The following is a 211,541-nucleotide window of genomic DNA, read 5'->3' on the forward strand; positions in this document are numbered from 1 at the left end:
GACCGCCTCGACCAGCAGGAACAGCCCCCGCATACCGGGGTGGCAGGCGGCCAGCCCGCCCCCGTCGGTGTTGACCGGCAGCGCGCCGTCCCGCAGCAGCCGCCCGTTCTCGACGAACGCCCCGCCCTCCCCCTTGGCGCAGAACCCCAGGTCCTCCAGGGTCACCAGGGTCATGTAGGTGAAGGCGTCGTAGAGCTCGGCGAGGTCGATCTCCGAGGGGCGGACACCGGCCTGTTCGAAGGCGAGCCGGCCGGAGACCGCGGCGGGGGAGACGGTGAAGTCGTCCCACTCCGACATGGTGGTGTGCGAGACGGCGGTGCCCGAACCGAGCACCCAGACGGGGGGTTTGGCGAGGTCGGGCACGTAGTCCTCGGCGACGAGCAGGACCGCGCAGCCGCCGTCGGAGCGGATGCAGCAGTGCAGCTTGGTGAACGGGTCGGCGATCATCGGCCCGGACAGCACCTCGTCCACGGTGATCGGCTCGCGGTACATGGCGTCCGGGTTGGTGGCCGCGTTCGCCCGCGCCTGGACGGCTACCTGGGCCAGCTGCTCCAGGGTCGTCCCGTACTGGTGCTGATGGCGGCGGGCGGCCATGGCGTACTTGGCGATCAGGGTGTGTCCGTAGGGGACTTCGAACTGGAGCGGGCCGCGGGCGCCGAAGGAGAGGTTGGCGGTGCGGCGCCCGGCCCTGATGTCGGCGCGGGCGGTGGAGCCGTAGACCAGCAGAACGGCGCCTGCGTGCCCGGCCGCGATGGCGTCGGCGGCGTGCGCGGCCATCACCTCCCAGGTGGCGCCGCCGACCGCGGTGGAGTCCACCCAGGTGGGGCGCAGTCCCAGGTACTCCGCGACCTCGACGGGGGCGAGGGTGCCGAGCCCGGCCGAGGCGAAGCCGTCGATCACCGACCGGTCGAGCCCGGAGTCGGCGAGCGCCCGGCGGGCGGCCTGGGCGTGCAGCGCGTACGCGGTGGCCTCGTCCACCCGCCCGCAGTCCGACAGCGCGACTCCGGCGACGGCGACCCTGCGGTTCCGGATGACGGACCCTGACGTCAGCGGCATGGATCTGACGGTACATCAGATTCCTTGGGGCGGGCAGGGGGTGGCGGAACGCAGGCCGGGGCGAGAGGCGTCGCACGGAATCGGCCCGTCGGCGGCACGTGGCGGGTGCTCCTCTCCGGGCGCGCACGACGTCAAGCCCCTACGGGATCGCGCAACATCGAGCCCCCTCGGGGTCACGCAATACCGACGCCCCTCCCCGGGGTCACGTAACGCCAACACCCTCAGGCTCACGCAACACCGACACCCCCTCCGGGGGCACGCGACCCCGCCCCTCCCTAGGAAAGTACGACATCAATGCCTAATATGACGGCCCGTCAGATCGGACCCTGGGCAGCCCGTCCGGCCGGACGGGCGTCGCCGCACGGCCGGGAGGAGCCCGCCGATGGATGCCGCGTTCACCGAGGAGCAGGACGAGATCCGCCGCACCCTGCGCGCGCTGCTGCGCAAGCGCTGCGGTCCGGAGCAGGTCAGGGCCGCGGTCCGCACCCCGGCGGGCTACGACGAGGCGCTGTGGCGGCAGCTCGCCGGACAGCTCGGACTGCCCGGCCTCGCCCTGCCCGCCGCGTACGGCGGAGCCGGCTGCGGGCCCACCGAACTCGCCCTGGCCTGCGAGGAGACCGGCCGCGCCGTGCTCCCCGCACCGTTGATCGGCACCGCCGTGCTGGCCGCGCCGCTGATCCTGGCGCTGGGCGGGGAGCGGCAGCGCACCGCACTGCTGCCGCCCCTCGCCGCCGGTGAGCTGACCGCCACGCTCGTCGTACCGGGCGGGCGGCTGGCCACCGCGCTGGCGCTGACCGGGCCCAACGACGGCGACTGGGCCGGCGGCGGCCGGGCCGGCGGCATCCAGGCGCGGCTGTCGCCGGAGCCCGAAGCGCTGCCGCCGACGGGTGGTGGGCGACGGGCGGGCGGCACCTGGCGGCTCTACGGGGAGGCCGCCCAGGTCCTCGACGGGCACACCGCGGACGTGCTGGTGGTCGCCGCGCACACCGGCGGCTTCGCCCGCAGCCGCACCCTGCTCTTCGCCGTACGGGCGAAGGGGCCGGACGGGGCGGCGGCGCCCGGGCTGCTGCGGACCCGGCAGACCGCGATGGACGAGACCCGGCCGCGGGCCCGGGTCGAACTCCGGGACGTGGCGGCCGAGTTGCTGGGCGAGGACGCCTCCGGGGGCGACGCCGCCGCGGAGGCGGCGGCCGGGGCGCTGGCCGCCACCGGGGCGACGGCGGCCGCATGCCTGGCGGCCGAGGCGGTCGGCGCGGCCGAGGAGGCGCTGTCCCGCACGGTCGACCACGTCAAGCAGCGGACCCAGTTCGGCCGGCCGATCGGCGCCTTCCAGGCCGTGCAGCACCGGCTCGCGGACCTCTACGTGGCGGTGCAGGCGGCGCGCTCGGCGGCGTACTACGCGGCCTGGGCGGCGGGCGGCGGGCGGCCCGAGCCCGGGGCGGGCGCGCTGGCCCTGGCCCAGGCACTGGAGACGCTGCGCGCGGTCTCCGCCGAGGCGGTGCAGCTGCACGGCGGGATCGGCTTCACCTGGGAGCACGCCGCGCACCTCTACTTCAAGCGCGCGGCCTGCGACGAACTGCTGCTGGGGCCGGTGCACCGGCTGCGGGCCCGGGCGGCGGAGCAGGCGGGCCTGTTCGCCGGCGAGGGCGCGGACGGGGCCGTGGCGGGCGGCGCCGCCCGCCCGGGGGCGCGAGCGGCGGTCCGTGCCTGATGGGCCGCGGCGCGCACCTGGTGCAGCGGCTCTCCGCGACCCGGGCGTTCGCACGGATCGCACCGCACGTCGTCCCCGCGCTGGACCGCGCCGTCCACCGGCTGTCCGGTGGGCGGGCGCTGCTCAGCACCCGAATGCTGCCCGGCGTCGTGCTGACCGCGACCGGCGCCCGGAGCGGACGGCCGCGGCGCACCCCGCTGGCCTGTGTGCCGCAGGACGACGGCGGCTGGCTGCTGGTCGGCAGCAACTTCGGCCGCCCCGGCCATCCGGCCTGGACCGCGAACCTGCTCAAGAACCCGGACGCCGAGGTGAGTTGGCGGGGTCGGGACGTCCCGGTGCGGGCCCGGCTGCTGACCGGGGCGGAGCGCGCGCGGGCCTGGCGGCGCGCGGTCGCGTTCTGGCCGCCGTACGCGGCCTATCAGGCGCGGGTGGAACGGGAGATCCGGCTGTTCCGGCTGGAGCGGCGGTGACGGTCCGCGGCCGGGCCGCAACGCGCGCGCGGCGGGCGCCGTACGGCCCTGGGGGCGGCGGACGGAAGCCGCTGCGCGCGCGATCCGGCTGAGGGCGCAGCTATGGCAGGACGGACGCAGAACGGAGGGCGAACGATCCCGGAGAATCCGGGACATCGAGGAAGCCGCGGCCTCCTCGGCGGCAGAGCGGTGGCGGGGCGCGGCGGTGCGGCTCGGCGCTCCCGGCTCGGTGGTGCCGGCGGTGCGGCGGTGGGGCGGGCCCGGTGGTGCGGTGGGCCCGGCGCGGACCCTGCGGGCCGGCTGCCCGGGGGGCCGGCTACTTGGTGGGCTTCTTGCCGGTGACGCCGTAGTGGACCAGCAGTGCCAGGTTGGGCTTGAGCTCGGCCTGCTTGACGCCCCAGCTCTGGAAGCCCTTCTGGTGGCCGGCGACCGCCGCGAGCATGGCGACGAGGGAACCGGCCATCGCTGCCGCGCTGACGTCCTTGTCGACCTTGTTGCGGGACTGGAGCTCCTGGATCGACTCCGTAAGGGAGTTGGTGACCGCGTTGAGGATCTTCATGCGGATCTTGTAGAACCGCTTGTCGCCCTCGGCGGCGCCCAGGTCGATGACGCGCAGGATCGCATCGTGCTTGCGCCAGAAGGAGAGGAAGCCGTCGACCAGTTCCTCGGCGGCCTGCCAACCGGACTTGCCCACCCACGAACGTCCGGCGACCAGATCGGTCAGGCTCGCGCCCTCTTTCGCCATCTCTTCGGCGATTTCGAGTACCGCGCCTTCGACGTCCGGGAAGTACTGATAGAACGTCGCGGGTGAAGTGCCCGCTTTTCGGGCCACATCGATGACTTTGACGTCCCGATAGGGGGACGAACTGAGCATTTCGCTGAGGCAGTCGAGAAGCTTTTGCCGCGTCGCCTGTCCACGGCGGCCGGCAACTCTGCCGTCGACGGTTCGAACTTGTCCTGTCATGCCGTCAGCTTACCGAGGGGTGATCGGAGCGCGATTTGGCTGCCTGCAAATGGGGATCGGGGAGTTCGGGGTGTCCGCGGCCCGTTGCCGCCCTGGTTGCGGGCCCGGTCGCCGGTGGCGCCGGATGCACGACCATTGGTCCGATCCAGTGAATGTCGTTATCAACAGCCTGTGGACAACGCCAGTGGATGACGGGGCGTTGCGGATACGGGGGCGCCTGGCGGGCGCGGCGCGCCGATCCGTGCGCCACGCGCGGCGCCCTGGCCCCGAAATCGCCGCGGGCGGCGCAGAATTGATCCATTGACGCGGGACGGGTACGGGGGAAGGCGTGCGCACGGATGCGGGCGGGGAAAGGGAATGGTTTCGGCCATGGGGGACCGGTCGCCGGTCCCGATATTCGGCGGGGACGAGAGGAGTGAGGGGGGTGGTTGTGTGTCGGTCGGCAGGGAATCCGTCCGTCCGGATGCGGTGGTGAACGACGGAAAGTGCGCAACTGCCGCCCCAGGATGGCGTGCAACCGGCCGGTAACCACGCGGCAATCCCCCGTCCCCGGACGTATCGGAGCACGTCAGGACGGGGTGGAATACGCCGGGTAATGGCCTTGTTGCGTATCGCAGGGGGTGAGTCGTGACACGGCCGACAGGCCCCGGGTTCGCAACCGCAGGCCCGGCCAGGAAGAATCAGGGTGCGTACGGCCGTTTCGGCCAGGCGGTGAGACGCTGCGCGGGGCAGCGGCTCTCGGCGACTCGTCGGTGTGGAGAGTCTCGTTTTATGCCCCACGGGGAGGTGGCAGGCAAGTGGTGGAGCAGCTGACGCAGCACGATCCCCGGCGGATCGGCCCGTTCGAGGTCCTCGGCCGTCTCGGGGCCGGCGGCATGGGCCTGGTCTATCTGGCGCGGTCGGCGTCCGGCCGGCGCGTGGCCATCAAGACGGTCCGTTCCGAGCTCGCCGAGGACCAGCTGTTCCGGGTCCGGTTCACCCGCGAGGTGGAGGCGGCCCGCGCGGTCAGCGGCTTCTACACCGCGGCCGTGGTGGACGCCGACCCCAGGGCGGCGGTGCCCTGGCTGGCGACGGCGTACGTCCCCGCGCCCTCCCTGGAGGAGATAGTCAATGAGTGCGGGCCGCTGCCCGTCCAGGCGGTGCGCTGGCTGGCCGCCGGCATCGCGGAGGCGCTGCAGTCCATCCACGGCGCCGGGCTGGTCCACCGCGACCTGAAGCCGTCGAACGTCCTGGTGGTCGAGGACGGCCCCCGGGTCATCGACTTCGGCATCGCCTCCGGGGTGTCCAACACCCGGCTGACGATGACCAACGTGGCCGTCGGCACCCCGGCCTACATGTCACCGGAGCAGGCCCGCGACTCCCGCAGCGTCACCGGCGCCAGCGACGTCTTCTCGCTCGGCTCCACCCTGGTCTTCGCGGCCACCGGGCACGCGCCGTTCCACGGCGCCAACCCCGTCGAGACGGTCTTCATGCTGCTCCGCGAGGGCCCCGACCTCGCCGGGCTGCCGGAGGACCTGCGGCCGCTCATGGAGTCCTGTATGCAGATGGAGGCGGTCCACCGGCCGTCCCCGGCCGATCTCCAGTCCCAGTTGGCACCGCACCTGTTCAGCTCCGGCAGCGACGACAGCGGCACAGCCTCGGCCTGGCTGCCGCCCGGCGCCGTGGCGCTCATCGAGCGGCGCCGCGGCGGCGGCCGGGGCGCGGTCGCGCCCAGCACCCCGCGGCCGGCCGCCGCGCCCCGCAGCCCCCAGGAGCCCGCGCTCCCGCCGCCCATGCCGCAGGCCCCGCCGCAGCGCGCCGAAACCGGCCGGCCCGCCGCCGACGGCTGGGGCAGCCGGATCGGCGCCGGCCCCGGTACGCACCGCGCCGCCGACCCGCGCGGCGCGGCCGCGGTGCCGCAGCCCGCCCACGGCAGCGCACCGGCCCCGATGGCCGCCGCCCCGCCCGCCCCGCCCGCCGCCCCGCCCGTCTCCGAGGGCGCCGGCGGCCCCGTACGGCTCGGTGGTTCGCACGCCCCGATAGGGCCAGGGCCGCGCGCCGCCGAGGCCCCGCAGCAGCGCGGGCAGGCCGCCGCCGGGACGAACTGGGTGCGGCCGCCGGCCGGCGCCCCGGCCGTGCCGCAGCAGCCGGCGCCCACGGGCAGCGGCGGCCAGGGCGACGCCGCCCACCCCGCCCCGCCGGAGGCACCGCCCGCCGAGCCGGGCCGCTGGCGCCCCTGGCGGTTCCGGATGTCCAACGACGTCTGGGGCACCCCGGCGGTCGCCGGTGAGCTGCTCTACGTCACGTCGTTCGAGGTGCACGCCCTCGATGTGGCCAGCGGGCGGCGGAAGTTCAAGACCCGCGACGTCGCCTGGGCGATGGCGGTCGCCGACGGCCGGATCCACGCCTCGGACGGTCCCACCCTCTACGCCCTGGACGCCGACGACGGCAGCGAGCGCTGGCGGCGGAACAGCGAGGCGTGGATCTACGCCCTCACCGCCGGCCACGGCACCGTCGTCACCAGCACCCGCGGCGGCGGCGTCCAGGCATGGGAGGCCGCCGGCGGCGAGCTGCTGTGGGAGACCACCGGCGTCCAGACCGACTTCGAGAACCCCGAGTCCGCGCCCGTGGTGCACGACGGCACGGTCTACGTCTGGGCCGACGCCCGGCTGAAGGCGCTCCAGGTGCGGACCGGCGCCGAGCGCTGGTCGTATCCGGTGGGGGACGTGGCGTCCTGCGGCGGCGTCCCGGTGCGGGTGCTGCCCGCGTCCGACGGGTCGGTGTACGTCGTCGCCGGCACCCGGGTGCTGGCCCTGGACGCCGTCCGCGGCGAGGTGCGCTGGCACTTCGAGGCGCCCGCGGTCTTCCTGAGCCCGCCGGCCTTCGTGCCCGGCCCCGCCGTCACCGGCGGCGGGATCTACCTCGCCGACTACCTCGGCACGGTCTACGCCCTCGACGCGGCGGACGGCCGCGACCGCTGGCGGATCGCCACCGAGGCCCGCCAGTCCGGCGAGCCAGTCCTGGTCGCGCACGGCGCCGTCCATCTGGCCAGCGGCAAGGCGCTCTACACCCTCGACGCGGTGACCGGCACCCCGCGCTGGCGCTTCCAGGCGGGCGCCGACATCGTGGGCTCCCCGGTCGTCGCCGAGGGCCGGGTGCACTTCGGGTCGGCCGACCACTGCCTCTACACCCTCGACGCGATGGGCGGTCAGCTGCGCTGGAAGCTGGCCACCGGCGGCGAGATCACCGGCTCGCCGGTGGCGGTCGGCGGGGTGGTCTACGCATGCAGCAAGGACCGCTGTGTGTACGCGCTGGACGCCGCCAAGGGGACCGGCCAGGCGCGTCGCCCGTAGGACGCGCGCCCCGGTTCGGCTCCCTGGCCGTCCTCCCGGACCGTCAAGCCCCTAGGAGGTCCGGTCCGGTCGGTCTGGTCCCTAGGCGGTCCGGTCCGGCGGGGGCGGTCCGTGGCCGTCCGGTGGCGGTTCCGGGCCGTCCGGTCCGTGCTCCGGGCTCGGCCGCTGTTTCCTGCCCCACTCCACGGGCGGGGTCGGCGGCAGCGGCCGGAGGGGCCGGGTGGGGTGCCCGGAGGGGGCGTGCGGTTCCGGGTGCCATTCCTGGGCGGGCGGGCGGCCCGGGTCCCAGAGTTCGGGCGGCGGCGGCCGGTGCGGCCCCTCGTCGTCCTCGTAGGCGGGTACCCGGCGGGCGCGCCCGCGCATGATCAGGGCGCCCAGGACCAGCAGCGCGCCGCCGCCCAGGGCGCTGGCCGCGCCGACGCCCATCCCCTGTGTGCCGGCGGTGAGTTCGCCCGCGTGCTGGCCCTGGCGGACCATCCACAAGAGGGTGAAGCCCAGGACCACCAGCCCGGCGACGGTGATGAGCAGCCGGGAGCACAGCACCACGCCGACCAGGGTCAGCAGCCCGGCGAAGACCATCGGGAGCACCAGGGAGCCGAAGAGCGTGGCGCCGTTGTCCGTGAGGCCGTTGAAGAGGTCCTCGATGCGGAAGTCGCTGCCGTGACGGCCGTCGTACCAGGGACGGAAGGGGCTCCAGACGGCGGCCGTCGCTCCGATGAGGGCGATCAGGGATCCGAGAACGTTGCGCAGCACCGGCGTCGCCTCGCTTCGGCTCGTCCTGTCCACCCCGTGACCGACGCTACGCCTGCCTGTCTGCCCCCGCCAGGGCGCTTCTGACGGATCTCCACGGCGTCCACGGAGATCCGTCAGAAGCGCCCTGGACAGCCTGTCCGGATACCGATCACCTCCGCTCAGGCGTCCGCACGCACCGTCACCGGTGCTTGCTAGGGTGCCGTGCACGCGTCAACCCCAGGGGGGCGCGTCGTGAACGGAACAACGGGGGACGGACGAAGCACATGGCGCAGGGCACACGTATGGGCACGGCCACCGGGGGCCGCGTCGGCAGGGGAATCAGGACGGGCGTCGCGGCCGCCGCGGCGGCACTCGCGGTCGCCACCGTCGGCGGCTGCGTGTACAGCCGGCCCAAGATGCCGCCGCCCCCGGCCTGGGCGACGGCCTCGCCCTCCGCGAGCTACGACTCCTCCGATCCGACGTCGTCGGAGACCACGCCCGGCTACGACGCCTCGCCGTCGCCGACCGAGGAGACCTTCGACCCGGACGGGCGCTTTGACATCCACGGCAGCGGCTGCGACTTCTCGTCCTCGCTGCGCCAGTTCACCTACACGATCTCCATCACCAACCCGTCGACGACCAGCACCTACTCCTACGACATGCGGATCGACTGGATGAAGGACCGGCCGGCGGACGGCTCGTCCTACGGGCAGCACCAGCGCAGCGTCGTGGTGGCACCCGGCGCGACCGAGACCTACACCGCCAAGTACACGCTGAACCAGTCCTCTTGGCAGGCGTTCTGGTTCACCTGCCACGTCACCCGGGCGCAGAAGACCAAGATGTGACGCGGCCCGGCCCCGGCGCGTCCGGTGGACGGCGGGGCCGGGAGTCATCTGACGGGCGGCGGGGCGTCCCCGGGGTGTCGCGGGCGCGCGGTGAACAGGGCGTGCTGGCGCTCCGGCGGCAGGTTGCCGAGGGCGATCAACTGCGGTGCGTGCGCCAGCGCTTGGGCCCGGTTGGCCTCCTTGGCCGCCCACAGGGCCCGGACGGTGCCCTGGACGGCCTCGGTGGGCTGCGCGGCCAGCACGGCGGCGCGGCGCAGCGCGGTCTCGGCGGCCGCGCCGGGCGGGGTCAGTTCGGAGACCAGCCCGACGGCGTGCGCGCGGCGGGCGCCGAGCCGCTCCGCGGTGCCCATCAGGGCGAGCCGGGCGATCTCCCCGTAGGGCATCCGCTGTGCCATGAGGATGGACTCGTAGGCGCTGACCATCCCGTAGGCGGTGTGCGGGTCGAAGAAGGTGGCGTCCTCGGCGGCGATGATGAACTCCGCCTCGCCCAGCAGGTAGAAGGCGCCGCCGCAGGCCATGCCCTCGACCGCGGCGAGCACCGGCTTCCACAGGTCGTTGGCCTTCGGGCCGATGGTGAGCAGCGGGTCGTCGACGGAGAACGGGGAGGCGGGCTGGGGCACGTCGGCGGAGCGGTCGATGCCGGTGCAGAAGGCGCGGCCGCCGGCGCCGGTGAGCACGGCCGCCCGGACGGTGTCGTCGAAGCGGAACTCCCGCCAGATACCGGCCAGTTCGGTGGCGGTGGCGAGGTCGAGGGCGTTGAGGCGGGCCGGCCGGTCCAGGGTGACCAGGGCGACCCCGTCGGCGGTCTCGGTGCGGACCCCGGCGGACGTCATGGCCGCTCCAGGACCCAGCGGGGCAGGGTCGGGCCCTCGGGCGGGGTGTGGAAGACCGCCCTGACCGGGGCGCCGATGCGCAGCCGGGCCGGGTCGAGGGAGTTCAGGGCGGCGCCCGGGGCGCTGACGAGGTTGCCCACCAGGCGGATGCGCGGGGCCTCGGCGAGCTCGACGACGATCGCGTTGTAGGGCGCCTGTGCGGCGTAGGCGGGCAGCAGCGGCGGGTGCGGCACGACGAAGGACCAGATCCGGCCGCGGCCGCTCATCCGCTGCCAGTGGGCGGTGAACGACTGGCAGTGCGGGCAGCAGGGGCGGGGCGGGAAGCGCGGTTCGTCGCAGTCGGAGCAGGTCTGGACGCGGAGTTCGCCGCGGGCCGCGTACTCCCAGAACGGTGCGCCGTCGTCGTCGGGGACGGGTCGTAGCAGGTCAGCGGTGGGGTCCGGGGGATTGTCAGTGGCGGCCGGCATGCTTGTGGTCATGGAGTCACGGACGGTAGTGGATTCGGTTGCGGCGGTGGTGCCGCGCGGGGAGCGCTCTGCGCACATCGGGTCTCAACTCCTCAGCAGCAGTGAGGAGGTGGGCACTCCCTCGCCCGCGGTGACGAGGCAGGTGGCGGCGCCCGGGACCTGCGCGGTGCTGGTGCCGCGCAGCTGCCGGACGCCCTCGGTGATGAGGTTGAAGCCGTGGACGTACGCCTCGGAGAGGCCGCCGCCGGCGGTGTTGAGGGGCAGCCGGCCGCCGGTCTCCAGGGCGCCGCCCTCGGTGAAGGCCGCGCCCTCGCCGCGTCCGCAGAAGCCGTAGCCCTCTAGGGAGAGGGGTATCAGGGGGGTGAACGCGTCATAGATCTGCGCCACGTCGACGTCCTGCGGTCCCAGGTCGGAGCCCTTCCACAGGTGCCGGGCGGCGGTATGGGCCGGGCCGGCGAGCGGGTCGTCGTTCCAGTAGTTGACCATGCCGTGGTGCTGGGCGGGCAGCCCCTGCGCGGCGGCGTGGACGTAGACGGGCCGCCGGCGGCAGTCGCGGGCGCGCTCGGCGGCGACCACGACGCAGGCCAGCGCGCCGTCGGTCTCCAGGCAGTTGTCGAAGAGGCAGAGCGGTTCGCTGATCCAGCGGGCGGTCATGTACATCTCGCGGGTCAGCGGGCGGTCGTACATCATCGCGGCCGGGTTCTGGTTGGCGCGGTTGCGGCAGGCGAGCGCGACGTTGAAGAAGTGGTCGCGGGTGGCGCCGTATTCGTGCATATAGCGCCGGGCCAGCATGCCGATCTCGTCGGCCGGGCGGAGCAGCCCGAAGGGGCGGGTCCACTGCCCCGGAGTGGGCAGCTGGGCGCGGGTGTCGGTCCACGGCCGCGGCCCCGAGCCGCGCTTGCGCGACCGCCAGGCGACGCCGACGCTCGCCTGGCCGGTGGCGATGGCGGCGGCCAGATGCGCCACCGTCGCGCAGGAACCGCCGCCGCCGTAGCCGACCTTGGAGAAGTGCGTGACGTCCCCGGCGCCGATGGACTTGGCGATCTCGACCTCGTCGGTCTCCTCCATGGTGTACGAGGCGAAGGCGTCCACCTCGGAGGGGGCGATCCCGGCGTCGTCCAGGGCGGCGACGATCGCCCGGCAGGCCAGCGCCTTCTCGGATTCCGGGAGCCGTTTGGCGAAGGGTGTCTGTCCGATACCGACGATCGCCGTAGCGTCCTTGAGGGTCGCCCCCATCGCCACCTCCGTGGTCGGCCGTCACTGCTGACAGCGGAGGAGGCTACCGTTAATCTGACGGGTAGTCAGCTAGTGCGACGGTGCGGATGGTTGCGGCGGACGGGAGGCACGGCGATGGGCGAACGGCTCGATCAGCGGGCGGATACGGCCCACGGCTCGCTGGCCCGCCTGGTGCGCACCGCCGCCGCGCGCCACGGCTCCCGGGAGGCCGTCGTCGAGGGCCGCACCCGGGTCTCCTACGCGGAGCTCGGCGCGCGGGTGGAGAGCGCCGCCGCGGCCTGCGTCGCGGCCGGCGTCGCCCCCGGCGACCGGGTCGCCGTCTGGGCGCCCAACACCCTCGACTGGATCGTCTCCGCCCTCGGCGCGGTGACCTCCGGCGCCGTCCTCGTCCCGGTCAACACCCGCTTCAAGGGCGCCGAGGCGGCCGACGTGCTGCGCCGCACCCGCGCCAGGCTCCTCTTCGTCACCGGCACCTTCCTCGGCACCTCCTACGTCGCCTCGCTGCGCCGCGCGACCGAGCAGGGCGACGGGCGCGGGCCGCTGCCCGGACTGCCGCATCTGGAGCGGGTCGTGGTGCTCGCCGACGACGCCCCCGCCGACTTCACCACCTGGCGCGCCTTCCTCGCCGCCGGCGAGGCGGTGCCGCCCGGCGCGGTCCGCGCCCGGGCCGATGCCCTGGGCCCCGACGACCTCTCCGACATCATCTTCACCTCCGGCACCACCGGCCATCCCAAGGGCGCGGTGATCACCCACGGCCAGACCCTGCGCGCCTACGGCGTCTGGAGCGAACTGGCCGGCCTCCGGGCGGACGACCGCTACCTCATCGTCAACCCCTTCTTCCACACCTTCGGCTACAAGGCCGGCGTCATCGCCTGCCTGCTGCGCGGCGCGACGATGGTCCCGCAGTCGGTCTTCAGCACGGAGACCGCGCTCGCCAATCTCGCCGCCGAGCGGATCTCCGTCCTCCCCGGCCCGCCCGCCCTCCACCAGCAGCTCCTGGACCACCCCGACCGCGCCCGGCACGACCTCTCGGCGCTGCGCCTGGTCGTCACCGGCGCCGCGGTCGTCCCCCTGGAGCTGGTGGAGCGGCTGCGCGGCGAGCTGAAGGTGGCCACCGTCCTGACCGCCTACGGCCTGTCGGAGAGCACCGGCGTGGTCACCATGTGCCGCCGCGGCGACCCGCCCGAGGTGATCGCGGCGACCTCGGGCCGCGCCATACCGGGCACCGAGGTCAGGGTGGTGGACGCCGCCGGCCGCCCGCTGCCGCCCGGCGAGCCCGGCGAGGTCCTGGTCCGCGGCTACCACGTCATGTCCGGCTACTTCGAGGACCCGGCCGCCACCGCCTGCGCCCGCACCCCCGACGGCTGGCTGCGCACCGGCGACGTCGGCGTCCTCGACGCGGCCGGCAACCTCCGGATCACCGACCGCATCAAGGACATGTTCATCGTCGGCGGCTTCAACGCCTATCCCGCCGAGATCGAGCAGCTCCTCGCCCGCCACCCGGACCTCACCGAGGTCGCCGTCATCGGCATACCCGACCGCCGCCTCGGCGAGGTCGGCAAGGCGTACGCGGTCCGCCGCCCCGGCTCCCGCCTCACCGCCGACGACCTGATCGCCTGGTCCCGCCGGGAGATGGCCAACTACAAGGTGCCGAGGGAGGTGGACTTCGTCGCCGCACTGCCCCGTAACGCGAGCGGCAAGGTCATGAAGAAGGTGCTGAGGAGGGGGCTTGGGCGAAGTGATGGGGAGAAGGGGAGGGATCAGGTGTATTGATTGCTGGCGGATGCGGTGCCTAAGGGCTGTCCCGTAATCCCCGGCGGGCGTGCGACGACGGCTACGGCACTCCCCCAAGCTCTTCGAGCAGGGGGCACCCCCACGCCGCGTTGTCGGAACGCCCGAATACGTCCAGTATTCGGGCGCCCCTCCGCCTTGCGATGTACCGCATCCGACGCCGCACGCTGACCCGCCGGGGATTACGGGACAGCCCTTAGCCGTCTCAAGTGGATGACGAGCGGCCGAGTGTGGGGGTGTGGCTGATAGGCAATCTTCGACGCCGTGCCGTATCTTCATTTTCACCAGAAGATGTGAATGCTGGGCGAGTTGTAGCCGTGTGGGCGAACAACCGCTTGAGCCTACGTTGGGGGCCGCGTCGCTGGAGCCGGATTGGCGGAACTTCCTCTAGGAACCGGGCGAGTTGCGCGATTCCGTGCTCGCAGTCGCCTGCAGGCGGAGCCATCGCGACCGAGGGGCTGTTGCGGTCCACGATTGAGTGACGCTTGCCACTACCCTGACAGGCCGAAGGGCGAAGGCCCGCGATTACACCCTCGAATCGACACATGCGATGCCGGACAGAGGCGATGCGGGCGTCCGCTGGTTTACGGTCTTGAAATGGATGCTGCCGTGGCGGCCGGGATGGGAAGAGCAGGCTACCCATTCTTGCAGGTTGCCAGGAGCAAGACCCGCTACCTTGCGGTCGCCCCTCCCTGACCCTGCCTTTAACTCCCAGCCGCCACACCGAACTCATTCTGAAATGATCATTGAGATCGGCACGCCTACATGCTCTTCACCGGCCAGCCGCAACCCGATGACAGGGAAGACGTTGTGACGTGAAGTCCAGTGGCTACTTTATGGGCCATATAGGCATGTGACTGTCGGCGAGGGACGGGGCGGTCTGTGCGGCGCGTCGAACGACTCGGGCCATTCCGCTGACGAGTGCCGCGCCGATGACGACGGCGCCCAGAGCCTTCTTCTGGCTGCTCATCGATCGAACCTCCTGAGTGAATCGAGAAAGATCGACCAGGACGATAGTTCATCGTGGGGGCGAAGTACAGGTATCCAGCACCTAGTTGACCTTCGCATCACGCAACAACGCGGCCGGGAATGAAGGGTGGAAAATAAACATGAGGTGTCAATGGTGAGAAATGTGAAGGATATAGCTGTAAGCGCACATCGAGATAGATTAACGGTCGAATCGGCGTGTAGGCCTTCCGGATTCGTCGAATATTTGCTCAGATGTGTACAGGCGTCGGCATGGTCGGGGTGTTGGGAGTTAAAGAATTGGGAGTACGGGGCGGCGTGGGGTTGGAATGTTGGGTTCAGTCCGGAACTCAAAGGGAGTTCCTGAGTGGGGAGCAGTATGGATAGTGCAAGGGTGCTTGCGTGTGTCAGGTGGGCGTTAAATTCTTTCTTTCTGCATTCTGGAGGCGGGGAGAGGCGTACTCGGATTTCTGCTCCGTATGGGATTTTCCCTGCCGCGAGGCGACTGGAGTCAAAATTTGCGGTCCTTCAGGAGGAGGTCGAGAGACTTCTGGAAGGGCGTCAGATGATGAGATATTCAGAAATCGATCCTGTGCGGGCGTCGCATATATCTAAAGAATGGTTGCTTCAGCCGCTTTATATACTTGGAGTTGCGAATGAGTCAGCAAGGGATAAATGTCCTTCCCTGATCGGGTTTGCGGAGCAGACGCCAGAAGTTGTAGCTGTCGCGGTGTCGATGCTTGAGCCTGGCGTCAGTCTGGCTCCCCATGCGGGCGCGAATGCGGGCCTCCTTCGATATCACCTGTGTGTCAAAACTCCTGAGACGAATCCACCGCGCTTGCGCGTGGACCAGGATTTTTACACATGGAAGGAAGGGGAGGGGGTCGTCCTCGACGACACCTTTGAGCACGAGGTGGAGAATAGTAGCGACGGAACGCGTGTTGTTGTCATTATCGACTTCAGGAGGCCCATGGGTATGGTAGCCAGTCTCCTTAATCGATATTTTCTGCGTTCACAACGAGACGGAGCAACGAGGCGTCTGCGCGCCGTAAATGATGAATACCTTCGTGATGCGAGAAGGGGAGGTGTGATGTCGGCGGGTTGAGGATTCGGTGAAACACTCGAAGGGCCTTCCCCGGCATCGTGATTTTTAGACGGCTGATTTCGCAGGATGCGGCGCCACACCTGTCAGCGAGTCTGACCCCTTGATCCTGCCGCCGTGGGCGTATGGGGTATGGGACACCCCAAGTTGGCCGCCCTGGCCTGCAAACCCGTCGCGAGGCACGTGCCGACCTCCTTCAGGGACTCCTCGAATCATCGCGTCTATAGATGCTTAGTGAGCCCTGGCGCTGGTGTGAGAGGGGATCCCCCTGGGATATTGCTGCACGCACGCTCAGTGTTCTGGTCCGCGCTGCCCTTGTCCGCTGCTAGCCCTGTCTCCTTCCGTACCGCTCCCGCAACCGCGCCTTGAGCACCTTGCTCAGCGGTCCACCGCGCGGCAACTCGCCGACGATCTCCAGCTGTTCCGGGAGCTTCTGCGTCATCAGCCCGGCCGCCCGCAGATGTGCGGTGAGCCCCGCCAGGGTGAGCGGGCGCGCGCCCGCCCCGCTGCCGCCCGCCGCCCCGCGGAGCGTGACCACCGCGCAGACCCGCTCCCCCCGCTCCCGGTCCGGCAGCCCGATCACCGCCGCCTCCGCCACCGCCGGGTGGGTGCACACCAGGTCCTCGACCTCCTGCGCGGAGACGTTCTCGCCCTTCCTGATGATGATGTCCTTCAGCCGCCCGGTGAGCACCAGGTGCCCGTCGGGCCGCAGTTGACCCAGATCGCCGGTCCGGAAGGCGCCGTCCGGACCGAACGCCTCGGCGGTCAGCGCGGGATCGGTGTACTGCCGGAAGACCATCGGCCCGGTGACCGTCACCTCGCCGCTCTCCCCGGTCGCGGCCTCGCTCCCGTCGGGCCGGACGATGCGTATCCGGGCGCCCGCCACCGGCCTGCCGACCGTGTGCGCCAGCTGCTCGTCGCGGTCGTACGGCGTCCCCATCGCGATCATCGGGCACTCGGTCATCCCGTACCCGTGCACCAGCGCGCACCCCAACTCGCGCCCGGCCGCCCGGTACAGCTCCGGCGGCAGCGGCGCCCCGCCGCCGGACAGCAGCCGCAGCGACGGGATCAGGGGGCCGGCGTCCGGCGCGACCGCCCGGCGGCGCCGCGACGCGTCGTGGAACGCCTGGTAGAACGCGGTGCTGCCGCCCGCCATCGTCACCCCGTGCCGACGGTAGACCTCGGCCGCCCGGTCCGCGTCGAAGTGCTCCAGCACCACCGCCGGAAAACCGCTGACCAGCATGGCGATGACGTAGTCCGGCCCGGCGATGTGCGCGTACGGGAACGCGATCGAGCCGATGTCGTCGGTCGCCATCCCCAGCGCGGTGGCCAGCCCCACCCCGCCGGCGATCAGCGAGGCGTCGGTGTGCTCAACCCCCTTGGGAGCGGCGGTGGTTCCGGAGGTGTAGTAGATCCAGCGGGTGCGGTCGTCCGCTCCTTCCGGGGGCTCCGGCAGCGCGCCGGGGTCCCCGTCCGGCAGCCCGTCCGCCAACGAGACGCTCTGCATCCCGCCCCTGGTCAGCCCCCGCACCATCGCCTCGTGGTCGAACCCCCGCCACACCCCCGGTACGAGCACGAACTCCGCCCCCGAGTCCGCCAGGACGAAGCCGACCTCCCGCGCCCGATGCTGCGGGATCACCGGAGCCTGCACGGCCCCGAGCCGGGCCAGCGCGAGCGAGGCGATCACCGTGTCGATGCGGGTGGGCAACTGCCACATCACCCGCGTCCCGGGGCCGATCCCCCGCGCATGGAACCCGGCGGCCGCGCGCAACGCCGCGTCCCGCACCGCACCGAAGCTCACGGTGCGAGCGCCGTCCCCGTATCCCCCCTCGCCCCCGTCGATGAGCATCGGCGCGTCCCCGGAAGCCCGGGCCCGGTACTCGACCAGCTCCCACAGCGTGCGGATACGGGCGGGTTCGAACACGGCGCGCCTCCTGGAGTGGTGGGGCGGAAGTGCGACGTGACAGTAGCAGCGGACATGACGATCCGTCAGCAGGCTGCACAACCCAAGGGGCGGGGCCGGGACATGCGCCCGGCCCCGCGTCGTGGCTTGCGCCCTGGGATCTGCAGCAATGCCCTTGGGATCAGGGGACGTGACTGTCCAGCGGCGACAGGGTGGAGCTGACGCTCTGCAGTATCAGCGGGATGTGACTGCTCTGCGATGTCACGGGGCGGTGGGTGGCCAGGGCCGTTACGGAATCCGGTGTGATGGGTACGTGGCTGTCAGCCATGGCGGGCAGTGCGCCACCGCTGAGTACGCCTACCGAAATGGCGGCGACGACAAGTGCTTTCCTAGTGCGGGTCATTCCAACTCCTGGGTAAGCGGGGAACGTTGCTGTTCCCGAAAACAAACTAATGCCAAGCAGGCGCACATGTTCGAGCCTTGCGGTGAAAAGCGGCCAACCATCGAAGGTTTTTCTGCTGAGACGGGAAACGCCGCAGGGGCCGATTCCAATGGCTTCCCCTCCCTGCCATTGGAACGACCCCTGCGATCCCCCTGTATCCCCCCGGATGGTGTTCCCCCTGTCCCCCCCTGCCCCCGCATCCCCCGGTTGGTTTCTCCGTGCCTCGACCGCTACCTGGTCTCGATGATGGGCACGTGGTTGTCGGCGGGCACCATCTCTCCAGGCTTCTTGACGGTCTTCTTCTTGCCGAGAGAGGGCGCTGCGATGGGCACGTGGTTGTCCATCGGTTTGATGACATCGCGCTCGTTCGGCTTCGGAGCCTTGTTCTCGGTGGTCACTGTGATCAACTCCTGTATGGGCGCTTGATGCTTGGTCACGCTCGTCCGGCGACTCCCCCGTTGGCCGCCGGACGAGCGTGGCATGGCCGCTCACGATAACTCCGCGGCCTGGGCACCGAGCCGCTTGCCCCCCGAGGCGGCGGTTCGATGAATAGAGAGTGGCGTGCCGCGATGAACGATCGATAAACGCCCTTCGCAACGCCCCTTGGCCTGCGGCTACGCGACTTTGGCCGGACTCAGCAGAGCTCGGACCTCGTCGGTGGCCGGCGCGCCCAGCCGTTCGTAGATGACGAGAGCATCCTGCCAGCAGGCCCGTGCGCGCCCGATATGCCCAATTTCGTTGAGGGTGCGGCCCAATAGCGTGAGGATGTGCGCGCGCCACCACTCTCCGCCCACGCTGCGCAATGCCGTGAGGGCCTGCTCCGCGCTGGCGGCGGCCTCGGTGGGGTGGCCGTTGGCGAGCGAGATTTCCGCGAGCCTGAAGTGCGTCATGCCCGCCCAGAACCGCTGCCTGCTGTCCTGGAATATCCCCAGTGCCTTGGCGAGTTGTTCCTTCGCCTCGTCCAAGCGATTGGCGCGGGCGAGTGCCTGCCCGAGCGCATACATGCCGTTTGCTAGACGCCGTCGCGCCCCGACACGGCGGTAGATCGCGATGCCTTCCTCAGCCAGCTGGACCGCACTGTGCAGCCGTCCTGTGTCTACGTGGACGCGCGAGAGATTGCACAGCGCGCTCGCCTCGGACTGCTGGTTGTAGTCGTCGCGGAAGGCCGAGAGTGCCTGGGTCAGATATGCCTCGGCGTCGTCGTAACGCTGTTGGATGACCGCGATGATTCCGCGGTCGTTTGCCGCGTAAGAGGAGGAGAAGGGGTCTTCGGAGGCCAGCCCGAGCAACATCGCAGACTTGGCATGCTCATCCGCCTGGTCGAAGCGCCCGGACAGGGTATGGACGTTGGTGAGCGCAGTGTGAATCCGTGCCTCAGCACGCTGATCCTGGGCTTCGCGGGCAGCGGAGAGAAGGGCCACACTGGCCTGTTCGTACTGAAGCGCGTCGGCGCCTGATTCGGCCAGATCCCTGGTCAGCAGGAGCAGGTCCACCGCCCGGCGCAGGGATGCAGGGCCCGTCGATTGCTGTGCGCAGGCCAGGATGCAACCAGCCTCGCTGAACAGCCAACTCAGTGCCGCTGCACGGTCGGCGAAGACGAGGCCGGTGCTGTGAGGCGGCTCCATGTGGTCGACCAGTCGGTCTCCAGGGCGCTCCAGGGCGTACATCCGGGCGGCCGTCGCCAGATAGAAGTCCAGCAGCCGGGAAAGCGCCGCGTCCCGTTCTGCGGGCGGCTGCTCGTCCCGTTCCGCGCAGGCCCGGGCGTACAGGCGGACCAGGTCGTGGAAGCGGTAGCGGCCGGGGGCCGCAGACTCCAAGAGGGAGGCGTCGACGAGGGATTCGACCAGTTCCTCGGCATCGTCGACGTCCATGTCGAGCAGCGCCGCCGAGGCCGCAAGGGAGATGTCCGGGCCGTCGGCGAGTCCCAGTAGCCGGAAAACGCGTGCCTGGGCGGGTTCCAGCTGCTTGTAGCCCAGTTCGAACGTGGCCTTCACCGCGAGGTCGCCGGCGCGGAGTTCGTCCAGCCGACGGCGCTCGTCGGCGAGTTTGCTGGCCAGAGTGGAGACCGTCCACGTCCGGCGGGAGGCCAGTCGGGAAGCGGCGATGCGGATGGCCAGCGGGAGGAACCCGCAGGCGCCGACGACTGCCATGGCGGCCTGCCGCTCGGAGGTGACCCGTTCCTCGCCGACGATCCGGGCGAAGAGCCGGAGGGCCTCCTCCGGGCTCATCACGTCGAGATCGACAAGGTGCGCGCCGGCCAGGTCGATCATCCGCGCCCGGCTGGTGATCAGCGCCGCGCAGCCCGCCGTGCCCGGTAGCAGCGGGCGGACCTGGGCGGCGTCCCGGGCGTTGTCCAGCAGGGTCAGGACGCGTCGTCCGGCGAGGGTGGAGCGGAAGAGGGCGGAGCGCTCCTCCAGGCCGTCGGGGATGGCGGAGTCGGCCGTCCCCAGGGCGCGCAGGAACGCGCCGAGCACCGCCTCCGGTTCGGCGGGCGTGTGCCCCGCCCCCTGGAGGTCGACGTAGAGCTGCCCGTCCGGGAAGTGCTCCCGCGCGGCGTGCGCGACGTGCACCGCGAGCGTGGTCTTGCCGACGCCGCCGATGCCGGCGACCGCGGAGACCGCCATCACGCTGCCGTCCGCCGTGGCCAGTTGGTCGCTGAGCTCCTTGACGAAGGCGGTGCGCCCGGTGAAGTCGGAGACGGTGGCCGGGAGCTGGCGGGGGCGGATGACGGCGGTCTCGTGCCCGTCGTGGCCGTCGGCGGCGGACGGGGCGTCGAGGTCGGTGTCGGCCTGGAGGATGCGCTGGTGGAGATCGGAGAGTGACGCGCGTGGATCGACGCCCAGTTCGTCGGAGAGCAGCTTGCGGGTGTCGGCGTAGACCGCGAGCGCCTCGGCCTGCCGGCCGCTGCGGTACAGCGCCAGCATCAGCAGTTCGCGCAGCCGCTCGCGCAGCGGGTGCGCGGCGGTCAGCGCGGTGAGTTCGGAGACCGCCTCGGCGTGGTAGCCGGCCTCCAGATCGAGGTCGAGGCGGTGCTCGGTGAGCGAGAGCCGCCACTCGTGGAGGCGGGTGCGCTGGTTCTCCGCGTACGGGCCGGGCACTCCGGCGAGCGGTTCGCCGTCCCACAGGTGCAGTGCGGCGTCGAGGAGTTCGCGGGCCCGGCCGCGGTCCCCGGCGGCCTTGGCCTTCTCGGCCTCCGCGGCGTACTGCTCGGCGGCGTCGTGGTCGAGGTCCAGGGGGAGGCCGTCCACGGGCCGCAGGGCGTAGCCGCCGGACTCGCTGACCAGTGCGTCCGCGCCGAGCGCCTTGCGGAGCCGGGAGGCGTAGGTGCGCAGTGCGGCGAGTGCGGCGTGCGGCGGTTCGTCGCCCCACAGGGCGTCGACGAGCTCGGCCGCGGTGGCGGTGCGTCCGCCGCGCAGCAGCAGCGCGGCGAGCAGGGCGCGCTGCTGCGGGGAACCCGCAGCCAGCGGCGTCTCGCCGCGCCAGGCCCGCACGGGACCGAGCACGGTGAAGCGGAGCCGCTCCCGCACCTGTCCCGGACCGTCGTCCATGGTGTCCCCCTGCCGTATCCCGTCCGTCCGCGCTGTCTTGGCCGTTCGCGCCTTTATCTCGGGCGCAACGGTCAGTCTGCCTTGTCGCGACCCGTTACGTCAGTAGGGGTCCGGAGCGTGCACAAAGCCTCCTCGTGCGGTGCCACCGGGGCGGCGCCGGCCCCCGCCGCGTGCGCGGAGGGAAGCCTTCCACATTCTTCCGCAGTGCCGCTCCCCCCCCCCGCGATTCCCCAGCTCGGCCCCGGTGTTCCGTAGCCGCTGCCACCCGCACGCCTCCTTGCTGCCCACCCGGTCGAACTCCGGCCCGTGGAACGGCCGCACGCCCGCAGCCCACCTACCCCGGCTCGCGAACGGCATCCCCGACTGGCTGGTTTGTTTCTGCCGACGGACCGGGACCGGTCAATCGGGCCCTTCTGCCTACACGCGCCACCGGGCCGCCCGGTTCTCCGACGCGCCCCACCGGGCCCGCCCCCGCCCCCTCCGTCCGCTCCCGGCCACCTTCAGTACCCCGCTCCCAGCTTACTGACGATCCGTCAGATCAGCGCTACCGTACCGCCCATGGAGACCAACGAGCCCATGGAGACCAACCAGCCCATGGAGTCCGACCGGCCCTTCCCCAGAATCATTTCCGTCGACGACCACACCGTGGAGCCCCCCGACGTCTGGCGGGACCGCCTCCCGTCGAAGTACCACGACACCGGCCCGCGCATCGTCCGCGCGCCCCTCAAGGAAGTGACGTTCGTCGGCGGCAGGTTCGCCCCCGAAATGGGTGCCCCCGGGGACGACGGCCCGTTGACCGACTGGTGGATCTACGAGGACCTGCACCGTCCGCTGACCCGTCTGGACACGGCCGTCGGCTGCTCCCGCGACGAGATCAAGCTGGAGGGCATCACCTATGAGCAGATGCGCCCCGGCTCCTACCGCGTCCCCGAGCGCCTGGCCGACATGGACGTCAACCACGTCCAGTCCGCCCTCTGCTTCCCCACCTTCCCGCGCTTTTGCGGCCAGACCTTCACCGAGGCCAAGGATCGCGAGCTGGCGCTGCTCGGGGTGCGCGCGTACAACGACTGGATGGTGGAGGAGTGGTGCGGTCCACAGGCCGCCGGCCGGCTGATCCCGCTCACCCTCATCCCCCTCTGGGACGCGGAGCTGGCCGCCGCGGAGGTGCGGCGCAACGCCGCCCGCGGCGTCCGCGCCGTCTGCTTCAGCGAGATACCGCCCCACCTGGGGCTGCCCAGCATCCACACCGACTACTGGGATCCGTTCCTGCGCGCCTGCGACGAGACCGGCACCGTCATCGCCATGCACATCGGCTCGTCCTCGAAGATGCCGTCCACCTCGACCGACGCCCCGCCCGCGGTCGGCTCCACGATCACCTTCGCCAACTGCTGCTTCTCGATGGTCGACTGGCTGATGAGCGGCGCCTTCGAGCGCTTCCCGAACCTGAGGATCATGTACGCCGAGGGCCAGATCGGCTGGATCCCGTACATCCTGGAGCGCGCGGACGTCGTCTGGGAGGAGAACCGCGCCTGGGGCGGCGTCGCCGACAAGGTCCATCGCCGGCCGTCCGAACTCTTCGCCGACCACGTCTACGGCTGCTTCTTCGACGACGCCTTCGGCTTGAAGAACCTCGACGCCATCGGCATCGGCAACGTCCTCTACGAGACCGACTACCCGCACTCCGACTCCACCTGGCCCAGGTCCCGCCAGATCGCCGAGACCCAGATGTCCCACCTGGCCCCTGATGTCGTCGAAAGCATCGTCCGCGGGAATGCGATCGAGCTGTTGGGGCTGACGCGGGAGGGGCTTTGGGGGGTGTCGGCGCCGACGAACTGAGGCGGCGCGGGGCGGCTTCGAAGGCGCCGACAACGCCGGCAACGCCGACAGCACGTTGTCGCGCGCCCGGAGCGGGGGTCCGTCCCTCGTGGACTCCGTCAAGGTGCTCCGTGCCCCGGGCCACGCCGCGGCGGCGCCGCTGTCTCCCTGTCGCCCACGTACCTGATCGGGACCGCTACACGACGACGCCCAGCCGGTGGGCGATCTGGGTCAGGCGTTCGTTGCTCCGCTTGTGTTGCGAAATCAGTACTCGGGTCAACTCCAGGCTGGTGGGGTGGACCGCCATCATTTCCGGAGCGACCGCCCATGCCTTCTCCAGGCTCTCCAGAGTGTTCTCGCGCTCTCCCAGGGCGAGTTGGGAACGCGCGACGTTCATGTGCAGCGGAGACACCCGGGTCGCCGGCAGCGACAAGCCGCTCCGCAGCAGTTCCTCGGCCGTATCCAGCGCCGTGCGGTGTTGCTCCAAATCGGATGCCGTGCTGATGACGTGCGTCGCGGTGTTCTCGGGCCCGAAGTGGATTCCGTGTTCGGCGGTCTCCGCACCGAATTCCGCAGAGGCGCGCCAGGCGGCTTCGATGTGGTTGTTGGTCGCCTGTTTGTCCTTGAGGCGTCCGGCAAGGGTGAGGCCGCGCAGATGCAGAATGCCGAGTCCGAAGGCGCGCTCGCGCCCGCTGAGCGTCGATTCGGCTTGCACGAGGGCCCGGTCGACGACGGCCAGTCCGCCCGCGAAGTCACCGGAGTTGAGGAATGTTCCGGCGTCGTCGCGGGCCGCCACGACGGCCGCGACGGGATCTGCTCGCTCGGCGGCCAGTCGTTGCTTCATGGTGGCAAGTTCGGCAAGGTGCATCCATCGGTGACGCGCGGCCAGCCAGTAGACGATGCTGTACACGTCGGCCACCAGGCCCCACGCTCGGGGGGTGCCCGTGAGATGTGCGTGGCTGGTCACGTCCGCGAGGACGGCCGGTAGTCGTTGCAGAAGCTGGAACATCTCCGTGTTCCAGCGGAGGGTGTTCAGTGCATCGACGTGCTGTTGCAGGAGTTCGGGGTGCTTCGGTGGTTCTCCGGGGAGGTCGAACCTGCGGATGGCGTAGTTCAATTCGTTGAGGTTCTTTTCCGGGGCGCTTCCCAGAAGTGCATCGAGGGTGAGTTCCAATGCGCGCGCCAAGGCCGCTGCGACCCCTTGCGTGAGTGCGCGGTCGCCCACTTCGATCTTGCTGAGAAGTGAGACCGACACTCCCGCACGTCGCGCCAGCGCCACCTGGCTGAGCCCTCGTTCCTTGCGCCGCCTGGCCACGTTGCTTCCGGGACCGGGGACCTGCTGTTGAGCGCCCATGTCCTTCGCCTTACCCGCTCGGCCGAATGGTCACTTCCTCATGGTGTCAAAGACACATCCGGCCTGCCCGGTATCTGTGCAAGCGGTGTGCAAGCGGATGGCGCCACCGGGCCGTTGACGGGATGCTGGGCGAGGCGAAGCTGTCGGAACGGGAACTCCGCTTTCTGGCCGGGAACTTGACGCGTGCGTTGCGGGATGTGCGGCGGGTGGCGGTCAGTCGGGGTGCTCGGCTGGACGGTGTGCCGGGCGACGGTTCTGGATGAGGGCTCCCCGGCGGGGGCGACGGGCGCAGCCCGCGGCGTCCCCGGTCCGCCCCGCGGGAGTGTTCCGGGTGCTCCCCTGAAGGGCGCCGTGTCCTGGTGGGGTGCGGTGACGAAAAGGGGCCGCCCTCCCGGACTTTCAGTCCTGGGAGGGCGGCCCGGAGCTCGCGGCGGTGGATCGCGTGGGATGCGTGCGGGGGCGGCCTCGGCGAGGCGGTGCCGTCGAGCGGAACGTCAAGGGCCGGATCGACGGACCCCGGGTGCGTCCCGGGGCGCGTCCGCGCCGGCCCGGCGGGGTCAGAAGTCGTAGGGCTTCTTGGTGTTCCAGTTCAGGACGTCGGCCTCGTTCCAGGCGTACTCCGCCTTGTCGCCCTTGACGTCGACGGAGTACGCGGGCTGCTCGTGGCCGTTCTTGTCGCGCAGTGCGAGGGAGAGGCCGGTGCCGCGGCGGTCGTCCTTGCCGTAGTCGAAGAGGTTGACGGCGCTGTAGGCCTTGCCCTCGGGGCGGAGCGTGATCCGCTGGCCGCCGCCCTCCGCCTTCTTCGAGAGCGGCAGCGTGGCGCCCTCGCCGTTGAGCTTGACGGACGGGTACGAGGTGACCCAGCAGGACTTGTCGCCCTTGTTCACCGCGGTGATCAGCAGGTGGTCACCCTGCTGGCCTGCGAACCGGTGCTCCGCGGTGACCAGCAGCTCGTCGCCGACGCACTGGCCCGCCGCCTGGGCGCCCTTGCCCGCGGAGGCGCCGGCGCCGGCCGACGCCGACCGGGTGGCGTCCTTGGCGCCCTTGGTGTCCGTGCCGCTGTTGGCCTGCGTGGTGCCGGCGTCCCCACCGGACGCGGACTGGCTCTGGCCGACGCCGGCGGCGTCGTTCTTCGCACCGTTGTCCGCGCCGCCGCAGGCGGTCAGGCTCAGGGCGAGGGCGGCGGTGGCGGTGGCCAGGACGGTGGCGCGGATGCGGGAGGTGCGCATGATCGGGTCCCCTGTGTCCGAGTGCGGGACTCTCCGAGGTCGTTCCCGCGTCGTGGGCACCACTCTTCCCGGGGCGGCTGACGTTCCGTTAACGCTTCACTCACGTCTCGCAGACGCCCGCGTCGGCGGGCGGCCGCGACGCGGCGGCCCGGGGCGCATCCGACGGAGCCCGGCGTGGGCCCGGCGGTCGGCCCACTTGTCTGATGCTCCGTCAGATATCACCATGACCGCACGCCGAGTGCGTGCGGTGGACCCGGTCGTAGGGAAGGAGCGCGGACATGGTGCAGGTGCTGCCGCAGGGGCGGTTGGTGTACGGGATGCAGCTGCCGGTGCAGGCGCAGAGCGGGATCTTCGCGGAGGGGTGGGAGGCGGCGGCCGGGCCGGAGGACCTGGCGGAGGTGGCGCGGGCCGCCGACCGGGCCGGGTTCGCGTATGTGGGGTGCTGTGAGCATGTGGCGGTGCCGCGGCGGCTGGCGGCGGCGATGGGGGTGGTCTGGTACGACCCGGTGGCCACGCTCGGGTATCTCGCGGCGGTGACGGAGCGGGTGCGGCTGCTGAGTCATGTGGCGGTGGTCGGGCTGCGGCATCCGCTGATCAGCGCCAAGCAGTACGCGACGGTGGACCGGCTGTCCGGGGGCCGGCTGATCCTCGGGGTCGGCGCCGGGCATGTACGGGAGGAGTTCGAGGCGTTGGGGGTGGACTTCGCGCGGCGGGGGGCGGTGCTGGACGAGGCGATCGACGCGTTGAAGGCGGCGTGGGGGGAGGAGGAGTTCCCGGAGTTCGGCGGGGAGCGGTTTGGGTTCGCGGGGTTGGGGCAGGCGCCGCGGCCCGTGCAGCGGCCGCGGCCGCCGGTGTGGGTGGGCGGCTCGTCCCCGGCGGCGGTGCGGCGGGCCGCGGTGCGGGGGGACGGGTGGCTGCCGCAGGGGGACCGGCGGGAGCAACTTCCCGACCAGATCCGGACGTTGTTGAGGGTGCGGGAGGAGGCGGGGGTGGCGGAGCCGATCGAGATCGGGGCGATCGTCGAGCCGGTGTACGTGGGGGAACCGGGGTGGGAGGTGGGGCGGCGGACGCTCGCCGGGGCGCCGGAGCGGATCGCCGCCTCGCTGCGGGAGTACGCGACGATGGGGGTGCGGCAGATCCAGGTGCGGTTCCGCAGCCGGGGGCGGGCTGAACTCGCCGATCAGATAACGGCGTTCGGGGCCGAGGTCGGGCCGTTGTTGAACGACTGAGCGGGTGTGTACGGGCCGCCGTCGTCAGGGGGGCGGCACATCAAGAGGAGTACGGGTATGGGGAAGCTCGACGGCAGGGTCATCGTCATCACCGGGGCGGCGCGGGGCCAGGGGGAGCAGGAGGCGCGGCTCTTCGTGGCGGAGGGGGCGCGGGTGGTGCTCGGTGATGTGTTGGCGGAGCAGGGGGCGGCGCTGGCCGCGGAACTGGGGGAGCGGCACGCCCGGTTCGTGCGGCTGGACGTGGCGGTGGAGGAGGACTGGGCGGCGCTGGTCGAGGTGGCGCAGGAGGCGTTCGGGAAGGTCGACGGGCTGGTCAACAACGCGGGGATCGTGCGCTTCAACGCCCTGGTGGACACCCCGCTGGAGGAGTTCCAGCAGGTCGTCTCGGTCAACCAGACGGGCTGCTTCCTGGGGATGCGGACGGTGGCACCGCGGATCGCGGCGGCCGGCGGCGGGACGATCGTCAACACCGCCTCGTACGCGGGGCTGACCGGGATGGCCTTCGTCGGGGCGTATGCCGCCGCCAAGCACGCGGTGGTGGGGCTGACCCGGGTCGCCGCGCTGGAGCTGGCGGCGCAGAAGATCCGGGTGAACGCGCTGTGTCCGGGCGCGGTGGACACGCCGATGGTCGACGAGGGCGCGCCGGACCCGTCGGCGGACCCGGAGGAGGGCGCGCGGATCGTGGCGGAGCTGTGCCGGAGGCGGGTGCCCCTGGGGCGGATCGGGCGGCCGGAGGAGGTGGCCCGGCTGGCGCTGTTCCTGACCGGCGAGGACTCGTCGTACATCACGGGGCAGCCGTTCGTGATCGACGGGGGGTGGCTGGCCGGGGAGAGTCCGGTCTGAGGGGCGCGCGGGCGCGTATCTGATGGCACGTCAGGTTGGCCGGTCGCGGGTATTGACGGGGTTCTGCGCCGCTGGAACAGTCGGTGTCGTTCGTCGAATCTGACAATGCGTCAGAAAATCTTGAGTCGCCGCGGCGGCGGGTGAGGGACGGTGAACCCCCTTGGAATTCGGGCTCTTTGTGCAGGGCTATGTGCCCGCCGCGCGAGCGCAGGCCGATCCGGAGGCCGAGCACCACGCACTGATGGAGGAGGCCGCGTACGTCATCCAGGCGGACAGGTCCGGCTTCAAGTACGCCTGGGCGTCCGAGCACCACTTCCTGGAGGAGTACTCCCACCTCTCCGCCAACGACGTCTTCCTCGGCTACCTCGCACACGCCACGGAGCGGATCCACCTCGGCTCGGGCATCTTCAACCCGCTCGCCCCCGTCAACCACCCGGTGAAGGTCGCCGAGAAGGTCGCCATGCTCGACCACCTCTCGGCCGGCCGCTTCGAGTTCGGGTCCGGGCGGGGGGCCGGCAGCCACGAGATCCTGGGGTTCCTGCCGGGCGTCACCGACATGAACCACACCAAGGAGATCTGGGAGGAGACCATCGCGGAATTCCCCAAGATGTGGCTCCAGGACGAGTACCAGGGGTTCCGCGGCAAGCACTGGCAGCTGCCGCCGCGCAAGGTGCTGCCCAAGCCGTACGGGGGGTCGCACCCGGCGATGTGGTACGCGGCCGGGTCGCCGTCCTCGTACGCGATGGCCGGGAAGAAGGGGCTGGGCGTCCTCGGCTTCAGTGTGCAGAAGGTCGCCGACATGGAGTGGGTCGTCGACGCGTACAAGAACGCGGTGCGGGACGCCGAGCCGGTCGGGGACTTCGTCAACGACAACGTGATGGTGACGTCGACCGCCATCTGTGCGCCGACGCACCAGGAGGCGGTGCGGATCGCGGTCGGCGGCGGGCTCAACTACCTGCAGTCGCTGCTCTTCCGCTACCACGACACCTTCCCGCGGCCGGAGGGCATCCCGCGGTGGCCCGAGCTGATCCCGGACTACACCGAGGAGATCGTCGAGCTGCTGATCGCCGAGGAGCTGATGATCTGCGGCGACCCCGACGAGGTGCTGCGGCAGTGCAAGCGCTGGGAGCAGGCCGGTGCCGACCAGCTCTCCTTCGGGCTGCCGATCGGGGTGTCCTGCGAGGACACCATGAACACCATCAAGCTGATCGGTGAGCACGTCATCCCGAAGCTCGACACCGATCCGGTGCACCGGACGACCCGCTTCCGGCGGTCTGCGGGGGCGGCCGCCGGCTGACTCCGGCGGTTCCGCCGCGGTCCTCCGCCCGTGGCCCGGGCCCTGCCGGCTCCGCCGTGCCCGCTGCCCGAGGCCGTGCCGTGCCCTCGTCCCGCACCACCCCGCCCGTCCCGCACTCGCCCGGCACCCGAGAAAGGACGCACGCCATGCTCGACCACCTCATCCAGTCCGCGACCGTCGTGGACGGCACGGGCGCGCCGGCCTATCCGGCCGACGTCGGCATCCGGGACGGGCGGATCGCGGTGATCGCCGGACCCGGCACCGTCACCGAGGCGGCCCGGACGAGCGAGGACGCGCGGGGACTGGTCCTCGCCCCCGGGTTCGTCGACCCGCACACCCACTACGACGCCCAGCTGTTCTGGGACCCCTACGCCACCCCGTCCCTCAACCACGGCGTCACCACCGTCGCCGGCGGCAACTGCGGTTTCACCCTCGCCCCGCTCCACCCCGACCGGCCCGAGGACGCCGACTACACCCGCCGGATGATGAGCCGGGTCGAGGGGATGTCGCTGGTCGCGCTGGAGCGGGGCGCGCCCTGGAACTGGCACACGTTCGGGGAGTACCTGGACGCCCTGGAGGGGCGGATCGCGGTCAACGCGGGCTTCATGGTGGGGCACTGCGCACTGCGCCGCCACGTCATGGGCCCGGACGCGATCGGCGGGCAGCCCGACGACGCCCAACTGGACGCCATGCTGCGGCTGTTCCACGACGCGATGGACGCCGGGGCGTGGGGACTGTCCACCACCCAGTCGTCCACCCACTCCGACGGGGACGGCCGGCCGGTCGCCTCCCGGCACGCCCGCCCCCAGGAACTCCTCGCGCTCTCCCGCGCGGTCGCCGACCACGAGGGCACCCAGATCGAGGCGATCGTCGCCGGCTGCCTGGACCGGTTCGCCGACGACGAGATCGACCTGCTGGTGAGGATGTCCGCGGCGGCCGGCCGCCCGCTCAACTGGAACGTGCTGACCATCGACGCCGCCGTCCCCGACCGGGTGCCCCGGCAGCTCGCCGCCAGCGAACGGGCCCGCGCGGCCGGCGGCCGCATCGTGGCGCTCACCATGCCGATCCTCACTCCGATGAACATGTCGCTGGGCACCTTCTGCGCCCTCAACCTCATCCCGGGCTGGGGCGAGGTCCTGGGCCTGCCGGTGCCCGAGCGGATCGCCCGGCTGCGCGACGCCGACGTCCGCACCGAGATGCTGCGCCGCGCCCACAGCAAGGAGGCCGGCGTCTTCCGGCGGCTGACCGACTTCGCGCGGTACGTGATCGGGGACACCTACACGGCGGCCAACGAGGGGCTGACCGGGCGGGTGGTGCGCGACATCGCCGCCGAACGCGGAACGGACCCCTTCGGCTGCCTGGTCGAGATCTGCGCCGACGACGGACTGCGCACCGTGCTCTGGCCGATGCCGACCGACAACGACCCCGACAGCTGGGCCCTGCGGCAGCAGACCTGGCAGCACGAGGACGTCCTGCTGGGCGGCTCGGACGCCGGCGCGCACCTGGACCGGATGTGCGGCGCCCCGTACACCACCCGCTTCCTCGGCGACTGCCTGCGCGGCCGGAAGCTGGTCGGGCTGGAGCAGGCGGTGCGGATGCTGACGGACGACCCGGCGCAGCTGTTCGGGCTGCGCGACCGGGGACGGATCGCCGAGGGCCACCACGCCGACCTGGTGCTCTTCGACCCCGAGCGGATCGACGCGGGCCCCGCGACGCTGGTGCACGACCTGCCGGGGGACAGCCCGCGGCTGGACTCCGCGGCGATCGGCGTGGTCAGCGTACGGGTCAACGGGGTGGAGACGATCCGGGACGACGTGGTGACCGGCGCGGTGCCCGGGACCGTACTGCGCTCGGGGCGGGACACGAGGACGGTGAGCACCCGATGAGCACGGGCGGCAGGGAGCGGGCGGGCGAACGGCCGCCGGTGCAGCGGCTGTTCGTCGGCGGGGCGTGGGTGGAACCGGACGGCGGGCACTACGCCGTGGTCGACCCGGCGTCCGAGGAGGTCGTCGGATACGCCCCGGAGGCGAGCCGGGCGCAGGTCGAGGCGGCGGTGGACGCGGCCCGGGACGCCTTCGACGGCTGGTCGCGGACCGCGCCCGAGGAGCGCGCGGGCATCCTTTCCCGGGCGGCGCGGGTGATCCGCCGGGAGTCCGCCCGGTACGCGGAGCTGGCGCAGGCGGAGAGCGGCGCGACGACGGGGACGGCGCGCGCCCTCCAGGTCGGGGTGGCCGCGGCCCGCTTCGCGCGGTACGCCCGCGGGGCCCTGGAGCCGGTGGAGACCGCGGTGCCGCCGCAGATCAACGAGGCGGGTCCGATGGGGGGCGGGGGCGTCTTCGGGGCGGTCGCGGTGCGCCGCCCGGTGGGCGTGGTCACCTGCATCACCTCGTACAACAACCCGTGGGCCAACGCGGCGGGGAAGGTCGCGCCGGCGCTGGCGATGGGCAACACGGTGGTGGTCAAGCCGGCCCCGCAGGACCCGCTGTCGGTGTACCGGATGGCCGAGGCGCTGGCGGAGGCCGGGGTCCCGCCCGGGGTGGTCAACGTCGTCAGCGGGTCGCGGCCGGAGGTCGGCGCGGCGGCGGTGGCCGCGGACGGCGTGGACATGGTCAGTTTCACCGGCTCCACCGCGGTCGGGCAGCGGATCGGGCAGGAGTGCGGCCGCGGGATGAAGCGGCAGCTGATGGAGCTGGGAGGCAAGGGCGCGGCGCTGGTCTTCGACGACGCCGACCTGGCGTCCGCGGTCGCGGGCATCGGCACCACCTTCTCCTTCTACAGCGGCCAGATCTGCACCGCGCCGACCCGGGTGCTGGCCCAGCGCGGGATCCACGACCGGCTGGTGGCGGGGCTCGCCCGGTACGCGGGGCACCTGACCGTCGGCGATCCGCGGGAGCCGGGCACGGTCGTCGGGCCGGTGATCTCCGCCGCGCACCGGGACCGCGTCGAGGGGCACCTCGCGCGGGCGGTGGAGGAGGGGGCGCGGCTGGTCACCGGGGGCGAGCGGCCGGACCTGGCGCGCGGCTTCTATGTGGCGCCGACGCTCTTCGCGGACTGCACCCCCGCCATGCGGGCGGTCCGTGAGGAGATCTTCGGGCCGGTGGTGACGGTGGTCCCGTTCGACGACGAGGAGGAGGGCATCGCGCTGGCCAACGACAGCGACTACGGGCTGCTGGACTACGTCTGGTCCGGCGAGGTGGCCCGCGCCTTCCGGGTGGCGGGGCGGCTGCGGGCCGGCGGGGTCGGCGTGAACACCGTGGGGCGGAACATGGAGGCGCCGTTCGGCGGCTTCAAGCGCAGCGGTGTCGGGCGGGACGCCGGCTCCCACGCGCTGCACGCGTACAGCGAGCTGCAGGCGATCGTCTGGCCGGGGTGAGCGGCCGGGCGCCTGCCGCCGGCGGGGCGGCTGCGGGCCGGTGGCGCCCGGGTGGCGGGAAGGTGACGTCCGAAATTCGGACGGGAAATTTTAGAACCGGGTCAAAGCGGACAGTGCTGCGGTTCCCGCAATCTGGAAGGTTTCCGCTGGAGCCATCAAGTCCAAGGTCCAATTCGGATTCCTCTTGGGATTGCGTGACTGGGGTGCCAATTTCCCCTGCGTAGCGAAGTCTTGGGCCCCGGAGGGCGATCTTCCGGATACGAAAACAGCAGCACTTAACGTCCTGTTCATGGTTCAGGTTGATCCCCGGCCTCAGACCGGAGGCACGGTAACGAGAGCCACCGCTCCCGGCAGTGACGCCCGCGGCGACTTCGGTGGCACCCGGAGCAAGGGGCTCGGCGGCAACTCCGTCGGCCTGCTCGGCAGCGCGGTCATCGGCGTCTCCACCGTCGCGCCCGTCTACTGCCTCACCTCGACCCTCGGCCCCACGGTCGGCGAGGTCGGCGTGCAGATGCCCGCCGTCTTCCTCGCCGGATTCCTGCCGATGCTGCTGGTCGCCTTCGCCTACCGCGAGTTGAACAAGGCCGTTCCGGACTGCGGGACCTCTTTCACCTGGACCGTCAAGGCGTTCGGACCGCGGGTCGGCTGGATGTGCGGCTGGGGCCTGGTGATCGCCACGATCATCGTGCTCTCCAACCTGGCCGGCGTCGCCACCTCGTTCTTCTACCTGCTGCTCGGCGAACTCACCGGCTCGCCCGCCGTCGCGGCCCTGGACCACAACCGGCCCGTGCACGTCCTGACCTGCCTGGCCTTCATCGCCGTCGCCACCGCCATCAGCTACCGCGGGATGACCGCGACCAAGGGCGTCCAGTACACCCTCGTCGGCCTCCAACTCGCCGTCCTCGCCGTCTTCGTGGCGCTGGCCGTGGTCAAGGCGGGCTCCGGGGAGTTCGCCGGCTCGCTGCACTTCTCCTGGACCTGGTTCGACCCCTTCGCGGTGAAGTCCTTCTCCGCCTTCACCGCCGGACTCTCCCTCTCGATCTTCATGTTCTGGGGCTGGGACACCTGCCTGACGGTGAACGAGGAGACCGCCGGCAGCGAGAAGACGCCCGGCCGCGCCGCCCTGCTGGCCATGGTCGTGCTGATCGGCTCGTACCTGCTGACCGCCGTCGCCGCCCAGATGTTCGCCGGCGTCGGCGGCAAGGGCCTCGGGCTCGGCAACCCGCAGACCGCCGACAACGTCTTCGCCGCCCTCGCCAACCCCGTCATGGGCACCGTGCTCGGCGTACTGCTCTTCGTCGCGGTCCTGGCCTCGGCCGCCGCCAGCCTCCAGACCACCTTCATCCCCGTCGCCCGGACCGTGCTGGCGATGAGCACCTACGAGGCGCTGCCGGCCTCCTTCGCCCGGATCCACCCGCGCTTCCGCTCCCCGGGCAGGGCCACCGTCGCCGCCGGCATCGCCACCGGCGTCTTCTACGCCGTGATGAGCTTCCTCAGCGAGAACGTGCTGATCGACACCATCTACGCGCTGGGCCTCATGATCTGCTTCTACTACTCGATCACCGCCTTCGCCTGCGCCTGGTTCTTCCGCCGGGAACTGCGCAGCTCCGTCCGCGACCTCTTCCTCAAGGGCGTCTTCCCGCTGCTGGGCGGGCTCCTGCTGGCCGCGGTCTTCTGCAAGACCCTGATCGACATGTGGAACCCGGCCTACGGATCGGGCAGTTCGGTCTTCGGCATCGGCTCGGTCTTCATCATCGGCGTCGGCCTGCTCCTCCTCGGCGCCGTCCTGATGCTGCTGATGCAGCGCCGCAGCCCCGCCTTCTTCCGCGGCGAGGTGCTCACGCGGGCCACGCCGGTGCTGGTGGTGGAGGAGTAGGGGGTGGGCGGGGGCTTCGGTGCCCCGTTCGGTCCCCCCCCGGGGGGCTTCCCCCCCCGCCCCCACCTCCCGCCCCTGCCGCAGCCCAGCGCGCAGCGCCGACTCACCACCGCCCGAGGAAGATCGGGTTCGTCATTGCCGCCATCGGGCCCGGGAGACCCGCCGTCGACGGCGGGTGGCGGACCTCGGCGCGTATGTAGGCGGCGTTGTCGGGTGTGGTGGGCCAGGTGACCGTGCCGTCCCCGGACGGTGGCAGCGGGGCGGAGTGCCTGGGGCCCTGGTCGGTGACGAAGGAGACCGTGCAGCCGGGCGCGCCGGAGACCGTCAGGGAGGCGGTGACCGCGGCCGTGCCGGGCAGGGCCAGGCGCTCGCCGATCCCGGCGTGCTCGCCGCGCGGGCCGGTGACGGTGAACGAGAGGTCCAGCGCGGCGGACTCGGCGATCCAGACCCGGCCCGCCCGGATGCCGTCCTGAAGGGCGCGGCGCGAGAGGTCGTCGGCCAGGACGACGGTCTGCGGCAGGCCGACCACGTCCGGATCGCGATGGGCGTCGCTGTGCCCGACGGCGGGCAACCAGGCGCCGCCGCCCCGGACATGGGCGGCCAGGGTGTTGTCCCACTCGGCGAGGGTGATCTCGTCGTCGGGGCCGTACGGGCCGTTCCACACCTCGACCGCATCGGCCTCGTTCAGCCCGAACTTCCAGTTGCAGCCGACGCAGGTGGCATGCGGATGCGCCGGGATGACCAGGCCGCCGGCCCGGCGGATGGCGCGGGCGAACCGGCCGAAGGCGTTGTCCCGCGCGCGGTAGCGCCAGTCGATGAAGACGCCGGGGTCGGTGCCCATCGCGACCACGTGGCCGTTGCGGGTGGTCACCTCCTCGCCGGTCAGGATCAGCAGGTCCGCACCCCACAGCCCGTCCCAGGCGCGGTGGCCGGAGGTGGTGTTGTGCTCGGTGGTGGTGAGGAAGTCCAGCCCGGCGGCCCTGGCCAGGGCCGCGATCTGGGCCGGGGTGCGCTTGCCGTCGGAGTGCACGGAGTGCAGGTGGCTGTCCCCGCGGTACCAGGCGCGGCCGCGCCCCCGGGCCCGCTCCGGCGGGTGGACCGGCGCCGGGGTCCTCCCTTGCGGGCCGTGCCGGAGGGTGAGCGTGACCTCGTAGTCCAGGCCCTGCGGGGCGACCGTGTACGGGCCGAGGGCGATGTGCCAGGTGCCGGCGTTGATCGGACCCGGCAGATAGCCCGGGGTGGCGTCGTCGGCGCGCAGGAAGAACGTGGACCGGGCCCCGCCCGACCAGCCGCGGAAGCCGGCGCCGCCCAGCTCCGTGCCGCGCTCGTCGAAGATGCCGATGTCGCAGGCGTTCCCCGCGGTGCCCTCGGGGGCGGGCGGTCTGTCGTAGCGGTACGCGACCGCGATCTCCCGGACGCCGCGGGGGACGTCGACCGGGAGGTAGACGAAGTCCGGTGCGCCGGCGGGCAGATGGCCGCGCACCGTGCGGGTCTGCTCGGCCGGCCCGCCGCCGCCCTGCCCGTCGGCCGGCGCGGCCTCGGCGAAGCTCACCCGCCCCAGCGTCAGGGCCCCCGCCGCGCCGGCGGCCGCCGAAAGCCTCAGTACCTCGCGTCGCTCCATCTGTGCCCCCGCTCGTCGTGCTCGTCTCGTTGGTCCTGTTCGCCGCTCGCCGCTCGCCGTTCGCCGTTCGCCGTTCGTCGCTCGCTGCTCGTCGTTCTCGTTCGTCGGTCGATCGCGCCGTGTGAAAACTGTTCTACGCGCGAGTGACACGCCGGAAAAGCCCTGTGGATAACCCGCCGACGGTGAGGCAACATGCGGTCACCCCACCCGCCTGACCACCACCCCACCCCGACGCGGAGGTAAGCCCAGGATGCGGATCGCGACCACGATCTTCCTGACAGACGAGACGATCCGGCCGGTGCGGCTGGCGCACGAGTTGGAGCAGCGCGGCTTCGACGGGCTGTATCTGCCCGAGCACACCCATATCCCGGTCTCCCGGGACACCCCGGCCCCCATGGGCGAGCCGCTGCCCCGCGCATACGGCCGCACCCTCGACGCGTTCGTCGCCCTCGGCCAGGCCGCCGCGGTCACCGAACGGCTCCGCCTGGGCACCGGCATCACCCTCGTCGCCCAGCACGACCCGATCGGCCTCGCCAAGCAGATCGCGACCCTGGACCACCTCTCCGGCGGCCGGTTCACCCTCGGCGTCGGCCATGGCTGGAACGTGGAGGAGGCCGCCGACCACGGAGTGGAATGGGCGACCCGGCGCGCCCTGGTCAGCGACCATCTGGCGCTGATGCGCGCCCTGTGGGCCGACGAACCGACCGGGTACGAGGGCAGGTTCGGCTCCGTGCGCGCCTCCTTCGCCCACCCCAAGCCGGTCGGCGGCGCACCGCGCATCCTGCTGGGCGGCGCGGCCGGCCCCGGGCTCTTCGCACAGATCGCGGCCGCTGCGGACGGCTGGCTGCCGGTCGGCGGCCGCGGCCTCACCGAGGCCCTCCCGGCCCTGCGGCGCGCCTGGGCGGAGGCCGGCCGCGCGGACGCGCCGCAGGTGGTGCCGTACGCGGTCCGGCCCACCCCGGGGAAGCTGGCGCACTACCAGGAGCTGGGCCTGACAGAGGTGGTCCTCCAGCTTCCGGCGGCCAACGAGGCAGAGGTACTGCGGACGTTGGACGACTACGCACAGTTCTTGTGAGGGGCCCGAGCGTGCCCGCGACGTACCCGGGTGTGCCCGGTGCGCCGGAGGTGCCCGACGTGCCGAGTGGGGCGATGCAGCGTGAGCCCCGCCTCCTGTCGGCCCTAGGACCATCGGCGTACGGAGTCCACCCCAGGGTCGGTACCGCAGACCGATTCGAGTCAGTGGCGTCCGGGCGTAGCGTCGGTGGGGAAGGCAGCGGAACGCCTCGTCCAAGGGGGTTCCGCCGCGCTCCCGGAGACGAAGGAGACGCCATGCCCCGCCTCGACCACACGATCGTGCACAGCAGGGACCGGTTCGCCTCGGCCCGATTCCTCGCCGAGCTGCTGGACGCGCCCGAACCCAAGGCGTACGGCCCGTTCGCCGCGCTCAAGATGGACAACGGGGTGACCCTCGACTACGCCGAGCACATTGCCGCCGCCAGCGGGGAGTTCACCGCCACCCACTACGCGTTCCTGGTGTCGGAGGAGGAGTTCGACGGGATCCTGGGCCGCATACAGCAGCGCGACCTGCCGTACTGGGCCGACCCGATCCACACCAAGCCGCAGGAGGTCAACCACCACGACGGCGGCCGGGGCGTGTACGTGAACGATCCCGACGGCCACAACATGGAGTTCCTGACCCGGACGTACTCCGAGGAACTGCTGAGTTCGCTGTGACGGGTTCCCCGTCCCACGCCGTGCGGCGGTGCCGAACGGAACGCCGTTCGGCGGCGTCGGGCGGCGCGCGGCCACCCGCGCCCAGCCCTGCGGAGGAAACCTCCGTTTGACGTGATCAGCAGCACATCGGCCGGTTCGGCTCCGACGGCGGAGATGTCGGTGGTCGCTCGTATGCTCGGGGCATGACTTCCAGCGCGCAGGGATCTGACCAGGGCTCTCACCAGGGATCTGACCAGGCATCGACCGGGGCCGCCCGGAGCGGGGCGGCCCCGCGGCCCACTGCCAACGCGATGCGCCGGGCCCTGAAGCGGGCCCGGGACGGCGTGGCGCTGGACGTGACCGAGGCCGCGGTGCTCCTCCAGGCGCGCGGCGAGGACCTCACGGACCTGTGCGCCTCCGCGGCCCGGGTGCGCGACGCCGGCCTGGAGGCCGCCGGCCGCCCCGGCGTCATCACGTACTCCAAGAGTGTCTTCATCCCCCTGACGCGCCTGTGCCGCGACAAGTGCCACTACTGCACCTTCGCCACCGTCCCCGGCAAGCTCCGCCGGGCCGGCCACGGGATGTTCATGTCCCCGGACGAGGTCCTGGCGATCGCCCGCCGCGGCGCCGAACTCGGCTGCAAGGAAGCCCTGATCACCCTCGGGGACAAGCCCGAGGAGCGCTGGCCCGAGGCCCGCGAGTGGCTGGAGGCCGAGGGGTACGACGACACCATCGCCTACGTCCGCGCCATCGCCATCCGCATCCTGGAGGAGACCGGGCTGCTGCCCCACCTCAATCCGGGCGTGATGTCCTGGACGGACTTCCAGCGGCTCAAGCCCGTCGCCCCGTCGATGGGCATGATGCTGGAGACCACCGCCGAGCGCCTGTGGAGCGAGCCCGGCGGCCCGCACCACGGCTCGCCGGACAAGGAGCCCGCGGTGCGGCTGCGCGTCCTGGAGGACGCCGGGCGCAGCTCCGTCCCGTTCACCAGCGGTCTGCTGATCGGCATCGGGGAGACCTACGAGGAGCGTGCCGAGTCGCTGTTCGCGCTGCGCCGGATCTCCCGCGCCCACCACGGCATCCAGGAACTGATCCTGCAGAACTTCCGCGCCAAGCCGGACACCGCGATGCGCGGGATGCCCGACGCCGAACTGGACGAGCTGGTCGCCACGGTGGCCGTCGCCCGGCACCTCATGGGCCCGTCCGCCTGCCTCCAGGCACCGCCCAACCTCGTCGACGAGGAGTACGGCCGGCTGATCCGGGCAGGCGTCGACGACTGGGGCGGCGTCTCCCCGCTCACCCCCGACCACGTCAACCCCGAGCGCCCCTGGCCCCAGATCGACGCGCTGGCCGAGCACTCCGCGGCCGAGGGCTTCGTCCTGCGTGAACGCCTCGCCGTCTACCCGGAGTTCGTCCGGCGCGGCGAGCCCTGGCTGGACCCCAGGCTGCGGCCGCACGTCGCCGCCCTCGCCGACCCGGCCACCGGCCTGGCCCGGGAGGACGCCGTGGTCGAGGGCCACCCCTGGCAGGAGCCCGACGAGGGCTTCGTCGCCTCGGGGCGCACGGACCTGCACCGCACCATCGACACCGAGGGCCGGACGTCCGACCGCCGGGAGGACTTCGACGAGGTCTACGGCGACTGGGCGGCGCTGCGCGAGGCTGCCGCGCCCGGTATGGCGCCCTCCCGCATCGACGGCGACGTCCGGCAGGCCCTCTCCCAGGCCGCCGACGACCCCACGAAGCTCACCGACGACGAGGCGCTCGCCCTGCTGCACGCCGACGGCCCGGCCCTGGACGCGCTCTGCCGGATCGCCGACGACCTGCGCCGCGCCACGGTCGGCGACACCGTCACCTACATCGTCACCAGGAACATCAACTTCACCAACGTCTGCTACACCGGCTGCCGTTTCTGCGCCTTCGCGCAGCGCCGCACCGACGCCGACGCCTACACCCTCTCCCTCTCCCAGGTCGCCGACCGCGCCCAACAGGCCTGGGACGTGGGCGCGGTGGAGGTCTGCATGCAGGGCGGCATCCACCCCGACCTGCCCGGCACGGCCTACTTCGACATCGCCCGCGCCGTGAAGGAGCGGGTCCCGGGCATGCATGTGCACGCCTTCTCGCCCATGGAGGTGGTCAACGGGGCGACGCGCACCGGGATGTCCATCCGGGAGTGGCTGGGCGAGGCGAAGGCCGCCGGTCTGGGCTCCCTCCCCGGCACCGCCGCCGAGATCCTCGACGACGAGGTCCGCTGGGTCCTCACCAAGGGCAAACTCCCCACCGCCACCTGGGTCGAGGTCATCAAGACCGCCCACGAGCTGGGCATCCGCACCTCGTCGACGATGATGTACGGCCATGTGGACCAGCCCCGCCACTGGCTCGGCCACCTCCGGCTGCTGGCCGAGATCCAGCAGTCCGCGGTGTCCAAGGGCGTCGGCGGCTTCACCGAGTTCGTCACGCTGCCCTTCATCCACACCAACGCCCCCGTCTACCTCGCCGGTATCGCCCGCCCCGGCCCCACCACCCGCGACAACCGCGCGGTGACGGCGATGGCCCGGATCCTGCTCCACCCGCACATCCCCAACATCCAGACCAGCTGGGTGAAGCTGGGCACCGAGGGCGCCGCGGAGATGCTCCGCTCCGGCGCCAACGACCTGGGCGGCACGCTGATGGAGGAGACCATCTCCCGGATGGCCGGGTCGAGTTACGGCTCCTACCGCTCCCTGAAGGACCTGATCGGCATCGCCGAGCTGGCCGGCCGCCCGGCCCGCCCCCGGACGACGACCTACGGCCGCGTCCCCGCGGAGCGCCAGGCCGCCGCGCTGGCGTCGGACGGCCATCTGCCGGAGCTGCTGCCGGTGGTCGAGTAGCGGCGGCGCGCCGGGCGGGCGGCGGCCGGGCGGGGCGCGCCGCCGGCCGCCGCGCGCCGTCAGCCCCCGCCGTGCTCCGCCTCGTGCTGGAGGATGCACTGCTGCCACTGCGACAGCGCCTCCTCGCGGTCGCCGCCGGCGTCCTGAGCGGCGGCGATCAGCGCGTCGGCGGCCATCGCGGCCAGCCGTACCGCGACGTGGCACACATCGCGCTGCGGGAGCGGCCGGAGGAGTTCCACCGCGCCCTCGCTGTCCCCGGACAGGGCCGAGGCGACGACTGCCATCGTGGTGCGGTCCCACTCGTACTCGGACATGGGGAGAGCATGCCCAGCGGGCGGCACGGGCATCATCGAACGCCTGGCCGGGAGAACGGAACCCGCCAGCCGGCTCCCTGCCCCCTCACAGGACCCGGCCGCCCCGCCCGTAAGCCCTACTGCCGGACCGGCTCGCCCGCCGGACACGCGGCGGGCAGGGGCATGCGGAGCCTGACGGTCCGGACGGCGATGGGCCGCGCCGCCCGCCACCTCACGATGCGCATCCGATGCAAACCCGGCCAGGTTTCGCTCTTTCCCGGTCGCTACAGTGCTGCGCCAGGGGCGTCCCACGCCCTCAAAAGGACCGTCAGCGGGGGAGTGGCATGAGCGCAACGGCAGGCAGCACGCCCATCTGGGGCCGCGCCGAACAGCAGGACTTTCGCAGCCGGGTGCGCGGCTGCCTGCTGGGCGGCGCCATCGGCGACGCGCTCGGCGCGGGCATCGAGTTCGACTCGCTGGAGGCGATCCGCGCGGCGCACGGCCAGGAGGGCGTGACCGGCCTGGTGCCCGCCTACGGGCGCCGCGGTGCGGTCACCGACGACACCCAGATGACCCTCTTCACCGTGGACGGCCTGATCCGCGCCCAGGTCCGCCGGGACACGGGCGCCTGGCACCCGCCCACCGACGTCCACCGCGCCTACCTCCGCTGGGCCGCCACCCAGCGCGACTGGGGCCCCGACGAGCGCAAGGACGACGACGGCTGGCTCGCCCGCGAGGAGTGGCTCTACGCCCGGCGGGCCCCCGGCAGCGCCTGCCTGGGCGGCCTCGCCGACGACGTGATGGGCACCCTGGAGACGCCCAAGAACCCGGGCTCCAAGGGCTGCGGCGCGGTGATGCGCTCCGCGCCGTTCGGCCTGCTCGTCGGCTGGGAGCCGCAACTGGTCTTCCAACTCGCCGTGGAATGCGCGGCGCAGACCCACGGCCACCCCACCGGCTACCTCGCGGCCGGCGCGTTCGCCGTGATCTGCCACGCGGTGGCGCGCGGCGAGGACCTCGACACCGCCGTCCAGAAGGCGCTGGCCCACCTCGCCACCCGCCCCGACCACGAGGAGACCACCGACGCCCTCAAGCGCGCGCTGGGCACCGTGCGGCAGGGCATGCCGACGCCGGCCCGGGTCGAGTCGCTGGGCCAGGGCTGGACCGCCGAGGAGGCCCTGTCCATCGGCGTGTACTGCGCCCTGGTCGCCGAGGACGTCCGGCACGGCCTGCTGCTCGCCGTCAACCACGGCGGCGACAGCGACTCCACCGGCTCCCTCTGCGGCAACCTCCTGGGCGCCCTGCACGGCGAGACCGCGCTGCCCCCGGACTGGCTGGTCGAACTGGAGGGCCGCGCCACCATCCTCCAACTGGCCGACGACTTCGCCATGGAGATGACCCAGGGCCCCGCCCTCCACGGCCCCGGCGGCTCCGCCGGCGGCTGGCTGGCCCGCTACCCGCGCGCCTGACCGGAGCCCGCACACCGGCCGCCCCTCACCCCTCGCCCGAGACCACCGCCTCCCGGACCGGCCCGCTCCCGTCCCCGTCGGGGGCGTTGATCCGTGCCAGGAGGGCGTCCCGTGCGGCGCTCCGCTCCGGACGCACCAGGCCGAGCAGGGTGAACAGCACCAGCGAGGTCGCCACCGGCGCCGCGATCTGGATCTGCAACCGCACCCCGTCCAGCCCGTAGTTCGTCAGCCAGAACGCGAACAGGCCGGCCGCCCAGGACACCAGCGCCGCGACCGGCCCCGACCGGCGGAACGCCGGCACCGTCCCCAGCAGGAACGGGATGGACACCGGCCCGACCAGCCCGCCCACCCAGGTGATCACGACGGTGATGATGTCCTTGAACGCCGGCGAGTCGACCTGCGTCGCGATCGCCATCGACAGCGCCAGGAAGCACACCGTCGACAGCCGCGCCGCCACCAGCCCGGCCCGCTGCGACCAGCCCCGGGCCCGCGACGACACCGCCGGCGCGATGTCCCGGGTGAAGACCGCCGCGATCGCGTTGGCGTCGGAGGAGCACATGGCCATCGTGTGCGAGAAGAAGCCGACCACGACCAGCCCCAACAGGCCGTGCGGCAGCAGCCGTTCGACCAGCAGCGCGTACGCGTCCGAGGCGTCCGGCTTCCCGGCCGTCACCAGCAGCGGCGCCGCCCACATAGGGAAGAAGAGGACGGCCGGCCAGACGAACCACAGCGCCGCCGACAGCAGTGCCGATCGCCGCGCCTCCCGGGCGGAGCCGGTGGCCATGTAGCGCTGCGCCTGGTTCCACATCCCGCCGCTGTACTCGAAGGTCTTGATGAAGAGGTAGGCGAGCAGGAACGTCACGGTGTACGGGCCGGCGGTCGGATGGGCATGCCCCTGCGGCAGCCGGTCCCAGACCGTCCCCAGCCCGCCGACGCCGCCCAGTTCGCCCAGCACCGCCACCAGCATCGCGACCCCGGCCAGCAACTGGATGACGAACTGCCCCAGTTCGGTCAGCGCGTCCGCCCACAGCCCGCCGACCGTGCAGTAGACCCCGGTGATCACTCCGGTCAGGAGGATGCCCCGGTCGAGCGGGAGCCCGGTGAAGACCGACAGCAGGGTGGCGATCGCGGCCCACTTGGCGCCCACGTCCACGACCTTCAGCAGCACGCCCGACCAGGCGAGCGCCTGCTGGGTGCGCAGGTCGTAGCGGCTCTTGAGGTACTCCAGCGGCGAGGCGACCCCGAGCCGGGACCGCAGCCGGTTCAGCCGGCCGGCGAACAGCCGGGCCCCGATCGCGATCCCGACGGCGATGGGGAAGGCCCAGGTGACGTAGGAGGTGATGCCGTACTGGTAGGCGATGCCCGCGTAGCCGGTGAACATCACCGCGCTGTAGCCGGACATGTGGTGCGAGATGCCGGACAGCCACCACGGCATCCGGCCGCCGGCGGTGAAGAAGTCGCCGACGTCCTCCACCCGGCGGTGCGACCACACCCCGATGCCCACCATCACGCCGAAGTAGCCGATGAGTACGGCCCAGTCGAGGCTGTTCATACCCCTCCGAAGGTCCGCCGGTGGACCGCACGCCCGCGGGGCATGCAGCGCGGGCGTTCAAGTATCCGGGAGAACCGGGCCCGCCGGGAAGAGGTCGGGCCGCCCCCGCTGCGGTTGCGGTAGGGGCGGCCGGGGCCCGCCGCGTCCCGCCGGAGGCGGACACGGCCGAGCCCCCTCGGCCGGGACGGCGATCCAGTCGAGAGGGCTCGTATCCGCGCGAGGGGCGCGCGGACTGTGTCGGTGACGACTCAGGTCAGGACAGGTCGAACGTGGCCGTGGCCACGTCCCCAACGAAGCTGCTCCAGGAGGAGTTGGCGAACGTGAGGCGCGGACCCTCGGGGTCCTTGGAGTCACGCACCGCGATGGCCGCCGTGGTCGGAACGGCGATCTCCACGCAGGCGTTGGCGCCGGAGTACGAGGACTTGGTCCAGGAGAACGCGGAATTGGGCTGAACGGCCATGTTCACTCCACCTTACTCTGAGTTACCGCGGATTCGGTGAGACCGACGCTACGCGCCAACATCACCGGCCGCAGAGGGCCGTTCACCCGTCCGAAGGGCAGATTCCGTGATCGCTTTTCAGGCGTCCTGGCCGGGGTGTACCTTGCGGTCCGCTTCAACGGAATTCAACATTCCGCCCGGTGGCGGGGCGTCTGCCACCCCCCGCCACCCTGCCGCCCGACGCTCCCCTCGCCTCAACTCAGCGCATCCGCGTGCCGCTTCGCCGCCTCCGCGATGAACTCCCGGCTCGTCTCCGCGCTCAACGCCTGCGCCCGCAGGTGCTCGTACATGATCGTGTACTTGTGCACGTCGTTGGTCTTCTCCAGGTAGAGGTCGCTGGTGACGCCCTCGATGTAGACCACGCTGGAATCCGCCGCGTCCTCGAACTCCAGGATCGAGAACGTGCCGGACATCCCGGCGTGCGCACCGGCGTCGTACGGCAGCACCTGCACGATCACATGCGGCAGCCTGCTCACCTCGACGAGGTGCTCCAACTGCTCGCGCATGATCAGGTGGCTGCCGACCACCCGCCGCAGCGCGCTCTCGTCCAGGACGACCCACAGCCGCAGCGGACGATCGGGGTCGTTGACCCGCTGCTGTCGCCGCAACCGCACCTGGATGCGCTTGTCCAGATCCTCCGACGCCAGCTCCGGGATCGTGCCGGGGATCACCGCCTCGGCGTACCCGGGCGTCTGGAGCAGCCCCGGAACCAGCAGGGACTCGTACGTCCGCAGCGACGCCGCCTCGGTCTCCAGACCGATGTAGACGCTGTACGGAATATCGCCGAAGGCGTGCCACCAGCCTTGCTGGCGCGAATCCTTGGCCATCTGCATCAGCGAATCCACTATCCGGTGGTCGGCGACCTCGTAGACCCCGCACAGATCGCGGACATCGCGCTGGCTGATGCTGCGGCGGCCGTTCTCCAGCCGACTGATCTTCGACTGGGAGACCAGCAGCCGCTCGGCCACCTGCTCCGCCGTCATGCCCTTGTCCTCCCGGAGCCGGCGCAGCTCCTGGCCCAATCGGCGCCGCCTGACGGTGGGGTTGACGTTGGACGCCACGGTACGTGCACCTCCGGCTCCGTACTGCTGTCATTTCCTCTGGAGCAGACTGCCACTTCGGATGGACGCCGCGCAGTCGAATGACCACAGAAGGCGAGCAGGCGCACACGCGTGCGCGGGGCGGCGGCCCGGCCGTCGTCCGAACGGCTCGGTCCGCCACCCCGCGCTGCTCACTGCGATTCCCGGGCGCTCCGGGACGGGGGTGGTGCGGTGGTGCGCGGCGGTACCCGGCCGTTGCGCGCCGGGTGGACGCCGAGGGCGTCGCGTGTTCGTGCGTGCGGCGGGTGTTAGCGGGCGCCGACCCGGGCCATGCTGCCGTGCGCGTGCCGTCGGGACTGACCCGGCGCACCGGCCGTGTCCGCCGCCGTATGGGCCGCCGGCTTCCGGGGTGCCGGGCCGGCGCCCGCTCCCGGGCCCCGCCGCGGCTGCGCCGCGACGCCGTTCTGCACGTCCATGACGGCGTGCGCGACCAGGCCGCCCATCGGGTCGTGCCGGATCAGGTCCCGCAGACGGGAGCGCGATGACCGCCCCTCGTTCCCCGGGTAGAGGTGCTTGCCGAGGCCGACCGCATGGGCCAGCGCGGCGAGCGCCGCGGTCCGTGGGTCCGGTGGGACGCCGGTGCGGATCGCGTTGTCGAGCCGGGCCCTGATCTCCCGGCTGATCGCTGTCTCCGTCGCCTGGTAGCGCGTCGTCGGCAGCACCCCGCACATCTGGCCCGCCACGGCATGGACCATGCCGCACCGTTCGAGATGCGTGAGGTAGGTCTGGCGCAGCCCCAGTCGGGGCCCGCCGATCCAGTGGACCGCGCGCACCGGACTGCCGCGACGGCGCAGCAGTTCGAGCGCGGAGTCCAGAGTCGGATCTCCTGTCGGCCGTGCCATCACCACGGCGATACGATCCCCATCTGGGGCTATCCGTCCTGCCAGAGCCAGCTCCACTAGCTGGGCCCCTGCCAGGCCGAGGTCGAGCGACTGCGGCTGTGCTGTGGTGCCCGTGGCCGGGTCCAAAGCCAGCAGCAGAAGCTCCTCCGGAATTGTTCTGCGGCTCCTGCCCATCCAAGCCTCCCCGCGTGGATGAATGACAGGGTGACCCCTCTCACATTCATCTGTCGAGAGTGCGTGGGAGGTTCGGTAGGGAACCGGTAGGTATGTCGTTCTCGTCTAGCACGTCGGCGACACCTTACGAGGGGTGCGGCGGAAACCGGTTCGCGTGGCGGTGGGAAGCGGCCGCTCGGACACAGGACACTGGGGATCGCTGGTTCCGTTCGGCACCAGCAGGCACCAGGCAGGGCAGTGCGACGTAGTGAAGGAGACATCGGTGGCGGGCGAGTCCCCCGACAAGTCGGACAAGAAGTCGGGCAAGGAGCAGTCGTCGGGGAAGACGGCGCGCACCGAACGGGATCCGCGGCTGGCGCCCCTCCGCGAGGAGCGGGGGGAACGGGGCGGCGCGGGGCGGTCCGAGAGCGGTTCCGGGGACGGTGCCGCGGCCGGGACGGAGAAGCCGTCGGCCGGCAAGGAGTCCAAGGCGAAGGAGTCCGAGGCGAAGGCTTCTGACGCGGAGACGTCCGAGGCGAAGGCTTCCGGAACGAGCGGCACCAAGGCGTCCGAGGGGGCCAAGGAGCCCGAGGAGTCCGGGACTTCCGGCCGTAAGGCGTCCGGTGGCGGGGCGTCGGACGGTAAGACTTCCGGCGATGAGGCGTCCGGCCGTAAGACGTCCGGCGCGGCGGATTCCGGCGAGGCGGACGGGGCGACGTCCGCGGAGGAGCCCGTGAAGGCGTCTGAGGCGGCCCAGAAGGGCGCGTCGGGCGATGCTGAGGGTGAATCCAAGGCCAAGGGCGAGGAAGGCCGTCAGCGGGCCGCCGCGCCCGCGGGCGTGAAGGACGGAGCGGCGAAGAAGGCCGGACCGACCGCCGAACCGAAGGCCGCACTGGCGGAGAAGGACGGGGCGGAGACTTCCGGGAAGGCCGAGCCGGCCGACAAGCCCGCGGCTGCCGGCAAGCCCGCGGCTGCCGACAAGCCCGCGGCTGACGAGAAGAGCGAGAAGGCCGAGTCCGCCGAGAAGGCCGGGTCGGCTGAGGAGGGCGAGCCTGCTGAGGAGGCCGTCGATCAGGCGACCGCCGTCTTCTCGACGGCCGGGGTGAAGAAGAGGATCGGCGCACAGAAGGGCAAGGACGAGAGCGCGGACGAGTCCCCGGTCGACAACGCGACGCGGGTGTTTGCCGTCGCGAAGGCCGGGAAGTCGGCGGCGTCCGGCAAGGGCGACGAGGAAGGCCCGGTCGACCAGTCGACCACCGTCTTTAAGCTCGGCAAGGACGCCGATAAGGCGGCCGACACGTCAACTGGCAAGGGCGGCAAGGCGACCGGTGCGGCGAAGGCCGACGCCTCCAAGGCCGACACCTCCAAGGACGACGACGCCAAGAGCGGCGACGCCAAGGACAGCGAGGCCAAGGGCAAGGGCCGTGCCGGCGCCGGGGAGCGGGACGCCGAGCGGACCAGTCAGTTCGTGGCGCTGAAGTCGTCGGACAACGGCTCGGCGGAGCGGTCCATCGGCAAGACCGCACCCAAGACCCCGCTCGGCAAGCCGGGCAGCACCTCGGACCCGGACGCGGACCAGGACGCCGCGAAGGACCAGGGGAAGGAAGCGGGCGCGGCCTCCGGCGGGAAGGACGCGGAAAAGTCCGCCGAGAAGTCCGCCGAGAAGTCTGCCGAGAAGGCCCCGGGCAAGGCTGCCGACAAGGCCGTGGACAAGGCCGCCGGGAAAACCGCGGGCGCGATGCCCGCGGCCGCCGCGGAGACCTCCGAGCGGAAGGCCGACGCCACGAAGCCGGGCGGGGGCGCCGACGGCGCGTCCGCGGCGGAGGCCGAGGCCGAGGCCGAGCGGACCCGGCAGGAACCGCTGCCGCCGCTCGACCTGCTGGCGAAGCTCACCAACACCCCGCCGCCGCCCGAGACGCCGATGCGCACCCTCGTCCGGCGGGTCAAGGTCTGGACGCCGATCGTGGTGCTGCTCGGCATTATCTTCGTGGTCGTCCAGTCGGTCCGACCGTTGCCGAACCCCAAGCTTGCGCTCACTGCGGACGCGAAGCATTCGTTCGGCGGCTCCAGTCCGTCGCTGCCCTGGCCCGGTGAGGGACAGGCAGTGGTGGACATCGATGGGCTCGGCCGCATGGGGTCGCAGGGTGAGATGAAGCCGCTCCCCATCGGCAGTGTGGCCAAAGTGATGACCACCTACCTGATCCTCAAGGATCACCCGCTGAAGAAGGGGGAAGACGGCCCGTCCATCGACGTGGACCAGAAGGCCGAGGACGACTACGTCAACGGCAAGCGGGAGAACGAGTCGGTCGTCGAGATGAAGAAGGGGCAGAAGATCTCCGAGCGGGAGGCCCTGGAAGCCGTCATGCTGCCGTCCGCGAACAATGCGGCGCGTCTGCTGGCCCGCTGGGACGCGGGGGACGAGGAGGCGTTCATCAAGAAGATGAACGACACCGCCAAGGAACTCGGCATGACGAACACCACGTACACCGACGCGAGTGGGTTGAAAGAGTCCACGGTCAGCACGGCCGAGGACCAGGTGAAGCTGGCGAAGAAGGCCATGGCGGACCCGACCTTCCGGGCGATGGCGAGAATGCCGAGTTACCACGCCACGACGGCTTCGGGTGGCGCTCCGCTGAGCCCGGAGGCGAAGGAACAGAAGAACTTCAACAAGCTCGTGCCGTTGTACGGCGTGGTCGGCATCAAGACCGGTTCCACGACCAAGGCGGGCGGCAACCTGCTCTTCGCTGCCGAGAAGAAGGTCGGCGACACGACGCAGCTGATTATCGGCGCGGTCTTCGGGCAGCACAAGAATCCGCCGATCGACACTGCCATGTGGGCCAGCCGAGACCTCATTCTCGCGGCAGGCAAGCAACTTGAGACCCAGCAGGTCGTCAAGAAGGGGCAGGTTGTCGGGCAGGTCGACGACGGGCTTGGCGGGACGACCCCGGTCGTCGCGACCAAGGACATGGCCGTGATCGGCTGGCCCGGAGCGGCGGTGCAGCTGAAACTGAACGGCAACGGAAAGCCGGTTCCGCACGAGGCGAAGGCCGGGACCGAAGTCGGCGTGCTGACCGCGGGAAGTGGTCTCGGCGAGATCGAGGTGCCGGTGGCGCTGCAGAGCGATCTGGCTGAGCCGTCCTTTGGCGCGAAGGTGACGCGTATCAGCTGAGTCCCAGGATGTGACTGTGACTGCGGCTCGGGTGCACAGATGTGCACCCGAGCCGCAGTTCATTTACCGGCTGGATAACCGCCCGAGAGGGCCAGGATCAGAGTCGGCAGTAAGGGATGCCGCTCAGCGGCCCCACGTACTGTATGTAAGCCCATCCACTCACGCCCGTGGTGTGGTCCTTTATTTTCATGAAGCTGGCATCTCCGATTGCGTCCATGCAGTACCCGGTGACGGAGTGGCTCTTGTATCCGACGCCTACAACGGTCGCGTGGACGTCGGGCTTCGCGCGAATGTTGACCCCGTCGATGGTGAAGTGCACCTTCGTGGGCTTCTCGGCTGCACTTGCCGCTGGAGTCGAGCCAATAAACGCGGCGACGGCCATGACACCTGAAGCGGCGACGGCCCACTTGGACTTGAGGGACTTCACGTGAAACCTCTCTCGATATCTTTCGTGATCTTGCTGGATGCTATGCGGAATATAGAGGGGTGCCGAGCGTGAAAGGCGGCCCTTCTAGGGGGATATGTCTGGATATGCCCTATCGATTTAAGCCCCTCTTGGGGTTTGTAGTGCATTTAGTTCGTTTTGCGTGTGTGGATTTGTCGCGAAGGTGCTCTTCACGAAGATTGGCGGTTACCTCACTGGCTGGCGAGAAATCGGTCATGTGACCTAATGGGGCAGTGCGCTGTTGCGCGTGCTCTCTGTGCTGTGTGCCTCATCGCCCCCACCCGCCTGGTCACCGCTGGAGCGTTCGGCGGCTAGGGTCCTGACGGCCCCCACGACGAACCGGAGTCCGTCATCAATACGGTCCAGAAGGCTCGGGCGGCGCCCGCCCGCACACGCCTACGCCTCGTTCACGCCCTGCGCGTCTCGCCACGGCGCACGGCCGTCCTGGTGCCGCTGGCTCTGGCCCTCGCTCTGGGGCGGTGGGGGACAGGGCGGGCCGTCGCCTTCGCTGCCGCCCGCCCCGTATGGACGGTGCGAAGCGCGGTGGTGCTGGTGCCCACGGTGCTGATGCTGTTCCTGGGGGCGTGGGGCATCCGCCGCCGGGACGCCGTCTGGCGGGACGAGGCGGTCACCTACGACATGGCGCACCGCAGCCTGTCCGACCTGTGGGCGACCCTCCTGCACATCGACGTCGTGCACGGCCTCTACTACGCGCTGATGCACGGCTGGTTCGCCGTCTACGACGCCACGCTCGGCGACACCCTCGGCGTGGTGATCGGCCTGCGGCTGCCGTCCGTCGCGGCCATGACGGCCGCCGCGGCCGGCGTGGCCCTGCTGGGGCAGCGCCTGGCCGGACCCCGCGCCGGGCTGTGCGCGGGGCTGACCTTCGCGCTGATCCCGGTCGTCCAGCAGTACGCGCAGGAGGGCCGCTCCTACGCCACGGTCTGCGCGCTGGTCGTCTGGGCGTCGTACCTGCTGGTGTCGGCGGTCCACGCGTCGCACCCAGTGGTATCGGCGGTCCATGCGTCGCACCCACTGGTGCCGGGGGCCCGCCCGCCGTCCGGCCTTCCCCCGGCTCTCGGCTCAGCTCAAGCAGGGGAGCCCCCGATCCCCGCGACGGCGCCGGGGCACGACGGCGCCACCACGGGGCCGCCGCGCCGACGGCCGCGCCGCGCGCCGTGGCTCGGCTACACCGCGCTGATGCTGCTCGCCTGCCTGCTGCACGAGTTCGCGTCGCTGGCGCTGCCCGCGCACGGCGCCGCCGTCGTCCTGGCCCGGCTGCCCCGCCAGGTGCGGCGGTCCTGGATGCTCGCCGCCGGCACCGTCCTCGCGCTGCTCACCCCGCTCGCCGTCTTCAGCGCCCGCCAGTCGGCCCAGATCAGCTGGCTCCTGTGGCCGGACCCGCTCCAGCTCCTGACCTTCGCGGTGCTCGCCGTCCTCGGCGTCCTCGGCGCCCGCGTCCCGATCCGCCCCCGCGGCCCGATCGGCCTGCGCACCCTCGGCGTCCCGCTGCTGCTCCTGCCCACGCTCCTCCTCCTGCTCGTCTCGCACGTCGAGCCCGCCTACGTGGACCGCTACGTCCTCTACTACGTCGCCGGATTCGCGCTGGTCGCCGGCGCCGCGCTGGCCCGGCTGCTGCGGCCGGCCGGCGAGGACGGCCAGACCGGCCGGCGGCGGCTGCGGCGGCTGGCGGGGGCGGCGCTGGTACTGCTCGCGCTGCTGCCCGTGGACGTCCATCTGCGCAGCCCGGACAGCCGGGTCGACGACGTCACCGCGGTCGCCCAGGCCGTCCGGCAGCTGTCCGACCCCGGCGACGGGCTGCTCTTCGCGCCGTCCCGCCGCCGGATATGGCGGGCGACCCGGCCGCACGACTTCCGCGGACTGCACGACCTCGCCCAGGACCGGAGCCCGGTGGCGTCCCACACCCTCTACGGGACGGAACGCACCGGCGACGAGATCCGCGACCGGATGCTGGCCAGCCGCCGCATCGTGGTCGCCGGCGACCCGGCCGGACAGCCCCTGGACGACAACGACCGGGAACTCGCCAAACGGGCCACGCTGCGCTCGGCGTTCGTGGTGTGCCGGAGCGTGCGGGTGCGGGGTGCGCAGATCACGCTCTACGCGCGGGTGGGCGGCCCCGGGGGCGGCGGCCGCTGCTGAGGCTCCTACGGGGGCCGGGGGCCGGGAACGGGCCACGTCACGAGGGCGGATTGCGGCAGGGGAACAGGCCGCGCCCGGGGGCGGTTCGTGGCCCGTTACGCCAGCCCCGCCGCCGCCCCGTCGATCCCCAGCAGCTCCCGCAGTGCGTCCGTGCCCTCCGGGGTGAGGCGGACCGCCCGCCCGGTCCCGATCCGGCGGATCCAGTGCTGCTCCAGCAGCCGTTCGCAGAGCCGGGCGCCGGCCGCGCCGGCGAGGTGCTGACGGCGCTCGGTCCAGTCCAGGCAGCCCCGGGCCGGCGGGCGGCGGCCGCCGCACAGCGCGTCGGACGGCACCCCGAGGGCGTCGGCGAACCACGCCCGCCCGGTGACGGTGAGCGCGAAACCGCCGTCCTGGTCCAGCAGTCCGCGCGCGGTCATGGCGTCGGTGAGGGCGACGCCGAGCCGGCCGGCCAGATGGTCGTAGCAGGTCCGGCCGCGGGCCAGCGCCGCCGAGGCGTTGGCCGCCCGCAGCCCGCGCGGCGGCACCGGCGGCGCGTCGAGGTGCGCGGTCACCGACTCCAGCAGCTCGGCCACGCGCGGTCCGGCGAGCTGGACGTAGCGGTGCCGGCCCTGCCGCCGCTCGACGAGCAGCCCGCCCTCGGTCAGCCGGGACAGATGCTCGCTGGCGGTGGACGGCGCCACCCCCGCGCAGGCGGCCAACTCGCCGGCGGTCCAGGCCCGTCCGTCGAGCAGCGCCAGGCAGAACGCGGCCCGGGTGCGGTCCGCCAGCAGCGCGGCCAGCCGGGCCAGCTCATGGCTGTAGTCGGGTGCGGAGACGGGGGCCGGTGGCGCGGACGGCCCGGCTCCCGCCGCCCTGTCCGGTGTCCCCTTCGGCGACGTCATACGTCCATTGTCCGCGGCAACACTTCGGCCACCACCGATACGTCGCCGTCCTACGGTGCCCCCATGACCAGCCAAGCCTCCCCCGCGCGCACCACGGAGCCCGCCTCGCACTCCGCCGCCTTCCGCGCCCTGCACCACGCCCCCGGCCGCCCGCTGCTGCTCCCCAACGCTTGGGACAGCGCCTCGGCCGCCGCCCTCGCCGCCGCCGGACACCCGGCGATCGGCACCACCAGCCTGGGCATCGCGGCCGCCCTCGGCCACCCGGACGGCCTGGGCCGCCCCGAGGTCCGGGCCGCCACGCTCGCCCTGGCGCGCCGCCTCGCCGGCCGGCTGCCCTGCCCGTACACCGTCGACATCGAGGGCGGATACGGCGGCGGACCCGCCCAAGTCGCCGCTCTGGCCGTCCAGTTGATGTCCCATGGCGCCGCCGGGATCAACCTGGAGGACGGACTCCCCGGTGGTGGAGGGCTGCAAGACCCCGCCCGCCAGGCCGAGTTGATCGCCGCGGTGAAGGAACGTGCCCCGGACCTCTTCGTCAACGCCCGGATCGACACCCACTGGTTGGTGGACACCCCACCGCCCCTGTCGCGGACCCTGGCCCGGGCCGAGACCTACCTGGCCGCCGGCGCCGACGGCATCTTCGTCCCCGGCGTCACCGCCGACGCGGACATCGCCGCGCTCGTCGACGGCATCCCCGCGCCCCTGAACGTCCTCTTCGCGCCGGGCCGCCACACCGTCCACCGGCTGGCCGACCTGGGCGTGCGCCGCATCAGCACCGGCTCGCTCCTGTTCCGTACGGCCCTGGGGGCGGCCTGCGCGGCGGCGGAGGCGATCCGCACGGGCGACGAGGCGAGGCCCGGGGACGCCGCGGCACACGGGGAGGTCCCGGGGTACGCACAGGTGCAACGGCTGGCGGCGGGAGGCTAGGGAGCGTGCGTGGCCGCCACCCGGGGGAGTGGCGTCGTCCCGGGTGCGGTGCCGTCCTCGGGCGTGATGCTGCCCCGGGACGCCGGCGGCGGCAGGCGTGCGGGAGGGGAGCGCGGTCGGCACGCGGGCGTGCGGGCGCGTGGGCCGGTGTTCGGACGCGCGGGCCGGCGCGGGGACGGTGTGCGCGCGGGCCGATGCGCGTGCGGGCCGGCGCGGGGACGCTGCGCGTACGGGCCGGCGTGCGTGCGGGGCCCGGTTAGCGGGACCGGTCCGACGGCTCGTGGCGCCGGCGCTGCACCGCGACGCCCACGCTCACCGCGCCCAGCGCGGCCACGCCGCCCAGGAGGCCCGCCTTCGGCAGGTGCCCGGCCTTCTCCGCGAGCCCGGCCAGCCCGTCGTCCGGAAGCATGATCGACGCCCGGCTCTCCGTCGGGGCCATGGAGTCGGCGGCGAACGCGGCGCCCGAGGGGAGCAGCAGGGCGGCCAGCGCACCGGCGGCGACGGTGGCGGTACGGATCACGGAGCGGCGCTGAGCACGCATGGGTACTCCTCGACGGGGGCGGCCGGCGGCCGCCCTGCGGATACGGTACGGGTGAGCACGCTACGGATGGTCCATAACGACGATCCATACGTTGTGTAACAGTCAGCCCGACCTCTTTGGACAGTCGTGTGACGGGCCGGGGTCGGGGACGGTCCTGTGCCGGATCGGGGGCCGGGCGGCACCCCGGCCCCCGGGCGCGCGGTTCGACCGGCCGGCCTTCGCCCGCCACCGGCCTCCACCCACCGCCGGAACGGCCGCTTCGAAGGTTCCCCGACCCCCGGCCTTGGGTAGCTTGGTCGGGCTATGTCCGCATTTCGCCTCGGTGGGGGCGCGTCGGCCGCCCGCCCCCACGCCCCGGCCCCCGTTCCCTGTGCCCGCGCGGCGCCGCCAGGGCCCGCCCGCGGGTCCGGCATGGGCCCGCGACGCCGACCCCTCGGGCACCCCCTGGCCCTGGCCGCCCTGGCTCTGCTCCTGCCCCTGTCCCTCCTCGCCGGCTGCGCGAGCCCCGAGGGCCTCAAGGACGAGGGCCGGGCCCGCCGGGTGAACGCCCCCCTGGAGCTCTGGCCGGAGTATGCGCCCGCCCCGCTGCGCGAGAGCGAGAACCCCACCGCCCTCAAGCCGCTCCCCGCCCTCCCGCGCGTCCCCAGCGGCGATATGACCGACGTCGACCCGCTCGCCGTCCTCGACGCCGACTTCACCTCCTCCGGGCACGCCCCGCCCCGGCCCGAATCGGTGCGCCGCCCGGCGCTCCACGACCTCACCGACGACGGCAAGCCCGATCTGATCGCCGTCGTCGACCTCGACCGCCGCACCAGCGAACTGCGCGTCTACACCGTCCGGGACGGCGTGGTCACCCGGATCCTCGCGCTGCGTGCCGTGCTCGCCGGCGTCGAACTCGCCGCCGGCCACCTCGCGGTCCGCGAACCCACCAACGACCCGCGCTACGTCAGCGTGACCGACTACGTCTGGGACGGCCGCACCATGGACCTGTGGGACCTCACCCTGGACCTGGTCCGCAGGCCCAGGCCCTCCTCGCCGTCCCCCGCGCCGACGGGGAGTCCCCCATGAGGCGCCCCCGCCCCGCCGTCTCCCTCCGCTGGAAGATCGCGCTGACCGTGACCGCGGTGTGCTGCGCGGTCGCCGCCGTCCTCGGGGTGCTCGTCCACAACGCGGTGGCCCGCCAGACCGTCGGCCAGGTCCGCAAGCAGACCCATGCCGACCTCGACGTCGCACTGGACCTCTTCGAGTACGGCACCTCGCGCGAAGGCATCAACTCCGTCCTCGACCCGCCCGAACTCCCTGAGGAGCTCCGGGAATTGGTCCGCAAGGGGCGGCGCGGCAGCATGGTCGGCAGCCATCACGGACAGCCGGTGATGTGGGCGGCGGCGCCGGCCGGCAGCCAGATCATGGCCGTCTGGTCGCCGTACGGGAACACCCGCTGGACCCTGGACAAGTTCGACACCGCGATCCTCGGCTCGGCCGTCCTCGCCGCTGCGGCCGTCGCCCTCGCCGGTCTCTTCCTGGCCCGGCGCATCAGCCGTCGGCTGACCAGCACGGCGGCCGTCGCCCGCCGGATCAGCGCCGGCGACCTCGACGCCAGGGTCGGCGACGCCGCCGGACGGCTGCGGGGCGGTGAGCCGGCGGCCGGTGACGAGGTGGCAGCCGTGGCGGCCGCGCTGGACTCCATGGCCGCCACCCTCCAGGGCCGCCTGGAGGCCGAACAGCGCTTCACCGCCGACGTCGCGCACGAACTGCGCACCCCGCTCACCGGCATCCTCGCCTCCGCCGCGCTCCTCCCCGAGGGCCGCCCCAAGGAGATGATCAACGACCGGTTGCGCGCCCTGCACCGGCTCACCGAGGACCTGTTGGAGATCTCCCGGCTGGACTCCGGCGCCGAGCGCGCCGACCTCGCCGCCTATGAACTCGGCCCGCTGGTCGAACGCTCCGTGCGGGCCACCGGCCTCGACACCGAGGTGCGCGTCCTCGCCGACACGGTCGTCGAAACGGACCGCCGTCGCCTGGACCGCATCCTCGCCAACCTCGTCCTCAACGCCCACCGGCACGGCCGGCCCCCGGTCGTCGTCACCGTCGTCGCGCCGCCCGGCGGCACCCCCACCGTCGAGGTCCGCGACCACGGCCCCGGCTTCCCCGACGCCCTGCTCCAGCACGGCCCGCAACGCTTCCGCACCGGCGCCCCGGACCGGGGCAAGGGCCATGGCCTGGGCCTGACCATCGCCGTCGGCCAGGCCACCGTCCTCGGCATCGGCCTGCACTTCGGCAACGCCCCCGACGGGGGCGCCTCCGCCGTCCTGACGTTCCCGCCGCATTCCCCTGCGGGCCCGGCCGCCGGCCCGTAGGCGTCGCGGAGTCCTCACCAGTCGATGTCGTCCGGCGGCTCCGGCAGCACCTCCTCGTCCCCGTCCGGAGCCGCCGCAGCCGCCCCGGCCGCTCCCTGCTCCCCCGGCGCCGAGCCCGCCGCTCCCGGCGCCGCCTCCCCGGCTCCCGCCGCCTCGGTCTCGCCCCGTCCGGCCAGCACCTCCAGGATCTGCTCCCCGTACTTGGCGAGCTTGCTCTCGCCCACCCCGTTGATCGAGCCCAGTGCGGTGATGGACGTCGGGGCCGTCACCGCGATCTCCCGCAGCGTCGCGTCATGGAAGATCACATACGCCGGGACGCCCTGCTCCTTGGCCGTGCGGCCCCGCCAGGTGCGCAGCGTCTCGAAGACCGGCAGCGCCTCCTCCGGCAGATCCACCGGCGCCCGCTTGCCCTTGGCCTTCGCCCTGGCCGCCCGGGCCGGCTTCTCCGGCTCCCGCCGCATCGGCACCTGGCGCTGCCCGCGCAGCACCGCGCCACTGGCCTCGGTGAGGACCAGCGTCCCGTACTCCCCCTCCACGGCCAGCAGCCCCTGGGCGAGCAACTGCCGCACCACGCCCCGCCATTCGGCCTCGCGCAGATCCTCGCCGATCCCGAAGACGCTCAGCGCATCGTGGTCGAACTGGATGACCTTGGCGGTCTTCCGGCCCATCAGGATGTCGATGATCTGGCCCGCGCCGAACTTCTGCCCCCGCTCGCGCTGCAACCGCACCACCGTCGACAGCAGCTTCTGCCCGGGCACCGTCCCGTCCCAGGTCTGCGGCGGCGTGAGGCAGGTGTCGCAGTTCCCGCACGGGCCGCTGTCCTGGCCGAAGTACGCCAGCAGCTGCACCCGCCGGCACTCCACCGTCTCGCAGAGCGCCAGCATCGCTTCCAGGTGGGCGGACAGCCGGCGCCGGTGCGCGTCGTCCCCCTCCGACCCGTCGATCATCTTCCGCTGCTGCACCACGTCCTGGAGGCCGTACGCCAGCCAGGCCGTGGACGGCTGGCCGTCCCGCCCGGCCCGGCCGGTCTCCTGGTAGTACCCCTCCACCGACTTCGGCAGGTCCAGATGGGCCACGAACCGCACATCGGGCTTGTCGATGCCCATCCCGAACGCGATGGTGGCGACCACGACCAGCCCGTCCTCCCGCAGGAACCGCGACTGGTTCGCCGCGCGCACCCGGGCGTCCAGCCCCGCGTGGTACGGGACCGCGTCGATCCCGTTGTCGACCAGGAACTGGGCGGTCTTCTCCACCGAGGCCCGGGACAGGCAGTAGACGATCCCCGCATCGCCGGCGTGCTCGCTGCGCAGCAGCTCCAGCAGCTGCCGCTTGGGCTCGCTCTTCGCCGCGATCCGGTACTGGATGTTGGGCCGGTCGAAGCTGGACACGAAGTGCCGGGCCCCGTCCATCCGCAGCCGGGAGGTGATCTCGCCGTGCGTCGCCTTCGTCGCCGTCGCGGTCAGCGCGATCCGCGGCACGTCCGGCCAGCGGTCGTGCAGCATCGACAGCGCCAGGTAGTCCGGCCGGAAGTCGTGGCCCCACTGCGCCACACAGTGCGCCTCGTCGATCGCGAAGAGCGAGATCTTCCCCCGGTCCAGCAACTGCACCGTCTGCTCGACCCGCAGTCGCTCCGGCGCCAGATACAGCAGATCCAGCTCCCCGGCCAGGAACTCGGCCTCGACCAGCCGCCGCTCCTCAAGATCCTGCGTCGAGTTGAGGAACCCGGCCCGCACCCCCAGCGCCCGCAGCGCGTCGACCTGGTCCTGCATCAGCGCGATCAGCGGCGAGACGACCACCCCGACGCCCGGCCGCACCAGCGAGGGGATCTGGTAGCACAGCGACTTGCCGCCGCCGGTGGGCATCAGGACGACCGCGTCCCCGCCCCCGACGACATGCTCGATGATCTCCTGCTGATCCCCGCGGAACGCGTCATACCCGAACACCCGGCGCAGCACCTGCACCGCCTCGCTCACCAAGACACCCTCCTGCGCGCCCGCCACCTCGGCCACGCCCGCCACGTCCTCTGCACCCGCTTCGTCCACGCCCACGACCACTCCCACGTCCGCCGGAACCACCCCGAAAGCCTACGAGTTCCACCCGGTCCCCCGCCGACCCTGTGGATAACTCCCCGCCCGCCCACGCGGCGGTAGCGGCGCCGCCACTCTCCGGCATTCCGCCATTAATGCTGCAATCCCATCAAAGCGAACATTTCGCTGATACTTTTCGGCGCGTGGCACATGGCGAGGACACGGAAGGGGCCGGGGCGCCCGTAACGGCTCCGCGCGGCGTGAAGGTGTCCCTCCCGACCCTGACCGCGCTGGTCGTGGGCTCGATGGTGGGGGCGGGGGTGTTCTCGCTGCCGCGCCGGTTCGCCCAGGAGAGCGGCGTCCTGGGAGCGGTGATCTCGTGGGTGATCGCCGGGTTCGGCATGCTGATGCTGGCCTTCGTGTTCCAGACGCTGGCCGTGCGGCGCCCCGACCTCGACGCCGGTGTCTACGCCTATGCGAAGGCGGGGTTCGGCGAGTACCTCGGCTTCTTCTCCGCCTTCGGCTACTGGGCGAGCGCCTGCGTCGGCAACGTCACCTACTGGGTGCTGATCATGTCGACGCTCGGGCAGATCGCGCCGGCCCTGGGCGGCGGCGACACCGTGCTCGCCGTGGTCCTCTCCTCGGTGGGCCTGTGGGGTTTCTTCCTCCTGATCAGGCGCGGCGTGAAGGAGGCGACGGTGATCAACCGGATCGTCACCGTGGCCAAGCTCGTCCCCATCCTGGTCTTCGTGATCCTGGCGCTGTTCTTCCTCAGGCCCCAGGTCTTCGCCGACAACATCCACGGAGCGGCACACGCCGGATCCCTCTTCGCGCAGGTCCGCGGCACCATGCTGGTGACCGTCTTCGTGTTCCTCGGCGTCGAGGGCGCCAACGTGTACTCCCGGCACGCCAAGCGGCGCGCGGACGTGGGCCGGGCGACGGTGCTCGGCTTCCTGAGCGTCTTCGCCCTCTTCGCGTCGGTGACGATCGTCTCCTACGGCATCCTGCCGATGGAGCAGCTCGCCCAGCTGCCACAGCCCTCCATGGCAGGCGTCCTGGAAGCCGCCGTCGGCACGTGGGGCAAGGCGTTCGTCAGCGTCGGCCTGATCGTCTCGGTGCTCGGCGCGTATCTGGCCTGGTCGCTGATGGCGGCGGAAGTCCTGTTCGTCGCGGCCAAGGACGAGGACATGCCCCGTTTCCTCAGCCGCGTCAGCACGGCCGACGTGCCCGTACCGGCGCTGCTGCTGACCACCTGCCTCTCCCAGGCCGTCCTGGTCATCACGCTGTTCTCCGGTGACGCGTTCGACTTCGCCCTGGACCTGACCAGCGCCCTGTCGTTGATCCCGTACCTGCTCGCCGCCGCCTACTGCGTACGCCACACCGCCGGCCTCGGCCCCGCGGCGCCCGGAGCCCGACGCGACCTCGTCGTGGCAGTACTGGCCACCCTCTACACCGCGTTCCTCCTCTACGCGGCCGGACTGAAGTTCGTCCTGGTGTCGTTCCTCCTCTACGCGCCGGCGACCGTGCTGTTCGCCATGGGGCGCCGTGAACAGGGCCGGCGGATCTTCTCCCGCCGCGAGGTCGTCATCTTCGCGGTGTCGGTGGCCGGCGCGGTCATCGGCGTCCTCGCGCTCGCCCTCGGCTGGATCCACCTGTGACACCCCTTCGCGCCCTCCCGGAGATCCGCCGGCCCGGCACCACCCACCCCTCGCCACAGGACGGAGCACTCCCATGAACGAAGCCGCCCCACCCGGCACCCACGGCGTGCACTCCGAGGTGGGCCGCCTGCGCAAGGTGCTGGTCTGCGCGCCCGGCCTGGCGCACCGCCGGCTGACCCCGAGCAACGCCGGCGATCTGCTCTTCGACGACGTGCTGTGGGTGGAGAACGCCCAGCGCGACCACGCCGACTTCGTCAACAAGCTCCGCGCCCGCGGCGTCGAGGTGGTCGAACTCCACGACCTGCTCGCGCAGACCCTTGCCGTGCCCGGCGCCCGCGACTGGCTCCTGGACCGCAAGATCACCCCGAACCAGGTCGGCCTCGGCCTGGTCGAGAGCACCCGCGCCTTCCTGGAATCGCTGCCGCACCGGCGACTGGCCGAGTACCTGATCGGCGGCCTGGCCACCGCCGACCTGCCCGAGGACTTCCGCAGCGGATATCTGTCCCTGGCACGCGAGGGCAAGGGCGCCCGCGAGTACCTGATGCCCCCGCTCCCGAACACCCTGTACACCCGGGACACGACCTGCTGGCTCTACGGCGGCCTGACCCTCAACCCGCTGTACTGGTCGGCCCGGCACGACGAGACCCTGCTGATGAAGGCGGTCTACACCTTCCATCCCGACTACGCCGGCTCGGTCGTGTGGTGGGGGGACCCCGAAACGGACTGGGGCAACGCCACCTTCGAGGGCGGCGACATCATGCCCGTCGGCAACGGCGTCGTCCTCATGGGCATGAGCGAACGCACCTCCCGCCAGGCGATCACCCAGGTCGCCGCCGCGCTCTTCGCCCGTGGCGCGGCCCGGCGGGTGATCGTCGCCGGCATGCCCAGGCTCCGGTCCGCCATGCACCTGGACACCGTCTTCACCTTCGCCGACCGCGACATCGTCACCGTCTACCCCACGATCATGGACGCGATCCGCACCTTCACCCTCCACCCCAGCGACCGGGCCCCCGGCCTGGACGTCGTCGACGAGGGCACCACCCCCTTCACCCAGGTCGTGGCCGAAGCACTGGGCCTGGACGCGCTCCGCGTGGTCGAAACGGGAGGCGACTTCTACGCCTCCGAGCGCCAGCAGTGGGACAGCGGAAACAACGCCGTCGCCGTGGAACCGGGCGTCGTGTTCACCTACGACCGCAACACCACCACCAACACCCTGCTCCGCAAGGCCGGAGTGGAGGTCATCAGCATCGTCGGCGCCGAACTCGGCCGAGGCCGCGGCGGCGGCCACTGCATGACCTGCCCCCTCACCCGAGACCCCGTCGACTTCTGACCCCCGGCGCCTCGGTCCCCGCCGGCCCCACGAGGAGCGTGTTCACATGTCCCGTAACCGCCGACTCATCCTGAGCCCGCCGTCCACCGTCTGGCGCCTGCTGTCCGACGGCTACCGCTACGGGGAGTGGGTGACGGGAACCCAGGCCGTCCTCGCCGCGGATCCACACTGGCCGGAAGTGGGCGCCCGCCTGCGCGTCAGGGTCGGCGCCGGCTGCCTGACCCTCGAAGACACCTGCGTCGTCCGCATCTGCGAACCGCAAGAACGCCTGGAACTGGAGGCCAAGGCGGACCCGTTCGGCGCGGCCCGCATCGCCATGCGCCTGATCCCCTGGGGCGAGCACACCCTCTTCGTCCTCGACTGGCACCCGCTCAGAGGCCCCGGCACCCGCATGCACGGCCTGCCCATCGACTACGTCATCGCCATCCGCAACGGCATGATGCTCACAAAACTCGCCCGCATCGCAGTCCACGAACATCGCCACACCCCACTGACGACCAACTGAACCGAACCCGGCGTCGGGAACGCGGAGTTGAGCCCCCTCCATCAATGCACGGTCGGCGACCGCAACCACGCGAAAGGGCCAGCCCGAGGGACCCAACCCTCACAACTGACCCTTAAGCCGCGTGCCCCCGGCAGGATTCGAACCTGCGACACCCGCTTTAGGAGAGCGGTGCTCTATCCCCTGAGCTACGGAGGCGGGGCCTTGCGTAAAACGTGGATGAATACTCTGAGTGATCTTCATCCGGTTCCCGGCAAGGGCGGGGACCGCCACGAGTGGCGGCCCCAGACAGGGTAGCGGATAGGGGTGGGGTGTGGTGGGCGCCTCTGCTCAGTTCATGATCGCGAGGGGTGCGGTCGCTGCTCGTTGTCGGGCGCCGTTGATTCGGCGGGGGTGTCGGTGTGGGTGGGGTCTTCCCGGTGGCGGGCTGCGCTGGTGGCGTTCTGGGTCGGGGGGAAGCCGAGGATGGCGAGGCTTTGTGCTTCGGTGCCGAAGGCGATCATGCGGCGGTTCCGCAGGGAGCGGTCGAGCGGGGAGAAGCCGGCTTCGGCGTCTTCGCGGGCGCCGTAGAGGGTTTGGTGGACGGCTGGATCCCGGACGGCGGCATCGCCCTGGAGTGGCGCTGCTCTTGAGGGGGCGGCAGGGCGACGCGGGGCCGGGCCGTGAGCAGTCCGGCTGTGTCGCGGCCCCGCGCGCGGGGTGTTCGGTCATACGCCGCAGCAACCGCCCGCGGGCGTGTCCTCAGTGGTGGCCGAGGTCGGTGCTGTGAGCTGGAGGGGCTGGGGTTCGGGGGTGGTGCAGCAGCCTGTAGCAGGTGCCTCGTCGGCCTCACGGGTGTCGAAGAGGCCGGCGCCGCCGCACACCCCGGTCTCGGGCAGGGTGAGTTCGACGCGGTCGGCTGCTCGGGTGTCGCCGGCGAGGGCGGCGGCGATGGAGCGGACCTGCTCGTAGCCGGTCATCGCCAGGAAGGTGGGGGCGCGGCCGTAGGACTTCATGCCGACCAGGTAGATGCCGGCTTCGGGGTGGGACAGTTCGCGGTGGCCGTGCGGGTAGACGGTGCCGCAGGAGTGCCGGTTGGGGTCGATCAGGGGGGCCGGCGCGAGGGGTGCCTGCAGGCGCTCATCGAGGTGCAGGCGTACCTCGGAGAGGAAGGACAGCTCCGGGCGGAAGCCGGTCAGCACGCTCACCTCGTCCACCGCCTCCAGCCGGCGCCCGTCCTCGCCCACCAGCACCAGACGCCCGTCGCCGTCCCGCTCGATGCGCTCGGTGCGAAAGCCCGTGACGGCGTCGGTGTGCCCGGCGTCCACGGCGGCCTTCGCCGCCAGGCCCAGGGCGCCGCGGGCGGGCAGTTGGTCGGCCGCGCCGCCGCCGAAGGTGGCACCGGAGATGCCCCGGCGCAGGATCCACACCGCCTTCGTTCCGGCCCCGTCCTCGGACGTGGCCAGGTCGGCGAGGTAGGCCAGGGCGGTGAAGGCGGAGGCGCCCGAGCCGATGACGGCCGTGCGCCTGCCGGCGTAACGGGCGCGGACGGCGGGGTCGTTGAGGTCGGGGACGCGGTAGGCGACGTGGTCGGCCGGGTCGTGGCCGCGCTACTACGACAGCCTCACCCTCTTCTCTCCGGCCCGGTACGGCTCGCTGCCCGGCCTGCCCTTCGGCGGCGACCCGCAGCGGTATCCGCACCGGGGCGAGGTGGTCGACCACCTCCTGCGCTACGCCCGCCGACTGGACGCACGGATCCGCACCGGCCACCGCGTCGACGAAGTCCGCGGTGACGGGGACGGGTTCCTGCTGACCTTGGCGGACGGGTCCCAGCTGGGCGCGCGGGCCGTGGTCGCGGCCACCGGGGGTTTCGGCTGCCCCCGCCGGCCCGCCCCCGCATCGCCCGGCGCCTGGCCGTTCACCTGGCACGTCTGTAGCCGCAGGGGTGGTCATGGCCCTGAACTCTTACTTCGATGTTTGTCAACATAGAGGCGTGTCGAACGCGCAGGCGATGCCGCAGCTCGATGCGGAAGGCGGCCGGTCGGTGGTGGCGCCGTGCTGTCCGCCGCTGACCGAGCGCCCCTTCACGGCCGAGGAGGCCGAGGGGGCCGCGCCGATGTTCAAGGCGCTCGGTGACCCGATCCGGCTGCGCCTGTTCTCCGCCGTCGCCTCGCACGAGGGCGGCGAGGCGTGCGTGTGCGACATCTCCGACGTCGGCGTCTCCCAGCCCACGGTCAGCCCCCACCTGAAGAAGCTCAAGGAGGCCGGGTTGCTGACCTCCCAGCGGCGCGGGACGTGGGTGTACTACCGGGTGGAGCCGTCGGTGCCGGCCGCGATGGGCAAGTTGCTGATCACGGCCGCAGGCTGATCGCGGCAGGCGCGGGCCAGTGGCGTGCCGCCGAGTGCCCGCAGACCCGCGCGGCCGGTGACATCCGTACGATTCCCGCGAGGTCGGGGTCCTGGACGCCGTCGGCGAAGCCGGGGAAGTTCTCGGCCTCGGTGGTGGTCATCGGCGCGCCGCCCGCAGCCACCGCTCCCTCGAAGACCAGCGGCTTGAGGCAGGCGCGGGCGGTATAGAGGGCGGCGGTGCAGCCGGCCGGACCGGAACCCATGACGAGGGCGTCGCGGAGGTCGATCACTCGGCCGCCGCCGCGTCGAACTCGGCGATCAGGGCCTCGACGCGGGCCTTGATCTCGTCGCGGATGGGGCGGACCGCCTCGATGCCCTGTCCGGCCGGGTCGTCCAGCTTCCAGTCCAGGTACCGCTTGCCGGGGAAGACCGGGCAGGCGTCGCCGCAGCCCATGGTGATGCAGACGTCCGACTCCTGGACGGCGTCGGCGGTGAGGATCTTCGGCTTCTCGGCGGAGATGTCGATGCCGACCTCGCGCATGGCCTCCACGGCCGCGGGGTTGACGGCCTCGCTGGGGGCGGAGCCCGCCGAGCGGACCTCGATGCGGTCTCCGGCGAGGTGGCTCAGCCAGGCGGCGGCCATCTGGGAGCGCCCGGCGTTGTGGACGCAGACGAAGAGGACGGAGGCGAGCGGGGCGGTGGGCACGGGTTCTCCTCTGTAGGGGGCGGCGGGCAACGGCACCGAGGACGCATCAGTCAGCGCTGACGTCAGCCTTGACTGATGTGAGAATATCAGTGCATGATGACGTCAGTCGACACTGACCTGATCCGGGTGCTGGCCGACCCGCTCAGGCTGAAGATCGTGAATCTGCTCGCCCACGAGACGCTGTGCACCACGCACCTGGTCGAGGAGACCGGCGCGAAGCAGACCAACCTCTCCAACCATCTGCGGGTGCTGCGCGAGGCGGGCGTGGTGGAGACCGAGCCCTGCGGCCGGTTCACCTACTACAAGCTCCGGCCGGACGTCATCGCCGTCCTTGCCGGGCAGTTCGCCGAGCTGGCCGAGCAGGCCCGTACCGCCGCCGATCGGAAGAGGCCCTGCTGATGCCCCCCGCCGAGGCCCCCGCAAAAACGACGGAAGAGTCGTCCGTCGTCGCCAAGCTCTCCACCCTGGACCGCTTCCTGGCCGTCTGGATCCTCATCGCGATGGGCGTCGGGCTCGGCCTGGGGCGGGTGATCCCCGGCCTCAACGACGCCCTGGCGAAGGTCGAGATCGGCGGGATCTCCCTGCCGATCGGCATCGGGCTGCTGGTCATGATGTACCCGGTCCTGGCGAAGGTCCGCTACGACAAGCTCGACACCGTCACCGGCGACAAGAAGCTGATGGTGTCCTCGCTGGTCATCAACTGGATCGTCGGCCCCGCGGTGATGTTCGCGCTGGCCTGGATCTTCCTGCCGGACCTGCCCGAATACCGCACCGGATTGATCATCGTCGGCCTGGCCCGCTGCATCGCCATGGTCATCATCTGGAACGACCTGGCCTGCGGCCACCGCGAAGCCGCCGCCGTCCTCGTCGCCCTCAACTCCGTCTTCCAGGTCATCACCTTCGGCGTGCTCGGCTGGTTCTACCTGGACCTGCTGCCGCGCCTGCTCCACCTCGGCAACGGCCAGGGCCTCGACGTGTCCATGTGGCACATCGCGCTGAACGTCATCGTCTTCCTCGGCGTCCCCCTGCTGGCCGGCTTCCTCACCCGCCGCATCGGCGAGAAGAAGATGGGCCGCGAGGGCTACGAGCAGCGGTTCCTGCCCAAGATCGGCCCCTGGGCCCTCTACGGCCTGCTCTTCACGATCGTCATCCTCTTCGCGCTGCAAGGGAAGACGATCACCTCCCAGCCGCTGGAGGTCGTCCGCATCGCGCTGCCCCTGCTGGCGTACTTCGCCGTGATGTTCTTCGGCACCTTCCTCCTCGGCAAGGGCCTGGGAATGGCCTACGACCGCACCGCCACGCTCGCCTTCACCGCGGCCGGCAACAACTTCGAACTCGCCATCGCGGTCGCCATCGCCACCTTCGGCGTCACCTCGGGTCAGGCACTCTCCGGAGTCGTCGGCCCGCTCATCGAAGTGCCCGTCCTGATCGCCCTGGTCTACGTGGCCCTGGCCTGGCGCCGGAAATTCGCCCCCACGCAGCAGGCCGTCTCCGCCTCCGGGAGGTAGATCCCGTGAACTGCCTGGAATGCCACACCGCAGGCCGCACCGCCGACGCGGTCGGCGTGTGCCAAGGATGCGGCGCCGCCGTCTGCCGTGACCACGCCCGCCTGGCGCACCGCACCGTCAGCCACGGCGTCGCCCTGGGCCCACGGGACGAGGCCACCCTGCGCAGCGTGCTGTGCCCGGCGTGCGCCGAGGCCGGTGTGCCGACGGCAGCGGTGACCGGCAGGTGAGCTACTCGGCAGTGCGCCGGGACGGCGCACGGCTACGGGTGGAGAGCGACGCCGGCACCTGGTGCCCCTCGCGCTGCGCGAGGGCCGCGGACGCATCCCCACCCAGGGGACCCGCGCCGTCGCGGAACCTCGGCTGCACCTACTGGGCTACGGCGACTGGACCGGGCCCGCCTCGGCCACGCTCATCGGGGTGGGCCGCCCCGCGCGGGAAGCGGCCCGGGACATCGCCGCACTGCTCAGCTGACCGCCAGGCCCGCAGCGCCCGCCCGCGGAGGCGGGGGGCCGGGGTGATCCGGTCCGGCGGCACGCGTAGTGGACGGCGGGTGGGTGCGGGCGGTGCGGTGCGTCAGCCGAGGTGCCAGCTGAGGGTGCCGTCGGTGGCGGTGAGAGCCGCGAGGAGGAGCAGGTCGGCGGCGCCGAGGGCGAGGCCCAGGAGGGCGCGGCCGCGGCGGGTGGTGCCTCGGACGAGGGCGAGGGTGCCGAGGGCCAGGGCGCAGGGGCCCAGGACGAGGTTGAGGATCAGGGTGCCCACGAGACCGAGGACGAAGGAGGCGACGGCCATGCCGTCCGCGTCCGGGCGGGAGGCGGGGCGGGCGGTGCGCTGGGAGGTGGCGCGCTCGGGGGTGGTGGTGAGCGTGGTCATCGGGAGGTCCCCTCGGTGCGGTGGCGGCGTTCACGCAGGTAGAAGACGAGAAGCCAGGTGGTGATGGCGGCGCCGGCGGCGAGGGTGACCGGGACGGGGAGGTGCGCCGCGGTGCCCAGCGCGATCCCCATCAGGAGGAGGGCTGCGACGAGGAAGAGCATGGTCTGCCTTTCCGGGGCGGCCGGTTCCGCGGGGAGTCGGCCGCGAGTTCAGAGGACAGTTGTTCACTGACTTCTTCAGTGTACGGCCGGGGTGGGTGGAGTGGTTGGGAGAACGGTTGTTTACTGGATGACGTGAGTCACAGTGAGGGCGGAGTCCGCCGGGCGCAGAAGCAGAAGACCCGTCAGGCGCTGCTGGACGCGGCGTTGGAGCTGCTGGAGGAGCAGAGCCTGAGCAGCCTGGGGTTGCGTGAGGTGACCCGGGCGGTGGGCGTCGCCCCGGCCGCGTTCTACCGGCACTTCCGGGACATGGGGGAGTTGGGCGCGGCGCTCGTCGAGGAGGCGTTGGGCAGCCTGCATGCGATGGTGCGCGCGGTCCTCGCCGAGCAGGACGAGGCGGAGGAGCGGATAGACGGCGCGATCGCGGTGGTCGAGCAGCATGTGCGGGAAAATCCGGCGCATGTGCGCTTCATGGCCCGGGAGTGGCGCGGTGGCGTGCGCGCGGTGCGGCACGCCATCGCGAGGGAGCTGGAGCGTTTTGCGGCGGAGGTCGCGGAGGCGCTCAAGTCCCATCCGGTGTCGGCCGGTTGGCCGGACGAGGATGTGCGGATGCTGGCCAAGCTGTACGTCGAGCGGCTGGTGTTGACCGCGACGGAGCTGCTCGACGCCTGGGAGGAAGGCGACGAGGGGGCGGCCGAGCAGGTGGTGTGGTGCGCGCGGCGGCAGTTGCGGCTGATCAGCATCGGGTGGCGGCATTGGGAGGCGGAAGGCGGGGTTTAGTGGGGGCGTTGGGGGAGGCGGGGCGCGTTCAGGTGTGGGCGGGGGTGATGCGGACACGGTAGGTGCCGTCGGTGTTCTCGGTGAGGACGGTGACGGTGACGCCGCTGGCGCGGTCGGTGTGGGTCTCGCCGGGGCGGAAGGTGGCGTCCGTCAGGTCCGGGTCGACGTAACGGGTGTCGACCTCACGGGAGTTGGGATGGCAGCCACGGCTGTGCGGGGTGGCGTCGATGACGTGGATCGGGGCGTGACCCGTGGGGACGTCGGTGGCCACGTGGTAGACGAGAACGCCGGGGCGGCAGACGAGCGGGTCCAGGAGGCCGCTGGTGCGGGCCTCGACGACGAAGGCGGTGTGCGGGCCGGTCGGCATGACGACGATCTTGGTGCCGCCGGGGGTGGAGATCGGCATGAGGACGTGTTCGGTGGGCTTCCCGCCGGCCTGTGCGCAGTGCACCTGGCCGGGGGCGAGCCAGCCCATCTTCCACTTGTGCCAGCCGAGGAAGTCGTTGGTCGGCCCCCAGTCCTCGTCCATCGGGTCCCAGTGGCCCACCGGGGTCGGGCCGTCGGGGTCGTTCGGGTAGTAGAGGTCGGGCAGGCCGAAGGTGTGCGCGTTCTCGTGGTTGAGGACCCGGAAGGCGCTCAGGCCGGCCTGCCGGCTCCAGATGAAGGAGACGTTCCGGAAGGGCGCCCCACGGTGGGTCTTCAGCCCCAGGTCGCCGCCGCTGAAGGTGACCGACAGGACCATGTGGGTCGCCGGCGGGCCCGCGTTGGGGGAGGCGATGACGTTGACGACGTCGTAGTCGCGGACGTCCACGAACGGGTCGACGGCGTCCAGGAGTTCCTGGGAGAGGGCGTGGTAGCCGCTGTTCCGGGACGCGTCGAAGGCGGCGCTGCGGGTGATGCCGTACGCCGGTAGCGGGCGTGACATGCGGATCCAGCGGAAGAGCGGCTTGGGGACGTAGGTCAGCCGCCCGTACGAGCTGGTGCGGAAGTAGTCGGTCGCGGCCGGGAAGAACTCGGCGAAGCGGGCCATGGGGGAGAGGGTGGCGGGGGCGTCCGGGAAGTCGACGAAGAGGGTGAGGGCCCGGACGACGCCGGACGCGCGGACGTAGCCGGCGGGGGTGGGGGCGGCTTCGGAGACGTTGTCGCTGATGCCGGGCAGGGCGCAGGGGCCGGTGGGGGGTGCGCCGGGAGGGGTGGTGGGGGTGGTGGGGGCGGTCGGGAGTGTGCGGGGGGATGTGTGTGGGGGTGTGGGGGTGGTGGTCTTCGGGGGGTCGGTGGCTTTGGTGGGCTCGGTGGTTGGGGTGGGGGCGGTGGGTTTGATGGGCCCGGTGGTCGGGGTGGCGCTGGGGGCGGGTGTGGGCGTGGGGGCGGTGGAGGTGAGGGGTGTGGTGGGGGCGCCAGGAGGTGACGGGGGTGCGGTGGTGGCCTCGGGGGGCGTGGGGGGTGCGGTGGTGGTGCCCGGGGGCGGCGGGGGAGCGGCGATGGCGTCGGGGGGTGTGGTCAGGGCCAGGGCTGCGGCCGCACAGGTGACGGTCGCGGCCAGGGCGGCGCAGAGCGTGTGCCTCAGGGCGCGCATCGGGGCGGCCTCGTGCGTGCCGGTGGCTGCGAGGTGCCGGCCGGTGTCTGCCGTGCGGTGCCGGGGCGCAGGCCTGCGCTTCGCCTCATGGCGCGGGTGCCTTCTGGCTCATGGTGATCAGCCTGCGGCGGGGGATGGTCGCTCGCGCGTGGGGGTGCGTCAAATGGAGGGCGGTGTGGCGCGGATGGCCGGCGGGCGCGCTGGTGCGTCGGGGCTCCGTCCGGACGCGTGACGGTGAGGGGCCCAGGCCGGGCGGGGAAGCGGGCGGGCGTCTCACCGCGGGCGGGACTCTCGCGCAGGAGGACGCCGCACGCCAGGCGCCCCCGGAGGCCCTCGGCGGCCCCTCCTCGACGCCCCCGAGGAGGGGTGTCTCACGTCACATGCTGGCCGGGAAATATCCGGGGATCCGGCCCCCGTTTAGCTGGTGTTGGACGAAGCGGGGAGTGGTTCCTCGGTTCCGGCGGCTCCTCGGCTCCTCCTGTGGGGGCGGTCCCCGGTACTGGGAGCGGTTCCGCGGTTCGGTGGATGTGGTGAGGGTGAGAGGGAAGTGTCGACGTGACCGGAGTGGGCGTAGGCGTGGGCGTGAAGAGTGCGCAGCCGCGGCTGCGGGCCGACGCGGTGCGCAACCGGGAGCGGATCGTCGCGGCCGCACGCGAGGCGATGGTCGAGTTCGGGGCCGAGGTCCCGTTCGATGAAATCGCTCGACGCGCGGGTGTCGGCAATGCGACGCTCTACCGTCACTTCACCGATCGCCGGGAGTTGATCCACCACGTCACGCTCTCCGTCATGTCCCGTATAGCGGACCGCGCGGAGCGGGCCCTCACTGAGGAGCCGGATGCCTTTGAAGCGCTGCGGCGCTTCGTCCACGACGCGGTGGAGGAGCGTATAGGGGCGCTGTGCCCGCTGCTCTCCGACGGCGTCGACCCGGCCCACCCCGATCTGCTCGCCGCGCGCGAGCGCCTGGACGCGGCCGTCGGGGCCGTCATGGGCGCCGCGCGCGACAGCGGCCAGCTGCGCGCCGACCTCGCCGTCGGTGATCTGATGGTCGCGCTCACCCAGCTCACCCGCCCGTTGCCGGGCGCCGGCTGTGCGGACTTCGACGCGTTCGTGCACCGGCACCTGCAGCTGTTCCTGGACGGTCTGCGGGCCCCGGCCCGGTCCGAACTCCCCGGTTCCGCCGCCACGTTGGAGGACCTGAGGCGCCGTTGCTCGTAGGCCGCGGCGGCGGATGAGGGGGCGGGTGCACGGAGTCGCGGCGCGGCCGCCGGCCCATCGCGCCCCTCCTTCCTTCCGCACTCCCCTCTGATCCTCTTCTCCGAGGCACTGACCGACGCTCGAAGCCCGACGCTCGAAGCCCGACGCTCGAAGCCCGACGTTCGCAGCGCGCCCGCACCTCGTGGGCGCACCTATCCTCCCTCATCCGTCCTTCCGCATCCGCCCTTTGCCTCCACTCCGTTCCCTTCCGCCTCTTTCTCCTCCCTCGCTCCTTCCTCCTCCTCTTTCTCCTCTTCCGTTACGCACCACTAGGTGGACCTCGTCATGCCTGAAACCGTCCCGTCCGTCGATCCACGGCGCTGGAAAGCGCTGATATTCATCGCCCTGGCCCAGCTGATGGTCGTCCTCGACTCGACGATCGTGAACATCGCGCTGCCCTCCGCCCAGAAGGACCTGGGGATCAGCGACGGCAACCGGCAGTGGGTCATCACCGCCTACGCCCTCGCTTTCGGCGGACTGCTGCTCTTCGGCGGCCGGCTCGCCGACCTGTGGGGCCGCCGGCGGACCTTCGTCATCGGCCTGACCGGCTTCGCGCTGGCCTCCGCGCTCGGCGGTGCCGCGGCCAACGAGGGGATGCTGCTGGGCGCGCGGGCGCTCCAGGGCGTCTTCGGCGCGGTGCTGGCGCCCTCCGCGCTGTCCCTGCTGGCGGTGACCTTCACCGAAGCCCGGGAGCGCGCCAAGGCGTTCGGCATCTTCGGCGCGATCGCCGGTGGCGGCGCGGCGCTCGGCCTGCTCCTCGGCGGTGTGCTGACCGAATACCTGGACTGGCGCTGGACGTTCTACGTCAACATCCCGTTCGCGGTGATCGCCGCGGCAGGCGCCCTGCTGGTCATCCGCGAGCCCGCCGGGGGCCGCAACACCTCCCGGCTGGACGTGCCCGGTGTCATCCTGGCGACGCTCGGCCTGGTCTCGCTGGTCTACGGGTTCACCCGGGCCGAGTCCGACGGCCGGCTGGCCGGCCCGACGCTGGGCCTGTTCGCCGCGGCGGTCATGCTGCTGCTGGCGTTCGTCCTCGTCGAGTCGAGGGTCGCGGCGCCGCTGCTGCCGCTGCGGGTGATCGCCGACCGGAACCGCGCGGGCGTCTACGCGTCCCTGGGCCTGGCCGTGATCGGCATGTTCGGCCTCTTCCTGTTCCTGACCTACTACCTGCAGATCGTGAAGGGGTACACGCCGGTGATGACCGGTCTGGCCTTCCTCCCGATGGTCGCGGGCATGGTCACCGGCTCGACGCAGATCGGCGCCCGGCTGATGACGCGGGTGCGGCCGCGGCTGCTGATGGCGCCCGGCTTCACGGCCGCCGCGCTCGGCATGCTGGTGCTGACCCAGATCGACATGACCACGTCCTACCCGGCGCTGATCCTGCCCGGCTTCGTCCTGATGGGCCTGGGCATGGGTACGGCGTTCATGCCGGCCATGTCGCTGGCCACGCACGGGGTCCAGCCGCGGGACGCCGGGGTCGCCTCCGCGATGGTCAACACCTCGCAGCAGGTCGGCGGCGCGATCGGCACCGCCCTGCTGAACACCATCGCGGCCAGCGCCACCACCGCGTACGCCACCGCGCACGCGGCCGGCGCGCGCTCGGCGGATCTGCTCAAGCTCCAGTCGATGGTGCACGGCTACACCTCCGCCATCTGGTGGGCGGTGGGCATCCTGGCCCTGGCGGCGGTGATCGCCTTCACGCTCATCAACACCGGGCGGCCGGGCGGCGGTTCGCCGGCGGCGTCGTCGGACGACGGCGCGGGCAAGGACGCGGGCGCGGGTGCCGGCGGAGAGTCGGAGGCGCAGATTCCGGTGATGGCGCACTGAGGACGCCGGTGCCGTCGCCGTCGATGCAGGTGGGGGCGCGGACGCCCGTGCGGTCGTCGATGCGGGTGGGGGCGGGCGGGGGCTTGTGGGGCGTGCGCCGCGCGGTGTCGGCGCGGCGTACGACCGCCGCGCCCCTCCCGCCTGTACGGCCATCCCGCGCCCGGTGCCCCGTAGGGCGAAACCACCCGGACGCAGGGCGTCGTTGCGTCGGCCTTCCCTCGTTCCGCTGGGGTCAGCGGAGCCAGGGGAGGTCGGCGCCCTGGGGCTGGAGGCCGTCCGCGATCACGCAGCAGATCGCGTCGAGTTGGCTGATCTGCTCCGGTGTGAGGCGGTCGAAGATCGCGGCCCGGACGGCGCTGACGTGTCCGGGGGCCGCCTGCTCCAGGACCCGCAGCCCCTCGTCCGTGAGGTAGGCGTTCTGGCCCCGCTTGTCGGACGGGCAGTCCTCGCGGCGGACCCAGCCGTACTTCTCCAGGCGGGCGACGGCGTGCGAAAGGCGGGAGCGGGTGATCTTGGCATTCTGGGCCAGCTCGGTCATCCGCATCCGGCGCCGCGGCGCCCGGGAGAGCTGGACGAGCAGGCCGTAATAGACGTGCGGCATCCCGGCGTCACGCTGGAGCTGGCGGTCGAGGTGGTCCTCCAGGAGCGTGCTGGCGTGGAGGTAGGCCTGCCAGGCGTGCTGCTCCTGGTCGTCGAGCCACCGCGGCTCGGTCGCAGGTTCGTTGCTCATGCCATCCACTCTCTCACCGCTTCGAGAGTTATTTAAGATTTAACAATACAGGTTCGGCCAAGATGCGGTGCATCCGAACAGGGCGCGGTGGGGGTGCGGTGAGGAGCGGGCGAGGGCGCAGGCGCCGGCGCACCGCACTTCACCGCACCCCCGTTCCCGTCGCCGACCGTCCTTGCCCCCGGCCGTCCTTACCCCCGACCGTCCTTGCCCCCGGCCGCCCCTGTCCCCGATCGTCCCCGTCCCCGATCGCCCCTGTCCTCGAAGCGCTCAGTCCACGCCCGGCGTGATCAGTTCCAGGGAGCGGAGCGCGGCCGCCAGCGCGCGGTCGTCGCCGTCCGCGGTACGGGCGGCCACGTCGAGGGCGGTGTCGGTCAGCTTGATCGCATGTGCGTCGCCGTGCGCGGCGGCCCGCTCGAAGACCTCCTCCGGGGTGAGCGTCCCGGCCGTGCGCGCCGGCAGCGGCTCGTCGGGGGAGTAGACGGAGGTGAGGGCGGCGCTCGCCGTCCAGGCGGCCGCGAGCGAGGGCGCCCACAGATCGCGGGGGAGCGCCGGGAGGGTGCGCAGGACCGCGTTGGGGGCGGTGGTCGCGTGGACCAGCATGACGGCCTCGCCGTGGCCGTAGTCGAGGTAGCGGTGGGTGGTGGCCGCCACCAGGGCGGTCAGCCGGTCGTATGCGTCCTCGGGGTCCTGCGGTGCGCGGAGCGCCTCGGCCGCGGTCAGCCAGCCCTCCGTGCCCGGCAGCTGGGCCAGCCCCTTGACCGCCGACGTCCGTTGGTCGGCGACGTGCGGAAGCGCGGCCAGCGCGGTGGTGGGGGAGGCGGTGCCGCGGGGCCGCACGGACACCGGCAGGGTGGTGTGGCGGGCCGCCCAGTAGCCGAGGGCGTGCGCCAACTCGGCGATCCGCGGCCCCTCTTCACCCTCCTCCAGGAGGGTGCGCACGGCGTGGCCGACGCGGATCACCGGGTGGGTGGCGGCGCCCGCGATACCGGGCAGCAGGCGGGGCCACCACTCGGCGAGCACCGCGCGCCAGGGCCGTTCGGCGACCTGGCGGGCCATGTACGCGGTCCAGTCGGTGACCCGGCGCGGATCGCCCAGCGCCTCCTGCCAGTTGGCGTCGGTGAGGGCGCCCTGGGGGCTCGGTACCTCCTCCAGCTGGGACGTGTAGACATCGAGCCAGCGGTGGACGGTACCCGCTTGACCGTGCCGGACCAGGGCCTCCACGGCCATCGGTCCGTGGTTGCTGAGGTACCCCCTGAACTCGGGGCCGGTGGTGTGCAGGCGTTCCAGGGCTTCGTCGAGTGTGCCGCTCGTCGCATCCATGGCCCGAGGCTAGGTCGGCGCCCCCGCGCCGGGTAACGGGCCGCAGGCGGATCCCGAACGGGCCTGCGGGACTAAGGCGTTGGACGTACGGCGGAGGTGCTGGTACCGGGCGGCGCGGGCGGAACGACGATGTCGGAGGGCGTTGTCAGTGGGGCGTGGCACGCTGAAGTCGTGGGGTGGTGAGGGCAGTTGGGCATCCGCGATCGCTGCTGGTGCTGATGCTGGTGTCGGCGCTGGACTTAGAGCCGGGACCCGGGCCGGAACCGGGGCGCGGATGCCGGATCGCGACGAGGGTGCCGGATCGGGAGGTCGGTGCCGATCCGGAATCCGGACAGGGGGTGTCGAGTATGGCCGGGAGCCTTGGGCGCATGACGCGTGACGACGGACAGGACGACCGACAGCGGGCCGGGGCCGGAGTGACGGGAGGAGTCGGAGTAACGGCAGGGGGCGGAGCGAAGGCAGGAGACCGAGCGAAGGCAGCGCACGGGGTGGAGCCAGGGAGCGGAGCGGTGATCCGGGACGAGGCGGTCGGTTGGGCGGCCGTGGAGGCGGCGGCGCCCGAGTTCGCCGCGGTCGTGCGGGAGCGGTTCGGGGCGTATCGGCACCACGTCCTGGCCACGCTGCGGAAGGACGGTGCGCCGCGGCTGACCGGACTGGAGGCGGACTTCCGCCACGGCGAGCTGTGGCTGGGCCTGATGACGGGCTCGCGCAAGGCGCGGGACCTGCGGCGGGACCCGCGCTTCTCCCTGCACGCCAACCCCGGTGGCGGCACGGACCTGTCCGGCGGTGACGTCCGGGTCGCCGGGCGGGCGGTCGAGGAGACCGACCGCGGGCTCAAGGCCCGGTACGCGGCGGCGGTGCGGCCGCCCGAGCCGTTCCACCTCTTCCGCGCGGAGCTGACGGAGGTGGTGCGGACGTCCGTCGAGCCGCCGTTCATGAAGCTGGAGGTCTGGCGGCCCGGCCGGCCGCTGCGGACGATACGCCGGACGTCGGAGGATCCCCGTCTGCTGGAGGGGTGAGGCGGCCCCGGACCGCACGGCGCCGCCCCACGCGCTGGGCGGGGCGGCGCCGTGGGCAGGGGCGGGCGCTCAGTGCGCCCCGTGGGGGCCGTGACGCCGTGCCGCGTGCGGACGCCGGGGGCGGTGCAGGCCGTGCGGTTCGCGCACCCGGTGGGTCCGGAAGACGTAGAGGGAGACGATGAACATCACGGTGAACATGACCAGGCCCCAGATCACCGACTTCAGGACCGAGGGGGTGGTGCCGCCCAGGGAGTAGAGCCAGCCCATCGACGCGCCGAAGAGCGCGCCGTACGCCAGGGCGCGGGTCTCGGTGAGCATGGTCGACTGGAAGTGCACCAGCGTCACGCCCAGCGCTCCGGTGACCACCGCCGCGATCAGCCCGAGGAGCGCGGACTGGCCGCCGCTGGACCCGTTGTGGTGGTTCATCCAGATCGTGTAGCAGCCGAAGGCGACCGCCGCGATGATCGGGAGGACGAGGGAGCTCCGGCTGCGGTGCGCCGTCGCCGGAGCGGATTCCTCCGTGGGAACGGGTGCCGTCGCACCGTGCTCCGGTTCGATGACGCCGTGCGAGCGGGCCGCCCGGGCCTCGGGCAGCCCCTCCTCATGGACGGGCCGGTCGCCGTGCGCGTGCTGGTCCATGACGGGCTCCTCTCGTTCGCCCTCTTCCCGTCCAGGCGACACCCGGGGGCCGGTGGCGTCAACTGGATCAGCCCGGCCGCCCCACGCGTTCTGGCGCCGCCCCCTGTCCTCCTGCCACCGCAGAGCGTTCTGCTGCCTACCGCAGGTCCTTCTGGTACCAGGCCACGTCCCAGTAGCGGTCGAACTTCCGGCCCACCTCCGTGAACGTCCCGATGTGACGGAAGCCGAACCGGTCGTGCAGGCGGACGGACGCCTCGTTGGGCCGGGCGATCCCGGCGTAGGCGCGGTGCACGTCCTCTTCTGCCAGCGCCGCGAAGAGCGCGCCGTACAGGAGCGTGCCGACGCCCCGGCCGACGGCGTCCGCCGCGCAGTAGATGCTGGTCTCCACGGAGGTGGCGTACGCGCCCTTGGGGCGGTAGGGGCTGCTGGTGGCGTAGCCCAGTAGAACGCCCTCGGTGTCCTGCGCAACCAGAAGGCGGTGCGGCCCGTCTTCGGGGTGGGAGAGCAACCACGGGCGACGTCCAGCGGGGCTGAAGGGCTCCGTGTCGAAGGTGACCGCCGTCTCACGAACGTAGTGGTTGTAGAGATCGGTAAGGGCTGCGAGGTCCGTCTCGGCGCCCGCCCTGACCTGCACTTCCCCGAGTCCACGTGACATCTGCCCTCCCTGGTGGCAGCGCAGGGTACTGCAAGATCAGAAAAATTGAGGCGCGGCTTGGGAATTCTGTCCGGATTCCAGCCGTTGTTTCCTTCGGACGGGTTGGCCGGTCGACCACCAGGCGGTCCCCAGGCCGACAGCCCGCGCCACGTCCCGCGACCGACTCAGCACATAAGGGAGCACCCGCATGGCAACCCGTGCCGTCGCCCGTCGTCAGGCCACCGCCACCCGGTCCGACGAGGCCAACAGCGTTCGCGCAGCAGGCGGGGACATCGCCGACCGCGACCTGGTCGGCATGTACCTCGACGAGATCGCGCGCACGCCGCTGCTGGACGCCGCCAAGGAGGTGGAGCTGTCCCAGACCATCGAGGTCGGCGTGTACGCCCAGCAGATCCTGGACGGCGAGATCACCGACGGCAACGCCGCCGGCGCCAGCCGTGAGGAGCTCGAGGCGCTGGCCGCCGAGGGCGCCCGCGCCAAGGACGTCTTCATCCGGTCCAACCTCCGTCTGGTCGTCGCCGTGGCCCGCCGTTACCCGCGCTCCGGCCTCCCCCTGCTGGACCTGATCCAGGAGGGCAACGCCGGCCTGGTCCGCGCCGTCGAGAAGTTCGACTACGCCAAGGGCTTCAAGTTCTCCACGTACGCGACGTGGTGGATCCGCCAGGCCATCACCCGTTCCATCGCCGACCAGTCGCGCACCATCCGGCTCCCCGTCCACCTCGTCGAGGAGCTCGGCCGGATCCGCCGGGTCCAGCGCGAGTTCAACCGCGAGAACGGCCGCGACCCCGAGCCGGAGGAGGTGGCCGGCGAGCTGGGTTCCACGGCCTCCCGGGTCACCGACGTCCTGGACTGGGCCCGCGACCCGGTCAGTCTGAACATGTCGGTGGACGACGACGGCGACACCCAGTTCGGCGACCTGCTGGAGGACACCTCCGCGGCCTCCCCCGAGCAGTCCGTCCTGACGCTGCTGCGCAGCGAGGAGCTGGAGGACCTGATCGACCGCCTCGACCAGCGCACCGCGTCGATCATCAAGGCCCGCTACGGCATCGAGGACGGCCGGGAGCGCACGCTGACCGAGGTCGGCAAGCAGCACGGTCTGACGCGTGAACGGATCCGGCAGATCGAGAAGCACGCGCTGCTGGAGCTGAAGCGGATGGCGCGGGACACCGGGTTCGACGCGGCGGCCTGAGCCGCCCCGTCCTCGTCCCTGGTCCCGTCCGGGCCCTTGTCCGAGGTGCGCCTGCTCCGGGTTCCGTGAGCGGGTGCGCGGCCTGCGCCCTTGAGCGCGCGGCGAATTCGAGTGGCGAGCCCCGGTGCCGTAGCGGCATCGGGGCTCCTGTGCGTCCGATGCCGGGTGCCGGGTGCCGGGTGCCGGGTGCCGGGCGGTGAGCGCCGGACGTCAGGTGTCCGGCATCGTCCGGCATCCGGCACGCACCACGAGACGCTCGCGCACCACGAGGCGCCGCGCACCGCAAGGCCCTCGCACGCCATGGGACAACCACCCAGGCGAGAACGGGTACTTGTGACGAGCGGACGAGTCGACGACGAGTCGAGGACGGGCCGACGGCGGGCTGAGAACGGCCCGAGAACGGCCCGGCAACGCGACGAGGCGGTGACCGCCCCCGGAGGGACGATCACCGCCTCGTCACGTCGTCAGCGGTGCCGGTTCGGCGTCAGGAGGCGCTGCCCGCCGTCCACTGCGACCAGGACATGTTCCAGCCGTTGAGGCCGTTGTCCGGCTGGACCGTCTTGTCCTTGGAGTTCTGCACGATCACGACGTCACCGATCAGCGAGTTCTCGTAGAACCACTTGGCCGGGGTGCTGCCGCCGCCGCCCTTGTTGTCCTGGAGGCCGACGCAGCCGTGGCTGGTGCCGGAGCGGCCGAAGATCGAGGAGTTGCCCCAGTAGTTGCCGTGTATGAAGGTGCCCGACGACGACAGCCGCATGGCGTGCGGCACGTCCTTGATGTCGTACTCGCCGCCGAAGCCGACCGTTGAGCCGTCCATCCGGGTCTGCTCGAACTTCTCCGAGATCACCATCTGGCCGTTGTAGGTCGGGTGGTCCGGGCTGCCGCCGGAGATCGGGATGGACTTGATGACCTTCCCGTCCTGCTTGACGGTCATGGTCTGGGTGTTCATGTCCACCGTCGAGACCTGCGAGCGGCCGATGGTGAAGGACACCGTCTTGGACTGCACGCCGGTGATGCCCGCGCCGCCCTTCACGCCGTCCAGGTCGATCTTCATGGTGACCTTGGAGCCGGCCTTCCAGTAGTCCTCCGGACGGAAGTCCAGCCGGCGGTCGCCGAACCAGTGGCCGACGACCTGCTGGCCGCTGCTGGACGTCACCGTGATGTGGGACTGGACGTCCTTGCGGTTGCTGATCGACTTGTCGAAGTTGAACGACACCGGCATGCCGACGCCGACGGTCTTGCCGTTGTCGGGCGTGAACGAGCCGATGAAGCTGTTGGCCGACGAGACCGTGGTGAACGTCGCGTTCTCGGTCGCCGGACGGCCCTTGGCGTCCTTGGCGTCGGCCACGAGCTTGTACTTGGCGCCGCGGTCCAGCTGCTCACCCGGCTTCCAGGAGGCGCCGTCCGGCGATATGGCACCGGCGATGTCCTTGCCGGTGTCGACGGCGGTGAGCTTCACGTTCGTCAACTTGCCACCGGTGACCTTCACTCCGGTGTCATTGATGCTGGCGTCGGTGGCACCGTCCTTCGACGAGACCTGGATCTTGGCGTCCGAGGCGTCCTTGGCGGCCGCGGCGTCCGCGCCGGCCTGGCCGTTCTTGCCGTCGTGGCCGCCCGCCTCGGCGTCGCCGCCGCAGGCCGACAGGGTCAGCGCGCCCGCGGCGAGCAGGGCGGTGACGGCGAGGGTGCGGCGCATCCGGCGGGTGCGGCGCGGTGCGGCGGAATCCCGCAGCTCGGACTGAAGCGGCTGGTGGGGGGTGCGGGACTGGGCGGGCGAGGGGGTGTCCGGCGATGTCACGAGCTGCTCCATACAGGGGTGTTGTGATTCCGTGCTGGTAAACAGCACCTACGGGTGGATTTGGTTGCGGGTACCACTGCGTTGTGACGAACGTCACATGCGCGGCGGCAGGGGTCGGCCATCCGGCCCTGACAGCCAGGTTCGCAGCGCCGGGCCGTCTTCGTCCAGGCGGGGTGGGGCGGCAGGTTGGGTCACGGGGGTGCCCGACAGGCGCAGGGGGCTGGCGACTTGGGGAACGCGCCCCTCGCCGACCGGGACGACCGGCTCCAGCCCCAACCGCGCCGCCAACTCCAGCGCCTCGGAGAGGGTGTTGACCGGCCCGCAGGGCACGGACGCCGCCGCCAGCCGCTCCGTCCAGCCCCGCGGGGTGTCGGCGGCCAGCCGCTCCTCCAGTGCTTTGGCCAGGTCTGTACGGTTTTGCACCCGGTCCTGGTTGTGCCGGAACCGGACGTCCTCCGCCAGCTCCGGCACCCCCAGCTCCCCCGCCAGCGCGCGGAACTGACGGTCGTTCCCCACCGCCACGGCCAGCAGCCCGCCCCGGCAGGCCAGCGTCTCGTACGGGGCGATGCTCGGATGCCGATTGCCCATCGGGCCCGGATCGCGGCCGGTGGCCAGATGGCCGGACGCCTGGTTCACCAGCGAGCCCAGCAGCGACGACAGCAGATTGACCTCCACCGCCTGCCCCGCGCCGGTCCGGTCGCGGTGCCGCAGCGCGGCCAGGATGCCGGTGACCGCGTCCTTGGCGGTCAGCACGTCCACCAGCGCGACCCCCGCCTTCAACGGCGTCCCGCCCGGCTCCCCGGTGATGCTCATCAGGCCGCCCACCGCCTGCACCACGAAGTCGTAGCCGGGCAGCGCGGCGCCCGCACCGGAACCGAACCCGGTGATGGTGCAGTGCACCAGCCCGGGGTGGGCCGCCAGTGTGGTGGCCGGGTCCAGCCCGTACTTGGCGAGTGAGCCGGGGCGGAAGTTCTCGATCAGCACGTCCGCCCGCCGCGCCAGTTCGCGGGCCGCGGCCGCGTCGTCCGGATCGCCCAGGTCCAGCGCCAGACCGCGCTTGGAACGGTTCGCGGCGTCGAAGTACGCGGCGGTGCCCCCGGCGAACGGCGGCCCCCAGGAGCGGGTGTCGTCGCCGGTGCCAGGCCGTTCGACCTTGATGACCTCGGCGCCGAGGTCGGCGAGCGTGGCCGCGGCGAGCGGTCCGGCCAGTACGCGGCTGAAGTCGGCCACGAGGACGCCGTCGAGGGCGCGCGGGGCGGTGGTCCGGTGATCCGGCTGGGGCACGGGCGTACTCCTCACGTCGCGGACGGGGTGCCGTCATCGTTCGCGACGGGCCGCGGCGGAGGGAAGGTGCCGGGGTGTCCAACGGGAGGCGGGGGAGTACTCCGGTGCGGCCGGTGGCGGAACCCGGTGTCCGGCGGGCTCAGCTGACGCCGTACCACGCCGTGCATGCGGGCCCTGCGGGGTGTCTGCGGGACGTAGGTGTGGTGTCGGAAATGCAGGGAAATGTCATAGGAGAGGCGTTGCTTCAGCATTTAGGGCCCAAGATGCCCTGTTGGAAGCCTGACGCGTGGTGTCTACTGGGCGGTGCCCAGCGCCCACTTGTTCGGGAGGAACAGCATGCTCCCCTCCGTTTCGATTCTCCAGCAGATCGGTCTAGGCGTTCTGCTGGTCGTCGTCGTCCTCTGGGCGGTCGGCCTGATCAGACTGACCCGGCGCGGGCATTACGGGGCCGGCGGTCCGGACGGCCCGCCCGCACCACGGTCCCGGGCCCGGCTCGACGCGGTGCCGCGGCAGACCGGCCCCGGCGGCCCGCCCTCGGAGAACGTCGAGCTCACCCCCGCCGAACGCCGGGCCTTCGACGACCTCGTACGGCAGCTCACCAGCCGCAGCTGACCGGCCGGCGGCCGGGGACGCTCCGGTGGCTCCCCCCGGTGGTCCCGCGCGACGGCCCGGGGACCATGTCGTCCCCGGGCCGTCGCCTCGTATGAAGGGCGCACCCACGGGCCCCTCAAGGGCCCCGCAGGTCACCGGCGTCTCAGTGCGCCGGCCCCAACTTCAGCAGCGCCAGCGCCGCCAGCATCTGCACCGACACCGCGGCCGCCGCCTTGCGCGTCGGCAGGTGGTGCTGACCCCGTATGAGCAGCACCGCGAGGAAGTAGCCGAAGCCCCAGGTCGTCCACGTCGCGGCCTGGACGAACGTCGAACCCGACGGCAGCCAGGCCGCGATGCCCAGCCGGGGCAGGTCCGTCGCCCAGAAGACCACCACGAACATGCTCGCGGTCGGCGCGAACCGCCCGTTCCCGCCGAGCGTGCGCGCTATCGCGTGGGTCACCGCCCCCAGCCCCAGACTGGCGACCAGCACCCCCGCCTCGGCCATCCCGAGCAGTTGCAGCGCCGCCGTGCGGCTCACCGCCCACTGCGCCCGGAACGGGGCCACGGACACGATCCCCACCGCGCCGCTGAGCAGGCACAGCAGCACCGCCGCACTCCACGCGCTGCGGTCCCGCGCCTCGTCGAAGACGTCCACCGGCCGGTACCAGAGCCCGAATATCAGCCGGTGCCACCACAGGCGTTGACGCCGCGCCGGCTCCTGACGGGCGGGCGCGGGCGCGGGTCCGCGCGGCGCCGGCTGCACCAACGTGGGCGGCGGAGGCGGCGGTTTGGCGCCCGAGGACGGGGCGGAACGCCGGCCGGGCCGGGCCGGCGGCGGTGTGGGGGGCGGCGATGCGGACATACGGCCGTTTCTACCACCGGCCGAGCCGGCACGACGCGCGGGCATCGGGCGGGACCTGACACCGGCGACGGCACCGGGATGAGACGCTCGACCGGTGACGCTTCAGACACCGGAGCACGACGAGGCCCACGGCGGCGGACTCGGCAGCCGCCTCAACTGGCTGCGCGCGGCGGTCCTCGGCGCCAACGACGGCGTGGTCTCCACCGCCGGACTGGTCGTCGGCGTCGCCGGCGCCACCGATTCGCGCAACACCCTGCTCACGGCCGGACTGGCCGGGCTGCTGGCCGGATCGATGTCGATGGCCGCCGGCGAGTACGTGTCGGTCTCCACCCAACGCGACTCGGAGCGGGCCGCGCTGGCCCTGGAGAAGCGCGAACTGGCCACCGCACCGCAGGCCGAGCTGGTCGAGCTGACCGAACTCCTCGAAGGCAAGGGAATCAGCTCGCAGTTGGCCCGCGAGGTGGCCGCGCAACTGACCGAGCACGACGCGCTGCGCGCCCACGCGGAGGTCGAACTGGGCATCAACCCCGACGACCTCACCAACCCCTGGCACGCGGCGGCCGCCAGCTTCCTCGCCTTCACGGCCGGTGCGCTGCTGCCGCTGCTGGCCATCGTGCTGCCGGGGCCCGGGCAGCGGCTGTGGATCACGGTGGTCGCGGTGCTGGCGGCGCTGGCCCTGTGCGGATGGGGCAGCGCGCGCCTGGGGTCGGCGCCGGTGGGACCGGCGGTGCTGCGGAACGTGGCGGGAGGGGCGTTGGCGATGGGGGTGACGTACGCGGCGGGCGTGCTTCTGGGGGCCGTGGGGGTCTGAGGCCGGCTTCCCCCGGTGCGGCCGGCTTCCCCCGGCGCGGCCGGGGGACGGGGACCTGACGGGGCGTCGCCGCCGCGCGCCCTACGGGGCGTACAGGTCGGTGTAGGACGGGAAGACGCCGCCGGGACCGTCCACCGAGGTGGCGGAGCGCGCGGCCTTGACGACGGCCCGGGTCAGGACGTCGGCGCCGGCGGCGAGGATGTCGTTGAGGGCGCCGGCCTGGAGGTGGACGCCGAAGGCGGGATCGGCCAGGGCCGCCAGGTCGGCGAGCGGGCGGTCGCCGGTGGCGAGGGTGAAGACCGTGTCGCCGTCGTTGAGGAGATGGACGGGGCGCAGGGCGCGGGCCAGGCCGTCGTGGGCGGTGCCGGCGAGCTTGTGGGCCTGGGCGCGGGTGAGGACCGCGTCCGTGGCGACCACCGCGAGGGTGGTGTTGAGGGGCGGGTGGACCGAGGCGGCGGAACGGGCCGCTGAGGTCGCCCGGGCCTCCGCGAGGCGGAGCCGGGCGGCCGCGTGGACCTCGGGCGCGGGGCGGGGGCCGGGCGCGCCGTGGAGGGCGCCGGTGCGCGGGTCGGCGAAGGAGCCCGCGGCGTTGACGGCGGCCAGCGCGGCGACGGTTATCCCGGAGGGCAGCACGGCGCTGGCGGTGCCGACGGCGCCCTTGAAACCACCGCAGACCGCGCCGGTGCCCGCGCCGACGTTGCCCTGGGCGACGGGTGAGCCGGGGGAGGTCCGGGCGGCGTCCTCGGCCGCGGCGCGGCCCAGGGCGGCGTCCGGGCGGGCCCGCCAGTCGCCGCCGCGGCCCAGGTCGAAGAGGGCGGCGGCGGGGACGACGGGGACGACCTGGGCCGGATCGGGGCCGACCCGGAAGCCGCGGCCCCGCTCCTCCAGCCAGGCGGCGACACCGGACGCGGCGTCAAGGCCGAACGCCGAACCCCCCGTCAGCACGACGGCCTCGACGCACTGGACGAGGTTGCGGGGATCGAGGGCGTCGGTCTCCCGGGTGCCCGGGCCGCCGCCGCGCACATCGACCGCCGCGACGGCGCCGCCTTCGGGGGCGAGGACGACGGTGGTGCCGGTGAGCCAGCCGCCGCCGGTGCGTTGCGCGTGTCCGACCCGCAGGCCGGGGACGTCGGTCAGGGCGTCATGCGGCCCCGGGGGGTGAGGGGTGTCCTCGTCCCCCGGGGGCCGCCGGTGTTCCCGCGCGTCAGTCATGGGGCCATGCGTACCACGCGGGGCCCCGTTCAGTGACCGGCCGGGCCCATCACGACGACCGGGTGCAGCTCCGGGTCGAGGGTGCGCAGCAGTTCGCGCATCACCTCGGGCTTGAGGCTGACACAGCCCTGGGTGGGCCCGCCGTGGTCGACGTGCAGCCAGACGCCGCCGCCCTTCTCGTCGCCGAGGGGGCGCCGGCCGTCCAGCGGGGAGGTGCCCGGGACGCGGTTGTAGTTGATGGCGATGACGTAGTCGAAGGCGCCGGCCAGCGGCTCGCCCTCGACGCCGGTGCCGTGGGCCACGAAGCTGCTGTTGTGGTCATAGGGCAGCTTGGTGCCCTCGGGGGCGGCCAGCCGGCCGCCGGCGTCGGTGAGGGTGTAGACGCCTTGGGGGGAGCGCAGGTCGCCGTAGTGGTGGTCCGTGGTCCACCCGTGGGCGGCGTTGTGCGCGGCCCAGTTCGGGCCGGCCTCCCAGAGGTCCGAGCCTTCCTCGCGGGTGTAGAGGACGACCCGGGAGTCGTGCGCGTCGGCGTCCTTGCCGGTGACGACCAGGACCTGGCGCGCGTTGGCCGGTATACGCCTGCGGGTGGCGTCGCCGAGGTCCGGGATGGCGTGCAGACCGCGGGCGGCCGCCTGGGCGGCCTGTTGCGGCGCGGGGGCGTTCGGGCTGGACACCGTCCGGGGTGTGCCGCTCTTGGCGTCCGGCCGGCTGCTGTGGTCGTCGCCCGAGGCCGGCCACGCCCACAGGGCGGTGCCGACGAGCGTGGAGAGGGCGAGACCACTGACGGCCTTGCTGCGCCGGGACAGTCTCCTGCGCGCATGGGACTGAGCGTGGCGGGCCATGTCTGGCGTCTCCTCAGGTACGGGCAGGTGGACGGCCCGTGGTCTTGCGGAACCCGCAGGACCCCAGGCATAAAAAGGGCAATCTGCACCCTACCGCGTTCTGGCGAGGCCGCTTCCGGGAGCTGCGGTGAACGGTAGAGGGCTCAGGGGCGACACCGCACGTCGAGGGGACCTTTGGTAGGGGAATGCGGCGATTGGGGGTGGTGTCGGGGGTGGTTCGTGAGGTGGGGCGGCTGGTGACGGCGCGCAAGATTGGCCGGAATGTGCGTCAAGTTCACGCTCTGCCAGGAGAGTTGAGGAGGCGCGTGATCGGGCTCGCCGTTGCGTCGTCGGTCTGTCGGCCGGGGCGTCGGTGGGCAGGCGGGGCGCGGGCGCGTACGACCGTTCGGCACGCTTATGGGGGAGGGGGCGCGGGGCGGGCGCCCCTGACGCCTACGACCGGAATGGGCCGACCGGCGGTCGCTACTCCTCCTCCGGGGCGGCGCCCTGGCGTGCCGTCAGGGTGACGCCCACCGCCACCGTCGCGGCGGCCACGGCGCCCGCCGCCGGGACCGCCGCGTGCCCCGCCGCCGTGCGCACCAGGATGAGTGCGGCGGCGACCGGGAGGACCAGTTGCCGGGCCGGGCCGCGGTTTTGACGGCGGGAGTGGATCAGCCACACGGTGTGGTGCTCGTCGAGCGCCGACCCGGGGCACGCCCGCGGCCAGGATCAGCACGCCGCCGATCTGAACGAGAGTCACCACCCGGTGCAGCACGTCGTCGGTGTCGTATGCCGACGCGAACCAGCTGAAGTTGACCCGGGCCCGCCCGTGTATTGACGCTACAAGACGTGGCGGGCGTCGTACTTGGCGCCCGAGGATCGCCACACCCACGCCCACCAGATGGCGAAGAGCCGCATCAGATGGCCGGCGATGCCGTGCCCCGGGTGGGCTCCGGTCAGGGCGTGCGCCAGTTGGCGGCCGGCCTGGGCGAGGGCCACGACGAAGCAGAGGTCGAGGAAGAGCTCCCATGGGGTGGCGGCACGGTGCGCCTCATCGCGGCTGCGCGCTTGCATCAGGACCGGCCCGTCGGCTCGGGCCCCTCTCGTCGGCCACCGAGGGGGCGGCTTTCGGACCCTCAGCAGAGCGCGGGAGCAGGGGCGATGGGGCGCCGGCGAGGCGGCGTGTCGGTCGGCCGGTGCGGGGCGGAAGGCGCGGAGCGCCGCCGGCACGCTCCCGTAGGCCGGGCGGGCGGGAGGGCGGACCTACTCGGCCACCGCCTCCACGATGGAGGGGAAGGCCGCCGTCGGCAGCACCCGCGTCAGGCGGAACCCGCTGGCCGACAGCAGCGCGGCGAACTCGTCCGCGTTGCGCTCCCGGCCGTCGAAGATGGCCAGCACGGTGACGTCCAGCGTCTTGCCGAAGTGCGGTGCGTTCCCGGGCGGCAGGACGCAGTCGACGACCACGAGGCGGCTGCCGTCCGCCATCGCCGCGCGGCAGGTGCGCAAAATGCGGCGGCAGGCGTCGTCCGGCCAGTCGTGCAGGACGTGCTTGAGGACGTAGACGTCGCCGCCCTGGGGGACCGACGCGAAGAAGTCGCCCTCCTGGGTGCGCCAGCGGCCCTTCAGGTCGTCGGTGTCCAGCAGGTGGTGGGCCAGCGGCGGCGCCAGGTCGAAGAGGACACCGGTCAGGTCGGGGTGGTGGCGGAGCACGGCGCGGAGCAGCCCGCCGCGGCCGCCGCCGACGTCGACGACGGTGCCGGTCGCGGGGAAGGGGTAGGCGGCGGCCACCGCGTCGTCCGCCGGGGAGGCCAGGGACGCCATCCCGTTGTCGAAGAGCTCCCGCTTGGCCGGATCCGACTGGAGGTGGGCGAAGAACGGGGCGCCGAAGAGGCGCTCGAAGGCGGCGTCGCCGTGCCGGACCGCCTCGGTCAGGCCGGCGGAGGTCCGCAGGAACAGCTCGTCGGTGATCATCATGACGGCGGGGTGGAGCGAGTGGGGCACGTCGGTCCGGAGCTGGTGGGCTATCGGCGTCAGCTGGTACGCGCCCGAGGCGTCCTCGCGGAAGATGCCGCTGGCGGCGAGGTAGCGCAGGACGCGGCGCAGGTGCGGGGCGTGGGTGTCGGTGGCGGCGGCCAGTTGTTCGGGGGTGCGCGGGCCCGCGGCGAGCCGGTCGGCGATGCGGAGTCGCGCGGCGGTGCGCAGCGCCGCGGAGAAGTAGTGCCCCATGGCCTGGTCCATGAGGCGGGTCGCGAGGTCGCCGGGCTCGTCCTCCGGTCGGGCGGGTGAAGTGGCCAACGTCAGCCTCCGGTCGTCGGCTTGGGCGGGCCTGCACCACGTCGCAGGCACACGGTGATCCACGGTCGCAGCCGGGGGCGGTGGTGTCACGGGGGGAGGGCGCCGGACCCGTCGCGTACCGGCCAGGGACACGCGGGGCGGACCGCTTCCGGCAAGGGGCAGACGGCGGCGGCCGTACATGGTCGAATGCGCGTATGAGCGACAGCGACCTCTCCTTTCCCGCATCCGTCCTGGAGCCGCTCGACGCCCGCCTCGCGGACCTCGTGGCGCTCTACGAAGACCTGCACCGCCACCCGGAACTGGCCTTCCAGGAGACCCGCACCGCCGCGGAGGTGACCCGCCGGCTGATCGCGTACGGCTATGACGTCACCACCGGCATCGGCGGCACCGGCGTCACCGGGGTGCTGCGCAACGGCCCGGGCCCGGTGGTGCTGCTCCGGGCCGACATGGACGCGCTGCCGGTGACCGAGAACTCCGGTGTGCCGTACGCCTCCACCGTCCCGGGGCGGATGCACGCCTGCGGGCACGACGTCCATGTGACCTGCCTGCTGGGCGCGGCGGACCTGCTCGCCGCCGGGCGCGACCGCTGGTCGGGGACGCTGGTGGTGCTGTTCCAGCCGGCCGAGGAGGCCGGCAACGGGGCCCGCGCCATGCTCGCCGACGGCCTCTACAGCAAGGGCCTGGTGCCCACGCCCGACGTGGTGCTGGCGCAGCACGTCACCCCGTTCGGCGCGGGGCTGATCGCGTACTGCCCGGGCGCCTGCATGGCGGCGGCGGACAGCCTGGAGATCACCTTCCACGGGACCGGCGGTCACGGGTCGCGGCCGGAGACGGCGGTGGACCCGATCCTGATGGCGGCGGCGTTCGTGCAGCGGGTGCAGTCGGTGGTCGCGCAGGAGATCGCGGCGAAGGAGCAGGTCGTGGTCACGGTCGGCGCCTTCCACGCCGGGGACACCGCCAACGTGATCCCGGACCGCGCCGTCGTACGGCTCAGCGTCCGCAGCTTCGACCCGAACGTGCGGACCGCCGTGCTGGCCGCCATCGACCGGATCGCCCGTGCCGAGGCGGCGGCCTCCGACGCACCGCGCGAGCCGGAGGTGAAGGCCCTCGACTCCTTCCCCGTGACGGTCAACGACGAGGCGGTGCTCAACGACGTCAACGAGAGCTTCACCCGACTCTTCGGTGCGGAACGGGTCTTCGCGTACGAGCCGGCGACGGGCAGCGAGGACGCGGGGGAGCTGGCGACCGCCGCCGGCGCGCCGCTGTACTACTGGTGGCTGGGCGGCTGGGACCTGGACGTCTTCCGGACCGCGCTGGCCGCCGGGCGGCTGGCCCAGGACATCCCCTCCAACCACTCGCCGCAGTTCGTACCGGTCGTCCGGCCGACCCTCGTCACGGGTGTGCAGGCGATGACGGTCGCGGCGCTGAGCCGGTTGGACGGGGTGGTCTGAAGGGGGCGGGGCGCGGGGGCGGTCCGTTGACCTTGCCCCTGGGGGAAGGCCCAGCATCGGCGGGGCCGGGCGAGGTGCCCGGTACGAGGAGGACGGACGGGGCCCGTGGCGGCGGCCGGACGGCGGAGTGCCAAGGAGCGTCGGGTGGGCCGGGAGCTGTTGACGATCGGGGCGTTCGCACGGGCGTCCCGGCTCTCGCCCAAGGCCCTGCGCCTCTACGACGAGTTGGGCCTGCTGACGCCCGTGCACGTCGACCCGCACAGCGGCTACCGCCACTACGCCCCGGCCCAGCTGGAGCGGGCCCGGCTGGTCGCCTGGCTGCGCCGGCTCGGGATGCCGCTGGCCCGCATCCGTGAGGTGTGCGCGCTGGCGCCGGGGGCCGCGGCCGGGGCGGTCGCGGCGTACTGGGCGCAGGTCGAGGCCGATATCGCCGCCCGCCGGGACCTGGCCGCCTTCCTCGTGGACCAGCTGGAGCGGAAGGACCCCACGATGACCGAACACCGCCACCTCGCGGCCCCGTTGACGCTGCGCTGCGCCGCCCTGACGGACCAGGGCCTGGTACGTGCCGTCCACCAGGACGCGGCCTACGCCGGCCCGCACCTGCTGGCGGTGGCCGACGGCTGGGGCCCCGAGGGCGGCCCGGCCGCGGCCGCCGCCATCGAGGCGCTGAAGCCCCTTCAGGACCAGGACCTGGCCTCGGCCGACCTGTTGGCCGTACTGGAGGAGGCGGCGCTGCGCGCCCACCGGGCCGTGCCCACGGGCGACGAGGCGACCGGCAGCACCCTGACCGCCCTGCTGCGCTCGGGCGCGCGGATGGCGCTGCTGCACATCGGGGACTCGCGGGCGTACGTCCTGCGGGACTCCGGGCTGTTCCGCATCACCCACGACCACAGCCTGGTGCAGTCCCTCATCGACGAGGGCCGGCTCACCCCCGAGGAGGCGACGGACCACCCGCAACGCCTCCAGCTGCTGCGGGCGTTGGGCGCCGGCACCGACTTCGCCCCGGACCTCCGACTGCTCGACGTCCGGCCCGGGGAGCGCTATCTGCTCTGCACCGACGGCCTGACCGGCGTCGTCCCGTCCGAGGCGATCGAGGAGGTGCTCACCGGCGCCGGCACTCCCGAGCAGGCCGTCGCCGCACTGGTCTCGCGGGTCCATGAGGCGGGTGCGCCGGACAACGTGGGGTGTGTGGTGGCGGATGTGGTGGAGGTGCAGGGGCGCCGGTGAGGGTGCGCCGCCGTCAGGGGCGCAGGGGGGCGAAGACGTCTGCCCCCCTGCGCCCGCTCCTCCCTAAGCCCGCCCCTTCAGCATCCCCTGGAAGTACATCTGCGGCAGGCCGTAGCGCTTGAGGAGCCACATGTCGGTGCGTTCCTTCGTGGTGTCGAGGAAGGGGAACGAGGGCGTGGGGCGGAGGTCGTAGTCGAACTCGGCCAGCAGCATCTTGTTCCGGGCGGTGACCAGCGGGCAGGAGGTGTAGCCGTCGTAGCGGGCGGCGGCGGGACGGCCGCGCAGGCCGGCGAGCAGGTTGGCGACGACCACCGGGGCCTGCTTGCGGACCGCGGCGCCCGTCTTGGACGTCGGGAGGTGGGCCACGTCCCCCAGGACGAACACCTCGGGGAAGTCGGGGTGTTGGAGGGTGTGCCGGTCCGTCTTGACGTACCCGTGGGGGGAGCCGGGGTCGGCCAGCGGGCCGTCGGCGAGCCACTGCGGGGCACGCTGCGGCGGGACCGCGTGGAGCATGTCGTAGTGGAGCGTCTCGGTGCGGCCGGTGGCGTGGTCGGTGATGACGGCCGTGCGCTCCGCGCCGTTCAGCCGGGTCATCTCGGACTGGAGCCGCACCTCGATGCCGTAGCGGCGGGCGGTCTCCTCCAGGGCCCGGGAGAAGACCGGCACCTTGAAGAGGTTCGACTCCGGGAGGACCAGAACGGTCCGGATGGCCCCCAGGACACCGCGCTTGCGCCAGTAGTCGGCCGCCAGGTACGCGATCTTCTGCGGTGCGCCACCGCACTTGACCGGCCCGGACGGCATGGTGAACACGGCTGTGCCGCGCCGCGTCCGGCGGATCAGGTCCCAGGTGTACGGGGCGAGATCGGCCCGGTAGTTGCTGCTCACACCGTCGTGGCCGACGGCCGACGCCAGGCCCGGCACGCCGTCCCAGTCCAGGCTGAGGCCGGGGGCCAGCACCAGCCGACCGTAGGAGTACACCCGGCCGGTGGCGGTGGTGACCGTACGGGCCACCGGATCGACGGCACTGGCGCGCTCGCGCAGCCAGCGCACGCCGGGCGGGATGACCTCGGCCTGGGGGCGCAGGGCGGCCCGCAGCGGCGCCTGGCCGCCGCCGACCAGGGTCCACAGCGGCTGGTACCAGTGCGTCTCCGCGGGGTCCAGCAGCGCGATGTCCCGGAGGCCGGCGCGGCGCAGCCGGGCGGCGACGGTGATGCCCGCGGTACCGCCGCCGACGATCAGGATCTGGTGGTGGACGGGGGCGGCGGTGGGCGCGGGGTCGGGGTCCGCGGCGGGCCGGGTCATGCGTCTCTCCTGTCGACTGGGGCTTTACGGGGTGGGGATGAGGGGTCTGGGGTGTCGGGTGCGGTGGTGGTCTCCCGGGCGCGGGGCGCCCGGGACGCTAGAGGTCGGGCAGGGTGGTGGCCGCCATCGCCAGGGCCAGGACGGTGACCAGGACGGCGAAGGCGGTGGTCAGGGTCTGCGGGCGCAGCCGGCCCGCGAGGCGGTTGCCGAGGTGGCTGCCGGCCGCGGCGCAGCCGGCGAGCAGGGCCAGCAGGGGCCAGTCCAGTGCGCCGGTGCCGGCCCGAGTCGCCAGCGCGGCCGTGGAGTTGATCAGTATCACCAGCAGCGAGGTGCCGACGGCGACCGGCATCTCCAGGCCGAGGACGAGGGTGAGGGCCGGGACGACGACGAAGCCGCCGCCCACCCCGAAGAACCCGGTGAGCAGCCCCACGGAGGAGGCGGTCACGACGGTCCGGAGGGGGCGCGGTCGACGGGAGACGGCCAAGTCGGGTGCGTCGCGGGGGTGTTGCGGGTCCTGCGGGTTCCGTGAGCCGTGCGGTTCGCGGGGTTCCCGGGAGCCCCGCGGAGCCCCGGAATCCCGCACGTCCCCGGCCGGCGGCCGGGAAGAGGGCACCGCCCCCGCGACCACCGCGCCCGCCGCCGCCTCCGCCCGGCCGCGGCGGTCCCGGCGGCCGCGCAGCAGCATCCCTGCCGCCACCACGAGCATCAGCCCCGAGAACGCCGCCATCAGGACCTTCGCGTCCAGGGCCGCGCTGCACCGGGAACCGACGTAGCTGCCGACCGTCCCCAGGGCGCCGAACGTCGCGCCGGCGGCCCAGCGGACCCGGCCCGCGCGGGCGTGGCAGAGCAGCCCCCCGACCGCGCCGACCGCGACCACCACCAGGGCGCCCGCGGTCGCCTCGTGCGGGGTCTGGCCCAACAGGTAGACCAGGGCCGGCACCGCCAGGATGGAACCGCCGCCGCCGAGCGCCCCCAGCAGCAGGCCGATCACCAGTCCGCAGGGCAGCGCCGTCGCGGCTATGAGGACGGACACGGCGGCCCGTTACGCGGACGGCGCCGCGGCGCGCGGCGCGAGGGCGACCGCCCGGCTGGCGTCGGACCATTCGGCGACGAACGCGAAGCGGTCGCCCCGGACCACCGTCTCGCGCCATTCCACCGGCCGGTCCCCGGCCCGTCCGATCCGTTCGATGGCGAAGGCCGCCTCCCGGTCGGCCAGTCCGAGCAGCCACGCCTGCCGGATGTCCGGCAGGAACGGAGCGATCCGCTCCCGCCCGCCGGTGACCTTCACCCCGCAGCGCCCGGCCAGTTCGCCGTAGAGCGAGGTGTGCCCGAAGTCCGCCTCCAGCAGCGGTTCGGCGAGGTCGGCCGGGAGGTAGGCGGTGTCGTGGGCGAGCGGTTCACCGTCCGCCAGCCGCAGCCGCTCCAGGACGACCAGGGGCGCGTCCGGGACCAGCCCCAGGTGGCCGGCGACCGTCGCGTCCGCGGTTCGCTCCAGCCGCAGCACCTCGCTGCGCTGGTCCACGCCCTGCGCCTCCAGGTCGCGGAAGAGGCTGTAGAGGGAGCCGAGCGGCTGCTGTATGCGGCGGGTGTCGAGGCGGCTGGCGCGGCCGCGCTCGGCGATCACCAGGCCGTCGGCGCGCAGTTTGCGCAGCGCCTCCCGGACGGTGTGCCGGCTGACCTCGTACTCGGCCGTCAGCCGGTGCTCGGCCGGGAACTCCTCGGTGAACGCGCCGACTTCCATCCGACGCCGCAGATCCTCCAGGAGCTGCGCCCACAGGGGCAGCGGTGAACCGCGGTCCAAGGGGCGCGGTCCGTGCGCCTGCGCGTGGTCACCGTGGCTGCCGTCGTCGCCGTGCGGGGCCTTGCGGCCGTGCGCACCCGGCGATGCGGGCTGAGGCGGCGTCATGTCGGTCCTCTCGTCCCTGGGTTCTCGTCCGGCTTACGGGGGGGCGGGTTGTTCCCCCGCCGGTCGGCTCCCTAATGTACGTACATCCGTGCATCCGCACAACGGAGCGGCGTGCACGGCGCATTCCGCCGCCCACGCACGGGCGCCGCGCACCCCTGGAGGCCCGACCGTGCATTTCGCGCAGTACTACCTCGACTGCCTCTCCCAGGCGTCGTACCTGATCGGCGACCGGAAGACCGGACGCGCCGTCCTCGTCGACCCGCGCCGCGACATCGACACGTACCTGGCCGACGCCGAAGCGGCCGGCCTGCGCATCGAACTCGTCGTCGAGACGCACATCCACGCCGACTTCCTCTCCGGACACCTGGAGGCGGCCCGCGCCACCGGCGCCGAGATCGCCTTCGGCGCGGCCGCCGAAACCGGCTTCCCCATCCGCCGGTTGCACGACGGCGAACGCCTCTTCCTGGGCACCGAGCCGACCCCGGCACCCGACGCCGAGCCGGGGACGACGCCCGCCCCGGTAGGCCCGGCGCGGTCCGGGCCGGTGAACGGGACGGCGTCCGGGGTGACCCTCACCGTCCTCGCCACCCCCGGCCACACCCTGGAATCGATCTGCCTGGTCATCCACGAACAGCCCGACGACGAGGTGCCGTTCGGCGTGCTGACCGGCGACACCCTCTTCGTCGGCGACGTCGGCCGCCCCGACCTGCTCTCCGCGGCCGGCCACTCCCCGCAGGAGATGGCCGGGCGCCTCCACCGCTCCCTGCACACCAAACTGCTGACCCTCCCGGACGCGACCCGGGTCTTCCCCGCACACGGCGCCGGTTCGGCCTGCGGCCGCAGCATCTCCACCGACACCAGCTCCACCATCGGCGACCAGCGCCGCCTCAACTACGCGCTCCAGCCCATGGCGGAGGACGCCTTCGTCCGGCTGGTCACCGCCGAACAGCCCGCCGCACCCGGCTACTTCGCGTACGACGTGGCCCTCAACCGGGACGGCCACCCCCTGCGGGACCCGGAGCCGCCGGCCCCGCTCACCCTGGACGAGGCGCTCGCCGCCCGCGCCGAACAGGGCGCCGCGCTGCTCGACTGCCGCCCGATCGAGGCCTACGCCCGGGCCCACCTCGCCGGTTCCCTGCACACGAGCCTGGACACCCGGTTCGCGGAGTACGCCGGCAGCGTGGTGGCCCCCGGCACCCCGATCGTCCTGCTCGCCGACCCGGGCAAGGAGCACGAGGCCCGCCTCCGGCTCGCCCGCATCGGCTACGACCGGGTCCTGGGCCATCTGCCCGACCTGGCCGGGGTCCTGGCCGGCGCCCCCGGACTCACCCGCCGCAGCCACCGCCTGGCCATGGCCGACCTGCTCACCAGGCTGCCCCTGGACCCCCACGACCCCGTCGACGGCGGCCAGTTGGTCGACGTCCGCAACCCGGCCGAGTTCGCCGCGGGTGCGCTCCCCGGCGCCCGCAACATCCCGCTGGCCGCCCTCCTCGGCCGGATCGGCGAACTCGACCCGGCCCGCCCGGTCGTCCTCTACTGCCGCAGCGGCAACCGCTCGATGATCGCGGCGGCCCTCCTGGAGGCCCACGGCTTCCATCAGGTGAGCGACGCCTCCGGCGGCTACGCGGAACTCGCGACGGCCCGGTGAGGCACGAGGGGAGGGCCGGTGGGCCGGCCGCCGACACCCGGCCCGCCGGCCCGCCGGCCCTCCCGTCCCCTCTCAGCGCCTCGCCCGCCTCCTCTCCAGCCCCCATACCGTCGCCATCAGGACCGCCCCCATCAGGCATCCGGCCGCCGGCAGCACCAGCGACGGCGGCGCCCCGCCGCCGACCGGCCCGCCGCCGACCGCCCCGCCGCCGACCGGCCCGGCGGGGGCCGGCGCGGCCGGGTCCGCTCCGGTGGCCGGAGCCGTCAGGGCCAGCCCCCACCCCGCCGTCGTCGTCAGCACGGACTTGGTGAGGCCCGAGGCTCCCCCCGCCCGCTCGCGGCGGACCACCGCCTGGGTACCGGTGAGGGCCAGTCCACCCGCCACCCCCAACGCCGCCGCGGCGCCCGTGGCGGCCACCAGCAGGGCCGGCGCCCCCGCGGAAACCCCGGTGGCCCACAGCGCACCCCCCGCCGCGGCCAGGCACAACGCCATCACCGGCACGGCCGCCCCGGGACGCACCCGCCCGGCCACCGGACCCCCGGCGGCCAGCGCGAGGAACGCCAGCCCCGCGGCCAACACCGGCCAGCCCCGCCCATGTTGGAGCGACAGCGGAAGCACGTACAGCAGCGCCACCGTCGCCGCGTTGGCGACCGCCCCGGCCGCGGTCAGCGCCACATACGGGAGGTTGCGGAAGAGCGCGAGGTCCACCAGCGGCGCCGGGGCGCGCCGTTCGGCCCGTACGCACCACGCGCCCAGCAGCACCGCACCCGCCGCCCAGACCCAGGCCGCGCGGTGCTCCAGCCACCACGTCAGGCACACCAGGGCGCCGGTCGCGGTCACCGCGCCCGCCACGTCGAGGGGCTGCCGGGCGGCGGCCGCGTCCCGCGACTCCGCCGCCCGGCCCGCACACCACACCGCGGCCGCGGCGAACGGCACCGTCAGCCAGAACACGGCCCGCCAGGACACCGATGGGGCCAGCGCGCCCCCCAGGAACGGGCCGCACACGGTGGCCAGCCCGGCCACTCCCAGCGCCCGCCCGGTCGCCCGCCGCCCCTGGCCCGGCGGAGCGGCGTTGGTGAGCAGCGCCAGCCCCGCGGGCATGATCAACGCGCCGCCCGCGCCCTGCACCACCCGCGCCGCCACCAGGAACGACAGCGACGGCGCCAGCGCACAGCACACGGAGCTCACCCCGAAGAGCGCCGCCCCGAGGGCCAGCATCCGCCGCCGCCCGCAGAGGTCGGCCAGCCGCCCGGCCACCGGCATCAGGGCCCCGGCGGCGAGCAGATAGCCGCTGACCACCCACGGCGCGGCGGCCGCGGCCCCCGGCAACTCGGCCCGGACCACGGGCAGCGCCGGATTCAGCGCAAAGGAGTCCAACTGCACGCAGAAGGCTCCGACCGCCACCGCCCACCACGCCCAACGCCCGCGCACCACACGCCCGTTCACCGCGTCCGCTGAACCCGCTGAACCCGCTGAACCCGCTGAATCCGCGGAGTCTGCCGACTCCACCGGATCCGTCTGGCCCGTCTGACTCGCCGGATCCGTCTGGCCCGTAGGACCCGTCGGAGGTACGGACATGGCTCCGACCACCCGCCTCTCTCACGCACACCGCACCGAAGGAAGAAGAAGGAAAGGAGGAGAGGGAGGGATGAAGTGCACCGGACCGGGGCAGGAAGAGGCAGGAACGCGCTGCGCTGCCGTCGCGGGGTGCGGAAGGGGCCCGGCGCTGACCCCATAGAGTCGAACGGCCCTTGCGGGCTCGTACAACAGACGTTCAGCATTCGTTGATCGCTGAACTCCATGCTGATGCGCATGTTGCGCCGTGTGATCTCAGAGCATGCAGAAGACGCCCGGGAAGTGCAAGAGCCCGATGCGTCGCAGGTCGCCCTCACCTGGAGCGGGGAGCCGGGTCGTCTGGAGGAGCTGACGCACGGCATGCTCCTGGAGCAGGCCGAACGGGCGGCGCAAGCGCTCACCCGCTACGGGGTGCGGGCCGGCGACCGGGTCGCGGTGCACCTGCCGCTGGTGCCCGAATCGGTGATCGCCACCCTGGCCTGCGGCCGTCTGAACGCGATACGCACCACGCTGCCGGTCTCCCTGACCGTCCCCGAACTGACCGCGCGCCTGCGGGAGTCGGGGACGCAGGTGCTGATCACGGCGGACGCGGCGTTCTGGGACGGCTCCGTACGCCCGGTGAAGCCGGTGCTGGACCACGCGCTGGCGCGGAGCGCCGCCGCCGGCACGGAGCGGCTGCCGCACACCGTCCTGGTGGTGAACCGCTGCTCCCGCCCGGTCTCCTGGAAGCCCGGTCGCGACCAGTGGTGGCACGAGGCCCTCGCCGCCTGACCCACCCCGCCGCAGACCGCAGACCGCAGACCGCAGACCGCAGACCGCAGACCGCGACCGCCGACCGCGACCACGCGACCGCAGCACGTCCGGATCCGGCGTCCCGAACCCTCGGATGCGCCGCACAGCGGGCCACCGGCCCCGAGCACTCCTAGCGTGGGCTTCCCGACCCCGTACGGAGGCCCGGTCGCCATGCCGAAGCGCCACGCCCGTGCTCACCACCCTCAGCCCCACCTCCTGCCGCTCCCCGGTGCCGATCGTGGCTGGCCGCCGGGGCGGGGACGTGCCGAGCAGGGACCGCCCACGCGTCCGCGCGACGCGCATCGTCCGCACCCGATACCCACGCACGAGAACGGAAGCGCCCCAGGGCCCGCCGTACCCTGAAGGGGTGAGCACCAAGCCCGAGCCCCAGCCCGAGTCCAGGTCCGAGTCCCCGTCCGAGGGCGATCCCGCCCCCGGGGCCGCACCCGAGACCGACTCGACCGCGGGGGCCGACCAGGACGCACCCCCGGCGCCCGAGACCCGCACCACCGCGTCGCCCGCGCGGCCGGCACCGCGCAGCGCCGCCGCGCTGATCTTCGACGACCCGCTGAGCCGGCGGTCCTCGGACGACACCGACCACGGCTGGGGTGAGCGTCCCGCCACCTCGGGCAGCGCCGCCGACCTCGCCCGCTTCCTCGACGAAAAGCCGCCCCACCACCTCTGAGCGAGGCGAGGGGCGGCGTATCCCGGGCGGAGCGCCCGCTACTGCCGGGACTGCTGCGTGATGAGGGCCGCTGCGGCCGCGGAGGCCGCGCCGGGGGCCGCCGAGGCACCGTTGCGCTGGGCGAGCAGGGCGTCGCGGATCTCGGTGAGGAGCTCGATCTCCGTCGGGGCCGCCGGCCCTTCGTCGGCCGGCTTCTTGGCGTCCTGACGGTCCTTCCACTTGTTCATCGGCAGGATCATGAGGAAGTACACGACCCCGGCGGTGATCAGGAACGTCAGCGCCGCGCTGAGCACCGAGCCCCACAGGACGTAGATGCCGTCCACGTACACACCGGTCTTCTTGTCGACGGCGCACGTGCTCAGGCAGGTCTGGTAGTTGTCGAGGTTCTGCGAGCCGAAGGCACCGACGATCGGGTTGATGACGCCCTTGACCACCGCGTTGACGATGTTGGTGAACGCCGCACCGACGACGACCGCCACCGCCAGTTCGATGACGTTGCCGCGCATCAGGAATTCCTTGAATCCCTGAAGGATGCTCTTCTTCTCGCCGCTCACCTGACAGCCTCTTTCCGCGCTTGCTTTGGACGGTGTACCGACAATCGGCACCGCAACTTACGTCAGGGCGGGGCGGAGATGTCCAATCGCGCACCACGAACCGGCGATCGACCAGGGCACCAGTACGGATATCCGTACGGGAGCGGCGGATCGGGGGGACCGGGCCGTGCCGAGGGTGGCTCGTGCGGGGCGCAGGGGCGGCCGTGCGGGGGCCGGCGCCCACCGGGAAGCGGCGGACCCGGCCGCTCGGCAGGGCCCCTGCGGCGGTGATCGGTGCGGCGGTGCCGATAACGGCTTCGGTATCGGTGGTGCGGGCGCGCCATGGAGGGCGCGCGGCCGGTGCCCCGCCACTCGGAGAAGACTCGCGTGTCCGGGCGGCGGACGCCACTCGATCTTCGCGCGGGGGCGGCATGGTCACCGCCCCCCGGAGGCCGCCGCGGTGGGACAGGCCGCGGGTGCGGAGGCGCTGCTCCCGGGGCCGTGCGAGAGGCCGGTGGCCAGTGCTGCGGCGGCCGTTGCGAGGCCGGCGGCCAGCAGCCGGCGGCGCGCGGGCCCGCGCCATCGGGAGCGGACGCCGCCCGCACGAACGGGGGCGAAGTGGGGCACTTCACACCGCGGGGGAGTGGGTAGGGCCGGGGCGAGGGAGGGCATGGTCGTCACCACCTGTGGTGCGGATGCGGAGCGGACGGGGTCGGAAGCGAGCCCCGCGTGCGGACCCGCGATCACCACCGTGCCGTACTTCGCCCCCGCCCGCCGCGGCCTGTGGACAGCCCCGCGACTGTGGACAACTCCGTCACCCGGAAGGGGAGTTCACCCGCCGACGGCGTCCGGCCCCGCCCGACGGGGTCCCCTCTGATCCGACCCGAGCCGCCGCGCCCGGCCCCGCCCGCCCCGGCCCGCTACGGCAGCTCGATCCCCAGGTCCCACCCTTGGTGCGCGTCCGTGCACAGGCAGCCGCGGTCGGCGTCGGCGGGGAGCGCGGCGACGGTGTCGAAGAGGACCTCGCGGAGCCGGCTGATGTTCTCGCCGAAGACCTTGAGGACCTCCTCGTGGGAGACGCCCTCGCCGGTCTCGGCGCCCGCGTCCAGGTCGGTGACCAGGGACAGCGAGGTGTAGCAGAGGCTCAGTTCGCGGGCCAGGACGGCCTCGGGGTGTCCGGTCATGCCCACCACCGACCAGCCCTGGGCGGCGTGCCAGCGCGATTCGGCGCGGGTGGAGAAGCGCGGCCCCTCGATCACCACCATGGTGCCGCCGTCGACCGGCTCCCAGTCGCGGCCGCGGGCGGCGGCCAGGCAGGCCTGCCGGCCGGTGGGGCAGTACGGGTCGGCGAAGGTCAGGTGGACGACGTTGGGGACGCCGCCGTCCGCGCGCGGTTCGCCGTCGAAGTAGGTCTGCACACGGGACTTGGTGCGGTCCACGAGTTGGTCGGGGACGAGCAGGGTGCCGGGGCCGTATTCGGGGCGCAGCCCGCCGACCGCGCACGGCCCGAGGACCTGGCGCACCCCGAGGGAGCGCAGCGCCCAGAGGTTGGCGCGGTAGTTGATGCGGTGCGGCGGGAGGTGGTGGCCCCGGCCGTGCCGGGGGAGGAAGGCGACCGAGCGCCCGGCGATCTCGCCGAGGAAGAGAGAGTCACTGGGGCGCCCGTAGGGGGTGTCCACCGTGATCTCGGTCACGTCCTCCAGGAACGAGTAGAACCCCGACCCGCCGATAACGCCGATCTCCGCGTCAACCATGCGGTCACACTATCGGGGCACGGCGGCGGCCCGCCGGTGGTTCGGTCCGGCCGGCGCCCGGGAACGCGGCGGGCCCCGCCGCCCCCGGTGGGGAGCGGCGGGGCCCGGAAGTCCGGTTGCGGGCGTCGCTACGGCGGCCCGGCTGGTGCCCAGGGTCAGGCGGCCGACCCGGTGCTGGCCGGGGCCGACGGCTTGCTGACCGAGGACGAGGACGACGGCTTGCTGTCCGACGACGAGGACGTCGAGGACGAGGACGAGCCGTTCGACGAGGAGCCGGTCGACGTCGAGGAGCTGCCGGCGGGGGTGCTGCTGGACGACGAGCCGCGGCTGTCGTTGCGGTAGAAGCCGGAGCCCTTGAAGACGATGCCGACCGCCGAGAACACCTTCTTGAGGCGTCCGTTGCAGCTGGGGCACTCGGTGAGCGCGTCGTCGGTGAACTTCTGCACGGCCTCAAGGCCCTCGCCGCACGCGGTGCACTGGTACTGGTAGGTCGGCACTTGACTTCCTCCTGGCACTCTCACTCATTGAGTGCTAACGACGTTCCATCTTGCAGTATTCCGGCGCGCCAGTCCACCGCGAACGTCGCACGGTGACCGACTCCACGCCCGCTCCCGGCCCCGCCCCGGGGCTCGTTCAGGTGCGGCTGAGCTCCCGTTCCCGCTCCTCGGCGGCGCCCGCCGACCCGGTGACGACCATCGACGACCGGGGCGCCAGGTGGGTCCGCAGGGCCAGCAGGACCACCAGGGCCAGCGCCGTGCCGGCCAGCGGCACCAGGAAACCGGAGTTGGGGCCGAAGCGGTCCGCCAACTGGCCGGCGGAGGTGGCCGCGGCCGCCTGGCCCAGCGCCACCGCGCCGGTCAGCCAGGTGAACGCCTCGGTCCGGGCGGTGGCCGGGACCAGGGATTCCACGAGGGTGTAGCCGGTGATCAGCGCGGGCGCGATGCACAGGCCGACGACCAGGCCGACGGCGCCCAGCAGCGGCACCGCGGTCACCGCCCACAGCGGGGTGGTGGCCAGGGCCAGCAGCCCGTAGGCGACCAGCAGGCGGCGGTGCGGGCCGACCTTCCAGGCGATCGCGCCGCAGGCGATACCGGCGAGCATGTTGCCGCCGGCGAAGATCCCGTAGAGGACGCCGTTGATGCCGGGCTGCCCGATGTGCTCGGTCAGCGCGGTCAGCGAGACCTGCATCCCGCCGAAGACCGAGCCGATGCCCAGGAACGCCACGATCAGGACCCGCACACCGGGGACGGACAGCGCCGAGACGCGCGCGAGGCCCGCGGCGCGCTCCCGGTGGACCGGCGGTTGGGTGCGGCGCTGCGAGGCGAACAGCAGCCCGCCGGCGAGCGACAGCGCGGCCTCGGCGACCAGGCCGGCGGCCGGGTGGATGCCGGTGCACAGCGCGGTCGCCAGCACCGGGCCGACGACGAAGGTGAACTCGTCGGTGACCGACTCGAAGGCGGCCGCCGTCGGCATCAGCGGGCTGCCGCCCAGCTTCGCCGCCCAGCGGGCCCGCACCATCGGGCCGACCTGCGGAGTGGAGGCGCCCGTGGGGACGGCGACCGCGAGCAGCGCCCACAGGGGGGCGTGCGCCAGGGCGAGTGCGATCAGCGCCGAGACGCCCGCGGCGTGCACCAGGACGCCGGGGATCAGCACCGCGCGCTGGCCGAACCGGTCGGCGAGCTTGCCGCCCTGCGGGGCGAAGAGGGCCATCGAGACGCCGGTGGCGGCGGAGACCGCGCCGGCGGTGCCGTAGGAGCCGGTGGTGGACTGGACGAGCAGGACGATGCCGATGGTCAGCATCGCGAACGGCTGCCGGGCCAGGAAGCCGGGCAGCAGGAACGTCCACGCTCCGGGCGTGCGCAACAGTTGTCCGTAACCGGGACGGGAGTCCTTGACCGCGGATGCCACGGCCGGGCCTTTCTGCCGCCTGGTAGCGCCGCCCCGCGAGGTGCCACGGGTGCGCGCCGAGAGCTGTCCTCTCGCGCAGGACCGAGTGATACCGCGTGGTCCGCACCGGGGAAGGTGGCTGCGCCTGGCAGGGGGACCGCGGCCGCCGAGCGGTCGCGCCAGCTCTGCGTCAGGCAGAGTTGGTTCGTGATCCGTACAAATTACCGGTTTGACTATACAGGCCGGACGGTGTGAAGCCCCGGCGTCGGCCGGGGCTTCACGGGGATCTCCAGGGCCTCCCCGGAGGGGTGGCGCGCCCACGGCGTCCAACCGGAAACAGCCGGGCGCCTGGGCTTGCGGGCGGGCCCGGCCAGGGGTGGCCGGGCCCGCGTCTCATCCGGCCTCGCGGCGCCGGGGGCGCCTGGCCGCTCCTTCCTGGGGCTGCCGCTCCGTACCGGTGCCCAGCCAGCCGGCCAGCTTGCCGCCCTGGGACACCGCCTGGAGCCGGCGCTCGGCCGCGTCCCGCACCGGGTCGGTGGCGACCACCAGCAGTTCGTCGCCGCGCCGCAGCACGGTCGTGGGGGAGGGCACGAAGCTGGTGCCGTCCCGCACGACGAGGGTGACCGCGGCGCCCGCCGGCATCCGCAGCTCACCGACCTCGACGCCGTGCATCCGGGAGGTGGGGCCTATCGCCGTGGACAGCAGATGGCCGCGCAGCCGCTCCAGCGGGGCCGACTCGATGCCCAGGTCGGCGGCCTCCTCGCCGTCGCCCAGCCGCAGCCGCCGGGCCAGCCAGGGCAGCGTCGGGCCCTGGATGAGGGTGTAGACCACGACCAGCACGAAGACGATGTTGAAGACCGTCTCGCTGCCGGGGACGTTGCCCACCATCGGGATGGTGGCCAGCACGATCGGCACCGCGCCGCGCAGCCCGGCCCAGGACAGCAGGGACTTCTCCTGCCAGGGCACCCCGAAGGGCAGCAGCGAGGTGAAGACGGACAGCGGGCGGGCGACGAGCGTGAGGATCATGCCGATGAGCAGCGCCGGCACGATGTCGTCGAGCAGGTTGTGCGGGGTGACCAGCAGGCCGAGCAGGACGAACATGCCGATCTGGCCGATCCAGCCGAGCCCCTCGGCGAAGCCGCGGGTGGCCGGGGCGTGCGGCAGCTTGGCGTTGCCGAGGATCACCGCGGCCAGATAGACGGCGAGGAAGCCGGAGCCGTGCGCCAGCGCGCCGACCGCGTACGCGGAGATCGCGATGGCCATCACCGCGATCGGGTAGAGGCCGGAGGCGGGCAGCGCCACATGCCGCATGCCGTACGCGCCCAGCCAGCCGATGGCCAGGCCGATCGCCGCGCCGATGGCCAGCTCCAGCGCGATCTCGCCGAGCAGGACGTACCAGTGCTCGACCGGTCCGGCGGTGGAGAAGGCCACGACGAGGATGACCACGGGGGCGTCGTTGAACCCGGATTCGGCTTCCAGGACACCTGTCAGGCGGGACGGCAGCGGGACGCTGCGCAGGACGGAGAAGACCGCCGCGGCGTCCGTGGAGGACACCACCGCGCCGATCAGCAGCGCCTGGCGCCAGTCGAGTCCGGCGAGGTAGTGCGCGCCGGCCGCGGTGACTCCCACGCTCACCGCGACGCCGAAGGTCGAGAGCATCGCGGCCTGCGGCAGGGCCGGTTTGATCTCTTTCCACTTCGTGCCCAGGCCGCCCTCGGCGAGGATCACCACCAGGGCGGCATAGCCGAGGAGTTGGGTCATCTTGGCGTTGTCGAAGACGACGCCGCCGATGCCGTCCTGCCCTATCGCGATGCCTATCCCCAGGTAGATGAGCAGGCTGGGGAGCCCGCTGCGCGAGGAAACCCGTACCGCCGCGACCGCGACGAGCAGTACGAGTGAGCTGATCAGCAGGAGTTCGTTGAGGTATTCGACAGACAGGAGCTGATCCTTCCTCGCACCCTGGTCGGGATGGGCCGGTTGTCCTTACCGTATCTAGTTACTGACTCTAACAATTTACCATTGCTTGAAAGTTTAATGTGCTCGGCGGTGACTCCGCGTAGGGGTCGTCAAACTGGTGCGCCTATGGTTGCTCCAGCACTCCCACCCTGCCCCTCGAAGGACAGAGATGCCCGCCAACAAGTCCGGTCCAGCCCCCAAAAAGAAGAAGGGGCGGCGTGGCCGCCTCGTCGCGTTCACGGTCGTGCTGCTGCTCGTGGCGGGCATCGGCTTCGGCGCGTACTGGGGTGTGAGCACCGTCCGCGCCTCGTTCCCGGAGACCACGGGGGCGCTCAAACTCCCCGGTCTGACCGACCCGGTGGACGTCGTCCGGGACGCCAACGGCGTCCCGCAGATCTACGCCGACACCGACGAGGACCTCTTCCGCGCCCAGGGCTACGTCCAGGCGCAGGACCGCTTCTGGGAGATGGACGTCCGCCGTCACATGACGGCCGGCCGGCTCTCCGAGATGTTCGGCGCGAGCCAGGTCAAGACCGATGAGTTCCTGCGCACCCTCGGATGGCACGAGGTGGCGCAGAAGGAGTACGACACCAAGCTCTCGGCCACCACCAAGAAGTACCTCCAGGCGTACTCCGCCGGCGTCAACGCCTACCTCAAGGACCACCAGGGCTCCGCGCTCTCCCTGGAGTACGCCGCGCTCGGCTTCACCAGCGACTACAAGCCCGACGCCTGGACCCCGGCCGACTCGGTGGCCTGGCTCAAGGCGATGGCCTGGGACCTGCGCGGCAACATGCAGGACGAGGTCGACCGGGCCCTGATGGCCAGCCGGTTCACCCAGAAGCAGATCGACGAGCTCTACCCGGGCTACCCGTACCAGCGGAACCGGCCGATCGTCGCCGGCGGCAACGTCGACCCGGTCAGCAAGGAGTTCGACCCCAAGGCCACCGGCGGCGGCATGGCGCCGGGCACCGGCACGGGCACCGGTACCGGCACGTCCAACGGCACCGGGGCGCCCAACGGGACGGGCACGTCCACGGGGGCGGGCACCGGCACCGGCCAGGGGACCGTCCACGGCGCCGCCGCCGGGGTCCAGGCGCAGCTCTCCTCGCTGTCCAAGACCCTGGAGAAGGTCCCGGCGCTGCTCGGCCCCAACGGCAACGGCATCGGCTCCAACTCCTGGGTCGTCTCCGGTGAGCACACCACCACCGGCAAGCCGCTGCTCGCCAACGACCCGCACCTGGCCCCGCAGATGCCCTCGCTCTGGTACCAGATGGGCCTGCACTGCCGCACCACCGGCCCCAAGTGCTCCTACAACGTCGCCGGCTTCACCTTCTCCGGGATGCCCGGCGTCATCATCGGCCACAACCAGGACGTCTCCTGGGGTATGACCAACCTGGGCGCCGACGTCACCGACCTCTACCTGGAGAAGATCAACGCCGACGGCTACCTCTTCGACGGCAAGCAGGAGCCCTTCATCACCCGCCAGGAGACCATCAAGGTCGCCGGCGGCGCGAGCCGCAAGATCACCGTCCGGTCCACCAACAACGGCCCGATCGTCTCCGACCGCGACGACCAGCTGTCCGGCGTCGGCAAGAGCGCCCCGGTCACCGACGGCGCCCCCGACCGCGGCGACGGCTACGCCGTCGCGCTCCGCTGGACCGCGCTGACCCCCGGCAAGTCCATGGACGCCGTCTTCGAGCTCAACCGCGCCAAGGACTGGACCGACTTCCGCAAGGCCGCGGCCGACTTCGAGGTCCCCTCGCAGAACCTCATCTACGCCGACACCAAGGGCAACATCGGCTACCAGGCCCCCGGCAGGATCCCGGTCCGCGGCAAGGGCGACGGCTCCACCCCGGCGCCCGGCTGGGACCCGGCCTACCAGTGGAAGGACTACATCCCGCAGAGCGCGCTGCCGTACGAGTACAACCCCAAGCGCGGCTTCATCGTCACCGCCAACCAGGCCGTGGTCAACGAGAAGTACCCGTACCTGATCACCAAGGACTGGGGCTACGGCGCCCGCAGCCAGCGGATAAACGACCTGATCGAGTCCAAGATCAAGGACGGCGGCAAGGTCTCCACCGACGACATGCAGACCTTCCAGCGGGACAACAGCAGCGAGATCGCCCGGCTGCTGACGCCCTACCTGACGAAGATCGACATCAAGGACAAGTACGTCCGCGACGCCCAGCAGCTGCTCAACGGCTGGGACTTCACCCAGGAGCCCGACTCCGCCGCGGCCGCCTACTTCAACGCCGTCTGGCGCAACACCCTCAAGCTCGCCTTCGGCAACAAGATGCCCAAGGAGCTGCGCGTCCAGGGCCAGTGCCTCTACGTCCGCCCGGCCGGCGACACCGGTCCGGCCGACGCCCAGAACAAGCTGGTCCGCGAGTGCGGCGAGCGGGCCGGCGACGCCGCCCAGCCCGACGGCGGCGACCGCTGGTACGAGGTCGTCCGGAACATCCTCGACGACCCGAACAACGCCTGGTGGCAGACCGACGACCGGCCCGGCCACCCCGGCCTGAAGAACCGCGACCAGCTCCTGGCCCAGGCCATGAAGGACGCCCGCTACGAGCTGACCTCCAAGCTGGGCAAGAACATCGACCACTGGGCCTGGGGCCGTCTGCACCAGATGGACCTCACCAACCAGACCCTCGGCAAGGAGGGCCCCGGCTTCCTCCAGAGCATGCTCAACCGCGGGCCCTGGAACCTCGGCGGCGGTGAGGCCGCGGTCGACGCCACCGGCTGGAACGCCGCCGGCGGCTACAAGGTCACCTGGGTCCCGTCCATGCGGATGGTGGTCAACCTCGCCGACCTCGACAAGTCCCGCTGGATAAACCTCACCGGCGCCTCCGGGCACGCCTACCACGCCCACTACTACGACCAGACCGACAAGTGGGCCAAGGGCGAACTGCTGCCCTGGGCGTTCAGCGAGGCGGCCGTGAAGAAGGCCGGCAAGGAGACGCTGACCCTGTCGCCGTAAGGGCGGCGGAAGCACGCGAACGCCGTCGGGCGGACCGGAACTCTTCCGGTCCGCCCGACGGCGTTTCACGTGAAACCGCGCCCCGCGGCGTCAGCGGCGGAAGCGGTGCACCCCCGACGGCGTCACCGCGGCATGCACCCGCCGGTCGTGCGGCTCGGCCGGGACCTTCTCCAGCACCTCGTCGTCGTGGAGCAGCACCACCAGCGAGGTGTGCCTCCCCGACCGCTCCAGGCGGGCCAGCACCCGGTCGTACGAGCCGCCGCCGCGGCCCAGCCGCAGCCCGGTCCGGTCCACCGCCAGTCCCGGCAGCAACACCACGTCCGCCTGTGCGACGGCCTCCGGGGTCAGCCGCGGACCGGCCGGCTCCCGCAGCCCCCAGCCCGCCGGTACCAGGTGCTCGGCGCCCTCGTACACGGCCCAGTCCAGGTCGTTGTCGGGCAGCAGCACCGGCAGCAGCACCCGCACCCCGGCCGCCCGCAGCGCATCCAGCAGCGCCCGGGTGTCGGGCTCACCGCCGATCGAGACATATCCGGCGACGGTCAGCGGGGCGTCGCCGGCGGGCGCCGCCCGCAGCTCGTCCAGCTCCCGCACCCGCCGGGCCAGCGCGGCGCCCCGGGCCGCGACGACCTCGGCCGGCAACGCCCTCCTCACCTCCAGGAGATCCCGTCGCAACCTGCGCTTTTCCTCGTGCTCACCGCTCATCGTGGGCCTCGCTCGGGCTCTCATGATCTGTTCACCGGGCTCTCATCATCGGCCCGGCCGGGACGGTTAGGGTGGCGCGCATGACCCCATCGCATGCACGGATCAGCAAGGCTGTCATCCCCGCAGCAGGGCTCGGCACCCGGTTCCTGCCGGCGACCAAGGCCACCCCCAAGGAGATGCTGCCGGTCGTCGACAAGCCCGCCATCCAGTACGTGGTGGAGGAGGCGGCCGCGGCCGGGCTCTCCGACGTCCTGATGGTGACCGGCCGGAACAAGCGTCCCCTGGAGGACCACTTCGACCGCAACTACGAGCTCGAAGAGGCACTGCACCGCAAGGGCGACGGCTCCCGGCTCGCCAAGGTCCAGGAGTCCAGCGACCTTGCGACCATCCACTACGTCCGCCAGGGCAACCCCAAGGGCCTGGGGCACGCCGTGCTGTGCGCCGCGCCCCACGTGGGCGACCAGCCCTTCGCGGTCCTCCTGGGCGACGACCTCATCGACCCCCGCGACCCCCTGCTGCGCCGGATGATAGAGGTCCGCGAAGAGCACGGCGGCTCGGTCATCGCCCTCATGGAGGTCGATCCCGCCAGCATCCACCTCTACGGCTGCGCGGCCGCCGCCCCCACCGCCGACGACGACGTGGTCACCGTCTCCGACCTCGTCGAGAAGCCCGAACCGGCCGAGGCGCCCAGCAACCTCGCCATCATCGGCCGCTATGTCCTGGACCCGGCCGTCTTCGAGGTGCTGCGCAAGACCGACCCCGGCCGCGGCGGCGAGATCCAGCTCACCGACGCCCTCCAGGAACTGGCCGCCCACCCCGAACTCGGCGGCCCGGTGCACGGCGTGGTCTTCAAGGGCCGCCGCTATGACACCGGCGACCGCGGCGACTATCTGCGTGCCATTGTCAGACTGGCATGCGAACGTGAGGACCTGGGCCCCGACTTCCGGGCCTGGCTTCGCAGTTACGTCACCGAGGAGATGTAGGACGTTGAACGGCTCCACCGGCCAGACCTCCCCATCGGACCGCCTCTGGTCGGTGGCCGAGCACCTCGACGACATCCTGGCGCGGCTCCGGCCGCCGGCCCCGGTCAGGCGGCAACTCCTCGACGCCCAGGGCTGCGTCCTCGCCGAGGACCTCACCGTCCCGCGGCCGCTGCCGGGGTTCGACAACAGCTCCATGGACGGCTACGCGGTCCGCGCCGCCGACGTCGCGGCCGCCACCGAGGAGGCCCCGGCCACCCTCGCCGTCCTCGGTGACGTCGCCGCCGGCAGCGGCGCGCTCCCCACCGTCGGCCCCGGCCGGGCCGCCCGCATCATGACCGGCGCCCCGGTGCCGCCCGGTGCCGACGCGGTGGTCCCCGTCGAGTGGACCGACGGCGGCACCGGCCAGGGGCCGGCCGCCACCATGCGCGCCCACAGCGCCGCGCCGCAGGACGCCGCCGGCGAGGTCCGGGTGCACCGCCCGGCCACCGCCGGCGCCCACATCCGCCGGGCCGGCAGCGACGCCGGCGCCGGCGAACCGGCCCTGTCCGCCGGCACCGTCCTCGGCCCCACCCAGCTCGGCCTGCTCGCCGCCCTCGGCCTGGACACCGTCATGGTCCACCGCCGCCCCCGGGTCGTGGTGCTCTCCACCGGCAGCGAACTGGTCCCGCCCGGCGAGCCGTTGGGCCCCGGCCAGATCCACGACTCCAACAGCTTCCAGCTCACCGCCGCCGCCCGCGAGGCCGGCGCGCTCGCCTACCGCGTCGGCGCCGTCGCCGACGACGCCAAGGCCCTGCGCACCGCCCTGGAGGACCAGTACGCCCGGGCCGACGTCCTGGTGACCAGCGGCGGCGTCAGCGTCGGCGCGTACGACGTCGTCAAGGAGACCCTGAGCGACCTCTCCGCGGAGCACGGGCGGGTGGAGTTCCGCAAGCTGGCCATGCAGCCCGGCAAGCCCCAGGGCTTCGGCCTGATCGGCCCCGACCGCATCCCGCTGCTGGCCCTGCCCGGCAACCCCGTCAGTTCCTACGTCTCCTTCGAACTGTTCGTCCGCCCCGTGATCCGGACGCTGATGGGCCACCCCGAGGTGCACCGCCGCACCGTCCGGGCCCGGGTCACCGCGCCGTTGGGCTCCTCGCCCCGCGGCCGGCGGCAGTTCCTCCGCGGCGTCCACGACCCGGTGGCCGGCACGGTCACGCCGGTCGGCGGCAGCGGCTCCCACCTCATCAAGGCCATGGCCCACGCCGACGCCCTGATCGTCGTCCCCGAGGACGTCACCGAGGTCCCCGCCGACGCCACCGTCGACGTCATCCCGCTCGGCCCCCGCTGACGCCCGCCCGGAAGCACCGGTTCCGGGCAGCCCCGTGACGCGTGCCCTCTCCGGCCCGGGGGTACGGTGTCGTCCCACAAGGCGGCAGTACGGACCGGGAGAACGATGAGCAGCGGTCAGCAACACCTCACCCACCTCGACGCGGCCGGCGCGGCCCGGATGGTCGACGTCTCGGAGAAGGACGTCACCGCCCGGACCGCCCGCGCCAGCGGCCGCGTCCTGGTGGCGCCGCGTGTCGTCGAGCTGCTGCGCGGCGAGGGCGTCCCCAAGGGCGACGCGCTGGCCACCGCCCGCATCGCCGGCATCATGGGCGCCAAGCGCACCCCCGAGCTGATCCCGCTGTGCCACCCGCTGGCGGTCTCCGGCGTCGCCGTCGACCTCGCGGTCGCCGACGACGCCGTCGAGATCACCGCCACCGTCAAGACCACCGACCGCACCGGCGTGGAGATGGAGGCCCTGACCGCGGTCTCGGTCGCCGCGCTCACCGTCGTCGACATGGTCAAGGCGGTCGACAAGGCCGCGGTGATCTCCGACATCCGCGTCGAGGAGAAGTCCGGCGGCAAGTCCGGCGACTGGAGCCGGCAGTGACCCCCGCCCGCGCCCTGGTCGTCACCGCCTCCAACCGCGCCGCCGCCGGCGTCTACGAGGACCGGGGCGGCCCGCTGCTCGTCGAGGGGCTGACCGCCATGGGCTTCGCGGTCGACGGCCCCCGGGTCGTCCCCGACGGCGACCCCGTAGAGGCCGCCCTGCGCGACGCCGTCGCCGCCTCCTACGACGTCGTCCTGACCACCGGCGGCACCGGCATCTCGCCCACCGACCGCACCCCCGAGGCCACCCGCCGGGTCCTGGACCACGAGGTCCCCGGCATCCCCGAGGCGATCCGCGCCGCCGGCCGGGCCAAGGTCCCCACCGCCGCGCTCTCCCGCGGTCTGGCCGGGGTCGCCGGCCAGACCCTGATCGTCAACCTCCCCGGCTCCACCGGCGGGGTGCGCGACGGCCTGGCCGTCCTCGCCGACCTCCTGCCGCACGCCGTCGACCAGATCCGCGGCGGCGACCACCCCAGCACCTCCGGGAGCCCCAGCTGAACACGCCCTGGCCGGTGGTCCTGACCGACGGAGACGTCTCCCTCCGCCCCATAAAGCTGCGCGACCAACGCCCCTGGCGCGAGGTCAACCGCCGCAACCGCGACTGGCTGCGCCCCTGGGAGGCGACCGTTCCGCCGCCCCCGCCGGGCGTCCCGGTGCCGCACCGCCCCACCTTCCGGCAGATGGTCCGCCATCTGCGGGCCGAGGCGCACGCCGGCCGGATGCTGCCGTTCGTCGTCGAATACCGCGGCCGGCTCGTCGGACAGCTCACTGTGGCGGGTATCACCTGGGGCTCGATGTGCTCGGGCCATATCGGTTACTGGGTCGACCGGGAAGTCGCCGGCCGCGGGGTGATGCCGACCGCGGTGGCGCTCGCCGTCGACCACTGCTTCGGCACCGTCGGACTGCACCGCATCGAGGTCTGCATTCGGCCGGAAAACGCCCCCAGTCGCCGCGTGGTGGAGAAACTCGGCTTCCGCGAGGAAGGCATCCGCCCGCGCTACCTCCACATCGACGGCGCCTGGCGCGACCACGCCGTTTTCGCGCTGACCGCCGAAGAAGTGCCGGAAGGGCTCCTCGGTCGCTGGCACCGTCGGAAACCGGGCACGTCCGATCGCTCCGACACATCCCACAAATAAAAAGCGTGTTCGAATTACTTCGCCGTACCCTGCGCATTCACCACAACTTCATCGCAACAATCACAAAAAAAGTTCGAGATATCAGCCAGATCGTGCGACACACCGGCCCAATTGGCGGATGGCCCCCTGCAAACCCCTCTACCGTGTGAGTTGTGAGAAGCAGCGGCCTCATCTACGCAGTCATCGTCGGGGCCTGGGCCGCCTATTTGGTGCCGATGTGGCTCCGTAGGCAGGACGAGCTCAACGAGGCCCGTCCCACCGAGCGCTTCAGCACGGCCATCCGGCTCCTGTCCGGGCGCGCGGCCATGCAGCGCCGCTACGACCGGGAGCACGGGGCGTGCCCCGCCGACGATGCCGGCGACGAGCGGGACCCGGACGCCGCCGACGACCCGGCCGGCGCCCGGTCCTTCGGCGATCCCGAACCGGCCCCCGCACTCCCCGACGTCCTCCCCGCCCGCGCGCAGGTCGCCCCGCTGCGGCCCTCGCTCGCCGAGCGCACCAAGCGCGCCAAGGTCCTGGCCCGCCGCCGGCGCACCATCACCGTGCTGTTCCTCGCCTTCACCGCCGGCGCCATCGCCGCGGCCGTCGGCGGCCTGCCCTTCCTCTGGACCCCCGCCGTGCCCGCGGCGCTGCTCACCTCCTACATCATCTATCTGCGCGTCCAGGAGCGCCGCCGCTTCACCTTCACCATGGACCAGCGCAAGGCGGAGGCGGCAGCGCAGCGGCTGCGGGAGGGCCGGCCCCGCCCTCGCCAGGCGGCCGACCAGCCGCCCGCCGCCGACCACCAGCCCGACGTCCGCGCTGACGCCGAGCCCGCCCCGGAGCCGTCCCGTCCGGCGGCGCCCGTGCACACCTCCGGCGCCCGCGCCCTCGTCGAGCAGACCGACCACGCCGAGTGGGTCGACCAGCAGCGCGAGCGCTCCCGCCCGGCCACCGGCAGCTGGGAGCCCGTCCCGGTCCCGCTCCCCACCTACGTCACCGCCCCGGTCGCCCCCCGCGCCACCAGCCACGTCGACCTGGACGCCGACGACGCCTGGAGCTCCGCCCGCTCCAGCTCCGTCCCCGAGCGCCCGCGGCCCGACGCCGCCGCCCAGGACCGCCCCACCAACCCGGGCCGCCGCGCCCGCGGCCGCACCCCGCTCTTCGACCAGTACGAGGACGAGGATCGCCCGCGCGCGGCGAACGAGTGAGGCACGTCCCACTGACCAGCACCGGAAGCGATTTCCGAGCACGGCGAAGGTGATGCTAGAGTTTCACTCGTCGCAAGGGCCTGTGGCGCAGCTGGTAGCGCACCTCGTTCGCAACGAGGGGGTCAGGGGTTCGAGTCCCCTCAGGTCCACCGCGTAGTTGAAGCCCCCACCGGGAGATCCGGTGGGGGCTTTTGCGTGTGTGGGGGAGGTGGGGTTGACGGGGTGTGGGGTCAGGGGAGGAGGAGGCGGTCGAGGGTGTGGAGGGCCTTGGTGGGGCCGTCTTCGGTGGTGAGGTCGTGGGCGGCGGATTGGGCGTGGGTGCGCAGGGGCGGGGTGGTGGTGGCCTCGGTGAGGGCGGTGGCGAGGCGGGTGACGGCGTCGTCCAGGGGGAGTTTGCGGGTGAGGGCGGTGAAGGGGAGGGCGGGGGTGGCGGCGCCCAGGGAGGCCAGGCGGGCGGCCCAGAAGGGCTGATCGGCGGTGAACGGGACGGGGACGGACGGGATGCCGGCGCGGAGGGCCGCGGCGGCGGTGCCCGCGCCGCAGTGGTGGACGGCGGCGGCGAGGCGGGGGAAGAGGAGGGCGTGGGGGAGGGGGGTGGTGAGGGTGAGGATGTCGTCGGAGGGGGACGGGGCGGTGAGGGCGGCGTTGCCGGAGAGAAGGATGCCGCGGAGGCCGGCGCGGCGGAGGGCGCGGACGGCGAGGGTGGCGAGGCGTTCGGTGTCGGTGGTGGACATGCTGCCGAAGCCGATGGAGACCGGGGGCGGGCCGGCGGTGAGGAAGTCCTCTACGTGAGAGGGGAGTTGGGCGTCGGGGGCGTGGTGGGGCCACCAGTAGCCGGTGATGTCGAGGCCGGGGCGCCAGTCCGCGGGGCGGGGGACGAGGAGTTCGCTGAAGCCGTGCAGGACCGGCCAGTTGGCGGCCTCGGTGCGGCGGCGGACCGTACGGGCGGTGGCGGGCGGCAGGCCCAGGCGGGTGCGCAGGGCGCGGACGGCGTCGGCGTGCAGGCGGTCGACGACGCGGAGGGCGAGGCGGCCGGCGGTGCGGTTGCCCCGGCCGCCGAGTGAGCGGCCGCCGCTGACGACCGGCGAGAACGCGCGGGTGGGCGCGGTGGGTTGGAGGTAGACGCCGGCGGACGGGATGTCCAGGGCCTCGGCGAGGTGCCAGCCGAGCGGGGCCGTGGTGGTGGACAGCAGGAGCAGTTCGGTGTCGGGGCCGGCGGCGTCGGCCATGCCGTCGCCGAGCTGTCCGATGAAGGTGGCGGCCCGGCGCATCAGGGCGCGGCGGGTGGTGGGGGTGCCGGCGGTGGACGGGTCCGCGGGGCCGGTGGCGCGCGGGTCGGCGGGGAGGCTGCGGAAGCCGAGGCCGGCGGCGCGGACGAGCGGGGCGTAGGTGTCGTGGGTGGCGAGGGTGACCTCGTGGCCGGCGGCCCGGAGGCGGGCGCCGAGGCCGGTGTACGGAGCGATGTCGCCGTGCGAACCGGCGGCGGCGAGGAGGACGTTCATGGCGGGGCCTCGGGGTCAGGGGGTGGTTGTGGTCGGGGGTGATTGGCGGACTGCGTCGGTGTGGACTGCGGGGCGCGGGTATGGCGCGAGGCCTGGGTGTTGTTCGGTGGGTGGGGCCTCGGGGTCAGGGGGTGGTTGTGGTCGGGGGTGATTGGCGGACCGCGTTGGCGTGGATCGCGGTGCGTAGGTAGGGCGCGAGGCCCGGGCGTTGTTCGGTGGGTGGGACGAGCAGGGCGAAGGCGCGGGGGTCGGCGGCGAAGTCGTCGGCGATCCGGCCGTGCATGTCGGTGGGGCAGGGGGTGAACCAGCGGGTGAGGTGGTGGCGGTGCTCCTCGGCGAGGTCCATGGCCCGCTCGCCGTCGGCCGGTTCGCCGGCGTCGAAGGCGGCGATCAGGCGGGCCCGCCAGTCGGCGGCCTCGGCCATGATCTGCGCCCAGTCGGCCTTGGAGTGGGTCGCGGCGCGGGCCATCGACTGCCGGTAGCCCTCGCTGTGCCGCCACTTCCGCTCGGCCTCGGTGGCGTAGGTGAGATCGAAGGCGATCTCGCCGAAGACCTCGAAGCGCTCCTCCGGGGTGAGGGGGACGCCGGTCTGCTGGACCTCCATGGCCTGCTCGGCGACCTCGACCAGGCGCCGGAGCCGGGTGATCTCCTCGGTGAGCCGGCGGTGCCGGGCGCGGAGCTGGTCGAGGGCGTTGGCCTGGGGGTCCGCCAGGATCGTGGCGATCTCGTCGAGCGGGAAGCCGAGTTCCCGGTAGAAGAGGATCTGCTGGAGGCGGGCGAGGTCGGCGTCGCTGTAGAGGCGGTAGCCGGCGGGGCTGCGCTCGCTGGGGCGGAGCAGGCCGGTCTTGTCGTAGAGGTGCAGGGTCCGGATGGTGACCCCGGCGAAGGCGGAGACCTGACCTACCGGGTATCCCATGGGAGCGCCTTTCGGGTGCGGGTGGGTGGCGGCACCGTGCGGCCGCCGGTCGCGGGCCGCCGCGCGATGCCGATCAAGGGTGCGGCCTGACGTTGGGTGAGGGTCAAGACACGGGTAGGGAGGGGGCGGGGGCTGGGGTGCCAAGGGGGGCGTCGGTTCGAGGGGAGCGCCGTTACATTTGTCGGGAAACAGGAATGCGCTCTTGTGTGCGCAAAGCGGTACATCCCTGTGCACGCGGGGTGCATCCGGTGCGCAGGACCGCCCGCCCGTCCGTCCGCCCGAGGGATCCGTGAGACCAGCGACCGTCATCGCCGAAGCCGTCGGCGCCGTGCTGCTCACGGGAGCGCTCTGCGTCGCGCTCGCGGGGTGCGGCGGGCCCCGGCCGCTGCTGCGGGACGAGGGGCCGGCGGTCGCGCCGTCCGCGCGGCCCGGGCGGACCGGGCCGGTCTACGCGGCGGACAACGCCGGACGCCCGTTGCAGCGCCCGGCCGCCCTCCCGCTGGGCGACACGGCGCGGCTGACGGGGCTGCGCTGGGAGTCGTGGGGCGGCCCGACGGCGGTGGCCGCCGGCGGGCTGGTCGGGGACTGGTGCGCGCCGCAGTGCGTCCGCACGCCGTACCGGGTCAAGGTCACGCTGAGCGGGCTCCAGCGGCAGCCGGGGTTCGCGTACTACTCCAGTGCCGGGGCGGTCGCGCCCGCGCTCCGCGGGGAGAAGGCCGCCGAGCTGGGGCGGGTGAGTCTGCACCTGCCCGACGTCGACTAGCGCGGCGTCCGGGAGGGGCGGGACGCCGGAGACGGGCGGGACGGGCCGGAGGACGAGAGGAACGGGAGAAGGGAACGGATGGGGCTGCGCGCCAAGATAGGCATCGCGATCTCCGCCACCGCGGCGGTGGTCGTGGTCCTCGTCGGTGTGCTCGTCCACCATCACACCGTCAACGCGCAGCTGGACCTGGCCGGCCACTCCCTCGACGGCCGGTTGCAGACCACCGCCCAGGACCGGGCGGCCGGGATCGTCACCGGGCGGGGGCTGGTCAACCCCCGCGACCTGCCGCGTCCCCTCAAGGCACTGGTCGAGCGCGGCCGGCGGGGCGTCTATCTGGAGCTGAGCGGCCGGACGCCGTACCTGTGGGCGGCCACCAGGATGGGCCCGGACATCGTCGCGCTCAAGCGCCCCTACGACCGGGAGCAGCGGACCGTCGCGGCGCTGGACCGGATGCTGTGGGTGGCCGGGGCGGCCGGGACGGGGCTGGGCTGCGTGGTCGGGCTGCTGGTCGCGCACCGGCTCGGGCGGCGGCTGACCGCGTCCGCCGCGACCGCCCAGCGGATCGCGGAGGGCGATCTGGGCGCACGGCTGCCGCGCACCGGGAACGACGAGATCGCACAGCTCACCTCGGCGGTGAACACCATGGCCGAGGCGCTCGCCGGGCGGCTGCGCGCCGAGCGCGACGTCACCGCCAACATCGCCCACGAACTGCGCACCCCGGTCGCCGGGCTGGTCACCGCGGCCGGGCTGCTGCCGCCGTCCCGGCCCGCCGAGATGGTCCAGGAGCGGGCCGAGCGGGTGCGCGGGCTGATGGAGGACGTGCTGGAGGTGGCGCGGCTGGACGCGCGTAGCGAGGAGGCGGACCGGGAGGTGCGGCCGCTGGGGGAGCTGGTGCGGCGCGCGGTCGCGGCGGCGGCCGGCCAGGGCGCCGGGCCCGGGGGCGGGACGCCGGCGGGTACCGGTCCGGGGACGGGCCGGGCGGCCGCGGACGGGGCGATAAAGGTGCGGATGGTGGCCGACGGGCTGGTGGAGACCGATCCGCGCCGGGTCGAGCGGATCCTGGTCAACCTGATCAGCAACGCCCGGCGGCACGGTGCGGCGCCGGTGACCGTCGAGGTCGACGGCGGGGTGATACGGGTGCGGGACAGCGGGCCGGGCTTCCCGGAGGCGCTGCTGACGCACGGCCCCCAGCGGTTCCGCACGGGCGGCGGCCGGGGCGGGACGGGCCTGGGCCTGGGGCTGACCATCGCCGCCGGGCAGGCCCGGGTGCTGGGGGCCGGGCTGGGCTTCACCAATCCGCCCGGGGGCGGGGCGGAGGCCGCCGTCGATCTGCGGGGGGCGCTGTGCCCCGAGGCCGACGGGGAGGCCCGGGGCGCGAAGACCCCGGCGGGGGAGCCGCGCGGCGGGGCGTGAGGCCCGCGTCCCGGCCCCTGGGCAGGCGCCGTCGCGCCAGGGCGGATGCCCCGCGCTCACCCCTGCGGGAAGCGGTCCTCCAGGACGGAGTTCAGCAGCGCCCGGACGTCCTCGCGTTCCAGACCCCCGGCGCGGGCGCGCTCCATCCAGCCGCGCAGCTCCTCGCGCAGCACGGCGTCCGCGGCCGAGTCCGGGCGGGCCAGGGTGCGGCTGACGAACGTGCCCAGGCCGGGCCGGGGCTCGACCAGGCCCTCGCGCTCCAGCTCGCGGTAGGCCTTGAGGGTGGTGTTGGGGTTGACCTTGGTGGTGGCGGCGACCTGCGCGGCCGTGGGCAGCCGGTCGCCCTCCACCAGGATGCCCAGCCGCAGCGCCTGCTGGACCTGCTGGACGATCTGGAGGTAGGTGGCGACGCCGCTGCGGCGGTCGATCCGGAATTCGACGGCGCTCACCTCCTCTCCTCGGTGCCCGGTGCGGTGCCGTCGGTGCGGGCGGCCCGTCCACCGGTGCCGCGCTCGCCGACCGCTCGATGATCGGGCCGCCCGCGGCGGCTGTCAAAGCGCCCGCCGCGGGACCCCGGTCCGCCGTTCAGAGCGGCCGCCGGCGGGCCTGCCACACCACGAACGCCAAGGCCACGGCGGTCAGCACCAGCAGGATCGCCGCACCGCGCCACTGCATGCCGGGCATCTGGTCGAAGGACAGGTACTGGGTGACGTTGTTGACGATGCCCATTTTGGCCCGGCAGGCGTCGGGGTGGGCGTCGTGGACGCAGGTGCTGAAGCCGAAGAGCCGGCCGTCGGCGGTGCCCACCCAGTCGTCCATCCGGACCGCGTCGGGCGCCAGGTCGGGGCCGTCGCCGTGGAAGGGGGAGGTGATGCTGTGCAGCGTGCCCAGCGACGGCAGCACCCGCTCGCCCCAGATGACGCTCACCCCCACGGCGACGACCGCGGTCGCCACCATCGCCGGGATCATGCGCTTGAGCAGCTTGCCGATGACGATGCCGCAGGCGGTCAGGAACAGGGTCTCGGCGACCAGCACCGGGCCGGTGACGTCGAACGGTCCGCTGTTCAGCCAGTCGCCCCCGACGACCAGGGAGTGGGCGGGCGTCCAGAGCCACTGGAAGACCACCGACAGCAGGGTGGTGCAGGCGGTCACGATCGTCAGCGGGAGGGCGAGCGTGGTGGCGAGCCAGCGGCCGCGGCTCACCGACTGGGTGGTGACCAACTGGAGGGTGCCGCGCTCCAGTTCGGCGGCGATCAGCGGGGCGCCCAGGAAGACCGCGACGACCGTCGGCACCTGCTGGAGGAACTGGAGGTCGCCGTTGAACGTGGAGGCGAACCTGGTCTGGAACTCCTCGTGGAGCGTGTCCGGGCCGGCGCCCGTGCTCCCCAGGAAGCCCATCAGCCCGATCCGCTGGTACGAGAAGATCGCACAGGCGGCGAGGGTGACCAGGATCCCGGTGAGCAGCGCCGCGTGGTGCCGGCGCCAGACCACCCAGGCGGTGCCGCGCAGCGGGCCGGAGGCGGTCAGGGGGCGCGGGGCGCTGTCGGCCCCGGGGCGTGTGGTGGCGGTGGTCATGCCGCGGTCTCCTTCCGGGCGTCGTCCATGATCAGGGCGGGGGACTCCGGGGAGCGCATGCAGGCCAGCAGGATCTCCTCCATGCTCGGCGCCATCACGTCCCAGTCGGTGCCGCCGTCGGCTGCCGTGCCGGTGAGCGGTCCGGCGGGGCGGACCAGGGCGCTGAACTGCCGTCCGTTGACGCGGGAGTCGACGACGGTGTGCCGCGCGGTCAGCTCCCTGGGCACTCGGCCGTCGACGGCCCGTCCGGTCACCAGGGCGTGCGCGGGCACCAGGGCGTCGGTCGGGCCGGCCATCCGCAGCCGGCCGCCGGCCAGGACCAGGAGGTGGTCGCACATCTCCTCCACCTCGGACAGCAGGTGGGAGGACATCAGGACGGTGGTGCCGTGCTCGGCGACCTCGGCCATCAGCAGGCCGGAGAGCTCGTCGCGGGCCAGCGGGTCCAGGTCGGACATCGGCTCGTCGAGCAGCAGCAGCGCGGGGCGCTTGCCGAAGGCGAGGGCGAAGGCGACGCGGGTGCGCTGGCCGCCGGAGAGCGTGCCGACCCGGGCGGTGAGCGCGATGTCGCCGGAGCGGACGATGCGCTCGGCGACCGCCTGGTCCCAGTGCGGGTTCAGCTCGCGGCCGAGCCGGAGCATCTCGCCGACCGTGAAGCGCGCGTAGAGCGGCTTGTCCTGGGCGAGGAACGCGACGCGGGCCTGCACGGCGGGGTCGTCGATCGAGACGCCGTTCAGTCGCAGGGTGCCGGTGGACGGCTGGATCAGACGGGCCGCGAGGCCCAGGAAGGTGCTCTTGCCGGCGCCGTTGGGGCCGACCATGGCGCAGACGCGCCCGGCCGGGAGGCGGAAGGAGCACTCCGTGAGCGCCCACCGCCGGCGGTACTTCTTCCCCAGGTCCTCGGCCTCGATCGCCCAGGGGCCCGGGCTCGGGTCGTCGTGCACGCTGAAACCCCCCTTTCACTAGTTCATTAGTGGAATGAGTATGGAGAGTGGTCCGGGACCTGTCAACGCGGGAGTGTCCGGCCGCCCCGGACGGGGGCGGCTACTCGGCCTTGACCAGCGGTTTTGCCATGCAGCGGCTGGATTCGTAGGTCCGGTAGTAGCCGAACTTCTCGACCAGCGCGTAGCCGCTGGAGGCGTAGAGGGAGAGCGCCTCGGGCTGCTCGGTGCCGGTCTCCAGCACCATCCGGCGGCGGCCGGCGGACTGCGCGTCGGCTTCGAGGGCGGCCAGGATCCGCCGGGCCAGCCCGCGGCCGCGGGCCTGCGGCACCACGAACATCCGCTTGATCTCGGCGTCGCCCAACGCGTAGCCCTCGGCGGTGTCGTCCTGGACCCGCCAGCCGCCGGTGGCCAGCGGCCGGCCGCCCTCGTACGCGATCAGGTACAGACCGTGCGGCGGGAGGAACATCTCCGGCGCCAGCGGTGTCAGGTCCCCGTCTCCGTAGCGCAGGGCGTACTCCTGCTGGACCTCCGTATCGAGGCGGACGGCGTCGGGGTGGTCGTAGCGGACGGGGCGTATCTCCATTCCTGGAAGCGTACGGAAATCCCGGGCCGGACGGGAGGCGGCCGGGGACGGGGCGACGGCGCCCGGCGGGTAGGGTGCCGGGATGCTGACCGTGACCTCTGTGAACGTGAACGGGCTGCGGGCCGCGGCCAAGAAGGGCTTCCTGCCGTGGCTGGCCGGGACCGACGCCGATGTGCTGTGCCTCCAGGAGGTGCGGGCCGAGACCGCCCAGCTGCCCGAGGAGGTGCGGGAGCCGGCCGGCTGGCACACCGTGCACGCCCCGGCGGCCGCCAAGGGCCGGGCCGGTGTCTCGCTCTACACCCGGCGGGAGCCGGAGCGGGTGCAGATCGGCTTCGGGTCGGCGGAGTTCGACGACAGCGGCCGGTATGTGGAGGCCGACCTGCCCGGGGTGACGGTCGCCAGCCTCTACCTGCCCTCCGGTGAGGTCGGCACCGAGCGGCAGGACGAGAAGGAACGCTTCATGGCGGAGTTCCTGCCGTATCTCGTCGGGCTGCGCGAGCGGGCGGCGGCGGACGGCCGCGAGGTGGTCGTCTGCGGCGACTGGAACATCGCCCACCAGGAGGCCGACCTGAAGAACTGGAAGGCCAACCAGAAGAAGTCCGGATTCCTGCCGGAGGAGCGGGCCTGGCTGTCCGCGGTGCTGGACGCGGACCGCGGCGGCTATGTGGACGTCGTCCGGGCGCTGCACCCGGAGACCGAGGGGCCGTACTCGTGGTGGTCCTACCGCGGGCGGGCCTTCGACAACGACGCCGGCTGGCGGATCGACTACCACCTGGCCACGCCGGGCCTGGCGACCCGCGCCGCCAAGGCGCACGTGGAGCGGGCCGCGTCGTACGACCAGCGGTGGAGCGATCATGCGCCGGTGACGGTGGTGTACGGGGCGTAGGGGCCCCGGTGCGTGCCGCCCGGTGAAGGTTCAGTCCTTCTTGGGCGGCTGCTGCTCCTGGGGGGCGTTCGGGGCGGTGTCCGGCGTCCCGCCGCCCAGGATGCTCTCCAGTTCCGCGCGGATGCGGCGGTCCATGGCCATGGAGACCTCGGCCTCGACGACGCCCTTGGCGAGCGGGCGGAGGCTCTCCACGGTCTCCGCGGCCTGGGGGAGGTCCTGGAGGGTGGTGACGACATGGGTGCGGATGAGGGTGGTGAAGACGTCGGCGAGGGCGTCGGCGTGCGCGCGGACCGCGCGGCCGGCCTCCAGGACGGCGGCGAGCGGCACGCCCTGGGCGACGAGGTCGGTGGAGGCGTCCAGCAGGCGGCGGCTGATGTGCACGAACTCGTCGCCGTCGACGGCCAGATAGCCGATGGCGAGTGAGGCGGTGAGGTTCTCCGCGGTGACCTCGCCGCTGAAGTGGTCGGCGAGCTCCTCCGGGGTGAGGCGGACCGGGGTCTCCTCGGACCACGGGGTCAGCAACGGGCTGGGCAGGCCCAGGAGTTCACCGACGTCGCGGCCGGTCTCGAAGGCGGTGAACAGCTCGGCGATCCCGCCGAGGGTGTGGCCGCGCTCCAAAAGGGCGCCGATGGTGCGCAGACGGGCCAGGTGGTGCTCGTTGTACCAGGCGATCCGGCCCTCCCGGCGGGGCGGCGGCAGGAGCTTGCGCTCGCGGTAGAAGCGCAGGGTGCGCACCGTGATACCGGCTTCCCCGGCCAGGTCGGCCATCCGGAACTCGCGTTCCTTCGGGGCCGTTTCGCCGGGCCCGGGGGATATGTCGCCCCTGCGGGCGCGGGGGTGCGCGTTGTCGGGGGGAGGTGCTGCCGCCTGGTCTGCCACGGGGTCAGCCTAGGTCCTGTCACCGCCCTTGCGTCCGCGGTCCGGCGCCCGGGGTGACCGGAGGTAACTTCCCCTCGCCTGCCCCCTACCGCTCGGTACGGGACTGCCCTACGCTCCCACCATGCCAACCGCGCCAGTGATTGCTGGCGCGATTGGGGGACGGTGGAGCGGCGACACGGGAGGTGGCGGCATGGCCGACGACGGGCGGCGGCATGTGCGGGTGGCGGTGATCGGATCGGGATTCGGCGGCCTGGGGGCCGCGGTGCGGCTGCGGCGCGCCGGGATCACCGACTTCGTGGTCCTGGAACGGGCCGACGCGGTGGGCGGCACCTGGCGGGACAACAGCTATCCGGGGTGCGCCTGCGACGTGCCCTCGCATCTGTACTCGTTCTCCTTCGCGCCCAATCCGCAGTGGCCGCGCAACTTCAGCGGACAGCCGCACATCCGGGCCTACTTGGAGCGGGTGGCCGACACGTTCGGGCTGCGGCCGCACCTCCGCTTCGACGCCGAGGTGCGCGGACTGCGCTGGAACGGCACCGAGTTGCGGTGGGAGATCGACACCGCCCAGGGGCCCTACACCGCCGATGTGGTGGTGTCGGCCACCGGGCCGCTCTCCGATCCGCAGATCCCCGACATCCCCGGGCTCGCGGACTTCCCCGGCAAGGTCTTCCACTCGGCGCGCTGGGACCACGACTACGACCTGCGGGGCAAGCGGGTCGCCATGGTCGGCACCGGCGCCTCCGCCATCCAGATCGTGCCGGCCATCCAGCCGGAGGTCGGGCGGCTGACGGTGTTCCAGCGGACCCCGCCGTGGGTGATGCCGCGGGCCGACCGGCGGATCAGCGGCGTGGAGCGCTGGCTGCACACCAAGGTGCCCGCCACCCGCCAGCTGCGCCGCCAACTCCTGTGGGGCATAAGGGAATTGCAGGTCAGCGCGTTCACCAAGCGGCCCGGTGAGCTGGGGCCGGTCGAGAGCCTCGCCAAGGCGCACCTGCGCAAGGCGATCAAGGACCCGGCGCTGCGGGCCCGGCTGACGCCCGACTACCGCATCGGCTGCAAGCGGATCCTGTTGTCCAACACCTGGTACCCGGCGCTGGCCCGGCCCACCGTGGACGTGGTCACCTCCGGGCTGCGCGAGATCCGGGGCAACGTCCTGGTCGCGGCGGACGGCACCGAGGCCGAGGCGGACGCGATCGTCTTCGGGACCGGCTTCCACGTCACCGACATGCCGATCGCCCAGCGGGTCGTCGGGGCGCGCGGCACCACCCTCGCGCAGGAGTGGAAGGACGGCATGGAGGCGCTGCGCGGCGCCAGCGCGGCCGGCTTCCCCAACTTCCTCACGATCATCGGGCCCAACACCGGCCTGGGGAACAGCTCGATGATCCTGATGATCGAGTCGCAGCTGAACTACCTCGTCGACTACCTGCGCCAACTCGACGTCCTCGGCGGCCGGATCGCCCTGGACGCCCGGCAGTCCGCCGTCGACGAGTGGACCCGCACCGTCCAGCGGCGGATGGCGCGCACGGTGTGGAACACCGGCGGCTGCGACAGCTGGTACCTCGACGCGAACGGGCGGAACACCACCGTCTGGCCGGGCACCACCGGCGAGTTCCGCCGCGCGACCCGGCAGGTGGACCTCGCCGAGTACGAGGTGATCCGGCCCCCGCGCAGCGGCCCGGCCGGCGCACCGGCCGCGGCCGCCGCCCGCACCACCGCCGAGGAGGTGGCGGCATGACCGGCCCGGCACACGCCACCCGGGGCCGCTACGCCCCGCCGGCCCCCCGCCGGACCCTGGAGGTCACCTCCGCCGACGGCGCCCGGCTGCACGCCGAGGTGCACGGGCCGGCGGACGCCCCGGCCGTGGTCCTGGCGCACGGCTGGACCTGCTCGACCGCCTTCTGGGCCCCGGTCGTACGGGAACTGGCCGACGCCCACAAGGTCGTGCTCTACGACCAGCGGGGGCACGGCCGCAGCCCGGCCGTCCCGCCCGCCGGCTACGGCACCCGCCAACTCGCCGACGACCTGGTCGCCGTCCTGGAGCAGACCCTGGAGCCCGGCGAACGGGCCGTCCTCGGCGGGCACTCCATGGGCGGGATGACGCTCATGGCCGCCGCCGAGCGGCCGGAACTGCGCGCCCGCGCCGCGGCCGCCCTGCTGTGCAGCACCGGCAGCGCCGACCTGTCGGCCGAGGCCCGGGTGTTCCCGCTGCCCACCCCCGACGGCCGCCGCCGGGCGCACCGGCTGCTGCTGGGCTCCCGCGCCCCGCTCGGGCCGATCACCCCGGCCGCCAAGTGGGCCCTGCGGTACGCCACGATGGGCCCCGGGGCGAGCGCCGAGCAGATCGAGGCGTGCGCCCGGATCGTGCACGCCTGCCCGCCGCGCGTCCGGGCCCGCTGGGGCGCGGTGCTCCACGGCCTCCAACTCACCCGGGGCGCGAGCCGGTTGGAGGTGCCGACCGCGGTCCTGGCGGGCACCGAGGACCGGCTCACCCCGTTCGTGCACGCCCGGCGGCTGGCCTCGGTCCTCCCGCAGTGCGTGGGGCTGACGGCGCTGCCCGGCCTCGGCCATATGACCCCCGTCGAGGACCCGGACGCGGTCGCCGCCCGGCTGCGCGAACTCGTCCGCGACCACCTGGCCCCCGCACCCCGGGGCGAGCGACCCACCGAGCAGCGGCAGAAGGAGCAGACGGCGTGAACGGGAACAAGCTGGACGGGCAGGTCGTGGTCGTCACCGGCGCGGCGCGCGGCGTCGGCGCGCTGCTGGCGCGGAAGCTGTCGGCGCGCGGGGCGACCCTGGCCCTGGTCGGTCTGGAGCCCGACGAACTGCGCGAGGTCGCGGCCTTGTTGCACGGCCCCGCGCACCACTGGCACGCCGACGTCACCGACCACGAGGCGATGGCCCGGATCGCGCAGGAGGTCAAGCTGCGCTTCGGGAAGGTCGACGTGGTGGTCGCCAACGCCGGGGTGGCGACCGGCGGCCCGCTGGTGGAGTCCGACCCGGTGGCCTGGAGGCGGGTCATCGAGGTCAACCTGATCGGCGGCGCGGTCACCGCGCGGGCGTTCCTGCCGGTACTCATGGAGTCCCGCGGCTACTTCCTCCAGATCGCCTCGCTCGCCGCGATCACACCGGCGCCGATGATGAGCGCGTACTGCGCCTCCAAGTCGGGCGTGGAGGCGTTCGCGCACAGCCTGCGCGCCGAGGTCGGCTACCAGGGCGTCCGGGTCGGGGTCGGCTATCTGAGCTGGACCGACACCGACATGGTGCGCGGCGCCGACCGGGAGGACCTGATGCGGGAGTTGCGCGCCCGGCTGCCCTGGCCGGCCAACAAGACCTATCCGCTGGGCCCGGCCGTGGAGCGCCTCGCGGACGGTGTCGAGCGCCGCTCCGCGCATGTCTACGGGCAGTGGTGGCTGCGCGGGATGCAGTCGGTGCGCGGGTATCTGCCCGCGCTCATAGGGACGGTGGGGCAGCGCGAGATGCGGCGGTTCGGGGACCGGCTCGACGGGTTCCGGCCCGGACTGGTCGGCGCGGGCGGCGAGGCGGACGAGAAGGCCCGGCTGAACGGGTAGCGCGCCCGGGGGCGGTGGGCCGGCCCCCGACTCCGGGGCCGGCCACGGAAAGTGCCCGATTGTGATCGAAATGCGACGAATGTCGGTTCGTGTCACGCTTATCGAGCCCGATCCCCCACACCCCCACAGGAGTGAACAGCATGGGCATGGAAGACCAGTTCAAGGACAAGCAGCAGAAGCTCAAGGACGAGGCCAAGCGTCGTCAGCAGGGCCAGCAGCGCGGTCGGCAGCCGCAGGAGCGCGGCAAGCAGTCCCCCGAGCGCGGCCAGCAGCCCCGCGAGCGCGGCCAGCAGTCGCTGGACGACATCGACTAGGGCTTCCAGAGCCGACGCGACGGCGTCCGCAGCGACGGACGTCTGACGTCCTTCAACGAGGGTCGTTCGTCCTCACGGAGGGGCGCATCCGGAGAACCATCCGGGTGCGCCCCTTCGGCGTGCGTCGGCATACGGGCAGTCCGGGCATGCCGACCGGCGTGCTGGAGGACGGTCCGGTCGACGCTCATCGGCTGCCCCTCAACGGCCATGACGCCGCCGGCCGTTGAGGGTCGACGAGGGCGCACGGAGTCGGCGTATCGGCCGTTCCGTCGGCGCGGGCAGAGGAAGGTGTGCGTCAGCCGTTGCTGCCGCCGCGCGGCGGGAGCGGGGGCCGCCGCCGGTCCGGGACGTCGGAGAGGTCCGGCGGGGTCGCCGTGGGATGGCGGTCCAGCAGCTCCAGCGCGGTGCGCACCGCCACGCCCAGCTGCGGGTGGCGGCCCTCCGCCCAGTGCAGCGGGGAGCGCAGCGCCTCGATGTCCACCTCGACGCCGTGGTTCTCCACCCCCCAGCCGTAGACGCGGAGCCACGCGGCGTTCATCGGGACGGTGATCTGGGTGCCGTCCGCGAGCCGGTGCCGGCCGGTCATGCCGACCACCCCGCCCCAGGTGCGCATCCCCACCACCGGGCCGATGCCCAGCAGCTTGAACGCCGCGGTGATCATGTCGCCGTCGGAGGAGGTCATCTCGTCGGCGACCGCGACCACCGGGCCGCGCGGCGCGTTGCCGGTGTACGACACCGGCTCGGCGTCCCGGGTCAGGTCCCACCCCATGATCGTGCGGGTCAGCTTCTCGATGACCAGCTCGGAGATGTTCCCGCCGGCGTTGCCGCGGACGTCCACGATCAGCGCCGGCATCGCCATCTCCCGCCGCAGGTCGCGGTTGAACTGCGCCCACCCCGAGCCGCCCATGTCCGGGATGTGCAGATAGCCGCACCGGCCGTCGCTCAACTCCCGGACCACCGCCCGCCGTTTGGCCACCCAGTCCTGGTAGCGCAGCGGACGCTCGTCGACCAGCGGGACCACCGCGACCCGGCGGGCGTGCGCGGTGCCGTTCCCCTCGCCTTCGGGCGGCGCGAAGGTCAGTTCCACGGTGGTGCCGCCGGCCGCGGCCAGCAGCGGGAACGGCCCGGTCACCGGGTCCACCGGCCGCCCGTCGACATGGGTGAGCGCACTGCCCTCGCGGATACCGGTGCCGGCCAGCGGCGAGCGGGCCTTGGAGTCCGAGGACTCGCCGGGCAGGATCCGCCGGACCACCCAACGGTCCTCCCGGCGCACGAAGTTGGCGCCGAGCAGACCGATCGGGCGCTGGTAGTGCGGCGGCCCCTCGTTGCGCCGGGCGCCGGCGACGTAGGCGTGCGAGGTGCCCAGCTCGCCCAGCACCTCGCGCAGCAGATCGGCGAACTCGTCGGGGGCGGCGACCCGTTCGAGCAGCGGCCGGTACTGCGCCAGCACCTCGTCCCAGTCGATCCCGGACAGCTTGGGGTCCCAGAAGTACGCCCGGACGATCCGGCCCGCCTCGTCGAACGCCTGCCGCCACTCCGCGCCCGGCTCGACGTCGTGCAGGATCCGCCGCGGGTCCAGGTAGACCGTGGTGTCGCTGTCCGCCGGCTCGGCCGCCGGCACCGCGCGCAGGTCGCCCCCGTCGTTGACCACCAGCCGGGTGCCGTCGCCGCTGAGCGCGAACGCGTCCAGGGAGCTGGTGAGTTCGGTGCGCCGCGCCTTGGTCAGGTCGAAGTGTTCGAGGGTGGGGCGGCCGGAGGTGTCGGCCGGATTGGCGAAGGTCTCGCCCAGCGCACCGGAGATCGGCCAGCGCAGCCACACCAGCCCGCCGCCGCTGACCGGCCGCAGCGACGAGTACTTCGACGCGGCGACCGGGAACGGCGTGACCCGGTTCGCCAGCCCCTCCACCTCCACCAGCACCGGCCCCTCCCCGGCCGGCGGGGGGTTCTCGTCCGGGTCCAGCCCGCCCGCCGCCGGCCGGCCCTCCGGGGACAGCGCGAACGGGGACGGTGTCGCCGACGACAGCGGGACGAGGTAGGGGCGGCAGCCCAACGGGAACGACAGGTCGCCGGTGTGCACGTCGTAGACCGGGTCGAAGCCGCGCCAGGACAGGAAGGCGAGGTACCGGCCGTCCCGGGTGAACACCGGCTGCTCGTCCTCGAAGCGGCCGTTGGTGACGTCCACGATGTGCCCGTCGGACAGCCGGGCCATCCGGATCATCCGCAGCGTCCGGCCGATGCCCGGGTGCGACCAGGTCAGCCAGCGGGAGTCGGGGGAGAACGCCAGGTGGCGGACCGGGCCGTTGCCGGAGCGGGTCAGCTCCTCGACCGCCCCGTCCGTGCCGCCGCCCTCGGGGCCGGCGGCCGCCGCCTCCGGTTCGCCGGCGTCCACCAGCAGCAGCCGCCCGTCGTGCGTGGCCACCGCCAGCCGCGTCCCGTCCGGCGCGGAGACCAGCTCATGGACCCGGCCCAGCGCCCCGGCCGCCAGCCGGCGCGGGGTGCCCGGCCCGCTGGCCCGCGGCAGGTTGGCGATCTCGACGGCGTCGTCGCCCTCGGCGTCCGTCACATACGCGATCCGGCCGGTCGCGCCCAGCATCACCGGCAGCCGGACCCGCACCCCCGGGGTGTCGTGGATCGTCCGGGCCGGCCCGTCGCGGTGGGTGAGCCAGTACAGGCTGCCGCGCACCCCGACCGCGCTGGCCCGCCCGGTGGCGTCCACCGCCAGACCGGTGACGTTCGAGGCGGCCGGCACCTGGTACGTGCGGCGGCCGGCCCGCGGGCCGCCCAGCCGCACCGCGAGCTTCTGCGGCGCCGCGTCCGGCGCCAGGTCGTCGATCAGCCACAGGTCGCCGGCGCACTGGTACACGATCCGGGACCCGTCGGTCGAGGCGTGCCGGGCGTAGAAGTCGGGATGGTCGCTGTGCCGCCGCAGATCCGTGCCGTCCGGCCGGCACGAGTAGACGTTGCCGACGCCCTCGTGGTCGGAGAGGAAGGCGATCCGGCCGGCGGTGAACATCACCGCGTCCAGGTGCCCGCACAGGTCCGGCAGCAGCCGGGTGCCGTGCAGCCACATCCGGCCCATCGCCCCGCCGCGGTAGCGCTTCCACGACGCCGGCTCGTGCGGCGGCTTGCCGCTGAGCAGCAGCGTGCGGCGCTCCCCGCCGAGATCGGCCACCGCGATGTCGGAGACCGGCCCCCAGGGCAGCTGGCCGCCGGGGCTGCCGTCGGTGGGCAGGCGGTACGCCCACGAGTAGTACGAGAACGGCTGGCCGTGCGAGGACACCGCGAGGATCTGCGGCTCGCCCTCGCCGTTCGGCGGCGACCAGCCGCAGACCCGGGCGTCGGTGCTGCCCCAGTACGTCAGCCGCCGTGCCGGGCCGCCGGCCACCGGGACGAGGTGGACCTCCGGGTCGAGGCTGCGCCAGCTGGTGAACGCGATCTGCGACCCGTCGGGGGAGAAGCGGGGATGGCCCACCCGGGTCCGGTCCACGGTCAGCCGCCAGGCCCGGCCCGGCTCCGCGCCCTGCGCCGCGAGCGGCGCCAGCCACAGGTCGTCCTCGGCGGCGAAGCACAGCAGATCGCCGTGGAGGTGCGGGAATCGCAGGTACGACCCGGGCGGACGGCCCGGTTCGGACGGAACACGGCGCAGCCGGCCACGCGAGGCGGCGGCCTGGGGTGCATCGCTCACGTCCCCCATGGTTTCGGCGCCGCGAGCGGGCGGCAACTCGGCCTGGCCGGACGGCGCCGCCCCGCGCGGATGTGAGGAACGCCACGGCCCGTGGCCCTGGCGGTGCCCCTGGTCATGAGCATGGATGCGGGCGTTGCACCATTGATGGGTCACCAAAGCGACGGAAGAGTGGGAAGCGGGAACAGTGGTGGACGTCCAGGGCACGGTCGAGGACGGCTTCGAGCCGGTCCGGGACGCCTTCGCAGCCAACTTCGCCGAGCGCGGCGAGCGCGGCGCGGCCGTCACCGTCTACCGGGACGGCCGCAAGGTCGTCGACCTCTGGGGCGGCACCAGGGACGGCGACGCCGATCCCGACGACCCCGCGGCCGCCCCCTGGGAGCCCGGCACCGCCCAGATCGTCCGCTCCGCCACCAAGGGCATCGCCGCCACCGTCCCGCTGCTCATGCACCAGCGCGGCCAACTCGACCTGGACGCCCCGGTCGGCACGTACTGGCCGGAGTTCAAGGCCGCCGGCAAGGACCGCGTCCTGGTCCGCCACCTCCTCGCGCACCGCGCCGGCCTGCCCGTCCTGGACACCCCGCTCACCCCCGCCCAGGCCGTCGACGGCACCAGCGGCCCGGCCGCGGTCGCGGCCCAGGCCCCCGCCTGGACCCCCGGCACCGACCACGGCTACCACGCCCAGACCTACAGCTGGCTGCTGGGCGAACTGGTGCGGCGGGTCACCGGCCGCACCCTCGGCGCCTTCGTCGCCGAGGAGATAGCCGGGCCGCTCGGCCTCGACCTGTGGATCGGCCTCCCCGACGGGGCCCGCTCCCGCGTCGGCCGCCTGGCCCCCGTCGAGGCCCCGCCCCGCCCGGGCTCCGCCGGCCTGCGGGCCCGCCCCAAGAAGGCGGTCGCCGAGGCGTACGCCGACCCGGCCTCCCTCACCAGCCGCGCCTTCGCCGCGATCTCCCCGGCCCCCGACGAGAACGACGACGCCTACCGCGCCGGCGAACTCCCCGCCTCCGCCGGTATCGCCACCGCCCCCGCGCTGGCCCGCGCCTACGCCGCGCTGATCGGCCCGGTCGACGACCACCCCCGCCTCTTCGCCCCGGCGACGCTGACCCTCGCCCGCACCGAGGAGTCCGCCGGCCCCGACCGCACCCTCCTCGTCAACACCCGCTTCGGCCTGGGCTTCATGCTGCACGGGCCGGCGTCGCCGCTGCTCGGCCCCGGCTCGTTCGGCCACCCCGGCCGCGGCGGCGCCCTGGCCTTCGCCGACCCGGAGAGCGGGATCGCCTTCGGCTACGTCACCAACGGGATGCAGCGGAACGTGACGGCGGATCCGCGGGCGCAGGCGCTGGTGCGCGCGCTGGCCTCCCGCGTTGCCGGCTGATCCGCCGTAGGGCTTGCTGTCTCCGCCGTCGGCGGAGGGGGTGTCGGGGCGGGGCCCCGACAGTGCCTGGTGGCGGGTCCGGAGCCCCCGCCCCACCACCCCTCCCGCCGAAGGCGGAACGAGCAGCACCCCGCACGGCGGGAATCCACACCACCGTGGGCGCACCCCGCCGGACGGCGAACCGCACGGCGGGAGACCCGACAACGTGGGAGGAACCCCGGCGTCAGCCGGCCAGCATCAGACCGATCCCCACCACCATCACCCCCGCCGCCGCCATCCTCGGCAGACCGAACCGCTCCTTGAAGAAGAGCGTCCCGATCGCGGCCCCGACGATGATCGACGACTCGCGCAGCGCCGCGATGGGGGCCAGCGCCGCGCGGGTCTGGGCCCACAGCACCAGCCCGTAGGCGATGACGGACAGCAGCCCGCCGATCAGCCCGCGAAGCGCGAACGGCCGTAGTTCGGCGGCGAGTCGGCCGCGTCGGGTGGCCAGTGCGTAGGCGGGGATGACGAGTCCTTCGAGGATCATCAGCCAGGCGATGTAGCCGAGCGGGGTCCCGGAGTCGCGGACGCCCAGGCCGTCGACGGTGGTGTAGGAGGCGATGGCCAGGCCGGTGGCGAGCGCGGCCGTTATCGCCGGCCACTGCGGGCGGGCGCGGTCCCCGGTCGCCGTGGCGGCGGCGGAGGCCCGCCCGTCCCGGATGCCCCACAGGGCCAGCCCCACCAGGCCGGCGGAGGCCAGTGCGACGCCGGCCAGCGCCCAGCCGTCGGGTATCTCGTGCACGAAGACCGCGGCGAGGACGGTGACGACCAGCGGCGCGGTGCCCCGGGCGATCGGATACATCTGCCCGAAGTCGCCCAGCCGGAAGGACTGCATCAGCAGCCCCTGGTAGACGATGTGCAGCACCGCGGAGGTCAGCAGGTAGGGCCAGGCGGCGGCCGCCGGCAGCGGGGTGAAGCAGGCCAGGACCGCGCCGCAGACCGCCCCGCCGCCCCCGACGAGGGTGAAGGCCAGGAGCTGGTCGCGTATGCCGTGGGCCAGCGCGTTCCAGCTTGCGTGGGTGACGGCGGCCAGCAGGACGGCCGCGACGACGAGCGGCGTCACTGGGCCGGCTCGCGGACGTCGACCAGCCGGCCGCCGGCGTGGGCGAGCAACGTCTGCGGGTCGAGCGGGAAGACGGTGTGCGGGGTGCCGGCGGCGGCCCAGACGGTGTCGTGCGCGAGGATGCCGCGATCGGCGAGCACGGGGGTGCGGGTGCGGTGGCCGAACGGCGGGACGCCGCCGATCGCGTAGCCGGTGGTCTCCCGGACGAGCGCGGCGTCGGCCCGCCTGACCTTCGTGGCGCCCAGCTCGGCCCGTACGCGCTCCACGTCCACCCGGGAGGCGCCGTCCACCAGGACCAGCACCGGTGCGCCGCCGGCCGTGAAGACCAGCGACTTGACGATCTGGGCGAGGTCGCAGCCGATCGCCGCCGCGGCCTGTGCGGCGGTCCGGGTGGCCTCGGGGAACGCGCGGACCTCGACGCTCAGGCCGAGGGCGGCCAGCGCCTCGGCGAAGCGCGGAGGGGCGGCGGTGACGGTGGCGGTCGGGGTGGTCTCGGTACCGGTTGCGGAATCGCTCATGGCCCGCACGCTAGCGAAAGCTGTACGGGCCACGCGAACACCTTCCGGCCGGTGGACACCCCGGTAACGGGGCGTCCACGGACGTCAGTTGCCGCCGAGCAGGGCGCGGACCACCGGGCCCGCGTTGGTGCCGCCGTGGCCGCTGGCCGGGACGACCGCGGCGGCCGCCAGGTCGCCCCGGTAGGCGGCGAACCAGGCGTTGGGCTTGTCCTGGTTGTCGACCTCGGCGGAACCGGTCTTGGCGCCGATGTCGCCGCTGAGGCCCTGCATCGCCTCGGCGCCCGTACCGGACGTCGCGGTCAGCCTCATCAGCGACTTGAGCTGCTTGGCGGTGTCCGGCTTCATGGCGCCCGCGGCCTTGGCGAACGCCCGGTTGTCCAGCGACTGGGCGACGATGTACGGCTGGCGGAAGCCGCCGGACTGCGCGGTGGCGGCGATCGAGGCCACGTTGAGCGGGTTCATCCGGACGCCGCCCTGGCCGATCAGCGAGGCCGCCATCTGGGCGTCGTGCTGCACCGGGACGGTGCCGTCGAAGGTGGGGATGCCGGTGGCCCAGTTCAGCCCGATGCCGAAGACGTCCCGGGCCTCCTTGGTCAGGTCGTCGTCGCCGAGGTCCTTGGCGTGCCCGATGAAGGCGTTGTTGCAGGACGCCGCGAAGCTCTGCGCGAAGGTGCCGTCCGGGATCTCGGACTTGTTGAGGTTCTGGAACTTCCAGCCGCCGACCGTGACGAACTTCGCGCACGGGTCCTTCTTGTCCGGCGCCGTCAGCCCCTTGTCCATCAGCATCGCCGCGGTGACGATCTTCATCGTCGAGCCGGGCGCCAGCGAGCCCTGGGTGGCGACGTTGAAGCCGTTCGCGGGGGAGTTGGCGATCGCCAGGATCTCCCCGGTGCTGGGCTTCACGGCCGCCGCGGACGCCGACTTCTTGTCCTTGACGGCGTTCTCGGCGAGGGTCTGGAGCTTGGCGTCCAGCGTCGTCTTCAGCGTCCCCGGGGTGCCCTGGGAGAGCACCTTCAGCGTCTTGTCGGGCTGCTGCTTGTTGCTGTCGGCGGCCTTGGCGCGGTGGATGTAGAGCTCCACGCCGGGCTTGCCGTCGGTCTTGCTGCCGTACTTGGTGCGCAGGCTGTCCAGCACCCCGGCCAGCGTCGGGTGGTCCTTTGCGGTCAGCTCGACGCCGTTGCGGTCCACCGCCTTGATCGGCGGCGCCTCGGCCTCGCCGGTGCGCAGCGCGTCGCCCTTGGCCAGGCCCGGGTAGAGCGCGGCGGGCTGCCAGGCGACCTGCGGCTTCCCACTGGCCTTGTCGCGCTTGAGGGTCACCGCGCTGCCGTACGAGAACGGGGTCTGCACGGACTTGTAGGCGATCTGCGCGGCGACCGTGTACGGCACCTTGTCGCCCGCCGGGGTGCCCGGCTTCAGCGTCACCTTCGAGAACTTCGCCTGCTGGGCGAAGGAGGCGAGCGCGGCGCGGGCGGCGCCCGGGTCGTCGGTTAGCGCGGCGGCCTTCGCGGTGTCCCCGGACTGCCAGGCGGTCAGGAACGCCTGCGCCGTGGTGTGCACTTCCTCGGCGGTCAGCGGGCCCGCCGGCACCGAGCCGCCGTCGCCGGACTTGCCGTCCGCCGAGCGGACCGCCTGCGGGGACGAGTCGTCCGAGCCGCCGAACAGCGTGAGGCCGCCGACCACGCCCACCACCAGGGCCACGGACCCGCCGATCAGCCCGTACTTCACCTCGCGGCGCATGTCACCGATTGCCACCGATCCCCTCCCAGGAACTTGAGGGCCTTGAGTACGCACCCAAGAACGCCCCCCGCACTCTATGGGACACGGGGACGCGCCATGTCTCGATCAGGGCACGGTCCGGTGACACGCGGTCGAACGGCCATGACGGGTTCGTCACATCCGCCGCGCGGCGGGGCGCGAACCGGTCAACTGGGGCCTGCCGGTGGGCAGTGCGGGCCCGCACCGCCCACCGGCAGCCCGGATGACGGGAGTTAGACCCAGCTGTCGAACCACATCCGGTTGTGCCAGGCGCTCTTGGGGATCGGCAGACCGGTATAGAGCGGATAGAAGTAGACGAAGTTCCAGGCGATCAGCAGCACCAGGACGCCCGCGCCGACCGCGCCGATGGTGCGCCGCCGCTCGTCGGAGCGCGGCGGCCCGATGAGCGCGCCGATCATCATCGCCAGCGCCAGGCACAGGAACGGGACGAAGACCACCGCGTAGAAGAGGAAGATGGTCCGCTCCTGGTAGAGGAACCACGGCAGATAGCCGGCCGCGACGCCGCAGGCGATCGCCCCGGCCCGCCAGTCCCGCCGGAAGGCCCACCGCCACAGCACGTAGAGCAGCGCGAAGCAGGCCGCCCACCACAGCAGCGGGGTGCCCAGTGCCAGCACCTCGCGGGCGCAGCCCTCGGCGGCGGTGCAGCCGTCCTGCCCGGCCTTGGGGTCCTCGTAGAAGTACGAGACCGGGCGGCCCAGCACCAGCCAGCTCCACGGGTTGGACATATAGGTGTGCGGCGTGGTCAGGCCGGTGTGGAAGGCGTAGACCTCGGTCTGGTAGTGCCACAGGCTGCGCAGCCAGTCGGGCAGCCAGGTGAAGGCGCTGTCCCGGCCCTCGGGGGAGGTGGCCCAGTCGCGGTAGTAGCCGCCCTTGGTCGCGATCCAGCCGCTCCAGGACGCCAGGTAGGTGGCGAGCGCCACCACGACCGTGGCGCCGAACGCGGGCAGCGCGTCGCGTCGCAGCACCGCGCGGAAGGGGTGCCGGGCCCCGGCCGTGCGCCGCGCCCCCATGTCCCACAGCACCGACATCAGCGCGAACGCCGCCAGGAAGTACAGGCCGTTCCACTTCGTCGCCGCCGACAGGCCCAGGCACAGCCCGGCCGCGATCCGCCACGGCCGCCAGCCCAGCCGCAGCCGGCCCCCGACCTCCGCGTCGGGTTGGGTCAGTCCCTCGGCGTTGGTGGGCAGCGCCGCCGCCAGCCGGGCCCGGGTGCGGTCCCGGTCCACCAGCAGGCAGCCGAAGCCGGCCAGCACCCAGAACATCACGATCAGGTCCAGCAGCGCGGTCCGGCTCATCACGAAGTGCAGCCCGTCCACCGCCAGCAGCGCGCCGGCCAGGCACCCCAGCGCCGTCGAGCGCAGCAGCCGCCGCCCGATCCGGCAGACCAGGAGCACCGACAGGGTCCCCAGCAGCGCGGTCATGAACCGCCAGCCGAAGGGGTTCATCCCGAACGCCCACTCGCCCAGCGCGATCAGCCACTTGCCCATCGGCGGATGGACGACGTACGAGTGCTCCGGCGAGAGCAGGATCTGCGGGGGATGGGCGAGCAGGGCGTCGTTGGCGTTCTTCGCCCAGGTGCCCTCGTAGCCGTACTGGAGCAGCGACCAGGCGTCCTTGGGGTAGTACGTCTCGTCGAATATCACCTTCCGCGGACTGCCGAGGTTCCAGAACCGCAGGACGCCCGCGCAGAGCGTCACCAGCAGCGGCCCGATCCAGCCCGACCAGCGCGCCAGCAGCGGCGCGAGCCGCGGGCCGGCGCCGAGCAGCGCCCACACCCGCCCGTCCGGCTCCGGGAAGGGTGCCACCAGCCGCGTCCGGATGTCGGCCCGGGGACGGCCGGCGTACCCGAACCGGCGCAGCCGCCGCTGCCACACGGGGGGCCGGTCGATCGGCTCCGAGGTGCCCGGGGCGGCCGCGTGCGTCGCGGTGGTGTCACTCGTCACCCGGCCCATCGTAGGGAAGGGGTCCCGGAGGCGGGCGGCCCGCGCCGCCGGGCGGTGCCGCGCGTCACCGGCCCGGGCCCGACCGGGCGCCCGCGGTCAGGGAGGATGGGGGGGTGACTGGAACGCTGGTACTTGCAGGGACGCCCATCGGCGACGTGGCGGACGCCCCGCCGCGGCTCGCCGCCGAACTGGCCGCCGCCGACGTGATCGCCGCCGAGGACACCCGGCGGCTGCGCCGGCTCACCCAAGCCCTGGACGTGACGCCGGCCGGCCGGATCGTGTCGTACTTCGAGGGCAACGAGGCGGCCCGGACGCCGGAGCTGGCGGACGCGCTGGCCGGCGGGGCGCGGGTGCTGCTGGTCACCGACGCCGGTATGCCGTCGGTCTCCGACCCCGGCTACCGCCTGGTCGCCGCCGCCGTCGAGCGCGGCGTCAAGGTCACCGCCGTCCCCGGCCCGAGCGCGGTGCTCACCGCCCTCGCGGTGTCCGGGCTGCCGGTGGACCGGTTCTGCTTCGAGGGGTTCCTGCCGCGGAAGGCCGGGGAGCGGCTCTCCCGCCTCCGCGACGTCGCCGGCGAACGCCGCACCCTGGTCTACTTCGAGGCGCCGCACCGCCTGGACGACACCCTCGCCGCGATGGCCGAGGTCTTCGGCGCCGACCGCCGCGCCGCGGTCTGCCGCGAGCTGACCAAGACGTACGAGGAGGTGCGGCGCGGCGGGCTGGGCGAGCTGGCGGCGTGGGCCGCCGAGGGCGTCCGCGGGGAGATCACCATCGTCGTCGAGGGCGCCCCGGAGAGCGGGCCGGCGGAGCTGGACGCCGCGGAGCTGGTGCGCCGGGTGCGGATCCGGGAGGAGGCCGGGGAGCGCCGCAAGGAGGCGATCGCGGCGGTGGCGGCGGAGGCCGGTCTGCCCAAGCGGGAGGTCTTCGACGCGGTCGTGGCGGCCAAGAACGCGGCCAAGGGCTGACGCCGAGGGCCCCGGCACCGGGCTGCCCGGCTGAGCGTCCGGCCGCTCGGGAGAGCGGAAAAGCCCAGCTCACGGGGCTGATGTGACCTGCGGGAAGGTAAATGGCCGGCATCGAAGGTAAAGCGATCACCTGCGTTCCGGTGCGTTTGTCCTACGAGCTGCCAAATCTGGGCCAATAGGTAGCAGCTCGGCTGCGCTCGGACCGTGAAAGGGCGTTCCCTGGGAACCGGGACCATCCGTCCCCGGAGAGCTTGTCCAGCGGACAAGAGGAGCGCACATGAGCGACATGATGAAGGCCACCGCCGGTTCCTTCGGCGCGGCACCCGCGAGCCCCCTCCCGACCCAGCCCCGACGTCCCGAACCCGCCGCCCACGAGGCCTACGCCTTCTGCTGCATGAGCTGCGGCCACGGCTGGGAGCAGGCCTACGAGATCGAGCACCAGGCCGACCCCAAGGGCGTCGTGCACGCCGTCTACTACGCGGACGGCGAGCGCGTCCCGTCCCCCCTGACCCGTCCCACCTGCCTCAACTGCGGCGGGCACGTCGTCCGCATCATGCGCTCCGGACAGGTCTCGATGGTCTCCGACGCGATCGCCCACCTGCACCGACGGCCGAACCACCACAAGAAGGCCGCCCACCAGGAGGAGACCGGCGCTCCCGCGGACGACAGCCGCACCGGCAGCACCGCCGCACCCGGTCGGCACCACTGGCACCTCTCCGATCTGCTGCACCCCTTCCAGCACCACCGCAGGTGAGGGACCGGCCGCGGTCCTCGTAGGATCGCGGCCATGGCCAAGCAGGACAACGACACCCCGCCGCCGCTGCCGGAGCCGCTCCGGGTACCGGTGGCGGACTCGCACACCCATCTGGACATGCAGGACACCACCGTCGAGGGCGCCCTCGCCAAGGCCGCCTCCGTCGGCGTCACCACCCTCGTCCAGGTGGGCTGCGACGTGGCCGGCTCCCGCTGGGCCGCGGACACCGCCGCCGCCCACGACAGCGTGCACGCCGCCGTCGCCCTGCACCCCAACGAAGCCCCGCGGATCGTCTTCGGCGACCCCATCGAGGGGACGTCGCGAAGCGACTCCGGCGAGGGTGGTGGTGGGCGACGGGCGGGCCGGTCCCGGCAGGGCGCCCGCGCCGCCGGCGGTGACGCCGCCCTCGACGACGCGCTGGGTGAGATCGACGCGCTCGCCGCCCGCCCCGAGGTCCGCGGCGTCGGCGAGACCGGCCTGGACTACTTCCGCACCGGCCCCGAGGGCACCGCGGCCCAGCAGCGCTCCTTCCGCGCCCATGTCGAGATCGCCAAGCGGCACGGCAAGGCCCTGGTCATCCATGACCGCGAGGCCCACGACGACGTGCTGCGCATCCTGCGCGAGGAGGGCGCACCCGACCGGGTCGTCTTCCACTGCTACTCCGGCGACGCCGCGATGGCCGAGATCTGCGCCGCGGCCGGCTACTTCATGTCCTTCGCCGGCAACATCACCTTCAAGAACGCCCAGCCGCTGCGGGACGCCCTCGCCGTCGCCCCGCCCGAGCTCGTCCTGGTCGAGACCGACGCGCCCTTCCTCACCCCCGCGCCGTACCGCGGACGGGCCAACGCGCCGTATCTCATCCCCCTGACCCTGCGCGCCATGGCCGCGGTCAAGGGCATGGACGAGGACGCGCTGGCCTCGGCCGTCGCCGCCAACACCGCCCGCGCGTTCGACTACTGACCCCGACGGCCCGACTCGCGCCACACCGGCGGGAGTTGGGCCGACCGCCCCCACTCCGCTACATTCCGCAGTTGACCGATTACGTGGTGTCACTCGTGGGAGGTGGGGCGTTGAGTCCCTCGCAGAGCGGCCACCGCGCCGGACGCGCCCGCGGCGGCCACCGCCGCCACCGCCGCCGCACCGCCGACCCCGCCGAACGCCTCCGCCGGCTGCTGCCCCGCGCCCTGGTCGTCGCCTTCCTCGCCGGCGGCACCACCGCCTTCGTCGCCCACGACAAGGCCGTCCGGCTCAGCGTCGACGGCCACCCCCGCACCCTGCACACCTTCGCCGACGACATCGGCGAACTCCTCGCCGACCAGCACCTCGCGGTCGGCCCGCACGACCTCGTCGCACCCGCCCCCGGCACCGGCCTCGCCAGCGGCGACGCGGTCGTCCTCCGCCGCGGCCGGCCCGTCCGGCTCACCCTCGACGGGCGCCCCCACCGGGTGTGGACCACCGCCGGGACCGTCGAGGAGGCACTGCACCAGCTCGGCGTCCGCGCCGAGGGCGCCTATCTCTCCGCCTCCCGCTCCGACCCCATCGGCCGGCACGGCCTGGAACTGGCGGTCCGCACCGCGCGCACGGTGGTCTTCGTCGCCGACGGCCGCGCGCACCGCGTCCGCACCACCGCCGCCACCGTCCGCGAGGCCCTCGCCCAGTCCGGTCTGGCGCTGCACGGCCACGACACCCTCTCCGTGCCGCCGGACAGCTTCCCGCGCGAGGGCCAGACCGTCTCCGTGCTGCGGATCACCGGCACCACCGAGGTCCGCGAGGAGCCCGTCCCGTTCCGTACCGTCAAGCGGCCCGACCCGCGGCTGACCCGCGGCACCGAGCAGGTCGTCCGCCCCGGCGCCCCCGGCCTCCGGCGCCTGACCTACCGCCTGGAAACCGTCAACGGCGTCCGCCTCACCCCCCGGAAGGTGGCGGCCGAGACGGTCCGCGACCCCCGCCCGCGGATCGTCCGCATCGGCACCGCGGCCGCGCCCGCCTCCGTGCGCGGCGCCGACCACCTGGCCTGGGGCGCGCTCGCCCGGTGCGAGGCCGGCGGCCGGCCGGACGCGGTCGACGCCTCGGGCGCCCACGGCGGCCTCTACCAGTTCGACGTCGCCACCTGGCACCGGCTCGGCGGCACCGGCCGCCCCCAGGACGCCCCCGCCGCCGAGCAGACCTACCGGGCCAAGAAGCTCTACGTCGCCCGGGGCGTGAGCCCCTGGCCCGAATGCGGCCGTAAGCTTCACGGGTGAGCGAGCGCAACACCACCGAAGAATCCGGCCCGCTGCTGGGCCCCGCCGACGTCCGGGAACTGGCGGCAGCGCTGGGCGTACGCCCCACCAAACAGCGCGGCCAGAACTTCGTCATCGACGCCAACACCGTCCGCCGGATCGTGCGGACCGCCGACGTCCGCCCCGACGACGTGGTCGTCGAGGTCGGCCCGGGCCTCGGTTCGCTGACCCTGGCCCTGCTGGAGGTCGCCGACCGCGTCACCGCCGTCGAGATCGACGACGTGCTGGCCGCGGCCCTGCCCGCCACCGTCGCGGCCCGCCTGCCCGAGCGCGCCGACCGCTTCGCCCTCGTCCACCGCGACGCCCTGCACGTCACCGAGCTGCCCGGCCCGGCGCCCACCGCCCTGGTCGCCAACCTCCCCTACAACGTCGCCGTCCCGGTCCTCCTCCACATGCTGGAGCGGTTCCCGACCATCGAGCGCACCCTGGTCATGGTCCAGGCCGAGGTCGCCGACCGGCTCGCCGCCGGCCCCGGCAGCAAGGTCTACGGCGTCCCGTCGGTCAAGGCCAACTGGTACGCCGAGGTCAAGCGGGCCGGCGCCATCGGCCGCAACGTCTTCTGGCCCGCCCCCAACGTCGAATCGGGCCTGGTCTCCCTCGTCCGCCGCGCCGAGCCGCTGCCCTCCCGCGCCTCCCGCGAGGAGGTCTTCGCCGTCGTCGACGCCGCCTTCGCCCAGCGCCGCAAGACGCTGCGGGCCGCCCTCGCCGGCTGGGCGGGCTCGGCCCAGGCGGCCGAAGCCGCGCTGGTCGCGGCCGGCGTCTCGCCCCAGGCCCGCGGCGAGTCGCTGGCCGTCGAGTCCTTCATCGCCATCGCCGAGAACAAGACCCCGGCCCCCGACGCCGGCGACCAGGAGCCCACCCGATGAGCCGCCCCGCCGCCCCCGGCGTCACCGTCCGCGTCCCCGCCAAGGTCAACGTCCAGCTGGCGGTCGGCGGCCGCCGCCCCGACGGCTTCCACGACCTGGCCAACGTCTTCCTCGCCGTCGGCCTGTACGACGAGGTCACCGCCACCCCCGCGGACGCCCTGACGCTCACCTGCACCGGCCCGGACGCCGACCAGGTCCCGCTGGACGACACCAACCTCGCGGCCCGCGCGGCCCGCGCGCTCGCCGCCCGCCACGGCCTGGACCCCGCCGTCCACCTCCACATCGCCAAGGACATCCCCGTCGCAGGCGGCATGGCCGGCGGCAGCGCGGACGCCGCCGGCGCCCTGCTGGCCTGCGACACCCTCTGGGGCACCGGCGCGACCCACGACGAACTCCTCGCCATCTGCGCCGAGTTGGGCAGCGACGTCCCCTTCAGCCTGGTCGGCGGCGCGGCCCTCGGCCGCGGCCGCGGCGAGCTCCTGGAGCCGCTGTCCGTCGGCGGCACCTTCCACTGGGTCTTCGCGGTCGCCGACGGCGGCCTGTCCACCCCCGCCGTCTACAAGGAGTGCGACCGCCTGCGGGACGCCTCCGGCACCGGCGCCACCACCGCCGACATCCCCGACCCCGAGCCGTCCCCGGCCCTCCTGGAGGCGCTGCGCACCGGCGACCCGGCCGCCCTGGCCGCGGCCCTGGACAACGACCTCCAGGCCGCCGCGGTCTCGCTGCGCCCCTCGCTCACCGCGACCCTGCGGGCCGGCACCGACGCCGGGGCGCTGGCCGCCCTGGTCTCCGGCTCCGGCCCGACCACCGCGTTCCTGACGGCCGACGCCGAGCAGGCCGACCGGGTCGCCGCGGCCCTGCGGGCTTCGGGCACCTGCCGCACGGCCCGCACCACCGCCGGACCCGCCCCCGGCGCGACGGTCGTCACCAACGGCTAGTCCCGCAAAGGCCGTTCGGCGCCGCCGGGCCGTCCGGTCCGTGCCCGATCCGTGTCCGTACCGTGTCCGCCACCCGGCAACCGCGCGACCCGCCGCCCGAGTCTGGTCCGGCATGAGGGCTTCGAGAGCGGATACCCGGCGAAGACGCGCGACCACGGCCTGGGCGGCCGCCCTTCTGGTGGTGCTCGGCGGGGTGGTGACCGCCAGCGGCGTGGAGCGGCCCGAGCGGCCGGGGGTGAGGCTGGCGTTCCGGGACACGCCGCGCACCCACTACCTCAGGGCGCTCGACGCACCGGGCAAGGAGCCGCCCTGGGGCCAGCAACCCGAGGCGTTCTACGTCGCCCTGGAGGCGAACCGGACATCCCCGGGCCGGGTGCCGACGCAGGCCGAGAAGATCAAGGTCACCTTCGACCTGTCCGACGCCAAGGCGGTGGCCGTGTCACTCGACCCCGGGGACCGGCTCGACGGATGCATGTGGTCCGGTGCCCTCGTCACCTGCACTCCGAAGGACAGCACAACGGGGAAGGTCAAGGACATCGCCTCGGGCGAGTACGCCTACGCCGCGCACCTCCACCTGCTTCCCAAGAAGCAGGTGCCGAAGGGGCCGGTCGGGTCCTTGAAGATCACCGTGACCAGCAGCAACGCCCCCACCATCCACCACACCACCCAACTGGTCAACGGCGCACCGCACTTGACGACACGGGGCGGCGCGGGGGGCTCGTTGCCCGATCCGATAGAGCCCGGCTCCGAGCTGAAGCTGAGGCCCGCCTTCGGCAACGACGGAGAGATCGGCATTGAGAGCGACCTCAGCATCGTGGTGGACGTGAAGGGGCAGGCGACGCTGCGCAGGCAGTACCGCAACTGCCGTTACGACCAGGCCGACGCACCGAAGAAGGCGGTGTGCACGATCCCCGGCCCGCTGTCCGTCGGAGCGGCGTACGAGACCGACCGGCCCTTCACGGCCGTGGTCGACAAGACCGGAAGCCACGGCCTGATCACGTCCACCCTGTATCCCGCCCCCAACACCCCGAGCGGCGATCTGCTGCCCGCCTCGGCCCCACGGGGAACCGGCGCGCCGATCGGGTTCCGCCCCACCGACAGCAGCCGTTTCCAGCCGTTCGACAAGGATGAACTGTCATTCCTCACCACTCGGAGGTACGACCAGCAGGTCAACGGGTTCACCCTCAAGGGCAAGGTGGGCGACGAGATCTCCATGGACGTGATGGACGTGGACGGCTACTTCGACGGGGACACGTACCTGACCCTGCCCGAGGGCCTCACCCTGATCGGGCACCGAGACGGCGAGAGCGGCGACGACCCCTTCTGCGAGTACTACGGGAAGAAGCGCCGGACGGTGCTGTGCCCGACACCTCTGAACGTCCACCCCACGCTGCGGTTCCGCATCGACAAACGGGTCAAGGGCGCGCGGGGCACGGTCTTCGTGAAACCCGATCCGGAGCACCCGGACCCGGACCTGACGAACAACACCGCCCCGATCACGATGGAGTACCTCGACTGACGACCCCGGCAACCGACGTGAGCGACGCCATGCGGCCGGCCGTCACCGGCGAGGCCTACAGCTTGTCGATGGCGGTCAGGTCGATGTCGATGGGGTAGGGGCTGTCGACCGTGATCCGGTCGTGGTGCATGCCGGTGTGCACGTAGGTCCCGGTGAGCGGGTCGAGTTCGTAGACGTGGACGACGGGCTTTCCGTTGGCCCCGCTTTCCTCGACCCGCCAGAAGTTCTTGATCCCGGCGGCGGCGTACTTCCGCGGTTTGGTCGTCCGGTCGCGGGACGCTGATTCGGGCGAGACGACTTCGACGACGAGGGGTACGTCCTTGGCCTGATACCGCGTCTTGTGCGGCCCGGTGACCGCGTCGGCCCGGATCACGCTCACATCGGGCTCGGGACCGTTGCGTTCGTCGAGGACGACGGTCATCTCCCGCCGCACGCGGAACTCGGCCGGGGCGGTGGTCCGCAGGCCGTGCTCCAGGATGTACAGCATCAGCGTGTGGAATTCCCGCTGCGGACTCACGAGGACCAGGCTCCCGTCGATCAACTGGGTGTGCGGCGGGAGATCCGGCAGGGTGAACAGGTCGTCCACGGTGTAGCCGTCCAGCGGGGGCATCGGCCAGTGATGCTCGAGGGACTCGGCGATCATGATTCCTCCCATGGACGGGATTCTTCGTCCTGCCAGTAAACGGTAGCGGCCCGATCCGTCCTAGTCATCACAACGAGTGACGCCGCGGCCGGCGTCGGGCGGCGTTCTCGCGGGCGGGCGCACCGCTGTGCTCCGCGGGCAACGGGGCAGGCGGGCCGCCGGGGGCGGGCGACTACTCTTGGAGGCCGACCGAGCCCCGGACCGGGGAGTCACAGACCAGGAGTGAGATGGCCGCCAACCTCGTCAATCTGGAAGCCGTCGACAAGGTGTACGGGACCCGTGCGCTGCTCGACGGTGTGTCCCTCGGCGTCAATGAGGGCGACCGGATCGGCGTCGTCGGCCGCAACGGCGACGGCAAGACCACCCTGATCCGGATCCTGGCCAAGCTGGAGTCCGCCGACACCGGTCGGGTCACGCACGCCGGTGACCTGCGGTTGGGCGTGCTGACCCAGCACGATTCGCTGGACCCGGCCGCGACCATCCGGCACGAGGTGATCGGGGACCTCGCCGATCACGAGTGGGCCGGTAACGCCAAGATCCGGGATGTGCTGACCGGGCTGTTCGGGGATCTGCACCTGCCGGGCTTCACGCAGGGGCTGGACACCGTCATCGGGCCGCTGTCCGGTGGTGAGCGGCGGCGGATCGCGCTGGCGAAGCTGCTGATCGCCGAGCAGGACCTGATCGTGCTGGACGAGCCGACCAACCACCTCGACGTGGAGGGCATCTCGTGGCTGGCCCGGCATCTGGCCGGCCGGCGCTCGGCGCTGGTGGTCGTCACCCACGACCGGTGGTTCCTCGACCAGGTCGCGACGCGGATGTGGGACGTGCAGCGGGGCGCCGTCCATGAGTACGAGGGCGGCTACTCCGACTACGTCTTCGCCCGCGCCGAGCGGGAGCGGATCGCCGCGTCCGAGGAGGCCAAGCGGCAGAACCTGATGCGCAAGGAACTGGCCTGGCTGCGGCGCGGCGCCCCGGCGCGCACCAGCAAGCCGCGGTTCCGCATCGAGGCGGCCAACGAGCTGATCGCCGACGTGCCGCCGCCGCGCGACAACGCCGAGCTGATGAAGTTCGCCAGCTCGCGCCTGGGCAAGACGGTCTTCGAGCTGGAGGGCGTGACCGTCCAGGCCGGGCCGAAGGTGCTGCTCAAGCATCTGACGTGGCAGCTGGGGCCGGGCGACCGGATCGGTCTGGTCGGCGTCAACGGTGCCGGCAAGACCTCGCTGCTGCGGACGCTGGAGGCGGCCGCCCGCAGTGGGGGCGAGCAGCAGCCGGCGGCCGGCAAGGTCGTGGTCGGCAAGACCGTCAAGCTGGCGTACCTCTCGCAGGAGGTCGCCGAGCTCAATCCGGCGCTGCGGGTGCTGGAGGCCGTGCAGCAGGTGCGCGACCGGGTCGACCTCGGCAAGGGCCGGGAGATGACGGCGGGGCAGCTGTGCGAGAAGTTCGGCTTCACCAAGGAGAAGCAGTGGACGCCGGTCGGCGACCTCTCCGGCGGTGAGCGGCGGCGGTTGCAGATCCTGCGGCTGCTGATGGACGAGCCGAACGTGCTGTTCCTGGACGAGCCGACCAACGACCTCGACATCGAGACGCTGACGCAGCTGGAGGACCTGCTCGACGGCTGGCCCGGCTCGATGATCGTCATCAGCCACGACCGGTACTTCGTGGAGCGGACGACGGACCGGGTGTTCGCGCTCCTGGGGGACGCGGCGCTGCGGATGCTGCCGCGCGGCCTGGACGAGTACCTGGAGCGCCGGCAGAAGGTGATCGAGGCGGCGACGCCGGCGCCCGCGCAGCCGGCCGCCGCGGCGCCGAAGAAGCCGGCCGCGGTCAATCGCGCGGCGCAGAAGGAGCTTCAGCGGATCGAACGCCAGCTGGACAAGATCGGGGAGAAGGAGGCGAAGCTGCACGCGCAGATGGCCGAGCACGCCACCGACTTCGAGAAGATCGCCGGGCTGGACGCGGAGCTCCGGGAACTGGGCGGGCAGCGCGAGGAGTTGGAGATGCGCTGGCTGGAGCTCGCGGAGGACGCGTAACCCTCCCCGCCCCTCGTGGAGTCGCCGCGCAGGGGTGGCAATCGGCCCCGATAGGTCTGGATTCCCGCGTTCCGGTGGTCTTCTCCAGCCTAGGGGGCGCGGATCGGCAGCCGAGCGTGTAACTTCCCGGGAACACCCAGCCACGTCGGGGAGTTGAGGGGGTTCGCTCGATGGGCGTGCGGCTCATGGTGGTCGACGATCACCGCCTGCTCGCCGAGGCCCTCGCCTCGGCCCTGAAACTGCGCGGGCACCGGGTCCTGGCGGCCGCCGCGCCCAGCGCCGGGGCCGCGGACCTGGTGGTGAGCCGGGCCCCGGAGGTCTGCCTGCTGGGCACCGCCGGGCCCGCCGAGCCGGGCGCGTTCGAACCGGTCGTCCGGATCAAGAAGGAGCGGCCGCAGGTCGCGGTGGTGGTGCTCGGGCCGGTGCCCAGCCCGCGCGGGATCGCCGCCGCCTTCGCCGCCGGCGCCTCCGGCTACGTCCGCAACGACGAGCGCATCGAGGGCGTCGAGCGGGCCATGATCAAGGCGCGGGCGGGCGAGGCGGCGGTCGCCCCGCAACTGCTCCAGCAGGCGTTCGAGGAGCTGCTGCACCCCGCCGCGCAGCCCGACGACGAGGGGGCGCGGCTGCTGTCGCTGCTCACTCCCCGCGAGGTGGAGGTGCTGGTCCGGGTCGCCGAGGGCGAGGACACCCGGGTGATCGCGGTGGGTATGGACATCGCGCCGAGCACCGCCCGCACCCATGTGCAGCGGGTGCTGATGAAGCTGGAGGTGGGCTCCCGGCTGGAGGCGGCCGCACTGGCCGCCCGCACCGGCCTGCTGGAGCGCGTCCAGCGGGGTCAGCCGGCCTCGCCGTGCTCCGCGTCCTGACCGCCGGGGAGGTCCGCCGCGGGCGGCGGGACGGTGGGCCGCAGCTTCAGCCACACCAGGAAGGACACCCCGAGGGCGAGCATGCCCAGGCCCGTCCACAGGTTGATGTTGATGTCCTGGGCCTTCTTCAGGTCCGCGGCGGAGGCGGTGAGCCCGGCGGCGGTGACGAGCACGCCGTAGACGGCGAACAGGCCGCCGATGATCAGGCGGATGTCGAAGAGCCGGGCGGCGGTGGCCGACCTGCGCTCCAACTCGCTGACTTCGTCTTGCAGTTCGGACATGGCGGGTCTCCGGTCAGAGCGAGTAGGGCAGGTAGCACAGGGCGGCGAGGGCGACGGCGCCCCAGCCGAGCAGCGCGGGCTTGCGGTACCAGGCGTCGTCGCCCGCGGCGGGGGGCTCCGCCGGCCCCGGCGCGGTGGTTCCTCCCCCACTCTCGACTTCGTTCGAGCGGGGGGACCCCCAGACCAGCCCGGCGAGTTCGGCCGCCGGCTTGGGCGCGGTGAAGAGCGTGACGGCGACCATGACCACCGCGCCGGCGACGAAGCCGACGATCGCGGAGACGAAGTTGGCGCCCTGGTCGGTGGGGATGGCGATGACGCCCTGCTTGTAGATCCAGAAGTAGTTGACCATCGCGGCGGTGGTGCCGGCGAGCAGGCCCCAGACACCGGACTTCATCGAGGCCCGCTTCCAGAACATGCCGATGATGAAGACCACGAACATCGGCACGTTGAAGAAGGAGAACAGGGTCTGGAGGTAGCCCATGACGTTGGAGAACGACGAGGCGATGAACGCGGTGCCGATCGAGGCCAGCACGCCGATCGCGGTGATCAGCCGGCCGAAGCGCAGGTAGTAGCCGTCGGGCCGGTCCCGCTTCACGTACTTGGCCCAGATGTCGTACGTGAAGACGGTGTTGAAGGACGAGACGTTGGCGGCCATGCCGGCCATGAAGGCGGCGAGCAGTCCGGTGACGGCGATGCCCAGCACGCCGTTGGGCAGCAGCTCCTGCATCAGGTAGGGGATCGCGTCGTTGTACTGCAGGCCGCCGGGGGCGCCGAGCTTCGGGACGAGGACGGCGGCGACCAGGCCCGGGATCATCACCAGGAAGACGATGAAGATCTTCGGGAAGGCGGCGATGAGCGGGGTGCGCCGGGCGGCGGAGAGGTTCTTCGCGGACAGGGCGCGCTGCACCTCGGCGAAGTTGGTGGTCCAGTAGCCGAAGGAGAGCACGAAGCCCAGGCCGAGGACGATCGTCAGCCAGTTGGCGCCCAGCGCGTTGGCCTGGCCGATGCCCGTACCGCCCCAGGCGGTCAGGAAGTTGTGGCCGTGCGAGGCGGTGAGCGAGTCGGTCAGTCCGCCCCAGCCGCCGACCCGCTTGAGGCCGAGGACGACCAGCGGGATCAGCGCGGCGAGGATCACGAAGAACTGGAGCACCTCGTTGTAGATCGCCGAGGAGAGTCCGCCGATGGTGATGTAGGCGAGGACGAAGAGCCCGGCGACGACGATGGCGACCCACTGCGGCCAGCCGAGCAGCGCCTCGACGACGATCGACAGGGCGTAGAGGTTGACGCCCGCGATCAGGACGGCGGCGAAGGCGAAGAGCACCGAGCTGAGCAGGTGCGCCGACCTGTCGAAGCGCTGGAGCAGGAACTCCGGTACGGAGCGCACCTTCGAGCCGTAGTAGAAGGGCATCATGACCAGGCCGAGGAAGACCATGGCCGGGATGGCGCCGATCCAGTACCAGTGGACGACCGCGACGCCGTACTGCGCGCCGGTCGCCGCCATCCCGAGGATCTCGGTGGCGCCGAGGTTGGCGGCGACGAAGGCGAGGCCGGTGACCCAGGCGGGCAGCGACCGCCCGGAGAGGAAGAAGTCCAGGCTCGTCCGCACGCTGCGCCGGGCGGCGAATCCGATGCCGAGGACGACGACGAAGTAGAGGGCCAGGATCGTGTAGTCGAGCCCGTTGGTCGGGAGTCGTAGCCCTTCGGCCAGAGTGATCATGCGGGGACTCTTTTCGGGAGCACAGCGTTGTGCGCGATGGCGTGCGCGAAGCGAACGCACAAAAACGTACGCACACACGACCGAAAACTGAATAGTTTTGTTTGATTCAGTTGTTGGATCATGAGCGAACGCCTCTGGCTCCGCGGGGGTTTGCCCCTTATCTCCGCTCTGTCCGTCGGGAAGGGGGTGGGTGATCTCGCGTTGACGGGCCTGTTGGGTTGTGCTTCATTGTGTTTGTTTCTGTTTGGGCGGTGTGGCCGTCATGGTGAGGAGCTCCCGGTGAAGAAGACGACGACCCGGCTCGCGGACGGCCGGGAGCTGATCTACTACGACGCGTCCGACGCCACCGACCGCGGCGTCGCGGACCCCCGCCCCCTCGACCCGGTCGCCACCGCCTCCGAGATCCGCACCGACCCGCTCCTCGGCGACCACGTCGCCATCGCCTCGCACCGCCAGGGCCGCACCTACCACCCCCCGGTCGACGCCTGCCCGCTGTGCCCCTCCCGTGGGAGCGGCGCCCAGGCTCTCGGTACGGGGGGCGGCCGGCAGACCGAGATCCCCGCCGACTCCTACGACGTCGTCGTCTTCGAGAACCGCTTCCCCTCGCTCGCCGGCGACCACGGCCGCTGCGAGGTGGTCTGCTTCACCCCCGACCACGACGCCTCGTTCGCCGACCTCACCGAGGAGCAGGCCGCCCTCGTCCTCGACGCCTGGACCGACCGCACCGCCGCCCTGTCCCAACTCCCCGGCGTGGCACAGGTCTTCTGCTTCGAGAACCGCGGCGCCGAGATCGGCGTCACCCTCGGCCACCCGCACGGCCAGATCTACGCCTACCCCTTCGTCACCCCCCGCACCGAGCGGATGCTGGCCTCCCTCGCCGCCCACCGCGAGGCCACCGGCCGCAACCTCTTCGACGACGTCGTCGCCCGCGAACGCGCCGACGGCCGCCGCATCGTCCTCGACGGCGACCACTGGACCGCCTTCGTCCCGTACGCCGCCCACTGGCCCTACGAGGTGCACCTCTACCCCAAGCGCCGGGTACCCGACCTGCTCGCCCTCGACGACGCGGCGCGCACAGAGTTCCCACAGCTCTATCTGGAAGTCTTGCGCCGGTTCGACCGGATCTTCGGCCCGCACGCGGACCCGACGCCGTACATCTCCGCCTGGCACCAGGCACCCGTACACGCCCCGGACCGCGAGGAGTTCGCCCTCCATCTGGAGCTCTTCACCATCCGCAGGACTCCCGGCAAGCTGAAGTTCCTCGCGGGTTCCGAGTCCGGCATGAACGTGTTCATCAACGACGTGCCGCCGGAAGCCGCGGCCGACCGACTGCGAGAGGTGGCGACCCAGCCATGAACAAGTACCTGGTGACCGGTGGCGCGGGCTACGTGGGAAGCGTGGTGACCCAGCACCTCCTGGAGGCCGGGCACCACGTCACGGTCCTCGACAACCTCTCCACCGGCTTCCGCGCCGCCGTCCCGGCCGGCGCCGAGTTCATCGAGGGCGACATCCACGACGCCGCCCGCCACCTCGACGACTCCTACCGCGCCGTCCTCCACTTCGCCGCGTTCTCCCAGGTCGGCGAGTCCGTCGCCAAGCCCGAGAAGTACTGGCGGAACAACGTCGGCGGCAGCATGGCCCTGCTGGCCGCCATGCGCGACGCCGGCGTACGCACCCTCGTCTTCTCCTCCACCGCCGCCACCTACGGCGAACCGGCGGGCAGCCCGATCACCGAGACCGACCCGACCGCCCCCACCTCCCCCTACGGCGCCAGCAAACTCGCCGTCGACCACATGATCAGCGGTGAGGCCGCCGCCCACGGCCTGGCCGCCGTCTCGCTGCGCTACTTCAACGTCGCCGGCGCGTACGGCAGGTGCGGCGAGCGCCACGACCCCGAGTCGCACCTCATCCCGCTCGTCCTCCAGGTCGCCCAGGGCCGCCGCGAGGCGATCTCCGTCTACGGCGACGACTACCCCACCCCCGACGGCACCTGCGTCCGCGACTACATCCACGTCGCCGACCTCGCCGACGCCCACCTCCGCGCCCTCGGCGCCGCCGTCCCCGGCGAACACCTCATCTGCAACCTCGGCAACGGCAACGGCTTCTCCGTCCGCGAGGTCATCGAGACCGTCCGCAAGGTGACCGGCCACCCCATCCCCGAGATCACCGCCCCGCGCCGGGCCGGCGACCCCGCCGTCCTGGTCGCCTCCGCACGGACCGCAGCCGACCGCCTCGGCTGGCAGCCCACCCGCACCGACCTGGCCGACATCGTCGCGGACGCCTGGGAGTTCACCCGGTCCCACAGCTCCGGCAATCCCGGCCCGTCCGGCGTGTGAGGACGAGCCCGCCAGGGCGATACGGCCGGCAGCACGACGTACCCGCACACCACGAACGCCACGAACACCACACGAAGGAACCCGCGTGACAGATCCGGCGCACGGCGCACAGCACTCCGCGGCGGCCTTCCACGCGGTCTACGGGGCGGAGCCCCATGGCACCTGGGCGGCCCCCGGCCGCGTCAACCTCATCGGTGAACACACCGACTACAACGACGGCTTCGTGATGCCGCTGGCCCTCCCGCACACCACCATCGCCGCCGCCGCGCCCCGCACCGACGGGGTGCTGCGGCTGCACTCCGCCGGCGCCCCCGGCGGCACCGTCGCACTGCACCTGGACGACCTCCGCCCCGCCCCCGACGCCGGCTGGGCCGCCTACCCCGCCGGCGTCGTCTGGGCGATGCGGGAGGCCGGCCACCCGGTCGGCGGTGCGGACCTGCACTTCACCAGCACCGTCCCGCTCGGCGCCGGACTCTCCTCCTCCGCCGCCCTCGAAGTCGCCACCGCCCTCGCCCTGGACGACCTGCACGGCCTCGGCCTGCCCCGCGCCGAACTGGCCCGCCTGGCCCAGCGCGCCGAGAACGCCTTCGTCGGCGTGCCCTGCGGGATCATGGACCAGACCGCCGCCGCCTGCTGCACCGCCGGCCACGCCCTCTTCCTCGACACCCGCGACCTCACCCACCGCCACGTCCCGTTCGATTTGGGCGCCCAGAGACTGCGCCTCCTCGTCGTCGACACCCGCGTCCGCCACCGACTCGGCGATGGCGCATACGCGAAGCGGCGCGCCGGATGCGAACGCGGTGCGCGGGCGCTCGGCGTGCGCGCCCTGCGCGACATCCCGTACGCGCATCTGCCCGAGGCCCTGGCCGCGTTGCCGCCCGAACCGGATCTCCGGGCCCTGGTCCGCCATGTCGTCACCGAGAACCACCGCGTCGAGCAGACCGTCGCCCACCTCGACGCCGGCCGCCCCCGCGCCATCGGCCCCCTCCTCACCGCCGGCCACGCCTCCCTCCGCGACGACTTCAGGGTCTCCTGCCCCGAACTCGACCTCGCCGTCGAGGCCGCCGGCGCCGCCGGCGCGCTGGGCGCCCGGATGACCGGCGGCGGCTTCGGCGGCTCCGCCCTCGTCCTCGTCGACGAGGACGCCGCGCGGCCCGTCACCGAGGCCCTGCACACCGCGTTCGCCACCGCCGGACACACCCCGCCGCGGATCTTCCCGGCCGTCCCCGGCCCCGGCGCCCGCCGCCTGACGCCGTGACGCCTGACGACGTGACGCCCGCCGCCTGACGCCCCGACGCCCGCCGGCGTGCGCCCGCAACCGCCGGTCCACCGCCGGTCCACCGCCGATTTCGTCAATCACCTTCCCCCGCCGCACCCCATCCGTACGCTGTCACCAGCGCCGGTGGGGGCCGGCGCCGATCAGGGGGCGAGACCGTGCGGGACCACGCCCGGGACGCGTGGCCAGGCCCGCGGCGACAGGCCGCACGGCCGAGGCGATCTGCACACCCGGGTGCCGGGCCCGCTATGGTCCGTCCACCGAGACAGGGGGTCTTGCGTGCAACGAATCCGGGTCCTGGTGGTCGACGACCACCGCATCTTCGCCGAATCGCTGGCGGCCGCCCTGGCCGCGGAAGTGGACGTGGACGTCGCCGCCGCGGGCAGCGCCCCGGCGGCACTCCGCACACTCGACCGGGCCGCCACCGACGGCCGCCGCTTCGACGTCCTGCTCGCCGACGCCGACCTCGCCGCCCCGCTCCTGGCCGTACCGGCCCAGGGGCCCGCCCGCGACGGCACACCCCGCGAGAGCCCGCCCCGCGGCCACCCACGCGACGGCATCGCCCTCGTCTCCGGCCTGCGCACCAGCCACCCCTACCTGCGCACCGTCGTCCTCGCCGACCGCGACGACCCCCGCCGGGCCGCCGCCGCCCTGCTCGCCGGCGCCTCCGGCTGGGTCGCCAAGGACTCCTCGCTCTCCCGCCTCCTGGCCGTCATCCGGGGCGTACTGCGCGACGAGACGCATCTGCCGCCGGCCCTGCTGACCGGCGTCCTGCGGGAGCTGACCGCCGCCCGCAAGCACCGCACCGAGAGCGAACGACTGGTGGAGTCGCTGACCCCGCGCGAGCGCGAGGTGCTGCGCTGCATGGTCGCCGGACTGGGCCGCAAGGCCGTCGCCGAACGGCTCTTCCTCTCCCCGCACACCGTCCGCACCCACATGCAGAACGTGCTCGGCAAACTCGGCGTCCACTCCACCCTCGCCGCGGTCGCCCTGGCCCGCCGCGCCGGCGTCGGCCCCGCCGAACTCGAACCGGCCACCGCGGGACCGGTCACCCTGTCCTGACCCGGCCCCGCCGCCCCGGACGGATCACGCCCCGGCGCCCCCACCGCCCTCCTGCCGTCCCGGACCGGTCAGCACCGCCACGCCCCGGGCGGCCAGCCCCACCCGCGTCACCGCCGCCGCCCGGGGCACCAACGCGTCCCGCAGCGGCTCCGGCAGCTCCACCTCCACCGGCCCGCTCCCGTGGTTGAGCAGGAACACATACCGGCCCCCGGCGCCCTCCCGCACCGCCGCCTGCACCCCGGCCGGCAACCCGGGCAGCACCGGCGCCACCCCCGCCGCCGCCCGCACCTCGTCCAACAGCGCCCGCAGCAGCGCCGGTTCCAGCCGCGTGCCCACGTACCACGCCTCGCCCCGCCCGTACGCGTGCCGGGTCACCGCCGGCCCCCCGGCCAACTCCCCCTCGACGAACCGCGCCACCGCCCGGGCGCCCTCCAGCACGATCTCCTCCGACCACAGGTCCGCCCGCCCCGCCGGCGGCCCGTCCCCGTCCCCGACCGCCACCGACCGCCCCTGCGCCAGCGGCCAGAACTCCGCCACCCGCAGCCCCAGCACCTCCCGCAGCGGCGCCGGATACGCCCCCGGATGCACCCGGTCGCAGGCGTCCACGATCCCCGAGAAGAACGACACCACCAGCCGCCCCCCGCCCCGCACGAACGCCGCCAGCCGCTCCGCGTCCTCGGTCGTCAGCAGGTACAGGTTCGGCACCACCACCATCCGGTACCCCGCCAGCTCCGCCCGCGGCGGCACCACATCGCACGCCACCCCCGCCTCGAACAGCGGCCGGTAGTGCTCCAGCGCGATCCGCGAATGGTCCAGCGCCGTCGACGGCCGGGAGTCCAGCTCCAAGGCCCACCAGCTCTGCCAGTCCGCCAGCAGCGCCACCGACGCCTTCGACCGCGCCCCCTCGATCCCCGGAACCGCCGCCAGCTCCCGCCCCAGCTCGCACACCTCACGGAAGATCCGGGTGTCCGCCCCGGCGTGCGGCAGCATCGCCGAGTGGAACTTCTCCGCCCCGCCCCGCGACTGCCGCCACTGGAAGAACAGCACCGCGTCCGCGCCCTGCGCCACCGCCTGCCAGCTCCACAGCCGCATCGCCCCGGGCGGCTTCGGCCCGTTCCGCGGCCGCCAGTTGACCGCCCCCGCCGCCTGCTCCACCAGCAGCCACGGCTGCCCGCCCCGCGCCGACCGCATCAGATCGAAGACATACCCCGCCCGCACATGATCGTCGGCCACCTGCGGATCCTGGTAGAAGTCCAACGCCATCGCGTCCAGATGCGGCGCCCACCCGAACGCGTCCACCGGCTTGTGCTGCGGCATCAGGTTCGTCGTCACCGGCACCCCCGGCGTCACCCGGTCCAGCACCTCCCGCTCGGCCAGATAGCACTCCCGCAGCGCCCGGTCGCTGAACCGCAGATAGTCCAGCTGCTGCGCCGGATTGGGGAAGGTCGGCGCGGCCCGCGGCGGCAGCACCTCGGCGAAGTCCCCGTAGCCCTGCGACCAGAACGCCGTCGACCAGGCGCCGTTGAGCGCATCCACGCTCCCGTAGCGCTCCCGCAGCCACCGCCGGAAGTCCTCCGCCGACGCGTCGCAGAAGCACTGCCGGGTGTGGCATCCGTACTCGTTGCCCACATGCCACATCGCCAGCGCCGGATGGCCCGCGTACCGGGCCGCCAGCCTCTCCACCAGCCGCACCGCGTACGCCCGGTAGACCGGACTGGACGGGCAGAAGTGCTGCCGCGCCCCGGGCCAGCGCCGCTGCCCGTCCGGTCCCTGCGGCAGCACCTCCGGGTGGGCGTGCGTCAGCCACGGCGGCGGCGACGCGGTCATCGTCGCCAGACACACCTCGATCCCGGCGCCCGCCAGCCCGTCCAGCACCCGGTCGAACCACCCGAAGTCCCATTCCCCCGGCCGCGGTTCGACCTTCGCCCAGGAGAAGATCCCCGCCGTGACCATGGTGACGTGGGCCGCCTTCATCAGCGCCAGGTCCTCGGCCCACACCTCCTCCGGCCACTGCTCGGGGTTGTAGTCGCCGCCGAATCGGATGCCCATCGGACCCCCTGGTCACCTGTGGGATTCCGGCGCCGCCCACCGTCCCGGCACACCACGGCGCCATGTCACGGGCACCGCCCACCACGACCGCTCGACGAGCGCCGCCCCCCAGAGGTCTGCCTCACGAGGAGTTCTTGTACACACTCCACCCGCCGTCCACGACCAGACTCGCCCCGGTGACGTACGACGCGTCACCGGACAGCAGGAACGCGATGGCCGCCGCGACCTCCTCCGGCCGCCCCAGCCGCCGCGCCGCCGTCTCCGCCGCACTGGCCCGCCGCCGCTCCTCGTCGATCCCGTCCCACGCGGCGGTCAGCACCGGCCCCGGCAGTACGCAGTTGACCCGCACCCGCGGCCCGTACTCCACCGCCAACTGCCGCCCCAGCCCCGTCAGTCCGGCCTTCGAGGCCGCGTACGCCGGCCGTCCCGGCAGCCCCACCAGCGCGTGCACCGACGACGTCAGCACCACCGCGCCCGCGCGCTCCTGCAGGTCCGCAAGCGCCGCCCGCACGCCCAGGAACGCCCCGGTCAGATTCACCGCCAGCTGCCGGTCCCACTCCACCGGCGACGTCCGGTCGGCCGGCGCCACATGCGCCAGATACGCGTTGCTGACCAGCCCGTCCACCGGCCCGTACCGGGTCCGCGCCGCCTCCACCGCCCGCCGCCAGTCGTCCTCACCGGCCACATCGCAGTGCGCGTACGAGGCCCGCCCGCCGGCCGCCCGGATCCGCCGCGCGGTGCGCTCCCCGCGCTCGTCGTCGATGTCCAGCAGCAGTACCGCGGCCCCCTCGGCCGCCAGCCGGTGCGCGGTCGCCGCCCCGATACCACCGGCGGCCCCGCTCACCAGCACCGTCCGCCCGACGAACCGCCGCCCCCGCCGCCCACCGCCGTAGGGCCCCACGGGCGCCGAGCCCGTCCCCCCGCTCTCCTGCTGGCTCATGCGGTGATCCAAGCCCACCCCGCCGCACCCCGGCAAGGGGAACACGAAACGACACCGCCCGCCCCCTACGAGGACGCCCCGCCGCCCGGTCCCTAAACGGGCACGTTGTCAAACGGTCCGGTCAACCGCCGCAACAGACCGGCCAGTTCCTGACGCTGCTGCCGCGACAGTTCGGCCAGAATGGCGCGCTCCTGCGTCAGCAGTCCGGCCAGCGATTCATCGGCCTTGTCGCGGCCGTTGGCGGTCAGCCGGACCAGCACACCGCGCCGGTCGTTGGGATCCGGCAGCCGTTCCACCAGCTCCTTCTTGGCGAGCCGGTCGATGCGGTTGGTCATCGTGCCGGAGGTGACCAGCGTCTGGGTCAGCAGTGCGCCGGGGGAGAGCTGATACGGAGCCCCCGCGCGCCGCAGCGCGGTCAGCACGTCGAACTCCCAGGGCTCCAGGCCCACCTCGGCGAACGCGAGGCGCCGGGCCCGGTCGAGATGTCTGGCCAGCCGGGAGACGCGGCTGAGCACCTCAAGCGGCTCCACGTCGAGGTCCGGGCGCTCGCGGCGCCATGCTGCGACCAGTCGATCGACCTCGTCCTCCATGGCGATCAGTGTAAAGGGTCTGTCGATGTTAAGTCTCTTGACCTAAAGTATCTCTACGTCAAGATATATTTCCCCGGATCCGTGGGCATCGTGGGCGCGAGTCGGCAACGCGTCCGAGATGGCCGGAAGTCGACCGCACGCCCGTCGGAATGCTCCACAACGAACCGTGCCGGCCCTGCACCAGCAAAGGGGTTATCGAACATGCACGACGCGCCAACGTGGGACCCACGGCAGTACCTCCACCACGCCGGGCACCGCACCCGCCCCTTCCACGACCTTCTCGCCCGGATACCGGAGCTCCCCCGCCCCGGCCGCCCCGCCCGCATCGCCGACCTCGGCTGCGGCCCCGGCAACGTCACCGTCCAACTCGCCGCCCGCTGGCCGGACGCCCACATCACCGGCTTCGACAACTCACCCGACATGCTCAAGGAGGCCGAGTCCTACGCCGGCCCCACCCCCGGCGGCGGCCACCTCGACTTCGCCCCCGCCGACGCCGCCGACTGGACCCCCGAAGAGCCCTACGACCTGATCGTCTCCAACGCGGCCCTGCAATGGGTCCCCCACCACCCCGACTCGTTCCCCCGCTGGATCGACGCCCTCACCCCCGGCGGCACCTTCGCCTTCCAGGTCCCCGGCAACTTCACCTCGCCCAGCCACGCCCTCCTCGGCGAACTGTGCGACTCCCCCCAGTGGCGCGACCGCCTCGACTCCCACGGCCGCCGCTTCGTCCACATCCTCGAACCCGCCGACTACCTGACCCGCCTCGCCGACCTCGGCTGCACCGCCGACGTCTGGGAGACCACCTACGTCCAACTCCTCCAGGGCGACGACCCGGTCCTGGACTGGGTCAAGGGCACGGCCCTCCGCCCCGTCCTCACCGCCCTCGAAGACGACCCCGAGGCCCGCGACGCCTTCCTCGCCCAGTACCGCGACGCACTCCGCCGCGCCTACCCCACCGGCCGCCACGGCACGATCTTCCCGTTCCGCCGCATCTTCGCCGTGGCCCAGAAGCCTGCCCCGTAGACCGGCCGGGCGCTTCCCCTGGGGGCGGGGCCGCGTGGCCGCCCGGTACCGGGACGGCGGGTCGGCCGCGCGCCGGGCCGGGCCGGAGGAGGCGCCCCCGGCGCGGGGATGCCCCGGAGCCCGCCCGCAGGACCTGGGGCGGACGCCGGGGCATGCGTCATCCGGGGCATGCGTCATCCGACGGAGCGGATGCGCCCGCACCGAGGACGGGTTCCGGGGCGGCCCCTCCGACCCCCACCCACCGAAGAGAAGGCAAGCCCCCAGCCCGCGCAAGCACCGGAAGCCGCACACGGGAAGCCGGCGACGGCGGAACGTCAGTTCTTGCGGTGCCCTATCAGCCGCGGCTTGGGCTCCAGGTTCCCCAGCCCGTGCCACGCCAGGTTCACCAGGTGCGCCGCCACCTCCGCCTTCTTCGGCTTACGGGTGTCGACCCACCACTGGCCCGTCAGCGCCACCATGCCGACCAGCGCCTGCGCGTACAGCGGCGCCAGCTTCGGATCGAAGCCGCGGGCCTTGAACTCCAGCCCCAGGATGTCCTCGACCTGCGTGGCGATGTCGCTGATCAGCGACGCGAACGTGCCCGTCGACTGGGCGACGGGGGAGTCCCGGACCAGGATGCGGAAGCCGTCCGTGAAGGTCTCGATGTAGTCGAGCAGCGCGAAGGCCGCCTGTTCGAGGAGCTCCCGCGGATGACCGGCGGTCAGCGCCCCGGTCACCATGTCCAGCAGCTGCCGCATCTCGCGGTCCACGACCACCGCGTACAGCCCCTCCTTGCCGCCGAAGTGCTCGTAGACCACCGGCTTGGAGACCCCGGCCTTCGCCGCGATCTCCTCCACCGACGTGCCCTCGTAGCCGCGCTCGGCGAACAGCGTGCGGCCGATGTCCAGCAGCTGCTCACGGCGCTCCGCGCCGGTCATCCGCACCCGGCGGGCCCGCCGACCCCCCGAGGACGGGGACGCCGAGGACCCGGAGGACTTGCCCTTGCTGCCGTTGTTCGCGCTGCTGTCGATCGCCACCCGTCAATCATGCCCCCAGCGGGGCCTTCTCCTCGCCCCGGGCGCCGTCCTGGCGGCGGGCGTCGATCCGGGCCGCGTCCGGCCACCGCACGTCGTAGGCCCACCCCGCCCGCTCGAACCAGCGGATCAGCCGGGCGCTGGAGTCCAGCTGGCCCTTCATGACCCCGTGCCGGGCGCAGGTCGGATCGGCGTGGTGCAGGTTGTGCCAGGACTCACCGCAGGAGAGCACCGCCAGCCACCAGACGTTGCCCGAGCGGTCGCGGGACTTGAACGGGCGCTTGCCGACCGCATGGCAGATGGAGTTGATCGACCACGTGACGTGGTGGAGCAGCGCCACCCGCACCAGGGAGCCCCAGAAGAACGCGGTCAGCGCGCCCTGCCAGGACCAGGTGGCCAGTCCGCCGACCAGCGGCGGGATCAGCAGCGAGACCGTCGTCCACAGCACGAACTGGCGGGAGACCGCACGGATCATCGGGTCCTTGATCAGGTCGGGGGCGTACTTGTGCTGCGGGGTCTGCTCCTCGTCGAACATCCAGCCGATGTGCGCCCACCACAGGCCCTTCAGCAGGGCCGGGACGGTCTCGCCGTAGCGCCACGGCGAATGCGGATCGCCGTCCGCGTCGGAGAACTTGTGGTGCTTGCGGTGGTCGGCGACCCAGCGGACCACCGGCCCCTCCACCGCCAGCGACCCCAGGACCGCCAACGCGATCCGCAGCGGACGCTTCGCCTTGAAGGCGCCGTGCGTGAAGTGGCGGTGGAAGCCGATGGTGATGCCGTGGCAGCCGATGAAGTACATGGCCACCATCAGGCCGAGATCCAGCCAGCTCACACCCCAGCCCCAGGCCAACGGCACGGCGGCGACCAGGGCCAGGAACGGCACGGCGATGAACAACAGCAGGGTGATCTGTTCCAGGGATCTGCGCTGCTCGCCGCCGAGCGTCGCGGACGGCACGGCGGAGGCGGCAGAGGAACCGGCAGGCGCATCGAGCGGCATCGGCGACTCTTCCACGGCTTTGGGACCAGCGGTCATGTGGGTGTCCCTCGTCGGGGGATCGGGGGCACGGCTACGGCCTACGGGACCGTAACCTACGGTCTCGTAAGTATGGCAGCGAGACCGTCCCGGGCAAGGTCGTGACAGGCCCGCCCGGCCGCCCGTGCCCTGATGCCCATCCTGCGGACGGTGTGGTCCCCGGCAAGCGGGAGACACCTATCCTGGGGACGTCGGACAGCGCGGTCCGCACCCCGCCCAGACGTGCTCAATGACTGCACCATCCCTGCAAGGAGCCGTATCCGTGAGCAGTGCTGACCCCACCCCCGTCGAGTCCGCCGCCCCCGCGACCGCCCAGGGAACCGCCGGCGACAACGTCGCCCTGCGCGCCGACATCCGCCGCCTCGGCGACCTCCTCGGCGAGACCCTCGTCCGGCAGGAGGGCGAGGACCTCCTCGACCTCGTCGAGCGGGTCCGCGCCCTGACCCGCACCGACGGCGAGGCCGCCGCCCGGCTCCTCGGCGAGACCGACCTGGCCACCGCCGCCAAGCTCGTCCGCGCCTTCTCCACCTACTTCCACCTGGCCAACGTCACCGAGCAGGTGCACCGCGGCCGCGAGCTGCGCGCCCGGCGGGCCGCCGAGGGCGGCATCCTCGCCCGCACCGCCGACATGCTCAAGGACGCCGACCCCGAGCACCTGCGGGCCACCGCCCGCCACCTCGGCGTCCGCCCCGTCTTCACCGCCCACCCCACCGAGGCCGCCCGCCGCTCCGTCCTCACCAAGCTCCGCAAGATCGCCGAGCTGCTGGACCGCACCGACCCCGCCGACCGCCGCCGCACCGACCGCCGCCTCGCCGAGAACATCGACCTCATCTGGCAGACCGACGAACTCCGCGTCGCCCGCCCCGAGCCCACCGACGAGGCCCGCAACGCCATCTACTACCTCGACGAACTCGGCCGCGGCGCGGTCGGCGACGTCCTGGAGGACCTCGCCGCCGAACTGGAGCGGGCCGGCGCCGAACTCCCCGCCGGCACCCGCCCGTTGACCTTCGGCACCTGGATCGGCGGCGACCGCGACGGCAACCCCAACGTCACCCCCCAAGTCACCTGGGACGTCCTGATCCTCCAGCACGAACACGGCATCACCGACGCGCTGGAGCACATCGACGAACTCCGCGGCGCCCTCTCCAACTCCATCCGCAACTGCGGCGCCACCGACGAACTCCTGGCCTCCCTCCAGCGGGACCTCGACCTCCTCCCCGAGATCAGCCCCCGCTACAAGCGCCTCAACAGCGAAGAGCCCTACCGCCTCAAGGCCACCTGCATCCGCCAGAAGCTCGTCAACACCCGCGACCGGCTCGCCGGCGACACCCCCCACGTCCCCGGCCGCGACTACCTCGGCACCCGCGAACTCCTCGACGACCTCACCCTCATCCAGACCTCGCTGCGCGCCCACCGCGGCGGCCTGATCGCCGACGGCCGCCTCGAACGCACCCTGCGCACCCTCTCCGCGTTCGGCCTCCAGCTCGCCACCATGGACGTCCGCGAGCACGCCGACGCCCACCACCACGCCCTCGGCCAGCTCTTCGACCGCCTCGGCGAGGAGTCCTGGCGCTATGTGGACATGCCGCGGGACTACCGCCGCAAGCTCCTCGCCAAGGAACTCCGCTCCCGGCGGCCGCTCGCCCCGACGCCGCCGCCGCTCGACGAGGCCGGCGCCAAGACCCTCGGCGTCCTGCGCACCGTCCGCCAGGCCAAGAAGACCTTCGGCCCCGAGGTCGTCGAGTCCTACATCATCTCCATGTGCCAGGGCTCCGACGACGTCTTCGCCGTCGCCGTCCTCGCCCGCGAGGCCGGCCTCATCGACCTGCACGCCGGCTGGGCCAAGATCGGCATCGTCCCGCTGCTGGAGACCACCGACGAGCTGAAGATCGCCGACCAGCTCCTCGACGACATGCTCTCCGACCCCTCCTACCGCCGCCTGGTCGCCCTCCGCGGCGACGTCCAGGAGGTCATGCTCGGCTACTCCGACTCCTCCAAGTTCGGCGGCATCACCACCAGCCAGTGGGAGATCCACCGCGCCCAGCGCCTGCTCCGCGACGTCGCCCACCGCCACGGCGTCCGCCTGCGCCTCTTCCACGGCCGCGGCGGCACCGTCGGCCGCGGCGGCGGCCCCTCGCACGACGCGATCCTCGCCCAGCCCTACGGCACCCTCGAAGGCGAGATCAAGGTCACCGAGCAGGGCGAGGTCATCTCCGACAAGTACCTCGTCGCCTCACTCGCCCGGGAGAACCTCGAACTGACCGTCGCGGCCACCCTCCAGGCCTCCGCCCTGCACACCGCCCCCCGCCAGTCCGACGAGGCCCTGGCCCGCTGGGACGCCGCCATGGAGACCGTCTCCGAGGCCGCCCACGGCGCCTACCGCCACCTCGTCGAGGACCCCGACCTCCCCGCGTACTTCTTCGCCTCCACCCCCGTCGACCAGCTCGCCGACCTCCACCTCGGCTCCCGCCCCTCCCGCCGCCCCGACTCCGGCGCCGGCCTCGACGGCCTCCGCGCCATCCCCTGGGTCTTCGGCTGGACCCAGTCCCGCCAGATCGTCCCCGGCTGGTTCGGCGTCGGCACCGGCCTCAAGGCCGCCCGCGAAGCGGGCCTGGGCAGCGTCCTGGACGAGATGCACGAGCACTGGCACTTCTTCCGCAACTTCCTCTCCAACGTCGGGATGACGCTGGCCAAGACCGACCTGCGGATCGCCCAGCACTACGTCGACACCCTCGTCCCCGACGACCTCAAGCACGTCTTCGACGCCATCAAGGCCGAGCACGAACTCACCGTCGCCGAGGTCCTCCGCGTCACCGGCGAGGCCGAACTCCTCGACGCCAGCCCCGTGTTGAAGCAGACCTTCCACGTCCGCGACGCCTACCTCGACCCCATCTCCTACCTCCAGGTCTCCCTCCTCAAGCGCCAGCGCGACGCCGCCGCCACCGGCCAGGAACCCGACCCGCTGCTCTCCCGGGCCCTGCTCCTGACCGTCAACGGCGTGGCCGCCGGCCTGCGCAACACCGGCTGACCCCACCCGGCACAGCACGACGGGCCCGCCCGGAGCACCCTCCGGACGGGCCCGTCGCCACGCAGGCCCCGCTCACGAGTTGTACGTCGTCTGCGCCCGCTCCAGGCCCTCCAGGACCAACGCCTCCACGGCGTCCGCCGCCCGGTCCACGAAGTACGCCAGCTCCTTGCGCTCGGTCGACGAGAAGTCCTTCAGCACGAAGTCCGCCACCGGCATCCGCCCCGGCGGCCGCCCGATCCCGAACCGCACCCGGTGGTAGTCCGCACCCAGCGACTTCGTGATCGACTTCAGCCCGTTGTGCCCGTTGTCGCCGCCGCCCAGCTTCAACCGCAGTGCGCCGTGGTCGATGTCCAACTCGTCGTGCACCGCCACGATGTTCGCCACCGGCACCTTGTAGAAGTCCCGCAGCGCGGTCGTCGGCCCGCCCGACAGGTTCATGAACGACGACGGCTTGGCCACCACCACCCGGCGACCCGACGGACCGGGCGGACCGATCCGCCCCTCCACCACCTGGGCCCGCGCCTTGTGCGCCTTGAAGCGGCCCCCCATCCGCTCCGCCAGCAGATCCGCCACCATGAAGCCCACGTTGTGGCGGTTGCCGGCGTACTCCGGGCCCGGGTTGCCGAGCCCCACGATGAGCCAGGGGCTCGCCGCATCGGTCATGTTCACGTCTCCTCAAAAACGACCCAACCGCCGCCCCGGCGCCGTCCGGCACCGCGACAGCGGTTGGGAAGAAAACTACCGCGCGAGGACTCAGCCCTCGGCGCCCTCACCCTCGGCGGCCTCCTCGGCCGGGGCCTCCGCCTGCGCGGCGACGACCTGCAGCACCGGGGTGTCGCCGTCGACGGTCAGCGACGCGCCGGCCGGCAGCTCGATGTCCTTGGCCAGCACGGTGTGACCGGCGTCCAGGCCCGCGATCGAGATGGTCACGGCCTCCGGGATGTGGGTGGCCTCGGCCTCGACCGGCAGGGTGTTCAGCAGGTGCTCGAGCAGGTTGCCGCCCGGCGCCAGCTCGCCCTCGGTCTGGATCGGCAGCTCGACGGCGACCTTCTCGCCCTTCTTCACGGAGAGGAAGTCCACGTGCACCAGGAAGCGACGGATCGCCTCACGCTGCACGGCCTTCGGGATCACCAGCTCGCTGTCGCCGTCCAGCTCCAGGCGGATCAGCGCGTTCGGGGTCTTCAGGGCCATCATCAGCGCGTGGCTGTCGAGCGCCACGTGCTTCGGCTCCGCGCCGTGGCCGTAGATGACCGCCGGAACCTTCTCCTCGCGGCGCAGGCGACGGGCCGCACCCTTACCGAAGTCGTTACGGGCCTGGGCGGCGAGCTTGATCTCGGCCATGACAGCACTCCTCGTATCTCAGAACATCTGCGGGGCGTTACCCGGCCCACGACAGACCTGCTACGAAGAGCGCGTCGATAACGGACAACCACCACAAAGGGGCGGCCTCCCTCGCCGAGCAACTCCACGAGTCTACCCGGCCAGGAAGGCCGCCCCAAAGTCGATCTAGCCGGCCGACGCCGACCGCCGGCTCACTGCTCGTCGAACAGGCTCGTCACCGAGCCGTCCTCGAACACCTCACGGATCGCCCGCGCGACCGTCGGCGCCATCGACAGCACCGTGATCTTGTCCAGCTCCAGCTCCGAAGGCGTCGGCAGCGTGTTGGTGAACACGAACTCGCTGACCTTCGAGTTCTTCAGCCGGTCCGCGGCCGGACCCGACAGCACACCGTGCGTCGCCGTCACGATCACGTCCGCCGCACCGTTGGCGAACAGCGCGTCGGCCGCCGCGCAGATCGTGCCACCGGTGTCGATCATGTCGTCGACCAGGACGCACACCCGGCCCTTGACGTCACCGACGACCTCGTGGACGGTGACCTGGTTCGCCACGTCCTTGTCGCGCCGCTTGTGGACGATCGCCAGCGGCGCACCCAGACGGTCGCACCACCGGTCCGCCACCCGCACCCGGCCCGCGTCCGGCGACACCACCGTCAGCTTCGAACGGTCCACCTTCGCGCCCACGTAGTCCGCCAGCACCGGCAGCGCGAACAGGTGGTCCACCGGGCCGTCGAAGAAGCCCATGATCTGGTCCGTGTGCAGATCCACCGTGACGATGCGGTCCGCGCCCGCCGTCTTCATCAGATCCGCGATCAGCCGCGCCGAGATCGGCTCGCGCCCACGGTGCTTCTTGTCCTGGCGCGCGTACCCGTAGAACGGCACGACCACGGTGATGCTCCGGGCCGAGGCCCGCTTCAGCGCATCGATCATGATCAGCTGCTCCATGATCCACTTGTTGATCGGAGCCGTGTGGCTCTGGATCAGGAAGCAGTCCGCGCCACGCGCCGACTCCTGATAGCGGACATAGATCTCACCGTTGGCGAAATCGAAGGCCTTCGTCGGGACCAGGCCCACACCCAGCTGGTGCGCGACCTCCTCAGCAAGCTCGGGGTGGGCGCGGCCGGAGAAGAGCATCAGCTTCTTCTCGCCGGTCGTCTTGATCCCGGTCACAGCAAATCTCCTTGCATCACAGTTTGCGTGCGCTCATCACGGTACGCCCCGCACGGCGTACCCGGTTCGGCACAGTCACCGCTCACCGTCGGACGACGGATCAACACCCTGACCCGACTCCTGGCGAGCGGACGAAGCGGCCTGCGCGGCGGCGCTCCCGGGCCGCTTGCGCGCGACCCAACCCTCGATGTTCCGCTGCTGGCCGCGCGCGACCGCCAGCGAACCCGGGGGCACGTCCTTGGTAATGACCGAACCGGCCGCGGTGTACGCGCCATCCCCGATCGTCACGGGCGCCACGAACATGTTGTCCGAGCCCGTCTTGCAGTGCGATCCGACCGTCGTGTGGTGCTTGGCCTCACCGTCGTAGTTCACGAACACGCTGGCCGCGCCGATGTTGGTGTACTCACCGATCGTCGCGTCACCGACGTACGACAGGTGCGGCACCTTCGTGCCCTCGCCGATCGCCGCGTTCTTCATCTCGACGAACGTCCCGGCCTTCGCCTTCACGCCCAAGACCGTCCCCGGACGCAGATACGCGTACGGACCCACCGACGCCTCCGACCCGACCTCCGCACGGTCCGCCACCGTGAACGACACCGACGCCCCCGCGCCCACGCGGGTGTCCGTCAGCCGCGACTGCGGCCCGACCTCGGCACCCGAGCCGACGTGCGTCGACCCCAGCAGCTGCGTCCCCGGCTGGACCGTCGCGTCCTGCTCGAACGTCACCGTCACGTCCACCCACGTCGACGCCGGGTCGACCACCGTCACACCGGCCAGCATCGCGCGCTCCAGCAGCCGCGCGTTCAGCAGCCGACGGGCCTCCGCGAGCTGCACCCGGTTGTTGATCCCCAGGATCTCCCGGTGGTCCGCCGCCACCGCGGCACCCACCCGGTGCCCGGCCGACCGCAGGATCCCCAGCACGTCCGTGAGGTACTCCTCACCCTGGCTGTTGTCGGTGCGCACCTTGCCCAGCGCGTCCACCAGCAGCCGCGCGTCGAACGCGAACACCCCGGAGTTGATCTCCCGGATCGCCCGCTGCGCCGCGCTCGCGTCCTTGTGCTCGACGATCTCGGTCACCGCGCCGGACGTCTCGTCCCGCACGATCCGGCCGTAGCCCGTGGCGTCCGGCACCTCGGCCGACAGCACGGTCACGGCGTTCTTGTCCGCCGCGTGCGTCTCGCTCAGCTTCCGCAGCGTCTCGCCGGTCAGCAGCGGGGTGTCCCCGCACACCACGACGACCGTGCCGTCCAGCGTGACGCCGTCGCCGCTGAGCTCCTCCAGCGCCGTGCGGACGGCGTGGCCGGTGCCCTTCTGCTCGTGCTGCACGGCGGTGCGGGTGGCGGGGTCGATCGCGGCGAGGTGCTCCCGCACCTGCTCGCGGGCGTGGCCGACGACCACGACGAGGTGCTCGGGGTCCAGCTCACGGGAGGCGGCGACGACGTGGCCGACGAGGGAGCGGCCGCAGATCGCGTGCAGGACCTTGGGGGTCGTCGACTTCATGCGGGTTCCCTCACCCGCTGCGAGAACGACGACGGCGGCCGGGCGGTTGGCGCTCACGGGATGCCCTTCGGCTTCTTGGCTTCTTCGGGTGGTGGACATCCGAAGGATACCGGGGCGTATGGCGGGGGAAACGAGCGCGGGTCCTGACCGTGTGGTCAGGACCCGGAGTGTGAGCTGTGGCGACTGTGCTCCCCTGCCAGGACTCGAACCTGGAATAAATCATCCAAAGTGACCCGTGTTGCCAATTACACCACAGGGGAATAAGAAGCGGCTTAAACCGGACATTCCGTCAGGCTGCCCGCTTGGCACCCAACACTATGCCGTACCACCAGCCTTCGATGCGACGGTATAGGTCAGCGCTTTGCAGGACGCGGATCACCAGGCAGCCGTAATAGCCCTCTCCGGTGTTCTTGCGGACGGTCTTCGGGTTGTGTTTCTTGATCGTGGTTTTCTGCAGCGCGGAGACGTCGATCCCGACGAGATCGGCCCAGTGGCGCTCGGCGGCGTCCACGTCCGCAGTGACGTGAATCATCACGCGGTAGCGCAGACGTTCCGGCTCGACGCCGAGCATCCGCAGCCAGGCCAGGAAGACCTGGATCACGTCCGGGTCGCTGTTGACGAAGGCGATGTTCTCCCGCCGGGCGTGCGGCTTGTCCTTCGTGCCCTCGGCCCAGTAGAGGGCCGCTCCGACGAGGAGGAGCTCCCGGTCCGACAGGGCGCCGATCTCGGCCGCCGCCGAGTCCTTGGTCTGCCGGCGCTCCTCGTCCCGCACGGCCAGTTCGTGGTCCCAGCGCTTGCGGCCGGCGATGCGGGCCTGCTCCGAGGGGGGCCGGCGTTCCGGCTTCGGCAGGTCCCGCACCCACAGGGAGATCGAGCTCTTCGAGCAGCCCAGTTCGAGCTGGATCTGGTCGTAGGTCATGCCCTGTGCGCGGAGCTCGCGGGCCCTGGCTCGCAGGTGGTCCTTGGCATTGGGGCGCTCGGTCCACTTCGGGACCGGCACGCCTTCCAGGAGGCGGTTCAGGAGGTCGTTGTTGTGGATGTGCAGCCGGTCGCGGATCTGGCGGCGGCTGAGGCCGGCGCGGCGGAGGGCGACGGCCTGGGGGCGCAGGGACTCGTAGTCGGGGTGGGGGCGGGGTGCGTGCGGCATGGGGACAGGCTGGCGGGGGTGGATGTGCAGAGGGGGCGAAAATGCGAGCGATTCAGCAGTTCGAGCGATAACTATCCGTAGTGGTGGGTTTCGGGCCGGAAACCTGCCGAGGTGTGGCCCTGGAGCGGGGGGCCGGCGCCCGTACGCTGGTCGGTATGACCGCAACGGGGGCAAGTGGGAGCGTGGCAGCGAGAGGGCGGCCGGGGGGCGGTCCCTGGTGGTGGGCGCGGCGTCGCAGCGCGGTGCTGGATGTGCTGCTCGCGGTGGTGTCCATGGTGGAGTGCATGGCGGAGGGGATTCCGTTCGCGCACTCGACCGGGGTGCCGGTGGCGGCGGGGATGCTGCTCGGTTTCGTGGTCGGGCCGGTGCTGTTGGTGCGTCGGCGGTGGCCGGTCGTCGTGGTGCTGGTGTCGATCGCCGTGATGCCCGCGCAGATGGGCGTGCTGCTGAGCATGGTGGGGCTCTACACGCTGGCGGCGTCGGATGTGCCGCGGCGGATCATCGGGCTGCTGGCGGGGATGACGGTGGTCGGCACGCTGGTGACCACGTTCCTCACCATGCGGCAGGACGTGACGGCGCAGCCGGAGTTCCATCTGCCGGTGTGGTTCGTGACGTTGATGGCGCTGGCGGTGGGGTTGGTGCTGACGGCTCCGCCGGTGCTGTGGGGGTTGTATGTCGGTGCCCGGCGGCGGTTGGTGGAGAGCTTGCGGGAGCGGGCGGACGGCCTGGAGCGGGAGCTGTCGCTGCTGGCGGATCGGGCCGAGGAGCGGGCGGAGTGGGCCCGTAACGAGGAGCGGACGCGGATCGCGCGGGAGATGCACGACGTGGTCGCGCACCGGGTGAGCCTGATGGTGGTGCACGCGGCGGCGCTGCAGGCGGTGGCGCTGAAGGATCCGGAGAAGGCGTCGCGGAACGCCGCCCTGGTGGGGGACATGGGGCGGCAGGCGCTGACGGAGCTGCGGGAGATGTTGGGGGTGCTGCGGACGGCGGAGGGCGCGGCGGCGCGGGGGCCGGCGGGTTCGGACGAGCCGGAGCGGTTGGCTGCGGTGGCGTCGCGGGTGTCGCGGAAGGCCGCCGGCGGTGCCGCGGAGGGGGTGGCGTCGGACGGGGCGGCGCACGGTGCGTCGGCCGGTGGCGCGGAGCCGGAGGGGGAGGGTCCGCGGCTGGCGGAGTTGGGGGAGTTGGTGGAGCTGTCCCGGGCGGCCGGGATGGCGGTGGAGTTCTCGGTGCTGGGCGACGGCGACGGGCGGGACGCGGGGGAGGAGGCGGCCGCGGCGGGCGACGACGGGGCGCGGTATGCGGCGCGGGTGGAGCAGACCGTGTACCGGGTGGTGCAGGAGGCGTTGACGAACGTGCACAAGCACGCGCCGGGTGCGCGGGCGCGGGTGCGGTTGGCGCATCGGGCCGGTGAGGTGGCGGTGCAGGTGGAGAACGGGCCGTCGGAGCGCGGGGCGACCGATGCCGGTCTGCCGAGCGGCGGGAACGGCCTGGTGGGGATGCGGGAGCGGGTGACGGCGCTGGGCGGGGTGTTCGTGTCCGGGCCGACGGAGGCGGGGGGCTTCCGGGTGTCGGCGGTGGTGCCGGCGCCGGTGGAGTCGGCTGCCTGAGGGCGGGGCCGGCCCGCTCCGGGGACGGGCCCGGCCGGGCCGGGCCCGGGGCGGCGTCGGTCAGTCGGTGGAGACGGTGAGGCGGCCCGGGCGGGTGCCCAGGATGAGGGTGCCCAGGGCCTGGTCGAGGTCGGCGCCGAGGTACCAGTCGCCGGTGTGGTCGAGGCTGTAGACCCGGCCTTCGGCGTCGATGGCGAGGGTGGCCTGCGGGTAGGTGGTGCCGCGGGTGGCCTTGGTGTCGGGGAGTTGCTCCTGGCCGAGCGGGGCGACGTCGGTGCCGAGGGCGCGGCCGAGGTCGCCGAGGGTGCGGGCGTGGTGGAGGCCGAGGAGCGGGTCGATGACGAACGGGGTGGGCGCGATGTGGCGGCCGGGCCCCGGACCGGTGATGTGCAGGCCGCCGAACTCGGCCCAGGCCTCGACGGCGGCCGGGAAGACCGTGTGGCGGTGGCCGGCGGGGGAGGCGTGGGCGCGGAGGGTGTCGGCCCAGCTCTCGGCCTGCTTTATGTCCCAGCGGCCGGCTTCCCAGCCGGCGTCCTGGAGGGCGATGTCGACGGCGGCGGGGAAGCGGGTGGAGCCGGGGCCGTCGTGGGCGGGGGTGCGGGGGGTGGGCGTCATGGTGGTGGTCAGCTCCCTTGGGGCGTCGTCGCCCCGATGGGCATGACGCCGAAGTGGGCGAGGAGTGCGTCGCAGGAGCGGCAGGGGGGTGCGTAGCTGCCGTGCTGGGGGTCGCCGTCCTCGCGGATGTGGCGCGCGGTGATCTTGGAGTGTTTCAGGGAGCGGCGGGCTTCGCCGTTGGTGAGGGGTTTGCGGGAGGCGCGTTTGCCGCGGTTGGCCTCGACGGCGGTGAGGTGGCGGGAGAGCAGGACGGCTTCGGGGCAGCGGCCGGTGAAGCGGTCGCGCTGTGCGGTGGTGAGGGTGTCCAGGAAGTCCTGGACGAGGGGGTGGAGGGCGGGGGGCTGCTCGGCTTTGCTCGCGGTACAGGTGAGAGTGTGTCCGCGTACTGACAAGGCGGCGCCGATGGTGGGGAGGATGCCGTCGCGCCGCTGGCGGAGGCCGGGGGCGCGGTCGGTGTCGGCGGTGCCGCTCCAGCCGATGCGGGGGTCGCCGGTGGTGGTCGTGTGGTGTGCGGTCGTGCTCATGGTGGTGCTTCCCTCCCTGCAATCCCCCCGGTTGCGGAGGTCAGATTGCCAAATGTGCTGGGTGTTGCGGTAGTCGGGCACGCTGTCAGGGATGTCACTGGGGCGTGACGGTTCGTCGGGTGTCCGGTAACGGGGCTGGTCGGCGGGGTGCGGCAGGGTGGCGTGCGGGGTGGCGGGCGAAGCGGGTGACGCGGGGGTGTCGCGGGGCTGACGTGTGGTGCGGGAGGGGTGCGAGAGGGGGTGCGGAGAGCCGTGCGCTCGCGTGGCGGCGTCGTCGAGCGGGGGTGTCGGGTGGCGGTGTCGGTCGTCCGGTCACGAGACGGAAGACGTCGCCGTATAGCGGTGGCGTTGAGCGTGGTGGCCGGGCGACGAGACGGGAGGAGTCGCCGCATAGCGGTGGCGTTGAGGGGTGGGGGTCGGGTGACGGGCGGGCGGTGTTGCGGCACCGCATAGGCTGTGCTCCAAAGCCAGCTTTAGCCAGGGGGCAACCGCGATGACGACAGGTCGGCAAGGGCTGGGGTCACACCCCGGTCTCCAGGCCGGAGGACGTCCCGTGCCACCGAACTCGGCCTATGCCGGGCAGGTCGTGCATTTCCCGGATCCGGTGCGGGCCGCGCGGTATCCGGCGGGCGTGCGGATGGACGGGAACGGCTTCCCGGACTTCTCGCCGTACGCGCGGGCGGCGGCGGAGATTGCCGAGCCGCCGGAGGGCTTCGGCGTCGACGAGCTGCGGTTGACGGATTTCGTGTCGGCGAACGCGGCGCTGCACGCGCAGGGCCACGAGCTCTGGATAGATGTGCCGGCGGTGGCGACGCCGCACGGGTGGACCTGGCACCACGTGGCGGGGACCCGGCGGATGGAGCTGGTGCCGGTCGAGGTGAAGGCGCTGCTGCGGCACCACGCGGGGCTGGCGACGGCCGCGGTGGCGCACGACAAGCGCGGGACGCGGCCGTTGCAGGAGACGCGTCCGGTGCACTTCGGGCTGCCGCGGCGGGAGTTGGCGGTGGGCGAGGAGCAACTGGTGGAGGCCGAGGAGGCGCTGGGCTACCGGCTGCCGGGCGCGTACCGGTCGTTCCTGAAGGCGGCGGGCGGCTGCGCGCCGGTGGGGGCGGCGCTCGACGCGGAGCTGGGGCTCCTGGTCGACCAGCCGTTCTTCACGGTGCGCGACGACGCCGCGATGAACGACCTCGTCTATGTGAACAAGTGCCTGCGCGACCACTTCACCAAGGACTACCTGGGCGTGGTGTTCGTGCAGGGCGGGGTGGTCGCGGTGAAGGTGCGCGGCGAGGCGGTGGGCTCGGTGTGGTTCTGCCCGTACGACGACGCCCGCGATCAGGACGGGTGGTCGGTGCAGGAGCGGGTGGAGCGGCTGATGTTGCCGTGCGGTGCGGATTTCGATGACTTCCTCCTGCGGCTGGCGGGCAATCCGCCGGAGCTGGAGACGGTGGCGAACCTGATGGTGGACGGCGGCTTCGCGCAGGCCGTGCCGGTGGGGGGCTGATTGCGGTGGTGACGTTCGCGCAGGCGCAGGAGCGCGCGGAGCGGTGGGTGAACGGCGAGGTGCCGGCCGAGCTCCAACGTGAGGTGCGGGTCCGGGAGTTCGCGTTGGGCTTCGTGGCCTGGGCGGAGGACCGCGAGGGCGGCCCGGCCGGCGAGGGCAGCCGGAGCCGGCTGGTGATCGCGCGGGACAGCGGGGAGACCACGCTGTGGCCGGGGCTGCCGGTGGGCGAGGTGATCCGCCGTTACGAGGAGGAGTACAGCGCGCCGGCGGACGGCGGTCATGCGGCGGCGGAGTCGCCGCAGCGGATCGACCTGGAGGCCACGTCGTTCCTGCTGACGCCGCCGGAGTGGTTGCAGGAAGCGGCGGACGCGATAGGGATCGGGGGGCGGAAGGACGGCGGGGCCGGCGTCGGCGCAGGGGCCGGTGCGGCTTCCGGTTCGGGGGCCGGTTCTGCTTCCGGTTCGGCTGGTGGGGCCGCTTCCGGTTCGGCTGGTGGGGCCGCTTCCGGTTCTGGGGACGGTGGGGCGTCGGGGGGCGCTGCGGAGGGTGAGGCGTCCGGGGCTGCCGCGGGTCCGGAGTCGCCGGCCGGGGCCGAACCGATTCCGGCCTCGACTGAGGAGGCCGCGGGTGCTGCGGGCGCCGAGGGTGTCGTCCCCGGGCCCGCGTCGGCGGATGCCTGGGCCGATGTCAGCGTGAACGCGGAGCCGGATGCGGCCCACCCCACGCCCACGCCCGCCCCCACTTCTCCCTCGCCTTCCCCGTCGCCCTCTCCTGCCTCGTCGTCCTCTGCTTCCGCGGATGACACGCCGTGGGCCGCCGCGGACACCACCGCGGGCGGGCACGGCGAGGACCTTTCGGTGGCGCCGCCGCAGACCGTGTTCGCGCCGCCGCTCGCCGGTGCCGACGACGAGGACGTCCCGTCCCAGCCGCGGGTGCGCCCCGACGCCAAGACCGAACTGCTGCGCCGCGGCGACCAGTTGCCGCGTAGGGCGGACCCGTCCGCGACGCCGCCGATGCCGCCCGCGCCGGACGGTGCGGCGCCCGGGCGCTCGGGTGCGGGCGCTTCCGGCGGGCTGCCCCCGGCGGCGCCGATGCCGCCCGCGCCGCCTGGTGTGCCGCAGCCTCCGCCCGTGCCGTCCACGCCGTCCACCGCGCCGGCCGACCTGCGCGACCTGCCGCCGCCGGTGGGGGCGCCGGTCGCCGACGTACCGCCGCCGCCCGAGGCGATGCCGCCGCTGCCGCCGTCCCAGGGCGGCCTTGGTGGGGGTGCGCATGCCGCGCCCCCGATGCCGGCCGACGGTTCGGCGCTGCCCGGTCACGCCGGCGGTCCGACGCCGCCCCCGGGAGTGCCCGGGATTCCCGGCCCCGGACCGGACGGCGGACGGCCGGGCCCGGAGGCGGGCGGTAAGCCGGCCGGCGGTTACGTGCGGACTCAACTGGTGTCCCAACTGGACGCTTCCGACCTGGACTTGAGCGCGATGGACGGTCCCGGTACCGGCCCCGGCAAGGGCCCCGACGGGGGGCCCGCCAACGGGGGCGGGGCCGGTGGGGCGGCCGGTACCGAGGGTTCCGCTGCCGAGGGTTCCGACGTTTCCGGTACCGACGTTTCCGGCACCGATGGTTCCGGTGCGGCCGCTTCCGGTGGTGGCGCGGCCGGTTCCGGGACCGGGGGTGGGGTGCACGCCGCCGCGACGATGCTCGCGGACGGTGCGTCCCTACAGGCCCCGGTGCCCGGCCCGGGCGGTGCCACGGGTGGACCCGGTGGCCCCGGTATGCCTCCGCCGCCGCCCCCCGGGCCGCTCGGCGGGGCCGGCCCCCAGGGCGGACCTCAGGGCGGTCCTCAGGGGGCGTCGGGTCGCGCCGGTATGGCGGCGGGTGGTCAGGGCGGCCAGGGTGGTCCGCCCCCGCCGCCTCCGCCGGTGCCCGCGCCGCCGAACGGTTCGGGGGCCGGTGGCGGTGTGCACGCCGCGGCCACGATGCTCGCGTCCGGCCCCGCGCTGTCCGGTGGCCCGGGCGGGCCGCAGGGAGCGGGCCCGGGCGGTCCCGGCACGCCGCCGGCGGCCGGTCCCGGGGTGCCGCCGGGCCCGCCGATGGCTCCGCCGGCGCAGCCCGGCCCGCAGCCTGGCCCGCAGCCCGGTCCGCAGTCGGGTCCGCCCGGTGTCCCTGGGCCTGGTCTGCCCGGCCCCGGTGGGCCTGGTCCCGGTGGGCCGGGGGCCGGCGGTCCGGGTGCCGGGGCGCAGGGTGCCGGCGCTGCCCCCGGTGCGTACGGCTATCCGCAGGCGCCCAGTGGCCAGCCGACCGTCGGCCCCGGCTACATGGCCGTACTGAGCTACCGCGCGCCGGACGGCAGCGAGCAGAAGATCGTGCGCCGCTCGGCGCCGGGTACGCCGCACCCGGAGTGGCAGCTGCTGCACGAGCTGCGGGCGATGAACGTGCCGCCGCAGCAGGTCGTGGAGCTGCACACCGAGTTGGAGTGCTGCGATCTGCCCGGTGGCTACTGTGCGCGGATGGTCCGGGAGACCTGGCCGCAGGTGCGGATCAGCCACACCGCCGCGTACGGCAAGGACCACGCCTCGCGGCAGCAGGGCGTGCGTCATCTGATCGAGCATCAGGGCGAGTTGCACCAGGTCGCCGACGGGCCGGCGCGGCCCGCGCCGGTGCGGGCGCCGCTGCCGCACCCCTCCCAGGTGCAGCCGGTGCCTCCGGTGCCGCCGCAGGCGATCGGGCACGAGCTGGAGCAGTCGTTCGGGCCGCAGGCGATCTTCCGCTTCGACCAGCGGGCGGTCTCCCGGCAGGGCGTGCCGGACGTCGTCGCGCAGACGCTGGTGTGGGCCGGGCTGCCGGTCGACTTCGGGCCGTTCTTCTGGGCGCAGGCGCAGCCGGGGCGTCCGGTGCCGACGCTGGCGGAGCTGGCGGCGGAGCGGATGGTTCAGCCGGCGGCGGACGCGGGCTCGTACCTGGTCATGGGCAACGACTTCGGCCGTCAGCTGTGCGTCCAGTACGGGACCGCGAACATCGTCGCCGTCCCGTTGGAGGCGGGGCCCGGCGGGCAGCCCGTTGCGCCGCAGTTCGTGAACACCGGGCTGCCGGAGTTCGTGCGGTGCCTGGCGATGCTGGGGCGGATGTGGCGCCTGCGGTTCGGGTTGACGCCCGAGCAGGCCGGCCGGTGGACGGTGGACTTCCAGGCGCAGCTGGTGGCGTTGGACCCGCCGGCGCTGGGGTCGCCGGAGACGTGGTGGTCGGTGCTGCTGGAACAGATGTGGGACGGCCTGCTGTAGGTGTGCTTCCCGGGGCGGGGGTCGGAGAGGCTGCCCCGGAACCCGCCCTCGGTGCCGGCGCACCCGCTCCGTCGGATGACGCAGGCCCCGGAGCATCCCCCGCTCCGGGGCATCCCCTCGGACCGGGCATCCCCTCCGACCCGGCCGGGGCGCGACTGGCCCACCGTCTCGGTACCGGTCGGCCACGCGGCCTCGTCCCGACGGAGCGCGGCCGAGTACGGTCGAGTGTGGCCCGGAGCGTGGTCGAGTGCGGCTCTGTGGTGGCCAGGTAGCCACCCGAGCATGCCCCGACAACCCGTTATCCGCCCTTGTCCCCAGCCCGTCACACCGCCCCGCACACTCCGCTTACGTTTTCCGTAACGGGCGGCGGCGCGGCGGTGCGGGGTGGGCGACAGGGCGGCGGCGCGCGGGAGTTGGCGTAACCGTGGCGTGGGGGCGGCGTTGTCACGACGCGTGCGTCGTGGTGGGCGTCAGGGCGGATCCGGAGGGAACCCCCTCGCGGGCGAAGATCCAATTCCGGCTTCTGGTGGCAAATGGCGCATCCTTGGGGGATGGAATGGGCGGAGTGTCGTGATGAAGCCGCTTCGGGCAGGTCCAGAAAGATGTGCACGGGGCTGCGCGGAAGCAAGCGGGTTCGTGCGACTGCTGTGCGCAGCGGAGAGGGGCTTGAGGGATGAGTACTTCGGTTTCGCCTCACGGGTTCGAGACCGTACGAGGGCGCGGCTACCGCCCGGAGGACGTGGACCGGCGGGTCGAGGGGCTCTCGATCGACCGCGACTCCTGTTGGGAGCGCGCCGCGCGGTTGACGGTCCTGTGCAACGAGATGGAGGCCGAACTCGCCGATCTGCGCGCCTACGTGGCGCAGCTCCCGAAGCAGACGTACGAGTCGCTCGGCGAGCAGGCCCGGCTGATTCTGACGACGGCGGAGTCCGAGTCGGCGCGGCTGCGGTCCGAGGCGGGGGCGGACGCGGAGCAGGCGCATGACGAGGCGGCCGAGTACGCACAGATGCTTGAGGCCGCGGCGGACAAGGTGGCGCAGCGGTTGCGTACGGAGGCGGAGGAGGACGCGCGGCGCACCGAGAAGGCGGCCGCTGAGGAAGTGGCGCAGGTGGTGTCGTCGGCCGTCGAGGAGGCCGAGCAGCTGCGGTCGGAGGCGGCGGCGGAGTTGACGGAGACCCGGCGGCGCACCGAGCAGCTGCTGAAGGACCAGGAGACCCGGCACACCGAGGAGTGGGACGCCGCGGAGCGCGAAGTGGTGCGGCTGGCGGCCGAGATGGACCAGCGCGTCGCGGAGCTGGACGCCCATGGCGAGGCGGTGGCGGTCGAGCGGCGGCGACTGACGGCGGAGTCCGAGGAGGCCGTGCGGCACCGGTTGGAGGACGCCGATGCGCAGGCGGCGGAGCTGCGGGCGCAGGCCAGGGTCGAGCGGGAGCGGATCGAGCGGGCCGTCGAGCGGCTCGTGCGGGAGCACGACGAGGCGCGCGAGGAGGTCCGGATCCACATGATGCACGTGCGCAACAGCCTGGCGGCGTTGACGGGGAAGGCCCCGGTGGAGTTGCCGGGCGCGGGAGCGGGCTCCGATTCCGGTTCGGGCTCCGGTTCTCGTTCCGGTTCAGGCGCGGGTTCCGGTTCCGCTGCGCAGGCGGGGGCGGATGCTGGGGCGGCCGCGGGGCCGGACTGTGAGGAGACGTTGGAGACGGAGCTGCCGAAGATGGGCAGGAGCGGCTCGGGGCGGCGTTAGTCCCAGGGCGCGATTCGGAAGCGTCGGAAGCGCTGGTGGTGGGTGGCCCGGTGAGGGGGAGGACCGGGCAGCGGTCGGCCGGCGGGCGTACGCCACCCGTCGGCGGTCAGCCGGAGTCCGGCGCCGCACCGGCATCCGTCCCGGCCTCCGCGCCCCCCTCCGCGCGGGCCTCCGCGCCCCCTTCGGCACGCCCGTCCGCGCTCCCCTCCGTACGCCCCTCCCCGCGGGCGTCGGCATGTACCGGAAAGCGGCGCGGTGCGAGGAGGAGGACGGTGAGGAAGGCGAGGGCGGCGGCTGCCGCGGCGCCGAGGTAGACGTGTTGGACGGTGGTGTCGACGGCGCGGCGGAGGTAGTCGGCGGTGCCGGTGGCCAGTGCGCCGGCGTGCTGGAGGGCGTGCGAGACGCCGTCGAGGTCGTGCGGCAGGCCGGTGCGGAGGTCCGTCGGGGCGTGGGCGAGGCGGTCGCCCAGGGTGGCGTTGGCGATGGCGCCGAAGAGGGCCGCGCCGAGGGACTGGCCGACCTGGCGGCAGAAGAGGATCGAGGCGGTGGCGGTGCCGCGTTCGGCGTAGCCCACGGAGGACTGGACGCCGATGATCAGCGGGAGTTGGAAGAGGCCGAGGGCGGCGCCGAGGGCGAGCATGAGCAGGGCGGGCTGCCAGGCGGCACCGGGGTAGGGGAGCAGCGGGAAGGCGGCCAGGACGAGGGCGGCGCCGCCGATGCCGAGGAGGGCGCAGTTGCGGATGCCGATGCGGTTGTAGACGCGGCTGCTGAGGGCGGCGGATATCGGCCAGCTCAGGGTCATCACGGAGAGCACGAAGCCGGCGGCGGTCGGGCCGAGGCCGAGGACGGCCTGGGCGTAGGTGGGGAGGAAGACGGTCGGTGCGACCATCAGCAGGCCCAGGGCGCCCAGGGCGAGGTTGACGGCGGAGATGGTGCGGCGGCGCCAGACCCAGCCGGGGATGATCGGTTCGGCGGCGCGGCGTTCGATCAGGACGGTGGCGATGGCGGCGACCGCGCTGCCGGCGAGCAGGAGCAGGGACGGGGCGGAGAGCCAGGGCCAGGCGGTGCCGCCCTGGACGACGGCGGTGAGCAGCAGGCCGCCGGCGGCGAAGATGGCGAGGGCGCCGGGCCAGTCGACGCGGGCGCGCCGCCCGGGGGCGTCCGCCGGCACCGTGGGGCCCTGGCTTCGGGTGTCGTGGAAGTGGCGGACGATCAGCCAGAGGGCGACGGCGCCGACGGGCAGGTTGATCAGGAAGATCCAGCGCCAGTCGCCGTAGGTGGTGAGCAGGCCGCCCAGTGCGGGGCCGGCGACGGCGGAGGCGGCCCAGACGCTGGAGAGCCTGGCCTGGATCTTGGGGCGTTCCTTCATCGGGTAGAGGTCGGCGGCGATGGTCTGGACGGTGCCCTGGAGGGCGCCGCCGCCCAGGCCCTGGAGGACGCGGAAGGCGATCAGCGACCCCATGTTCCAGGCGCCGGCGCAGGCCAGGGAGCCGACGAGGAAGAGGACGATGCCGGTGAGCAGGATGGGCTTGCGGCCGTGGGTGTCGGAGAGCTTGCCGTAGACGGGGAGGGTGACGGTGACGGCGAGCAGGTAGCCGGAGAAGAGCCAGGAGAAGACGGCGAAGCCGCCGAGGTCGCCGACGATCTGGGGGACGGCGGTGGCGATGATCGTCGAGTCGAGGGCGGCCAGGGCCATGCCGAGCATGAGGGCGGCGACGACGGGTCCGCGGCGGGCGGCCGGGGCGTCGGGTGGCTGGTTCCCGGTGCCGTTCCGGCCTGCGCTGTGGCTGTCCTGGGTGGTGCGGCTCACCGTGGTCCCTCCTGCCGTGCTGCGGTCAGGCCGACCGTCGGCGGCCGCGGGCGAGGCGGATACGTGTAGTCGGCACGATTCGGGGGACACCCTTGCACGCGCGGTGCCCCGGCGGAATGGGGTTTCTCGCGGCGTGGGACGGCGGCGGGCGGTTGCTGGTCGGCCGGTTGTCGGTGGTCCGGCGTAAGGTGGGCAGCCCTGGTCCGTGCGCGCCCGTCGGCGCCGTCGAGGGGGTGGCGGACCGGTCGCGTTGTTCGCTGTTCGCCTCGCTGGGACGGAACCTTTTCATGAGCCTGAGTGGTCTGCTCGACGCCGTCGTACGGGACCCGGCGCTCGCCGAAGCGGTCAAGGCCGCGGCCGACGGGCACCGGCCGTATGTCGATCTGGTCGGGCCGCCGGCCGCCCGCCCGTTCGCAGTGGCGGCGCTGGCGCGGCAGGCCGGCCGTCCGGTGCTGGCGGTGACGGCCACGGGCCGGGAGGCCGAGGATCTGGCCGCGGCCCTGCGCTCCCTGGTGCCGGCCGGCGAGGAGAACTCCGTCGTGGAGTTCCCGTCCTGGGAGACGCTGCCGCACGAGCGGCTCTCGCCGCGGTCGGACACCGTCGGCCGGCGCCTCGCGGTGCTCCGCCGGCTGGCCCACCCGAGCGCCGACGACCCGACGGCCGGTCCGGTGTCGGTGGTCGTCGCGCCGATCCGCTCGGTGCTCCAGCCGCAGGTCAAGGGGCTGGGCGAGCTGGTGCCGGTGAGCCTGCGGACGGGGCAGTCGGCCGATCTGGAAGAGATCGTCGACGGCCTGGCGGCGGCCGCCTACGCCCGGGTCGAACTGGTCGAGAAGCGCGGCGAGTTCGCGGTCCGCGGCGGCATCCTGGACGTCTTCCCGCCCACCGAGGAGCACCCGCTGCGGGTGGAGTTCTGGGGCGACGACGTCGAGGAGATCCGGTACTTCAAGGTCGCCGACCAGCGTTCCCTGGAGGTGGCCGAGCACGGGCTGTGGGCGCCGCCGTGCCGGGAGCTGCTGCTGACCGACGAGGTGCGGGCGCGGGCCGCGGAGCTGGCCGAGCAGCACCCGGAGCTGGGCGAGCTGCTGGGGAAGATCGCCGAGGGGATCGCCGTCGAGGGCATGGAGTCCCTCGCCCCGGTGCTGGTCGACGACATGGAGCTGCTGCTGGACGTGCTGCCGGCGGGCAGCATGGCGCTGGTCTGCGATCCGGAGCGGGTGCGGACCCGGGCGGCGGACCTGGTGGCGACGAGCCAGGAGTTCCTTCAGGCGTCCTGGGCGGCGGCCGCAATGTCCAGTGCGGACGAAGTCCGTTCCACAACGGGTGGTGGTGGGCGACGGGCGGGCGCTGGCGGGGGCTCGGCGCCGATCGACGTGGGCGCGGCGTCCCTGTGGGGCATCGCCGATGTCCGGGAGCACGCCCGCGAGTTGGGCATGATGTGGTGGTCGGTGTCGCCGTTCGCGGCCGACGAGGCCGAGGCCGACGGGGACACCCTGAAGCTGGGGATGCACGCCCCCGAGACGTACCGCGGCGACACCCAGCGGGCGCTGGCCGACACCAAGCAGTGGCTGGCGGACGGCTGGCGCACGGTGTTCGTCACCGAGGCGCACGGCCCCGCGGCCCGTACGGTCGAGGTGCTGGGCGGGGAGGGCGTCGCCGCCCGCCTGGAGGCCGACCTCGGCGAGATCGCGCCGTCGGTGGTGCACGTGGCGTGCGGTTCGATCGACAACGGCTTCGTCGACCCGGGCCTGAAGATCGCGGTGCTGACGGAGACGGACCTGTCCGGGCAGAAGGCCGCGGGCAAGGACGCCGCCCGGATGCCGGCCCGCCGCCGCAAGCAGATCGACCCGCTCACCCTCCAGGCCGGCGACTTCATCGTCCACGAGCAGCACGGTGTGGGCCGGTACATCGAGATGGTGCAGCGCACGGTCCAGGGCGCCACCCGCGAGTATCTGCTGGTGGAGTACGCGCCGGCCAAGCGCGGCCAGCCCGGGGACCGGCTCTACATCCCCACCGACCAGCTGGAGCAGGTCACCAAGTACGTGGGCGGCGAGGCGCCGACGCTGCACCGGCTCGGCGGCGCGGACTGGACGAAGACCAAGGCGCGCGCCAAGAAGGCGGTCAAGGAGATCGCCGCCGACCTGATCAAGCTGTACTCGGCGCGGATGGCGGCGCCCGGCCATGCCTTCGGCTCGGACACCCCCTGGCAGCGCGAGCTGGAGGACGCGTTCCCCTACGCCGAGACCCCGGACCAGCTCACCACGATCGCCGAGGTCAAGGAGGACATGGAGAAGTCGGTCCCGATGGACCGGCTGATCTGCGGCGACGTCGGCTACGGCAAGACCGAGATCGCGGTCCGGGCCGCCTTCAAGGCCGTCCAGGACGGCAAGCAGGCGGCGGTCCTGGTGCCCACCACCCTCCTCGTGCAGCAGCACTACGGCACCTTCACCGAGCGCTACGGCCAGTTCCCGGTGAACGTCCGGGCGCTGTCCCGGTTCCAGACCGACACCGAGGCCAAGGCGGTCCTGGAGGGCCTCAAGGACGGCACGGTCGACATCGTCATCGGCACCCACCGCCTGTTCTCCTCCGAGACCAAGTTCAAGGACCTGGGCCTGGTGATCGTCGACGAGGAGCAGCGGTTCGGCGTCGAGCACAAGGAGCAGCTGAAGAAGCTGCGCGCCAACGTGGACGTGCTGACGATGTCCGCGACGCCGATCCCCCGGACCCTGGAGATGGCGGTCACCGGCATCCGCGAGATGTCGACGATCACCACCCCGCCCGAGGAGCGGCACCCGGTCCTGACCTTCGTCGGCCCCTACGAGCAGAAGCAGATCGGCGCCGCCATCCGCCGCGAACTGCTCCGCGAGGGCCAGGTCTTCTACATCCACAACCGCGTCGAGTCCATCGACCGGGCGGCGGCCCGGCTGAGGGAGATCGTGCCCGAGGCCCGCGTCCAGACCGCCCACGGTCAGATGGGCGAGTCGCAGCTGGAGCAGGTCGTCGTCGACTTCTGGGAGAAGAAGTTCGACGTCCTGGTCTCCACCACGATCGTGGAGTCCGGCATCGACATCTCCAACGCCAACACCCTGATCGTCGAGCGCGGCGACAACTTCGGCCTCTCGCAGCTGCACCAGCTGCGCGGCCGGGTGGGCCGGGGCCGCGAGCGCGGCTACGCCTACTTCCTCTACCCGCCGGAGAAGCCGCTCACCGAGACCGCGCACGAGCGGCTGGCGACGATCGCCCAGCACACCGAGATGGGCGCGGGCATGTACGTCGCGATGAAGGACCTGGAGATCCGCGGCGCGGGCAACCTCCTGGGCGGCGAGCAGTCCGGCCATATCGCGGGCGTCGGCTTCGACCTGTACGTCCGGATGGTCGGCGAGGCGGTGGCCGACTACCGCGCGTCCCTGGAGGGCGGCGTGGAGGAGGAGCCCCCGCTGGAGGTCAAGATCGAACTCCCGGTGGACGCGCACGTTCCGCACGATTACGCGCCGGGCGAGCGGCTGCGCCTCCAGGCGTACCGCGCGATCGCCTCGGCCACCTCCGAGGAGGACGTCGCCGCCGTCCGCGAGGAGCTCTCCGACCGCTACGGCAAGCTGCCGGAGCCGGTGGAGAACCTCCTGCTGGTCGCCGGCCTGCGGATGCTGGCGCGTTCCTGCGGCGTCACCGACATCACCCTCCAGGGCTCCAACATCCGCTTCGGCCCGGTGGAGTTGCGGGAGTCCCAGGAACTCCGCCTCAAGCGGCTGCACCCCCGTACGGTCCTCAAGCCGGCGACGCGGCAGATCCTGGTGCCGCGGCCGACGACGGGCCGGATCGGCGGAAAGCCGGTGGTGGGGCGCGAGCTACTCGCGTGGGTAGGTGAGTTCCTCACCACGATCCTCGTCTGACTTCCCGGCTTGTCGGCGTTCCCGCCGTGGGGGGCTGTCGGTGGTGGGGCTTGTTCGGCGGGGGCGCCTTGGCTGTGCGTTCCGCTTGTGGTGGGTGGCGGGGGTCTGCGGGGCGGGCCTCCGGCGCCTCCGGCCCGCCCCGCAGACCCCCCACCCCCGTCACCACCACCAACACCAGCGCCCCCACCCCACAAACCTCACCAAAAAACGGCGAGCAACCCCCACGCCGCGTCAGCCCACAACGGCCGCCGCCACCTGCTCCGCACACACCCCCAGCCCCACCCGCCCCGTATCGACCGTCAGGTCGTACCGCATGCCGCGATGCACCAGCTCGGCCTGGGCCGCGGCCATGCCGACGACGCGGTCGCCGCGGGCCCGTTCGCGGGCGGCGGCGATGTCGGGGGCGCACCGGACGCCGACCCAGAGGACGTTGAGCCCGTCCAGCGCGGCGGCCCAGCGTGCCTGGCCGTCGGCGCCGCCCAGGAAGACCTCGTCGAGGATGACGCCGGTGCCGGTGCGGGCGATGGCCGCGATGCCCTGGCACCAGGCGGATTCCAGGCGGCGGAAGGCGGGGCCGACGGTGACCTCGCCGTCGGGGCCCACCGTCAGGCCGTCCGGTGCGTCGGCCAGGGAGGGCGGCAGGGACGCGACGAAGTCGTCCACGCCGAAGGTGAGCCAGGGGCGGGGGAGGGTGTCCTGGAGGGCCCGGGCGAGGGTGGAAACACCGGCGCTGGAGCCGCCGTTGAGGACGATCACGTCGGTGGCCATCGGGTCACCCTAGGAGGCCGGGTACGCCCCGCGCGCGGATTTTCGCGGGCGCCGGTCCGGGCTGCCGGCCGCCCCTCAGCGAGCCGAGGTGCGGTGCAGCACCACGATCCCGTCGGCCGTGCCCAGCACGACGTAGCTGGACTTCGGATGGCGGGCGGTGGCGTTGGCCAGGGCGTCGGCGGGGGTGTGGTCGTCGCGGAGTTGGACCGTGACGTAGTCGGGCGCCAACCCGCCCGTGTCGCCGGTCCAGTAGACGCGGGTGCGGCCGGTGAGGCGGCTGAGCGGGCGGATGTCGGATTCCACCGTCGCGCCGTCGGGGATCCGGTGCAGCAGGCGTTCGGCGGCGGGCACCGACGGCGGGGTGCGGTAGGTGTCGGACTCGGTCAGCCGGGCCAGCGGCAGCGTGGTGGTCAGCGCGAGTGCGGCGGCCAGGACGGCGACGGGCAGGTGGTGGGCGTAGGAGCGCAGCCAGGGGCGTGGGGAGGCCAGCGCGCGCGGCAGGGCGTCGACCAGGGCGAGGAAGGCGATGGGCATCAGGACGGCGCTGTAGTGCCAGTCGGTGCCCCAGTAGTGCGGGTCGTGGGAGAGAAAGCGCCAGCCGAGGGTCGGTACGGCGACGAGAAGGAGGGGGGAGCGCAGGGCGAGCAGCCCGGTGGTGGGCAGCAGGGTCCACAGCAGGGTGCGCAGGGCGACATCGAGGGGGATGGCGGCGCCGCCTTGGCCGCCGATCTTGTTCCAGTAGTCGTACGAGCCGGAGCCGTTGAAGGCCGGGATGACCAGGCCGAGGGTCACGGCGGTGGCGGTGAGGCCGAAGGCGACGAAGGCCAGCGGGAGGGGCGCGGCGCGGCGGGTGCGGATCAGCGCGAGCGCGCCGATGGCGGCGGCGGTGACGCCCAGGTCCTCCTTGACCAGCACCAGGGGGGCGGCCCAGCACACGGCGGTGTTCCAGCGTCCGCGCAGGGCCGCGTCGAGGGCGAAGGCCAGCAGCGGTACCGCGAAGGCTATTTCGTGGAAGTCGAAGTCGACGGCCCGCTGGACGCCCCAGGACAGGCCGTAGGCGAGGCCGAGGGCGAGCCCGCGCCGGCGGCCCAGGTGGCGGGCGGCGGCGCGGGTGACGGGTATCGCGGAGAGCGCGAACAGCGCGGCCTGCGCGGTGAGCAGGGTCAGTGGGGAGGGCAGGAGCCGGTAGAAGGGGGCGAGCAGCACCAGGACGGGACTGAAGTGGTCGCCGAGGATGTTGGTGCCGGGGCCCTTGAGGTCGACGATCGGTGCCCGCAGGTGGGCGTAGCCGCGCACGGCCTGCTCGAAGATGCCCAGGTCCCAGGAGATCGTGGCCATCGTGCGGTAACGCCAGTACGAGAGCACGGCGTACGCGAGGAAGAAGAACCCGGCGGTCCAGTACGGGTCGAGGCGCGGGGCGCGGAGCGCGGCGAGCCGCGTCGGCGCCCCCGGGGCGGTGGGTGCGGGCGTCGCCGGGGGCGGTGCGGTGGCGTGCGGGGAGGGCCCGACGCGGCCGTCCGCCGCAGTCGCTGCGGCCGTGTCCATGGGCTTCCTCACTCTCGATTTTCCGAAAAGATATACGAACCGGGGTTTGGGTCGGTCCGGCGTCCGCCGGCCGGCCCTTCTCCTTGCCGCTTGTCCCGCAACGCTGTTGCCACGCTCCTGGATTGGATGCCCACCGTGATACGCACCGCGCCCACCTCTCGCCCCGCCCGTTACTTCGCCACCGCGCGCCGCTCGACCCTCGCCCCGCGCGTGGCGGCGGCCGCCGCCCTGGCCGCACTGATGGCCGTCACCGGCTGCACGGGCCCCGCTGGTGGTCACTCGGACGCCCGGCCCGGCCCGTCCGTTCCCGCCGGCGGCGACGGGCCGCAGGGGGCGCCGGGCAGCGCCCTGCACACGCTGGACTCACTGACCGTCAAGCGCGCGGGGACGAAGACCGGATACGCCCGCAACCGCTTCGGCTCGGCCTGGGCGGACACCGACGGCAACGGCTGCGGCACCCGCGACGACATCCTCAAGCGCGACCTGAAGGGCACCGCCTACCGGGACGCGAAGAAGTGCGTGGTGGTCTCTGGGAAGCTGCCCAAGGACCCGTACACCGGTAAGGCGTTGCAGTACGAACGTGGCCGCAGCACGATCGACATCGACCATGTGGTGGCGCTTTCCGACGCCTGGCAGACGGGTGCGCGGGGATGGGCGGGCCGTAAGCGGGTGGCGCTGGCGAACGACCCGCTGAACCTGATCGCGGTGGAGGCGTCCGCCAACCGCCGCAAGAGCGACGGGGACGCGGCGGACTGGCTGCCCCCGTACGCCGGTTACCGCTGCACGTACGTCGCGCGCCAGGTGGCGGTGAAGAAGAAGTACGAGCTGTGGGTGACCCCGGCGGAGAAGGACGCGATGGCGAAGGTCCTCAACTCCTGCCCGAGCCAGGCACTTCCGAGCGGCGGGACGCCGACGGAGGCGCCGGCCCGCTTCACGGCGAAGTAGCGCCGCACCTCGGCCCCGACCGGTCCTCAGCGGTCTCCTGCGGCCCCGGAACCGGAACCGCGCCCACCGCGGTCCGGGCCGGGGCCGGCCCGGTCGGCCCGGAGGCGGGGACGGCAGGGGGCGGCAGGGGGCGGCGGGGGTGAGGCGGCGCCCGCCCGCAGGAACCGACCCCGAGGTGGCTCGTTGGCCGAAGCAGTGGCCTGCGCCACGCCGACTCCCTAGCATCGATCACTCAAGGTCGTAACTAGGTCGGTCGTATTCAGTCCGTTTTTGCACGATCTGCATCCGCCGGGAGGCCATGTGTTCCGCCGAAGGACAGCGCTCTCCGTTTCCGCCGCCGCCGCTCTACTGGCCGCGACCCCGTTGCTCACCGCCTGCGGCACCGACGCCCACCCCGGCGCCGCCGCCATCGTGGACGGTAAGCGGATCACCGTCGCCCAGCTCCAGTCCCGGGTCAAGGACGTCCGCGCCGCCCAGGCCGCGTCCCCCGACGGCAAGCAACTGATCACCAACACCGGTCGGCTCAGCCTGTCCACCCTCAACGGCATGATCTTCGACGAGGTGCTGGCCCGCAGCGCCGCGGACGCCGGGGTCACGGTCACCCGCGCCGACCTCCAGAAGGGCCGGGCGACGGCCGAGGAACGGGCCGGCGGCGCCGCCCGGTTGAAGGCGATGTGGCTCCAACAGGGCATCGCCCTCGACCGCGTCGACGCGGTCGTCCGCAACCAGCTCCTCCTCAACGGCCTCGCCGACCACCTGCACGCCGACCGCGCCACCCCCGCGGGCCAGCGCGCGCTCGTCCAGGCACTGGCCAAGACCTCCCGCTCCCTGGGCGTGGACGTCAACCCGCGCTTCGGCAAGTGGGACGACCAGCAGGTGATCCTCGGCGAGACCAAGGACCCGTGGATCACCCCGTCCGCGCCGCAGCAGGAACGGGTCTAGGGCCGGCGTTCCGGTGCCCGGGGCGGACACGTCCCCGGGCACCGGAACGGCCCGTGAGCAGCCCGTCTGCCCACTGTCAGCGGCGTGCGTTACGTTCGTTTACGTGAACGCTGACGCCGCCGACGCCACCCCCGCCGCCGCGCCCCGCCCCCAGGGCCCCGGCACCGGCCGCCTGATCCTGCTCACGACCAGCCACCGGGTCGCCCCCGGCCTGCTGTCCTGGCCCGCCTGGCAGACCCTGCGGACCGCCGACCGCGTGCTGTGCGCCGATCCGGACCACCCGCAGCTGCCCTACCTCCGCGAGGCCGGCGTCGCGGTGGAGACCGCCGCCCCCACCGCCCGCGAGCTGGTCGACGACGTCGTCCCCGGCGACCGCACCGCCGTCGTCCTCACCTCCGCCGACGGCGAGAGCGCGCTGACCGACGGCCTGGCCCGGCTGGCCGGCTCCGGCCGCGAGACCATGCCCGACCTGGAGCTGCTGCCCGGCTCCTACGACCTCCCCGGCGCCCGCCTCCTCGACGTCGTCCAGGTCATGGACCAGATCCGCGCCGAATGCCCCTGGAGCAGCATCCGCACCCATCTCGACCTGGCCAAGTACGGCATCGAGGAGGCGTACGAGCTGGTCGAGGCCATCGAGGAGGGCGACCGCGAGGCGCTGCGCGAGGAGCTCGGCGACGTCCTCCTCCAGGTCGTCTTCCACGCCCGCATCGCCCAGGACGACGCCGACGAGCCGTTCTCCATCGACGACGTGGCCGGCACCCTCGTCGAGAAGCTGCTCCACCGCCACCCGCACGTCTTCGGCGAGGAGACCGCTCAGACCCCCGAGGACGTCAAGGCCCACTGGCTCCGCACCAAGGCCGAGGAGAAGCGGCGCGAGTCCGTCACCGAGGGCGTCCCCCTCGCCCAGCCCGGCCTCGCCCTGGCGGCCAAGCTCGCCTCCCGCGTCCGCACGGCGGGCCTGGAGGTGCCCCTGCCGTCGGGCTCCGGCATCGGCTACGAGCTGCTGGCCCTCGCCATACGCGCCGAATCCGAGGGCGCCGACCCGGAGGCCGCGCTCCGGGCAGCGGCCCGCGCCTATCGGGATGCCGTAGTGGCAGTCGAGAGGAGAGGCGCTTAAGTACCGTTGGGGGAACGGGAGTTGAGGGGGAGGGGCCTGGGTGGACGAGGAGTTGGTGACGAGAGCGGCTGCGGTTCTGGCGACGGCTGGCGCGAAGGGGGCAAAGTCATGGAGCGGCCAGCTGCGTCTCGGGTCCCCGCCTTCGGCGCCTCAGGAGGCCGAGCGTTGGTGGCAGGAGCGCCTCAGGGAGCTACTGGCCCGCGCTCCCCAGGTAGCCGCTGAACTCCGCTCCCTTGTGGACGAGTTGCCCTTGCCCGCCTCCGTCGATCTCCACGGCCCCGCTGGATCTCCCGCCGTGCGCAACATCGTGTCCGGCGGCACCACCCACGGCCCCGTGGTCCAGGCGGAAACCATCAGCGCCCTCGCCTTTCATACGAACCCCGCCCCTGGAGCTCTCCCGGACCCCCAAAGCTGGCCCACAGTCGAGGACATGGACCCGATCGCCTTCGGCGTCCGGCCCACTCACCGTGTCCCCGGCCCGCCCCTCCCTCCCTACGTCCTCCGCGACCGCGATCACGACCTTGATGCGGCGCTGGGGCAGGCGAGTGCACATGGCGGGCTGGTGCTGCTGCTCGGCGAGCCGTTCACCGGAAAGTCGCGCACGGCATTGGAGGCGATGGCCAGAGGCCCAGCCGGCCGCAGGGTGTTCGCGCCACCCCGCGGCACGGACCTGCGCGGCCTGCCTGCCCTGCTGCAAGGCCGCCCGGAGCGTTGCCTCATCTGGCTCGATGACCTCGACGAGCACCTCGGCGATGGCGGACTGGAACCGCGTCTGCTCGCCCAGTTGACGGCCCTCCAGGTCGTCGTGGTCGCCACAATGAGTGAGGACGCCTACGACGCTTGCCGTGCCCAGCCCAGCGGCCGGGTCCTCGACTTGGCCCGTATCGTCGAACTGGCCCGAGAGTGGAGCCCGGCAGAGCGGGAGCGGTTGGCGAGGGAGGCCGCACGCACCGGAGATCCGCGCCTGATAGGCGCCGTCTCGTCCAGTGGGTCGGAGGGCGTCGCTGCATACCTCGCCCTTGGCGCCCTCCTCTGGGACGAGTGGTGGCGCGCCCGTCGCGCTGATCGCCACCCGCGCGGCCACGCCCTGGTCCGAGCCGCTTGGGACTTCGCCCGCTGCGGTCTCACTGGCCCGCTCCCCATGGACCTCCTCCTCAAGGTCCACGAGGGGTACGCGGACGTGACCGGCATGGAGCGGGAGCTGGCCGAGGACGCCCTCGCCTGGGCGACCGAACGGCGTCACGGCCTGCTGCCGCTCCTCTTCCGCGTCACGGAAGACACTTGGCAGGCCGCGCCTTTTTACGTTGAGACGTCTTCCCCAGTCCAGGAATTGCCAGACGTCCTCGGCCCGGTATGGGGCTGCGCTCTGGAGGTGGCCCGGTCGGACGAGGACTACGACTACGCCGAGATCGCGGCAAGGGCGAGGGTTGCCTTCCAGCGTGCCGCCGACGCCGGGGACACCTCGGCCCTGCACAACCTCGGCCTGCTCGCCGATTCGCTGGGAGAGGGGGAAGAAGCCGAACGCTGGTTCCTTAGAGCGGCCGAGGCCGGGGAGCCGCAGTCGGCGGGCCGGCTCGGCCGGATGCTCGCCGAGCGGGGCGAGGAGAAGGCCGCCGAGTCGTTCCTTGAGGCTGCGGCGGAGGCCGGGGACGCGGAAGCCGCCACGCTGCTGGGGAAGTTGCTGCGGGACCGAGCTGAGCACTGGTTCACAGCCGGAGCGGAGCGCGGGAGCGCGGAGGCCATGCACCTGCTCGGGGATCTGTTGCTCGGTCAGGGTGACGTCTACGGTGCCCACTACGTCTATCTGGACGCCGCCGAAGCCCGGTACGAGCCCGTCGCAAGGGGCATGGGGATCGTTCACTTGCTGTTGCGCGAGAACAAGACCGCCGAGGTCTGGATGCGCCGTGCGGCCGCCCTGGGCAACGAGTGTGCCGCCGATTTCCTCCGCCCTGTGCCTGACCACACTATGGAAGACGCAATGGAGTACTTCCAGGACTATGCCGAGCGAGGTGAAGGCCTGGACGCAGCCAACCCCGGGGTACTTCTCGAAGAGGACGACCGCCCCGACGAGGCCCGTACCTGGTACCTCAAGGGCTACAAGGACGGCGACGCCTATGGCGCGTTCCGCCTCGCCGAGCTGTACAAGAAGTGCGGCGACGAGGCCGAGGCCACGGCCTGGTACCGCAAGGCGGCGGCCCTGGGGCACCCCGGGGCCAGGAGTGCCCTCGGGGAGGCCCGGGCCCCGGAGCCGGGCGAGTCCGGCGATCAGAGCAAGTGATCCGCCTTGCCCGCTTTGATGTCCCGGACGAGCGAGCGTAGGGCTTCTATGGAGTCGGTGAGGTAGTGGTCTTCGTTGCCGCTGACGGCGATGTAGCCGTTGCCGTCGGTATCCGAACCAAGGCGGAAGCAGGAGTTGCCCTCGCCGCAGAACGGTTCTTCCCAGGTGATCTCGGATGTCATGGTCTTCTCCTCAGAGGTGGTGCGCGATCTCGCGAATGAAGTCACGGGACTGCTCCGGCGACAAGGTCAACCGTTCCAACCAGTCGAGCTGGGCCCGATATTTCGCCAACTGCCCGTCGGCGTAGAGGAACTCGGGGCCGTGTGAGCTGTCCACTTGGACCGTGTCGAGCTGCGGAACCGGCCCTTCGGCGTACATGGCGTTCTGGCCGGCGCCTGGGAAGGCTCCTTGCACGAAAGGAATGACGAGGAGAACGACGTTCTGCCGCTCCGACATGGCCAGCAGATGCTCAAGCTGGTCGCGTACAACCTTGCGGCCACCGAACTCCATCCTGAGGGCTGCCTCATGGATGAACGCCACGTAGGACGCCGGGTCCTCGCGCGTGATCACCTGTTGGCGCTCGGCGCGATGCGCGAGCCGTAGCGCAATCTCGTGCTCGGGCAGGGACGGTACGACGACCCGGAACACGGACAGCGCATGATCCGGCGTCTGAAGCAGCCCCGGGATGTGCACGGTGTTGGCCACGCGCATGCGTACGGCCTGGTCCTCCAACTCGGCGATGTCGAGGAGTCCTTGCGGCAGGCTGCCCCGGTAGCGCTCCCACCAGCTGTCGCCGCCAGGCTGCGCCATCGCGACCAGCGCCTCGATGTACTTCTCGTCAGTGCAGCCGCAGTTGCACGCGAGCGTACGCAGGCGCTCGGCGCTGATGCCGCGCACGCCGCACTCCATATTGGAGATCTTGCCGCGGTCCACGCCCAGCAGGCCGGCAGCGTGTTCCGCGGACATGCCCGCTGACGTGCGGAGTCTCCTCAGCTCGCTTCCCAAGCGCTTCTGTCGTTCGGTGGGGATCGTCCTGGGCGGCATGCCATTCCCTCCAAGCAAGGTCGCTCAAGTCTGGTGCCAGGAGGGTGGGTTCACCAATCCGTGGTCAAAACGCCGAGACGTGTGGCAATTTTACCACCGACCCCCTACGTTCAGTATTGCGCCAGCAACACACCGCAACCGCCGGAAGCGCACCGCGCGAGCGTGCCCGCCTGCCCTGGGGTGGGTGCGCCCGCGTCCAGGGAGGCAGGCCACCGGCGCGGCCGGAGCGCGTACCTACCGCGTGCCTCCTGCGCACGCTCAACTACCCGACGTCAGTGAGGGGTTCCGCCATGCCCGTCATTCCGTTCCTGCCACCGTCCGCGCCGCATGCGTCGAACCTGGACAAGCTCTGCGTGCCCGCCGTTCCCGCGCGTTGGACGTTCCCCGCGACCGCCGAGTCCGTACGCCGCGCCCGGTGGGCCGTGGCCGCGGCGCTGCCCGCCGCATGCGCCCCGCAACTGGCCGACGACCTCGTCCTGTTGACCTCGGAACTGGTCACCAATGCCGTGCGGTACGGGGCGCTCCACGGTGAGGAGGACGACCACCTCGTCGAGCTGTTCCTCTGGCCCGCCGACGGATACTACTGGCTGGCGGTGTCCGACCCCGGGGACGGCCGCCCGGTCGTCAGGGAGTCCGGCCCGGACACCGGTTGCGGCGGCCGGGGGTTGGTCCTCGTGGACGCCGTATCGGCTGCCTGGGCGGTGGTGCCGCGGCTCCCGTGCGGGAAGTCCGTCGTCGCCGGTATGCCGCTGGACTAGGAGAGACGCCGCCGTACTGCGAAGAGGGGCCGTACTGCGAAGAGGAAGGGAAAGGGGCGCGCAGGGCGCTCAGGTCAGCGGGCCGGAGAGGCCGGGTGTCCGCGTGGCCCGCGTCCTGCGCGCCCACTCCGCTGCCCACACCACCACCACGGCCCCCGCCAGCCCCGCTCCCAGGGCGCAGACGCCGCCCCAGCCGGCCAGGCCCCAGACCATCGACGTCAGGGCCGAGCCGGCCGCGCCGCCGGTGAAGTAGCTGGTCATGTAGGCGGAGTTGAGGCGGTTGCGGGCCTCGGGGCGGACGCCGTAGACGAGGTTCTGGTTGCTGACGTGCACGGCCTGGGCGGCGAGGTCCAGGATGATCACGCCGGCCAGCAGCGCCGCCAGCGACCAGGTGCCGCCCGCGCCGCCGATCGCCAGCAGGCCCCAGGAGCCCAGCAGCAGGAACGCGGCGATGCCGGTGACGCGGTGCGCCAGGCCCCGGTCCGCCAGCCGTCCGGCCGTCGAGGCGGCGAGCGAACCGGCCGCGCCGACCAGCCCCATCAGCCCGATCGCCGACTCCTGCCAGCCGTACGCGGGGCCCGACAGCAGGAACACCAGGGCCGTCCACAGGACGCTGAAGCCCGCGAAGGTCAGGGCGCCCAGCGCCGCCCGCCAGCGCAGCACCGGTTCCCGTACGAACAGGGTCAACGTCGAGCGCAGCAGGGCGGGATAGCGCAGCCCGACGTGGGTGCGGAGGGTGGGCAGGCGGAGCCGGAGCAGCACCGCCATCAGCAGCATCAGGGCGGCGTTGACCCAGTAGACCGTGCGCCAGCCGCCGAGTTCGGCCAGCAGACCAGCGGCCGTGCGGGCCAGCAGGATGCCCAGCAGCAGACCGGTCATGACGGTGCCGACCGTCCGGCCGCGTTCGGCGGGTGCGGACAGCGTCGCGGCGAACGGCAGGACGACCTGGGCGGCCACGGAGGTCAGGCCGGTCAGGGCGGTGCCGGCGAGCAGCAGCGCGCCGTTCGGGGCGCTCGCCGTCAGGGTCAGGAAGGCGGCGGTCAGGGCGCAGAGGACGACCGCGAGGCGGCGGCGCTCGATGAGGTCGCCGAGGGGGACGAGGAGCAGCAGGCCGAGGCCGTAGCCGGTCTGGGCGACGGTGACGACGAGGGCGGCGGCGCCGGTGGACAGGTGGAGGTCGCGGCCTATGACGTCGAGGAGGGGCTGGGCGAAGTAGTTGCCGGCGACCGCGAGGCCGGTGGCGACGGACATCAGCAGGAGGGTGCCGCGGCCCAGTCGGGGCGTTGCCGCCTCCGCTCCGGGGGCGGTGTCCCCTCCGGGGCCCGTTCCCGGGTCCGTTCCCGGTCCGGTCGGTCCGGCCTCTTCTCGCGGCGGCGTGGTGGTTCTCATGGGGTCAAGGGTCGGGCCCGGACCGCCCATCGGTCCAACGCATAGTTTTCATCGCATCGATCGCGATACGAGATGGACGGACAGGGGCGGTCGTCCGCCTACGATCGCGCGCATGGAGCTCCAGCAGATGCGCTATGTCGTCGCGGTCGCCGAGACCGGAGGGTTCACCCGGGCCGCGGAGCGCTGCCAGGTGGTGCAGTCCGGGCTGAGCCACCAGATCGCCCGGCTGGAGAAGGAGTTGGGGGCCCGGCTTTTTGACCGGACCAGCCGCAGCGTCCGGCTGACCGCCGCGGGGGAGGCCTTCCTTCCGGTCGCCCGGCAGACGCTCCAGGCGGCCGAGCGGGCGCGGGCGGAGGTGGCGGCGGCGAGCGGGACGGTGCGCGGGCGGCTGGCGGTGGGGGCGATCTCCACCGTCAGCGCCGTCGACCTCGCCCGTGAGCTGGGGGCGTTCCACGTCCGGTATCCCGAGGTGCGGGTCAGCCTCCGGATGGAGATGAGCGAGGCGCTGCTGGCGCACGTGCGGGAGGGGACGCTGGACGTGGCGTTCGTCGGGCTGGTGCCGGGGGCGCGCACGGTCGGGGTGCGGGAGAAGGTGCTGGCGCGCGGGGAGCTGGTCGCGGTGGTGCCGCCGGAGCATCCGCTGGCCGGGCGGGAGTGGACGACGCTGGCGCGGGTGGCCCGGGAGACCTTCGTGGACTTCGCGGCCGGCTCGGCGGCCCGCCGCCAGCGGGACGAGGCGTTCCGGGCGGCGGGGCTCTCGGCGGAGGTGGCCTTCGAGGTGACGACGGTGGAGCTGCTGGCGGAGCTGGTGCGGGCGGGGCTCGGCATCGGCATGGTGCCGGAGGCGTCCGCGCGCCGGCTGGCCGGGCTGCGGACGGTGCGGGTGCGGCCGGCGCCGGAGCGGACCGAGCGGGTGGTGTGGAGCGGGCTGGGGTCGTCGCCGGCCGCGGCGGCGTTCCTGGCGGGGCTGGGCGTGGAGGTGGGGTGAGGGGCCGGGCCGCGTGGGGCGGGTGCGACACCGGTTACGGTCGAGGTGTGCAGCACATGTCCGACGCCCGCCCGGAAGCCGGCCCCGACGCCCGTCCGGAGACCGGCCCCGACGCCCACCCGGAATCCGCCGCCCCCGCCGGTTGCCCCGTGGCCGCGGCCGGCCCGACCCCGGCCCTCTTCTCCTGGCAGTTCGCCGCCGATCCGTACCCGGCGTACGCCTGGCTGCGCGAGCACGCGCCGGTGCACCGGACGCGGCTGCCCAGTGGCGTCGAGGCGTGGCTGGTCACGCGGTATCCGGACGCCCGGCAGGCGCTCGCCGACGCCCGGCTGTCGAAGAACCCGGCGCACCACTCCGCGGCCGCCCACGGCAAGGGCAAGACGGGCATTCCGGGTGAGCGCAGCGCCAACCTCATGACGCACCTCCTGAACATCGACCCGCCGGACCACACCCGGCTGCGGCGCCTGGTCTCCAAGGCGTTCACCCCGCGCCGGGTCGCCGCGTTCGCGCCGCGCATACAGGAGTTGACCGACCGGCTGATCGACGCCATGGTCGAAAGACAGCACGGCGCCCAGCGGGGGAGCGCCGACCTCATCCATGAGTTCGCCTTCCCGCTGCCGATCTACGCGATCTGCGATCTGCTCGGCGTCCCGGCCGAGGACCAGGACGACTTCCGCGACTGGGCGGGCATGATGATCCGGCACGGCGGGGGGCCGCGCGGCGGCGTCGCCCGTTCCGTGAAGAAGATGCGGGCGTATCTGGCCGAGCTGATCCACCGCAAGCGGGCCGACCTCGGCGACGACCTGATCTCGGGGCTGATCCGGGCCTCCGACCACGGTGAGCACCTCACGGAGAACGAGGCCGCCGCCATGTGCTTCGTGCTGCTGTTCGCCGGCTTCGAGACGACGGTCAACCTGATCGGCAACGGCATCTACGCGCTGCTCCGCAACCCCGCCCAGCGGGAGCTGCTCCAGAAGTCGCTCGCGGCCGGCGACACCGACCTGCTCACCAACGGCATCGAGGAACTGCTGCGCTACGACGGGCCGGTGGAGCTGGCGACCTGGCGGTACGCGACCGAGGAACTGACGCTGGGCGGCGCGCGGATAGCCGAGGGGGACCCGGTGCTGGTGGTGCTGGCCGCCGCCGACCGCGACCCGGCCCGGTTCACCGAGCCGGACGTGCTCGATCTCACGCGGCGTGACAATCCGCATCTGGGATACGGGCACGGCATCCACTACTGCCTCGGCGCACCGCTGGCCCGCCTCGAAGGCCAGACCGCGCTCGCGACGTTGCTGACGCGGCTGCCGGATCTCCAACTTGCGGCGGAACCGGACGAATTGCGCTGGCGCGGCGGGCTCATCATGCGCGGATTGCGCACACTTCCCGTGGAGTTCACGCCCGAACCGTCCTGACCAGGGACGGGCCCATAGTTGACGGAACGTCAGCTGCGTGACCAATGCGTGATAAGCGCTACACCGGCTTGTGACAGCGCGTGACCCCGGTTACCTTTCCAGCGGCGATCGGGTCGGCCGGGGGCTGCCGTACGGCGAACCCTCCGACCCCGATCGGCACCTCCAATCGCCGCGCGAAAGGCAACCGCATGCGTTCCGGGAACGGCCGGCACCGTCGCCCCCGACAAGCACCGGCCATCTTTGTCACGGTCGGAGTGACCGGCGCGGGCCTGGCCCTGCCGTTGCTCAGTGCGGGCGGCGCCCAGGCCGCCGACACCACGACGTGGGACCGCGTCGCCCAGTGCGAGAGCGGGGGCATGTGGAGCTCCGCCAGCGGCAACGGCTTCTACGGCGGCCTCCAGCTCACCCAGGAGATGTGGGACGACTACGGCGGCTCCGCCTACGCCTCCCGCCCCGACCTCGCCAGCCGCGCCCAGCAGATAGCCGTGGCCCAGGCGATCCTCGACGACCGCGGCCCCGACGCGTTCCCCAGCTGCGCGCTGGAGGCCGGACTGGCCAAGGGCGGCAGCAAGCCCGGCGTGGACCCGGGCAGCACCAGCCGGCCCGACCCGCGCCCGTCGCCGAGCCACCCCGCGCACGACGACCCGGCGGACGACGCCCCGGCCGCCGGCGACCCCTCCGGCACGGCGGGAGAGCCGGGCCAGGCGGGCCCGGGCATGGACACGCCCACCCTGCCCGGCAGCGGCTCCGGCTCCGACGCGGACGCCGACACCGGCGTCGACGCCCCGGACGCGCCCTCGGCGACCCCGGCCCCCGCGGACTCCGCGTCCCCCTCCGGGCCCTCGTCCGCCGACCCGTCCCCCTCGTCGTCCGGCCGGCCGGCCACGCCGTCCCACGGGGCGCCCTCCGGGACCCCGTCCGCCCACCCGTCGGGCCCGGCGTCCACGCCGCCCGCCGCCGGCAGGCACCGCGGTGCGCCGGAGGACGGCACGGGTGCCGACGGCGGCCGGGACGGCGACGGCGGCCGGCACCCCTCCCGCGGCGGGGACGCGCACCGCACGCCCCCGGCGGGCACCGGCGACTACCGCGTGCGCCCCGGTGACAACCTGTCAGCCATCGCCGAGCACCACGACCTGCCCGGCGGCTGGCCCGCGCTCTACGACCGCAACCGGGATGTCGTCGGCGCCGACGCGGACCTCATCCTGCCTGGTCAGTTGCTCGATCTCGGCCGGACGCAGGGGTAGTTACCGCAGGTTCGGGGCGTTTCGTAAAAGTGAGATATGGCTCTCGTTGCGGGGGATGGGGGAAACTCCGTCCCCCGTTTCCATACCAGTGCCTACCTGCGGAAATAACCTCCCCGGTGATCAAAAACGGTCAACTGGGTTCAGAAGATGGGGTTTGAACACCAAGGGGCTTTTGCTTACGGTCAGGACCGCTCGCCAAAGCGGGCCCTTCGATCGCACGCCGAGTCCTGCCGGCGGTCGGAGTCGACGACGCGCAAGCGCCGAAGGCAGGAGCGGGGGACCCAAGGTAAGTGCCGGCCCCGCCCGCGAAAGCGGGTCAGCCGGCTTGGGGTGAAGCCGCGTGCGCAGCAGTGCACGCGGCCGGGCAGCTCACACGGCCCGAACCCGACAGCTCACCTCGTAGGCGTCGGTGAGGAAACGAACGCACGATGCTGATCAACAAGGGCAAGCACCGCCGCAGCTCCAAGGCCGTCCGCGTCGCCACCCTGGCCGGTGTCGCCGGCGCCGCCGTCGCCGTCCCGCTGATGGGCGCCACCTCCGCTTCCGCCGCCTCCGTCGCCACCTGGGACAAGGTCGCCCAGTGCGAGTCCGGCGGCAACTGGTCGATCAACACCGGTAACGGCTACTACGGTGGCCTGCAGTTCTCGAACTCCAGCTGGGCCGCCGCCGGCGGTACCCAGTACGCGGCCCGCGCCGACCTGGCCACCAAGGCCCAGCAGATCGCCGTGGCCGAGAAGCTCCTCGCCATGCAGGGCCCGGGTGCCTGGGGCTGCGCCGGCGCCGGCAACCTGACCGCCGGTGGCCCGGCCGCCAACGTCGACACCTCCGGCGCCACCGTCAAGAAGAGCCAGGGCACCGAGCTCCGCAAGCAGACCCAGGGCGCCGAGGTCCGCAAGCAGACCCAGGGCACCACCAAGAAGTCCGCCCCGGTCCGCGAGCAGTCCCGCCCGGCCGCCCCGCAGGACTCGCACCGCTCCGGTGCCACCTACACCGTGAAGTCGGGCGACACCCTCGCCAAGATCGCCAAGGCGCACGGCACCCACTGGAAGGCGCTCTACGCCGCCAACAAGTCCGTCATCGGCGGCAACCCCAACCTGATCTTCCCGGGCCAGCACCTCAGCATCTGAGCCTGACCCGCAAGAGCTGCCCCGCCCCGGCGCGTACCCCCGAGCGCGCCGTGGCGGGGCTTCTTGCGTGCCGCCCCGCCACGGCGTTCCCCGCATAGCGAACACTGCGCGGAAACCTCCCGTGAACTGGGATTTCGGGCTGCTTGCCGGGTTTTTTGGACCCGTGGAGCGGGCCACGGGCGAGCGGATCCGTCCAAGGCCGTTAGGCTCATGCCGAGAACTCCAGACACCTCCGAAGGAGACAACGTGCCGTCCATCGACGTCGTCGTAGCCCGCGAAATTCTCGACTCGCGAGGTAATCCCACGGTCGAGGTCGAGGTCGGCCTCGACGACGGCAGCACCGGCCGTGCCGCCGTTCCGTCCGGTGCCTCGACCGGCGCCTTCGAGGCCGTCGAGCTCCGGGACGGCGACCCCAACCGCTACCTCGGCAAGGGCGTGGAGAAGGCCGTCCTGGCCGTCATCGAGCAGATCGGCCCGGAGCTGGTCGGCTACGACGCGACCGAGCAGCGGCTGATCGACCAGGCGATGTTCGACCTGGACGCCACCGACAACAAGGGCTCCCTGGGCGCCAACGCCATCCTCGGCGTCTCCCTGGCCGTCGCGCACGCCGCCTCCGAGGCCAGCGACCTGCCGCTGTTCCGCTACCTCGGCGGCCCGAACGCGCACGTCCTGCCCGTGCCGATGATGAACATCCTCAACGGCGGCTCGCACGCCGACTCCAACGTGGACATCCAGGAGTTCATGATCGCGCCGATCGGCGCGGAGTCCTTCTCCGAGGCGCTGCGCTGGGGCGCGGAGGTCTACCACACCCTCAAGAAGGTCCTCAAGGAGCGCGGCCTGTCCACCGGCCTCGGCGACGAGGGCGGCTTCGCCCCCAACCTCGGCTCCAACCGCGAGGCCCTGGACCTCATCCTGGAGGCCATCAAGCAGGCCGGCTACGCCCCCGGCCAGGACGTCGCGCTCGCCCTGGACGTCGCCGCCTCCGAGTTCTACAAGGAAGGCAAGTACGTCTTCGAGGGCGAGGAGCGCTCCGCCGCCGAGATGACGGAGTACTACGAGGAGCTGGTGGCGGCCTACCCGCTGGTCTCCATCGAGGACCCGCTGTTCGAGGACGACTGGGCCGGCTGGAAGGTCATCACCGACAAGCTCGGCTCCAAGGTCCAGCTGGTCGGCGACGACCTGTTCGTCACCAACCCCGAGCGCCTGGCCCGCGGCATCGAGGAGGGCTCCGCCAACGCCCTGCTGGTGAAGGTCAACCAGATCGGTTCGCTGACCGAGACCCTGGACGCCGTCGAGCTGGCCCAGCGCAACGGCTTCAAGTGCATGATGTCGCACCGCTCCGGTGAGACCGAGGACGTCACCATCGCCGACCTCGCCGTCGCCACCAACTGCGGCCAGATCAAGACCGGCGCCCCGGCCCGCTCCGAGCGCGTCGCCAAGTACAACCAGCTGCTGCGCATCGAGGAGATCCTCGACGACGCCGCGGTGTACGCGGGCCGCAGCGCCTTCCCGCGCTTCAAGGGCTGACGCCCCCGTCGGCCGGTAGGCCCCACCGCACCGGCACCCCGGCCGTGCTCCGCTTGAGGTGATCACGGAGCACGGCCGCGGTGCAGCACGCACGTCCCCGGCGTTCGGTCCCGTACCGTTGCCGGGGACGTACGTCATGACGACCGCCGTGACGCGTGTGAAGGACGGAAGCTGAAGGGGAGGCGACGTGCCCGCGGACCGGTTCTCCACCGCGACCCGGCTCAAGGCGCTCGGCGAGCAGGCGGCCGCCCGCGTCCACCGCGTCAAGCGGCGCCCCCGCCGCAACCGCCTCACCGGCCGCGCCGCCCTGCTGGCGCTGGTGGTGTGCGCGCTGGTGGTCGCCCTCGCGTACCCGATGCGGCAGTACATCTCCCAGCGCTCGACCATCGCCGACCAGCGCCGCAAGGCGCAGGACGCCGCCGCCGCGCTGGACCGCCTGCGCGACGAGAAGGCCCGCTGGCAGGACCCGGCGTACGTCCGCCAACAGGCCCGCCGGCATCTGCACTTCGTCATGCCGGACGAGACCGGCTACCTCGTCCAGGACGGCTCCGGCGCCCGCGCGGCCCCCAAGGGCGTCGAGGCGGCCGAGCTCCCCTGGTACGACAAGCTCTGGGACGACGTGGACCGCGCCGACCACGCCGCCGCGGGGCGGTAGCCCGCACCGCCGGGCACCGGCGAGACTGTACGGGCGGCCCCGCCGGTACGCCGGCGCCGTCCCGCACCCACCACCGGCCCTCACCGAAAGCGCACATGGACACGCCCCCGCCCCAGACCGAGCCCACCGAGCCCACCGCCGCGGACATCGCCGCCTTCAAGGACCAGCTCGGCCGCCCGCCGCGCGGCCTGCGCGCCATCGCGCACCGCTGCCCCTGCGGGCAGCCGGACGTGGTCGAGACCGCACCGCGCCTGGAGGACGGCACGCCCTTCCCCACGCTCTACTACCTGACCTGCCCGCGCGCCGCGTCCGCGATCGGCACGCTGGAGGCCGACGGCGTGATGAAGGAGATGACCGAGCGGCTGGCGAACGACCCGGAGCTGGCCGCCGCCTACCGCGCGGCCCACGAGGACTACATCCGGCGCCGGGACGCCATCGAGGTGCTCCAGGGCTTCCCGAGCGCGGGCGGCATGCCCGACCGGGTCAAGTGCCTGCACGTGCTCGTCGGCCACTCGCTGGCCGCCGGCCCGGGCGTCAACCCGCTCGGCGACGAGGCGCTGGCGATGCTCCCCGAGTGGTGGCGCAAGGGCCCCTGCGTGACCCCGTGCGCGGAGGCCGCCGCCGACGCCCCGGCGTACACCTCCGAGACCGAAGGCACCCCGAGCGCCGAAGGAGACGCCACATGACGCGGGTCGCCGCCATCGACTGCGGTACCAACTCCATCCGGCTGCTGGTCGCCGACCTGGACCCGGAGACCGGTGAACTCAAGGACCTGGACCGCCGGATGCAGATCGTCCGGCTCGGTCAGGGCGTGGACCGCACCGGCCGGTTGGCGCCGGAGGCGCTGGAGCGCACCTTCGCGGCCTGCCGGGAGTACGCCGCGGTGATCAAGAGCCTGGGCGCGGAGCGGATCCGCTTCGTGGCGACCTCCGCCTCCCGGGACGCGGAGAACCGCGCGGACTTCGTCCGCGGCGTCGTGGACATCCTGGGCGTCGAGCCGGAGGTGATCTCCGGCGACCAGGAGGCGGAGTTCTCCTTCACCGGCGCCACCAAGGAGCTCACCGGCCACCCGCACATCGAACTCCCCTGCCTCGTCGTGGACATCGGCGGCGGCTCGACGGAGTTCGTGCTCGGCGAGGCCCACCCGTCGCCCGCCACCGCCCTCCCCGGAGACGCCGCGCATCGCAGCTCCGTCCGCGCGGCCCGCTCCGTCGACGTCGGCTGCGTCCGGATGACCGAGCGCCACCTCCACCACGGCCAGGAGATCATCGACCCGCCCACCGCGGACCGGATCGCCGCCATAAAGGCGGACGTCACCGCGGCGTTGGACCGGGCCGAGGAGGTCGTCCCGCTGACCGAGGCCGCCACCCTGGTCGGGCTGGCCGGTTCGGTGACCACCGTCGCCGCCATCGCGCTCGGCCTGGAGCAGTACGACTCCGCGGCCATCCACCACTCCCGGATCTCCCTGGCCGCGGTCCGCGAGGTCACCGAGCGCCTGCTCGCCTCCACCCACGCCGAGCGCGCGGCGATCCCCGTCCTGCACCCCGGCCGGGTCGACGTCATCGCCGCCGGCGCCCTCGTGCTGCTGTCGGTCATGGAGCGCGTCGGCGCGCAGGAGGTCGTCGTCAGCGAGCACGACATCCTGGACGGCATCGCCTGGAGCATCGCCTGACCGTCGTCGGTGCGCACCGCCGCGGGCGGCGCCGCAACCCCCGCCCGCAGTGCGGCTCTTGAGGGGGCGGGGTGCCGTCCGCGGCGGCTTCCAGGGGGGTGTAAGGGCCTCCGGGAGGGGGCGCCGGAAAAAAAGTTCGTGAAATCCTTCACATGAAAAACCCGCCTCGCGAGCGAACTCAAGGGCCATCCGACCCTCATGCGAAGGTCCTAGGACTGATCTGCCCGGGAATCGCGGGGTCACCGGCGAGTGGCCGTCATGTTACGCGAGTGCGCGCGAAGGGCCCAAGACAGGCCCCCGCAGGGGGACAAGCCCTGATCAACAGGGGTATCCAACGTGTCGCGTTATACCGTGGTTCCCTAAACGCGCTATGGCGTCCGTCACGAAGGCGGCGGAGTGTAGCAGACGCCTTGGTGATTCTTGTGAAGGGGCTCACGAGCGACCCCCCATGTGGGGGTGGATACTCGATTGCATGAGCACCACGGAGCGTCCCAGGATCCTCGTTGTAGGCGGTGGGTACGTTGGCCTGTACGCGGCGCGCCGCATCCTGAAGAAGATGCGGTACGGCGAGGCGACCGTCACGGTCGTCGACCCGCGCTCGTACATGACGTACCAGCCCTTCCTCCCTGAAGCTGCGGCCGGCAGCATCTCCCCCCGCCACGTTGTGGTCCCGCTGCGGCGCGTGCTGCCCAAGGCGGAGGTCCTCACCGGCCGGGTGACCACCATCGACCAGGACCGCAAGGTTGCCACCATCGCCCCGATCGTGGGCGATGCGTACGAGCTGCCCTTCGACTACCTGGTCGTCGCGATGGGCGCGGTCTCCCGTACCTTCCCGATCCCCGGCCTGGCCGAGAACGGCATCGGCATGAAGGGCATCGAGGAGGCCATCGGCCTGCGCAACCACGTCCTGGAGCAGCTGGACAAGGCCGACTCCACGACCGACGAGGAGGTCCGCCGCAAGGCGCTGACCTTCGTCTTCATCGGCGGTGGCTTCGCCGGTGCGGAGACCGTCGGCGAGGTCGAGGACATGGCCCGCGACGCTGCGAAGTACTACAAGAACGTCAAGCGCGAGGACATGCGCTTCCTCCTCGTCGACGTCGCCGACAAGATCCTCCCCGAGGTCGGCCCCAAGCTCGGCGCCTACGGCAAGGAGCACCTGGAGTCCCGCGGCGTCGAGGTCTACCTCAAGACCGGCATGAAGTCCTGCGTCGACGGCCACGTCATGCTCGACAACGGCCTGGAGGTGCTCTCCAACACCATCGTGTGGACCGCCGGCGTCAAGCCGAACCCGGCGCTGTCCCGCTTCGGTCTGCCGCTGGGCCCGCGCGGCCACATCGACACCGCCGCCACCCTCCAGGTGCAGGGCACCGACTACATCTGGGCCGCGGGCGACAACGCCCAGGTCCCGGACATGGTCGGCCGCAAGAACGGCAACGAGAACGCCTGGTGCCCGCCGAACGCGCAGCACGCGCTGCGGCAGGCCAAGGTCCTCGGCGACAACGTGGTCTCCGGTATGCGGGGCTTCCCGCAGAAGGAGTACAGCCACGCCAACAAGGGCGCGGTGGCGGGCCTCGGCCTGCACAAGGGCGTCGCGATGATCGTCGTCGGCAAGATGAAGATCAAGCTCAAGGGCCGTCTCGCCTGGTACATGCACCGCGCGTACCACGGCATGGCGATGCCGACGTTCAACCGCAAGATCCGGGTCTTCGCCGACTGGACGCTGGCCACCTTCCTCAAGCGCGAGGTCGTCTCGCTCGGCGCCATGGAGAACCCCCGCGAGGAGTTCTACGAGGCCGCCAAGCCGGCCCCCGCTCCGGCCGCCGCGGCCGATGGGGACAAGCCGAAGGCCAAGGCTTCCTGAACCATCGGTCGGGCTACTCCGACCAGCCCGAAGGGCGTCCGCCATCCGTGGGGCGGGCGCCCTTCGGCGTGCTCGGGTGTGGCCGAATCTGAACGGCGTGTTGTTCTCTGGCAGGCGAACGGGACTAACCGGGCGCCTACTTGGCGTTTACGTGGTGGGTGAAACTTCCTCGCCCGACTCGTCATGACCGGAGGTGTGCGACATGGCCGGTGCCGCTGGACGGCTCACCAAGCTTGCCGAGGAGGTGCTGGGGGCCCCGCTCCCGGTGCGGATCCGTGCCTGGGACGCGAGTGAGTCGGGCCCGCCGGGCGCCCCCGTGCTGGTCATCCGCAACCGCCGCGCGCTGCGCCGACTGCTGTTCAAACCAAGCGAGTTGGGCCTGGCCCGGGCCTGGGTGGCCGGCGACATCGACGTCGACGGGGACCTCTACACGGCGCTGGACCTGCTGGCCGGGCTGATCTGGGAGCGCGACAGCGCCGCACCGAAGCAGCCGCGCGCCGCCGTGCTGCGCGCCCTGGCCCGTCCCGAGATCCGCACCGCCGCCAGGGAACTGCTGTCCCTGACCGGCCTCCCCCTCCCGCCCGCGCCGCCCGCCGAGGAGGCCCGTCCGCGCCGCGGGGCGCTGCACTCCCTGCTCCGCGACCGGCAGGCGATCAGTCACCACTACGACGTCGGCAACGACTTCTACGCGCTGGTGCTCGGCCCGTCCATGGTCTACTCGTGCGCCTACTGGGGGACCGCGCCGGACGGCGCCACCACCCTGGAGGACGCCCAGCGCGACAAGCTCGACCTGATCTGCCGCAAGCTCGGTCTCGCGGAGGGGCAGCGGCTGCTGGACGTCGGCTGCGGATGGGGCTCGATGGTGCTGCACGCGGCCCGCGAGTACGGCGTCCGGGCGGTCGGCATCACGCTCTCCGAGGAGCAGGCCGCCTACGCCCGCAAGCGGGTCGCGGACGCCGGGCTCACCGACCGGATCGAGATCCGGGTGCAGGACTACCGCGAGCTCAGCGACGGGCCGTTCGACGCGATCTCCTCGATCGGGATGGCCGAGCACGTCGGCCGGGCCCGGTACGCGGAGTACGCGGGCCTGCTCTACGGGCTGCTGAAGCCCGGCGGGCGGCTGCTCAACCACCAGATCGCGCGGCGGCCGCTGGCGGACGAGGAGGCGTACCGCGTCGACGAGTTCATCGACCGCTATGTCTTCCCCGACGGCGAACTGGCCCCGGTGGGGCGGACCGTCGGGCAGTTGGAGGCGGCCGGCTTCGAGGTGCGGGACGTGGAGGTGATCCGGGAGCACTACGCGCTGACGCTGCGGCAGTGGGTGGCCAATCTGGAGGCCCACTGGCGGGAGGCGGTGCGGCTGACGTCCCCGGGGCGGGCCCGGGTCTGGCGGCTCTACATGGCCGCCTCGGCGCTGTCCTTCGAGCGCAACCGGATAGGGGTCAACCAGGTGCTGGCGGTACGCACGCCGGACTCCGGCGCCTCCGGGCTGCCGCTGCGGTCCCGCGACTGGCGGGGCTGAACGGGCCGGCGCCCGGCGGCCGGTGAGGGGACGCGGGCCTGCACCGTGGGCTCACCATGGGCTCTTTCGACACCGGCCTGCTGGGCACGCTCTGGGACGCCGGGCGTACGGCAGAGGGCCCCGGTCCCGCGCGCAGGGCGCGGGGCCGGGGCCCTTCGGTCGTCCGGGTCCGCCTCACGGCGGCCCGTGCGACGGGCCGGCTACTCCGCCTTGATGGCCTGGAGCATGTTGAGCTTCGCCGCCCGGCGGGCCGGCCACAGCGCCGCCAGGACGCCCACCAGCGCGGACACCGCGAGGAAGACGGCCATCCGACCCCACGGCATCACCAGCTCGTAGGTTTGCAGCGAGCCGCTGATCAGCTCACCGCCCGCCCAGCCGAGGAACACGCCCAGGCCGATGCCCAGCACCCCGCCGAAGAGCGAGATCACCAGCGACTCCAGCCGCACCATCCGCTTGATGCCGCGGCGGTCCAGGCCGATGGCGCGCAGCATGCCGATCTCCTGGGAGCGCTCGAAGACCGACATCGCCAGGGTGTTGATGACGCCGAGCACCGCGACGATCACCGCCATCGCCAGCAGGCCGTAGACCATGTTCAGCATCAGGGTGAAGGTCTGGGCGATGTTGTCGGAGACGTCCTTCTTGTCCGCGACGGTGATGGCCGGGTTCTGGCCGAGCGCCTTGACCAGGGCGTCCTTGGCCTCGGGGGAGGCGCCGTGCGCGGTCTTGACCAGCACGCTCATGTCGCGGGGGTGCTTCTGGTGCGGGGCGAGCGTGGTGTTGTCCAGCAGGAGGCCGCGGATCACCTGGTTGCCCTGGTAGACACCGCCGATGGTCAGCGTGGTCTTCGCGCCGTCCTCGAAGGTCACCGGGACGCGGGAGCCGGTGTGCCAGCCGTACTTCTTGGCGAGGGTGTCGTCCACGACGGCCCGGTCGCCGCCGAGCGTGCCGAGGGCGCCCTCGGTGAAGTCGAGCTTGGTGAGCCGGCCGAGGTCCTTGCCGTTGACGCCGGTGAGGTACGTGGTGTCGGTGCCGATACGGGCCGGGGCGTCGCGCAGCGGGCTGGAAGCGGTGACCCCGTCCGCGGTCGCGAGCTTCTTCGCCACGTCCGGGGAGAGCGGCGTGGGCGTCGCCATGGAGACCATGTAGTCGGCCTTCAGCGAGGCGGTGGCCATCTTGTCGATGCCCTGCTGCACACTGCCGGCGATCACCGTCAGGCCGGTGATCAGGGTCAGCCCGATCATCAGCGCGGAGGCGGTGGCGGCCGTCCGGCGGGGGTTGCGGACCGCGTTCTGCCGGGCGAGGACGCCGGAGATCCCGAAGAGCCGCAGCACCGGGGAGGCCAGCGCGATCAGCGGGCGGGACAGCAGCGGTGTCAGCACGAACACGCCGATCAGCAGCAGCGCCGCACCGGCGCTCATGGTGGTCTTGCCGTCGTCCATCCCGGTGGCGACCAGGATCGCGGCCGTGCCCGCGCCCGCGAAGAGCGCGCCGATGGTGTTGCGGACCACCAGGGACTTGGTGGAGGAGGTGGCGTGCACCGCGTTCATCGCGGCGACCGGCGGGATCTTCGCGGCCCGGCGGCCGGGCAGCCAGGCGGCCAGGACCGTGACGACGATGCCGACGGCCAGGGCGATCAGGATCGTGCTGGGGGAGACCACCAGCGGGCCGTCGGGCACCTTCGCGCCGGTGGTGTTCATCAGCGAGCGCAGTGCGGCGCCGATGCCGATACCGGCCAGCAGGCCCGTCACCGCGGCCACCGCGCCGACCACGAACGCCTCGATCAGCACCGAGCGGGTGATCTGGCGGCGGCTGGCGCCGACCGCGCGCAGCAGCGCCAACTCCTTGGTGCGCTGGGCGACCAGCATGGTGAAGGTGTTGGTGATGATGAAGATGCCGACGAAGAGCGCGACGCCGGCGAAGCCGAGCAGGCCGGACTTCACTCCGTCCATGCTCTTGGCGATCATCTCGGCCTGCTCATCGGCGAGTTGACGCCCGGTGGTGGCCTCGGCGCCCTTGGGCAGCGCCTTCTCCACCGCGTCCTTCAGCGCCGCCTGGGAGGTGCCCGGGGCGGCCTTGATGTCGATCTCGTGGAACTGGCCGGGGGCCGCGAACAGCTTCTGGGCGGTGGCGGTGTCGAACAGCGCGAGGCTGCCGCCGGAGCCGACCCGGGCGTCGTCGGTGGTGAAGATGCCGGTCAGCTTCTGCTCGCGGACCGGGCCGTCGACGGATATCCGGACGACGTCGCCGACCTTGTAGCCGCCGTGGTCGGCGGTGCGGGCGTCCAGCGCGAACTCGTGCGGGCCCTTGGGGGCGGAGCCGCTGCGCAGCGGGTAGCGGGCGTCCGTGCCGTCGGGGCCGGGGAAGTAGTTGCCGCCGAGGGTCGAGAAGCCGTTGCCGATCATCGTGCCGTGCTTGTCGGCGACGGCGGTGAAGCCGTTGACGGTGCCGGTGGCGGAGGCGGCGCCGGGCAGGTGGGCGGCCGTCTCCAGCAGCTTCTGGTCGAGCGCGGAGCGGGCGCCGGGGGCGCCGCCGGAGTTGCCGCGCTGGATGGCCACGTCGACGTTGTCGAAGCCCTTGCGGGCGGTGCCCTGGAGGGCTTCGGAGATGGTGGAGGTGAAGACCAGGGTGCCGGAGACGAAGGCCACGCCGAGCATGACGGCGAGCACGGTCATCAGCAGCCGGGCCTTGTGCGCGAGCACATTGCGCAAGGCGGTACGGAACATGGGTGGGTCAGTCCTGGAGGAGTGGTCCGGGGTGGGAGAGGTGGCTGCTGCCGGTCAGCTGACGCGGCCCTTGGCGTCGAAGCCCTTCATGCGCTCCAGCACCATGTCGGCGCTGGGGTCGGGCATGTCGTCGACGATGCGGCCGTCGGCGAGGAATATCACGCGGTCCGCGTAGGACGCCGCGACCGGGTCGTGGGTCACCATCACGACCGTCTGGCCCAGCTCGCGTACGGAGTTGCGCAGGAAGCCCAGGACCTCGGCGCCGGAGCGGGAGTCGAGGTTGCCGGTGGGCTCGTCGGCGAAGATGATCTCGGGCCGGGAGGCCAGGGCGCGGGCCACCGCCACGCGCTGCTGCTGGCCGCCGGAGAGCTGGCTGGGGCGGTGCTTGAGCCGGCCGGAGAGGCCGACGGTCTCCACGACCCGGTCCAGCCAGGCGCGGTCCGGCTTACGGCCGGCGATGTCCATGGGGAGGGTGATGTTCTCCAGCGCGGTGAGCGTCGGGAGGAGGTTGAACGCCTGGAAGATGAAGCCGATCTTGTCGCGCCGGAGCTGGGTGAGCTTCTTGTCCTTCAGCCCGGTCAG

At 72.8% G+C, this 211,541-nt stretch carries 174 protein-coding genes, 3 tRNA genes, 4 pseudogenes and 1 riboswitch (1 of these 182 only partly in view); of the genes and pseudogenes, 94 read left to right on the forward strand and 87 right to left on the reverse strand.

Annotated features, from left to right (window positions below):
- A protein-coding gene (locus ACIQE0_RS13335; RefSeq protein ID WP_402331257.1) for a thiolase C-terminal domain-containing protein crosses the window boundary here: on the reverse strand, positions 1 to 1,056 show its 5' portion. 135 nt of this gene lie to the left of the window's left edge; only the first 1,056 of its 1,191 coding nucleotides appear in the window; it begins with the start codon at positions 1,054 to 1,056; its stop codon lies off the left edge, out of view.
- Positions 1,057 to 1,438: 382 nt separating this feature from the next.
- Between ACIQE0_RS13335 and ACIQE0_RS13340 the strand changes: the two genes are divergently transcribed.
- Complete coding sequence (locus ACIQE0_RS13340) at positions 1,439 to 2,767, forward strand: acyl-CoA dehydrogenase family protein (protein WP_402331259.1); 1,329 nt, start codon at positions 1,439 to 1,441, stop codon at positions 2,765 to 2,767.
- Positions 2,767 to 3,237 (forward strand): nitroreductase/quinone reductase family protein, encoded by a 471-nt coding sequence (locus tag ACIQE0_RS13345; protein ID WP_366329875.1) that lies wholly within the window; start codon positions 2,767 to 2,769, stop codon positions 3,235 to 3,237. Before ACIQE0_RS13340 ends, ACIQE0_RS13345 begins: the two co-directional genes overlap by 1 nt.
- A 316-nt stretch (positions 3,238 to 3,553) precedes the next feature.
- Here the strand turns inward: ACIQE0_RS13345 and ACIQE0_RS13350 are convergent, their stop codons facing one another.
- Positions 3,554 to 4,201 (reverse strand): TetR family transcriptional regulator, encoded by a 648-nt coding sequence (locus ACIQE0_RS13350; RefSeq protein WP_366329876.1) that lies wholly within the window; start codon positions 4,199 to 4,201, stop codon positions 3,554 to 3,556.
- A 797-nt stretch (positions 4,202 to 4,998) separates the two neighbouring features.
- Between ACIQE0_RS13350 and ACIQE0_RS13355 the strand changes: the two genes are divergently transcribed.
- The gene (locus tag ACIQE0_RS13355) at positions 4,999 to 7,533 is read left to right on the forward strand and encodes a PQQ-binding-like beta-propeller repeat protein (RefSeq protein ID WP_402331262.1); all 2,535 of its coding nucleotides are present in this window, start codon (positions 4,999 to 5,001) and stop codon (positions 7,531 to 7,533) included.
- An 81-nt stretch (positions 7,534 to 7,614) separates the two neighbouring features.
- Here ACIQE0_RS13355 and ACIQE0_RS13360 read toward each other — a convergent pair whose 3' ends face one another.
- A complete protein-coding gene (locus ACIQE0_RS13360; RefSeq protein WP_402331263.1) occupies positions 7,615 to 8,319 on the reverse strand; it encodes a hypothetical protein in 705 nt (234 codons plus the stop codon).
- A 230-nt stretch (positions 8,320 to 8,549) separates the two neighbouring features.
- On the opposite strand from ACIQE0_RS13360, the gene ACIQE0_RS13365 reads away from it, so the two are divergent.
- The gene (locus ACIQE0_RS13365; protein ID WP_366329879.1) at positions 8,550 to 9,110 is read left to right on the forward strand and encodes a hypothetical protein; all 561 of its coding nucleotides are present in this window, start codon (positions 8,550 to 8,552) and stop codon (positions 9,108 to 9,110) included.
- 44 nt (positions 9,111 to 9,154) lie between these two features.
- Here ACIQE0_RS13365 and ACIQE0_RS13370 read toward each other — a convergent pair whose 3' ends face one another.
- The 3 genes from ACIQE0_RS13370 to ACIQE0_RS13380 form a co-directional block, all read right to left on the reverse strand.
- Positions 9,155 to 9,943, reverse strand: a complete 789-nt coding sequence (locus tag ACIQE0_RS13370; protein WP_402331265.1) for an enoyl-CoA hydratase/isomerase family protein — start codon at positions 9,941 to 9,943, stop codon at positions 9,155 to 9,157.
- Positions 9,940 to 10,422, reverse strand: a complete 483-nt coding sequence (locus ACIQE0_RS13375; protein ID WP_366329881.1) for an OB-fold domain-containing protein — start codon at positions 10,420 to 10,422, stop codon at positions 9,940 to 9,942. The genes ACIQE0_RS13370 and ACIQE0_RS13375 overlap by 4 nt, the downstream gene beginning before the upstream one ends.
- Before the next feature lie 72 nt (positions 10,423 to 10,494).
- A complete protein-coding gene (locus ACIQE0_RS13380; protein WP_402331268.1) occupies positions 10,495 to 11,646 on the reverse strand; it encodes a lipid-transfer protein in 1,152 nt (383 codons plus the stop codon).
- A 114-nt stretch (positions 11,647 to 11,760) separates the two neighbouring features.
- Here ACIQE0_RS13380 and ACIQE0_RS13385 point away from each other — a divergent pair, with 114 nt between their 5' ends.
- Complete coding sequence (locus tag ACIQE0_RS13385) at positions 11,761 to 13,419, forward strand: FadD3 family acyl-CoA ligase (RefSeq protein WP_402331270.1); 1,659 nt, start codon at positions 11,761 to 11,763, stop codon at positions 13,417 to 13,419.
- A 1,363-nt stretch (positions 13,420 to 14,782) separates the two neighbouring features.
- Positions 14,783 to 15,508: an aspartyl/asparaginyl beta-hydroxylase domain-containing protein gene (locus ACIQE0_RS13390; protein ID WP_402331563.1), complete on the forward strand. Its 726-nt coding sequence runs from the start codon at positions 14,783 to 14,785 to the stop codon at positions 15,506 to 15,508.
- Between the two features lie 322 nt (positions 15,509 to 15,830).
- Here ACIQE0_RS13390 and ACIQE0_RS13395 read toward each other — a convergent pair whose 3' ends face one another.
- The 3 genes from ACIQE0_RS13395 to ACIQE0_RS13405 form a co-directional block, all read right to left on the reverse strand.
- A complete protein-coding gene (locus ACIQE0_RS13395; protein WP_402331272.1) occupies positions 15,831 to 17,429 on the reverse strand; it encodes a class I adenylate-forming enzyme family protein in 1,599 nt (532 codons plus the stop codon).
- A 651-nt stretch (positions 17,430 to 18,080) separates the two neighbouring features.
- The gene (locus ACIQE0_RS13400) at positions 18,081 to 18,248 is read right to left on the reverse strand and encodes a hypothetical protein (protein WP_366329885.1); all 168 of its coding nucleotides are present in this window, start codon (positions 18,246 to 18,248) and stop codon (positions 18,081 to 18,083) included.
- A 216-nt stretch (positions 18,249 to 18,464) separates the two neighbouring features.
- On the reverse strand, positions 18,465 to 21,398 hold the full coding sequence (locus ACIQE0_RS13405; protein ID WP_402331273.1) for a BTAD domain-containing putative transcriptional regulator: 2,934 nt from the start codon (positions 21,396 to 21,398) through the stop codon (positions 18,465 to 18,467).
- 558 nt (positions 21,399 to 21,956) lie between these two features.
- On the opposite strand from ACIQE0_RS13405, the gene ACIQE0_RS13410 reads away from it, so the two are divergent.
- The gene (locus ACIQE0_RS13410) at positions 21,957 to 23,234 is read left to right on the forward strand and encodes an amidohydrolase family protein (protein ID WP_402331275.1); all 1,278 of its coding nucleotides are present in this window, start codon (positions 21,957 to 21,959) and stop codon (positions 23,232 to 23,234) included.
- A gap of 175 nt (positions 23,235 to 23,409) precedes the next feature.
- Here ACIQE0_RS13410 and ACIQE0_RS13415 read toward each other — a convergent pair whose 3' ends face one another.
- Together ACIQE0_RS13415 and ACIQE0_RS13420 are read right to left on the reverse strand one after the other, a co-directional pair.
- Entirely contained in the window at positions 23,410 to 24,567 is a 1,158-nt protein-coding gene (locus ACIQE0_RS13415) for a helix-turn-helix domain-containing protein (RefSeq protein WP_402331277.1), read from the reverse strand.
- Between the two features lie 557 nt (positions 24,568 to 25,124).
- Positions 25,125 to 25,796: a DUF4232 domain-containing protein gene (locus ACIQE0_RS13420; protein WP_402331279.1), complete on the reverse strand. Its 672-nt coding sequence runs from the start codon at positions 25,794 to 25,796 to the stop codon at positions 25,125 to 25,127.
- Positions 25,797 to 26,074: 278 nt separating this feature from the next.
- On the opposite strand from ACIQE0_RS13420, the gene ACIQE0_RS13425 reads away from it, so the two are divergent.
- The 6 genes from ACIQE0_RS13425 to ACIQE0_RS13450 all read left to right on the forward strand — a co-directional run bounded on the left by ACIQE0_RS13425 (position 26,075) and on the right by ACIQE0_RS13450 (position 34,414).
- Positions 26,075 to 27,025 carry a TIGR03619 family F420-dependent LLM class oxidoreductase gene (locus ACIQE0_RS13425; protein ID WP_402331281.1) on the forward strand — a complete coding sequence of 317 codons (951 nt, stop codon included), beginning with the start codon at positions 26,075 to 26,077 and terminating at the stop codon, positions 27,023 to 27,025.
- 57 nt (positions 27,026 to 27,082) lie between these two features.
- Positions 27,083 to 27,868 (forward strand): SDR family NAD(P)-dependent oxidoreductase, encoded by a 786-nt coding sequence (locus tag ACIQE0_RS13430; protein ID WP_402331283.1) that lies wholly within the window; start codon positions 27,083 to 27,085, stop codon positions 27,866 to 27,868.
- 160 nt (positions 27,869 to 28,028) lie between these two features.
- Positions 28,029 to 29,165: an LLM class flavin-dependent oxidoreductase gene (locus ACIQE0_RS13435; RefSeq protein ID WP_402331285.1), complete on the forward strand. Its 1,137-nt coding sequence runs from the start codon at positions 28,029 to 28,031 to the stop codon at positions 29,163 to 29,165.
- Positions 29,166 to 29,311: 146 nt separating this feature from the next.
- Complete coding sequence (locus ACIQE0_RS13440) at positions 29,312 to 31,051, forward strand: D-aminoacylase (RefSeq protein WP_366329893.1); 1,740 nt, start codon at positions 29,312 to 29,314, stop codon at positions 31,049 to 31,051.
- Complete coding sequence (locus ACIQE0_RS13445) at positions 31,048 to 32,538, forward strand: aldehyde dehydrogenase family protein (RefSeq protein ID WP_402331287.1); 1,491 nt, start codon at positions 31,048 to 31,050, stop codon at positions 32,536 to 32,538. The genes ACIQE0_RS13440 and ACIQE0_RS13445 overlap by 4 nt, the downstream gene beginning before the upstream one ends.
- Before the next feature lie 289 nt (positions 32,539 to 32,827).
- Complete coding sequence (locus ACIQE0_RS13450) at positions 32,828 to 34,414, forward strand: APC family permease (protein ID WP_366329895.1); 1,587 nt, start codon at positions 32,828 to 32,830, stop codon at positions 34,412 to 34,414.
- A 103-nt stretch (positions 34,415 to 34,517) separates the two neighbouring features.
- On the opposite strand, the gene ACIQE0_RS13455 is transcribed toward ACIQE0_RS13450, so the two are convergent.
- Positions 34,518 to 36,035, reverse strand: a complete 1,518-nt coding sequence (locus ACIQE0_RS13455; RefSeq protein WP_402331289.1) for a CehA/McbA family metallohydrolase — start codon at positions 36,033 to 36,035, stop codon at positions 34,518 to 34,520.
- Positions 36,036 to 36,285: 250 nt separating this feature from the next.
- Between ACIQE0_RS13455 and ACIQE0_RS13460 the strand changes: the two genes are divergently transcribed.
- The 3 genes from ACIQE0_RS13460 (at position 36,286) to ACIQE0_RS13470 (ending at position 40,615) form a co-directional block, all read left to right on the forward strand.
- Complete coding sequence (locus tag ACIQE0_RS13460) at positions 36,286 to 37,110, forward strand: TIGR03619 family F420-dependent LLM class oxidoreductase (protein ID WP_402331291.1); 825 nt, start codon at positions 36,286 to 36,288, stop codon at positions 37,108 to 37,110.
- A 254-nt stretch (positions 37,111 to 37,364) separates the two neighbouring features.
- Positions 37,365 to 37,769 carry a VOC family protein gene (locus ACIQE0_RS13465; protein WP_366329897.1) on the forward strand — a complete coding sequence of 135 codons (405 nt, stop codon included), beginning with the start codon at positions 37,365 to 37,367 and terminating at the stop codon, positions 37,767 to 37,769.
- Between the two features lie 182 nt (positions 37,770 to 37,951).
- Positions 37,952 to 40,615 (forward strand): bifunctional FO biosynthesis protein CofGH, encoded by a 2,664-nt coding sequence (locus tag ACIQE0_RS13470; RefSeq protein ID WP_366329898.1) that lies wholly within the window; start codon positions 37,952 to 37,954, stop codon positions 40,613 to 40,615.
- Positions 40,616 to 40,674: 59 nt separating this feature from the next.
- On the opposite strand, the gene ACIQE0_RS13475 is transcribed toward ACIQE0_RS13470, so the two are convergent.
- Positions 40,675 to 40,929 carry a hypothetical protein gene (locus ACIQE0_RS13475; protein WP_366329899.1) on the reverse strand — a complete coding sequence of 85 codons (255 nt, stop codon included), beginning with the start codon at positions 40,927 to 40,929 and terminating at the stop codon, positions 40,675 to 40,677.
- Positions 40,930 to 41,252: 323 nt separating this feature from the next.
- Between ACIQE0_RS13475 and ACIQE0_RS13480 the strand changes: the two genes are divergently transcribed.
- Positions 41,253 to 42,374, forward strand: coding sequence for an ADP-ribosylglycohydrolase family protein (locus ACIQE0_RS13480; protein ID WP_402331294.1), 1,122 nt, complete (start codon positions 41,253 to 41,255; stop codon positions 42,372 to 42,374).
- Positions 42,375 to 42,399: 25 nt separating this feature from the next.
- Here ACIQE0_RS13480 and ACIQE0_RS13485 read toward each other — a convergent pair whose 3' ends face one another.
- The 4 genes from ACIQE0_RS13485 to ACIQE0_RS13500 form a co-directional block, all read right to left on the reverse strand.
- Positions 42,400 to 43,926, reverse strand: coding sequence for a sodium:solute symporter family protein (locus ACIQE0_RS13485; RefSeq protein WP_402331296.1), 1,527 nt, complete (start codon positions 43,924 to 43,926; stop codon positions 42,400 to 42,402).
- A gap of 253 nt (positions 43,927 to 44,179) precedes the next feature.
- Complete coding sequence (locus ACIQE0_RS13490) at positions 44,180 to 44,386, reverse strand: DUF397 domain-containing protein (RefSeq protein WP_366329902.1); 207 nt, start codon at positions 44,384 to 44,386, stop codon at positions 44,180 to 44,182.
- A 233-nt stretch (positions 44,387 to 44,619) separates the two neighbouring features.
- On the reverse strand, positions 44,620 to 45,486 hold the full coding sequence (locus ACIQE0_RS13495) for a helix-turn-helix transcriptional regulator (protein WP_366329903.1): 867 nt from the start codon (positions 45,484 to 45,486) through the stop codon (positions 44,620 to 44,622).
- 287 nt (positions 45,487 to 45,773) lie between these two features.
- A complete protein-coding gene (locus tag ACIQE0_RS13500) occupies positions 45,774 to 46,541 on the reverse strand; it encodes a GPP34 family phosphoprotein (protein ID WP_366329904.1) in 768 nt (255 codons plus the stop codon).
- 712 nt (positions 46,542 to 47,253) lie between these two features.
- Here ACIQE0_RS13500 and ACIQE0_RS13505 point away from each other — a divergent pair.
- Entirely contained in the window at positions 47,254 to 49,689 is a 2,436-nt protein-coding gene (locus ACIQE0_RS13505; RefSeq protein WP_402331298.1) for a D-alanyl-D-alanine carboxypeptidase, read from the forward strand.
- A gap of 97 nt (positions 49,690 to 49,786) precedes the next feature.
- Here the strand turns inward: ACIQE0_RS13505 and ACIQE0_RS13510 are convergent, their stop codons facing one another.
- On the reverse strand, positions 49,787 to 50,116 hold the full coding sequence (locus ACIQE0_RS13510) for a hypothetical protein (RefSeq protein ID WP_366329906.1): 330 nt from the start codon (positions 50,114 to 50,116) through the stop codon (positions 49,787 to 49,789).
- A gap of 585 nt (positions 50,117 to 50,701) precedes the next feature.
- On the opposite strand from ACIQE0_RS13510, the gene ACIQE0_RS13515 reads away from it, so the two are divergent.
- Complete coding sequence (locus ACIQE0_RS13515; protein WP_402331566.1) at positions 50,702 to 52,294, forward strand: hypothetical protein; 1,593 nt, start codon at positions 50,702 to 50,704, stop codon at positions 52,292 to 52,294.
- A gap of 95 nt (positions 52,295 to 52,389) precedes the next feature.
- On the opposite strand, the gene ACIQE0_RS13520 is transcribed toward ACIQE0_RS13515, so the two are convergent.
- Positions 52,390 to 53,175 carry an ArsR/SmtB family transcription factor gene (locus tag ACIQE0_RS13520; protein WP_402331300.1) on the reverse strand — a complete coding sequence of 262 codons (786 nt, stop codon included), beginning with the start codon at positions 53,173 to 53,175 and terminating at the stop codon, positions 52,390 to 52,392.
- A gap of 63 nt (positions 53,176 to 53,238) precedes the next feature.
- Between ACIQE0_RS13520 and ACIQE0_RS13525 the strand changes: the two genes are divergently transcribed.
- Positions 53,239 to 54,102 (forward strand): isocitrate lyase/phosphoenolpyruvate mutase family protein, encoded by an 864-nt coding sequence (locus tag ACIQE0_RS13525; RefSeq protein ID WP_402331302.1) that lies wholly within the window; start codon positions 53,239 to 53,241, stop codon positions 54,100 to 54,102.
- A gap of 256 nt (positions 54,103 to 54,358) precedes the next feature.
- Here ACIQE0_RS13525 and ACIQE0_RS13530 read toward each other — a convergent pair whose 3' ends face one another.
- Positions 54,359 to 54,643 carry a hypothetical protein gene (locus tag ACIQE0_RS13530; RefSeq protein WP_366329909.1) on the reverse strand — a complete coding sequence of 95 codons (285 nt, stop codon included), beginning with the start codon at positions 54,641 to 54,643 and terminating at the stop codon, positions 54,359 to 54,361.
- 411 nt (positions 54,644 to 55,054) lie between these two features.
- Here ACIQE0_RS13530 and ACIQE0_RS13535 point away from each other — a divergent pair, with 411 nt between their 5' ends.
- Both ACIQE0_RS13535 and ACIQE0_RS13540 read left to right on the forward strand, forming a co-directional pair.
- Positions 55,055 to 55,711, forward strand: coding sequence for a hypothetical protein (locus tag ACIQE0_RS13535; protein ID WP_366329910.1), 657 nt, complete (start codon positions 55,055 to 55,057; stop codon positions 55,709 to 55,711).
- Complete coding sequence (locus ACIQE0_RS13540; RefSeq protein ID WP_366329911.1) at positions 55,708 to 57,000, forward strand: HAMP domain-containing sensor histidine kinase; 1,293 nt, start codon at positions 55,708 to 55,710, stop codon at positions 56,998 to 57,000. Before ACIQE0_RS13535 ends, ACIQE0_RS13540 begins: the two co-directional genes overlap by 4 nt.
- Positions 57,001 to 57,014: 14 nt before the next feature.
- Here the strand turns inward: ACIQE0_RS13540 and recQ are convergent, their stop codons facing one another.
- Positions 57,015 to 59,018, reverse strand: coding sequence for a DNA helicase RecQ (gene recQ / locus ACIQE0_RS13545; protein WP_402331569.1), 2,004 nt, complete (start codon positions 59,016 to 59,018; stop codon positions 57,015 to 57,017).
- A 212-nt stretch (positions 59,019 to 59,230) separates the two neighbouring features.
- Between recQ and ACIQE0_RS13550 the strand changes: the two genes are divergently transcribed.
- The 3 genes from ACIQE0_RS13550 (at position 59,231) to ACIQE0_RS13560 (ending at position 62,520) form a co-directional block, all read left to right on the forward strand.
- On the forward strand, positions 59,231 to 60,685 hold the full coding sequence (locus ACIQE0_RS13550; RefSeq protein WP_402331304.1) for a basic amino acid/polyamine antiporter: 1,455 nt from the start codon (positions 59,231 to 59,233) through the stop codon (positions 60,683 to 60,685).
- Positions 60,686 to 60,758: 73 nt separating this feature from the next.
- The gene (locus ACIQE0_RS13555; protein WP_402331305.1) at positions 60,759 to 62,015 is read left to right on the forward strand and encodes an arginine deiminase; all 1,257 of its coding nucleotides are present in this window, start codon (positions 60,759 to 60,761) and stop codon (positions 62,013 to 62,015) included.
- 46 nt (positions 62,016 to 62,061) lie between these two features.
- Positions 62,062 to 62,520 (forward strand): SRPBCC family protein, encoded by a 459-nt coding sequence (locus ACIQE0_RS13560; protein ID WP_366329914.1) that lies wholly within the window; start codon positions 62,062 to 62,064, stop codon positions 62,518 to 62,520.
- Between the two features lie 122 nt (positions 62,521 to 62,642).
- On the opposite strand, the gene ACIQE0_RS13565 is transcribed toward ACIQE0_RS13560, so the two are convergent.
- The 3 genes and pseudogenes from ACIQE0_RS13565 to ACIQE0_RS13575 form a co-directional block, all read right to left on the reverse strand.
- Positions 62,643 to 62,715, reverse strand: a tRNA-Arg gene (locus tag ACIQE0_RS13565).
- A 137-nt stretch (positions 62,716 to 62,852) separates the two neighbouring features.
- Positions 62,853 to 63,020, reverse strand: a complete 168-nt coding sequence (locus tag ACIQE0_RS13570; protein ID WP_366329915.1) for a hypothetical protein — start codon at positions 63,018 to 63,020, stop codon at positions 62,853 to 62,855.
- A 204-nt stretch (positions 63,021 to 63,224) separates the two neighbouring features.
- A pseudogene (locus ACIQE0_RS13575) lies at positions 63,225 to 64,091 on the reverse strand (flavoprotein); the annotation flags it as partial.
- 115 nt (positions 64,092 to 64,206) lie between these two features.
- On the opposite strand from ACIQE0_RS13575, the gene ACIQE0_RS13580 reads away from it, so the two are divergent.
- Positions 64,207 to 64,485: an FAD-dependent oxidoreductase gene (locus ACIQE0_RS13580; RefSeq protein WP_402331308.1), complete on the forward strand. Its 279-nt coding sequence runs from the start codon at positions 64,207 to 64,209 to the stop codon at positions 64,483 to 64,485.
- Positions 64,486 to 64,489: 4 nt separating this feature from the next.
- The gene (locus ACIQE0_RS13585; RefSeq protein WP_366329917.1) at positions 64,490 to 64,864 is read left to right on the forward strand and encodes a metalloregulator ArsR/SmtB family transcription factor; all 375 of its coding nucleotides are present in this window, start codon (positions 64,490 to 64,492) and stop codon (positions 64,862 to 64,864) included.
- 64 nt (positions 64,865 to 64,928) lie between these two features.
- Here the strand turns inward: ACIQE0_RS13585 and ACIQE0_RS13590 are convergent.
- Positions 64,929 to 65,108: pseudogene (locus tag ACIQE0_RS13590) on the reverse strand (thioredoxin-disulfide reductase); the annotation flags it as partial.
- Positions 65,109 to 65,131: 23 nt separating this feature from the next.
- Entirely contained in the window at positions 65,132 to 65,551 is a 420-nt protein-coding gene (locus tag ACIQE0_RS13595; RefSeq protein ID WP_366329918.1) for an arsenate reductase ArsC, read from the reverse strand.
- A gap of 93 nt (positions 65,552 to 65,644) precedes the next feature.
- Between ACIQE0_RS13595 and ACIQE0_RS13600 the strand changes: the two genes are divergently transcribed.
- From ACIQE0_RS13600 to ACIQE0_RS13615, 4 genes and pseudogenes are all read left to right on the forward strand, one after another.
- Entirely contained in the window at positions 65,645 to 65,950 is a 306-nt protein-coding gene (locus ACIQE0_RS13600; protein ID WP_366329919.1) for a metalloregulator ArsR/SmtB family transcription factor, read from the forward strand.
- A complete protein-coding gene (gene arsB / locus ACIQE0_RS13605) occupies positions 65,950 to 67,059 on the forward strand; it encodes an ACR3 family arsenite efflux transporter (protein WP_402331311.1) in 1,110 nt (369 codons plus the stop codon). The genes ACIQE0_RS13600 and arsB overlap by 1 nt, the downstream gene beginning before the upstream one ends.
- Positions 67,060 to 67,064: 5 nt before the next feature.
- Positions 67,065 to 67,286, forward strand: coding sequence for a DUF2180 family protein (locus ACIQE0_RS13610; protein WP_366329921.1), 222 nt, complete (start codon positions 67,065 to 67,067; stop codon positions 67,284 to 67,286).
- Positions 67,287 to 67,341: 55 nt separating this feature from the next.
- A pseudogene (locus ACIQE0_RS13615) lies at positions 67,342 to 67,530 on the forward strand (pyridine nucleotide-disulfide oxidoreductase); the annotation flags it as partial.
- Positions 67,531 to 67,632: 102 nt separating this feature from the next.
- Here the strand turns inward: ACIQE0_RS13615 and ACIQE0_RS13620 are convergent.
- Both ACIQE0_RS13620 and ACIQE0_RS13625 read right to left on the reverse strand, forming a co-directional pair.
- Positions 67,633 to 67,929 carry a hypothetical protein gene (locus tag ACIQE0_RS13620; protein ID WP_366329922.1) on the reverse strand — a complete coding sequence of 99 codons (297 nt, stop codon included), beginning with the start codon at positions 67,927 to 67,929 and terminating at the stop codon, positions 67,633 to 67,635.
- A complete protein-coding gene (locus ACIQE0_RS13625) occupies positions 67,926 to 68,090 on the reverse strand; it encodes a hypothetical protein (protein WP_366329923.1) in 165 nt (54 codons plus the stop codon). Before ACIQE0_RS13625 ends, ACIQE0_RS13620 begins: the two co-directional genes overlap by 4 nt.
- Positions 68,091 to 68,222: 132 nt before the next feature.
- Here ACIQE0_RS13625 and ACIQE0_RS13630 point away from each other — a divergent pair, with 132 nt between their 5' ends.
- Entirely contained in the window at positions 68,223 to 68,867 is a 645-nt protein-coding gene (locus ACIQE0_RS13630; RefSeq protein ID WP_366329924.1) for a TetR family transcriptional regulator, read from the forward strand.
- A 28-nt stretch (positions 68,868 to 68,895) separates the two neighbouring features.
- Here the strand turns inward: ACIQE0_RS13630 and ACIQE0_RS13635 are convergent, their stop codons facing one another.
- Positions 68,896 to 70,443, reverse strand: coding sequence for a M6 family metalloprotease domain-containing protein (locus ACIQE0_RS13635; protein WP_402331316.1), 1,548 nt, complete (start codon positions 70,441 to 70,443; stop codon positions 68,896 to 68,898).
- 582 nt (positions 70,444 to 71,025) lie between these two features.
- Between ACIQE0_RS13635 and ACIQE0_RS13640 the strand changes: the two genes are divergently transcribed.
- Positions 71,026 to 71,658: a TetR/AcrR family transcriptional regulator gene (locus tag ACIQE0_RS13640; RefSeq protein ID WP_402331319.1), complete on the forward strand. Its 633-nt coding sequence runs from the start codon at positions 71,026 to 71,028 to the stop codon at positions 71,656 to 71,658.
- 324 nt (positions 71,659 to 71,982) lie between these two features.
- Entirely contained in the window at positions 71,983 to 73,524 is a 1,542-nt protein-coding gene (locus ACIQE0_RS13645) for an MFS transporter (protein WP_402331322.1), read from the forward strand.
- Positions 73,525 to 73,756: 232 nt separating this feature from the next.
- Here the strand turns inward: ACIQE0_RS13645 and ACIQE0_RS13650 are convergent, their stop codons facing one another.
- Both ACIQE0_RS13650 and ACIQE0_RS13655 read right to left on the reverse strand, forming a co-directional pair.
- The gene (locus ACIQE0_RS13650; protein ID WP_366329928.1) at positions 73,757 to 74,254 is read right to left on the reverse strand and encodes a MarR family transcriptional regulator; all 498 of its coding nucleotides are present in this window, start codon (positions 74,252 to 74,254) and stop codon (positions 73,757 to 73,759) included.
- A gap of 267 nt (positions 74,255 to 74,521) precedes the next feature.
- The gene (locus ACIQE0_RS13655) at positions 74,522 to 75,574 is read right to left on the reverse strand and encodes a questin oxidase family protein (protein WP_402331326.1); all 1,053 of its coding nucleotides are present in this window, start codon (positions 75,572 to 75,574) and stop codon (positions 74,522 to 74,524) included.
- Positions 75,575 to 76,116: 542 nt separating this feature from the next.
- Here ACIQE0_RS13655 and ACIQE0_RS13660 point away from each other — a divergent pair.
- Positions 76,117 to 76,593, forward strand: coding sequence for a pyridoxamine 5'-phosphate oxidase family protein (locus ACIQE0_RS13660; RefSeq protein ID WP_402331572.1), 477 nt, complete (start codon positions 76,117 to 76,119; stop codon positions 76,591 to 76,593).
- Positions 76,594 to 76,662: 69 nt separating this feature from the next.
- Here the strand turns inward: ACIQE0_RS13660 and ACIQE0_RS13665 are convergent, their stop codons facing one another.
- Positions 76,663 to 77,232, reverse strand: coding sequence for a hypothetical protein (locus ACIQE0_RS13665; RefSeq protein WP_366329930.1), 570 nt, complete (start codon positions 77,230 to 77,232; stop codon positions 76,663 to 76,665).
- A 136-nt stretch (positions 77,233 to 77,368) separates the two neighbouring features.
- Positions 77,369 to 77,887 (reverse strand): N-acetyltransferase family protein, encoded by a 519-nt coding sequence (locus ACIQE0_RS13670; RefSeq protein ID WP_366329931.1) that lies wholly within the window; start codon positions 77,885 to 77,887, stop codon positions 77,369 to 77,371.
- 187 nt (positions 77,888 to 78,074) lie between these two features.
- On the opposite strand from ACIQE0_RS13670, the gene ACIQE0_RS13675 reads away from it, so the two are divergent.
- Positions 78,075 to 79,076 carry a sigma-70 family RNA polymerase sigma factor gene (locus ACIQE0_RS13675; RefSeq protein WP_366329932.1) on the forward strand — a complete coding sequence of 334 codons (1,002 nt, stop codon included), beginning with the start codon at positions 78,075 to 78,077 and terminating at the stop codon, positions 79,074 to 79,076.
- A 484-nt stretch (positions 79,077 to 79,560) separates the two neighbouring features.
- Here the strand turns inward: ACIQE0_RS13675 and ACIQE0_RS13680 are convergent, their stop codons facing one another.
- On the reverse strand, positions 79,561 to 80,886 hold the full coding sequence (locus ACIQE0_RS13680) for an Ig-like domain-containing protein (RefSeq protein WP_402331330.1): 1,326 nt from the start codon (positions 80,884 to 80,886) through the stop codon (positions 79,561 to 79,563).
- Positions 80,887 to 80,967: 81 nt separating this feature from the next.
- Complete coding sequence (locus tag ACIQE0_RS13685) at positions 80,968 to 82,158, reverse strand: CaiB/BaiF CoA transferase family protein (RefSeq protein WP_402331333.1); 1,191 nt, start codon at positions 82,156 to 82,158, stop codon at positions 80,968 to 80,970.
- 336 nt (positions 82,159 to 82,494) lie between these two features.
- Between ACIQE0_RS13685 and ACIQE0_RS13690 the strand changes: the two genes are divergently transcribed.
- Positions 82,495 to 82,770: a hypothetical protein gene (locus tag ACIQE0_RS13690; RefSeq protein ID WP_384099539.1), complete on the forward strand. Its 276-nt coding sequence runs from the start codon at positions 82,495 to 82,497 to the stop codon at positions 82,768 to 82,770.
- Positions 82,771 to 82,912: 142 nt separating this feature from the next.
- Here ACIQE0_RS13690 and ACIQE0_RS13695 read toward each other — a convergent pair whose 3' ends face one another.
- Positions 82,913 to 83,611 carry a Yip1 family protein gene (locus ACIQE0_RS13695; RefSeq protein WP_366329936.1) on the reverse strand — a complete coding sequence of 233 codons (699 nt, stop codon included), beginning with the start codon at positions 83,609 to 83,611 and terminating at the stop codon, positions 82,913 to 82,915.
- A 94-nt stretch (positions 83,612 to 83,705) separates the two neighbouring features.
- On the opposite strand from ACIQE0_RS13695, the gene ACIQE0_RS13700 reads away from it, so the two are divergent.
- Positions 83,706 to 84,422, forward strand: coding sequence for a VIT family protein (locus ACIQE0_RS13700; RefSeq protein ID WP_402331338.1), 717 nt, complete (start codon positions 83,706 to 83,708; stop codon positions 84,420 to 84,422).
- Between the two features lie 81 nt (positions 84,423 to 84,503).
- On the opposite strand, the gene ACIQE0_RS13705 is transcribed toward ACIQE0_RS13700, so the two are convergent.
- From ACIQE0_RS13705 to ACIQE0_RS13725, 5 genes and pseudogenes are all read right to left on the reverse strand, one after another.
- Positions 84,504 to 85,634, reverse strand: coding sequence for a P1 family peptidase (locus ACIQE0_RS13705; RefSeq protein ID WP_366329938.1), 1,131 nt, complete (start codon positions 85,632 to 85,634; stop codon positions 84,504 to 84,506).
- A gap of 29 nt (positions 85,635 to 85,663) precedes the next feature.
- On the reverse strand, positions 85,664 to 86,476 hold the full coding sequence (locus tag ACIQE0_RS13710; protein WP_402331341.1) for a L,D-transpeptidase family protein: 813 nt from the start codon (positions 86,474 to 86,476) through the stop codon (positions 85,664 to 85,666).
- Between the two features lie 462 nt (positions 86,477 to 86,938).
- Positions 86,939 to 87,136 carry a hypothetical protein gene (locus tag ACIQE0_RS13715; RefSeq protein ID WP_366330031.1) on the reverse strand — a complete coding sequence of 66 codons (198 nt, stop codon included), beginning with the start codon at positions 87,134 to 87,136 and terminating at the stop codon, positions 86,939 to 86,941.
- Positions 87,137 to 87,161: 25 nt separating this feature from the next.
- Positions 87,162 to 87,529 (reverse strand): annotated as a pseudogene (locus ACIQE0_RS13720) (low temperature requirement protein A); the annotation flags it as partial.
- Positions 87,530 to 87,718: 189 nt separating this feature from the next.
- Entirely contained in the window at positions 87,719 to 88,750 is a 1,032-nt protein-coding gene (locus ACIQE0_RS13725) for a methyltransferase (RefSeq protein WP_366329940.1), read from the reverse strand.
- A 194-nt stretch (positions 88,751 to 88,944) separates the two neighbouring features.
- Between ACIQE0_RS13725 and ACIQE0_RS13730 the strand changes: the two genes are divergently transcribed.
- Together ACIQE0_RS13730 and ACIQE0_RS13735 are read left to right on the forward strand one after the other, a co-directional pair.
- Positions 88,945 to 90,201: an amidohydrolase gene (locus ACIQE0_RS13730; RefSeq protein WP_402331344.1), complete on the forward strand. Its 1,257-nt coding sequence runs from the start codon at positions 88,945 to 88,947 to the stop codon at positions 90,199 to 90,201.
- 144 nt (positions 90,202 to 90,345) lie between these two features.
- Positions 90,346 to 91,428 carry a MerR family transcriptional regulator gene (locus tag ACIQE0_RS13735; RefSeq protein ID WP_402331347.1) on the forward strand — a complete coding sequence of 361 codons (1,083 nt, stop codon included), beginning with the start codon at positions 90,346 to 90,348 and terminating at the stop codon, positions 91,426 to 91,428.
- Positions 91,429 to 91,491: 63 nt separating this feature from the next.
- Here ACIQE0_RS13735 and ACIQE0_RS13740 read toward each other — a convergent pair whose 3' ends face one another.
- From ACIQE0_RS13740 to ACIQE0_RS13750, 3 genes are all read right to left on the reverse strand, one after another.
- Positions 91,492 to 92,730: an FAD-dependent oxidoreductase gene (locus ACIQE0_RS13740; RefSeq protein WP_402331350.1), complete on the reverse strand. Its 1,239-nt coding sequence runs from the start codon at positions 92,728 to 92,730 to the stop codon at positions 91,492 to 91,494.
- A gap of 97 nt (positions 92,731 to 92,827) precedes the next feature.
- Positions 92,828 to 93,763 (reverse strand): sulfite exporter TauE/SafE family protein, encoded by a 936-nt coding sequence (locus ACIQE0_RS13745; RefSeq protein ID WP_402331353.1) that lies wholly within the window; start codon positions 93,761 to 93,763, stop codon positions 92,828 to 92,830.
- Positions 93,764 to 93,772: 9 nt separating this feature from the next.
- A complete protein-coding gene (locus ACIQE0_RS13750) occupies positions 93,773 to 94,636 on the reverse strand; it encodes a GntR family transcriptional regulator (RefSeq protein ID WP_366329945.1) in 864 nt (287 codons plus the stop codon).
- Positions 94,637 to 94,805: 169 nt separating this feature from the next.
- On the opposite strand from ACIQE0_RS13750, the gene ACIQE0_RS13755 reads away from it, so the two are divergent.
- A complete protein-coding gene (locus ACIQE0_RS13755) occupies positions 94,806 to 96,284 on the forward strand; it encodes a rhodanese-like domain-containing protein (RefSeq protein ID WP_402331357.1) in 1,479 nt (492 codons plus the stop codon).
- Between the two features lie 72 nt (positions 96,285 to 96,356).
- Here ACIQE0_RS13755 and ACIQE0_RS13760 read toward each other — a convergent pair whose 3' ends face one another.
- The gene (locus tag ACIQE0_RS13760) at positions 96,357 to 97,667 is read right to left on the reverse strand and encodes an MFS transporter (RefSeq protein ID WP_402331360.1); all 1,311 of its coding nucleotides are present in this window, start codon (positions 97,665 to 97,667) and stop codon (positions 96,357 to 96,359) included.
- A 474-nt stretch (positions 97,668 to 98,141) separates the two neighbouring features.
- On the opposite strand from ACIQE0_RS13760, the gene ACIQE0_RS13765 reads away from it, so the two are divergent.
- Positions 98,142 to 98,630 carry an AMP-binding protein gene (locus ACIQE0_RS13765; protein WP_366329948.1) on the forward strand — a complete coding sequence of 163 codons (489 nt, stop codon included), beginning with the start codon at positions 98,142 to 98,144 and terminating at the stop codon, positions 98,628 to 98,630.
- 388 nt (positions 98,631 to 99,018) lie between these two features.
- Entirely contained in the window at positions 99,019 to 99,336 is a 318-nt protein-coding gene (locus tag ACIQE0_RS13770; protein WP_402331364.1) for a hypothetical protein, read from the forward strand.
- A 38-nt stretch (positions 99,337 to 99,374) separates the two neighbouring features.
- Here ACIQE0_RS13770 and mscL read toward each other — a convergent pair whose 3' ends face one another.
- The 5 genes from mscL to ACIQE0_RS13795 form a co-directional block, all read right to left on the reverse strand.
- Positions 99,375 to 99,890 carry a large conductance mechanosensitive channel protein MscL gene (gene mscL, locus ACIQE0_RS13775; protein WP_402331367.1) on the reverse strand — a complete coding sequence of 172 codons (516 nt, stop codon included), beginning with the start codon at positions 99,888 to 99,890 and terminating at the stop codon, positions 99,375 to 99,377.
- Between the two features lie 899 nt (positions 99,891 to 100,789).
- Entirely contained in the window at positions 100,790 to 101,623 is an 834-nt protein-coding gene (locus tag ACIQE0_RS13780) for an S-methyl-5'-thioadenosine phosphorylase (RefSeq protein ID WP_402331370.1), read from the reverse strand.
- 155 nt (positions 101,624 to 101,778) lie between these two features.
- Positions 101,779 to 102,120, reverse strand: a complete 342-nt coding sequence (locus ACIQE0_RS13785) for an FmdB family zinc ribbon protein (protein ID WP_402331373.1) — start codon at positions 102,118 to 102,120, stop codon at positions 101,779 to 101,781.
- Positions 102,121 to 102,256: 136 nt separating this feature from the next.
- Positions 102,257 to 103,531, reverse strand: coding sequence for an MFS transporter (locus ACIQE0_RS13790; protein WP_402331375.1), 1,275 nt, complete (start codon positions 103,529 to 103,531; stop codon positions 102,257 to 102,259).
- A 372-nt stretch (positions 103,532 to 103,903) separates the two neighbouring features.
- Positions 103,904 to 105,448 (reverse strand): potassium/proton antiporter, encoded by a 1,545-nt coding sequence (locus ACIQE0_RS13795; RefSeq protein WP_402331575.1) that lies wholly within the window; start codon positions 105,446 to 105,448, stop codon positions 103,904 to 103,906.
- Between the two features lie 187 nt (positions 105,449 to 105,635).
- Between ACIQE0_RS13795 and ACIQE0_RS13800 the strand changes: the two genes are divergently transcribed.
- Positions 105,636 to 108,446 carry a penicillin acylase family protein gene (locus ACIQE0_RS13800; protein ID WP_402331378.1) on the forward strand — a complete coding sequence of 937 codons (2,811 nt, stop codon included), beginning with the start codon at positions 105,636 to 105,638 and terminating at the stop codon, positions 108,444 to 108,446.
- A 90-nt stretch (positions 108,447 to 108,536) separates the two neighbouring features.
- Here ACIQE0_RS13800 and ACIQE0_RS13805 read toward each other — a convergent pair whose 3' ends face one another.
- Positions 108,537 to 109,148, reverse strand: a complete 612-nt coding sequence (locus tag ACIQE0_RS13805; RefSeq protein WP_366329955.1) for a 5-formyltetrahydrofolate cyclo-ligase — start codon at positions 109,146 to 109,148, stop codon at positions 108,537 to 108,539.
- A gap of 80 nt (positions 109,149 to 109,228) precedes the next feature.
- Between ACIQE0_RS13805 and galU the strand changes: the two genes are divergently transcribed.
- The 7 genes from galU to ACIQE0_RS13840 all read left to right on the forward strand — a co-directional run bounded on the left by galU (position 109,229) and on the right by ACIQE0_RS13840 (position 114,520).
- Positions 109,229 to 110,131, forward strand: coding sequence for a UTP--glucose-1-phosphate uridylyltransferase GalU (gene galU, locus ACIQE0_RS13810; RefSeq protein ID WP_384099578.1), 903 nt, complete (start codon positions 109,229 to 109,231; stop codon positions 110,129 to 110,131).
- 4 nt (positions 110,132 to 110,135) lie between these two features.
- Positions 110,136 to 111,458, forward strand: coding sequence for a gephyrin-like molybdotransferase Glp (gene glp, locus ACIQE0_RS13815; protein WP_402331383.1), 1,323 nt, complete (start codon positions 110,136 to 110,138; stop codon positions 111,456 to 111,458).
- A gap of 105 nt (positions 111,459 to 111,563) precedes the next feature.
- Positions 111,564 to 112,046 (forward strand): cyclic pyranopterin monophosphate synthase MoaC, encoded by a 483-nt coding sequence (gene moaC, locus ACIQE0_RS13820; RefSeq protein WP_366329958.1) that lies wholly within the window; start codon positions 111,564 to 111,566, stop codon positions 112,044 to 112,046.
- Positions 112,043 to 112,543, forward strand: coding sequence for a molybdenum cofactor biosynthesis protein B (locus ACIQE0_RS13825; protein WP_384099584.1), 501 nt, complete (start codon positions 112,043 to 112,045; stop codon positions 112,541 to 112,543). Before moaC ends, ACIQE0_RS13825 begins: the two co-directional genes overlap by 4 nt.
- Positions 112,544 to 112,557: 14 nt before the next feature.
- Positions 112,558 to 113,181, forward strand: a complete 624-nt coding sequence (locus ACIQE0_RS13830) for a GNAT family protein (protein WP_366329960.1) — start codon at positions 112,558 to 112,560, stop codon at positions 113,179 to 113,181.
- A 152-nt stretch (positions 113,182 to 113,333) separates the two neighbouring features.
- Positions 113,334 to 114,371 carry a hypothetical protein gene (locus ACIQE0_RS13835; protein WP_402331387.1) on the forward strand — a complete coding sequence of 346 codons (1,038 nt, stop codon included), beginning with the start codon at positions 113,334 to 113,336 and terminating at the stop codon, positions 114,369 to 114,371.
- Between the two features lie 76 nt (positions 114,372 to 114,447).
- Positions 114,448 to 114,520: transfer RNA gene (locus ACIQE0_RS13840), tRNA-Ala, on the forward strand.
- Between the two features lie 81 nt (positions 114,521 to 114,601).
- Here the strand turns inward: ACIQE0_RS13840 and ACIQE0_RS13845 are convergent.
- Both ACIQE0_RS13845 and ACIQE0_RS13850 read right to left on the reverse strand, forming a co-directional pair.
- Positions 114,602 to 115,873, reverse strand: coding sequence for a glycosyltransferase (locus ACIQE0_RS13845; protein WP_402331390.1), 1,272 nt, complete (start codon positions 115,871 to 115,873; stop codon positions 114,602 to 114,604).
- A 124-nt stretch (positions 115,874 to 115,997) separates the two neighbouring features.
- The gene (locus ACIQE0_RS13850; RefSeq protein WP_402331392.1) at positions 115,998 to 116,789 is read right to left on the reverse strand and encodes a MerR family transcriptional regulator; all 792 of its coding nucleotides are present in this window, start codon (positions 116,787 to 116,789) and stop codon (positions 115,998 to 116,000) included.
- Positions 116,790 to 117,078: 289 nt separating this feature from the next.
- Between ACIQE0_RS13850 and ACIQE0_RS13855 the strand changes: the two genes are divergently transcribed.
- Positions 117,079 to 117,552 carry a hypothetical protein gene (locus tag ACIQE0_RS13855; protein WP_366329964.1) on the forward strand — a complete coding sequence of 158 codons (474 nt, stop codon included), beginning with the start codon at positions 117,079 to 117,081 and terminating at the stop codon, positions 117,550 to 117,552.
- Between the two features lie 78 nt (positions 117,553 to 117,630).
- Positions 117,631 to 118,965 carry an ATP-binding protein gene (locus tag ACIQE0_RS13860; RefSeq protein WP_402331395.1) on the forward strand — a complete coding sequence of 445 codons (1,335 nt, stop codon included), beginning with the start codon at positions 117,631 to 117,633 and terminating at the stop codon, positions 118,963 to 118,965.
- 56 nt (positions 118,966 to 119,021) lie between these two features.
- Here the strand turns inward: ACIQE0_RS13860 and ACIQE0_RS13865 are convergent, their stop codons facing one another.
- The 4 genes from ACIQE0_RS13865 to ACIQE0_RS13880 form a co-directional block, all read right to left on the reverse strand.
- A complete protein-coding gene (locus ACIQE0_RS13865; protein ID WP_366329966.1) occupies positions 119,022 to 119,414 on the reverse strand; it encodes a GntR family transcriptional regulator in 393 nt (130 codons plus the stop codon).
- A 136-nt stretch (positions 119,415 to 119,550) separates the two neighbouring features.
- Complete coding sequence (locus ACIQE0_RS13870; RefSeq protein ID WP_402331398.1) at positions 119,551 to 120,540, reverse strand: ABC transporter permease; 990 nt, start codon at positions 120,538 to 120,540, stop codon at positions 119,551 to 119,553.
- The gene (locus ACIQE0_RS13875; protein WP_402331401.1) at positions 120,537 to 121,481 is read right to left on the reverse strand and encodes an ABC transporter ATP-binding protein; all 945 of its coding nucleotides are present in this window, start codon (positions 121,479 to 121,481) and stop codon (positions 120,537 to 120,539) included. Before ACIQE0_RS13875 ends, ACIQE0_RS13870 begins: the two co-directional genes overlap by 4 nt.
- A 100-nt stretch (positions 121,482 to 121,581) precedes the next feature.
- Positions 121,582 to 122,064, reverse strand: coding sequence for a GNAT family N-acetyltransferase (locus ACIQE0_RS13880; protein WP_366329969.1), 483 nt, complete (start codon positions 122,062 to 122,064; stop codon positions 121,582 to 121,584).
- A gap of 82 nt (positions 122,065 to 122,146) precedes the next feature.
- Between ACIQE0_RS13880 and ACIQE0_RS13885 the strand changes: the two genes are divergently transcribed.
- Complete coding sequence (locus tag ACIQE0_RS13885; protein WP_366329970.1) at positions 122,147 to 122,950, forward strand: exodeoxyribonuclease III; 804 nt, start codon at positions 122,147 to 122,149, stop codon at positions 122,948 to 122,950.
- A gap of 30 nt (positions 122,951 to 122,980) precedes the next feature.
- Here ACIQE0_RS13885 and ACIQE0_RS13890 read toward each other — a convergent pair whose 3' ends face one another.
- Positions 122,981 to 123,718, reverse strand: coding sequence for a MerR family transcriptional regulator (locus tag ACIQE0_RS13890; protein ID WP_402331578.1), 738 nt, complete (start codon positions 123,716 to 123,718; stop codon positions 122,981 to 122,983).
- Between the two features lie 301 nt (positions 123,719 to 124,019).
- Here ACIQE0_RS13890 and ACIQE0_RS13895 point away from each other — a divergent pair, with 301 nt between their 5' ends.
- From ACIQE0_RS13895 to ACIQE0_RS13910, 4 genes are all read left to right on the forward strand, one after another.
- Positions 124,020 to 125,564: an NAD(P)/FAD-dependent oxidoreductase gene (locus tag ACIQE0_RS13895; protein ID WP_366329971.1), complete on the forward strand. Its 1,545-nt coding sequence runs from the start codon at positions 124,020 to 124,022 to the stop codon at positions 125,562 to 125,564.
- The gene (locus ACIQE0_RS13900) at positions 125,561 to 126,523 is read left to right on the forward strand and encodes an alpha/beta hydrolase (RefSeq protein WP_366329972.1); all 963 of its coding nucleotides are present in this window, start codon (positions 125,561 to 125,563) and stop codon (positions 126,521 to 126,523) included. Before ACIQE0_RS13895 ends, ACIQE0_RS13900 begins: the two co-directional genes overlap by 4 nt.
- Entirely contained in the window at positions 126,520 to 127,398 is an 879-nt protein-coding gene (locus ACIQE0_RS13905) for an SDR family oxidoreductase (protein WP_402331407.1), read from the forward strand. The genes ACIQE0_RS13900 and ACIQE0_RS13905 overlap by 4 nt, the downstream gene beginning before the upstream one ends.
- Positions 127,399 to 127,538: 140 nt before the next feature.
- Entirely contained in the window at positions 127,539 to 127,712 is a 174-nt protein-coding gene (locus tag ACIQE0_RS13910) for a hypothetical protein (RefSeq protein ID WP_366329974.1), read from the forward strand.
- Between the two features lie 295 nt (positions 127,713 to 128,007).
- On the opposite strand, the gene ACIQE0_RS13915 is transcribed toward ACIQE0_RS13910, so the two are convergent.
- Positions 128,008 to 131,406 carry a S41 family peptidase gene (locus ACIQE0_RS13915; RefSeq protein WP_402331411.1) on the reverse strand — a complete coding sequence of 1,133 codons (3,399 nt, stop codon included), beginning with the start codon at positions 131,404 to 131,406 and terminating at the stop codon, positions 128,008 to 128,010.
- A gap of 175 nt (positions 131,407 to 131,581) precedes the next feature.
- Here ACIQE0_RS13915 and ACIQE0_RS13920 point away from each other — a divergent pair, with 175 nt between their 5' ends.
- The gene (locus ACIQE0_RS13920; RefSeq protein WP_402331414.1) at positions 131,582 to 132,772 is read left to right on the forward strand and encodes a serine hydrolase domain-containing protein; all 1,191 of its coding nucleotides are present in this window, start codon (positions 131,582 to 131,584) and stop codon (positions 132,770 to 132,772) included.
- 223 nt (positions 132,773 to 132,995) lie between these two features.
- On the opposite strand, the gene ACIQE0_RS13925 is transcribed toward ACIQE0_RS13920, so the two are convergent.
- The 4 genes from ACIQE0_RS13925 to ACIQE0_RS13940 all read right to left on the reverse strand — a co-directional run bounded on the left by ACIQE0_RS13925 (position 132,996) and on the right by ACIQE0_RS13940 (position 138,123).
- Positions 132,996 to 133,877: a DMT family transporter gene (locus ACIQE0_RS13925; RefSeq protein WP_366329976.1), complete on the reverse strand. Its 882-nt coding sequence runs from the start codon at positions 133,875 to 133,877 to the stop codon at positions 132,996 to 132,998.
- Positions 133,874 to 134,395 (reverse strand): YbaK/EbsC family protein, encoded by a 522-nt coding sequence (locus ACIQE0_RS13930; protein ID WP_402331418.1) that lies wholly within the window; start codon positions 134,393 to 134,395, stop codon positions 133,874 to 133,876. Before ACIQE0_RS13930 ends, ACIQE0_RS13925 begins: the two co-directional genes overlap by 4 nt.
- Positions 134,396 to 134,479: 84 nt before the next feature.
- A complete protein-coding gene (locus ACIQE0_RS13935) occupies positions 134,480 to 136,132 on the reverse strand; it encodes a penicillin-binding transpeptidase domain-containing protein (protein WP_402331581.1) in 1,653 nt (550 codons plus the stop codon).
- Between the two features lie 251 nt (positions 136,133 to 136,383).
- Positions 136,384 to 138,123: a dolichyl-phosphate-mannose--protein mannosyltransferase gene (locus tag ACIQE0_RS13940; RefSeq protein ID WP_402331421.1), complete on the reverse strand. Its 1,740-nt coding sequence runs from the start codon at positions 138,121 to 138,123 to the stop codon at positions 136,384 to 136,386.
- A gap of 104 nt (positions 138,124 to 138,227) precedes the next feature.
- Between ACIQE0_RS13940 and rsmI the strand changes: the two genes are divergently transcribed.
- From rsmI to ACIQE0_RS13975, 7 genes are all read left to right on the forward strand, one after another.
- Positions 138,228 to 139,079 carry a 16S rRNA (cytidine(1402)-2'-O)-methyltransferase gene (gene rsmI, locus ACIQE0_RS13945; RefSeq protein WP_366329979.1) on the forward strand — a complete coding sequence of 284 codons (852 nt, stop codon included), beginning with the start codon at positions 138,228 to 138,230 and terminating at the stop codon, positions 139,077 to 139,079.
- A 277-nt stretch (positions 139,080 to 139,356) separates the two neighbouring features.
- Positions 139,357 to 139,833, forward strand: coding sequence for a hypothetical protein (locus tag ACIQE0_RS13950; protein ID WP_366329980.1), 477 nt, complete (start codon positions 139,357 to 139,359; stop codon positions 139,831 to 139,833).
- Between the two features lie 33 nt (positions 139,834 to 139,866).
- Complete coding sequence (locus ACIQE0_RS13955) at positions 139,867 to 140,793, forward strand: TatD family hydrolase (RefSeq protein WP_402331426.1); 927 nt, start codon at positions 139,867 to 139,869, stop codon at positions 140,791 to 140,793.
- Between the two features lie 110 nt (positions 140,794 to 140,903).
- Positions 140,904 to 142,076 (forward strand): ubiquitin-like domain-containing protein, encoded by a 1,173-nt coding sequence (locus ACIQE0_RS13960; RefSeq protein ID WP_366329982.1) that lies wholly within the window; start codon positions 140,904 to 140,906, stop codon positions 142,074 to 142,076.
- On the forward strand, positions 142,073 to 142,981 hold the full coding sequence (gene rsmA, locus ACIQE0_RS13965; protein ID WP_366329983.1) for a 16S rRNA (adenine(1518)-N(6)/adenine(1519)-N(6))-dimethyltransferase RsmA: 909 nt from the start codon (positions 142,073 to 142,075) through the stop codon (positions 142,979 to 142,981). Before ACIQE0_RS13960 ends, rsmA begins: the two co-directional genes overlap by 4 nt.
- A complete protein-coding gene (locus ACIQE0_RS13970) occupies positions 142,978 to 143,919 on the forward strand; it encodes a 4-(cytidine 5'-diphospho)-2-C-methyl-D-erythritol kinase (protein ID WP_402331430.1) in 942 nt (313 codons plus the stop codon). The genes rsmA and ACIQE0_RS13970 overlap by 4 nt, the downstream gene beginning before the upstream one ends.
- A gap of 112 nt (positions 143,920 to 144,031) precedes the next feature.
- Positions 144,032 to 145,438, forward strand: coding sequence for a hypothetical protein (locus ACIQE0_RS13975; protein WP_402331433.1), 1,407 nt, complete (start codon positions 144,032 to 144,034; stop codon positions 145,436 to 145,438).
- A gap of 55 nt (positions 145,439 to 145,493) precedes the next feature.
- On the opposite strand, the gene ACIQE0_RS13980 is transcribed toward ACIQE0_RS13975, so the two are convergent.
- Positions 145,494 to 146,093, reverse strand: a complete 600-nt coding sequence (locus ACIQE0_RS13980) for a Uma2 family endonuclease (RefSeq protein WP_366329986.1) — start codon at positions 146,091 to 146,093, stop codon at positions 145,494 to 145,496.
- Between the two features lie 215 nt (positions 146,094 to 146,308).
- Here ACIQE0_RS13980 and ACIQE0_RS13985 point away from each other — a divergent pair, with 215 nt between their 5' ends.
- Entirely contained in the window at positions 146,309 to 148,111 is a 1,803-nt protein-coding gene (locus tag ACIQE0_RS13985) for an ABC-F family ATP-binding cassette domain-containing protein (protein ID WP_366329987.1), read from the forward strand.
- 170 nt (positions 148,112 to 148,281) lie between these two features.
- Positions 148,282 to 148,977, forward strand: coding sequence for a response regulator transcription factor (locus ACIQE0_RS13990; protein ID WP_402331438.1), 696 nt, complete (start codon positions 148,282 to 148,284; stop codon positions 148,975 to 148,977).
- Here the strand turns inward: ACIQE0_RS13990 and ACIQE0_RS13995 are convergent.
- Positions 148,947 to 149,258: a hypothetical protein gene (locus ACIQE0_RS13995; protein WP_366329989.1), complete on the reverse strand. Its 312-nt coding sequence runs from the start codon at positions 149,256 to 149,258 to the stop codon at positions 148,947 to 148,949. The two genes, ACIQE0_RS13990 and ACIQE0_RS13995, sit on opposite strands and share 31 nt — an antisense overlap.
- A 13-nt stretch (positions 149,259 to 149,271) precedes the next feature.
- Positions 149,272 to 150,975, reverse strand: a complete 1,704-nt coding sequence (locus ACIQE0_RS14000) for a sodium:solute symporter family protein (protein WP_402331442.1) — start codon at positions 150,973 to 150,975, stop codon at positions 149,272 to 149,274.
- Positions 150,976 to 151,254: 279 nt separating this feature from the next.
- Here ACIQE0_RS14000 and galT point away from each other — a divergent pair, with 279 nt between their 5' ends.
- From galT to ACIQE0_RS14020, 4 genes are all read left to right on the forward strand, one after another.
- Positions 151,255 to 152,331, forward strand: coding sequence for a galactose-1-phosphate uridylyltransferase (galT, locus tag ACIQE0_RS14005; protein WP_402331445.1), 1,077 nt, complete (start codon positions 151,255 to 151,257; stop codon positions 152,329 to 152,331).
- Complete coding sequence (gene galE / locus ACIQE0_RS14010; RefSeq protein ID WP_366329992.1) at positions 152,328 to 153,311, forward strand: UDP-glucose 4-epimerase GalE; 984 nt, start codon at positions 152,328 to 152,330, stop codon at positions 153,309 to 153,311. The genes galT and galE overlap by 4 nt, the downstream gene beginning before the upstream one ends.
- An 85-nt stretch (positions 153,312 to 153,396) precedes the next feature.
- Entirely contained in the window at positions 153,397 to 154,569 is a 1,173-nt protein-coding gene (galK, locus tag ACIQE0_RS14015) for a galactokinase (RefSeq protein WP_402331448.1), read from the forward strand.
- A gap of 297 nt (positions 154,570 to 154,866) precedes the next feature.
- The gene (locus ACIQE0_RS14020) at positions 154,867 to 155,649 is read left to right on the forward strand and encodes a response regulator transcription factor (RefSeq protein WP_366329994.1); all 783 of its coding nucleotides are present in this window, start codon (positions 154,867 to 154,869) and stop codon (positions 155,647 to 155,649) included.
- Positions 155,650 to 155,673: 24 nt separating this feature from the next.
- Here ACIQE0_RS14020 and ACIQE0_RS14025 read toward each other — a convergent pair whose 3' ends face one another.
- From ACIQE0_RS14025 to ACIQE0_RS14035, 3 genes are all read right to left on the reverse strand, one after another.
- Entirely contained in the window at positions 155,674 to 157,698 is a 2,025-nt protein-coding gene (locus ACIQE0_RS14025) for a beta-galactosidase (RefSeq protein ID WP_402331451.1), read from the reverse strand.
- Positions 157,699 to 157,819: 121 nt separating this feature from the next.
- Complete coding sequence (locus tag ACIQE0_RS14030) at positions 157,820 to 158,638, reverse strand: SDR family NAD(P)-dependent oxidoreductase (RefSeq protein ID WP_402331454.1); 819 nt, start codon at positions 158,636 to 158,638, stop codon at positions 157,820 to 157,822.
- Between the two features lie 92 nt (positions 158,639 to 158,730).
- Positions 158,731 to 159,228, reverse strand: a complete 498-nt coding sequence (locus tag ACIQE0_RS14035; RefSeq protein ID WP_366329997.1) for a MarR family transcriptional regulator — start codon at positions 159,226 to 159,228, stop codon at positions 158,731 to 158,733.
- A gap of 201 nt (positions 159,229 to 159,429) precedes the next feature.
- Between ACIQE0_RS14035 and ACIQE0_RS14040 the strand changes: the two genes are divergently transcribed.
- Positions 159,430 to 160,251, forward strand: a complete 822-nt coding sequence (locus ACIQE0_RS14040) for a trans-aconitate 2-methyltransferase (RefSeq protein ID WP_402331458.1) — start codon at positions 159,430 to 159,432, stop codon at positions 160,249 to 160,251.
- 314 nt (positions 160,252 to 160,565) lie between these two features.
- On the opposite strand, the gene ACIQE0_RS14045 is transcribed toward ACIQE0_RS14040, so the two are convergent.
- Together ACIQE0_RS14045 and ACIQE0_RS14050 are read right to left on the reverse strand one after the other, a co-directional pair.
- Positions 160,566 to 161,267, reverse strand: coding sequence for a TetR/AcrR family transcriptional regulator (locus tag ACIQE0_RS14045; RefSeq protein ID WP_366329999.1), 702 nt, complete (start codon positions 161,265 to 161,267; stop codon positions 160,566 to 160,568).
- A gap of 7 nt (positions 161,268 to 161,274) precedes the next feature.
- A complete protein-coding gene (locus ACIQE0_RS14050; RefSeq protein WP_366330000.1) occupies positions 161,275 to 162,297 on the reverse strand; it encodes a fatty acid desaturase in 1,023 nt (340 codons plus the stop codon).
- Positions 162,298 to 162,559: 262 nt separating this feature from the next.
- Here ACIQE0_RS14050 and ppc point away from each other — a divergent pair, with 262 nt between their 5' ends.
- On the forward strand, positions 162,560 to 165,325 hold the full coding sequence (ppc, locus tag ACIQE0_RS14055) for a phosphoenolpyruvate carboxylase (RefSeq protein ID WP_402331461.1): 2,766 nt from the start codon (positions 162,560 to 162,562) through the stop codon (positions 165,323 to 165,325).
- Positions 165,326 to 165,397: 72 nt separating this feature from the next.
- On the opposite strand, the gene pth is transcribed toward ppc, so the two are convergent.
- From pth to ACIQE0_RS14085, 6 genes are all read right to left on the reverse strand, one after another.
- A complete protein-coding gene (pth, locus tag ACIQE0_RS14060; protein WP_402331464.1) occupies positions 165,398 to 165,988 on the reverse strand; it encodes an aminoacyl-tRNA hydrolase in 591 nt (196 codons plus the stop codon).
- Positions 165,989 to 166,078: 90 nt separating this feature from the next.
- On the reverse strand, positions 166,079 to 166,666 hold the full coding sequence (locus ACIQE0_RS14065) for a 50S ribosomal protein L25/general stress protein Ctc (RefSeq protein ID WP_366330003.1): 588 nt from the start codon (positions 166,664 to 166,666) through the stop codon (positions 166,079 to 166,081).
- 191 nt (positions 166,667 to 166,857) lie between these two features.
- Positions 166,858 to 167,832: a ribose-phosphate diphosphokinase gene (locus tag ACIQE0_RS14070; RefSeq protein ID WP_366330004.1), complete on the reverse strand. Its 975-nt coding sequence runs from the start codon at positions 167,830 to 167,832 to the stop codon at positions 166,858 to 166,860.
- Positions 167,833 to 167,907: 75 nt separating this feature from the next.
- Positions 167,908 to 169,389 carry a bifunctional UDP-N-acetylglucosamine diphosphorylase/glucosamine-1-phosphate N-acetyltransferase GlmU gene (gene glmU / locus ACIQE0_RS14075; protein WP_402331468.1) on the reverse strand — a complete coding sequence of 494 codons (1,482 nt, stop codon included), beginning with the start codon at positions 169,387 to 169,389 and terminating at the stop codon, positions 167,908 to 167,910.
- Positions 169,390 to 169,520: 131 nt separating this feature from the next.
- A tRNA-Gln gene (locus ACIQE0_RS14080) sits at positions 169,521 to 169,592 on the reverse strand.
- 29 nt (positions 169,593 to 169,621) lie between these two features.
- Complete coding sequence (locus tag ACIQE0_RS14085) at positions 169,622 to 170,479, reverse strand: hypothetical protein (protein WP_402331471.1); 858 nt, start codon at positions 170,477 to 170,479, stop codon at positions 169,622 to 169,624.
- A gap of 155 nt (positions 170,480 to 170,634) precedes the next feature.
- On the opposite strand from ACIQE0_RS14085, the gene ACIQE0_RS14090 reads away from it, so the two are divergent.
- Positions 170,635 to 172,086 (forward strand): sensor histidine kinase, encoded by a 1,452-nt coding sequence (locus ACIQE0_RS14090; protein ID WP_402331474.1) that lies wholly within the window; start codon positions 170,635 to 170,637, stop codon positions 172,084 to 172,086.
- A 60-nt stretch (positions 172,087 to 172,146) separates the two neighbouring features.
- Here ACIQE0_RS14090 and ACIQE0_RS14095 read toward each other — a convergent pair whose 3' ends face one another.
- Together ACIQE0_RS14095 and ACIQE0_RS14100 are read right to left on the reverse strand one after the other, a co-directional pair.
- Positions 172,147 to 172,701: an SUKH-3 domain-containing protein gene (locus ACIQE0_RS14095; protein ID WP_402331477.1), complete on the reverse strand. Its 555-nt coding sequence runs from the start codon at positions 172,699 to 172,701 to the stop codon at positions 172,147 to 172,149.
- Between the two features lie 8 nt (positions 172,702 to 172,709).
- Positions 172,710 to 173,225 carry a YwqJ-related putative deaminase gene (locus ACIQE0_RS14100; protein ID WP_366330009.1) on the reverse strand — a complete coding sequence of 172 codons (516 nt, stop codon included), beginning with the start codon at positions 173,223 to 173,225 and terminating at the stop codon, positions 172,710 to 172,712.
- A 493-nt stretch (positions 173,226 to 173,718) separates the two neighbouring features.
- On the opposite strand from ACIQE0_RS14100, the gene ACIQE0_RS14105 reads away from it, so the two are divergent.
- The 3 genes from ACIQE0_RS14105 to ACIQE0_RS14115 all read left to right on the forward strand — a co-directional run bounded on the left by ACIQE0_RS14105 (position 173,719) and on the right by ACIQE0_RS14115 (position 179,745).
- On the forward strand, positions 173,719 to 174,726 hold the full coding sequence (locus tag ACIQE0_RS14105; RefSeq protein ID WP_366330029.1) for an HNH endonuclease: 1,008 nt from the start codon (positions 173,719 to 173,721) through the stop codon (positions 174,724 to 174,726).
- A gap of 5 nt (positions 174,727 to 174,731) precedes the next feature.
- Complete coding sequence (locus ACIQE0_RS14110; RefSeq protein ID WP_402331481.1) at positions 174,732 to 178,004, forward strand: SUKH-4 family immunity protein; 3,273 nt, start codon at positions 174,732 to 174,734, stop codon at positions 178,002 to 178,004.
- Positions 178,005 to 178,677: 673 nt separating this feature from the next.
- Positions 178,678 to 179,745: a cellulose-binding protein gene (locus ACIQE0_RS14115; protein ID WP_402331484.1), complete on the forward strand. Its 1,068-nt coding sequence runs from the start codon at positions 178,678 to 178,680 to the stop codon at positions 179,743 to 179,745.
- 106 nt (positions 179,746 to 179,851) lie between these two features.
- Here ACIQE0_RS14115 and ACIQE0_RS14120 read toward each other — a convergent pair whose 3' ends face one another.
- The gene (locus ACIQE0_RS14120; protein WP_402331487.1) at positions 179,852 to 181,555 is read right to left on the reverse strand and encodes an MFS transporter; all 1,704 of its coding nucleotides are present in this window, start codon (positions 181,553 to 181,555) and stop codon (positions 179,852 to 179,854) included.
- A gap of 287 nt (positions 181,556 to 181,842) precedes the next feature.
- Between ACIQE0_RS14120 and mfd the strand changes: the two genes are divergently transcribed.
- Positions 181,843 to 185,442: a transcription-repair coupling factor gene (gene mfd / locus ACIQE0_RS14125; RefSeq protein WP_366330012.1), complete on the forward strand. Its 3,600-nt coding sequence runs from the start codon at positions 181,843 to 181,845 to the stop codon at positions 185,440 to 185,442.
- 231 nt (positions 185,443 to 185,673) lie between these two features.
- On the opposite strand, the gene ACIQE0_RS14130 is transcribed toward mfd, so the two are convergent.
- Both ACIQE0_RS14130 and ACIQE0_RS14135 read right to left on the reverse strand, forming a co-directional pair.
- A complete protein-coding gene (locus ACIQE0_RS14130) occupies positions 185,674 to 186,210 on the reverse strand; it encodes a chloramphenicol phosphotransferase CPT family protein (RefSeq protein ID WP_402331490.1) in 537 nt (178 codons plus the stop codon).
- A 75-nt stretch (positions 186,211 to 186,285) separates the two neighbouring features.
- Positions 186,286 to 187,755 (reverse strand): DUF2079 domain-containing protein, encoded by a 1,470-nt coding sequence (locus ACIQE0_RS14135; protein WP_402331493.1) that lies wholly within the window; start codon positions 187,753 to 187,755, stop codon positions 186,286 to 186,288.
- Between the two features lie 240 nt (positions 187,756 to 187,995).
- Here ACIQE0_RS14135 and ACIQE0_RS14140 point away from each other — a divergent pair, with 240 nt between their 5' ends.
- From ACIQE0_RS14140 to ACIQE0_RS14155, 4 genes are all read left to right on the forward strand, one after another.
- A complete protein-coding gene (locus ACIQE0_RS14140) occupies positions 187,996 to 188,700 on the forward strand; it encodes an HNH endonuclease family protein (RefSeq protein ID WP_402331584.1) in 705 nt (234 codons plus the stop codon).
- 300 nt (positions 188,701 to 189,000) lie between these two features.
- Complete coding sequence (locus ACIQE0_RS14145) at positions 189,001 to 189,642, forward strand: SurA N-terminal domain-containing protein (protein WP_402331496.1); 642 nt, start codon at positions 189,001 to 189,003, stop codon at positions 189,640 to 189,642.
- A 103-nt stretch (positions 189,643 to 189,745) separates the two neighbouring features.
- Positions 189,746 to 190,759: a nucleoside triphosphate pyrophosphohydrolase gene (locus ACIQE0_RS14150; protein WP_366339785.1), complete on the forward strand. Its 1,014-nt coding sequence runs from the start codon at positions 189,746 to 189,748 to the stop codon at positions 190,757 to 190,759.
- A 430-nt stretch (positions 190,760 to 191,189) separates the two neighbouring features.
- Positions 191,190 to 193,037 carry a tetratricopeptide repeat protein gene (locus ACIQE0_RS14155; RefSeq protein WP_402331499.1) on the forward strand — a complete coding sequence of 616 codons (1,848 nt, stop codon included), beginning with the start codon at positions 191,190 to 191,192 and terminating at the stop codon, positions 193,035 to 193,037.
- Here the strand turns inward: ACIQE0_RS14155 and ACIQE0_RS14160 are convergent.
- Positions 193,025 to 193,219: a hypothetical protein gene (locus tag ACIQE0_RS14160; protein WP_402331502.1), complete on the reverse strand. Its 195-nt coding sequence runs from the start codon at positions 193,217 to 193,219 to the stop codon at positions 193,025 to 193,027. The genes ACIQE0_RS14155 and ACIQE0_RS14160 overlap by 13 nt on opposite strands.
- Positions 193,220 to 193,229: 10 nt before the next feature.
- The gene (locus ACIQE0_RS14165) at positions 193,230 to 194,081 is read right to left on the reverse strand and encodes a helix-turn-helix domain-containing protein (protein ID WP_402331505.1); all 852 of its coding nucleotides are present in this window, start codon (positions 194,079 to 194,081) and stop codon (positions 193,230 to 193,232) included.
- A 290-nt stretch (positions 194,082 to 194,371) separates the two neighbouring features.
- Between ACIQE0_RS14165 and ACIQE0_RS14170 the strand changes: the two genes are divergently transcribed.
- Complete coding sequence (locus ACIQE0_RS14170) at positions 194,372 to 194,839, forward strand: ATP-binding protein (RefSeq protein ID WP_402331508.1); 468 nt, start codon at positions 194,372 to 194,374, stop codon at positions 194,837 to 194,839.
- Positions 194,840 to 194,908: 69 nt separating this feature from the next.
- On the opposite strand, the gene ACIQE0_RS14175 is transcribed toward ACIQE0_RS14170, so the two are convergent.
- Positions 194,909 to 196,228 carry an MFS transporter gene (locus ACIQE0_RS14175; protein ID WP_402331511.1) on the reverse strand — a complete coding sequence of 440 codons (1,320 nt, stop codon included), beginning with the start codon at positions 196,226 to 196,228 and terminating at the stop codon, positions 194,909 to 194,911.
- A 112-nt stretch (positions 196,229 to 196,340) separates the two neighbouring features.
- Between ACIQE0_RS14175 and ACIQE0_RS14180 the strand changes: the two genes are divergently transcribed.
- The 10 genes from ACIQE0_RS14180 to ACIQE0_RS14225 all read left to right on the forward strand — a co-directional run bounded on the left by ACIQE0_RS14180 (position 196,341) and on the right by ACIQE0_RS14225 (position 208,236).
- The gene (locus ACIQE0_RS14180) at positions 196,341 to 197,216 is read left to right on the forward strand and encodes a LysR family transcriptional regulator (RefSeq protein ID WP_402331514.1); all 876 of its coding nucleotides are present in this window, start codon (positions 196,341 to 196,343) and stop codon (positions 197,214 to 197,216) included.
- Positions 197,217 to 197,272: 56 nt separating this feature from the next.
- Complete coding sequence (locus tag ACIQE0_RS14185) at positions 197,273 to 198,628, forward strand: cytochrome P450 (RefSeq protein WP_402331587.1); 1,356 nt, start codon at positions 197,273 to 197,275, stop codon at positions 198,626 to 198,628.
- Between the two features lie 254 nt (positions 198,629 to 198,882).
- Positions 198,883 to 199,872, forward strand: a complete 990-nt coding sequence (locus ACIQE0_RS14190) for a transglycosylase family protein (RefSeq protein ID WP_402331517.1) — start codon at positions 198,883 to 198,885, stop codon at positions 199,870 to 199,872.
- Positions 199,873 to 200,120: 248 nt separating this feature from the next.
- Positions 200,121 to 200,293, forward strand: a riboswitch (cyclic di-AMP (ydaO/yuaA leader).
- A 7-nt stretch (positions 200,294 to 200,300) separates the two neighbouring features.
- Complete coding sequence (locus ACIQE0_RS14195; protein ID WP_402331520.1) at positions 200,301 to 200,999, forward strand: transglycosylase family protein; 699 nt, start codon at positions 200,301 to 200,303, stop codon at positions 200,997 to 200,999.
- A 210-nt stretch (positions 201,000 to 201,209) separates the two neighbouring features.
- On the forward strand, positions 201,210 to 202,526 hold the full coding sequence (gene eno, locus ACIQE0_RS14200; RefSeq protein WP_366339768.1) for a phosphopyruvate hydratase: 1,317 nt from the start codon (positions 201,210 to 201,212) through the stop codon (positions 202,524 to 202,526).
- A 187-nt stretch (positions 202,527 to 202,713) separates the two neighbouring features.
- A complete protein-coding gene (locus ACIQE0_RS14205) occupies positions 202,714 to 203,181 on the forward strand; it encodes a septum formation initiator family protein (protein WP_366339766.1) in 468 nt (155 codons plus the stop codon).
- Positions 203,182 to 203,276: 95 nt separating this feature from the next.
- Positions 203,277 to 203,867 (forward strand): DUF501 domain-containing protein, encoded by a 591-nt coding sequence (locus tag ACIQE0_RS14210; RefSeq protein WP_366339764.1) that lies wholly within the window; start codon positions 203,277 to 203,279, stop codon positions 203,865 to 203,867.
- Positions 203,864 to 204,853, forward strand: coding sequence for an exopolyphosphatase (locus ACIQE0_RS14215; protein WP_402331525.1), 990 nt, complete (start codon positions 203,864 to 203,866; stop codon positions 204,851 to 204,853). Before ACIQE0_RS14210 ends, ACIQE0_RS14215 begins: the two co-directional genes overlap by 4 nt.
- A gap of 472 nt (positions 204,854 to 205,325) precedes the next feature.
- Positions 205,326 to 206,714, forward strand: coding sequence for an NAD(P)/FAD-dependent oxidoreductase (locus ACIQE0_RS14220; RefSeq protein ID WP_366339760.1), 1,389 nt, complete (start codon positions 205,326 to 205,328; stop codon positions 206,712 to 206,714).
- A gap of 202 nt (positions 206,715 to 206,916) precedes the next feature.
- Positions 206,917 to 208,236 (forward strand): class I SAM-dependent methyltransferase, encoded by a 1,320-nt coding sequence (locus ACIQE0_RS14225; RefSeq protein WP_402331528.1) that lies wholly within the window; start codon positions 206,917 to 206,919, stop codon positions 208,234 to 208,236.
- Positions 208,237 to 208,436: 200 nt separating this feature from the next.
- On the opposite strand, the gene ACIQE0_RS14230 is transcribed toward ACIQE0_RS14225, so the two are convergent.
- Both ACIQE0_RS14230 and ACIQE0_RS14235 read right to left on the reverse strand, forming a co-directional pair.
- Positions 208,437 to 210,959: an ABC transporter permease gene (locus tag ACIQE0_RS14230; protein WP_402331531.1), complete on the reverse strand. Its 2,523-nt coding sequence runs from the start codon at positions 210,957 to 210,959 to the stop codon at positions 208,437 to 208,439.
- 54 nt (positions 210,960 to 211,013) lie between these two features.
- Positions 211,014 to 211,541, reverse strand: a 528-nt coding sequence (locus ACIQE0_RS14235; RefSeq protein ID WP_402331534.1) for an ABC transporter ATP-binding protein, incomplete at its 5' end; no start/stop codon positions are given.

It is taken from the genome of Streptomyces sp. NPDC093097 (assembly GCF_044754325.1).
Classification (GTDB): Bacteria; Actinomycetota; Actinomycetes; order Streptomycetales; family Streptomycetaceae; genus Streptomyces.

Excerpts from the sequence above, each read along its gene's own strand:
- ACIQE0_RS14065 (WP_366330003.1), bottom strand. The coding sequence starts at position 166,666 with ATGGCCGAGATCAAGCTCGCCGCCCAGGCCCGTAACGACTTCGGTAAG.
- ACIQE0_RS13515 (WP_402331566.1), top strand. The coding sequence starts at position 50,702 with ATGCTGTTCCTGGGGGCGTGGGGCATCCGCCGCCGGGACGCCGTCTGG.
- ACIQE0_RS14040 (WP_402331458.1), top strand. The coding sequence starts at position 159,430 with ATGCACGACGCGCCAACGTGGGACCCACGGCAGTACCTCCACCACGCC.
- ACIQE0_RS13380 (WP_402331268.1), bottom strand. The coding sequence starts at position 11,646 with ATGGGGGCGACCCTCAAGGACGCTACGGCGATCGTCGGTATCGGACAG.
- ACIQE0_RS13405 (WP_402331273.1), bottom strand. The coding sequence starts at position 21,398 with ATGGACGACGGTCCGGGACAGGTGCGGGAGCGGCTCCGCTTCACCGTG.
- ACIQE0_RS13800 (WP_402331378.1), top strand. The coding sequence starts at position 105,636 with ATGCCCGCCAACAAGTCCGGTCCAGCCCCCAAAAAGAAGAAGGGGCGG.
- ACIQE0_RS14095 (WP_402331477.1), bottom strand. The coding sequence starts at position 172,701 with ATGACGCCCACCCCCCGCACCCCCGCCCACGACGGCCCCGGCTCCACC.
- ACIQE0_RS13525 (WP_402331302.1), top strand. The coding sequence starts at position 53,239 with ATGACCAGCCAAGCCTCCCCCGCGCGCACCACGGAGCCCGCCTCGCAC.
- ACIQE0_RS13885 (WP_366329970.1), top strand. The coding sequence starts at position 122,147 with ATGCTGACCGTGACCTCTGTGAACGTGAACGGGCTGCGGGCCGCGGCC.
- ACIQE0_RS13570 (WP_366329915.1), bottom strand. The coding sequence starts at position 63,020 with ATGATCGCCTTCGGCACCGAAGCACAAAGCCTCGCCATCCTCGGCTTC.
- eno (WP_366339768.1), top strand. The coding sequence starts at position 201,210 with ATGCCGAGAACTCCAGACACCTCCGAAGGAGACAACGTGCCGTCCATC.
- ACIQE0_RS14050 (WP_366330000.1), bottom strand. The coding sequence starts at position 162,297 with ATGACCGCTGGTCCCAAAGCCGTGGAAGAGTCGCCGATGCCGCTCGAT.
- ACIQE0_RS13555 (WP_402331305.1), top strand. The coding sequence starts at position 60,759 with ATGAACGAAGCCGCCCCACCCGGCACCCACGGCGTGCACTCCGAGGTG.
- ACIQE0_RS13430 (WP_402331283.1), top strand. The coding sequence starts at position 27,083 with ATGGGGAAGCTCGACGGCAGGGTCATCGTCATCACCGGGGCGGCGCGG.
- ACIQE0_RS13350 (WP_366329876.1), bottom strand. The coding sequence starts at position 4,201 with ATGACAGGACAAGTTCGAACCGTCGACGGCAGAGTTGCCGGCCGCCGT.
- ACIQE0_RS13540 (WP_366329911.1), top strand. The coding sequence starts at position 55,708 with ATGAGGCGCCCCCGCCCCGCCGTCTCCCTCCGCTGGAAGATCGCGCTG.
- ACIQE0_RS13995 (WP_366329989.1), bottom strand. The coding sequence starts at position 149,258 with ATGTCCGAACTGCAAGACGAAGTCAGCGAGTTGGAGCGCAGGTCGGCC.
- ACIQE0_RS14035 (WP_366329997.1), bottom strand. The coding sequence starts at position 159,228 with ATGGAGGACGAGGTCGATCGACTGGTCGCAGCATGGCGCCGCGAGCGC.
- ACIQE0_RS13935 (WP_402331581.1), bottom strand. The coding sequence starts at position 136,132 with ATGCGCCGCGAGGTGAAGTACGGGCTGATCGGCGGGTCCGTGGCCCTG.
- ACIQE0_RS14030 (WP_402331454.1), bottom strand. The coding sequence starts at position 158,638 with ATGAGCCAGCAGGAGAGCGGGGGGACGGGCTCGGCGCCCGTGGGGCCC.
- ACIQE0_RS13445 (WP_402331287.1), top strand. The coding sequence starts at position 31,048 with ATGAGCACGGGCGGCAGGGAGCGGGCGGGCGAACGGCCGCCGGTGCAG.
- ACIQE0_RS13690 (WP_384099539.1), top strand. The coding sequence starts at position 82,495 with ATGCTCCCCTCCGTTTCGATTCTCCAGCAGATCGGTCTAGGCGTTCTG.
- ACIQE0_RS13870 (WP_402331398.1), bottom strand. The coding sequence starts at position 120,540 with ATGACCACCGCCACCACACGCCCCGGGGCCGACAGCGCCCCGCGCCCC.
- ACIQE0_RS13460 (WP_402331291.1), top strand. The coding sequence starts at position 36,286 with ATGCGGATCGCGACCACGATCTTCCTGACAGACGAGACGATCCGGCCG.
- ACIQE0_RS13440 (WP_366329893.1), top strand. The coding sequence starts at position 29,312 with ATGCTCGACCACCTCATCCAGTCCGCGACCGTCGTGGACGGCACGGGC.
- ACIQE0_RS13665 (WP_366329930.1), bottom strand. The coding sequence starts at position 77,232 with ATGGACCAGCACGCGCACGGCGACCGGCCCGTCCATGAGGAGGGGCTG.
- mfd (WP_366330012.1), top strand. The coding sequence starts at position 181,843 with ATGAGCCTGAGTGGTCTGCTCGACGCCGTCGTACGGGACCCGGCGCTC.
- ACIQE0_RS13980 (WP_366329986.1), bottom strand. The coding sequence starts at position 146,093 with ATGGGAGGAATCATGATCGCCGAGTCCCTCGAGCATCACTGGCCGATG.
- ACIQE0_RS13970 (WP_402331430.1), top strand. The coding sequence starts at position 142,978 with ATGAGCCGCCCCGCCGCCCCCGGCGTCACCGTCCGCGTCCCCGCCAAG.
- ACIQE0_RS13600 (WP_366329919.1), top strand. The coding sequence starts at position 65,645 with ATGATGACGTCAGTCGACACTGACCTGATCCGGGTGCTGGCCGACCCG.
- ACIQE0_RS14180 (WP_402331514.1), top strand. The coding sequence starts at position 196,341 with ATGGAGCTCCAGCAGATGCGCTATGTCGTCGCGGTCGCCGAGACCGGA.
- ACIQE0_RS13645 (WP_402331322.1), top strand. The coding sequence starts at position 71,983 with ATGCCTGAAACCGTCCCGTCCGTCGATCCACGGCGCTGGAAAGCGCTG.
- galE (WP_366329992.1), top strand. The coding sequence starts at position 152,328 with ATGAACAAGTACCTGGTGACCGGTGGCGCGGGCTACGTGGGAAGCGTG.
- ACIQE0_RS13500 (WP_366329904.1), bottom strand. The coding sequence starts at position 46,541 with ATGGGCAGGAGCCGCAGAACAATTCCGGAGGAGCTTCTGCTGCTGGCT.
- arsB (WP_402331311.1), top strand. The coding sequence starts at position 65,950 with ATGCCCCCCGCCGAGGCCCCCGCAAAAACGACGGAAGAGTCGTCCGTC.
- ACIQE0_RS14140 (WP_402331584.1), top strand. The coding sequence starts at position 187,996 with ATGGCCGTCACCGGCTGCACGGGCCCCGCTGGTGGTCACTCGGACGCC.
- ACIQE0_RS14230 (WP_402331531.1), bottom strand. The coding sequence starts at position 210,959 with ATGTTCCGTACCGCCTTGCGCAATGTGCTCGCGCACAAGGCCCGGCTG.
- ACIQE0_RS13900 (WP_366329972.1), top strand. The coding sequence starts at position 125,561 with ATGACCGGCCCGGCACACGCCACCCGGGGCCGCTACGCCCCGCCGGCC.
- ACIQE0_RS13985 (WP_366329987.1), top strand. The coding sequence starts at position 146,309 with ATGGCCGCCAACCTCGTCAATCTGGAAGCCGTCGACAAGGTGTACGGG.
- ACIQE0_RS13880 (WP_366329969.1), bottom strand. The coding sequence starts at position 122,064 with ATGGAGATACGCCCCGTCCGCTACGACCACCCCGACGCCGTCCGCCTC.
- ACIQE0_RS13385 (WP_402331270.1), top strand. The coding sequence starts at position 11,761 with ATGGGCGAACGGCTCGATCAGCGGGCGGATACGGCCCACGGCTCGCTG.
- ACIQE0_RS13480 (WP_402331294.1), top strand. The coding sequence starts at position 41,253 with ATGAGCGCAACGGCAGGCAGCACGCCCATCTGGGGCCGCGCCGAACAG.
- ACIQE0_RS13485 (WP_402331296.1), bottom strand. The coding sequence starts at position 43,926 with ATGAACAGCCTCGACTGGGCCGTACTCATCGGCTACTTCGGCGTGATG.
- ACIQE0_RS13340 (WP_402331259.1), top strand. The coding sequence starts at position 1,439 with ATGGATGCCGCGTTCACCGAGGAGCAGGACGAGATCCGCCGCACCCTG.
- ACIQE0_RS13625 (WP_366329923.1), bottom strand. The coding sequence starts at position 68,090 with ATGCTCTTCCTCGTCGCAGCCCTCCTCCTGATGGGGATCGCGCTGGGC.
- ACIQE0_RS13345 (WP_366329875.1), top strand. The coding sequence starts at position 2,767 with ATGGGCCGCGGCGCGCACCTGGTGCAGCGGCTCTCCGCGACCCGGGCG.
- ACIQE0_RS13520 (WP_402331300.1), bottom strand. The coding sequence starts at position 53,175 with ATGACGTCGCCGAAGGGGACACCGGACAGGGCGGCGGGAGCCGGGCCG.
- ACIQE0_RS13860 (WP_402331395.1), top strand. The coding sequence starts at position 117,631 with ATGGGGCTGCGCGCCAAGATAGGCATCGCGATCTCCGCCACCGCGGCG.
- ACIQE0_RS14130 (WP_402331490.1), bottom strand. The coding sequence starts at position 186,210 with ATGGCCACCGACGTGATCGTCCTCAACGGCGGCTCCAGCGCCGGTGTT.
- ACIQE0_RS13805 (WP_366329955.1), bottom strand. The coding sequence starts at position 109,148 with ATGAGCGGTGAGCACGAGGAAAAGCGCAGGTTGCGACGGGATCTCCTG.
- galU (WP_384099578.1), top strand. The coding sequence starts at position 109,229 with ATGACCCCATCGCATGCACGGATCAGCAAGGCTGTCATCCCCGCAGCA.
- ACIQE0_RS13930 (WP_402331418.1), bottom strand. The coding sequence starts at position 134,395 with ATGAGCGATTCCGCAACCGGTACCGAGACCACCCCGACCGCCACCGTC.
- ACIQE0_RS13475 (WP_366329899.1), bottom strand. The coding sequence starts at position 40,929 with ATGTCCGAGTACGAGTGGGACCGCACCACGATGGCAGTCGTCGCCTCG.
- ACIQE0_RS13910 (WP_366329974.1), top strand. The coding sequence starts at position 127,539 with ATGGGCATGGAAGACCAGTTCAAGGACAAGCAGCAGAAGCTCAAGGAC.
- ACIQE0_RS13955 (WP_402331426.1), top strand. The coding sequence starts at position 139,867 with ATGGCCAAGCAGGACAACGACACCCCGCCGCCGCTGCCGGAGCCGCTC.
- ACIQE0_RS13780 (WP_402331370.1), bottom strand. The coding sequence starts at position 101,623 with ATGGTTGACGCGGAGATCGGCGTTATCGGCGGGTCGGGGTTCTACTCG.
- ACIQE0_RS13530 (WP_366329909.1), bottom strand. The coding sequence starts at position 54,643 with ATGCGTGCTCAGCGCCGCTCCGTGATCCGTACCGCCACCGTCGCCGCC.
- ACIQE0_RS14220 (WP_366339760.1), top strand. The coding sequence starts at position 205,326 with ATGAGCACCACGGAGCGTCCCAGGATCCTCGTTGTAGGCGGTGGGTAC.
- ACIQE0_RS13390 (WP_402331563.1), top strand. The coding sequence starts at position 14,783 with ATGGATAGTGCAAGGGTGCTTGCGTGTGTCAGGTGGGCGTTAAATTCT.
- ACIQE0_RS13695 (WP_366329936.1), bottom strand. The coding sequence starts at position 83,611 with ATGTCCGCATCGCCGCCCCCCACACCGCCGCCGGCCCGGCCCGGCCGG.
- ACIQE0_RS13680 (WP_402331330.1), bottom strand. The coding sequence starts at position 80,886 with ATGGAGCAGCTCGTGACATCGCCGGACACCCCCTCGCCCGCCCAGTCC.
- ACIQE0_RS14195 (WP_402331520.1), top strand. The coding sequence starts at position 200,301 with ATGCTGATCAACAAGGGCAAGCACCGCCGCAGCTCCAAGGCCGTCCGC.
- ACIQE0_RS13620 (WP_366329922.1), bottom strand. The coding sequence starts at position 67,929 with ATGACCACGCTCACCACCACCCCCGAGCGCGCCACCTCCCAGCGCACC.
- ACIQE0_RS14000 (WP_402331442.1), bottom strand. The coding sequence starts at position 150,975 with ATGATCACTCTGGCCGAAGGGCTACGACTCCCGACCAACGGGCTCGAC.
- ACIQE0_RS13740 (WP_402331350.1), bottom strand. The coding sequence starts at position 92,730 with ATGACCCGGCCCGCCGCGGACCCCGACCCCGCGCCCACCGCCGCCCCC.
- moaC (WP_366329958.1), top strand. The coding sequence starts at position 111,564 with ATGAGCAGCGGTCAGCAACACCTCACCCACCTCGACGCGGCCGGCGCG.
- ACIQE0_RS13450 (WP_366329895.1), top strand. The coding sequence starts at position 32,828 with ATGGTTCAGGTTGATCCCCGGCCTCAGACCGGAGGCACGGTAACGAGA.
- ACIQE0_RS13950 (WP_366329980.1), top strand. The coding sequence starts at position 139,357 with ATGAGCGACATGATGAAGGCCACCGCCGGTTCCTTCGGCGCGGCACCC.
- ACIQE0_RS13370 (WP_402331265.1), bottom strand. The coding sequence starts at position 9,943 with ATGACGTCCGCCGGGGTCCGCACCGAGACCGCCGACGGGGTCGCCCTG.
- ACIQE0_RS13915 (WP_402331411.1), bottom strand. The coding sequence starts at position 131,406 with ATGGGGGACGTGAGCGATGCACCCCAGGCCGCCGCCTCGCGTGGCCGG.
- ACIQE0_RS14115 (WP_402331484.1), top strand. The coding sequence starts at position 178,678 with ATGAGTACTTCGGTTTCGCCTCACGGGTTCGAGACCGTACGAGGGCGC.
- ACIQE0_RS13895 (WP_366329971.1), top strand. The coding sequence starts at position 124,020 with ATGGCCGACGACGGGCGGCGGCATGTGCGGGTGGCGGTGATCGGATCG.
- ACIQE0_RS13560 (WP_366329914.1), top strand. The coding sequence starts at position 62,062 with ATGTCCCGTAACCGCCGACTCATCCTGAGCCCGCCGTCCACCGTCTGG.
- ACIQE0_RS14225 (WP_402331528.1), top strand. The coding sequence starts at position 206,917 with ATGGCCGGTGCCGCTGGACGGCTCACCAAGCTTGCCGAGGAGGTGCTG.
- ACIQE0_RS13655 (WP_402331326.1), bottom strand. The coding sequence starts at position 75,574 with ATGGATGCGACGAGCGGCACACTCGACGAAGCCCTGGAACGCCTGCAC.
- ACIQE0_RS13890 (WP_402331578.1), bottom strand. The coding sequence starts at position 123,718 with ATGGCCGACCTGGCCGGGGAAGCCGGTATCACGGTGCGCACCCTGCGC.
- ACIQE0_RS13425 (WP_402331281.1), top strand. The coding sequence starts at position 26,075 with ATGGTGCAGGTGCTGCCGCAGGGGCGGTTGGTGTACGGGATGCAGCTG.
- ACIQE0_RS13455 (WP_402331289.1), bottom strand. The coding sequence starts at position 36,035 with ATGGAGCGACGCGAGGTACTGAGGCTTTCGGCGGCCGCCGGCGCGGCG.
- ACIQE0_RS14135 (WP_402331493.1), bottom strand. The coding sequence starts at position 187,755 with ATGGACACGGCCGCAGCGACTGCGGCGGACGGCCGCGTCGGGCCCTCC.
- ACIQE0_RS14100 (WP_366330009.1), bottom strand. The coding sequence starts at position 173,225 with ATGAGCACGACCGCACACCACACGACCACCACCGGCGACCCCCGCATC.
- ACIQE0_RS13470 (WP_366329898.1), top strand. The coding sequence starts at position 37,952 with ATGACTTCCAGCGCGCAGGGATCTGACCAGGGCTCTCACCAGGGATCT.
- ACIQE0_RS14085 (WP_402331471.1), bottom strand. The coding sequence starts at position 170,479 with ATGCCGCACGCACCCCGCCCCCACCCCGACTACGAGTCCCTGCGCCCC.
- ACIQE0_RS13850 (WP_402331392.1), bottom strand. The coding sequence starts at position 116,789 with ATGGGATACCCGGTAGGTCAGGTCTCCGCCTTCGCCGGGGTCACCATC.
- ACIQE0_RS13675 (WP_366329932.1), top strand. The coding sequence starts at position 78,075 with ATGGCAACCCGTGCCGTCGCCCGTCGTCAGGCCACCGCCACCCGGTCC.
- ACIQE0_RS13375 (WP_366329881.1), bottom strand. The coding sequence starts at position 10,422 with ATGACCACAAGCATGCCGGCCGCCACTGACAATCCCCCGGACCCCACC.
- ACIQE0_RS14175 (WP_402331511.1), bottom strand. The coding sequence starts at position 196,228 with ATGAGAACCACCACGCCGCCGCGAGAAGAGGCCGGACCGACCGGACCG.
- ACIQE0_RS13940 (WP_402331421.1), bottom strand. The coding sequence starts at position 138,123 with ATGGGCCGGGTGACGAGTGACACCACCGCGACGCACGCGGCCGCCCCG.
- ACIQE0_RS13975 (WP_402331433.1), top strand. The coding sequence starts at position 144,032 with ATGAGGGCTTCGAGAGCGGATACCCGGCGAAGACGCGCGACCACGGCC.
- ACIQE0_RS14160 (WP_402331502.1), bottom strand. The coding sequence starts at position 193,219 with ATGACATCCGAGATCACCTGGGAAGAACCGTTCTGCGGCGAGGGCAAC.
- ACIQE0_RS13410 (WP_402331275.1), top strand. The coding sequence starts at position 21,957 with ATGGAGACCAACGAGCCCATGGAGACCAACCAGCCCATGGAGTCCGAC.
- ACIQE0_RS14165 (WP_402331505.1), bottom strand. The coding sequence starts at position 194,081 with ATGCCGCCCAGGACGATCCCCACCGAACGACAGAAGCGCTTGGGAAGC.
- ACIQE0_RS14105 (WP_366330029.1), top strand. The coding sequence starts at position 173,719 with ATGACGACAGGTCGGCAAGGGCTGGGGTCACACCCCGGTCTCCAGGCC.
- ACIQE0_RS13535 (WP_366329910.1), top strand. The coding sequence starts at position 55,055 with ATGGGCCCGCGACGCCGACCCCTCGGGCACCCCCTGGCCCTGGCCGCC.
- ACIQE0_RS13465 (WP_366329897.1), top strand. The coding sequence starts at position 37,365 with ATGCCCCGCCTCGACCACACGATCGTGCACAGCAGGGACCGGTTCGCC.
- ACIQE0_RS13650 (WP_366329928.1), bottom strand. The coding sequence starts at position 74,254 with ATGAGCAACGAACCTGCGACCGAGCCGCGGTGGCTCGACGACCAGGAG.
- ACIQE0_RS13415 (WP_402331277.1), bottom strand. The coding sequence starts at position 24,567 with ATGGGCGCTCAACAGCAGGTCCCCGGTCCCGGAAGCAACGTGGCCAGG.
- ACIQE0_RS14170 (WP_402331508.1), top strand. The coding sequence starts at position 194,372 with ATGCCCGTCATTCCGTTCCTGCCACCGTCCGCGCCGCATGCGTCGAAC.
- ACIQE0_RS13670 (WP_366329931.1), bottom strand. The coding sequence starts at position 77,887 with ATGTCACGTGGACTCGGGGAAGTGCAGGTCAGGGCGGGCGCCGAGACG.
- ACIQE0_RS13635 (WP_402331316.1), bottom strand. The coding sequence starts at position 70,443 with ATGCGCGCCCTGAGGCACACGCTCTGCGCCGCCCTGGCCGCGACCGTC.
- ACIQE0_RS14155 (WP_402331499.1), top strand. The coding sequence starts at position 191,190 with ATGGACCCGATCGCCTTCGGCGTCCGGCCCACTCACCGTGTCCCCGGC.
- ACIQE0_RS13420 (WP_402331279.1), bottom strand. The coding sequence starts at position 25,796 with ATGCGCACCTCCCGCATCCGCGCCACCGTCCTGGCCACCGCCACCGCC.
- ACIQE0_RS14185 (WP_402331587.1), top strand. The coding sequence starts at position 197,273 with ATGTCCGACGCCCGCCCGGAAGCCGGCCCCGACGCCCGTCCGGAGACC.
- ACIQE0_RS13710 (WP_402331341.1), bottom strand. The coding sequence starts at position 86,476 with ATGGCCCGCCACGCTCAGTCCCATGCGCGCAGGAGACTGTCCCGGCGC.
- ACIQE0_RS13845 (WP_402331390.1), bottom strand. The coding sequence starts at position 115,873 with ATGAACGTCCTCCTCGCCGCCGCCGGTTCGCACGGCGACATCGCTCCG.
- ACIQE0_RS14215 (WP_402331525.1), top strand. The coding sequence starts at position 203,864 with ATGACGCGGGTCGCCGCCATCGACTGCGGTACCAACTCCATCCGGCTG.
- ACIQE0_RS14090 (WP_402331474.1), top strand. The coding sequence starts at position 170,635 with ATGACCGCAACGGGGGCAAGTGGGAGCGTGGCAGCGAGAGGGCGGCCG.
- ACIQE0_RS13750 (WP_366329945.1), bottom strand. The coding sequence starts at position 94,636 with ATGACGCCGCCTCAGCCCGCATCGCCGGGTGCGCACGGCCGCAAGGCC.
- ACIQE0_RS13705 (WP_366329938.1), bottom strand. The coding sequence starts at position 85,634 with ATGACTGACGCGCGGGAACACCGGCGGCCCCCGGGGGACGAGGACACC.
- ACIQE0_RS14025 (WP_402331451.1), bottom strand. The coding sequence starts at position 157,698 with ATGGGCATCCGATTCGGCGGCGACTACAACCCCGAGCAGTGGCCGGAG.
- ACIQE0_RS13730 (WP_402331344.1), top strand. The coding sequence starts at position 88,945 with ATGAGCGACAGCGACCTCTCCTTTCCCGCATCCGTCCTGGAGCCGCTC.
- pth (WP_402331464.1), bottom strand. The coding sequence starts at position 165,988 with ATGACCGATGCGGCGAGCCCCTGGCTCATCGTGGGGCTCGGCAACCCG.
- ACIQE0_RS13990 (WP_402331438.1), top strand. The coding sequence starts at position 148,282 with ATGGGCGTGCGGCTCATGGTGGTCGACGATCACCGCCTGCTCGCCGAG.
- ACIQE0_RS13365 (WP_366329879.1), top strand. The coding sequence starts at position 8,550 with ATGGCGCAGGGCACACGTATGGGCACGGCCACCGGGGGCCGCGTCGGC.
- ACIQE0_RS14210 (WP_366339764.1), top strand. The coding sequence starts at position 203,277 with ATGGACACGCCCCCGCCCCAGACCGAGCCCACCGAGCCCACCGCCGCG.
- ACIQE0_RS13490 (WP_366329902.1), bottom strand. The coding sequence starts at position 44,386 with ATGGCCGTTCAGCCCAATTCCGCGTTCTCCTGGACCAAGTCCTCGTAC.